This window comes from Streptomyces sp. SAI-135, assembly GCF_029893805.1.
Taxonomy (GTDB): Bacteria; Actinomycetota; Actinomycetes; order Streptomycetales; family Streptomycetaceae; genus Streptomyces.
Genome location: NZ_JARXYP010000002.1, coordinates 1,659,576 through 1,889,314, shown reverse-complemented (window position 1 = coordinate 1,889,314; position 229,739 = coordinate 1,659,576). Strand labels below are relative to the sequence as shown.

202 protein-coding genes, 3 rRNA genes, 5 pseudogenes and 2 riboswitches (1 of these 212 only partly in view) are annotated in these 229,739 nt (G+C 71.0%); of the genes and pseudogenes, 145 read left to right on the top strand and 65 right to left on the bottom strand.

What is annotated here, in order from left to right; all coding sequences use genetic code 11:
- Nucleotides 1–218: 218 nt before the first annotated feature.
- Nucleotides 219–779 (top strand): HIT domain-containing protein, encoded by a 561-nt coding sequence (locus tag M2163_RS12950; RefSeq protein ID WP_280894027.1) that lies wholly within the window; start codon nt 219–221, stop codon nt 777–779.
- A 156-nt stretch (nt 780–935) separates the two neighbouring features.
- Here the strand turns inward: M2163_RS12950 and M2163_RS12945 are convergent, their stop codons facing one another.
- Together M2163_RS12945 and M2163_RS12940 are read right to left on the bottom strand one after the other, a co-directional pair.
- A complete protein-coding gene (locus tag M2163_RS12945; RefSeq protein ID WP_280852631.1) occupies nt 936–2,600 on the bottom strand; it encodes a hypothetical protein in 1,665 nt (554 codons plus the stop codon).
- 206 nt (nt 2,601–2,806) lie between these two features.
- Complete coding sequence (locus M2163_RS12940; protein WP_280854252.1) at nt 2,807–5,005, bottom strand: elongation factor G-like protein EF-G2; 2,199 nt, start codon at nt 5,003–5,005, stop codon at nt 2,807–2,809.
- 215 nt (nt 5,006–5,220) lie between these two features.
- On the opposite strand from M2163_RS12940, the pseudogene pgsA reads away from it, so the two are divergent.
- The 15 genes and pseudogenes from pgsA (at nt 5,221) to M2163_RS12865 (ending at nt 21,118) form a co-directional block, all read left to right on the top strand.
- Nucleotides 5,221–5,992 (top strand): annotated as a pseudogene (gene pgsA, locus M2163_RS12935) (phosphatidylinositol phosphate synthase).
- The gene (locus M2163_RS12930) at nt 5,989–6,906 is read left to right on the top strand and encodes a phosphatidylinositol mannoside acyltransferase (RefSeq protein WP_280852633.1); all 918 of its coding nucleotides are present in this window, start codon (nt 5,989–5,991) and stop codon (nt 6,904–6,906) included. The pseudogene pgsA and the gene M2163_RS12930 overlap by 4 nt, the downstream one beginning before the upstream one ends.
- Nucleotides 6,903–8,072: a glycosyltransferase family 4 protein gene (locus M2163_RS12925; protein WP_280852634.1), complete on the top strand. Its 1,170-nt coding sequence runs from the start codon at nt 6,903–6,905 to the stop codon at nt 8,070–8,072. The genes M2163_RS12930 and M2163_RS12925 overlap by 4 nt, the downstream gene beginning before the upstream one ends.
- Nucleotides 8,073–8,696: 624 nt before the next feature.
- Nucleotides 8,697–9,236, top strand: coding sequence for a hypothetical protein (locus M2163_RS12920; protein ID WP_280852635.1), 540 nt, complete (start codon nt 8,697–8,699; stop codon nt 9,234–9,236).
- Nucleotides 9,237–9,392: 156 nt separating this feature from the next.
- Nucleotides 9,393–10,298 carry a pyridoxal 5'-phosphate synthase lyase subunit PdxS gene (gene pdxS, locus M2163_RS12915; RefSeq protein WP_020138065.1) on the top strand — a complete coding sequence of 302 codons (906 nt, stop codon included), beginning with the start codon at nt 9,393–9,395 and terminating at the stop codon, nt 10,296–10,298.
- A gap of 5 nt (nt 10,299–10,303) precedes the next feature.
- Complete coding sequence (gene pdxT, locus M2163_RS12910) at nt 10,304–10,909, top strand: pyridoxal 5'-phosphate synthase glutaminase subunit PdxT (protein ID WP_280894026.1); 606 nt, start codon at nt 10,304–10,306, stop codon at nt 10,907–10,909.
- A 49-nt stretch (nt 10,910–10,958) separates the two neighbouring features.
- Nucleotides 10,959–11,711, top strand: a complete 753-nt coding sequence (locus M2163_RS12905; protein ID WP_280852637.1) for a YebC/PmpR family DNA-binding transcriptional regulator — start codon at nt 10,959–10,961, stop codon at nt 11,709–11,711.
- Nucleotides 11,712–11,829: 118 nt separating this feature from the next.
- Nucleotides 11,830–12,372 (top strand): crossover junction endodeoxyribonuclease RuvC, encoded by a 543-nt coding sequence (gene ruvC, locus M2163_RS12900; RefSeq protein ID WP_280894025.1) that lies wholly within the window; start codon nt 11,830–11,832, stop codon nt 12,370–12,372.
- The gene (ruvA, locus tag M2163_RS12895; RefSeq protein WP_280894024.1) at nt 12,369–12,974 is read left to right on the top strand and encodes a Holliday junction branch migration protein RuvA; all 606 of its coding nucleotides are present in this window, start codon (nt 12,369–12,371) and stop codon (nt 12,972–12,974) included. The genes ruvC and ruvA overlap by 4 nt, the downstream gene beginning before the upstream one ends.
- A gap of 9 nt (nt 12,975–12,983) precedes the next feature.
- The gene (gene ruvB, locus M2163_RS12890) at nt 12,984–14,054 is read left to right on the top strand and encodes a Holliday junction branch migration DNA helicase RuvB (protein ID WP_280852640.1); all 1,071 of its coding nucleotides are present in this window, start codon (nt 12,984–12,986) and stop codon (nt 14,052–14,054) included.
- A 174-nt stretch (nt 14,055–14,228) separates the two neighbouring features.
- Complete coding sequence (gene yajC, locus M2163_RS12885) at nt 14,229–14,756, top strand: preprotein translocase subunit YajC (RefSeq protein ID WP_280894023.1); 528 nt, start codon at nt 14,229–14,231, stop codon at nt 14,754–14,756.
- Nucleotides 14,757–14,888: 132 nt separating this feature from the next.
- The gene (secD, locus tag M2163_RS12880) at nt 14,889–16,649 is read left to right on the top strand and encodes a protein translocase subunit SecD (protein WP_280852642.1); all 1,761 of its coding nucleotides are present in this window, start codon (nt 14,889–14,891) and stop codon (nt 16,647–16,649) included.
- 2 nt (nt 16,650–16,651) lie between these two features.
- Nucleotides 16,652–17,764 carry a protein translocase subunit SecF gene (gene secF, locus M2163_RS12875; RefSeq protein WP_280852643.1) on the top strand — a complete coding sequence of 371 codons (1,113 nt, stop codon included), beginning with the start codon at nt 16,652–16,654 and terminating at the stop codon, nt 17,762–17,764.
- Nucleotides 17,761–18,300, top strand: coding sequence for an adenine phosphoribosyltransferase (locus tag M2163_RS12870; protein WP_280894022.1), 540 nt, complete (start codon nt 17,761–17,763; stop codon nt 18,298–18,300). The genes secF and M2163_RS12870 overlap by 4 nt, the downstream gene beginning before the upstream one ends.
- 280 nt (nt 18,301–18,580) lie before the next feature.
- Nucleotides 18,581–21,118 carry a bifunctional (p)ppGpp synthetase/guanosine-3',5'-bis(diphosphate) 3'-pyrophosphohydrolase gene (locus tag M2163_RS12865; protein ID WP_280852645.1) on the top strand — a complete coding sequence of 846 codons (2,538 nt, stop codon included), beginning with the start codon at nt 18,581–18,583 and terminating at the stop codon, nt 21,116–21,118.
- A 56-nt stretch (nt 21,119–21,174) separates the two neighbouring features.
- On the opposite strand, the gene M2163_RS12860 is transcribed toward M2163_RS12865, so the two are convergent.
- Together M2163_RS12860 and M2163_RS12855 are read right to left on the bottom strand one after the other, a co-directional pair.
- Nucleotides 21,175–22,404, bottom strand: a complete 1,230-nt coding sequence (locus M2163_RS12860) for a DUF349 domain-containing protein (RefSeq protein ID WP_280852646.1) — start codon at nt 22,402–22,404, stop codon at nt 21,175–21,177.
- A gap of 135 nt (nt 22,405–22,539) precedes the next feature.
- Nucleotides 22,540–23,358 carry a peptidylprolyl isomerase gene (locus M2163_RS12855; RefSeq protein WP_280852647.1) on the bottom strand — a complete coding sequence of 273 codons (819 nt, stop codon included), beginning with the start codon at nt 23,356–23,358 and terminating at the stop codon, nt 22,540–22,542.
- A 180-nt stretch (nt 23,359–23,538) separates the two neighbouring features.
- Between M2163_RS12855 and M2163_RS12850 the strand changes: the two genes are divergently transcribed.
- Nucleotides 23,539–24,252 carry an MBL fold metallo-hydrolase gene (locus tag M2163_RS12850; protein ID WP_280852648.1) on the top strand — a complete coding sequence of 238 codons (714 nt, stop codon included), beginning with the start codon at nt 23,539–23,541 and terminating at the stop codon, nt 24,250–24,252.
- 11 nt (nt 24,253–24,263) lie between these two features.
- A complete protein-coding gene (gene hisS / locus M2163_RS12845; protein WP_280894021.1) occupies nt 24,264–25,526 on the top strand; it encodes a histidine--tRNA ligase in 1,263 nt (420 codons plus the stop codon).
- Between the two features lie 2 nt (nt 25,527–25,528).
- Here hisS and M2163_RS12840 read toward each other — a convergent pair.
- A pseudogene (locus M2163_RS12840) lies at nt 25,529–26,035 on the bottom strand (response regulator transcription factor); the annotation flags it as partial.
- 6 nt (nt 26,036–26,041) lie between these two features.
- A pseudogene (locus M2163_RS12835) lies at nt 26,042–27,079 on the bottom strand (ATP-binding cassette domain-containing protein); the annotation flags it as partial.
- Between the two features lie 145 nt (nt 27,080–27,224).
- On the opposite strand from M2163_RS12835, the gene M2163_RS12830 reads away from it, so the two are divergent.
- From M2163_RS12830 to rpsD, 3 genes are all read left to right on the top strand, one after another.
- Entirely contained in the window at nt 27,225–27,887 is a 663-nt protein-coding gene (locus M2163_RS12830; RefSeq protein WP_280852651.1) for a vitamin K epoxide reductase family protein, read from the top strand.
- A 42-nt stretch (nt 27,888–27,929) separates the two neighbouring features.
- Nucleotides 27,930–29,285 (top strand): replication-associated recombination protein A, encoded by a 1,356-nt coding sequence (locus M2163_RS12825; RefSeq protein WP_280894020.1) that lies wholly within the window; start codon nt 27,930–27,932, stop codon nt 29,283–29,285.
- Between the two features lie 295 nt (nt 29,286–29,580).
- Complete coding sequence (gene rpsD, locus M2163_RS12820) at nt 29,581–30,195, top strand: 30S ribosomal protein S4 (protein WP_015661793.1); 615 nt, start codon at nt 29,581–29,583, stop codon at nt 30,193–30,195.
- A 30-nt stretch (nt 30,196–30,225) separates the two neighbouring features.
- Here the strand turns inward: rpsD and M2163_RS12815 are convergent, their stop codons facing one another.
- Nucleotides 30,226–32,388 (bottom strand): AAA family ATPase, encoded by a 2,163-nt coding sequence (locus tag M2163_RS12815; protein ID WP_280894019.1) that lies wholly within the window; start codon nt 32,386–32,388, stop codon nt 30,226–30,228.
- Nucleotides 32,389–32,539: 151 nt separating this feature from the next.
- Here M2163_RS12815 and M2163_RS12810 point away from each other — a divergent pair, with 151 nt between their 5' ends.
- From M2163_RS12810 to nusB, 15 genes are all read left to right on the top strand, one after another.
- On the top strand, nt 32,540–32,974 hold the full coding sequence (locus M2163_RS12810; RefSeq protein WP_280852654.1) for a DUF948 domain-containing protein: 435 nt from the start codon (nt 32,540–32,542) through the stop codon (nt 32,972–32,974).
- A 10-nt stretch (nt 32,975–32,984) separates the two neighbouring features.
- The gene (locus M2163_RS12805; RefSeq protein WP_280852655.1) at nt 32,985–33,326 is read left to right on the top strand and encodes a hypothetical protein; all 342 of its coding nucleotides are present in this window, start codon (nt 32,985–32,987) and stop codon (nt 33,324–33,326) included.
- Nucleotides 33,326–35,998, top strand: coding sequence for an alanine--tRNA ligase (alaS, locus tag M2163_RS12800; protein ID WP_280894018.1), 2,673 nt, complete (start codon nt 33,326–33,328; stop codon nt 35,996–35,998). Before M2163_RS12805 ends, alaS begins: the two co-directional genes overlap by 1 nt.
- Nucleotides 35,998–36,462 carry a Holliday junction resolvase RuvX gene (ruvX, locus tag M2163_RS12795; protein ID WP_280852657.1) on the top strand — a complete coding sequence of 155 codons (465 nt, stop codon included), beginning with the start codon at nt 35,998–36,000 and terminating at the stop codon, nt 36,460–36,462. Before alaS ends, ruvX begins: the two co-directional genes overlap by 1 nt.
- 122 nt (nt 36,463–36,584) lie before the next feature.
- On the top strand, nt 36,585–38,315 hold the full coding sequence (gene mltG / locus M2163_RS12790; RefSeq protein WP_280894017.1) for an endolytic transglycosylase MltG: 1,731 nt from the start codon (nt 36,585–36,587) through the stop codon (nt 38,313–38,315).
- On the top strand, nt 38,296–39,135 hold the full coding sequence (locus M2163_RS12785; protein WP_280894016.1) for a shikimate dehydrogenase: 840 nt from the start codon (nt 38,296–38,298) through the stop codon (nt 39,133–39,135). Before mltG ends, M2163_RS12785 begins: the two co-directional genes overlap by 20 nt.
- Nucleotides 39,136–39,254: 119 nt before the next feature.
- Nucleotides 39,255–41,462 carry a molybdopterin cofactor-binding domain-containing protein gene (locus tag M2163_RS12780; RefSeq protein WP_280894015.1) on the top strand — a complete coding sequence of 736 codons (2,208 nt, stop codon included), beginning with the start codon at nt 39,255–39,257 and terminating at the stop codon, nt 41,460–41,462.
- Between the two features lie 24 nt (nt 41,463–41,486).
- On the top strand, nt 41,487–41,945 hold the full coding sequence (locus M2163_RS12775) for a (2Fe-2S)-binding protein (RefSeq protein ID WP_280852661.1): 459 nt from the start codon (nt 41,487–41,489) through the stop codon (nt 41,943–41,945).
- Between the two features lie 172 nt (nt 41,946–42,117).
- Nucleotides 42,118–43,302 carry a chorismate synthase gene (gene aroC / locus M2163_RS12770; RefSeq protein ID WP_280894014.1) on the top strand — a complete coding sequence of 395 codons (1,185 nt, stop codon included), beginning with the start codon at nt 42,118–42,120 and terminating at the stop codon, nt 43,300–43,302.
- The gene (locus M2163_RS12765) at nt 43,299–43,811 is read left to right on the top strand and encodes a shikimate kinase (protein WP_280852663.1); all 513 of its coding nucleotides are present in this window, start codon (nt 43,299–43,301) and stop codon (nt 43,809–43,811) included. The genes aroC and M2163_RS12765 overlap by 4 nt, the downstream gene beginning before the upstream one ends.
- The gene (gene aroB / locus M2163_RS12760) at nt 43,808–44,899 is read left to right on the top strand and encodes a 3-dehydroquinate synthase (RefSeq protein ID WP_280852664.1); all 1,092 of its coding nucleotides are present in this window, start codon (nt 43,808–43,810) and stop codon (nt 44,897–44,899) included. Before M2163_RS12765 ends, aroB begins: the two co-directional genes overlap by 4 nt.
- Nucleotides 44,900–45,189: 290 nt before the next feature.
- Nucleotides 45,190–46,068: a Pro-rich N-terminal domain-containing protein gene (locus M2163_RS12755; RefSeq protein WP_280894013.1), complete on the top strand. Its 879-nt coding sequence runs from the start codon at nt 45,190–45,192 to the stop codon at nt 46,066–46,068.
- 127 nt (nt 46,069–46,195) lie between these two features.
- Nucleotides 46,196–47,302: an aminopeptidase P family protein gene (locus tag M2163_RS12750; RefSeq protein WP_280894012.1), complete on the top strand. Its 1,107-nt coding sequence runs from the start codon at nt 46,196–46,198 to the stop codon at nt 47,300–47,302.
- 52 nt (nt 47,303–47,354) lie between these two features.
- Entirely contained in the window at nt 47,355–47,921 is a 567-nt protein-coding gene (gene efp / locus M2163_RS12745) for an elongation factor P (RefSeq protein WP_037714883.1), read from the top strand.
- Between the two features lie 2 nt (nt 47,922–47,923).
- Nucleotides 47,924–48,358 carry a transcription antitermination factor NusB gene (gene nusB, locus M2163_RS12740; RefSeq protein WP_123759504.1) on the top strand — a complete coding sequence of 145 codons (435 nt, stop codon included), beginning with the start codon at nt 47,924–47,926 and terminating at the stop codon, nt 48,356–48,358.
- Between the two features lie 183 nt (nt 48,359–48,541).
- Here the strand turns inward: nusB and bldD are convergent, their stop codons facing one another.
- The gene (bldD, locus tag M2163_RS12735) at nt 48,542–49,042 is read right to left on the bottom strand and encodes a transcriptional regulator BldD (RefSeq protein WP_003956405.1); all 501 of its coding nucleotides are present in this window, start codon (nt 49,040–49,042) and stop codon (nt 48,542–48,544) included.
- 253 nt (nt 49,043–49,295) lie between these two features.
- On the opposite strand from bldD, the gene pyrR reads away from it, so the two are divergent.
- The 14 genes from pyrR to M2163_RS12665 all read left to right on the top strand — a co-directional run bounded on the left by pyrR (nt 49,296) and on the right by M2163_RS12665 (nt 65,863).
- Nucleotides 49,296–49,874 carry a bifunctional pyr operon transcriptional regulator/uracil phosphoribosyltransferase PyrR gene (gene pyrR, locus M2163_RS12730; RefSeq protein WP_280852667.1) on the top strand — a complete coding sequence of 193 codons (579 nt, stop codon included), beginning with the start codon at nt 49,296–49,298 and terminating at the stop codon, nt 49,872–49,874.
- Nucleotides 49,875–49,957: 83 nt separating this feature from the next.
- Nucleotides 49,958–50,935, top strand: a complete 978-nt coding sequence (locus M2163_RS12725) for an aspartate carbamoyltransferase catalytic subunit (protein WP_280852668.1) — start codon at nt 49,958–49,960, stop codon at nt 50,933–50,935.
- A 5-nt stretch (nt 50,936–50,940) separates the two neighbouring features.
- Entirely contained in the window at nt 50,941–52,227 is a 1,287-nt protein-coding gene (locus tag M2163_RS12720; RefSeq protein WP_280894011.1) for a dihydroorotase, read from the top strand.
- A complete protein-coding gene (locus M2163_RS12715) occupies nt 52,224–52,790 on the top strand; it encodes a hypothetical protein (RefSeq protein ID WP_280852670.1) in 567 nt (188 codons plus the stop codon). The genes M2163_RS12720 and M2163_RS12715 overlap by 4 nt, the downstream gene beginning before the upstream one ends.
- Nucleotides 52,787–53,929 (top strand): glutamine-hydrolyzing carbamoyl-phosphate synthase small subunit, encoded by a 1,143-nt coding sequence (gene carA, locus M2163_RS12710; RefSeq protein ID WP_280852671.1) that lies wholly within the window; start codon nt 52,787–52,789, stop codon nt 53,927–53,929. Before M2163_RS12715 ends, carA begins: the two co-directional genes overlap by 4 nt.
- On the top strand, nt 53,922–57,230 hold the full coding sequence (gene carB, locus M2163_RS12705) for a carbamoyl-phosphate synthase large subunit (protein WP_280894010.1): 3,309 nt from the start codon (nt 53,922–53,924) through the stop codon (nt 57,228–57,230). Before carA ends, carB begins: the two co-directional genes overlap by 8 nt.
- 51 nt (nt 57,231–57,281) lie before the next feature.
- Nucleotides 57,282–58,391 carry a quinone-dependent dihydroorotate dehydrogenase gene (locus M2163_RS12700; protein ID WP_280894009.1) on the top strand — a complete coding sequence of 370 codons (1,110 nt, stop codon included), beginning with the start codon at nt 57,282–57,284 and terminating at the stop codon, nt 58,389–58,391.
- Nucleotides 58,388–59,227: an orotidine-5'-phosphate decarboxylase gene (gene pyrF, locus M2163_RS12695; protein WP_280852674.1), complete on the top strand. Its 840-nt coding sequence runs from the start codon at nt 58,388–58,390 to the stop codon at nt 59,225–59,227. The genes M2163_RS12700 and pyrF overlap by 4 nt, the downstream gene beginning before the upstream one ends.
- Nucleotides 59,228–59,506: 279 nt before the next feature.
- Nucleotides 59,507–59,830, top strand: a complete 324-nt coding sequence (locus M2163_RS12690; protein WP_003977346.1) for an integration host factor — start codon at nt 59,507–59,509, stop codon at nt 59,828–59,830.
- Nucleotides 59,831–59,890: 60 nt separating this feature from the next.
- Complete coding sequence (gene gmk, locus M2163_RS12685) at nt 59,891–60,484, top strand: guanylate kinase (protein WP_280852675.1); 594 nt, start codon at nt 59,891–59,893, stop codon at nt 60,482–60,484.
- 64 nt (nt 60,485–60,548) lie between these two features.
- Nucleotides 60,549–60,821 carry a DNA-directed RNA polymerase subunit omega gene (gene rpoZ / locus M2163_RS12680; RefSeq protein WP_003988945.1) on the top strand — a complete coding sequence of 91 codons (273 nt, stop codon included), beginning with the start codon at nt 60,549–60,551 and terminating at the stop codon, nt 60,819–60,821.
- A gap of 99 nt (nt 60,822–60,920) precedes the next feature.
- Nucleotides 60,921–62,123, top strand: coding sequence for a bifunctional phosphopantothenoylcysteine decarboxylase/phosphopantothenate--cysteine ligase CoaBC (coaBC, locus tag M2163_RS12675; protein WP_280852676.1), 1,203 nt, complete (start codon nt 60,921–60,923; stop codon nt 62,121–62,123).
- A gap of 239 nt (nt 62,124–62,362) precedes the next feature.
- Nucleotides 62,363–63,571 carry a methionine adenosyltransferase gene (gene metK, locus M2163_RS12670; protein ID WP_086724675.1) on the top strand — a complete coding sequence of 403 codons (1,209 nt, stop codon included), beginning with the start codon at nt 62,363–62,365 and terminating at the stop codon, nt 63,569–63,571.
- A 129-nt stretch (nt 63,572–63,700) separates the two neighbouring features.
- Nucleotides 63,701–65,863 (top strand): primosomal protein N', encoded by a 2,163-nt coding sequence (locus tag M2163_RS12665; protein ID WP_280852677.1) that lies wholly within the window; start codon nt 63,701–63,703, stop codon nt 65,861–65,863.
- Between the two features lie 132 nt (nt 65,864–65,995).
- On the opposite strand, the gene M2163_RS12660 is transcribed toward M2163_RS12665, so the two are convergent.
- Nucleotides 65,996–66,547 (bottom strand): hypothetical protein, encoded by a 552-nt coding sequence (locus tag M2163_RS12660; RefSeq protein WP_280852678.1) that lies wholly within the window; start codon nt 66,545–66,547, stop codon nt 65,996–65,998.
- 268 nt (nt 66,548–66,815) lie between these two features.
- Between M2163_RS12660 and fmt the strand changes: the two genes are divergently transcribed.
- Together fmt and M2163_RS12650 are read left to right on the top strand one after the other, a co-directional pair.
- Complete coding sequence (fmt, locus tag M2163_RS12655) at nt 66,816–67,748, top strand: methionyl-tRNA formyltransferase (protein ID WP_280852679.1); 933 nt, start codon at nt 66,816–66,818, stop codon at nt 67,746–67,748.
- Nucleotides 67,749–67,853: 105 nt separating this feature from the next.
- Nucleotides 67,854–69,284 (top strand): transcription antitermination factor NusB, encoded by a 1,431-nt coding sequence (locus tag M2163_RS12650; RefSeq protein ID WP_280894007.1) that lies wholly within the window; start codon nt 67,854–67,856, stop codon nt 69,282–69,284.
- A gap of 1 nt (nt 69,285) precedes the next feature.
- On the opposite strand, the gene M2163_RS12645 is transcribed toward M2163_RS12650, so the two are convergent.
- Entirely contained in the window at nt 69,286–71,442 is a 2,157-nt protein-coding gene (locus M2163_RS12645) for an MMPL family transporter (protein WP_280894006.1), read from the bottom strand.
- A 134-nt stretch (nt 71,443–71,576) separates the two neighbouring features.
- On the opposite strand from M2163_RS12645, the gene rpe reads away from it, so the two are divergent.
- The 8 genes from rpe (at nt 71,577) to M2163_RS12605 (ending at nt 78,069) form a co-directional block, all read left to right on the top strand.
- Entirely contained in the window at nt 71,577–72,263 is a 687-nt protein-coding gene (gene rpe / locus M2163_RS12640) for a ribulose-phosphate 3-epimerase (protein WP_031056490.1), read from the top strand.
- A 78-nt stretch (nt 72,264–72,341) separates the two neighbouring features.
- Nucleotides 72,342–73,385, top strand: coding sequence for a sugar-binding domain-containing protein (locus M2163_RS12635; protein ID WP_280852682.1), 1,044 nt, complete (start codon nt 72,342–72,344; stop codon nt 73,383–73,385).
- A gap of 40 nt (nt 73,386–73,425) precedes the next feature.
- Entirely contained in the window at nt 73,426–73,791 is a 366-nt protein-coding gene (locus M2163_RS12630) for a ribonuclease domain-containing protein (protein WP_280894005.1), read from the top strand.
- Complete coding sequence (locus tag M2163_RS12625) at nt 73,788–74,120, top strand: barstar family protein (protein ID WP_280894004.1); 333 nt, start codon at nt 73,788–73,790, stop codon at nt 74,118–74,120. Before M2163_RS12630 ends, M2163_RS12625 begins: the two co-directional genes overlap by 4 nt.
- 132 nt (nt 74,121–74,252) lie before the next feature.
- The gene (locus M2163_RS12620; protein WP_280854253.1) at nt 74,253–75,695 is read left to right on the top strand and encodes a GuaB1 family IMP dehydrogenase-related protein; all 1,443 of its coding nucleotides are present in this window, start codon (nt 74,253–74,255) and stop codon (nt 75,693–75,695) included.
- A gap of 67 nt (nt 75,696–75,762) precedes the next feature.
- Nucleotides 75,763–75,981, top strand: coding sequence for a hypothetical protein (locus M2163_RS12615; RefSeq protein WP_280894003.1), 219 nt, complete (start codon nt 75,763–75,765; stop codon nt 75,979–75,981).
- A gap of 167 nt (nt 75,982–76,148) precedes the next feature.
- Nucleotides 76,149–77,606 carry an amino acid permease gene (locus M2163_RS12610; protein WP_280894002.1) on the top strand — a complete coding sequence of 486 codons (1,458 nt, stop codon included), beginning with the start codon at nt 76,149–76,151 and terminating at the stop codon, nt 77,604–77,606.
- A gap of 10 nt (nt 77,607–77,616) precedes the next feature.
- Complete coding sequence (locus M2163_RS12605) at nt 77,617–78,069, top strand: Lrp/AsnC family transcriptional regulator (protein ID WP_007380661.1); 453 nt, start codon at nt 77,617–77,619, stop codon at nt 78,067–78,069.
- On the opposite strand, the gene M2163_RS12600 is transcribed toward M2163_RS12605, so the two are convergent.
- Nucleotides 78,038–78,535, bottom strand: coding sequence for a hypothetical protein (locus M2163_RS12600; RefSeq protein WP_280894001.1), 498 nt, complete (start codon nt 78,533–78,535; stop codon nt 78,038–78,040). The genes M2163_RS12605 and M2163_RS12600 overlap by 32 nt on opposite strands.
- A gap of 87 nt (nt 78,536–78,622) precedes the next feature.
- On the bottom strand, nt 78,623–79,363 hold the full coding sequence (locus M2163_RS12595; RefSeq protein ID WP_280894000.1) for a GntR family transcriptional regulator: 741 nt from the start codon (nt 79,361–79,363) through the stop codon (nt 78,623–78,625).
- Nucleotides 79,364–79,588: 225 nt separating this feature from the next.
- Here M2163_RS12595 and M2163_RS12590 point away from each other — a divergent pair, with 225 nt between their 5' ends.
- From M2163_RS12590 to M2163_RS12555, 8 genes are all read left to right on the top strand, one after another.
- Nucleotides 79,589–80,743, top strand: coding sequence for an extracellular solute-binding protein (locus tag M2163_RS12590; RefSeq protein WP_280893999.1), 1,155 nt, complete (start codon nt 79,589–79,591; stop codon nt 80,741–80,743).
- Complete coding sequence (locus M2163_RS12585; RefSeq protein ID WP_280893998.1) at nt 80,740–81,636, top strand: ABC transporter permease subunit; 897 nt, start codon at nt 80,740–80,742, stop codon at nt 81,634–81,636. The genes M2163_RS12590 and M2163_RS12585 overlap by 4 nt, the downstream gene beginning before the upstream one ends.
- Complete coding sequence (locus tag M2163_RS12580; protein ID WP_280893997.1) at nt 81,624–82,436, top strand: ABC transporter permease subunit; 813 nt, start codon at nt 81,624–81,626, stop codon at nt 82,434–82,436. The genes M2163_RS12585 and M2163_RS12580 overlap by 13 nt, the downstream gene beginning before the upstream one ends.
- Before the next feature lie 3 nt (nt 82,437–82,439).
- Complete coding sequence (locus tag M2163_RS12575; RefSeq protein WP_280893996.1) at nt 82,440–83,489, top strand: ABC transporter ATP-binding protein; 1,050 nt, start codon at nt 82,440–82,442, stop codon at nt 83,487–83,489.
- 43 nt (nt 83,490–83,532) lie between these two features.
- Entirely contained in the window at nt 83,533–84,939 is a 1,407-nt protein-coding gene (locus tag M2163_RS12570) for an HAD-IA family hydrolase (protein ID WP_280893995.1), read from the top strand.
- A gap of 105 nt (nt 84,940–85,044) precedes the next feature.
- Nucleotides 85,045–86,349 (top strand): MFS transporter, encoded by a 1,305-nt coding sequence (locus M2163_RS12565; RefSeq protein WP_280893994.1) that lies wholly within the window; start codon nt 85,045–85,047, stop codon nt 86,347–86,349.
- Nucleotides 86,350–86,465: 116 nt separating this feature from the next.
- The gene (locus tag M2163_RS12560; protein WP_280852695.1) at nt 86,466–87,254 is read left to right on the top strand and encodes a carbon-nitrogen hydrolase family protein; all 789 of its coding nucleotides are present in this window, start codon (nt 86,466–86,468) and stop codon (nt 87,252–87,254) included.
- A 31-nt stretch (nt 87,255–87,285) separates the two neighbouring features.
- Complete coding sequence (locus M2163_RS12555) at nt 87,286–88,983, top strand: NAD(P)/FAD-dependent oxidoreductase (RefSeq protein WP_280852696.1); 1,698 nt, start codon at nt 87,286–87,288, stop codon at nt 88,981–88,983.
- On the opposite strand, the gene M2163_RS12550 is transcribed toward M2163_RS12555, so the two are convergent.
- Together M2163_RS12550 and M2163_RS12545 are read right to left on the bottom strand one after the other, a co-directional pair.
- Complete coding sequence (locus M2163_RS12550) at nt 88,980–89,912, bottom strand: LLM class F420-dependent oxidoreductase (RefSeq protein WP_280852697.1); 933 nt, start codon at nt 89,910–89,912, stop codon at nt 88,980–88,982. The genes M2163_RS12555 and M2163_RS12550 overlap by 4 nt on opposite strands.
- Before the next feature lie 34 nt (nt 89,913–89,946).
- Nucleotides 89,947–90,633 (bottom strand): DUF5995 family protein, encoded by a 687-nt coding sequence (locus M2163_RS12545; protein ID WP_280852698.1) that lies wholly within the window; start codon nt 90,631–90,633, stop codon nt 89,947–89,949.
- Between the two features lie 172 nt (nt 90,634–90,805).
- Between M2163_RS12545 and M2163_RS12540 the strand changes: the two genes are divergently transcribed.
- Nucleotides 90,806–91,936 carry a glycoside hydrolase family 6 protein gene (locus tag M2163_RS12540; RefSeq protein WP_280897250.1) on the top strand — a complete coding sequence of 377 codons (1,131 nt, stop codon included), beginning with the start codon at nt 90,806–90,808 and terminating at the stop codon, nt 91,934–91,936.
- 100 nt (nt 91,937–92,036) lie between these two features.
- Nucleotides 92,037–92,495, top strand: a complete 459-nt coding sequence (locus M2163_RS12535) for a thioesterase family protein (RefSeq protein WP_280852699.1) — start codon at nt 92,037–92,039, stop codon at nt 92,493–92,495.
- On the opposite strand, the gene M2163_RS12530 is transcribed toward M2163_RS12535, so the two are convergent.
- Complete coding sequence (locus tag M2163_RS12530) at nt 92,455–93,666, bottom strand: MFS transporter (protein WP_280852700.1); 1,212 nt, start codon at nt 93,664–93,666, stop codon at nt 92,455–92,457. The two genes, M2163_RS12535 and M2163_RS12530, sit on opposite strands and share 41 nt — an antisense overlap.
- A gap of 113 nt (nt 93,667–93,779) precedes the next feature.
- Between M2163_RS12530 and M2163_RS12525 the strand changes: the two genes are divergently transcribed.
- The 10 genes from M2163_RS12525 to M2163_RS12480 all read left to right on the top strand — a co-directional run bounded on the left by M2163_RS12525 (nt 93,780) and on the right by M2163_RS12480 (nt 102,811).
- Entirely contained in the window at nt 93,780–94,952 is a 1,173-nt protein-coding gene (locus tag M2163_RS12525) for an ROK family transcriptional regulator (protein WP_280893993.1), read from the top strand.
- A 255-nt stretch (nt 94,953–95,207) separates the two neighbouring features.
- A riboswitch (FMN riboswitch) is annotated at nt 95,208–95,338 on the top strand.
- 146 nt (nt 95,339–95,484) lie between these two features.
- Entirely contained in the window at nt 95,485–96,090 is a 606-nt protein-coding gene (locus M2163_RS12520) for a riboflavin synthase (RefSeq protein ID WP_280852702.1), read from the top strand.
- The gene (locus M2163_RS12515; protein ID WP_280852703.1) at nt 96,087–96,728 is read left to right on the top strand and encodes a nicotinamide mononucleotide transporter family protein; all 642 of its coding nucleotides are present in this window, start codon (nt 96,087–96,089) and stop codon (nt 96,726–96,728) included. Before M2163_RS12520 ends, M2163_RS12515 begins: the two co-directional genes overlap by 4 nt.
- Nucleotides 96,725–98,014, top strand: coding sequence for a bifunctional 3,4-dihydroxy-2-butanone-4-phosphate synthase/GTP cyclohydrolase II (locus M2163_RS12510; RefSeq protein WP_280893992.1), 1,290 nt, complete (start codon nt 96,725–96,727; stop codon nt 98,012–98,014). The genes M2163_RS12515 and M2163_RS12510 overlap by 4 nt, the downstream gene beginning before the upstream one ends.
- Before the next feature lie 24 nt (nt 98,015–98,038).
- Nucleotides 98,039–98,524 carry a 6,7-dimethyl-8-ribityllumazine synthase gene (gene ribH, locus M2163_RS12505; RefSeq protein ID WP_007380641.1) on the top strand — a complete coding sequence of 162 codons (486 nt, stop codon included), beginning with the start codon at nt 98,039–98,041 and terminating at the stop codon, nt 98,522–98,524.
- A gap of 34 nt (nt 98,525–98,558) precedes the next feature.
- On the top strand, nt 98,559–98,831 hold the full coding sequence (locus tag M2163_RS12500; protein ID WP_020117406.1) for a phosphoribosyl-ATP diphosphatase: 273 nt from the start codon (nt 98,559–98,561) through the stop codon (nt 98,829–98,831).
- Between the two features lie 44 nt (nt 98,832–98,875).
- Nucleotides 98,876–99,733, top strand: a complete 858-nt coding sequence (gene hisG / locus M2163_RS12495; RefSeq protein WP_280852705.1) for an ATP phosphoribosyltransferase — start codon at nt 98,876–98,878, stop codon at nt 99,731–99,733.
- Nucleotides 99,734–99,747: 14 nt separating this feature from the next.
- Nucleotides 99,748–100,206 (top strand): PH domain-containing protein, encoded by a 459-nt coding sequence (locus tag M2163_RS12490; protein WP_280852706.1) that lies wholly within the window; start codon nt 99,748–99,750, stop codon nt 100,204–100,206.
- A 191-nt stretch (nt 100,207–100,397) separates the two neighbouring features.
- Nucleotides 100,398–101,738, top strand: a complete 1,341-nt coding sequence (locus M2163_RS12485; RefSeq protein WP_280852707.1) for a hemolysin family protein — start codon at nt 100,398–100,400, stop codon at nt 101,736–101,738.
- A complete protein-coding gene (locus M2163_RS12480) occupies nt 101,735–102,811 on the top strand; it encodes a hemolysin family protein (RefSeq protein ID WP_280852708.1) in 1,077 nt (358 codons plus the stop codon). The genes M2163_RS12485 and M2163_RS12480 overlap by 4 nt, the downstream gene beginning before the upstream one ends.
- A 105-nt stretch (nt 102,812–102,916) precedes the next feature.
- On the opposite strand, the gene M2163_RS12475 is transcribed toward M2163_RS12480, so the two are convergent.
- Both M2163_RS12475 and M2163_RS12470 read right to left on the bottom strand, forming a co-directional pair.
- Nucleotides 102,917–104,782: an AAA family ATPase gene (locus M2163_RS12475; protein WP_280852709.1), complete on the bottom strand. Its 1,866-nt coding sequence runs from the start codon at nt 104,780–104,782 to the stop codon at nt 102,917–102,919.
- 432 nt (nt 104,783–105,214) lie between these two features.
- Nucleotides 105,215–105,835 carry a hypothetical protein gene (locus tag M2163_RS12470; protein ID WP_280852710.1) on the bottom strand — a complete coding sequence of 207 codons (621 nt, stop codon included), beginning with the start codon at nt 105,833–105,835 and terminating at the stop codon, nt 105,215–105,217.
- Nucleotides 105,836–106,056: 221 nt separating this feature from the next.
- Here M2163_RS12470 and M2163_RS12465 point away from each other — a divergent pair, with 221 nt between their 5' ends.
- From M2163_RS12465 to M2163_RS12455, 3 genes are all read left to right on the top strand, one after another.
- Entirely contained in the window at nt 106,057–107,418 is a 1,362-nt protein-coding gene (locus M2163_RS12465) for a peptidase C39 family protein (RefSeq protein ID WP_280893991.1), read from the top strand.
- Between the two features lie 139 nt (nt 107,419–107,557).
- Complete coding sequence (locus M2163_RS12460; RefSeq protein ID WP_107092806.1) at nt 107,558–107,698, top strand: SCO1431 family membrane protein; 141 nt, start codon at nt 107,558–107,560, stop codon at nt 107,696–107,698.
- A 67-nt stretch (nt 107,699–107,765) separates the two neighbouring features.
- Nucleotides 107,766–108,428, top strand: a complete 663-nt coding sequence (locus tag M2163_RS12455) for a TetR/AcrR family transcriptional regulator (RefSeq protein ID WP_280852712.1) — start codon at nt 107,766–107,768, stop codon at nt 108,426–108,428.
- A gap of 102 nt (nt 108,429–108,530) precedes the next feature.
- Here the strand turns inward: M2163_RS12455 and M2163_RS12450 are convergent, their stop codons facing one another.
- Entirely contained in the window at nt 108,531–109,763 is a 1,233-nt protein-coding gene (locus M2163_RS12450; protein ID WP_280893990.1) for a glycoside hydrolase family 18 protein, read from the bottom strand.
- Nucleotides 109,764–110,106: 343 nt separating this feature from the next.
- On the opposite strand from M2163_RS12450, the gene M2163_RS12445 reads away from it, so the two are divergent.
- Complete coding sequence (locus M2163_RS12445; protein ID WP_280893988.1) at nt 110,107–111,279, top strand: acyl-CoA dehydrogenase; 1,173 nt, start codon at nt 110,107–110,109, stop codon at nt 111,277–111,279.
- Here the strand turns inward: M2163_RS12445 and M2163_RS12440 are convergent.
- Nucleotides 111,242–111,478, bottom strand: coding sequence for a hypothetical protein (locus M2163_RS12440; protein ID WP_280893987.1), 237 nt, complete (start codon nt 111,476–111,478; stop codon nt 111,242–111,244). The genes M2163_RS12445 and M2163_RS12440 overlap by 38 nt on opposite strands.
- Nucleotides 111,479–111,655: 177 nt before the next feature.
- On the opposite strand from M2163_RS12440, the pseudogene M2163_RS12435 reads away from it, so the two are divergent.
- Nucleotides 111,656–111,781 (top strand): annotated as a pseudogene (locus tag M2163_RS12435) (phosphotransferase family protein); the annotation flags it as partial.
- A gap of 10 nt (nt 111,782–111,791) precedes the next feature.
- On the opposite strand, the gene M2163_RS12430 reads toward M2163_RS12435, so the two are convergent.
- Nucleotides 111,792–112,226: a hypothetical protein gene (locus M2163_RS12430; protein ID WP_280852716.1), complete on the bottom strand. Its 435-nt coding sequence runs from the start codon at nt 112,224–112,226 to the stop codon at nt 111,792–111,794.
- 268 nt (nt 112,227–112,494) lie between these two features.
- On the opposite strand from M2163_RS12430, the gene M2163_RS12425 reads away from it, so the two are divergent.
- The 4 genes from M2163_RS12425 (at nt 112,495) to fxsA (ending at nt 116,635) form a co-directional block, all read left to right on the top strand.
- On the top strand, nt 112,495–112,935 hold the full coding sequence (locus tag M2163_RS12425; RefSeq protein WP_037714765.1) for an Lrp/AsnC family transcriptional regulator: 441 nt from the start codon (nt 112,495–112,497) through the stop codon (nt 112,933–112,935).
- A gap of 118 nt (nt 112,936–113,053) precedes the next feature.
- Nucleotides 113,054–114,649 carry an amidohydrolase gene (locus M2163_RS12420; RefSeq protein WP_280893986.1) on the top strand — a complete coding sequence of 532 codons (1,596 nt, stop codon included), beginning with the start codon at nt 113,054–113,056 and terminating at the stop codon, nt 114,647–114,649.
- Nucleotides 114,650–115,198: 549 nt separating this feature from the next.
- The gene (locus M2163_RS12415; RefSeq protein ID WP_280893985.1) at nt 115,199–115,993 is read left to right on the top strand and encodes a polyprenol monophosphomannose synthase; all 795 of its coding nucleotides are present in this window, start codon (nt 115,199–115,201) and stop codon (nt 115,991–115,993) included.
- 72 nt (nt 115,994–116,065) lie between these two features.
- Nucleotides 116,066–116,635, top strand: coding sequence for an FxsA family membrane protein (gene fxsA / locus M2163_RS12410; RefSeq protein ID WP_280893984.1), 570 nt, complete (start codon nt 116,066–116,068; stop codon nt 116,633–116,635).
- Between the two features lie 85 nt (nt 116,636–116,720).
- Here fxsA and M2163_RS12405 read toward each other — a convergent pair whose 3' ends face one another.
- The 4 genes from M2163_RS12405 to M2163_RS12390 all read right to left on the bottom strand — a co-directional run bounded on the left by M2163_RS12405 (nt 116,721) and on the right by M2163_RS12390 (nt 120,237).
- Entirely contained in the window at nt 116,721–117,095 is a 375-nt protein-coding gene (locus M2163_RS12405) for an RNA polymerase-binding protein RbpA (RefSeq protein WP_003977404.1), read from the bottom strand.
- A gap of 268 nt (nt 117,096–117,363) precedes the next feature.
- Nucleotides 117,364–118,719: an MFS transporter gene (locus M2163_RS12400; RefSeq protein WP_280893983.1), complete on the bottom strand. Its 1,356-nt coding sequence runs from the start codon at nt 118,717–118,719 to the stop codon at nt 117,364–117,366.
- A gap of 64 nt (nt 118,720–118,783) precedes the next feature.
- The gene (locus M2163_RS12395) at nt 118,784–119,551 is read right to left on the bottom strand and encodes a glycerophosphodiester phosphodiesterase (RefSeq protein ID WP_280852721.1); all 768 of its coding nucleotides are present in this window, start codon (nt 119,549–119,551) and stop codon (nt 118,784–118,786) included.
- Nucleotides 119,548–120,237, bottom strand: coding sequence for a hypothetical protein (locus M2163_RS12390; RefSeq protein ID WP_280893982.1), 690 nt, complete (start codon nt 120,235–120,237; stop codon nt 119,548–119,550). The genes M2163_RS12395 and M2163_RS12390 overlap by 4 nt, the downstream gene beginning before the upstream one ends.
- 64 nt (nt 120,238–120,301) lie before the next feature.
- Between M2163_RS12390 and M2163_RS12385 the strand changes: the two genes are divergently transcribed.
- A complete protein-coding gene (locus M2163_RS12385; protein WP_280852723.1) occupies nt 120,302–121,801 on the top strand; it encodes a PLP-dependent aminotransferase family protein in 1,500 nt (499 codons plus the stop codon).
- A 32-nt stretch (nt 121,802–121,833) separates the two neighbouring features.
- On the opposite strand, the gene M2163_RS12380 is transcribed toward M2163_RS12385, so the two are convergent.
- Together M2163_RS12380 and M2163_RS12375 are read right to left on the bottom strand one after the other, a co-directional pair.
- On the bottom strand, nt 121,834–123,450 hold the full coding sequence (locus M2163_RS12380) for a hypothetical protein (RefSeq protein ID WP_280852724.1): 1,617 nt from the start codon (nt 123,448–123,450) through the stop codon (nt 121,834–121,836).
- A 40-nt stretch (nt 123,451–123,490) separates the two neighbouring features.
- Complete coding sequence (locus M2163_RS12375; protein ID WP_007380617.1) at nt 123,491–123,685, bottom strand: hypothetical protein; 195 nt, start codon at nt 123,683–123,685, stop codon at nt 123,491–123,493.
- Between the two features lie 218 nt (nt 123,686–123,903).
- On the opposite strand from M2163_RS12375, the gene M2163_RS12370 reads away from it, so the two are divergent.
- From M2163_RS12370 to M2163_RS12350, 5 genes are all read left to right on the top strand, one after another.
- On the top strand, nt 123,904–124,296 hold the full coding sequence (locus M2163_RS12370; protein WP_280852725.1) for an ankyrin repeat domain-containing protein: 393 nt from the start codon (nt 123,904–123,906) through the stop codon (nt 124,294–124,296).
- Between the two features lie 301 nt (nt 124,297–124,597).
- Entirely contained in the window at nt 124,598–126,016 is a 1,419-nt protein-coding gene (locus M2163_RS12365; protein ID WP_280893981.1) for a HEAT repeat domain-containing protein, read from the top strand.
- A 187-nt stretch (nt 126,017–126,203) separates the two neighbouring features.
- Nucleotides 126,204–127,337, top strand: coding sequence for a glycosyltransferase family 1 protein (locus M2163_RS12360; protein WP_280893980.1), 1,134 nt, complete (start codon nt 126,204–126,206; stop codon nt 127,335–127,337).
- Nucleotides 127,334–128,497 carry a glycosyltransferase gene (locus tag M2163_RS12355; protein WP_280852728.1) on the top strand — a complete coding sequence of 388 codons (1,164 nt, stop codon included), beginning with the start codon at nt 127,334–127,336 and terminating at the stop codon, nt 128,495–128,497. The genes M2163_RS12360 and M2163_RS12355 overlap by 4 nt, the downstream gene beginning before the upstream one ends.
- A 13-nt stretch (nt 128,498–128,510) precedes the next feature.
- Nucleotides 128,511–129,359, top strand: a complete 849-nt coding sequence (locus M2163_RS12350) for an SGNH/GDSL hydrolase family protein (protein WP_280893979.1) — start codon at nt 128,511–128,513, stop codon at nt 129,357–129,359.
- A 108-nt stretch (nt 129,360–129,467) separates the two neighbouring features.
- On the opposite strand, the gene M2163_RS12345 is transcribed toward M2163_RS12350, so the two are convergent.
- Genes M2163_RS12345 through M2163_RS12325 form a run of 5 tightly spaced genes read right to left on the bottom strand, consistent with a single transcriptional unit; the run spans nt 129,468 to nt 133,848 of the window.
- Nucleotides 129,468–130,337 carry a biotin-dependent carboxyltransferase family protein gene (locus M2163_RS12345; RefSeq protein WP_280893978.1) on the bottom strand — a complete coding sequence of 290 codons (870 nt, stop codon included), beginning with the start codon at nt 130,335–130,337 and terminating at the stop codon, nt 129,468–129,470.
- Nucleotides 130,334–130,945 (bottom strand): 5-oxoprolinase subunit PxpB, encoded by a 612-nt coding sequence (gene pxpB / locus M2163_RS12340; protein WP_280852731.1) that lies wholly within the window; start codon nt 130,943–130,945, stop codon nt 130,334–130,336. Before pxpB ends, M2163_RS12345 begins: the two co-directional genes overlap by 4 nt.
- Nucleotides 130,942–131,700: a 5-oxoprolinase subunit PxpA gene (locus M2163_RS12335; RefSeq protein ID WP_280852732.1), complete on the bottom strand. Its 759-nt coding sequence runs from the start codon at nt 131,698–131,700 to the stop codon at nt 130,942–130,944. Before M2163_RS12335 ends, pxpB begins: the two co-directional genes overlap by 4 nt.
- A 46-nt stretch (nt 131,701–131,746) precedes the next feature.
- On the bottom strand, nt 131,747–132,568 hold the full coding sequence (locus M2163_RS12330) for a putative hydro-lyase (RefSeq protein ID WP_280893977.1): 822 nt from the start codon (nt 132,566–132,568) through the stop codon (nt 131,747–131,749).
- Nucleotides 132,565–133,848 carry an MFS transporter gene (locus tag M2163_RS12325; protein ID WP_280893976.1) on the bottom strand — a complete coding sequence of 428 codons (1,284 nt, stop codon included), beginning with the start codon at nt 133,846–133,848 and terminating at the stop codon, nt 132,565–132,567. Before M2163_RS12325 ends, M2163_RS12330 begins: the two co-directional genes overlap by 4 nt.
- A 131-nt stretch (nt 133,849–133,979) precedes the next feature.
- Here M2163_RS12325 and M2163_RS12320 point away from each other — a divergent pair, with 131 nt between their 5' ends.
- The 4 genes from M2163_RS12320 (at nt 133,980) to M2163_RS12305 (ending at nt 142,003) form a co-directional block, all read left to right on the top strand.
- The gene (locus M2163_RS12320; protein ID WP_280852735.1) at nt 133,980–134,675 is read left to right on the top strand and encodes a GntR family transcriptional regulator; all 696 of its coding nucleotides are present in this window, start codon (nt 133,980–133,982) and stop codon (nt 134,673–134,675) included.
- 136 nt (nt 134,676–134,811) lie between these two features.
- Complete coding sequence (locus tag M2163_RS12315) at nt 134,812–136,341, top strand: hypothetical protein (protein WP_280852736.1); 1,530 nt, start codon at nt 134,812–134,814, stop codon at nt 136,339–136,341.
- An 87-nt stretch (nt 136,342–136,428) separates the two neighbouring features.
- Nucleotides 136,429–137,307, top strand: coding sequence for a hypothetical protein (locus M2163_RS12310; protein WP_280852737.1), 879 nt, complete (start codon nt 136,429–136,431; stop codon nt 137,305–137,307).
- A gap of 37 nt (nt 137,308–137,344) precedes the next feature.
- Nucleotides 137,345–142,003, top strand: coding sequence for a hypothetical protein (locus tag M2163_RS12305; protein WP_280893975.1), 4,659 nt, complete (start codon nt 137,345–137,347; stop codon nt 142,001–142,003).
- Nucleotides 142,004–142,042: 39 nt separating this feature from the next.
- Here the strand turns inward: M2163_RS12305 and M2163_RS12300 are convergent, their stop codons facing one another.
- Nucleotides 142,043–142,579, bottom strand: coding sequence for a hypothetical protein (locus M2163_RS12300; protein ID WP_280854255.1), 537 nt, complete (start codon nt 142,577–142,579; stop codon nt 142,043–142,045).
- Between the two features lie 431 nt (nt 142,580–143,010).
- On the opposite strand from M2163_RS12300, the gene M2163_RS12295 reads away from it, so the two are divergent.
- The 4 genes from M2163_RS12295 to M2163_RS12280 all read left to right on the top strand — a co-directional run bounded on the left by M2163_RS12295 (nt 143,011) and on the right by M2163_RS12280 (nt 147,840).
- On the top strand, nt 143,011–146,007 hold the full coding sequence (locus M2163_RS12295) for a nitrate- and nitrite sensing domain-containing protein (RefSeq protein ID WP_280893974.1): 2,997 nt from the start codon (nt 143,011–143,013) through the stop codon (nt 146,005–146,007).
- Entirely contained in the window at nt 146,004–146,426 is a 423-nt protein-coding gene (locus M2163_RS12290) for a roadblock/LC7 domain-containing protein (protein WP_123759431.1), read from the top strand. The genes M2163_RS12295 and M2163_RS12290 overlap by 4 nt, the downstream gene beginning before the upstream one ends.
- 9 nt (nt 146,427–146,435) lie before the next feature.
- Entirely contained in the window at nt 146,436–146,831 is a 396-nt protein-coding gene (locus M2163_RS12285) for a DUF742 domain-containing protein (RefSeq protein WP_280893973.1), read from the top strand.
- A 403-nt stretch (nt 146,832–147,234) separates the two neighbouring features.
- Complete coding sequence (locus M2163_RS12280) at nt 147,235–147,840, top strand: ATP/GTP-binding protein (RefSeq protein WP_280852740.1); 606 nt, start codon at nt 147,235–147,237, stop codon at nt 147,838–147,840.
- 72 nt (nt 147,841–147,912) lie between these two features.
- Here the strand turns inward: M2163_RS12280 and glpK are convergent, their stop codons facing one another.
- From glpK to M2163_RS12255, 5 genes are all read right to left on the bottom strand, one after another.
- Nucleotides 147,913–149,424 carry a glycerol kinase GlpK gene (gene glpK, locus M2163_RS12275; protein ID WP_280852741.1) on the bottom strand — a complete coding sequence of 504 codons (1,512 nt, stop codon included), beginning with the start codon at nt 149,422–149,424 and terminating at the stop codon, nt 147,913–147,915.
- A gap of 147 nt (nt 149,425–149,571) precedes the next feature.
- Complete coding sequence (locus tag M2163_RS12270; RefSeq protein WP_280893972.1) at nt 149,572–150,297, bottom strand: MIP/aquaporin family protein; 726 nt, start codon at nt 150,295–150,297, stop codon at nt 149,572–149,574.
- Nucleotides 150,298–150,669: 372 nt separating this feature from the next.
- A complete protein-coding gene (locus tag M2163_RS12265; RefSeq protein ID WP_280893971.1) occupies nt 150,670–152,322 on the bottom strand; it encodes a GGDEF domain-containing protein in 1,653 nt (550 codons plus the stop codon).
- A 106-nt stretch (nt 152,323–152,428) separates the two neighbouring features.
- Nucleotides 152,429–153,619 carry a lipid-transfer protein gene (locus M2163_RS12260; RefSeq protein ID WP_280893970.1) on the bottom strand — a complete coding sequence of 397 codons (1,191 nt, stop codon included), beginning with the start codon at nt 153,617–153,619 and terminating at the stop codon, nt 152,429–152,431.
- Nucleotides 153,616–154,041, bottom strand: coding sequence for a zinc ribbon domain-containing protein (locus tag M2163_RS12255; protein ID WP_280897249.1), 426 nt, complete (start codon nt 154,039–154,041; stop codon nt 153,616–153,618). The genes M2163_RS12260 and M2163_RS12255 overlap by 4 nt, the downstream gene beginning before the upstream one ends.
- Nucleotides 154,042–154,176: 135 nt before the next feature.
- On the opposite strand from M2163_RS12255, the gene M2163_RS12250 reads away from it, so the two are divergent.
- Nucleotides 154,177–154,713, top strand: a complete 537-nt coding sequence (locus M2163_RS12250; protein ID WP_280852745.1) for an NUDIX domain-containing protein — start codon at nt 154,177–154,179, stop codon at nt 154,711–154,713.
- Between the two features lies 1 nt (nt 154,714).
- Here M2163_RS12250 and M2163_RS12245 read toward each other — a convergent pair whose 3' ends face one another.
- Entirely contained in the window at nt 154,715–157,081 is a 2,367-nt protein-coding gene (locus tag M2163_RS12245; protein ID WP_280893969.1) for a glycoside hydrolase family 31 protein, read from the bottom strand.
- Between the two features lie 212 nt (nt 157,082–157,293).
- Here M2163_RS12245 and M2163_RS12240 point away from each other — a divergent pair, with 212 nt between their 5' ends.
- A complete protein-coding gene (locus M2163_RS12240) occupies nt 157,294–159,261 on the top strand; it encodes an acetoacetate--CoA ligase (RefSeq protein ID WP_280852747.1) in 1,968 nt (655 codons plus the stop codon).
- Nucleotides 159,262–159,270: 9 nt separating this feature from the next.
- Here M2163_RS12240 and M2163_RS12235 read toward each other — a convergent pair whose 3' ends face one another.
- Nucleotides 159,271–160,590, bottom strand: coding sequence for an aminotransferase class I/II-fold pyridoxal phosphate-dependent enzyme (locus tag M2163_RS12235; protein WP_280893968.1), 1,320 nt, complete (start codon nt 160,588–160,590; stop codon nt 159,271–159,273).
- Between the two features lie 120 nt (nt 160,591–160,710).
- On the opposite strand from M2163_RS12235, the gene M2163_RS12230 reads away from it, so the two are divergent.
- Both M2163_RS12230 and M2163_RS12225 read left to right on the top strand, forming a co-directional pair.
- Entirely contained in the window at nt 160,711–161,919 is a 1,209-nt protein-coding gene (locus M2163_RS12230; protein WP_280893967.1) for an MFS transporter, read from the top strand.
- A gap of 22 nt (nt 161,920–161,941) precedes the next feature.
- Nucleotides 161,942–162,835 carry a hypothetical protein gene (locus M2163_RS12225; RefSeq protein WP_280893966.1) on the top strand — a complete coding sequence of 298 codons (894 nt, stop codon included), beginning with the start codon at nt 161,942–161,944 and terminating at the stop codon, nt 162,833–162,835.
- Nucleotides 162,836–162,920: 85 nt separating this feature from the next.
- On the opposite strand, the gene ptsP is transcribed toward M2163_RS12225, so the two are convergent.
- Nucleotides 162,921–164,591 (bottom strand): phosphoenolpyruvate--protein phosphotransferase, encoded by a 1,671-nt coding sequence (gene ptsP, locus M2163_RS12220; RefSeq protein ID WP_280893965.1) that lies wholly within the window; start codon nt 164,589–164,591, stop codon nt 162,921–162,923.
- A gap of 82 nt (nt 164,592–164,673) precedes the next feature.
- Complete coding sequence (locus M2163_RS12215; RefSeq protein ID WP_280893964.1) at nt 164,674–165,123, bottom strand: PTS glucose transporter subunit IIA; 450 nt, start codon at nt 165,121–165,123, stop codon at nt 164,674–164,676.
- Between the two features lie 521 nt (nt 165,124–165,644).
- On the opposite strand from M2163_RS12215, the gene M2163_RS12210 reads away from it, so the two are divergent.
- The 13 genes from M2163_RS12210 (at nt 165,645) to M2163_RS12150 (ending at nt 180,888) form a co-directional block, all read left to right on the top strand.
- Nucleotides 165,645–167,170, top strand: a 16S ribosomal RNA gene (locus M2163_RS12210).
- Between the two features lie 269 nt (nt 167,171–167,439).
- Nucleotides 167,440–170,560 (top strand): 23S ribosomal RNA (locus tag M2163_RS12205).
- A gap of 69 nt (nt 170,561–170,629) precedes the next feature.
- Nucleotides 170,630–170,746, top strand: a 5S ribosomal RNA gene (gene rrf, locus M2163_RS12200).
- Together the 16S, 23S and 5S rRNA genes form the textbook arrangement of a ribosomal RNA operon.
- A gap of 109 nt (nt 170,747–170,855) precedes the next feature.
- Complete coding sequence (locus tag M2163_RS12195) at nt 170,856–171,464, top strand: CDP-alcohol phosphatidyltransferase family protein (protein WP_037711749.1); 609 nt, start codon at nt 170,856–170,858, stop codon at nt 171,462–171,464.
- 114 nt (nt 171,465–171,578) lie between these two features.
- On the top strand, nt 171,579–174,074 hold the full coding sequence (locus tag M2163_RS12190) for a mannose-1-phosphate guanyltransferase (RefSeq protein ID WP_280852753.1): 2,496 nt from the start codon (nt 171,579–171,581) through the stop codon (nt 174,072–174,074).
- 104 nt (nt 174,075–174,178) lie between these two features.
- Entirely contained in the window at nt 174,179–175,078 is a 900-nt protein-coding gene (locus tag M2163_RS12185; protein WP_280893963.1) for a DUF881 domain-containing protein, read from the top strand.
- Nucleotides 175,075–175,407, top strand: a complete 333-nt coding sequence (locus M2163_RS12180) for a small basic family protein (protein ID WP_003988855.1) — start codon at nt 175,075–175,077, stop codon at nt 175,405–175,407. Before M2163_RS12185 ends, M2163_RS12180 begins: the two co-directional genes overlap by 4 nt.
- 5 nt (nt 175,408–175,412) lie before the next feature.
- Nucleotides 175,413–176,288, top strand: coding sequence for a DUF881 domain-containing protein (locus M2163_RS12175; RefSeq protein ID WP_280893962.1), 876 nt, complete (start codon nt 175,413–175,415; stop codon nt 176,286–176,288).
- 61 nt (nt 176,289–176,349) lie between these two features.
- Entirely contained in the window at nt 176,350–177,255 is a 906-nt protein-coding gene (locus tag M2163_RS12170) for an FHA domain-containing protein (protein ID WP_280852756.1), read from the top strand.
- Nucleotides 177,256–177,273: 18 nt separating this feature from the next.
- Nucleotides 177,274–178,011, top strand: a complete 738-nt coding sequence (locus M2163_RS12165) for a MerR family transcriptional regulator (protein WP_280852757.1) — start codon at nt 177,274–177,276, stop codon at nt 178,009–178,011.
- 78 nt (nt 178,012–178,089) lie between these two features.
- The gene (locus M2163_RS12160) at nt 178,090–178,563 is read left to right on the top strand and encodes a bifunctional nuclease family protein (protein WP_004002801.1); all 474 of its coding nucleotides are present in this window, start codon (nt 178,090–178,092) and stop codon (nt 178,561–178,563) included.
- 262 nt (nt 178,564–178,825) lie between these two features.
- Nucleotides 178,826–179,473 (top strand): MerR family transcriptional regulator, encoded by a 648-nt coding sequence (locus M2163_RS12155; RefSeq protein ID WP_280852758.1) that lies wholly within the window; start codon nt 178,826–178,828, stop codon nt 179,471–179,473.
- Nucleotides 179,474–179,529: 56 nt separating this feature from the next.
- Nucleotides 179,530–180,888 carry a DNA polymerase IV gene (locus M2163_RS12150; RefSeq protein ID WP_280893961.1) on the top strand — a complete coding sequence of 453 codons (1,359 nt, stop codon included), beginning with the start codon at nt 179,530–179,532 and terminating at the stop codon, nt 180,886–180,888.
- A gap of 633 nt (nt 180,889–181,521) precedes the next feature.
- On the opposite strand, the gene M2163_RS12145 is transcribed toward M2163_RS12150, so the two are convergent.
- Nucleotides 181,522–181,899, bottom strand: coding sequence for a PRC-barrel domain-containing protein (locus tag M2163_RS12145; protein WP_280852760.1), 378 nt, complete (start codon nt 181,897–181,899; stop codon nt 181,522–181,524).
- A 123-nt stretch (nt 181,900–182,022) separates the two neighbouring features.
- Nucleotides 182,023–182,118, top strand: a riboswitch (glycine riboswitch).
- 175 nt (nt 182,119–182,293) lie between these two features.
- Between M2163_RS12145 and gcvP the strand changes: the two genes are divergently transcribed.
- On the top strand, nt 182,294–185,179 hold the full coding sequence (gene gcvP, locus M2163_RS12140) for an aminomethyl-transferring glycine dehydrogenase (RefSeq protein WP_280893960.1): 2,886 nt from the start codon (nt 182,294–182,296) through the stop codon (nt 185,177–185,179).
- A 74-nt stretch (nt 185,180–185,253) separates the two neighbouring features.
- On the opposite strand, the gene M2163_RS12135 is transcribed toward gcvP, so the two are convergent.
- Both M2163_RS12135 and M2163_RS12130 read right to left on the bottom strand, forming a co-directional pair.
- Nucleotides 185,254–185,673 (bottom strand): TOBE domain-containing protein, encoded by a 420-nt coding sequence (locus tag M2163_RS12135; protein WP_280893959.1) that lies wholly within the window; start codon nt 185,671–185,673, stop codon nt 185,254–185,256.
- A gap of 47 nt (nt 185,674–185,720) precedes the next feature.
- Entirely contained in the window at nt 185,721–187,673 is a 1,953-nt protein-coding gene (locus M2163_RS12130; protein WP_280893958.1) for an amino acid transporter, read from the bottom strand.
- 781 nt (nt 187,674–188,454) lie between these two features.
- Between M2163_RS12130 and M2163_RS12125 the strand changes: the two genes are divergently transcribed.
- Genes M2163_RS12125 through M2163_RS12110 form a run of 4 tightly spaced genes read left to right on the top strand, consistent with a single transcriptional unit; the run spans nt 188,455 to nt 192,681 of the window.
- The gene (locus tag M2163_RS12125) at nt 188,455–189,750 is read left to right on the top strand and encodes an extracellular solute-binding protein (RefSeq protein WP_280852764.1); all 1,296 of its coding nucleotides are present in this window, start codon (nt 188,455–188,457) and stop codon (nt 189,748–189,750) included.
- A gap of 6 nt (nt 189,751–189,756) precedes the next feature.
- Complete coding sequence (locus M2163_RS12120; RefSeq protein WP_280852765.1) at nt 189,757–190,755, top strand: sugar ABC transporter permease; 999 nt, start codon at nt 189,757–189,759, stop codon at nt 190,753–190,755.
- Complete coding sequence (locus M2163_RS12115) at nt 190,752–191,585, top strand: carbohydrate ABC transporter permease (RefSeq protein WP_280852766.1); 834 nt, start codon at nt 190,752–190,754, stop codon at nt 191,583–191,585. The genes M2163_RS12120 and M2163_RS12115 overlap by 4 nt, the downstream gene beginning before the upstream one ends.
- Nucleotides 191,586–191,643: 58 nt before the next feature.
- On the top strand, nt 191,644–192,681 hold the full coding sequence (locus tag M2163_RS12110; RefSeq protein ID WP_280852767.1) for an endo-1,4-beta-xylanase: 1,038 nt from the start codon (nt 191,644–191,646) through the stop codon (nt 192,679–192,681).
- A gap of 445 nt (nt 192,682–193,126) precedes the next feature.
- Here M2163_RS12110 and M2163_RS12105 read toward each other — a convergent pair whose 3' ends face one another.
- The 3 genes from M2163_RS12105 to M2163_RS12095 form a co-directional block, all read right to left on the bottom strand.
- A complete protein-coding gene (locus tag M2163_RS12105; protein ID WP_280852768.1) occupies nt 193,127–194,164 on the bottom strand; it encodes a LacI family DNA-binding transcriptional regulator in 1,038 nt (345 codons plus the stop codon).
- Between the two features lie 195 nt (nt 194,165–194,359).
- Nucleotides 194,360–194,557, bottom strand: coding sequence for a DUF5999 family protein (locus M2163_RS12100; protein WP_020123464.1), 198 nt, complete (start codon nt 194,555–194,557; stop codon nt 194,360–194,362).
- A gap of 378 nt (nt 194,558–194,935) precedes the next feature.
- Complete coding sequence (locus tag M2163_RS12095) at nt 194,936–195,502, bottom strand: hypothetical protein (RefSeq protein WP_280852769.1); 567 nt, start codon at nt 195,500–195,502, stop codon at nt 194,936–194,938.
- 524 nt (nt 195,503–196,026) lie between these two features.
- Here M2163_RS12095 and M2163_RS12090 point away from each other — a divergent pair.
- On the top strand, nt 196,027–197,544 hold the full coding sequence (locus M2163_RS12090) for a glutamate-cysteine ligase family protein (RefSeq protein WP_280852770.1): 1,518 nt from the start codon (nt 196,027–196,029) through the stop codon (nt 197,542–197,544).
- Nucleotides 197,545–197,564: 20 nt separating this feature from the next.
- On the opposite strand, the gene M2163_RS12085 is transcribed toward M2163_RS12090, so the two are convergent.
- Nucleotides 197,565–199,340, bottom strand: coding sequence for a substrate-binding and VWA domain-containing protein (locus M2163_RS12085; RefSeq protein WP_280852771.1), 1,776 nt, complete (start codon nt 199,338–199,340; stop codon nt 197,565–197,567).
- A gap of 183 nt (nt 199,341–199,523) precedes the next feature.
- Here M2163_RS12085 and M2163_RS12080 point away from each other — a divergent pair, with 183 nt between their 5' ends.
- Nucleotides 199,524–200,324 carry a type II CAAX endopeptidase family protein gene (locus M2163_RS12080; protein ID WP_280852772.1) on the top strand — a complete coding sequence of 267 codons (801 nt, stop codon included), beginning with the start codon at nt 199,524–199,526 and terminating at the stop codon, nt 200,322–200,324.
- On the opposite strand, the gene M2163_RS12075 is transcribed toward M2163_RS12080, so the two are convergent.
- Complete coding sequence (locus tag M2163_RS12075) at nt 200,325–201,137, bottom strand: PhzF family phenazine biosynthesis protein (protein WP_280852773.1); 813 nt, start codon at nt 201,135–201,137, stop codon at nt 200,325–200,327.
- A gap of 172 nt (nt 201,138–201,309) precedes the next feature.
- Between M2163_RS12075 and M2163_RS12070 the strand changes: the two genes are divergently transcribed.
- On the top strand, nt 201,310–202,200 hold the full coding sequence (locus M2163_RS12070; protein WP_280893957.1) for an alpha/beta hydrolase: 891 nt from the start codon (nt 201,310–201,312) through the stop codon (nt 202,198–202,200).
- A gap of 95 nt (nt 202,201–202,295) precedes the next feature.
- A complete protein-coding gene (locus M2163_RS12065) occupies nt 202,296–203,195 on the top strand; it encodes an aminoglycoside phosphotransferase family protein (RefSeq protein ID WP_280893956.1) in 900 nt (299 codons plus the stop codon).
- A gap of 66 nt (nt 203,196–203,261) precedes the next feature.
- Here the strand turns inward: M2163_RS12065 and M2163_RS12060 are convergent.
- Nucleotides 203,262–203,773, bottom strand: a pseudogene (locus M2163_RS12060) (class I SAM-dependent methyltransferase); the annotation flags it as partial.
- 181 nt (nt 203,774–203,954) lie between these two features.
- Here M2163_RS12060 and M2163_RS12055 point away from each other — a divergent pair.
- The gene (locus M2163_RS12055; protein WP_280852776.1) at nt 203,955–204,578 is read left to right on the top strand and encodes a PadR family transcriptional regulator; all 624 of its coding nucleotides are present in this window, start codon (nt 203,955–203,957) and stop codon (nt 204,576–204,578) included.
- A 69-nt stretch (nt 204,579–204,647) separates the two neighbouring features.
- Here M2163_RS12055 and M2163_RS12050 read toward each other — a convergent pair whose 3' ends face one another.
- Both M2163_RS12050 and M2163_RS12045 read right to left on the bottom strand, forming a co-directional pair.
- A complete protein-coding gene (locus tag M2163_RS12050) occupies nt 204,648–205,076 on the bottom strand; it encodes an SRPBCC family protein (RefSeq protein WP_280852777.1) in 429 nt (142 codons plus the stop codon).
- Between the two features lie 104 nt (nt 205,077–205,180).
- Nucleotides 205,181–205,369, bottom strand: coding sequence for a hypothetical protein (locus tag M2163_RS12045; protein ID WP_280854330.1), 189 nt, complete (start codon nt 205,367–205,369; stop codon nt 205,181–205,183).
- Between the two features lie 197 nt (nt 205,370–205,566).
- On the opposite strand from M2163_RS12045, the gene M2163_RS12040 reads away from it, so the two are divergent.
- The 3 genes from M2163_RS12040 (at nt 205,567) to M2163_RS12030 (ending at nt 208,287) form a co-directional block, all read left to right on the top strand.
- Entirely contained in the window at nt 205,567–206,133 is a 567-nt protein-coding gene (locus M2163_RS12040; protein ID WP_280893955.1) for a Clp protease N-terminal domain-containing protein, read from the top strand.
- 52 nt (nt 206,134–206,185) lie between these two features.
- A complete protein-coding gene (locus tag M2163_RS12035; protein WP_280893954.1) occupies nt 206,186–207,181 on the top strand; it encodes an EamA family transporter in 996 nt (331 codons plus the stop codon).
- 194 nt (nt 207,182–207,375) lie between these two features.
- The gene (locus M2163_RS12030; protein WP_280893953.1) at nt 207,376–208,287 is read left to right on the top strand and encodes a DMT family transporter; all 912 of its coding nucleotides are present in this window, start codon (nt 207,376–207,378) and stop codon (nt 208,285–208,287) included.
- Nucleotides 208,288–208,411: 124 nt separating this feature from the next.
- Here M2163_RS12030 and M2163_RS12025 read toward each other — a convergent pair whose 3' ends face one another.
- On the bottom strand, nt 208,412–209,044 hold the full coding sequence (locus M2163_RS12025) for an FMN-binding negative transcriptional regulator (protein ID WP_280852781.1): 633 nt from the start codon (nt 209,042–209,044) through the stop codon (nt 208,412–208,414).
- On the bottom strand, nt 209,044–209,727 hold the full coding sequence (locus M2163_RS12020) for a pyridoxamine 5'-phosphate oxidase family protein (protein ID WP_280893952.1): 684 nt from the start codon (nt 209,725–209,727) through the stop codon (nt 209,044–209,046). Before M2163_RS12020 ends, M2163_RS12025 begins: the two co-directional genes overlap by 1 nt.
- Before the next feature lie 35 nt (nt 209,728–209,762).
- On the opposite strand from M2163_RS12020, the gene M2163_RS12015 reads away from it, so the two are divergent.
- Nucleotides 209,763–211,097 carry an aminotransferase class I/II-fold pyridoxal phosphate-dependent enzyme gene (locus M2163_RS12015; RefSeq protein WP_280893951.1) on the top strand — a complete coding sequence of 445 codons (1,335 nt, stop codon included), beginning with the start codon at nt 209,763–209,765 and terminating at the stop codon, nt 211,095–211,097.
- Nucleotides 211,098–211,257: 160 nt separating this feature from the next.
- On the opposite strand, the gene M2163_RS12010 is transcribed toward M2163_RS12015, so the two are convergent.
- Nucleotides 211,258–212,178, bottom strand: a complete 921-nt coding sequence (locus M2163_RS12010; protein WP_280893950.1) for a DMT family transporter — start codon at nt 212,176–212,178, stop codon at nt 211,258–211,260.
- A gap of 74 nt (nt 212,179–212,252) precedes the next feature.
- Between M2163_RS12010 and M2163_RS12005 the strand changes: the two genes are divergently transcribed.
- The gene (locus tag M2163_RS12005) at nt 212,253–213,155 is read left to right on the top strand and encodes a LysR family transcriptional regulator (RefSeq protein WP_280893949.1); all 903 of its coding nucleotides are present in this window, start codon (nt 212,253–212,255) and stop codon (nt 213,153–213,155) included.
- Between the two features lies 1 nt (nt 213,156).
- Here M2163_RS12005 and M2163_RS12000 read toward each other — a convergent pair whose 3' ends face one another.
- Nucleotides 213,157–213,624 (bottom strand): pyridoxamine 5'-phosphate oxidase family protein, encoded by a 468-nt coding sequence (locus tag M2163_RS12000; protein ID WP_280852786.1) that lies wholly within the window; start codon nt 213,622–213,624, stop codon nt 213,157–213,159.
- A gap of 138 nt (nt 213,625–213,762) precedes the next feature.
- Here M2163_RS12000 and M2163_RS11995 point away from each other — a divergent pair, with 138 nt between their 5' ends.
- Nucleotides 213,763–214,404 carry a cysteine hydrolase gene (locus M2163_RS11995; RefSeq protein WP_280852787.1) on the top strand — a complete coding sequence of 214 codons (642 nt, stop codon included), beginning with the start codon at nt 213,763–213,765 and terminating at the stop codon, nt 214,402–214,404.
- Between the two features lie 4 nt (nt 214,405–214,408).
- On the opposite strand, the gene M2163_RS11990 is transcribed toward M2163_RS11995, so the two are convergent.
- Nucleotides 214,409–214,861: a Rieske (2Fe-2S) protein gene (locus tag M2163_RS11990; RefSeq protein ID WP_280852788.1), complete on the bottom strand. Its 453-nt coding sequence runs from the start codon at nt 214,859–214,861 to the stop codon at nt 214,409–214,411.
- Between the two features lie 91 nt (nt 214,862–214,952).
- Between M2163_RS11990 and M2163_RS11985 the strand changes: the two genes are divergently transcribed.
- The 7 genes from M2163_RS11985 to M2163_RS11955 all read left to right on the top strand — a co-directional run bounded on the left by M2163_RS11985 (nt 214,953) and on the right by M2163_RS11955 (nt 221,448).
- Nucleotides 214,953–215,717, top strand: a complete 765-nt coding sequence (locus tag M2163_RS11985) for a HipA family kinase (RefSeq protein ID WP_280852789.1) — start codon at nt 214,953–214,955, stop codon at nt 215,715–215,717.
- Nucleotides 215,714–216,163, top strand: coding sequence for a DUF3037 domain-containing protein (locus tag M2163_RS11980; protein ID WP_280852790.1), 450 nt, complete (start codon nt 215,714–215,716; stop codon nt 216,161–216,163). Before M2163_RS11985 ends, M2163_RS11980 begins: the two co-directional genes overlap by 4 nt.
- Before the next feature lie 129 nt (nt 216,164–216,292).
- Nucleotides 216,293–217,054: a 3-oxoacyl-ACP reductase FabG gene (fabG, locus tag M2163_RS11975; protein WP_125190518.1), complete on the top strand. Its 762-nt coding sequence runs from the start codon at nt 216,293–216,295 to the stop codon at nt 217,052–217,054.
- Between the two features lie 12 nt (nt 217,055–217,066).
- Complete coding sequence (locus tag M2163_RS11970) at nt 217,067–217,831, top strand: SDR family oxidoreductase (protein ID WP_280852791.1); 765 nt, start codon at nt 217,067–217,069, stop codon at nt 217,829–217,831.
- Nucleotides 217,832–218,023: 192 nt separating this feature from the next.
- Complete coding sequence (locus tag M2163_RS11965) at nt 218,024–219,604, top strand: ABC transporter substrate-binding protein (RefSeq protein ID WP_280852792.1); 1,581 nt, start codon at nt 218,024–218,026, stop codon at nt 219,602–219,604.
- An 81-nt stretch (nt 219,605–219,685) separates the two neighbouring features.
- On the top strand, nt 219,686–220,369 hold the full coding sequence (locus M2163_RS11960; protein ID WP_280852793.1) for a uracil-DNA glycosylase: 684 nt from the start codon (nt 219,686–219,688) through the stop codon (nt 220,367–220,369).
- 557 nt (nt 220,370–220,926) lie between these two features.
- Nucleotides 220,927–221,448 (top strand): hypothetical protein, encoded by a 522-nt coding sequence (locus M2163_RS11955; protein WP_280893948.1) that lies wholly within the window; start codon nt 220,927–220,929, stop codon nt 221,446–221,448.
- Nucleotides 221,449–221,459: 11 nt separating this feature from the next.
- Here M2163_RS11955 and M2163_RS11950 read toward each other — a convergent pair whose 3' ends face one another.
- Both M2163_RS11950 and M2163_RS11945 read right to left on the bottom strand, forming a co-directional pair.
- Nucleotides 221,460–221,915, bottom strand: a complete 456-nt coding sequence (locus M2163_RS11950; RefSeq protein WP_280893947.1) for a hypothetical protein — start codon at nt 221,913–221,915, stop codon at nt 221,460–221,462.
- 199 nt (nt 221,916–222,114) lie between these two features.
- Complete coding sequence (locus M2163_RS11945) at nt 222,115–222,627, bottom strand: DinB family protein (protein ID WP_280852796.1); 513 nt, start codon at nt 222,625–222,627, stop codon at nt 222,115–222,117.
- A 120-nt stretch (nt 222,628–222,747) separates the two neighbouring features.
- Between M2163_RS11945 and M2163_RS11940 the strand changes: the two genes are divergently transcribed.
- Nucleotides 222,748–223,653 carry a Gfo/Idh/MocA family oxidoreductase gene (locus tag M2163_RS11940; RefSeq protein WP_280893946.1) on the top strand — a complete coding sequence of 302 codons (906 nt, stop codon included), beginning with the start codon at nt 222,748–222,750 and terminating at the stop codon, nt 223,651–223,653.
- Here the strand turns inward: M2163_RS11940 and lnt are convergent.
- The 6 genes from lnt to M2163_RS11910 all read right to left on the bottom strand — a co-directional run bounded on the left by lnt (nt 223,577) and on the right by M2163_RS11910 (nt 229,192).
- On the bottom strand, nt 223,577–225,136 hold the full coding sequence (gene lnt, locus M2163_RS11935) for an apolipoprotein N-acyltransferase (protein ID WP_280852798.1): 1,560 nt from the start codon (nt 225,134–225,136) through the stop codon (nt 223,577–223,579). The genes M2163_RS11940 and lnt overlap by 77 nt on opposite strands.
- Before the next feature lie 64 nt (nt 225,137–225,200).
- The gene (locus M2163_RS11930) at nt 225,201–225,683 is read right to left on the bottom strand and encodes a nuclear transport factor 2 family protein (RefSeq protein WP_280893945.1); all 483 of its coding nucleotides are present in this window, start codon (nt 225,681–225,683) and stop codon (nt 225,201–225,203) included.
- 93 nt (nt 225,684–225,776) lie between these two features.
- Entirely contained in the window at nt 225,777–226,949 is a 1,173-nt protein-coding gene (locus M2163_RS11925) for an FAD-dependent monooxygenase (protein WP_280893944.1), read from the bottom strand.
- 46 nt (nt 226,950–226,995) lie between these two features.
- Entirely contained in the window at nt 226,996–227,175 is a 180-nt protein-coding gene (locus tag M2163_RS11920; RefSeq protein WP_078936148.1) for a hypothetical protein, read from the bottom strand.
- Between the two features lie 519 nt (nt 227,176–227,694).
- Nucleotides 227,695–228,570 (bottom strand): undecaprenyl-diphosphate phosphatase, encoded by an 876-nt coding sequence (locus tag M2163_RS11915; RefSeq protein ID WP_280852802.1) that lies wholly within the window; start codon nt 228,568–228,570, stop codon nt 227,695–227,697.
- A 151-nt stretch (nt 228,571–228,721) separates the two neighbouring features.
- Nucleotides 228,722–229,192 (bottom strand): helix-turn-helix domain-containing protein, encoded by a 471-nt coding sequence (locus M2163_RS11910; protein WP_280893943.1) that lies wholly within the window; start codon nt 229,190–229,192, stop codon nt 228,722–228,724.
- A 124-nt stretch (nt 229,193–229,316) separates the two neighbouring features.
- On the opposite strand from M2163_RS11910, the gene M2163_RS11905 reads away from it, so the two are divergent.
- On the top strand, nt 229,317–229,739 hold the beginning of the coding sequence (locus M2163_RS11905) for a thiolase family protein (RefSeq protein ID WP_280893942.1). Its footprint extends 747 nt past the window's final position; 423 of the gene's 1,170 nt are visible here — the first part of the coding sequence; its start codon is at nt 229,317–229,319; its stop codon lies beyond the right edge, outside the window.

The window sequence follows — 229,739 nt, the reverse complement described above, 5'->3', positions numbered from 1 at the left end:
GGGTCCCGTCACCGGCCGTGCTCTGTCCCTCGTACCCGCGGGCGGCGTCGTCATGGGGCCCGCGGGCAGCGTCGCCCCGCGGTCGGCGTGCGTCCGTGCCGTCGGTCTCGGGGCCCTCGCCGCCGGGGCGCGCGCCGCTGTCGTCGTCCACCCGCCCAGCTTGGCCCGGACTGCTTTTCCCACAACCCCGCCGACACGGCGCGAACGGGCGAAGCCATATGCTGCTTTGCATGACGAGTGAGCCGGAGCAGCAGTTGGGAGTGGGGACGCAGGACGCGTTCCAGCGTCTGTGGACACCCCACCGGATGGCCTACATCCAGGGCGAGAACAAGCCGACCGGCCCGGGCGCCGACGACGGCTGCCCCTTCTGCTCGATTCCGGCCAAGTCCGACGAGGACGGCCTGATCGTCCGGCGCGGCGGGCTGGTGTACGCGGTGCTCAACCTCTACCCCTACACCGGCGGCCACCTGATGGTCGTGCCCTACCGTCACGTGGCCGACTACACCGACCTCACGGACCCGGAGACCGCCGAGCTGGCGGCGCTGACCAAGCAGGCGATGACGGCGCTCCGGACGGCCTCCGGGGCGCACGGCTTCAACATCGGCATGAACCAGGGCACGGTCGCCGGCGCCGGTATCGCCGCCCACCTGCACCAGCACATCGTCCCGCGCTGGGGCGGCGACACGAACTTCATGCCGGTCGTCGGCCACACGAAGGTGCTGCCGCAGCTCCTCGGCGACACCCGCAAGATGCTGTCGGAGGCCTGGCCGGCGTCGTGATCCTGGCCGGGCATTCATCCTTCAGCGGGCCGGCATCTTTCAGCCCGTCCGGCGTTTGAGGACGAGGCCGCAGGCCGAAGGGGGGTCTGGGGGCGCAGCCCCCAGGGACCGCACCCCAGACCCACCCGCACCCATTTCGGCTGAACCGCCGGAGGCCTACGCGTCGTAGACGTCCGCCTTGCGCGGCGACACGTCCTGCACCTGCGTGCTCAGGAAGCCCGCGCGCGTGCCGAACTTCTCGGTGTCCACGCCGTTCTCCTGAAGCACCCGGATCGCCGCGGAGTGCACCACCCGCAGCACCGGCGTCGCGGCGCGCAGCGCGTCGTCGGCCATGAAGCGGTGCCGCCACGGCTTGTCCGCCCAGGCGTGCCGCAGACCGAACGGCTCGGGCAGGGCGAGCGAGCCGCCCAGCCAGTTGAGCAACGGGGGGTACCGGGTCAGGGGCGCCCGGGCGGCGAGGCGGACCACCTCGTCCGCGTCGACCAGCGGCAGCTTGATCTTCTTGGTCTCCCAGAACCTGATCTGCTTGGCGACTTCCTTCTCCTTGGCCGCCGGCTTCGAGGTGAACAGCCCGTGCACCGGCCCGAGCGCGTGCCCGGTGACCTCGATGCGCAGCGTCTCGTGCAGCACGGTCACCGTGATCAGCATCGTGAGGACCAGCTGCCCCTCCCACAGCGTCCACTGGACGCCCAGGTAGTGCCGGTCTCCGCCACCGAACTGCTGCTTGTTGCAGATGTCCTGTATCGCGTGGGACTTGACCTGGTAGGCGTCCACGTCGGTGCCCCCGGGCCGGGACACCTCCTTCGCGCCCTCGGCGATCGGGGTGACGATCCAGTGCCGTACGGACGGCTTCGGGAAGCCGCCGGTGTTGATCGTGTTGCGTTCCAGCATGCGCAGCTGGTCGTGGATGGAGCGGATGACGTCCCAGCTGCGGAAGGGGTGGATCTCCCGGGTGGGGTCGGCAGACACCAGGTCCTCGGCCAGCTGCCAGCTGCCCCACCGGGTGCCCATGCCGAGTATCCCCTTGGGGCCGGCGTAGAAGACCGCGTTGGACTGCTGCTCGGCGCTGAGCGTGGCCAGGGACTGGCGCAGCTGCTCGGCCGCGGTCTCGCCGGGGTTGCTCGGCACCGCCTCGGGCACCTTGGCGCCGACGCTGCTGCCCGCCAGCAGACTGGCCCAGCGTTCCCGCAGATCCCGCGCGGTGCGCTCGCAGATCTGCTTGGCCCAGAACCAGCCGACCACCGGAAGGGCCACGCACGCGCGTGCGTACAGGCCCCAGAAGCCCGTGAACGGCATCTTGATCAGGAAGAGCACGGCCAGCGCGCCCATCGCGACGAGCAGCGCGGTGGCGAGCGCGCCCGCCTGCTTGTTGTCCTCGCGCTTGGCGATGGTGGTGCGCAGTGTGAAGACCAGCAGCCAGACGAGGAGCCCCGGCAGGAAGAGCACACCGCACAGCACCATCACCGCGGTCAGCCAGTTGTCCCTGTCCCGGCGGATGTTGTTCGCCGCGAGACAGTGCTCGACCACGACCTGCGGCTCGGCGCCGAAGGACTGGATGAGCGGCTTGCGGCCCGCGCCGAGCATGCGGGTGATCACCGCAGTGGAGAACGCCTCGCCCAGGTTGGGGCGGAAGATCTTCGCCCACCTGCGGCCACCCTTGACGGCCGACTCGTGCCATTCGTTGTTGGCCTTGAGGATCTCCTCCACCGGATTGTCCCGATAGGCCGCCGAGGCCAGCGCGAACGTCGCCGTCTGCGCCTCGTCGCCCGTGCGCGGCACTTGCGGACCGAAGATGTCCGCGTAGCCGCTGTCAACGGTCATTCCCGCCCCCGATCGCCGCCGGACTCACCCACTGCGGCCTTCCCGACTTCCTTGCTTCGCACACCTGTTGATCAGGTCATCAGCGTATCCGCACGCACGGACATTAACCGGCGGACGGCCGAAGCCGCCCGCCGATTCGGAGGGATGTGTTCCACAAACGTCACCCGCGGGGCCCCGGACGCCACTTGTGCGGCGCCCCAACCCAACTACGAGGCGGCCCGCGCCTCTTCACGGATCCTTTCGGCGATCTGCGGCGGCATGGGCTCGTGCCGCGCGTAGGAACGGCTGAAACGCGCGGTGCCGTGCGACAGGGACCTGAGGTCGACGGCGTACCGCCCGATCTCGATCTCGGGCACCTCGGCCTTGACGAGCGTGCGCCCGCCGTTGGTCTGCTCGGTGCCGAGCACCCGGCCGCGACGCCCGGACAGGTCGCTCATCACGGCCCCCACGTAGTCGTCGCCGACCAGCACGGACACCTCGGCCACCGGCTCCAGCAGATGGATCTTGGCGTCGGCCGCGGCCTCCCTGAGGGCCAGCGCCCCGGCCGTCTGGAACGCGGCGTCCGAGGAGTCCACGGAGTGCGCCTTGCCGTCCAGGAGCGTCACCCGGACGTCGATGAGCTGGTGGCCGGTGGCGACCCCCTTGGCGGCCTGCGCCCGTACGCCCTTCTCGACGGAGGGGATGAACTGCCGCGGTACCGCGCCGCCGACGACCTTGTCCACGAACTCGATGCCCGAACCGCCGGGCAGCGGCTCCACCTCGATCTCGCAGATGGCGTACTGCCCGTGCCCGCCGGACTGCTTCACGTGCCGCCCGCGCCCGGCCGACTTGCCGGCGAAGGTCTCCCGCAGGGACACCCGGTGCGGTACGACGTCCACCTGCACGCCGTAGCGGCTGCGCAGCCGTTCCAGGGCCACGTCGGCGTGCGCCTCGCCCAGGCACCACAGGACGACCTGGTGGGTGTCCTGGTTCTGTTCGAGCCGCATAGTGGGGTCCTCGGCGACCAGCCGGGCCAGGCCCTGCGAGAGCTTGTCCTCGTCCGCCTTGCTGTGCGCCTGGATGGCGAGCGGCAGCAGCGGGTCGGGCATCTCCCACGGCTCCATGAGCAGCGGGTCGTCCTTGGCCGAGAGGGTGTCGCCCGTCTCCGCGCGGCTCAGCTTCGCCACGCACGCGAGGTCGCCCGCGATGCAGTGCGAGAGCTGGCGCTGCTGCTTGCCGAAGGGGGCGGACAGGGCGCCGATGCGCTCGTCGACGTCGTGGTCCTCGTGCCCTCGGTCGGCGAGCCCGTGCCCGGAGACATGGACCGTCTCGTCGGGGCGCAGGGTGCCCGAGAAGACCCGTACCAGCGAGATCCGGCCGACATACGGGTCGGACGCCGTCTTCACGACCTCCGCGACCAGCGGCCCCTCGGTGTCGCACGCCTTGATCTCACGAGGCTTGCCGTCGATGGTCGTCACACCCGGCGTGGGGTGCTCGAACGGTGTCGGGAACCCGCCGGTGATCAGCTCCAGCAGCTCGACCGTGCCGAGGCCCTGCCTGGCGCCCTCGGCCGCGGGGGCGGCCGCCAGGACCGGATGGAACACCCCGCGCGCCACGGCCCGCTCCAGGTCCTCCACGAGCGTCTTGAAGTCGATCTCCTCACCGCCCAGATAGCGGTCCATGAGGGTCTCGTCCTCGCTCTCCGAGATGATCCCCTCGATCAGCCGGTTGCGGGCCTCCTCGATCCCCGGCAGCAGGTCCTCGCCGGGCTCGGCCTCCTTGCGCTCCCCGGAGGAGTAGTCGAACAGCTTCTGCGACAGCAGTCCGGTCAGCCCGGTCACGGGCGCGTGCCCGTCGGGCCCCTGCGGGCCTCTGAGCGGGAGGTAGAGCGGCAGCACGGCGTCGGGGTCGTCGCCGCCGAAGGCCTCCGCGCAGATCCGCGTCATCTCCTCGAAGTCCGCCCGCGCGGCCTCCAGATGCGTGATGACGATCGCCCGGGGCATCCCGACGGCCGCGCACTCCTCCCACACCATGCGCGTGGAGCCGTCCACGCCGTCCGAGGCCGAGACGACGAAAAGGGCCGCGTCCGCCGCGCGCAGACCGGCCCTGAGTTCTCCGACGAAGTCGGCGTATCCGGGGGTGTCCAGAAGGTTGATCTTGTACCCGTCCCATTCGACGGGCACCAGGGAGAGCTGTACCGAGCGCTGCTGCCGGTGCTCGATCTCGTCGTAGTCCGAGACGGTGCCGCCGTCCTCCACGCGGCCCGCCCGGTTCACTGCTCCCGCGGTGAGCGCGAGAGCTTCCACCAATGTCGTCTTGCCCGATCCGGAGTGGCCGACCAGCACCACATTCCGTACGGACGCGGGGTGGTCGGCCGCTGTTGCCCTGCCGGCGGCTCCGGGGTGTGCGTTCGCCTTGTCGCCCATGGCCTTGCCTCCCGTGCACGGTGAGGTCTCTGTGGGCGCGGACATGCGGACCCGCGTGCGGTGCGGCTCCGGTGACGCCCGCGGTCCTTCGAGCTTTCCACTCCCGTCACGGTGCGTCCATACGAAGGACGCGATCGCGCCGTGACCGGGATGCCGCGGGCCCGTGACACGGGCTCCGGGTGCCCGGCCGTCGCCCGCACGCGCGCGTGGCTACGATGGGCCAGCCGGTGGCCAGCAGGGGCCGAGCCGGCCACACCGACCGTCGGGAAGGCCATGCTGAACAAGTACGCGCGTGCATTCTTCACGCGTGTTCTCACTCCGTTCGCCTCATTTCTGATCAGAAGGGGCGTCAGTCCCGACACGGTCACGCTCCTCGGGACCGCCGGAGTGGTCGCGGGCGCGCTGGTCTTCTACCCCATCGGGGAGTTCTTCTGGGGCACGGTCGTGATCACGCTGTTCGTGTTCTCCGACCTCGTCGACGGCAACATGGCCCGCCAGCTCGGCCGCTCCAGCCGCTGGGGTGCCTTCCTGGACTCCACCCTCGACCGGGTCGCCGACGGAGCCATCTTCGGCGGCTTCGCCCTCTGGTACGCGGGCGGCGGCGACGACATCGCCCTGTGCGCGGTCTCCATCTTCTGCCTCGCCAGCGGCCAGGTGGTGTCGTACACCAAGGCCCGTGGCGAGTCGATCGGCCTGCCGGTCGCCGTCAACGGCCTGGTGGAGCGCGCCGAACGCCTGGTGATCGCGCTCACCCTGGCGGGCCTCGCGGGCCTGCACAAGTTCGGCGTGCCCGGCATCCAGTACCTGCTGCCGATCGCGCTGTGGATCGTCGCCGTCGGCAGCCTGATCACGCTGATCCAGCGGGTCGTCACGGTCCGCCGGGAGTCGGCGGAGGCCGAGGCGGCCGAGGGGGCCGCGGAGCAGTCCTCCGCCCCCGGCCCGTCTGCCGGAGAGGCCCGGGAGCAGGGGAGCGAGGCCGCGAAGTGAGTGCCCAGGAGCGGCTGACGGACTCGCTGTACGGTCTCGGCTGGGGCGTGGTCAAGAAGCTCCCCGAGCCGGTCGCCGTGCGCCTCGGCCGGAGCATCGCCGACCTGGCCTGGAGACAGCGCGGCAAGGGCGTGCTGCGCCTGGAGAGCAACTACGCGCGCGTGGTGCCCGACGCGAGCCCCGAGCGCCTCGCCGAGCTCTCGCGCGCGGGCATGCGGTCGTACCTGCGCTACTGGATGGAGTCCTTCCGGTTGCCCGCGTGGAGCAAGGAGCGCATCAGGAACGGTTTCGACCCCAAGGGCCTGCACCACCTCACCGAGGGGCTCGCCGCCGGCAAGGGCGTCGTCCTCGCGCTCCCGCACATGGCCAACTGGGACCTCGCCGGCGCCTGGGTCACCACCAAACTGGAGACCCCGTTCACCACGGTCGCCGAACGGCTCAAGCCCGAGACGCTGTACGACCGTTTCGTCGCCTACCGCGAGGGCCTCGGCATGGAGGTCCTCCCGCACAGCGGAGGCACCGCCTTCGGCACGCTGGCCAGACGGCTGCGCGACGGCGGCCTGGTCTGCCTGGTGGCCGAGCGCGACCTGTCGTCCTCCGGCGTGGAGGTCCGGTTCTTCGGCGAGGCGACCCGCATCCCCGCGGGCCCGGCCCTGCTGGCCCAGCAGACGGGCGCGCTGCTGCTGCCGGTGACACTCTGGTACGACGACTCGCCCGTCATGCAGGGGAGGGTGCACCCCCCGGTCGAGGTACCCGAGACAGGTACACGGGCCGAAAAGACGTCTGTCATGGCACAGGCGCTGGCCGATGCCTTCGCCACCGGGATCGCCGACCATCCGGAGGACTGGCACATGCTGCAGCGTTTGTGGTTGAAGGACCTCGAACCCCGGCCGTCGGACGGAGCCCGCCCGTGAGGATCGGCATCGTCTGCCCGTACTCATGGGATGTGCCCGGTGGCGTCCAGTTCCACATCCGTGATCTCGCCGAGTACTTCATCCGCCTCGGCCACGAGGTGTCCGTCCTCGCCCCGGCCGACGACGACACCCCGCTGCCGCCGTACGTCGTCTCGGCCGGCCGCGCGGTGCCGGTGCCGTACAACGGCTCGGTGGCCAGGCTGAGCTTCGGTTTCCTGTCGGCGGCACGGGTGCGCCGCTGGCTGCACGACGGCGAGTTCGACGTGGTCCACATCCATGAGCCGTCCTCGCCGTCGCTCGGTCTGCTGACCTGCTGGGCCGCGCAGGGGCCGATCGTCGCCACCTTCCACACCTCGAACCCGCGCTCCCGGGTCATGGTCGCCGCGTACTCGATCCTCCAGGCCGCCCTGGAGAAGATCAGCGCGCGGATCGCCGTCAGCGAGTACGCCCGCCGTACGCTCGTCGAACACCTCGGCGGCGACGCGGTGGTGATCCCCAACGGCGTGGACGTCGACTTCTTCGCCAAGGCCGAGCCGAAGCCGGAATGGCAGGGCGACACGATCGGATTCATGGGCCGCATCGACGAACCCCGCAAGGGCCTGCCGGTGCTGATGAGGGCCCTGCCGAAAATCCTTGCCGCACGCCCGCAGACACGGCTCCTGGTCGCCGGGCGCGGTGACGAGGAGGAGGCGGTGGAGTCGCTCCCCGAAGAGCTGCGCGCGCGTGTGGAGTTCCTCGGCATGGTCAGCGACGAGGACAAGGCCCGCTTCCTGCGCAGCGTCGACCTGTACGTCGCCCCCAACACCGGCGGTGAGAGCTTCGGGATCATCCTGGTCGAGGCCATGTCGGCGGGGGCTCCGGTGCTGGCGTCGGACCTGGACGCCTTCGCCCAGGTCCTGGACCACGGCACGGCGGGCGAGCTCTTCGCCAACGAGGACGCGGACGCGCTGGCGGAGGCGGCGGTACGACTGCTCGGCGACCCGGTGAGACTGGCCGAGCTGCGCGAACGCGGCAGCGCGCATGTCCGCCGGTTCGACTGGTCCACCGTCGGGGCGGACATCCTGTCGGTCTACGAGACGGTCACGTCGGGCGCGGCGGCGGTGGCGGCGGCGGACGACGACCGGGTGACGGGCCTGAGGGCACGGCTGGGGCTGGCGCGGGACTGATCGCGGCGAGAGGGTGCGTGAGCGTGGCGCGGGCGGTGGGCACGGCTGCCACCGGACCGGCTGACTCGCCGGGCGGGGCTGATCGCGGTGGGGTGGAGGCTGGGCGGGCGAGTGAGCGTGGCGCGGGCGGTGTGCCCGGCTGCCACCGGATCGCTGACCCGTCGGGTGGGACTGATCGCGGTGGGGTGGAGGCTGGGCGGGCGAGTGAGCGTGGCGCGGGCGGTGTGCCCGGCTGCCACCGGATCGCTGACCCGTCGGGTGGGACTGATCGCGGTGGGGTGGAGGCTGGGCGGGCGAGTGAGCGTGGCGCGGGCGGTGTGCCCGGCTGCCACCGGACCGGCTGACTCGCTGGGTGGGACTGATCGCGGTGGGGTGGAGGCTGGGCGGGCGCGTGAGCGTGGCGCGGGCGGTGTGCCCGGCTGCCACCGGACCGGCTGACCCGTCGGGGGGACTGATCGCGGCGGGGTGGAGGCTGGGCGGGCGCTTGGGTGAAGTGCGGGCGGTGTGCACGGCTGTCAATTGGCTCGCTGACCCGCCCTCCCGCCCGGGTGCCGGGCGGTGGCGCCGACTGGCTCTCCTGCCTGCCGCATACCGCACCGGCCCGCCCCGATAGCCTTGCTGCCCGTGACTCCCACCCTCATCTGGATCCTCGTCGCGCTCGTCGCGATCGGCCTTTATCTGAGCTGGACCGCGGGCCGTCTCGACCGGCTGCACGCCCGGATCGACGCCACGCGGGCGGGCCTGGACGCGCAGTTGCTCCGCCGGGCCTCCGTGGCCCAGGAACTGGCCACCTCGGGCGTGCTCGACCCGGCCGCGTCGATCGTCCTGTACGAGGCCGCGCACGCCGCCCGGCAGGCCGAGGAGGAGCAGCGGGAGGTCGCCGAGAGCGAGCTGAGCCATGCACTGAGGGCCGTGTTCGCGGAGCCCGCCCAGGTGGAGGCGGTGCGCGAGGCGCCCGGGGGAGAGGCGGCCGCCCACGAGCTCACCGAGGCGGTGCGGCGGGTACCGATGGCCCGCCGCTTCCACAACGACGCCGTCGGCGCCGCCCGCCGCCTGCGCCAGCACCGCAAGGTCCGCTGGTTCCGCCTGGCCGGCCACGCCCCCTTCCCGATGGCCTTCGAGATGGACGACGAACCCCCCGCGGCCTTGGTGGACCGGGCGTAGCGACCGGCGCCCCGCAGGGACTCTGTGCCGCCCATCTGCGCCGCTCGTAGCAGCAAAAACGATCCACCGGCTCTCCATTGGCCCTTGCTGTGGCCTGCTCCGGTGACGTTTCCTCGGTGCTGCAGTAATCCCCTTTCACTTCAGCGAGGTCAACCCGTGTCCAGCACCGAGAACCAGGCTCCCGAGACCGGCACCGCGCGCGTGAAGCGCGGTATGGCGGAGCAGCTCAAGGGCGGCGTGATCATGGACGTCGTCACGCCGGAGCAGGCGAAGATCGCGGAGGACGCGGGCGCCGTCGCCGTCATGGCCCTGGAGCGGGTGCCCGCCGACATCCGCAAGGACGGCGGCGTGGCCCGCATGTCCGACCCGGACATGATCGAGGGCATCATCGAGGCCGTGTCCATCCCGGTCATGGCGAAGTCCCGCATCGGCCACTTCGTCGAGGCCCAGGTCCTGCAGTCGCTCGGCGTCGACTACATCGACGAGTCCGAGGTCCTCACCCCGGCCGACGAGGTCAACCACTCCGACAAGTGGTCCTTCACGACCCCCTTCGTCTGCGGTGCCACCAACCTGGGCGAGGCCCTGCGCCGCATCGCCGAGGGCGCGGCCATGATCCGCTCCAAGGGCGAGGCCGGCACGGGCAACGTCGTCGAGGCCGTCCGCCACCTGCGCCAGATCAAGAACGAGATCGCCAGGCTGCGCGGCTTCGACAACCACGAGCTGTACGCCGCCGCCAAGGAGCTGCGCGCCCCGTACGAGCTGGTCAAGGAGGTCGCCGAGCTCGGCAAGCTCCCCGTGGTGCTGTTCTCCGCCGGCGGTGTCGCCACCCCGGCCGACGCCGCGCTGATGCGCCAGCTCGGCGCCGAGGGCGTCTTCGTCGGCTCCGGCATCTTCAAGTCCGGCGACCCGGCCAAGCGCGCCGCCGCCATCGTGAAGGCCACCACCTTCTACGACGACCCGAAGATCATCGCGGACGCGTCCCGCAACCTCGGCGAGGCCATGGTCGGCATCAACTGCGACACCCTCCCCGAGACCGAGCGCTACGCCAACCGCGGCTGGTAACACTCATGAGCACTCCTGTCATCGGCGTCCTGGCCCTCCAGGGCGACGTCCGGGAGCACCTCGTCGCCCTGGCCGCGGCCGACGCCGTGGCCAGGCCGGTGCGGCGCCCGGACGAACTCTCCGAGGTGGACGGCCTCGTCATCCCCGGCGGCGAGTCCACCACCATCTCCAAGCTGGCCGTTCTGTTCGGCGTGATGGAGCCCCTCCGCGCGCGCGTGCGCGACGGCATGCCCGTCTACGGCACCTGCGCGGGCCTGATCATGCTGGCCGACAAGATCCTCGACCCGCGCTCGGGCCAGGAGACGATCGGCGGCATCGACATGATCGTGCGCCGCAACGCCTTCGGACGGCAGAACGAGTCCTTCGAGGCCGCCGTCGACGTCAAGGGCGTTCCGGGCGATCCTGTGGAGGGCGTCTTCATCCGCGCCCCCTGGGTGGAGTCGGTAGGCGCCGAGGCCGAGGTGCTCGCCGAGCACGACGGCCACATCGTCGCGGTCCGCCAGGGCAACGCGCTCGCCACGTCGTTCCACCCGGAACTGACGGGCGACCACCGCGTGCACTCTCTCTTTGTCGACATGGTGCGCGCGTACCGGACGCGGGAGTCCTTGTAGGATCTCAGGCGTTGGTTGCAGAGATGGGTTACGCGAAGGAGACAGGCAGATGTCCGGCCACTCTAAATGGGCCACGACGAAGCACAAGAAGGCCGTGATCGATGCCAAGCGCGGCAAGCTCTTCGCGAAGCTGATCAAGAACATCGAGGTCGCGGCGCGCATGGGCGGCGTCGACCTCGACGGCAATCCGACGCTGTACGACGCCGTGCAGAAGGCGAAGAAGTCGTCCGTTCCGAACAAGAACATCGACTCCGCGATCAAGCGCGGTGGCGGTCTCGAGGCCGGCGGCGCCGACTACGAGACGATCATGTACGAGGGCTACGGTCCGAACGGCGTCGCGGTGCTCATCGAGTGCCTCACCGACAACCGCAACCGTGCCGCCTCCGACGTCCGTGTCGCCATGACCCGCAACGGCGGCTCCATGGCCGACCCCGGCTCGGTGTCGTACCTCTTCAACCGCAAGGGCGTCGTCATCGTCCCCAAGGGCGAGCTGACCGAGGACGACGTCCTCGCCGCCGTCCTGGACGCGGGCGCCGAGGAAGTCAACGACCTGGGCGAGTCCTTCGAGGTGCTCAGCGAGGCCACCGACCTGGTCGCCGTCCGCACCGCCCTCCAGGACGCCGGGATCGACTACGACTCCGCCGACGCCAACTTCGTCCCGACCATGCAGGTCGAGCTGGACGAGGAGGGCGCCAGGAAGATCTTCAAGCTGATCGACGCCCTGGAGGACAGCGACGACGTGCAGAACGTCTTCGCCAACTTCGACGTGAGCGACGAGGTCATGGAGAAGGTCGACGCGTAGCGCTGTCGCGAACTGAGCGGCTCCGGCGGGCCGGTGGGACACACCCCACCGGCCCGCCGCCGTTGTCGGTGCCAGCAGATAGCCTGCACAAACAGGCGAGCGAGAGGGAGGGGGCACGGTGCGCGTACTCGGGGTGGACCCCGGTCTCACGCGATGCGGAGTCGGCGTGGTCGAGGGGGTCGCCGGCCGTCCGCTCACGATGATCGGCGTCGGGGTCGTCCGCACGCCCGTGGACGCCGAGTTGGGACAGCGGCTGGTCGCCGTCGAGCAGGGCATCGAGCAGTGGCTGGACGAGCACCGGCCCGAATGCGTGGCCGTGGAGCGGGTGTTCAGCCAGCACAACGTCCGTACCGTGATGGGCACCGCCCAGGCCAGCGCCGTCGCCATGCTGTGCGCGGCCCGCCGCGGCATCCCGGTCGCCCTGCACACCCCGAGCGAGGTCAAGGCCGCCGTCACCGGCAGCGGCCGCGCCGACAAGGCCCAGGTCGGCGCCATGGTGACCCGCCTGCTGCGACTCGACGCCCCGCCCAGGCCCGCCGACGCCGCCGACGCCCTCGCCCTCGCCATCTGCCACATCTGGCGCGCGCCCGCCCAGAACCGACTCCAGCAGGCCGTCGCCCTGCACACCGCCAAAGCAGCATCGAAAGGCCGTCTCGCATGATCGCGTTCGTCAGCGGCATAGTCGCCGCACTCGCTCCCGACACCGCGGTGGTCGAGGTCGGCGGTGTCGGCATGGCCGTGCAATGCACGCCGAACACGCTCTCGACCCTCCGCCTCGGCCAGCCGGCCAAGCTCGCCACCTCCCTTGTCGTACGGGAGGACTCGCTGACCCTCTACGGCTTCGTCGACGACGACGAGCGCCAGGTGTTCGAGCTGCTCCAGACCGCCAGCGGAGTCGGTCCCCGGCTGGCCCAGGCCATGCTGGCCGTGCACGCGCCGGACGCGCTGCGCCGAGCGGTGGCCACCGGCGACGAGAAGGCGCTCATCGCGGTGCCGGGCATCGGCAAGAAGGGCGCCCAGAAGCTGCTCCTGGAGCTCAAGGACCGGCTCGGCGAGCCGATCGGCGCCCCCGCGATCGGCGCCCCGGTCACCCAGGGCTGGCGCGACCAGCTGCACGCCGCCCTGATCGGCCTCGGATACGCCACGCGCGAGGCCGACGAGGCCGTCACCGCCGTGACCCCGCAGGCGGAGGCGGCCGAGGGCACGCCCCAGGTCGGCCAACTGCTCAAGGCCGCCCTGCAAACCCTGAACCGCGCCCGCTAGGAGACGTCAGTGAACTGGGACGACACCACCGACGACACCGCCGCCGAGCGGCTCGTCGGTGCGTCCGCCGACCGTGAGGACCAGGCCGTCGAGGCCGCCCTGCGCCCCAAGGACCTGGACGAGTTCATCGGCCAGGAGAAGGTCCGCGAACAGCTCGACCTGGTCCTGAGGGCCGCACGCGCGCGCGGCGCCACCGCCGACCACGTGCTGCTCTCCGGTGCCCCCGGCCTCGGCAAGACCACCCTCTCGATGATCATCGCGGCCGAGATGGGCGCCCCCATCCGCATCACCTCCGGCCCCGCCATCCAGCACGCGGGCGACCTCGCCGCGATCCTCTCCTCCCTCCAGGAGGGAGAGGTCCTCTTCCTCGACGAGATCCACCGCATGTCGCGGCCCGCCGAGGAGATGCTCTACATGGCGATGGAGGACTTCCGCGTCGACGTCATCGTCGGCAAGGGCCCCGGCGCCACCGCCATCCCGCTGGAGCTGCCCCCGTTCACCCTGGTCGGCGCCACCACGCGCGCGGGCCTGCTGCCGCCCCCCTTGCGCGACCGCTTCGGCTTCACCGCGCACATGGAGTTCTACGAGCCCGCCGAGCTGGAGCGGGTCATCCACCGTTCGGCCCATCTGCTCGACGTCGAGATCGGCTCCGACGGCGCCGCCGAGATCGCCGGACGCTCCCGCGGCACGCCCCGTATCGCCAACCGCCTGCTGCGCCGGGTGCGTGACTACGCCCAGGTCAAGGCCGACGGCATCATCACCCGCGACATCGCCGCGGCCGCCCTGAAGGTCTACGAGGTCGACGCCCGCGGCCTGGACCGCCTCGACCGCGGAGTCCTGGAGGCCCTGCTCAAGCTGTTCGGCGGCGGCCCGGTCGGCCTGTCCACGCTCGCGGTCGCGGTGGGGGAGGAGCGCGAGACCGTCGAGGAAGTGGCCGAGCCCTTCCTCGTCCGGGAGGGGCTGCTCGCCCGCACCCCGCGCGGCCGGGTCGCCACGCCCGCCGCATGGGCGCATCTCGGCCTCACCCCGCCCCGCTCGGCGTCCACCGGAAACGGACAACAGGACCTGTTCGGGACGTGATGTCTTTGTGACGGCCAAGCATTGGCCCGGTCCGGAACCCAGGTGCGATGCTGAGCGTTGTTCCCTGCGCGCGGACTCGCTTAGACTCCGCCGATGCCGCCCTTGTCGGCGGTGCACACACCCCCAACCAATAGGCCGCTCACCATCGCGGTCGCGTGAAGGAAGTTCCGACCCGTGAGTCTCGTGACCCTCCTCCCGTTCATCGTGCTCATCGGGGCCATGTTCCTGATGACCCGGTCGGCCAAGAAGAAGCAGCAGCAGGCCGCCACCATGCGGAACGAAATGCAGCCCGGCAGCGGCGTCCGCACGATCGGGGGCATGTACGCGACCGTCAAGGAGGTCAACGACGACACCGTCCTCCTCGACGCGGGCCCGGGCGTGGAACTGCTCTTCGCGAAGAACGCCATCGGTGCCGTACTGACCGACGACGAGTACAACCGCATCGTCCACGGCATCGAGCACGACCTGAAGTCCGACGCCGACGTCGTTCCCGACGACGCCTCCTCCCTCACCGAGACCGCCGAGTCCGCCGACGAAGCTGCCGCCGCCTCCGACGAGAAGTCCGTCGACCTCGGTAAGAAGGACGCGGTCGAGGAGCCCGCCGCCGACGCGCCCGCCGAGGCCGACGCCGAGACCGAGGCCGCCGAGGCGAAGCCGGACGACGAGCCGAAGAAGACCGACGGCGACTCCGGCGCGAAGTAGTCGCACTCCGGGGCGCGCGGACCAGCTCCGCGCGCCCCGGAGCTGCGCGTCTCGCACGGGGATCCCGACACCAGTCATGGCCGCCCGCACGCCGACCCGGCGCGAGAGCGGCCCGAGAGGGAGTACGAGAAGGTGGCAGCACCTAAAAGGGGCCGGAGCGCGAGTGCCCAGAGCAAGCCAGGGCGCGCGCTGGCCCTGATCCTGATCGCCATCGTGGCGCTCACCGGTGGAATGTTCCTGTCCGGACACACCACCCCGCGCCTCGGCATCGACCTCGCCGGAGGCACCAGCATCACGCTGGAGGCCAAGGCCGACCAGGGGTCCGCGATCAACAAGGCCAACATGGACACCGCGGTCGACATCATGAACCGCCGTGTCAACGGCCTGGGCGTCTCCGAGGCGGAGGTGCAGACCCAGGGTGATCGCAACATCATCGTGAACATCCCCAAGGGCACCAACTCCAAGGAGGCCCGCGACCAGGTCGGCACCACCGCCAAGCTGTACTTCCGTCCGGTCCTGGCCCAGGAGGCCACCGGCAGCGCCGCGGCGTCGCCGAGCCCGTCCGCCAGCGGCTCCTCGACCGCCTCGCCGAGCCCCTCCGCGAGCAAGTCCGGCTCCACGGGCGAGAAGGCGACCTCGTCGTCCTCCCCGTCGGCCTCCGCCACCTCGCAGGGCCGCGCCGTCACGGACGCGCTGAAGGCCGACTCCACGCCGTCCGCGTCCGCGAGCGCGTCGAGCTCCGCGTCCCCGTCCGCCTCCGCCACCGGCGGCGCCGACACTTCCTCGGCCGACGCCAAGATCCAGGCCCAGTACGCCGCCCTGGACTGCTCCAAGAAGGCCCAGCGCACCACCGCGGGCGAGGGCGCCAAGCCGGGCGCGACCACTGTCGGCTGCGGCGAGATCTCCGGCGTCTGGTACAAGTACCTGCTCGGCCCGGCCGCCGTCGACGGCACCGAGGTCAAGAAGGCCCAGGCGGTCTTCGACACGCAGACCGCGGCCGGCTGGCAGGTCACCATGACCTTCAACAGCAAGGGCGCCAAGAAGTTCGCGGACATCACGGGCCAGCTCGCGAAGAACGCCCAGCCGCAGAACGAGTTCGGCATCGTCCTCGACGGCGAGGTCGTCTCCAGCCCCTACGTCAGCTCCTCGATCACCGGCGGCAACGCCCAGATCTCCGGCAGCTTCACGCAGGACGAGGCCCAGAACCTCGCCAACATGCTGTCGTACGGCGCCCTCCCGCTCTCCTTCCAGGAGCAGAGCGTGACCACGGTGACCGCGGCGCTCGGCGGTGACCAGCTGCACGCCGGTCTCCTCGCCGGTGCCATCGGCCTCCTGCTGGTCGTGGTCTACCTGGTCGCGTACTACCGGGGCCTCTCGCTCGTCGCCATGGCCTCGCTGCTCGTCTCCGGCATCCTCACCTACGTGATCATGTCGCTGCTCGGCCCGACGATCGGCTTCGCGCTGAACCTGCCGGCCGTGTGCGGTGCCATCGTCGCGATCGGTATCACCGCGGACTCGTTCATCGTGTACTTCGAACGCATCCGGGACGAGATCCGCGAGGGCCGCTCGCTGCGCCCCGCCGTCGAGCGGGCCTGGCCGCGTGCCCGGCGCACCATCCTGGTCTCCGACTTCGTGTCGTTCCTCGCCGCCGCGGTGCTGTTCATCGTGACGGTCGGCAAGGTCCAGGGCTTCGCGTTCACGCTCGGTCTGACCACCGTGCTCGACGTCGTCGTGGTCTTCTTCTTCACCAAGCCGCTCATGACACTGCTGGCCCGCCGCAAGTTCTTCGCGAGCGGCAGCAAGTGGTCCGGTCTCGACCCGAAGAGCCTGGGTGCCAAGCCGCCGCTGCGCCGCACCCGCCGCCCCGCCCCCGCCCAGACGAAGGAGGCGTGAGCATGTCGAAACTCGGCAACATCGGCGCCCGACTGCACCGTGGCGAGATCAGCTACGACTTCATCGGTCACCGCAAGCTCTGGTACGGCATCTCGATCCTGATCACCATCACGGCGATCGTGGGCCTCGCGGTACGCGGCCTGAACATGGGCATCGACTTCCAGGGCGGCGCGGTCTTCACCACCGAGAAGACCAGCGTCTCGGTCTCCCAGGCCGAGGAGTACGCCAAGGAGGCCTCCGGCCACGACGCCGTGGTGCAGAAGCTCGGCAACGGCACGCTGCGCATCCAGATCGCCGGCATGGACACCCAGCAGTCCGACCAGATCAAGACCGAGCTGGCCAAGGACTTCAAGGTCGACCCGGAGACCATCGCCGCCGACCTGGTCGGACCCAGCTGGGGCGACCAGATCGCCAACAAGGCCTGGCAGGGCCTGGCGATCTTCATGGTCCTGGTCGTGATCTATCTGGCGATCGCCTTCGAGTGGCGCATGGCCATCGCGGCGCTCGTCGCGCTGATCCACGACATCACCATCACCGTCGGCATCTACGCCCTCGTCGGTTTCGAGGTCACGCCGGGCACGGTGATCGGTCTGCTGACCATCCTCGGTTACTCGCTCTACGACACGGTGGTCGTCTTCGACTCCCTCAAGGAGCAGACGAAGGACATCACCAAGCAGAACCGCTGGACCTACAGCGACATCGCCAACCGCTCGATCAACAGCACCCTGGTCCGCTCGATCAACACCACGGTGGTCGCGCTGCTGCCGGTGGCGGGCCTGCTGTTCATCGGCGGCGGCTTCCTCGGCGCGGGCACGCTCAACGACATCTCGCTGTCGCTGTTCGTCGGTCTCGCCGCCGGTGCGTACTCCTCGATCTTCATCGCCACGCCGCTCGTCGCCGACCTCAAGGAGCGCGAGCCGGCGATGAAGGCCCTCAAGAAGCGGGTCCTGGCCAAGCGCTCGCAGGCCACCGCCGAGGAGGAACTCGCGGAGGTCCGGGGCGACTTCGCGGACGACGGTGAGCCGGAGGACTCCGCGCACGCGGTCGTCGGTCCGCGCACCCAGCCCGCCTCCCGGGGCCGTGGCCGCGGCCGTCCCTCGGGGAAGCGCCGATGACGGACATCGAAGAGCTGCTGCTCAGCCGTATCCGCGATGTGGCCGACTACCCGGAGCCGGGGGTGATGTTCAAGGACATCACCCCGCTCCTGGCGGACCCGTCGGCGTTCACCGCGCTCACCGACGCGCTCGCGGCGGTCGCCGCGACCACCGGCGCCACCAAGGTCGTCGGTCTGGAGGCCCGGGGCTTCATCCTGGGCGCCCCGGTCGCCGTCCGCGCGGGACTGGGCTTCATCCCCGTGCGCAAGGCGGGCAAGCTCCCCGGGGCGACCCTCAGCCAGGCGTACGACCTGGAGTACGGCTCGGCCGAGATCGAGGTGCACGCGGAGGACCTGTCCGCGGGGGACCGCGTCCTGATCGTCGACGACGTCCTGGCGACGGGCGGCACGGCCGAGGCCTCGATCGAGCTGATCCGCAGGGCGGGCGCCGAGGTCGCGGGCCTCGCGGTCCTGATGGAGCTGGGCTTCCTGGGCGGGCGAGCCCGTCTGGAGCCGGCACTGGCCGGTGCTCCGCTGGAGGCCCTGCTCGTGGTCTGACCCGGCAGTGCGTACGAGAACGGCCGTCCCGGAACACCGGGACGGCCGTTTCTCACGAACGGGCCGGGGCCGTGACAGCTGCCGCGCCGTCGTGGCTGGTCGCGCAGTTCCCCGCGCCCCTTCAGAGCGCTCCACCGGCCGGAATGCCGAAAGCAGCCCCTGGTGTTCCAGAGGTAGACGTCCCTCACATCGGCCTGCAGGCGATCCCGGGGCGCAGGATCGCTACCATGGGTTCTCCGGAGCCTGACCGGGGGATTCGGATCGCGCACGAGGAGTCCTCTTGCCAGACGAGGCCCAGCCACTGACCGCCGCCAAGCCCGAGCCCGCCTCGGCGCCCGCGGCGAAGCCCGCGCCGGACGCGAAGACCGTGACGAACGACGCCCGCGGGCCGGTCGAGCACGCCCAGTCCGCCCCCGTCGACAAGCCGGCCGAGCCGCCCCGGCCCAAGCCCGCCTCGCCCGATCCCACCACGTCGGCGACCCAGGCCGCCCGCACGAACACGGGCCAGCCCGCCCGCACCGGCTCCTCCAATCGCGTCCGCGCCCGTCTCGCCCGCCTCGGCGTCCAACGCTCCAATCCGTACAACCCGGTCCTGGAGCCCCTGCTGCGGATAGTGCGCAGCAACGACCCGAAGATCGAGACCGCGACGCTCCGCCAGATCGAGAAGGCCTACCAGGTCGCCGAGCGCTGGCACCGCGGCCAGAAGCGCAAGAGCGGCGACCCGTACATCACCCACCCCCTCGCGGTGACCACGATCCTCGCCGAGCTCGGCATGGACCCGGCCACCCTGATGGCCGGGCTGCTGCACGACACCGTCGAGGACACCGAGTACGGCCTCGACCAGCTCCGCCGCGACTTCGGCGACTCGGTCGCCCTGCTCGTCGACGGCGTCACCAAGCTGGACAAGGTCAAGTTCGGCGAGGCCGCCCAGGCCGAGACCGTCCGCAAGATGGTCGTCGCCATGGCCAAGGACCCGCGCGTCCTGGTCATCAAGCTCGCCGACCGCCTGCACAACATGCGCACCATGCGCTATCTCAAGCGCGAGAAGCAGGAGAAGAAGGCGCGCGAGACGCTGGAGATCTACGCTCCGCTCGCCCACCGCCTCGGCATGAACACCATCAAGTGGGAGCTGGAGGACCTCGCCTTCGCGATCCTCTACCCCAAGATGTACGACGAGATCGTACGGCTGGTGGCCGAGCGGGCGCCGAAGCGTGACGAGTACCTGGCCATAGTGACCGACGAGGTGCAGTCCGACCTGCGCGCGGCCCGGATCAAGGCCACCGTCACCGGCCGTCCGAAGCACTACTACAGCGTCTACCAGAAGATGATCGTCCGCGGCCGTGACTTCGCGGAGATCTACGACCTGGTCGGCATCCGCGTCCTGGTGGACACCGTCCGCGACTGCTACGCGGCACTGGGCACGGTCCACGCCCGCTGGAACCCGGTTCCGGGGCGGTTCAAGGACTACATCGCGATGCCCAAGTTCAACATGTACCAGTCGCTGCACACGACGGTCATCGGGCCCAACGGCAAGCCGGTCGAACTGCAGATCCGCACCTTCGACATGCACCGCCGCGCCGAGTACGGCATCGCCGCGCACTGGAAGTACAAGCAGGAGGCCGTCGCCGGCACCTCCAAGGTCCGCTCGGACCAGCCGAGGACCACCGGCAAGGACGACCACCTCAACGACATGGCGTGGCTGCGCCAGCTCCTCGACTGGCAGAAGGAGACCGAGGACCCCGGCGAGTTCCTGGAGTCGTTGCGCTTCGACCTCTCCCGCAACGAGGTCTTCGTCTTCACGCCCAAGGGCGACGTCATAGCGCTGCCGGCCGGGGCCACCCCGGTGGACTTCTCGTACGCGGTGCACACCGAGGTGGGCCACCGCACCATAGGAGCCCGCGTCAACGGCCGTCTCGTACCGCTGGAGTCGACCCTGGACAACGGCGACCTCGTCGAGGTCTTCACGTCCAAGGCACCCGGGGCCGGGCCGTCCCGGGACTGGCTGAACTTCGTGAAGTCGCCGCGGGCGCGCAACAAGATCCGCGCCTGGTTCTCCAAGGAGCGCCGCGACGAGGCGATCGAGCAGGGCAAGGACGCCATCGTCCGCGCGATGCGCAAGCAGAACCTGCCGATCCAGCGCATCCTCACCGGCGACTCCCTCGTGACCCTCGCGCACGAGATGCGCTACTCCGACATCTCCGCGCTGTACGCGGCGATCGGCGAGGGCCATGTCTCCGCGCAGAACATCGTGCAGAAGCTGGTCCAGGCGCTCGGCGGCGAGGAGGCGGCCACCGAGGAGATCGACGAGTCGGTCCCGCCGACCCGCGGCCGCGGCCGCAAGCGGCGCACCAACGCCGACCCGGGTGTCATCGTCAAGGGCGTCGAGGACGTGTGGGTCAAGCTGGCCCGCTGCTGCACCCCCGTCCCCGGCGATCCGATCATCGGCTTCGTCACCCGGGGCAGTGGCGTATCGGTTCACCGCAGCGACTGCGTCAACGTGGAGTCACTCTCCCGTGAGCCCGAGCGCATCCTCGAGGTCGAGTGGGCCCCCACCCAGTCCTCGGTCTTCCTGGTCGCCATCCAGGTCGAGGCGCTGGACCGCTCCCGGCTCCTGTCCGACGTCACCCGCGTGCTGTCCGACCAGCACGTCAACATCCTCTCCGCGGCCGTCCAGACCTCCCGGGACCGTGTCGCCACCTCGCGCTTCACCTTCGAGATGGGCGACCCCAAGCACCTCGGTCACGTCCTGAAGGCGGTCAGGGGCGTGGAGGGCGTGTACGACGTGTACCGCGTGACGTCGGCGCGGAACCGGTCGTAGCGCGGACATGCGAAAGGGCCCCGGCGAACCGGGGCCCTTTCGCATGTACGGCCTTGTCAGCCGCCGAACTCCTGGAGCCCCTTGAGCGCCTGGTCCAGGAGCGCCTGGCGGCCCTCCAGCTCACGCTCCAGCTTGTCGGCCTTGGCGTTGTTGCCCTGGGCGCGCGCCTGCTCGATCTGGCCCTTGAGCTTGTCCACGGCGGCCTGGAGCTGGCCGGTCAGACCCGCGGCACGCGCGCGTGCCTCCGGGTTGGTCCGGCGCCACTCGGTCTCCTCGGCCTCCTGGAGAGCGCGCTCGACGGCGTGCATCCGGCCCTCGACCTTCGGCCGGGCGTCCCGCGGGACGTGGCCGATGGCCTCCCAGCGCTCGTTGATCGCGCGGAAGGCGGCGCGGGCGCTCTTCAGGTCGCCGATCGGCAGGAGCTTCTCGGCCTCCTCGGCCAGCTCCTCCTTCAGCTTGAGGTTCTCGGTCTGCTCGGCGTCCCGCTCGGCGAAGACCGAGCTGCGGGCGGCGAAGAACACGTCCTGGGCGCCGCGGAAGCGGTTCCACAGGTCGTCCTCGTGCTCGCGCTGGGCGCGGCCCGCGGCCTTCCACTCGGCCATCAGCTCGCGGTAGCGCGCGGCCGTCGGACCCCAGTCCGTGGACCCGGAGAGCGCCTCGGCCTCACCGACCAGACGCTCCTTCGTGCGGCGGGCCTCCTCGCGCTGCGCGTCCAGCGATGCGAAGTGGGCCTTGCGGCGCTTGGAGAACGCCGAGCGGGCGTGCGAGAAGCGGTGCCACAGTTCGTCGTCCGACTTGCGGTCCAGACGCGGCAGACCCTTCCAGGTGTCCACCAGCGCGCGCAGCCGCTCACCGGCGGCCCGCCACTGGTCGGACTGGGCCAGCTCCTCCGCCTCGACGACCAGCGCCTCCTTGGCGTGCCGGGCCTCGTCGGACTGCTTGGCGCGCTGCTGCTTGCGCTCCTCGCGGCGCTTGTCGACGGTCTCCACGAGCTTGTCCAACCGCACCTTGAGCGCGTCCAGGTCGCCGACCGCGTGATGCGCGTCGACCTGCTCGCGGATGTGGTCGATGGCCGCCTGGGCGTCCTTCGCCGACAGGTCGGTCGTCTTCACTCGCTTCTCGAGGAGGCCGATCTCGACAACCAGGCCCTCGTACTTGCGCTCGAAGTAGGCCAGGGCTTCCTCGGGGGAGCCGGCCTGCCAGGAACCGACGACCTGCTCGCCGTCGGCCGTACGCACGTACACGGTCCCCGTCTCGTCGACGCGGCCCCACGGGTCGCTGCTCACAGCGCCTCCTCCACATGATGCCTGCGGAAGGCTTCAGCGCCCCCGGGCATCGTCCACAGTTTCGTCACGGCCAACATAGGCGACCGGCGGGTGGCCTGTCCGCATCCCGCGCGACCGAAATTTCGCACTTGACGGTCAGGATTTGGTGACGGTCGCCTTGTTGATCACGACGGTCGCGTTCGGCGCGCCGTCGCCCGCGCCGGTGCTCTCACCGGCCGCGGCGATCTTCTTCAGCACCTTCATACCGGATTCCGAGATGGTCCCGAACGGGGTGTAGCTCGGGGGCAGCTGGCTGTCCTGGTAGACCAGGAAGAACTGGCTTCCTCCAGTGTGCGCCTGACCGGTGTTCGCCATCGCGACGGTGCCCGCCGGGTAGACGTTGTCCTTGAGGCTCTTGTCCTTCAGGTTCTCGTCCGGGATGGTGTAGCCCGGTCCGCCGCTGCCTGAGCCCGTCGGGTCGCCGCACTGCAGGACGTAGATGCCGTTGGTGGTGAGCCGGTGGCACTTGGTGTGGTCGAAGTAGCCCTTGTTCGCCAGGAAGTCGAACGAGTTCACGGTGTGCGGGGCCGCCGACGCCTTCAGCGCGATGTCGATCTTGCCGCAGGTGGTGGCGAGGTCCAGGGTGTACTTCGCCGACTTGTCGATGGCGACCGCCGGCTCCTTCTTCCAGGTCTGCGTCTTGACCTTGCCAGCGGCGGGCTTCTCGCACGGGTCCGGCGCCTTGCTGGTCGCCTCCGCGCTCGGGGTGGCCTCCGCGCTCGCGTTGGCCTTGTCGTCGTCCTTCATGACCCCGGACGTGTAGAGCGCCAGGCTGCCCACCAGGATCACGCCGAGCACCGACGCGATCACAGAATTGCGTACACGGGCCTTGCGGCGCGCGGCCGTGCGCCGCTGCTGCTGCCGCAAGAACTTCTCCCGCGCGAGCTGCCGCTTCCGCTGTTCCTGGGTGACCACGGGGTTGTCTCCTCATGCGTCTCGTCCGCCGACCGTTACGCATGCGTCCTATGAAACGACCGCCTGCGTGTGCCCCGTACCGTATATGGGTTCGCTGAGGAATCGGCAGCGCCGGTAGGCTCTGACCACTGGGGCAGCCGCCCGGAAGACCGCCCGTACCGACACAAACCGAGGACGATCGTGCTCATTGCCGGGTTCCCCGCCGGGGCCTGGGGGACGAACTGTTATCTCGTCGCCCCCGCCGCCGGCGAGGAGTGCGTGATCATCGACCCCGGCCACCAGGCCGCCGAAGGCGTCGAGGAAGCGCTGAGGAAGCATCGGCTCAAGCCCGTCGCCGTCGTCCTCACGCACGGCCACATCGACCATGTGGCCTCGGTCGTCCCGGTGTGCGGAGCGCACGGGGTGCCGGCGTGGATCCACCCCGAGGACCGCTACATGATGAAGGACCCCTCGATGGGTCTCGGGCGTTCCGTCGGGATGCCGCTCATGGGCGAGATCACCGTGGGGGAGCCGGACGACGTCAAGGAGCTGACCGACGGCGCGAAGCTGGAGCTCGCGGGCCTGGAGCTGTCCGTCGCGCACGCGCCGGGCCATACCAAGGGGTCGGTGACCTTCCGGATGCCCGAGACCGCGGAGATCCCTTCCGTGTTCTTCTCCGGGGATCTGCTGTTCGCCGGCTCCATCGGACGCACCGACCTGCCCGGCGGCGACATGGCCGAGATGCTCGACTCGCTGGCCCGTGTGTGCCTGCCGCTCGACGACTCGACCGTGGTGCTGTCCGGCCACGGCCCCCAGACGACCATCGGCCAGGAGCGCGCCACCAACCCGTACCTGCGGGAAGTGGCCGCCGGCCAGGGAGAGGGTTCGCAGACCCCTCCCCGACGAGGAATGTGACGAGAGACTTCGTGAGCACCTTTCAGGCCCCCAAGGGCACGTACGACCTGATCCCGCCGGACAGCGCCAAGTACCTGGCCGTCCGCGAGGCGATCGCCGCGCCGCTGCGCACCTCCGGCTACGGCTACATCGAGACGCCCGGCTTCGAGAACGTCGAGCTGTTCGCGCGCGGGGTCGGTGAGTCCACCGACATCGTCACCAAGGAGATGTACGCCTTCGAGACCAAGGGCGGCGACAGGCTCGCCCTGCGCCCCGAGGGCACCGCCTCCGTGCTGCGCGCGGCGCTGGAGGCCAACCTCCACAAGACCGGCAACCTGCCCGTCAAGCTCTGGTACTCCGGCTCGTACTACCGCTACGAGCGCCCCCAGAAGGGCCGTTACCGCCACTTCTCGCAGGTCGGTGCCGAGGCGATCGGTGCGGAGGACCCGGCCCTCGACGCCGAGCTGATCATCCTGGCAGACCAGGCGTACCGCTCGCTGGGCCTCAGGAACTTCCGCATCCTGCTCAACAGCCTGGGCGACAAGGAGTGCCGGCCGGTGTACCGGGCCGCGCTCCAGGACTTCCTGCGCGGCCTCGACCTCGACGAGGACACCCTGCGAAGGGCGGAGATCAACCCGCTGCGCGTCCTCGACGACAAGCGCGAGTCGGTCCAGAAGCAGCTCGGGGACGCGCCCCTGCTGCGGGACTACCTCTGCGACGCCTGCAAGGCGTACCACGAGGAGGTCCGTGAGCTGATCGACGCGGCGGGCGTGGCCTTCGAGGACGACCCGAAGCTGGTGCGCGGCCTCGACTACTACACCCGCACGACCTTCGAGTTCGTCCACGACGGTCTGGGCTCCCAGTCCGCGGTGGGCGGCGGCGGCCGCTACGACGGTCTGTCGGAGATGATCGGCGGCCCCGAACTCCCGTCCGTCGGCTGGGCCCTCGGTGTCGACCGCACGGTCCTCGCCCTGGAGGCGGAGGGCGTCGAGCTCGAACTCCCCTCCACCACCAGCGTGTTCGCGGTGCCACTGGGGGAGGAGGCCCGCCGGATCCTCTTCGCGAAGGTCACCGAGCTGCGCAAGGTGGGCATCGCGGCGGACTTCTCCTACGGCGGCAAGGGCCTCAAGGGCGCCATGAAGAACGCCAACCGCAGCGGGGCCCGCTACACCATCGTGGCCGGCGAACGCGACCTCGCCGAGGGCGTCGTCCAGCTCAAGGACATGGAGTCCGGGGAGCAGTCGGCGATCGGGGTCAACGAGATCGTGGCGGAGCTGGAGTCGAGGCTGGGCTGAGGTCAGTCCAGGAGGCCGTACCGCATGGCGCTGGTGACAGCCGCCGTGCGGTCGGCAACGCCCAACTCGGCGAAGACACGCAGGAGATGGGTCTTCACCGTCGACTCCCCGATGAACAGGCCCCTGCCGATCCCCGCGTTGGTGCAGCCCTCGGCCACCAGCCGGAGCACCGCCGTCTCACGGGACGACAGGCGGGGCCGCTCCGGCCTGGTGCGCAGCTGGTCGACGAGCCGCGCCGCGACCGACGGGGCCGGCACCGTCTCCCCGCGCGCCGCCCGCCGTACCGCCTCCGCCAGTCGGCCGCGGGGCAGGTCCTTGAGGAGATGGCCCGCCGCCCCCGCCTCCACGGCCCGCAGGATGTCCCGGTCCGTCTCGCAGGTGGTCAGGACGACCACCCGGCAGGGCAGCCCGGCCTCCGACATCCGCACGATCGACTCCACACCCCCGCCGCCCGGCATCCGCAGGTCCATCAGCACGATGTCCGGCCGGAGTTCCGCCGCCGGCGCCTCGGGGCGGCAGCTCCTCGGGAAGGTGACGGGCAGCCGCAGGGTGATCGTGGTGCCCTCGCCGGGCGCGCTGCCCACCTCGGTCGTCCCGCCGCCCTCGGTGACGCGGGCCCCCAGCCCCGACAGACCGTAGCCGCCGTGCACGGCCTCCGGGTCGAAGCCGCGACCGCGGAACAGGGCGTCCGGCAGCGTCGCGCCGGCCAGGTCGGCCGGGGTGCCGCCGTCGACCAGGGCCCGGGCCTTGGCGAGGTTCAGCCTGGCCGTCTCGTCCATCAGGGCCAGATGGCGCCGGGCCTGGAGGACGTCGTGGTCGAGCTCGGCCTCGACGGCCTGGATCAGCATCGGCAGGCTGGTGAAGCCCTGCGCGAGGGTGTCGTGGATCTCCTGGGCCATCCGCTCCCGCTCGGCCAGCGCCCCGTGTGCCGCCGACAGCCGCGCGACCTCGTGCCGGCTGGTGTCCCACTCGGCGATCAGGGCCGCCTGTTCCTGGCTCTGCTCGATGATCCGGACGACATAGCTGCCGACGGCCACCGAGAAGACCAGGGTGACGACGGCGACCAGGACGTTGAAGAAGACGTCCTGGTCGCTCGGCCACCACACCAGGGCCCACCGCATCCGCAGGGTCATGAAGCACTGGGGCACGAGTGCGAAGGTCATCAGTCGGGTCTCGCCGACCAGGATCGCCGAGAGCAGGAACAGCGCCATCATCGCGCCGAGGTAGTAGCGGGCGAAATGACGGACGCTCTTCGCGACCGTCAACTCGGCGGGCGCGGATTCGTCCTGCCGGACGATTCCCACACGGGATCGCCACGCGCGCGTGCCGTGCGCCGGGTCCGCGTCGAGCACCAGCACCTCACCCGCGTCCCGGGCCCGGTTGCTTTGGAAGATCTCCACCGTGGTGCTCTTGCCCGCCCCATTGGGTCCGAGCAGGCCGAAGGCCTCGCCCCGGCGGATGCCGAGGTCGATCCCGTCGACCGCGGTCACGTCGCCGTACCGCTTGGGCAGTCCTCGAACGTCCACAGCGAGTTCGTCCGCGTGTGTGGTCATGACCACGAGCCTCGGCCGGAACCGAACGGTCGGGGACGACCGTGCGTACTTCCTTATGTCCACCGAACGGTGGACAAGCCTCCCCGTGCGGCACAATGGCCCCTGCCCGAAGAAGGTCCAACTCTCAAGCAGACGGATCGGCGTGATGAGCAAGACCACAGTGAAAGACGTCTCCACGGAGCCCGAGCCCTCGCCGGCGCGTGCCGACGCCGCGCCCCGGACGGTGGGCGCCGGCCGTGCCTTCGCGTTGCTGATGGTGATCACCGGTGCCGCCGGACTGCTCGCCGCGTGGGTCATCACGATCGACAAGTTCAAGATCCTCGAGGGGAAGGTCAGCGGCAAGACGTTCACGCCGAGCTGCTCCCTCAACCCGATCGTCTCCTGCGGCAGCGTCATGGAGAGCAAGCAGGCCGCCGCCTTCGGGTTCCCCAACCCGATGCTCGGTCTGGTCGCCTACGGCATCGTCATCTGCGTCGGCATGAGCCTGCTGGCCCGCGCCACCTTCCCGCGCTGGTATTGGCTCACCTTCAACTTCGGCACGCTCTTCGGCGTGTGCTTCGTCACCTGGCTGCAGTTCCAGTCGCTGTACCGGATCAACGCGCTGTGCCTGTGGTGCTCGCTGGCCTGGGTCGCCACGATCACCATGTTCTGGTACGTGACCTCCTTCAACGTCCGCAACGCCTTCCTGCCGTCCCCGGGCTGGCTCAAGCGCTTCCTCGCCGAGTTCACCTGGGTCCTGCCGGTCACGCACTGCGGCATCATCGCGATGCTGATCCTGACCCGCTGGGGTTCCAGCCTCTGGGCCTGAGGCCCCGGTGCGTTGTCAGTGCGGTGACATAGGGTTTTGAACGTGGAGCCCGATCTGTTCACCGCCGCGGCGGAAGAGCGCCAGGAGAAGGACCCGGCCGGCAGCCCCCTGGCGGTCCGGATGCGCCCGCGCACCCTCGACGAGGTGGTGGGCCAGCAGCACCTGCTCAAGCCGGGATCACCCCTGCGCCGGCTGGTCGGCGAGGGCAGCGGCGGTCCCGCCGGGCCCTCCTCGGTGATTCTCTGGGGCCCGCCCGGCACCGGCAAGACGACCCTGGCGTACGTCGTCTCCAAGGCGACGAACAAGCGTTTCGTGGAGCTCTCCGCGATCACCGCCGGCGTCAAGGAGGTCCGCGCGGTCATCGAGGGCGCCCGCCGCGCCACCGGAGGCTTCGGCAAGGAGACCGTCCTCTTCCTCGACGAGATCCACCGCTTCAGCAAGGCCCAGCAGGACTCCCTGCTCCCCGCGGTCGAGAACCGCTGGGTGACCCTGATCGCGGCGACCACCGAGAACCCCTACTTCTCGGTCATCTCCCCGCTGCTGTCCCGTTCCCTGCTGCTGACCCTCGAACCCCTCACGGACGACGACCTGCGAGGGCTCCTGAAGCGGGCGCTGAGCGACGAGCGGGGCCTGAAGGACGCCGTCGCCCTCCCCGAGGACACCGAGGACCACCTCCTGCGGATCGCCGGCGGTGACGCCCGCCGCGCCCTGACCGCCCTGGAGGCCGCCGCCGGGGCCGCCCTCGACAAGGGCGAGCCGGAGATCTCCCTCACCACGCTGGAGGAGACGGTCGACCGCGCGGCCGTGAAGTACGACCGCGACGGCGACCAGCACTACGACGTGGCCAGCGCCCTCATCAAGTCCATCAGGGGCTCCGACGTGGACGCGGCCCTGCACTACCTGGCCCGCATGATCGAGGCCGGCGAGGACCCCCGCTTCATCGCCCGCCGCCTGATGATCTCCGCCAGCGAGGACATCGGCCTCGCCGACCCGAACGCCCTGCCCACAGCCGTGGCCGCCGCCCAGGCCGTCGCCATGATCGGCTTCCCGGAGGCCGCGCTGACCCTGAGCCACGCCACCATCGCCCTCGCCCTCGCCCCGAAGTCCAACGCCGCGACCACGGCGATCGGCGCGGCCATGGAGGACGTACGCAAGGGGCTGGCCGGACCGGTGCCGCCGCACCTGCGCGACGGGCACTACAAGGGCGCCGCCAAACTCGGCCACGCGCAGGGGTACGTCTACCCCCACGACCTGCCCGAGGGCATCGCCGAGCAGCAGTACGCCCCGGACGCCATCAAGGACCGCGAGTACTACGAACCCACCCGCCACGGCGCCGAGGCCCGGTACGCGGACGCCGTGGAGTGGACCCGCAAGCACCTCGGTCGCAAGCGGTCCTGAGCACCCTGTAGAATCCCTCGAAGTGCTGTGTCCCGTGCAGTCAGAACGGGACGGTCAGCCGGAACCCCTGTGGGTTCCAGGAGCGTCGCGCACCGTTCGAAAGGTGTCGCGGGCAGCCCACCACCACTCACCCCAGGGTGAGACCGGTCGGTGGGCCACTCGCGTGCTGCACGTATGTGCCCAGACCAGGGGAGCGGCTGCCCAACGGGTCCGATCCAGGACCTCGCGGGTTTCCCCGGCTGCGGATGCGACCTCCCATAACTCTGACGAGCCGAACACCAAGAGATGAGAGATCGTGGCGAACCAGTCCCGCCCCAAGGTCAAGAAGTCGCGTGCCCTCGGCATCGCGCTGACCCCGAAGGCCGTCAAGTACTTCGAGGCCCGTCCCTACCCCCCGGGTGAGCACGGCCGTGGCCGCAAGCAGAACTCGGACTACAAGGTCCGTCTGCTCGAGAAGCAGCGTCTGCGTGCGCAGTACGACGTGTCCGAGCGCCAGCTCGTCCGCGCCTACGAGCGTGCCTCCAAGGTTCAGGGCAAGACCGGTGAGGCCCTGATCATCGAGCTCGAGCGTCGTCTCGACGCGCTGGTCCTGCGTTCGGGCATCGCCCGCACGATCTACCAGGCCCGCCAGATGGTCGTCCACGGCCACATCGAGGTCAACGGTCAGAAGGTCGACAAGCCGTCCTTCCGCGTCCGTCCCGACGACGTCGTGATGGTCCGCGAGCGCAGCCGCGAGAAGACCCTCTTCTCGATCGCCCGTGAGGGCGGCTTCGCCCCCGAGGGCGAGACCCCGCGCTACCTCCAGGTGAACCTCAAGGCCCTGGCGTTCCGCCTGGACCGTGAGCCGAACCGCAAGGAGATCCCGGTGATCTGCGACGAGCAGCTCGTCGTCGAGTACTACGCCCGCTGATCAACGGCAGGCCGTAGCACCCGCACCACCTCAGCCCGCCGTCTCCCCGCCCTTCCGGGTGGGCGAGGCGGCGGGCTGCTGCATGCCCGGGGTCACTTCCGTGTGCCGCGCGGAACCCCGCGGCGCCGGCAGCCCGTCGAGCGGACGGGCGCGGCCCAGCGCCCGGGCCACCGCCGCCTCCCGCCCCAGCGCCCGGCCCTGCCGTACGCACTCCTCGTACCGCTCGTCGCCCAGCCGGTCCCGGACCGTCGCCTCGCACAGCTCGTGCGGGGCGTTGTAGTAGGCCGAACCGAACAGCGGCAGACCCACCGACGGCCACAGCGAGGCCGCTGCGCCCTGGAGCACGGCCGCCTCGGCCGCGTCGCCCCGGGTCACCGTGACCAGGGCGAGGAGCTCGATCGACAGCACCGAGCCCAGCAGGTCGTGGAAGGCGTGCGCGCAGGTCAGACAGTCGGTGAGCAGCTCACGCGCGCGTGCCGTGTCCCCCTCGCCCCAGGCCGCGTACGCCAGGACGTACAGCGCGTACGACCGCGCCCACCGCTCACCGTGGTCCTCGCACACCTGGCGCACGTCCTCGCACAGCCGTACCGCGTCCGGCAGATCGCCCAGGAAGGCACGGGCCATCGCCAGCTCGACCTGGGCCATCAGCACGTTGCTGTTGAGCTCGCCGATCTCCTGGTAGCGCTCCAGCGACGAGCGCAGCAGCCGCTCCGCCCGGGGCATGTCGTCCGAGACGAGCGCCAGACAGCCGGTGCGGTGCTCGGCGTACGCCCAGGCCGTCGCGTTCCCCGACCGTTCCGCCTCCTCTCGGCACTCGTGCAGCGCGGCCACCGCCGCCACGGTGTCCCCCTGGAGGATCGCCACATAGCCGAGGACCCACAGTGCCTTCAGCCGGGTGTGCTCATGGCCCGGCTCCAGTTCGACACTGCGCTCCAGCCAGTGCCGCCCCTCGGAGAGCCGGCCGCAGCCGACCCAGCAGAACCAGAGGCAGCCCGCCAGATGCCGGGCCAGCTCCGCCCCGTCCGGCTCGGTCAGGCAGTACTCCAGGGCGCAGCGCAGGTTCGGCAGCTCGGCCTCGATCCGCGCGGCCACCTCGTTCTGGCGCGGCGAGAACCAGTCCAGCTCGCACCAGGTCGCCAGGCCCACGTACCAGTCCCGGTGCCGTCTGCGCAGCCGGACCGCGTCCCCCGTCGCCTCCAGCCACTCGGCGCCGTAGGCCCGGACCGTGTCGAGCATCCGGTAGCGCACACCGGTCGCCGTCTCCTCGCGGGCCACCACCGACTGGGCGAGCAGCGCGGACAGGACGTCCAGGACGTCGTCGCAGTGCAGTCCGCCGCCGCTGCACACGTACTCCGCTGCCTCCAGGTCGAACTGCCCCGCGAACACCGAGAGCCGGGACCACAGCAACCGCTCCTCGGGCGTGCACAGTTCATGGCTCCAGCCGATCGCCGTGCGCAGCGTCCGATGGCGGGGCGGGGTGTCCCGGCCGCCGCCCGTCAGCAGCCGGAACCGGTCGTCGAGCCGCTCCAGCAACTGCCCGGGGGACAGGGCCCCCAGTCGGCCCGCGGCCAGTTCGATCGCCAGCGGAATGCCGTCCAGGCGCCGGCACAGCTCCCGTACGTGCGGATCGTCGCCGACCCTCACCCCCTGACGTCCGGCCCGCTCCGCGAACAGTTCCACGGCCTCGTCCTCGTCCAGCGGGCCCAGCGCGAAGAGCTGCTCGCCGGCGACCGCCAGCGGCCGGCGTCCCACGGCCAGGACGGCCAGGTCCGGCAGCCGGCCCAGCAGGTCGACGACCAGGGCCGCGCACGTGTCCACCAGGTGCTCGAAACCGTCCAGGACCAGCAGGAGTTGACGCCCTGCCAGATGGGCCAGGAGCGTCTCGCGCGGTGACCGGGTGGTGTGGTCCGTCAGCCCCAGCGCCTCCATGACGGCGTAGTCGACGAACTCCGGATCGCGTACGGCGGCCAACTCGACGTGCCACACCCCGTCGGGCCGTCCGCACCGGCCGCCCGCCACCCGGGCCGCGAGCCGTGACTTGCCGATGCCGCCCGGACCCGTCAGCGTCACCAGCCGCGAGGTGTCGAGTGCCCGCGCCAGCGCCGGGAGTTCCGCGTGCCGGCCCACGAAGCCGTCGAGCGTCAGCGGGAGATTGCCGTTCACCTCGGTGCCGTCGGGCTGATGACTGCGCATGGAACACGGAGCGTACTGAAGCGTATGCACTCCGTACAATCGTCATGGACAACCCGGGTGCGGGCGAGGGTGATCCGGTGCGGACCGCCGTCCCCGGCGCGATAGGCTCGGCGGAGACTTTTTCCATAGACAGCACGTATTCAGGGAGCGGGTGCACACAGTGTCCGGTGGAGAGGTTGCCGGGATCCTGGTGGCCGTTTTCTGGGCGATCCTGGTCTCCTTCCTCGCCGTCGCGCTGGCGAGGCTGGCCCAGACGCTCAAGGCGACCACCAAGCTCGTGGCGGACGTGACCGAGCAGGCCGTCCCGCTGCTGGCGGACGCCTCCACCGCGGTGCGCTCCGCGCAGACCCAGATCGAGCGCGTCGACGCGATCGCCTCGGACGTCCAGGAGGTCACGTCGAACGCCTCCGCGCTGTCTACCACCGTCGCCTCCACCTTCGGCGGCCCCCTGGTCAAGGTTGCGGCCTTCGGCTACGGCGTACGCCGCGCGATCAGCGGCCGCAAGGACGAGGTGCCCGCGAAATCCTCCCGGCGTACCGTGATCGTGGGCCGGACGGTTTCCCGGGGCCGAGGCAAGAAGGACTGAGGCTCAAGAGATGTTCCGCCGTACTTTCTGGTTCTCCACGGGCGTGGCCGCGGGTGTCTGGGCCACCACCAAGGTGAACCGCAAGCTGAAGCAGCTCACCCCCGAGAACCTCGCCGTCACCGCGGCCAACAAGGCGATCGAGACGGGTGGCCGCCTCAAGGACCGCGCGGTCGGCTTCGCGCTCGAAGTCCGCGACAACATGGCCCAGCGGGAGGCCGAGCTGACGGACGCCCTGGGCATCCGCGAGGATCCCGAGCTGCCCGCCCCCCGGCGCATCGCCGCCATCGAGAACACCACGTACACGACGAAGCCGTACAAGACGCATTCGTACAACCGGAATGAGGACCACTGATGGAGTCGGCCGAGATTCGCCGCCGCTGGCTGAGCTTCTTCGAGGAGCGCGGGCACACCGTCGTCCCTTCGGCGTCGCTCATCGCGGACGACCCGACTCTGCTCCTCGTCCCCGCCGGCATGGTGCCCTTCAAGCCCTACTTCCTGGGTGAGGTCAAGCCGCCCTTCGACCGCGCCACCAGCGTCCAGAAGTGCGTGCGCACGCCGGACATCGAAGAGGTCGGCAAGACCACCCGGCACGGCACGTTCTTCCAGATGTGCGGCAACTTCTCCTTCGGCGACTACTTCAAGGAAGGCGCCATCAAGTACGCCTGGGAGCTGCTCACCAGCCCCCAGGACAAGGGCGGTTACGGCCTTGAGGCCGACCGGCTGTGGATCACCGTCTACAAGGACGACGACGAGGCCGAGCGCATCTGGCACGAGGTCGTCGGCGTGCCGAAGGAGCGCATCCAGCGCCTCGGCATGAAGGACAACTACTGGTCCATGGGCGTCCCCGGACCCTGCGGCCCCTGTTCCGAGATCAACTACGACCGCGGCCCCGAGTTCGGCGTCGAGGGCGGTCCCGCCGTCAACGACGAGCGGTACGTGGAGATCTGGAACCTCGTCTTCATGCAGTACGAGCGCGGCGAGGGCATCGGCAAGGACAACTTCGAGATCCTCGGCGAACTCCCCAGCAAGAACATCGACACCGGCCTCGGACTCGAGCGCCTGGCGATGATCCTGCAGGGCGTGCAGAACATGTACGAGATCGACACCTCGATGGCCGTCATCAAGAAGGCCACCGAGCTGACCGGTGTCGCGTACGGCGACGCCCACGACTCGGACGTCTCCCTGCGCGTGGTCACCGACCACATGCGCACCTCCGTCATGCTCATCGGCGACGGCGTCACCCCGGGCAACGAGGGCCGCGGTTACGTCCTGCGCCGCATCATGCGCCGGGCCATCCGCAACATGCGGCTGCTCGGTGCCACCGGTCCGGTCGTGCTGGACCTGATCGACACCGTGATCGCCATGATGGGCCAGCAGTACCCCGAGCTGGTCACCGACCGCGAGCGCATCGAGAAGGTCGCCGTCGCCGAGGAGAACGCCTTCCTCAAGACGCTCAAGGCCGGCACCAACATCCTCGACACCGCCGTCACCGAGACCAAGGCCGCCGGCGGCAAGGTCCTCGCCGGGGACAAGGCGTTCCTGCTCCACGACACCTGGGGCTTCCCGATCGACCTCACCCTGGAGATGGCCGCCGAGCAGGGCCTGTCCGTGGACGAGGACGGCTTCCGGCGGCTGATGAAGGAGCAGCGGGAGCGCGCCAAGGCCGACGCCCAGGCCAAGAAGACCGGGCACGCCGGTGCCGGCGCGTACCGCGAGATCGCCGACAAGGTCGGCGAGACCGACTTCATCGGCTACAGCGACACCGAGGGCGAGTCCACGATCGTCGGCATCCTCGTCGACGGCGCCTCCTCCCCGGCCGCCACCGAGGGCGACGAGGTCGAGATCGTCCTGGACCGCACCCCGTTCTACGCCGAGGGCGGCGGCCAGATCGGCGACACCGGCCGGATCAAGGTCGACTCCGGTGCCGTCATCGAGATCCGCGACTGCCAGAAGCCGGTCCCGGGCGTCTACGTCCACAAGGGCGTCGTCCAGTTCGGCGAGGTGACCGTCGGTGCCAAGGCCCACGCGTCCATCGACAGCCGCCGTCGTACGGCGATCGCCCGCGCCCACTCGGCCACCCACCTCACCCACCAGGCGCTGCGGGACGCCCTCGGCCCGACGGCCGCCCAGGCCGGTTCCGAGAACCAGCCCGGCCGCTTCCGCTTCGACTTCGGCTCCCCGTCCGCCGTGCCCACGGCCGTGATGACCGACGTCGAGCAGAAGATCAACGAGGTGCTCGCCCGCGACCTCGACGTCCGCGCCGACGTCATGGGCATCGACGAGGCCAAGAAGCAGGGCGCCATCGCCGAGTTCGGCGAGAAGTACGGCGAGCGGGTCCGCGTGGTGACCATCGGCGACTTCTCCAAGGAGCTGTGCGGCGGCACCCACGTGCACAACACCTCGCAGCTCGGCCTGGTCAAGCTGCTCGGCGAGTCGTCCATCGGCTCCGGCGTCCGCCGCATCGAGGCGCTCGTCGGTGTCGACGCGTACAACTTCCTCGCCCGCGAGCACACGGTCGTCGCCCAGCTCCAGGAGCTGATCAAGGGCCGTCCGGAGGAGCTTCCGGAGAAGGTCTCCGCCATGCTCGGCAAGCTGAAGGACGCCGAGAAGGAGATCGAGAAGTTCCGTGCGGAGAAGGTCCTCCAGGCCGCCGCCGGTCTCGCCGAGTCCGCCAAGGACGTCCGCGGGATCGCCGTCGTCACCGGGCAGGTCCCGGACGGCACCACCCCCGACGACCTGCGCAAGCTCGTCCTCGACGTGCGCGGCCGCATCCAGGGCGGCCGGGCCGCCGTGGTCGCCCTCTTCACGGTCAACAACGGCAAGCCGCTCACGGTCATCGCCACCAACGAGCCCGCACGTGAGCGCGGTCTCAAGGCCGGTGACCTGGTCCGTACGGCCGCCAAGACCCTCGGCGGCGGCGGTGGCGGCAAGCCGGACGTCGCCCAGGGCGGCGGCCAGAACCCGGCCGCGATCGGTGAGGCCGTGGACGCCGTGGAGCGCACGGTCGGGGAGACGGCGAAGTAATGCGCAAAGGCCGCAGGCTCGCGATCGACGTCGGGGACGCCCGTATCGGGGTCGCCTCGTGCGACCCCGACGGGATCCTCGCCACCCCGGTGGAGACGGTCCCGGGCCGGGACGTCCCGGCGGCCCGGCGCCGGCTGAAGCAGCTGGTCGAGGAGTACGAACCGATCGAGGTCGTCGTCGGTCTCCCTCGCTCCCTCAAGGGGGGCGAGGGGCCGGCCGCGGTCAAGGTCCGCGGCTTCGCCCAGGAGCTCGCCCGGGGGATCGCGCCCGTTCCGGTCCGGCTGGTCGACGAGCGGATGACGACCGTGACGGCCAGTCAGGGACTGCGCGCGTCCGGGGTGAAATCCAAAAAGGGCAGATCGGTCATCGACCAGGCAGCGGCCGTGATCATCCTCCAGCAGGCCCTGGAATCCGAACGGGTGTCAGGTAAAGCACCCGGCGAGGGCGTCGAAGTGGTCATCTGATCGCGATACGGTAACGTTCCGCGCGATGCGGCGACATTCGAACAGTCACCGCACAGAAAGAGGCGGAGCGGGAGCCGGATCGTGGAAGCAGGTGACCGCCGCCTCGCGGCTCTAGGGGATCGATGACTGAGTATGGCCGGGGCGAAGGCTCCGAACCGTGGAATCCCGAGGACCCGTTGTACGGGGACGGTGGATGGGAAGGACAGCAGGCCCACGCGGGTCAGCAGTCCTCCTACGGCGGCCAGCCGCAGCACTACCCGCAGCAGCCGCAGCAGCAGTACGACAACGGTGGCTGGGGCGACGGCTCGCAAGCCGCCTATGGTCAGCCGCAGCAGCAGTACCCGCAGCACAACGGCCAGTACGACCAGCACCAGCAGTACAACCACCAGTACGACCAGCAGCAGTACGGTCAGCAGCACTACGACCAGCAGGCCTATCAGGGCGGGCAGCAGCAGTCGTACGACCACAACGGCTGGGCGACCGGTGCACAGGGGCAGGTCCCCTACCCCGCCGACCCGTCGGACCCCTACGGCCAGCAGGCCGCCGCGTACGGCGGCGAGCAGCAGGACCACTACGGGAGTCCGGACGCCTACCCGCCGCCGGAGCCGCCGAGCCGTCGGCGTGCCGAGCCGGAGCCGCAGACCGACTGGGACCCGGGCCCGGACCAGGGCGAACACGCCTTCTTCGCGGGCGGTGACGACGACCAGGACGACGCGGACGACCCTCGGGGCGGCCGCGGCGACAAGCGGGGCCGCGGCGGCAAAGGCGCCAAGAAGCGCAAGAGCGGCTGCGCCTGCCTCGTGGTGCTGCTGGTGTTCGGCGGCGGCATCGCGGGCGTCGGCTACTTCGGGTACCAGTTCTACCAAAATCGTTTCGGCGCGGCCCCGGACTACGCGGGGGACGGTACGAGCGAGGCGGTGAACGTCCAGATCCCCAAGGGGGCGGGCGGCTACGAGATCGGCCGGCTGCTCAAGAACGCGGGAGTCGTCAAGAGCGTCGACGCCTTCGTGTCCGCGCAGGAGCAGAACCCCAAGGGGAAGTCGATCCAGGCCGGCGCCTATCTCCTGAAGAAGGAGATGTCGGCCGAGAGCGCCGTCGCGATGATGCTCGACCCGGACAGCCAGAACAACGTGCTGGTGGTTCCGGGGGTGCGGAACGTCAACGTCTACAAGTTGATCGACGAGAAACTCGACCTCAGTTCCGGTACCACGAAGAAGATCGCCGCGGCGAAGTACAAGAGCCTCGGACTGCCGAGCTGGGCCGACGACAACGAGAACATCAAGGACCCGCTGGAAGGATTCCTCGCCCCCGGCACCTATGCGGCGGCGAAGGGCATGAAGCCCGAAGCGGTGCTGAAGGACATGGTCACCCAGGCCGCCGAGGCCTACGGCAAGTACGACCTGGAGGCGAAGGCCAAGGCGCTCAAGCTGGACAGCCCGTTGCAGGTCATCACGGTCGCCAGCCTCGTCGAGGCCGAGGGCAAGACGGAGGACGACTACCGCAGGATGGCGGAGGTCGTCTACAACCGGCTCAACCTCGCGAACCCCGAGACCTACGGTCTGCTGCAATTCGACTCGACCTTCAATTACCTGAAGGGCCAGAGCAACATCAACATCTCCGAATCGGAGATCAAGAGCAACAAGAACCCGTACAACACGTACACCAACAAGGGTCTGCCGCCCGGTCCGATCGACAATCCGGGTCCGGTCGCGCTGAAGGCGGCGCTGAATCCGACGAAGGACGGCTGGTACTACTTCGTCGCGACCGACGGTGTGAACAAGACCGAATTCGCCAAGACCCACGCCGAATTCCTGCGGCTCAAGGACAAGTTCAATGAGAGCACGGGCAACTGACGCCCGCCGGGCGGCCGTTCTCGGCAAGCCCATCGCCCACTCCCTCTCGCCGGTCCTGCACCGGACCGCCTACGAGGAGCTGGGGCTCACGGGCTGGTCGTACGACCGGTTCGAGCTCGACGAGGCCGCGCTGCCCGGGTTCGTCGAGCGGCTCGGGCCGGAGTGGGCCGGGCTGTCGGTGACCATGCCGCTCAAGCGGGCGGTCATCCCGCTGCTCGACGGCATCAGCGACACGGCCGCCTCGGTGGAGGCGGTCAACACGGTCGTGTTCACCGAGGACGGCCGCCGCCTCGGCGACAACACCGACATCCCGGGCATGGTCGCCGCCCTCCGGGAGCGGGGCATCGAGCAGGTCGACTCGGCGGCGATCCTCGGCGCCGGCGCCACCGCCTCCTCGGCGCTCGCCGCGCTCGCCAGGATCTGCACCGGTGAGGTCGTCGCCTACGTGCGCAGCGAGGCCCGGGCCGCCGAGATGCGGCAGTGGGGCGAGCGCCTCGACGTCGAGGTCCGCACCGCGGACTGGGCGGACGCGGCCGAGGCCCTGCGCGCCCCGCTGGTGATCGCCACCACCCCCGCCGGGGCGACGGACGCCCTCGCCCACGCCGTACCGGAGCGCCCCGCGGCCCTCTTCGACGTGCTCTACGACCCCTGGCCGACCGAACTGGCGGCCCGCTGGTCGATGATCGGCGGAGCCGTCGTCAGCGGTCTCGACCTGCTCGTGCACCAGGCGGTGCTCCAGGTCGAGCAGATGACGGGCCTGAGTCCCGCGCCCGTGGACGCCATGCGCAAGGCGGGCGAGCACGCGCTGGCCACCCGCTGAGGTGTGGTGACGCGGCGGGACATGGTGATCCTGTGAAAGTGCCGTACTGAGAAGTAACCCCAGGTCATGCTCGGGCGCACGGCCCGGCAGAGTCGGCGGGCCGCCGAACGGAGCCCGCCATGACACGTCATGCCCGGCGCAGGTTTCTCACCTACCTGGTGGCCGCGCCCGCCCTCGCCGTAGCCACCAAGATCGGCGTCGACGTCTACGCGCCCGGCAGCGCCGACGCGGCGATCCCCACCCCGCCCGCACCGGCCGATCTCGTGGACCTGGGCGATCTGCTGATCCTGGCCGGGAAGCCCACCGCGGACATGCTCGTGCTGAGCGTCGACGAGGACGGCGGTGTCCTGTTCCGGCTGCCCCGCGAGGAGGTCGGCCAGGGCCTCACCACCGCCGTGGCCATGCTGGTGGCTGAGGAGCTCGACACCCCCCTCGACCGGGTCCGCGTCCAGCTCGAGGACGCCCGGCCCGAACTGCTCTTCAACCAGCTCACGGGCAGCTCCAACTCCGTGCGTTCGCTGTACGACCCGGTGCGCAGGACGGCGGCGGCCGCGCGGGCCAGGATGGTCGCGGCGGCGGCCCGGCGGTGGGGGCTGGAGACGGGTGACCTGACGGTCCGCGCCGGAGTGGTGATCGCACCGGACGGCCGCACGGCCTCCTACGGCTCCCTGACGGCCGCGGCGGCCGCCCTCGACCCGGGCTCGCTCACCGTCACGCCGAAGAAGGCCTCCGAGCACACCCTCGTCGGCACCCCCACCTCCCGCATCGACGCCCGCGCCCTGGTCACCGGAGCCCACCCGTACACCCTCGACCTCGACGTGCCCGGCGCCAAGCCCTGCATGGTGCGCCGCCCGCCGACCATCAACGGCACGGTCGAGTCCGTCGACAACGAGGCCGCCGTACGGGCCATGCCCGGGATCCTCGACGTGGTCGTCGTCGACACCGGTGTCGCGGTGGTCGCCGAGACCTTCGGGCAGGCCCTCGACGGCAAGAACGCCCTGGAGGTCACCTGGGGCGGCGGGACCGTCGACGCGCTGTCCGACACCGACATCAGGGCGCGGCTCAAGGCGGCCACCCCCTCGCTCGACCTGCTCGGGGCGCTGGTGAAGAAGGTGGACGCCGAGTTCGACTTCGCGTTCGCCAGCCACGCCCCGCTGGAGACCAACTCGGCGGTAGCGGACGTACGGTCCGACTCGGCCGAGATCTGGTCCGGCCTCAAGTCACCGATCGTCGCCCAGGCGGCGATCGCCGAAGCCGTCGGGCTGCCGGTCTCCCGGGTCAAGGTGCACGTCATGCAGTCGGGCGGCTCCTTCGGGCGACGGCTGTTCTTCGACGCGGCCCTGGAGGCCGCCGTGGTGTCCAGGAAGAGCGGCCGCCCCGTACGGCTGTTGTGGTCCCGTGTCGACGACATGCGGCACGGACGGATGCGGCCCGCGACCCATCACCGGGTCCGCGCCACCTACGCGGCCGGGCAGGTGCTCACCTTCGAGCACCGGGTGGCGGCCGTGGAGACCGACTTCCGGCACGGACTCGGCGACGCGGTCACCGCCGCCGCCGCGAGCCTGCCCACCGGTCTCGGCAACGCGACCTTCGCCCAGACCCTGTTCCTGACCACGGTGAAGTCGCCGTACAACTTCGGCGTGACCACGCAGACCCTCACCGAGGTGCCGCTCAAGATGCACACCGGGTCGTGGCGGTCGGTGTACTCGGCCAACACACGCGGAGCCGAGGAGATCGTCGTCGACGAGCTCGCCGCCCGGCTCGGCAAGGACCCGGTGCAGTTCCGCCGCGCCTTCCTCAAGACCGACCGGCAGCGGGCCGTCCTCGACCGGGCCGCGGAGGCGGGCGACTGGGGCCGTGACCTGCCCGCCGGGTGGGCCCAGGGCATCGGCTTCCACGAGGAGTACAAGTCGTGCACGGCCTGCCTCGTCGAGATCGACGCCACCGACCCGAAGAAGCCCAGGGTGACCAGGGCGGTCATCGCGGCGGACGTGGGCCGGGTGATCAATCCGCGCGGCCTGGAGGCACAGCTCCTCGGCGGGCTCACCGACGCCATCTCCACCACGCTCAGGGCCGGCCTGCACATCGACAGGGGCCTGCCGCTGGAGGGCAGCTACTCGCAGTTCCACTACGCGCGTCAGAAGGACGCCCCCAAGGACGTGCGGATCCACATCCTGGAGGGCGCCGACGAGCCGGGCGGCGCGGGCGAGCTCGGCGTGCCCGCCGCTGTCGGAGCCGTGGCCAACGCCTACGCCCGGGCCACCGGCACCAGGCCGCGCAGCTTCCCGGTCAACTTCGACGTCGACTTCACCCCGTTCCCGCGCTGACCCCGCCCGGTTCCAGGAGCCCCCATGCCCTCCCACACCTTCACCGTCAACGGGAAGTCCGTCACCGTCGACGCCCCCGACGACCTGCCCCTGCTCTGGGTCCTGCGCGACCTGCTCGGCATCCGCGGCCCCAAGTACGGCTGCGGCATCGACGTCTGCAAGGCCTGCACCAGCCACCTCGACGGCGAGGCCTTCAACCCCTGCGTGCTCCCCGTCTCCGAGGCGGCGGGCCGCGAGGTCACCACCATCGAGGGACTCGCCGACGGCGACCGGCTGCACCCCGTCCAGGAGGCCTGGCTGGAACAGGACGTGGCCCAGTGCGGCTACTGCCAGCCCGGCCAGATCATGGCCGCCGTGGCCCTGCTCAAGCGCACGAGGAACCCCACCGACGCCGACATCGACGCGATCGCCAACGTCTGCCGCTGCGGCACGTACTTCCGCATCCGGGAGGCGATCAAGAGCGCGGCGCAGCGGATGGCGTGACCGCCCGCCGGGGCCCCGACGTCCGTCTGCTGGACCTGTGACCGGTGGTCGCCGCCGGACGTGGGAGGATCGGAGGCGGCGGGCCGGGGCCGCGCACCTGGTCGCGCCGTTGCCGTACGCGAGGACGCGCGTAAGCAGGGCAGTACCAGGGCGCGAGCACTGAGGAGCACCGTTGAGCAGGTTGCGCTGGCTGACCGCGGGGGAGTCCCACGGTCCCGCACTTGTCGCGACGCTGGAGGGCCTTCCCGCCGGCGTGCCGATCACCACGGAGTTGGTGGCGGACCACCTGGCGAGGCGTCGGCTGGGCTATGGCCGTGGTGCCCGGATGAAGTTCGAGCAGGACCAGGTCACCTTCCTCGGCGGGGTCCGGCACGGGCTGTCCCTCGGTTCCCCGGTCGCGATCATGGTGGGCAACACCGAGTGGCCGAAGTGGGAGCAGGTCATGTCGGCCGATCCCGTCGACCCGGAGATCCTCGCGGGCCTCGCGCGCAACGCCCCGCTGACCCGCCCGCGCCCCGGTCACGCCGACCTCGCGGGCATGCAGAAGTACGGCTTCGACGAGGCCCGGCCGATCCTGGAGCGCGCCTCCGCGCGGGAGACGGCGGCCCGGGTGGCGCTGGGCGCGGTGGCCCGGTCGTACCTCAAGGAGACGACCGGCATCGAGATCGTCAGCCATGTCGTCGAGCTGTGCTCGGTGAAGGCCCCGGCCGGGGTGTACCCGACGCCGGCCGACGTGGAGAGGCTGGACGCGGACCCGCTGCGCTGCCTGGACGCGGACACGTCGAAGGCGATGGTGGCCGAGGTCGACCAGGCCCACAAGGACGGCGACACCCTCGGCGGTGTGGTGGAGATCCTGGCCTACGGCGTCCCCGTGGGCCTCGGCTCCCACGTGCACTGGGACCGCAAGCTGGACGCCCGCCTCGCCGGGGCGCTGATGGGCATTCAGGCGATCAAGGGCGTCGAGCTCGGGGACGGCTTCGAGCTGGCGCGGGTGCCGGGCTCCAAGGCGCACGACGAGATCGTGAACTCGCCCGAGGGCATCCGGCGCGTCTCCGGCCGCTCCGGCGGCACCGAGGGCGGGCTGAGCACGGGTGAGCTGCTGCGGGTGCGGGCCGCGATGAAGCCCATCGCCACCGTCCCGCGGGCCCTGCAGACCGTGGACGTGACCACCGGTGAGGCGGCGCAGGCCCACCACCAGCGCTCCGACGTGTCCGCGGTCCCGGCCGCCGGCATCGTCGCCGAGGCGATGGTCGCGCTGGTCCTGGCGGACGCGGTGGCGGAGAAGTTCGGCGGCGACAGCGTGCCCGAGACCCGCCGCAACGTGCAGTCCTACCTCGACAACCTGGTCATCCGATGAGCCCTCTGGTGGTCCTCGTCGGTCCGATGGGTGTGGGCAAGTCCACCGTCGGGCGGCTGCTGGCCGAGCGGCTGGCGGTGGGGTACCGGGACACCGACGACGACATCGTCGCCGAGCAGGGCCGCGCGATCGCGGAGATCTTCGTCGACGAGGGCGAGGCGGCCTTCCGGGCGATCGAGAAGCAGGCCGTGACCCGCGCGCTGGCCTCCCACGCGGGCGTCCTCGCGCTCGGCGGCGGAGCCGTCCTGGACGCCGGCACGCGCGCGTCGCTGGCCGGGCTGCGGGTCGTCTACCTCTCCATGGACGTGGAGGAGGCGGTCAAGCGCACCGGCCTGAACACCGCGCGTCCGCTGCTCGCGGTCAACCCGCGCAAGCAGTGGCGCGAGCTGATGGAGGCCCGCCGCCACCTGTACGAGGAGGTGGCCACGGCGGTCGTGGCCACGGACGGCCGCACCCCCGAAGAAGTCACCGAAATCGCGCTGGACGCACTGGAGTTGAAGCAAGCATGAGCGAGGCAGTGACGCGCATCCAGGTCGGCGGCACCGCGGGCAGCGAGCCGTACGAGGTGCTGGTGGGACGTCAGCTCCTGGGCGAACTGGGCGCGTTGGTCGGGGAGAAGGCGCAACGGGTGGCGGTCATCCACCCCGAGGCGCTCGCCGACACCGGTGACGTGCTGCGCGCCGACCTCGCCGAGCAGGGCTTCGAGGCGGTCGCCATCCAGGTCCCGAACGCCGAGGAGGCCAAGACCGCCGAGGTCGCCGCCTACTGCTGGAAGGCGCTCGGCCAGTCCGGCTTCACCCGCTCCGACGTCGTGGTCGGCGTCGGCGGCGGCGCCACCACCGACCTGGCCGGGTTCGTCGCGGCGACCTGGCTGCGCGGGGTGCGCTGGATCGCCGTCCCGACCACCGTGCTGGCCATGGTCGACGCGGCGGTCGGCGGCAAGACCGGCATCAACACCGCCGAGGGCAAGAACCTGGTCGGCGCCTTCCATCCGCCCGCCGGCGTCCTGTGCGACCTGGCCGCGCTGGACTCCCTGCCGGTCAACGACTACGTCTCCGGGCTCGCCGAGATCATCAAGGCCGGCTTCATCGCCGACCCGCAGATCCTGGAGCTCATCGAGTCCGACCCCCAGGCCGCGCGCACCCCGGCGGGCCCGCACACCGCGGAGCTCATCGAGCGCTCGATCCGGGTCAAGGCCGAGGTGGTCTCCTCGGACCTCAAGGAGTCGGGCCTCAGGGAGATCCTCAACTACGGCCACACGCTGGCCCACGCCATCGAGAAGAACGAGCGGTACAAGTGGCGGCACGGCGCCGCCGTCGCCGTAGGGATGCACTTCGCCGCCGAACTGGGCCGTCTGGCGGGCCGGTTGGACGACGCGACCGCCGACCGCCACCGCACGGTCCTGGAGTCGGTGGGTCTGCCGCTGCACTACCGCTACGACCAGTGGCCCAAGCTGCTGGAGACCATGAAGGTCGACAAGAAGTCCCGCGGCAACCTGCTGCGGTTCATCGTCCTCGACGGACTGGGCAAGCCCACCGTCCTGGAGGGCCCCGACCCGGCCGTGCTGCTCGCCGCGTACGGCGAGGTCGGTCAGTAAGTCCCGCGACGGGCGTTCCGCCGGATTCGCCTTGCCCCAGGGGCACTTCGGGGCGCCCCCGGTCGTTTCACCAAACGTGGGCCGGGGGCGGTACCGTTCGAGGGCGAACGGGGTATGCACCACCCCGTAACCAGCGCCGATCAGCCTGACGCGAGTGAGCCGGAGGGGCGCGTCGGAGACGAACGGACGAGCGGGCAGAGCCTTCGGGCCGCGCCGGGTCGGACGTTCGCCACCGATGCCAGCGCCCCGGAGGCGAGCGAGCCGAAAAAGACGAGACGGAGTGGCACCGGATGCAGCACGCAGTGGGTTCTCCGCTGCCGCCGCCCCATCAGCCGGGGCACGGACCGGCCGCCGGCTGGTCGCCGGCCGCACATCACCCGGGAGGGCATCACCCGGGTGCGCACCAGGGCTCGGCCCCGGTGCCCCCACCGCCGCCGGCACCGGGCTTCGCCCCGGCTCCCGTACCGCCGACGCCGCCGCACTCACAGGTCCCGCCCGCGCCCCAGCACTCACCGGGGCCGGTACCGGACACCACCGGCCACGTGCCCCTGCCGCCCGGCGCTCCCGTGGGCGCCCCCAGCACTCCGCCCGTAGCCGCGCCCGATCCCGCGGGCACGACCCTCGCGGTGCTGCTCATCGGACCTGCGGGCGCCGGCAAGACGAGCGTGGCCAAGTACTGGGCCGACCATCGCCGGGTGCCCACCGCCCACATCAGCCTCGACGACGTCCGTGAGTGGGTGCGCTCGGGCTTCGCCGACCCGCAGTCCGGCTGGAACGACCACTCCGAGGCCCAGTACCGCCTCGCCCGCCGTACCTGTGGCTTCGCCGCCCGCAACTTCCTCGCCAACGGCATCTCCTGCATCCTCGACGACGCGGTCTTCCCGGACCGGCCGGTGGTCGGCCTCGGCGGCTGGAAGCGGCACGTGGGGCCGGGGCTGCTCCCGGTGGTCCTGCTGCCCGGCCTGGAGATCGTCCTGGAGCGCAACGCGGAGCGGTCCGGCAACCGCCGCCTGACGGACGAGGAGGTGGCACGGATCCACGGCCGGATGGCCGGCTGGTACGGCTCGGGTCTGCCGATCATCGACAACTCCCAGATGGACGTACCGCAGACGGCGCGGGTCCTGGACGACGTCCTGGCGCGCTCCATCGCGAGCCCACCGAACTGGTAGCGCCGCCGGAGGGAGCGCGGCTGAAGGGGGCGCGGCCGCCCCTCGTGGACCCGCGGACGACCAGGGGCTCTCCCCACTCGGACTCTCTCAAACAGCGGCAAACCGGGAGAACTCCTACGCTCAAGTCATGTCAGAGGTGTACGCCACCCGCAGAACCCGCCTACGCGACCGCTGCCAGGCCGGCGGCAGCCAGTCCGCGCTGATCTCCCGCCCGGCCAACGTCCGCTATCTCGCGGGCACCGCTCCACGGGGCAGCGTCCTGCTGCTCGGCAGGACCGAGGACCTGCTGGTGTGCGCAGGCCCGCCGGACGACCGTCCCGGTGCCGGCCGCCCCGACGAGAACCTGCGGCTGCACCACCTTTCCGGCGCCGGGGGCGACCCGGCCGTCGCCGCCGCCGACCTCGCCACCGCTCAGGGCGCGGACTCGCTGGCCGTGGAGGAACAGCACCTCACGGTCGCCCGCTACCGGGCGATCCGCTCGGTGGTGCCGCGGCTGCGCCTCGCCGACGTCGGCGGCGCGGTCGAACAGCACCGCGTCATCAAGGACGAGGAGGAGATCTCCTGCCTGCGCATCGGCGCCGAGATCGCCGACCAGGCCCTGGGCGAGCTCCTGGAGTCCATCCTCGTCGGCCGCACCGAGCGGCACCTCGCCCTCGAACTGGAGCGCCGCCTCGTCGACCACGGCGCGGACGGCCCGGCCTTCGCCACCTCCGTCGGCACCGGCCCGAACTCCGGCCGCCCCGGGCACCGCCCCACCGACCGCCGCGTCGAGGAGGGCGACTTCCTCTCCGTCTGCCTGGGCGCCAGCTACCGCGGCTACCGCTGCGAGATCGGGCGCACCTTCGTCATCGGTACGTCCCCCGCCGACTGGCAGATCGAGCTCTACGACCTCGTCTTCGCCGCTCAGCGGGCCGGACGGGAGTCCCTGGCACCCGGCGCCGCCTACCGTGACGTGGACCGGGCGGCACGCCAGGTGCTGGAGTCCGCGGGGCACCACGAAGGGCTCCCGAGCGTCACCGGACACGGTGTGGGACTCGAAATCGCGGAGGACCCGCAGTTGGCCCCCGCGGCCATGGGTAAACTGGACGCTTGCGTGCCGGTCACCGTCGAACCGGGGGTCCACCTCCCGGGACGGGGCGGCGTCCGGATCGATGACACGCTCGTCGTACGCCCCGAGGCGGACGGCGGACCCGAGCTACTCACCATCACGACCAAGGAGCTGCTCGCACTATAGGCAACGTGCGTGCGCCGGGGTCGTCCACGTCAGTCCAGGAGATTCCGCAACCGTGGCTTCCACGAACGACCTCAAGAACGGCCTGGTGCTCAAGCTCGAAGGCGGCCAGCTCTGGTCCGTCGTCGAGTTCCAGCACGTCAAGCCCGGCAAGGGCCCCGCATTCGTGCGCACCAAGCTCAAGAACGTGCTGTCCGGCAAGGTCGTCGACAAGACGTTCAACGCCGGCGTCAAGGTCGAGACGGCCACTGTCGACAAGCGCGACATGCAGTTCTCGTACATGGACGGCGAGTACTTCGTCTTCATGGACCTGGACACCTACGACCAGCTGATGATCGACCGCAAGACGGTCGGCGACGCCGCCAACTTCCTCATCGAGGGCTTCACGGCCACCGTGGCGCAGCACGAGGGCGAGGTGCTCTTCGTCGAGCTGCCGGCCGCCGTCGAGCTGACCATCCAGGAGACCGAGCCGGGCGTCCAGGGCGACCGCTCCACGGGCGGCACCAAGCCCGCCACCCTGGAGACCGGCCACCAGATCCAGGTCCCGCTCTTCATCACCACCGGCGAGAAGATCAAGGTCGACACCCGCACGAGCGACTACCTCGGCCGGGTGAACAGCTAACCGTGGCTGCTCGCAACACGGCCCGCAAGCGCGCCTTCCAGATCCTCTTCGAGGGCGACCAGCGCGGCGTCGACGTCCTGACGGTCCTGGCGGACTGGATCCGGCTCTCCCGGGAAGACACCCGGCAGCCGCCGGTGAGCGAGTACACGATGCAGCTGGTCGAGGGCTACGCGGAGCACGCGAAGCGCATCGACGAGCTGATCGCGCAGTACTCGGTGGGCTGGACGCTGGACCGGATGCCGGTCGTGGACCGCAACATCCTGCGGCTGGGCGCCTACGAGCTGATCTGGGCCGACGAGACCCCGGACGCCGTGGTGCTCGACGAGATGGTGCAGCTGGCCAAGGAGTTCTCCACGGACGAGTCGCCCTCGTTCGTGAACGGGCTGCTGGGCCGGCTCAAGGACCTGAAGCCGTCGCTGCGCCGAGACGAGGCGTGAGCCGGGACGCCGAGGCCGCTCGAGACACCGCATTGCCTGAGGGCCCGCAGCGTGACCGCTGCGGGCCCTCAGGCGTCCGGGTGCGCGAAAGCTCCACGAGGCCCGCAGAAAGCCGCCGGGGTGGCCGGAACGGTGAAGTTCCGGCCACCCCGGCGGCACGTTTCTGCTGAGGCTGGGAGCGGCTCAGCTCTCCTCGTGGGACACCGCGCGACGCGCGTCCGCGTCCAGCACGCCCCAGCTGATCAGCTGCTCGGTGAGGACCGAGGGCGACTGGTCGTAGATGACGGCGAGTGTGCGCAGGTCGTCCTGGCGGATCGAGAGCACCTTGCCGTTGTAGTCGCCGCGCTGGGACTGGATCGTCGCGGCGTAGCGCTGGAGGGGGCCGGCCTTCTCGGCCGGGACGTGGGCCAGCCGCTCCAGGTCGAGGACCAGCTTCGGCGGGGGCTCGGCGGCCCCGCCCGGAGTGGTGCCGGGCAGCAGCTCCTGCACCGGTACGCCGTAGAAATCCGCCAACTCGGCAAGACGCTGCACGGTCACCGCGCGGTCGCCACGCTCGTACGAACCGACCACGACCGCCTTCCAGCGTCCCTGGGACTTCTCCTCGACACCGTGGAGGGAAAGGCCCTGCTGGGTGCGGATGGCCCGGAGCTTGGCCCCGAGCTGTTTGGCGTATTCGCTGGACATATAGCTCCCCGGACACTGGATCGACGCGGCCGCAGTGGTTTCGTGCCGCGCGTCTGGTAACTCACTGTGAGGTTACGCAGCGTGACTCTTGCGCGTCAAGCCGAATGGTCCACACCGACTCTTCCGTGAGAGTGGTGGCCGATTGGGCCAAGGGGGTGATCGGGGGCCTCGTTCCGGCCTGCTACCGTGGATGGCGCAAATCCGACGTCCTTTAAGGTCCGTCCCGTGAGGCGGAGAAGGAGGTCCGTTTCGTATGGACAAGCAGGACACTTCCGACATCCAAACAGCGTCCGATGCCCGGCCCGTTCTCGAAGGCCCCGACATCGCACGCGTGTTGACCCGTATCGCCCACGAGATCGTCGAACGCGCCAAGGGCGCCGACGACGTGGTGCTCCTCGGCATCCCCACCCGGGGCGTCTTCCTCGCCCGGCGGCTCGCCGCGAAGCTGGAGGAGATCACCGGCCGCGCGATGCCGGTCGGTTCGCTCGACATCACCATGTACCGCGACGACCTGCGCATGCACCCGCCGCGCGCCCTGGCCCGCACCGAGATCCCCGGTGACGGCATCGACGGCCGCCTGGTCGTCCTCGTCGACGACGTGCTCTTCTCCGGCCGCACCATTCGTGCCGCCCTGGACGCCCTGAACGACATCGGGCGACCCCGCGCGGTGCAGCTCGCGGTCCTCGTCGACAGAGGCCACCGCGAACTGCCCATCCGCGCCGACTACGTCGGCAAGAACCTCCCCACCTCGTTGCGGGAGACGGTCAAGGTCCAGCTCGTCGAGGAGGACGGTCGCGACACCGTGCTGCTCGGCGTGAAGCCGGCCCACTAGCAAGCCCCGCGGGCACACCTGTCCTCGGCGTGCCCTCGCTTGCCCCGATACCTCCCCTTGAACTGCCTTACGGAGCCTGACAGATGCACCGTCATCTCATCTCGGCCGCCGACCTCTCCCGCGACGACGCCGTCCTGATCCTCGACACCGCCGAGGAGATGGCCCGGGTGGCCGACCGTCCGATCAAGAAGCTGCCGACCCTGCGCGGCCGCACGATCGTCAACCTCTTCTTCGAGGACTCCACGCGCACGCGTATCTCCTTCGAAGCCGCCGAGAAGCGTCTGTCGGCGGACGTCATCAACTTCACCGCCAAGGGCTCCAGCGTGTCCAAGGGCGAGTCCCTCAAGGACACCGCCCAGACCCTGGAGGCCATGGGTGTCGACGCCGTCGTCATCCGCCACGGCGCCTCCGGAGCGCCGTACCGCCTCGCCAACTCCGGCTGGATCGACGCGGCCGTCATCAACGCCGGTGACGGCACCCACCAGCACCCGACCCAGGCCCTGCTGGACGCGTTCACCATGCGCCGCCGGCTCGTCGGACGGGACGCCGGGATCGGCCAGGACCTCTCCGGCAAGCGCATCACGATCGTCGGGGACGTCCTGCACAGCAGGGTCGCCCGCTCCAACGTCGACCTGCTGCACACCCTGGGCGCCGAGGTCACCCTCGTCGCCCCGCCCACCCTGGTGCCGGTCGGCGTCGAGACCTGGCCCTGCGAGGTGTCGTACGACCTCGACAGCACGCTCTCGAAGGCGGACGCGGTGATGATGCTGCGCGTCCAGCGCGAGCGCATGAACGCCGCGTTCTTCCCGACCGAGCGCGAGTACTCGCGCCGCTACGGCCTGGACGGCGACCGCATGGCGCGGATGCCGGAGCACGCCATCGTGATGCACCCCGGCCCGATGGTCCGCGGCATGGAGATCACCGCCGAGGTCGCCGACTCCGACCGCTGCACCGTCGTGGAGCAGGTCGCAAACGGAGTCTCCATCCGGATGGCCGTCCTGTACCTGCTTCTGGGTGGCAACGAACCCGCCGTCAGCCACACCCGTATCGAGGAGAAGTAAGACACATGAGCAAGATCCTGATCCGTGGTGCGAAGGTCCTCGGCGGCGAGCCGCAGGACGTGCTGATCGACGGTTCCGTCATCGAGGCGGTCGGCACCGGCCTCACGGCCGAGGGTGCCGAGGTCGTCGAGGCGGCGGGCAAGGTGCTCCTGCCGGGCCTGGTCGACCTGCACACCCATCTGCGCGAGCCGGGCCGCGAGGACTCCGAGACCGTGCTGACCGGCACGCGCGCGGCCGCCTCCGGCGGCTACACGGCCGTCTTCGCCATGGCCAACACCTTCCCGGTCGCCGACACCGCCGGCGTGGTCGAGCAGGTGTACCGGCTCGGCCAGGAACACGGCTACTGCGACGTGCAGCCCATCGGGGCGGTCACCGTCGGCCTGGAGGGCAGGAAGCTCGCCGAGCTCGGCGCCATGCACGAGTCGGCCGCCGGTGTCACCGTCTTCTCCGACGACGGCAAGTGCGTCGACGACGCCGTGATCATGCGGCGCGCGCTGGAGTACGTGAAGGCCTTCGGCGGGGTCGTCGCCCAGCACGCCCAGGAGCCGCGGCTGACCGAGGGCGCCCAGATGAACGAGGGCGTCGTCTCCGCCGAGCTGGGGCTCGGGGGCTGGCCCGCGGTCGCCGAGGAATCGATCATCGCCCGGGACGTCCTGCTCGCCGAGCACGTCGGCTCCCGCGTGCACATCTGCCACCTGTCGACCGCGGGGTCCGTCGAGATCGTCCGCTGGGCCAAGTCCCGCGGCATCGACGTCACCGCCGAGGTCACCCCGCACCACCTGCTGCTGACGGACGAGCTCGTCCGGACCTACAACCCGGTGTACAAGGTCAACCCGCCGCTGCGCACCGAGCGCGATGTCCTCGCGCTGCGCGAGGCCCTCGCCGACGGCACCATCGACATCGTCGCCACCGACCACGCCCCGCACTCGCACGAGGACAAGGACTGCGAGTGGGCCGCCGCCGCCATGGGCATGGTCGGCCTGGAGACCGCGTTGTCAGTGGTGCAGGAGACCATGGTGGACACCGGACTCCTCGACTGGGCCGGGGTCGCCGAGCGCATGTCCGTCACGCCCGCCCGCATCGGGCAGGCCACCGGGCACGGCCGCCCCGTCTCGGCTGGTGAGCCCGCCAACCTCACGCTGGTCGACACGGAATACCGTGGGTCGGTGGACCCCGCGGGCTTCGCCTCGCGCAGCCGCAACACCCCGTACGAGGGGCGTGAGCTGCCGGGCCGTGTCACGCACACGTGGCTCCGGGGCAAGGCCACGCTCGTCGACGGGAAGCTCACGTGACATCTGCACTACTGATCGCGGCCGGCAAGGAGTCGGCGCCGGTGACCGACTGGGCCGCCCGGATCGGCTGGCTCGTCGGCCTCGCCCTGTTCGTCGCGCTCGTCTACTGGCTGATGCGCGAGGGCTGGAAGTGGCGCGGCACGCTCCAAGGGGACCTGCCCGAGCTGCCCACCGCGCCGGACGACCCGGGTCCGGCGAGACTGACCATGAGCGGCCGCTACCACGGCTCCACCACAGCGGGGCAGTGGCTCGACCGGATCGTGGCGCACGGCCTCGGCACCCGCAGCCGGGTCGAGCTCACCCTGACGGACGCGGGCCTGGACGTCGTACGCCCCGGAGCGAGGGACTTCTTCATCCCGCGCGGGGCCCTTCGGGAGGCCGTGCTCGGCAAGGGCATCGCCGGCAAGGTCCTGACCGAGGGCGGGCTGCTCCTCGTGACCTGGGCCCACGGCGATCGACTGATCGACTCGGGGTTCCGCTCGGACCACGCGGCCGAGCACACCGAGTGGGTCGACGCCATTAACTCCATGATCAACAAGACGGAAACGGAAGGCGCACGATGACGACCTCCACAAGGGGAGCCTCGAAAACTCCCGCGGTACTCGTCCTGGAGGACGGCCGGATCTTCCGCGGCCGTGCCTACGGGGCCGTGGGGGAGACCTTCGGCGAGGCCGTGTTCTCCACCGGCATGACCGGCTACCAGGAGACCCTGACCGACCCCTCGTACGACCGCCAGATCGTCGTCGCGACCGCCCCGCAGATCGGCAACACCGGCTGGAACGACGAGGACGACGAGTCCCGGCGCATCTGGGTCTCCGGCTACGTCGTGCGCGACCCCGCGCGCGTGCCGTCCAACTGGCGCGCCAAGCGCTCCCTGGACGACGAGCTGGTCGCGCAGGACATCGTCGGGATCTCCGGCATCGACACCCGCGCCCTCACCCGCCACCTGCGCGAGCGCGGCTCCATGCGGGCAGGCATCTTCTCCGGCGAGGCCGTCGCCGCCGAGTCCGAGCTGGTCGCGCGCGTGCAGGCCCAGCCGCACATGAAGGGCGCCTCGCTGTACGAGGAGGTCGCCACCAAGGAGACGTACGTCGTCCCCGCGGTCGGCGAGAAGAGGTTCACGGTCGCCGCGATCGACCTCGGCATCAAGGGCATGACCCCGCACCGCATGGCCCAGCGGGGCATCGAGGTGCACGTGCTGCCGGCGACGGCGAGCGTCGACGAGGTCTACGCCGTCGAGCCGGACGGTGTGTTCTTCTCCAACGGACCCGGTGACCCGGCGACCGCCGACGGCCCGGTCGCGCTCATGACCGCCGTGCTGGAGCGGAAGACGCCGCTGTTCGGCATCTGCTTCGGCAACCAGATCCTCGGACGGGCCCTCGGCTTCGGCACCTACAAGCTGAAGTACGGGCACCGGGGCATCAACCAGCCCGTGCAGGACCGGACCACCGGCAAGGTCGAGGTCACCGCGCACAACCACGGATTCGCCGTGGACGCGCCGCTCGACAAGGTCAGCGAGACCAAGTTCGGCCGCGCCGAGGTCTCCCACGTGTGCCTGAACGACGACGTCGTGGAAGGTCTCCAGCTGCTCGACCAGCCGGCCTTCTCCGTCCAGTACCACCCCGAAGCGGCAGCCGGCCCGCACGACGCCGCCTACCTGTTCGACCGCTTCGTATCCCTGATGGAGGGCCAGCGTGCCTAAGCGCACCGATATCCAGTCCGTCCTGGTCATCGGCTCCGGCCCGATCGTCATCGGCCAGGCCGCGGAGTTCGACTACTCCGGCACCCAGGCATGCCGCGTCCTCAAGGCCGAGGGCCTGCGCGTCATCCTCGTCAACTCCAACCCGGCGACGATCATGACCGACCCGGAGATCGCCGACGCCACCTACGTCGAGCCGATCACCCCGGAGTTCGTCGAGAAGATCATCGCCAAGGAGCGCCCCGACGCCCTGCTGCCCACCCTGGGCGGCCAGACGGCCCTCAACACCGCGATCTCGCTGCACGGGGCCGGCACCCTCGACAAGTACGGCGTCGAGCTGATCGGCGCCAACGTCGAGGCCATCAACAAGGGCGAGGACCGCGACCTGTTCAAGGACGTCGTGGAGGAGGTCCGCAAGAAGATCGGGCACGGCGAGTCCGCCCGCTCGGTCATCTGCCACTCCATGGACGACGTCCTGAAGGGCGTCGAGACGCTCGGCGGCTACCCGGTCGTCGTCCGCCCCTCCTTCACCATGGGCGGCGCCGGCTCCGGCTTCGCGCACGACGAGGAGGAGCTGCGCCGCATCGCCGGCCAGGGCCTGACGCTCTCGCCGACCACCGAGGTGCTCCTGGAGGAGTCCATCCTCGGCTGGAAGGAGTACGAGCTGGAGCTGATGCGCGACAAGCACGACAACGTCGTGGTCGTCTGCTCCATCGAGAACTTCGACCCGATGGGCGTGCACACCGGCGACTCGATCACCGTCGCGCCCGCCATGACGCTCACCGACCGCGAGTACCAGGTCCTGCGTGACGTCGGCATCGCGATCATCCGCGAGGTCGGCGTCGACACCGGCGGCTGCAACATCCAGTTCGCGGTGAACCCCGAGGACGGCCGTGTCATCGTCATCGAGATGAACCCGCGCGTGTCGCGGTCCTCGGCGCTCGCCTCCAAGGCGACCGGCTTCCCGATCGCCAAGATCGCCGCGAAGCTCGCCGTCGGCTACACGCTGGACGAGATCCCGAACGACATCACCGAGCAGACCCCGGCCTCCTTCGAGCCGACGCTCGACTACGTCGTGGTCAAGGCCCCGCGGTTCGCCTTCGAGAAGTTCCCGTCCGCCGACTCCACCCTCACGACCACCATGAAGTCGGTCGGCGAGGCCATGGCGATCGGCCGCAACTTCACCGAGGCCTTCCAGAAGGCGCTGCGCTCGCTGGAGAAGAAGGGCAGCCAGTTCACCTTCGTGGGCGAGCCCGGCGACAAGGCGGCCCTCCTGGAGGCGTCCGTACGGCCCACCGACGGCCGTATCAACACCGTCATGCAGGCCATCCGCGCGGGCGCCACTCCGGAGGAGGTCTTCGAATACACGAAGATCGACCCCTGGTTCGTCGACCAGCTCTTCCTGATCAAGGAGGTCGCGGACGAGCTCGCCACCGCCGAGCGTCTGGACGCCGACCTGCTCGCCGAGGCCAAGCGGCACGGCTTCTCCGACCAGCAGATCGCCGAGATCCGGGGCCTGCGCGAGGACGTGGTGCGCGAGGTGCGGCACGCGCTCGGCGTGCGCCCGGTCTACAAGACGGTCGACACCTGTGCGGCCGAGTTCGCCGCGAAGACGCCGTACTTCTACTCCTCCTACGACGAGGAGAGCGAGGTCGCGCCCCGCGAGAAGCCCGCGGTGATCATCCTGGGCTCCGGTCCGAACCGCATCGGCCAGGGCATCGAGTTCGACTACTCCTGCGTGCACGCCTCCTTCGCGCTGTCGGACGCCGGGTACGAGACGGTGATGGTCAACTGCAACCCGGAGACCGTCTCCACCGACTACGACACCTCCGACCGGCTCTACTTCGAGCCGCTCACGCTGGAGGACGTCCTGGAGATCGTCCACGCCGAGCAGCAGGCCGGACCCGTCGCGGGCGTCATCGTGCAGCTCGGCGGGCAGACCCCGCTGGGCCTGGCACAGGCGCTCAAGGACAACGGCGTGCCGGTCGTGGGCACCTCGCCCGAGGCGATCCACGCCGCGGAGGACCGCGGCGCCTTCGGCCGGGTCCTCGCCGAGGCGGGCCTGCCCGCACCCAAGCACGGCACCGCCACCACCTTCGCGGGCGCCAAGGCCATCGCGGACGAGATCGGCTACCCGGTCCTCGTCCGGCCCTCCTACGTCCTCGGCGGCCGCGGCATGGAGATCGTCTACGACGAGACCCGCCTGGAGTCCTACATCGCCGAGTCCACCGAGATCAGCCCCTCGCGGCCGGTCCTGGTCGACCGGTTCCTGGACGACGCCATCGAGATCGACGTCGACGCCCTCTACGACGGCCAGGAGCTCTACCTGGGCGGCGTCATGGAGCACATCGAGGAGGCCGGCATCCACTCCGGCGACTCGGCGTGCGCGCTGCCGCCGATCACCCTGGGCGGCTTCGACATCAAGCGCCTGCGGGCCTCCACCGAGGCCATCGCGCGCGGGGTGGGCGTCCGGGGCCTGATCAACATCCAGTTCGCGATGGCCGGGGACATCCTCTACGTCCTGGAGGCCAACCCGCGCGCGTCCCGCACCGTCCCCTTCACCTCGAAGGCGACCGCGGTGCCGCTGGCCAAGGCCGCCGCTCGCATCTCGCTGGGCGCGACCGTCGCCGAACTGCGCGCCGAGGGGCTGCTCCCGGCCAACGGCGACGGCGGCGAGCTCCCGCTGGACGCGCCGATCTCCGTCAAGGAGGCCGTCATGCCGTGGTCGCGCTTCCGTGACGTCCACGGGCGCGGTGTCGACACGGTCCTCGGCCCGGAGATGCGCTCCACCGGCGAGGTCATGGGCATCGACGCCGTCTTCGGCACGGCGTACGCCAAGTCGCAGGCGGGCGCCTACGGCCCGCTGCCCACCAAGGGCCGCGCGTTCATCTCGGTCGCCAACCGGGACAAGCGCTCGATGATCTTCCCGGCGCGCGAGCTCGTCGCCCACGGCTTCGAGCTGCTCGCCACCTCCGGCACGGCCGAGGTCCTCAAGCGCAACGGCATCAACGCCACCGTCGTGCGCAAGCAGTCCGAGGGCACCGGCCCGAACGGCGAGAAGACCATCGTCCAGCTCATCCACGACGGCGAGGTCGACCTGATCGTCAACACGCCGTACGGCACCGGCGGCCGCCTCGACGGCTACGAGATCCGCACGGCGGCCGTGGCGCGGTCCGTCCCGTGCCTGACGACGGTCCAGGCGCTCGCCGCCGCCGTCCAGGGCATCGACGCCCTCAACCACGGTGACGTGGGCGTGCGCTCACTCCAGGAACACGCCGAACACCTGACCGCGGCCCGCGACTAGCAGCCCTGAGGGGGACACCGGAAACGGTGTCCCCCTCTTCATGAGGACACCATGTACAAGATCTTCTTCAATCTCGTCTTCCGCCGCATGGACGCCGAGAAGGCCCACTACCTGGCCTTCCGCTGGATCCGCCTCGCCGTCCGCATCCCCGTGCTGCGCACCTTCGTCGCGGCCGCCCTCGCGCCCCGCCACAGGGAACTGCGCACCGAGGCCCTCGGGCTGCGCATGCACGGCCCCTTCGGCCTCGCCGCGGGCTTCGACAAGAACGCGGTCGCGATCGACGGCATGGCGATGCTGGGCTTCGACCACATCGAGATCGGCACGGTCACGGGGGAGCCCCAGCCGGGCAACCCCAAGAAGCGGCTGTTCCGGCTCGTGCAGGACCGGGCGCTCATCAACCGCATGGGCTTCAACAACGAGGGCTCACTCGCCGTCGCGGCCCGCCTGGCGTCCCGTGAGCCGGTCTTCAAGACGGTCGTGGGCGTCAACATCGGCAAGACCAAGGTCGTCCCGGAGGCCGAGGCGATCGGCGACTACGTGAAGTCGGCCGAGCGCCTCGCGCCCTTCGCCGACTACCTCGTGGTGAACGTGTCCTCGCCCAACACCCCCGGCCTGCGCAACCTCCAGGCCACCGAGGCACTGCGCCCGCTCCTGACCGCCGTCCGCGAGGCCGCCGACCGGATCGTCGCGCACCGCCGGGTGCCGCTCCTGGTGAAGATCGCGCCCGACCTCGCCGACGAGGACGTCGACGCGGTCGCCGACCTGGCCGTCGAACTCGGCCTGGACGGCATCATCGCCACCAACACCACCATCGCGCGCGAGGGACTCGGCCTGAAGTCCCGACCCGCCCTGGTGAAGGAGACGGGCGGGCTGTCCGGAGCACCCCTCAAGGAGCGCTCCCTGGAGGTCCTCAGGCGCCTGTACGCGCGTGTGGGCGACCGGATCACCCTGGTGGGCGTCGGGGGCGTCGAGAACGCCGAGGACGCCTGGCAGCGCATCCTGGCGGGTGCCACGCTGGTCCAGGGCTACAGCGCCTTCGTCTACGAGGGCCCCTTCTGGGCCCGCGCCATCCACAAGGGCCTCGCCGCGCGCCTGCGCACGAGCCCGTACGCCACCCTCGCCGACGCGGTCGGCGCCGACGTGAGGAAGACCACGGTATGACCGAGCCCTTCGGAGCCCGTCTGCGCCGGGCCATGGACGAGCGCGGCCCGCTGTGCGTGGGGATCGACCCGCACGCCTCCCTGCTCACCGAGTGGGGTCTGAACGACGACGTGGCCGGTCTGGAGCGCTTCAGCCGCACGGTCGTCGAGGCACTGTCCGAGCGGGTCGCCGTGTTCAAGCCCCAGACGGCGTTCTTCGAGCGCTTCGGCTCGCGCGGCGTCGCCGTACTGGAGAGGACCGTCGAGGAGGCCCGCGCGGCCGGTGCGCTGGTCCTCATGGACGCCAAGCGCGGCGACATCGGCTCGACGATGGCCGCGTACGCCGAGGCCTTCCTGCGCAAGGACTCCCCGCTGTTCTCGGACGCGCTGACCGTGTCGCCGTACCTCGGCTACGGCTCGCTCTCGCCGGCGATCGCGCTGGCGCGCGAGAGCGGCGCAGGTCTCTTCGTGCTCGCGCTGACCTCCAACCCGGAGGGCCGCGAGGTCCAGCACGCGGTCCGCGCGGACGGCCGGAACGTCGGGGCGACCATGCTGGCCCATCTGGCGGCCGAGAACACGGGGGAGGAGCCCCTGGGGTCCTTCGGCGCCGTCGTGGGGGCCACGCTGGGCGATCTGTCGACGTACGACCTCGACATCAACGGTCCGCTCCTCGCGCCCGGAGTCGGCGCCCAGGGGGCCACCCCGGCCGATCTCCCCCGGGTCTTCGGGGCGGCGATCCGCAATGTCGTCCCCAACGTCAGCCGGGGAGTGCTGCGGCACGGTCCCGAGGTCGGCGCGCTGCGCGCGTCGGCTGACCGGTTCGCGGACGAGATCCGGTCGGCGCTGCCGACGGCATGACGAGGTTCGAACCCCTCGTTCGAGTGCTTCGACGAGGGGTTCAGGCTCTGCTTGAGTCTGAATACATCCTCAAATCCGGGGCAGTATGTCAGAAATGTCCGGCCTGACGGAGGCTGACCAGGACTTTTCCGCTGTTCTCGCTGACTCTGGCGGACTTGGCCGCTAGTCTCCGACGCAGAGTCAACGGGCGAGCGTGTTGCTCGTGGCTCCCCAGGTGTGGGGCGACTAGGTTCCTCACCGGTCCGTATCCGACAGTTCGACATCCGAGGTGACGTAGGCGTGGCTCTTCCGCCCCTTACCCCTGAACAGCGCGCAGCCGCGCTCGAAAAGGCCGCCGCGGCTCGCCGGGAGCGGGCCGAGGTCAAGAATCGACTCAAGCACTCCGGCGCCTCTCTCCACGAGGTCATCAAGCAGGGCCAGGAGAACGACGTCATCGGCAAGATGAAGGTCTCCGCCCTGCTCGAGTCCCTGCCGGGCGTGGGCAAGGTCCGCGCCAAGCAGATCATGGAGCGGCTCGGCATCTCCGAGAGCCGCCGTGTACGCGGCCTCGGCTCCAACCAGATCGCTTCGCTGGAGCGTGAGTTCGGCAGCACCGGTTCCTGAACCGGGTCTCTCCGGGAAGGGGAGTCCCGGGCACTCCGGGATTGCTGGAATAATCGCTGCATGGCTGCAACATTCCGGGGGACGACCCCCGAGCCCCCGGACGTACGTCCGCGGCTGACCGTGCTCTCCGGCCCCTCAGGGGTCGGCAAGAGCACGGTCGTCGCCCATATGCGCAAGGAACACCCCGAGGTCTGGCTCTCGGTGTCGGCGACGACCCGCAAGCCGCGCCCCGGCGAGAAGCACGGCGTCCAGTACTTCTTCGTCACCGACGACGAGATGGACAAGCTGATCGCCAACGGCGAGCTGCTGGAGTGGGCCGAGTTCGCCGGCAACCGCTACGGCACGCCGCGTGCGGCCGTGCTGGAGCGGCTGGAGGCGGGCGAGCCCGTGCTCCTGGAGATCGATCTCCAGGGGGCCCGGCAGGTCCGTGAGTCCATGACGGACGCCCAGCTGGTGTTCCTGGCTCCGCCCTCCTGGGAGGAGCTGGTGCGCAGACTCACCGGGCGGGGCACCGAGCCGCCCGCGGTGATCGCACGCCGCCTGGAGGCCGCGAAGGTCGAACTGGCGGCGGAACCCGAGTTCGATGTGACCTTGGTCAACACCTCCGTCGAGGACGTGGCGCGCGAGCTGCTAGCCTTGATGGATGTCGTGTGATCGTGCTGCTCATCAAGGCGTGATCGCGCACACCGATTCTTTCCCATCCATCGGAAGGTAGAGCGTGTCCTCTTCCATCTCCGCGCCCGAGGGCATCATCAACCCGCCGATCGACGAGCTCCTCGAGGCCACCGACTCGAAGTACAGCCTCGTGATCTACGCGGCCAAGCGGGCCCGCCAGATCAACGCGTACTACTCGCAGCTCGGCGAGGGCCTGCTCGAGTACGTCGGTCCGCTGGTGGACACCCACGTCCACGAGAAGCCGCTCTCGATCGCCCTCCGCGAGATCAACGCGGGTCTGCTGACGTCCGAGGCCGTCGAGGGTCCGGCGCAGTAGTACTTTCAGATTGCAGTTGGCTTTTCCACAGGCCCGGCAGCGCGACTGTCGGGCCTGTGGTGTGTCATGGAGTCGTAGCTTCGAGGAAGGGGAGACCTGGTGGACAAGCCGAAGGTCGTGCTGGGGGTCAGCGGCGGCATCGCCGCGTACAAGGCCTGCGAGCTGCTGAGAAGGCTCACCGAGTCCGGCCACGACGTCCGCGTCGTCCCCACCGCCTCCGCCCTGCACTTCGTGGGCGCCGCCACCTGGTCCGCCCTGTCCGGCCATCCGGTCTCCACCGAGGTCTGGGACGACGTCCACGAGGTCCCGCACGTCCGCATCGGGCAGCACGCCGACCTTGTGGTCGTGGCCCCGGCCACCGCCGACATGCTCGCCAAGGCGGCGCACGGGCTGGCGGACGACCTGCTCACCAACACGCTCCTGACGGCCCGCTGCCCGGTCGTCTTCGCCCCCGCCATGCACACCGAGATGTGGGAGCACCCGGCCACCCAGGAGAACGTGGCGACCCTGCGCCGCCGCGGCGCCGTCGTCATCGAACCGGCCGTGGGCCGTCTGACCGGCGTCGACACCGGCAAGGGCAGGCTGCCGGAACCCGCCGAGATCTTCGAGGTCTGCCGCCGGGTGCTGGCCCGCGGTGTCACCGAGCCCGACCTCAGGGGCCGACACGTCGTGGTCAGCGCCGGTGGCACCCGCGAGCCCCTCGACCCGGTGCGTTTCCTCGGCAACCGCTCCTCCGGCAAGCAGGGGTACGCCCTCGCCCGCACCGCGGCCGCGCGCGGCGCCCGGGTCACGCTGATCGCGGCGAACACCGGCATGCCCGACCCGGCCGGCGTGGACGTCGTCCCCGTGGGCACGGCCGTACAGCTGCGCGAAGCGGTCCTGAAGGCGGCGGCCGACGCCGACGCGGTCGTCATGGCGGCGGCGGTCGCGGACTTCCGGCCGCAGACGTACGCGGCCGGAAAGATCAAGAAGAAGGACGGCCAGGAGCCCGAGCCCATCGTCCTGGTGCGGAATCCGGACATCCTCGCCGAGATCTCGGCCGAGCGCGCCCGCCCCGGCCAGGTGATCGTCGGATTCGCCGCCGAGACCGACGACGTGCTGGCCAACGGCCGTACGAAGCTGGCGCGCAAGGGCTGCGACCTCCTCGTCGTCAACGAGGTGGGCGAGCGCAAGACCTTCGGGTCCGAGGAGAACGAGGCGGTGGTTCTGGGCGCCGACGGCAGCGAGACCCCCGTCCCGCACGGCCCGAAGGAATTCCTGGCCGAAACCGTCTGGGACCTGGTGGTGAGCCGCCTGCACTGAGTGCTTCAGCCGCTTCTCGGGCCCCACGAACCTCTGCCGCCCGGGCGTGGCGCCCCTGGCCAAGTCTGCTCGGCATTGGGCACAATGCCCGTGCCGCAGGTCACAGCACTCCCGAGAGGCGAGACAGGGGCCCGGCGGCAGAGCACGACCGATAAACTGTTCTCGGACGATGCCGGGCGCAGCCCCCGAGCCCGTCCGCCCATGATCAGCCAGCAGCCGCTGCAACCCCAGGGAGCGTTGTGTCCCGTCGTCTGTTCACCTCGGAGTCCGTCACCGAGGGCCACCCCGACAAGATCGCTGACCAGATCAGTGACACCATCCTCGACGCGCTCCTCAAGGAGGACCCGACTTCCCGGGTCGCCGTCGAGACGCTGATCACCACCGGTCTGGTGCACGTCGCCGGTGAGGTCACCACCAAGACCTACGCGCCGATCGCCCAGCTGGTCCGCGACAAGATCCTCGAGATCGGCTACGACTCCTCCAAGAAGGGCTTCGACGGCGCTTCCTGCGGTGTCTCGGTGTCGATCGGCGCGCAGTCCCCGGACATCGCGCAGGGCGTCGACACGGCGTACGAGAACCGGGTCGAGGGCGACGAGGACGAGCTGGACCGCCAGGGCGCGGGCGACCAGGGTCTGATGTTCGGTTACGCGACGGACGAGACCCCCACCCTGATGCCGCTGCCGATCTTCCTGGCGCACCGCCTCGCCAAGCGCCTGTCCGAGGTCCGCAAGAACGGCACCATCCCCTACCTGCGTCCGGACGGCAAGACGCAGGTCACCATCGAGTACGACGGCGACAAGGCCGTCCGTCTCGACACGGTCGTCGTCTCCTCGCAGCACGCCTCGGACATCGACCTGGACTCCCTGCTGGCCCCCGACATCCGCGAGTTCGTCGTGGAGCCGGAGCTGAAGGCGCTCCTGGACGAGGGCATCAAGCTGGACACGGAGAACTACCGCCTCCTGGTCAACCCCACCGGCCGCTTCGAAATCGGCGGCCCGATGGGCGACGCCGGCCTGACCGGCCGCAAGATCATCATCGACACGTACGGCGGCATGGCCCGTCACGGCGGCGGCGCCTTCTCCGGCAAGGACCCGTCCAAGGTGGACCGCTCGGCGGCGTACGCGATGCGCTGGGTCGCCAAGAACGTCGTGGCCGCGGGTCTCGCCTCGCGCTGCGAGGTCCAGGTCGCCTACGCGATCGGCAAGGCCGAGCCGGTGGGCCTGTTCGTGGAGACCTTCGGCACCGCGACGATCGACACCGACAAGATCGAGAAGGCGATCGACGAGGTCTTCGACCTCCGCCCGGCCGCCATCATCCGCGACCTCGACCTGCTGCGCCCGATCTACTCCCTGACGGCGGCGTACGGCCACTTCGGCCGTGAGCTCCCGGAGTTCACCTGGGAGAAGACGGACCGCGTGGAGGCGCTGAAGAAGGCCGCGGGCCTGTAGGTCCGCCCGGTCGCGTACGAGGCCCGGCCCCCCTCCCGGGGGCCGGGCCTCGGGCTTGTCCGGCAACCGGCCCACCGCCATCGAGGACGGCACGGCCGTCTGTCAGTGGGGTCTGGTACCAATGATGCTGTGAGCAGCGAGAACGGGTCGGTGGGCGGGGGCGCGGACGGAGCGCAGCCCGAGCAGCTTGCGCTCATCCGGGAGAGTGTGCGAAACGCCAAGGTGCCGCGCGCCAAGCCGCGGACCTGGCGGGGTGCCGCGCTGGCCAAGGAGTTGCCGGTCGCGCGGGTCCTCGTCGACAAGGGCGTGCTCCACCTCGACCGGTACTTCGACTACGCCGTGCCCGAGGAGCTCGACGCCGAGGCGCAGCCCGGGGTGCGCGTGCGGGTGCGGTTCGGGGCCGGACGCGGGCGGGTCCGGGAAGGGCGGCGTGAGGGCGGCGGGCTGATCGACGGGTTTCTCGTCGAGCGGCGCGCCGAGTCGGACTACTCCGGGCCGCTGGCGGCCCTCGCCCAGGTCGTCTCGCCCGAGCCGGTGCTCGGCGAGGAGCTCCTGGGGCTCGCGCGGGCCGTCGCCGACCGGTACGCGGGCAGCCTCGCCGACGTGCTCCAGCTCGCCGTGCCGCCGCGCAGCGCCCGGGCCGAGCAGCGGCCCTCACCCGAGCCGCTGCCGCCGCCCCCGGCGCCGGAGACCGGGTCCTGGGCGCGCTACGAGCGTGGGGGCGCGTTTCTGGAGTCGCTGGCCTCGGGGGGCGCGCCACGCGCGGTGTGGAACGCCCTGCCCGGACCGGAGTGGAGCGGGGAACTGGCGCGGGCCGTCGCCGCGACCCTGGCCTCGGGGCGGGGGGCGCTCGTCGTCGTGCCGGACGGGCGGGCCGTGGCACGCGTGGACGCCGCGCTGACCTCGGTACTGGGGCAGGGACGGCACGCGGTCCTGACCGCCGACGCCGGGCCCGAGAAGCGGTACCGGGAGTGGCTTGCCGTGCGCCGGGGCGCCGTACGGGCCGTGGTCGGGACGCGGGCCGCCATGTTCGCCCCGGTGCGGGACCTGGGGCTCGTCGCTCTGTGGGACGACGGCGACGACAGCCACAGCGAGCCGCACGCCCCGCAACCGCATGCGCGCGAGGTGTTGCTGCTGCGGGCCGCACAGGACAAGTGCGGCTTCCTCCTGGGGAGTTGGAGCTGCACCGTGGAGGCGGCGCAGCTCGTGGAGAGCGGGTGGGCCCGGCCTCTGGTGGCCTCGCGGGAGCAGGTGCGGGCCGTCGCGCCGCTGGTGCGGACCGTCGGGGACCAGGATCTCGCCCGGGACGAGGCCGCGCGGGCGGCCCGGTTGCCCACGCTCGCCTGGCAGGCCGCCAGGGAGGGGCTGCGGCACGGCCCGGTGCTCGTGCAGGTGCCGCGGCGGGGCTATGTGCCGCGGATGGCCTGCGCCAACTGCCGGGCCCCGGCGCGGTGCCGGCACTGCGCGGGGCCGCTGGAGGGACAGGAGTCCGGGGCGGCGTTGCGCTGCGGGTGGTGCGGGCGCGAGGAGGGGGCCTGGCACTGTCAGGAGTGCGGGGGGTTCCGGCTGCGGGCGCAGGTGGTGGGGGCCCGGCGGACCGCGGAGGAGCTGGGGCGGGCGTTTCCGGCCGTGCCGGTGCGGACCTCGGGGCGTGAGCATGTGCTGGACACCGTGCCGGGTGCGCCGGCACTGGTGGTGAGCACCCCGGGCGCGGAGCCGGTCGCCGAGGGCGGGTACGCGGCGGCGCTGCTGCTGGACGGCTGGGCCATGCTCGGGCGCCCGGACCTGCGGGCCGGGGAGGACGCGCTGCGGCGCTGGATCGCGGCGTCGGCGCTGGTGCGGCCGCAGGAGTCCGGCGGCACCGTGGTGGTCGTCGCCGAGCCCACCTTGCGGCCGGTGCAGGCGTTGGTGCGGTGGGACCCGGTGGGGCACGCGGTGCGGGAGCTCGGGGAGCGGGCCGAGTTGGGCTTCCCGCCGGTGTCGCGGATGGCCGCGGTGTCGGGGACGGGCGAGGCCCTCGCCGCCTTTCTCGCGAGCGTGGAACTGCCGGATGAGGCAGAGGTGTTGGGGCCGGTTCCGTTGCCCGTGACGGCGGTTGGGGGACCCCGGAGGGTGGGCGCACCGCCGGTCGGGGAGCGGTGGGAACGGGTCCTGGTGCGGGTGCCACCGGGGCGGGGGGCCGCGTTGGCGGCCTCGCTCAAGGCCGCGCAGGCCTCTCGGATGGCCCGCGGTGGGGGAAGCGGGGGCGAGGGGGCGGTCTGGGTGCGGATCGATCCGCCCGACATCGGGTGAGGGCGGGGACGCCGGGCCGCGGGGACAGGGGCCCATGAGTGCGGGCCGGCCGTGCAGCACGCGCGGTGCCCGGACATGCGTCTGCCCTCCCGGTCGTGGGGCGGGAGGGCAGAGAGGGAAGAAGGAGGCGGATCAGCCGTTGCGGGGGCCGGGGAAAGCCGTGGGTCTTGCGTCCTCGCGGAGGGTGGGGCTGCCCGCGGTGGGCTGGGTCGGCATGGAGCGGGCCGCGGGAACGGTGGGGACCGACGGCACCGTGGGGATACCGGTGTTGACGCTGACCGTGCGCGTTCCCGACGGTTCCGTGGCGCGCTCGGCGTCGGCGGTCGCCTGGGCCGCGGCGCGGCGGGCGCCGTAACGACGGTGGACCGCCTGCTTGGTGACGCCGAGGGCGGAGCCCACCGCGTCCCACGAGAAGCCGAGCGAGCGGTCGAAGTCGACCGCGGCCGTCACCAGGGTCTCGACGCTGTCCCGCAGTTCCTGTGCGAGACGGACCGTGGGGGCGGGGGCGCGTCCGTAGACGACGAAGCCCGTGGAGGGACCGGAGCGGCGCGGGCGGTAGACGTTGCCCAGCTGGGCGGTCAGTGTGCGCAGTGCGTCCACCTGCCGGCGGACCCGCTCGATGTCCCGCACCAGCAAGTGCAGGCTGGCCCGAGCCTGGGCGTCGTGGGTTGCGTGGTCGGCCATGAACAAGCCTCTCGAACCGGCGTTGAAAAGGATGGGGCCGCGCTCGCGGCCCGTTGTGGTCAACTCTTTCTTGACCAACGCGTCTGCGCTCCGCTGGTCACGCAGTGGGGGCGTACCGGCATATGCGCGCGCCGGGGGTGACGGGCTCACGCCGCGGCCGGGAGCGCTGGCCTCGTCCCGGGCGCCCGCTCCCGCCGTGCGGCGGTTGTGCCGCGCCATAGACTTGTGCGTTGCCCGTCGTCACCCGTCCGAGAGGCCCTGCCCACCCATGAAGCTCGTCTTCGCCGGTACCCCCGAGGTCGCTGTTCCCGCTCTGGACGCTCTCCTCGCCTCCGGGCGGCACGAGGTCGCCGCCGTCGTCACGCGGCCGGACGCGCCGGCCGGACGGGGGCGCAGGTTGGTCGCGAGCCCGGTCGCGGAGCGCGCCGAGGAGGCGGGCATCGAGGTGCTGAAGCCCGGCAGGCCGCGGGACCCGGAGTTCCTGGAGCGGCTGCGCGAGATCGCACCGGACTGCTGCCCCGTCGTCGCCTACGGCGCCCTCCTGCCCCGCGTCGCCCTCGACATCCCCGCGCACGGCTGGGTCAACCTGCACTTCTCGCTGCTGCCGGCCTGGCGTGGGGCCGCACCCGTGCAGCACTCCATCATGGCGGGCGACGAGATCACGGGTGCGTCGACCTTCCTCATCGAGGAGGGGCTGGACTCGGGGCCCGTCTACGGCACCGTCACCGAGGAGATCCGGCACACCGACACCAGCGGCGACCTGCTGACCCGGCTCGCCTTCGCCGGCGCGGGGCTGCTGGCCGCGACCATGGACGGTATCGAGGACGGCACGCTGAAGGCCGTACCGCAGCCGTCCGAGGGCATCACCGTCGCCCCGAAGATCACCGTCGAGGACGCCCGGGTCGACTGGAGCGCGCCCGCGCTGCGGGTGGACCGGGTCGTGCGGGGATGCCACCCGTCGCCCGGCGCCTGGACGACGTTCCGCGGCGAGCGGCTCAAGCTCATCCAGGTCCAGCCGGTTCCCGAGCGTACGGATCTCGCTCCCGGCGCGCTCTCCGTCGGCAAGAACAGCGTCCACGTCGGGACCGGGTCGTACGGCGTGGAGCTGCTGTGGGTGCAGGCGCAGGGCAAGAAGCCGATGAAGGCCGCCGACTGGGCGCGGGGCGTCAGGATCTCGGAGGGCGAGAGCGTCGGCGGCTGACCGGGCCGGCGGAGCGGCCGCGCCCCGGCCCTCGGAGGGTGGCGTGACCCCCGGCGGACGTACTCTTGGGGCGTCAGCAGACCTTGGACCCGGAGCACCTTTTTCGTGAGTGAGCAGCCCCGTCGGGCCGGAAACAAGCCCGGCAAGCCCGGCAAGCCGTACCGCCGGCCCCAGAAGGACCCCGTCCGCATCCTCGCCTTCGAGGCGCTGCGGGCCGTGGACGAGCGGGACGCGTACGCCAACCTCGTCCTGCCGCCGCTGTTGCGGAAGGCGCGGGAGAAGGGCGGGTTCGAGGCGCGGGACGCCGCGCTGGCCACCGAGCTGGTGTACGGGACGCTGCGGCGGCAGGGCACGTACGACGCGATCATCGCCGCGTGTGTCGACCGGCCGCTGCGCGAGGTCGATCCGCCGGTCCTCGACGTGCTGAGCCTCGGCGCGCACCAGCTGCTCGGCACGCGGATCCCGACGCACGCCGCGGTGTCCGCCTCCGTGGAGCTCGCCCGGGTCGTCCTCGGGGACGGACGGGCCAAGTTCGTCAACGCCGTGCTGCGCAAGGTCGCGCAGGACGACCTCGACGGGTGGATCGCGAAGGTCGCTCCGCCCTACGACGACGACCCCGAGGACCATCTCGCCGTCGTGCACTCCCACCCCCGCTGGGTCGTCTCGGCGCTGTGGGACTCCCTCGGCGGCGGGCGGCCCGGCATCGAGCGCCTGCTGGAGGCCGACAACGAGCGGCCCGAGGTGACCCTCGTCGCCCGGCCGGGGCGGGCCACCACCGAGGAACTGCTGCGCGAGGAGTCCGCCGTGGCGGGGCGCTGGTCGCCGTACGCCGTCCGGCTGGCCGAGGGCGGGGAGCCCGGGGCCGTCGACGCCGTACGGGAGGGCCGGGCCGGGGTGCAGGACGAGGGCAGTCAGCTCGTCGCGCTCGCGCTGGCGAACGCGCCCCTCGAAGGCCGGGACGAGAAGTGGCTCGACGGGTGTGCGGGGCCCGGCGGCAAGGCAGCGCTGCTCGCCGCGCTCGCCGCCGAGCGCGGGGCCGTGCTGCTCGCCTCCGAGAAGCAGCCGCACCGGGCCGGGCTCGTCGCCAAGGCGCTCGCCGGGAATCCCGGGCCGTACCAGGTCATCGCCGCTGACGGGACCCGGCCGCCGTGGCAGCCGGGGAGTTTCGACCGGGTGCTGATGGACGTGCCGTGCACGGGGCTCGGGGCGTTGCGGCGGCGGCCGGAGGCGCGGTGGCGGCGCCGGCCGGAGGACCTGGAGGGGTTCGGGCCGTTGCAGCGGGGCCTGTTGAGCACCGCGCTGGACTCCGTCCGGGTGGGCGGGGTGGTGGGCTACGCGACCTGTTCGCCTCATCTCGCGGAGACCCGGGCCGTCGTCGAGGACGTGCTCAAGCAGTGGCCGACCGCTGAACTCGTCGACGCGCGGCCGTTGTTCCCCGGTGTGCCGGAGCTCGGTGAGGGGCCGGACGTCCAGTTGTGGCCGCATGTGCACGGGACCGATGCGATGTACATGGCGGTCCTGCGCAGGACGGGCTGAGCTAGTCGTTCGTCTGCCGCACCGTTTCGGCTGGTCGCGCGGTTCCCCGCACCCCCGGGCCGGCACCGTCCGTCTTGGACAGGCTGTGCGGCCACCAGACCTTCTTGCCCACGTCCAGGAACAGGGCCGTGACCAGGACCGAGCGGACGATGAACGTGTCCAGCAGGACTCCCAGCGCCACCGCGAAGCCGATCTCCGCGAAGGCGACCATCGGGAGGGTGCCGAGGGCGGCGAAGGTGCCGGCCAGGACCAGGCCGGCGGAGGTGATGACCGCGCCGGTCGCGGCCAGGCCGGTGATCACGCCCGGCCGGGTGCCCTGGCGGACCGCCTCCTCGCGGATGCGGGTGGTCAGGAAGATGTTGTAGTCGATGCCGAGGGCGACCAGGAAGACGAAGACGAACAGCGGGAAGTCCGTCGTCTCGCCCGCGTAGTCGAAGACGTGGCGGAAGGCCAGGGCGCTGAGACCCAGGGCTCCCGCGAAGGACAGGATCACCGTCCCGATCAGCAGCAGTGGGGCGACCAGGGCACGCAGCAGGGCGCACAGGATCAGCAGCACCACGACCAGCACCAGCGGGATGATCAGGATGTTGTCGTGCGTGGTCGCTCTGTCCATGTCCAGCAGGGCGGCCGTACCGCCGCCCACCCGGGCGTCGGCGTCGGGCACGGCGTGGACGGCGTCCCGGACCCGTTCCACCGTCTGTTTCGCGGCCTCGCTGTCGGTGGGGGCGGTCATGGTGGCCTCGAACAGCACCTTGCCCTCGTACGAGGGTTTCGTGCCCTGTGGCAGGCCCAGCGACTCGGGCACCACTCCGCGGGTGCCCGCGACCGCTTCGCCCACCTGCCGTGCCTGTGCCTGGTTGCTGACGATGACGAGCGGGTCTCCGCTGCCGGCCGGGAAGTACCTCGCGGACACCTCCTGGCCGACGATCGAGTCCGGTTTCCCGGTGAACGCGTCCGCGTTGCTGATGCCCTCGGCACGCAGCTGGATCAGGCCCAGCGAGCAGACTCCGAGGGCGAGGGCCGTGGCCACCCAGATCATGCGGGGGCGGTGGGCGATACGGCGGCCGGTGCGGGCCCAGATGCCGCTCTCGATGCGGTCGGGGTCGCCGAAGTGCGGGATCGCAGGCCAGAAGATCCAGCGGCCGAAGATCGCCAGCAGGGCAGGGAACAGCGTCATCATCGCCAGCAGGGCGACCGCGACGCCTATCGCGGCGACGGGGCCGAGGCCGCGCGTCGAGTTCATCTCGGCGGCCAGCAGGACCAGCATGCTGAGGATCACGGTCGCGCCGGAGGCGACCACCGCCGGCCCCGCGCGGTGCAGGGCGAGGGCCATCGCCTCGTGGCGGTCCTCGTGGCGGTGCAGTTCCTCCCGGTAGCGGGCGACGAGCAGCAGGGCGTAGTCCGTCCCCGCGCCGAAGACGAGCACCGTGAGGATGCCCGCGCTCTGGCCGTTGACCGTCAGTCCCGCGTGCCGGGCGAGCAGGTAGATGAGGGCCTGCGCGGTGAACAGCGCGGTGATCACCGAGAGCAGCGGGACCAGGAGCAGGGTCGGGCTGCGGAAGGTGATGAGCAGCATGACCACGACGACCGCCATGGCGGACAGCAGCAGCGTCGAGTCGATGCCCTCGAAAGCCTCGGAGAAGTCCGCGGAGGTGCCGCCCGGGCCGGTGATGTGCACGGCGAGCCCGTCGCCGCCCTTGCCGACGACGTCACGGAGGGAGTCGACCGCGGGCGCGATCTCCTGCCAGCCCTTCTCGTCCATGGTGATCGGAACGAGGACCTGGGCCGCGCGCGGGTCGTTCTGCCGGTCGTAGACCGGGCCCCGGGTCTCGGCACCGCGGATGCCGTGCGCCGTGAGTTTCTTGATCTCGGCGACGTCCTCGGCGATCGTGGCCCGTTCCTGCGGCGTGAGGCCGCTCTCGCGCGCGTAGACGACGACCGCGGGGATCTGCTCGGGCCTGAAGTCCTCGGAGATCTGGAGGACCTGGGTCGACTCGGCGGAGCCGGGCAGCCAGGAGGCCGCGTCGTTGTCCTGGGCGTCGGTGAGCTTGGAGGCGAGCGGCGCCGTCAGGAACAGCACCACCAGCCACAGCGCCAGTACCACCCACTTGGCACGTCGTCCGCAGACGAAGTGCGCGATGCCCCGATTCCCGGTCATGGCCACCCCCGGCGCCACCAGTCGAGTCGATCAGCCGCCCAGCATGGCACGCACAGCTCGTTCACAACATCCGATGAACGGCTTAGGTCCGGACCGGCGCGCCCCTTCGGGCCCCGGCATGGGAGGCTTGGGGCATGGCCGCGCAGATCAACCCCAGCATCCTGTCCGCCGACTTCGCCCGCCTCGCGGACGAGGCGAGGGCGGTCGAGGGAGCCGACTGGCTCCACGTCGACGTCATGGACAACCATTTCGTCCCGAACCTCACGCTCGGTGTGCCGGTCGTAGAGTCTCTGGCCCGTGCGACGGACACCCCGCTGGACTGCCATCTGATGATCGAGGCCCCCGATCGCTGGGCGCCCCAGTACGTAGAGGCGGGGGCCTCCTCCGTCACCTTCCACGTGGAGGCGGCCGCCGCTCCGGTCCGGCTCGCCCGGGAGATCCGGGCCAAGGGCGCCCGTGCCTCCATGGCGCTGAAGCCCGCGACGCCCATCGAGCCGTACGAGGACCTGCTCCCCGAGCTCGACATGCTGCTGATCATGACCGTCGAGCCCGGCTTCGGGGGACAGGCGTTCCTCGACATCATGCTCCCGAAGATTCGCCGGACCCGCGAGTTGATCAGCAAGCACGGCCTCGAGCTGTGGCTCCAGGTCGACGGCGGGGTCTCGGCGTCCACCATCGAGCGCTGCGCGGACGCGGGCGCCGATGTCTTCGTCGCCGGGTCCGCGGTCTACGGGGCGTCCGACCCGGCGGAAGCGGTACGTGCATTGCGCAACCAAGCGGAGGGGGCGACCGCGAAGGCCTCGTGGGCGTGCGACCACTGAGCGTCAGGAACGTGAACGGCTCCGATCAGGGCTGATCAAGTGCGCCGGATCTGCAAGGATGAACGGCGAATCCAGAGTGTGAACAGCAGTGAGGAGAACGCCGTGTCGGGTATGTCGGCGGGCCGGTCAGCCATGCGGATGGGACCCGCTGAGCTGGTGCAGGCGGCGGCCATGGCCCGCCGCTTCTACCTGGAGGGCAAGTCCAAGATCCAGATCGCGGAGGAGTTCGGCGTCAGCCGCTTCAAGGTGGCCCGGGTCCTGGAGACCGCCCTGGAACGGGATCTCGTACGCATCGAGATCCGTGTGCCGGCCGAGCTGGACGCCGAGCGCTCCGACGCGCTGCGCGCCCGCTACGGCCTCAGGCACGCCGTGGTCGTCGAGTCGCCGGCCGAGGCCCAGGACTCGCCCGACCCCGAGAACCTCGGAGAAGTGGCCGCCGACCTGCTCGGCGAACTGGTCGAGGAGGGCGACATCCTGGGCCTGGCCTGGGGCCGCTCCACCATCCACATGGCGGCCGCGCTCGACCGGCTCCCGCCGTGCACGGTGGTGCAGTTGACGGGCGTGTACGACGCCGGGACCGCCGAGCGCGGCTCGGTGGAGGCGGTACGGCGGGCCGCCCAGGTGTCCGGCGGGGACGCCCACCCCATCTACGCGCCGATGCTGCTGCCGGACGCGGCCACCGCGGCCGCGCTGCGCAACCAGACCGGGATCGCCCGGGCCTTCGAGTACTTCGACAAGGTCACGGTCGCCTGTGTCTCCATCGGCTCCTGGGAGCCGGGCATCTCGACGGTGCACGACATGCTCAGCGACGAGGAGCGGGCCCACTACGCCTCGCTCGGCGTCGCCGCCGAGATGTCCGCGCACCTCTTCGACGCCGAGGGCCGCAGGGTCGGCCGGGACCTGGGCGAGCGGTGCATCACCGTCAAGACCGAGCAGCTCCGCCGGATCCCCGAGGTCGTCGCGATCGCGGGCGGTCAGCGGAAGGGGGCCGCGATCGACGCGGTGCTGCGGTCCGGGCTCGTCACCAGCCTGGTGACGGACACCTCCGCCGCGGACTACCTGATGACGGCGGGGACACCGCCGAAGCCCGCGCTGAACAGGGCGGACCCGGACGGGGCCTGACGGGACGTCGTACGGGACGTGCCGTGGCAGCATCGAGCGCATGCTGCTGCGGTTCGTCTCCCGGGTCCTGCTCTGCGTCCTCGTGCTGGCCGGCTGCTCGTCCGGACACGACCCGGCGCCCGGCGGCGACATGGCCACCGTCCAGGAGGCCCGGCTCCCGGCCGAGGCCCGGCGGACCCTCGAACTCATCGACCGGGGCGGCCCGTTCCCGTACGCGAGGGACGGCGCCGTCTTCGGGAACGTCGAGCGGCTGCTGCCCGCGCACCGGCGCGGCTACTACCACGAGTACACCGTCCCCACCCCGGGCTCACGCGACCGCGGCGCCCGGCGGATCGTCACCGGGCAGGACGGCGAGGTCTACTACACCGATGATCACTACGACTCGTTCAGGGCGGTACTGAGATGACGGCACGCGTGATCACGCTGGACCTCGACGGGGTCACGGACAAGGCCGGCCTGATGGACCGGTGCGTCCGGGACCTGCGGCTGCCGGACTGGTTCGGCCGCAACTGGGACGCGCTGGCCGACGTCCTCTCCGACCCGGGCCTGTGGTCCGCGGACGGAGCCGGTGCCGGTGCCGGTTCCGGTTCCGGCTTCGGCGAGGAGACCGTCGTGGTCGTACGGCACTGGGAGGGGTACGCAGAGGCACGGCCGGACGAGTGGGCGACCGCGCGCGAGGTGTTCGCTCAGGCGTCCGCGCTCACCGTGGCCCTCGCCCTTGGAGCTTCGTCCTAGGAGCCCCTCCGCCGGTCTGGACGTTCCGCCCGTGGGTGGCGTCCGGTACGGCGTGGGAGAATGAAGTACGTGCTCTTTCCCCCTGGCTGACCTGTCCGGGGGCCACCTCTGATCGACTGGGATGTGCAGCACGTGCGTTTCCTCAACGACATCCAGCCCCCCTACGACCTGACGTACGACGACGTCTTCATGGTCCCGAGCCGCAGCGCCGTCGGCTCGCGGCAGGGGGTGGACCTCAGCTCCCCGGACGGCACGGGCACCACGATCCCGCTGGTCGTCGCCAACATGACCGCCATCGCCGGGCGCCGCATGGCTGAGACCGTGGCCCGGCGCGGGGGCCTCGTGGTCATCCCGCAGGACATCCCGATCGAGGTCGTCACCGAGGTCGTCTCCTGGGTGAAGAGCCGCCACCACGTCCTGGACACCCCGATCGTGCTGGCCCCCCACCAGACCGTCGCGGACGCGCTCGCCCTGCTGCCCAAGCGCGCGCACAACGCCGGGGTGGTCGTCGACGAGGGCGGGCGGCCCGTGGGTGTCGTCACCGACCAGGACCTGTCCGGGGTGGACCGCTTCACGCAGCTCGCCGAAGTCATGTCGCGCGACCTGCTGCTGCTCGACGCCGACATCGACCCGCGGGAGGCCTTCAACCGCCTCGACGCGGCCAACCGGCGCTACGCCCCCGCCGTGGACCGGGACGGCCGCCTCGCCGGCATCCTGACCCGCAAGGGCGCCCTGCGCGCCACGCTGTACACGCCCGCCGTCGACGCGCAGGGCAGGCTGCGCATCGCCGCCGCCGTGGGCATCAACGGCGACTTCGCGGAGAAGGCCAAGCAACTGCTCGACGCGGGCGTCGACACGCTCGTCATCGACACCGCGCACGGCCACCAGGAGTCGATGATCACCGCGATCAGGACGGTCCGGGCGCTCGACCCGCAGGTCCCGATCGTCGCGGGCAACATCGTGGCCGCCGAGGGTGTACGGGATCTGGTCGAGGCCGGCGCGGACATCATCAAGGTCGGGGTGGGCCCCGGCGCGATGTGCACGACCCGCATGATGACCGGAGTCGGCCGGCCGCAGTTCTCGGCGGTGCTGGAGTGCGCGGCCGAGGCGAGGAAGTACGGCAAGCACGTCTGGGCGGACGGGGGTGTCCGGCACCCGCGTGACGTCGCCATGGCGCTGGCCGCCGGCGCGTCCAACGTGATGATCGGGTCCTGGTTCGCGGGCACCTACGAGTCGCCGGGCGACCTCCAGCAGGACGCGAGCGGACGGCTCTACAAGGAGTCCTTCGGCATGGCGTCCGCACGGGCGGTGCGCAACCGCACGTCGGACGAGTCGGCGTACGACCGGGCCCGCAAGGCGCTGTTCGAGGAGGGCATCTCGACCTCCCGGATGTTCCTCGACCCGGCCCGCCCGGGCGTCGAGGACCTGATCGACTCGATCATCGCGGGCGTCCGCTCCTCCTGCACCTACGCCGGCGCGGGCTCCCTGGAGGAGTTCGCCGAGAAGGCGGTCGTGGGCATCCAGAGCGCGGCCGGTTACGCCGAGGGCAAGCCGCTGCACGCCAGCTGGAGCTAGTTCTGCGGTGTGCGGCCCCCGTCGGGAGGCGGGGGCCGTACACGTTTTCCCGACCGTTGCCGACCCGGTGCGGGCGGGTACGGGGCCACGGGCGCTCCCGGCCGCCGGGGCCTCCTGGTCGCAGATCGGGGCCGCGCTCGGCACCAGCGCGCAGGCCGCGGGGGAGGCGCACACGCCCGGGATCGACGGCCTGGCCGCGGCCCACGGCAAGCCCGGTCGGACGGGGTTCGACGAGGCCGACGCGGCTGAGGCGCGAGCCGTCGCGGGGGAGCCGGAGGACCGCTGAGGCGGGTGAAAGGGCACCGGAGGCGGGTGCGCGCAACGAACCCCCGCCCAGCCGCGCGGAACGCAACGATCTTGCGAGTGCGTGCAAGGTTGCTGCATTACGACTGTGACGTCCGGGCTCGTAGGGTGCTTCGCTGTACTCACCTGCAGCGACGAAGGAGTCAGCGCGTGCTCGACCAAGGCGCACCCCCACGACAGCGCACACCACAGGCGGCGGGGGTCGGCGCGCGCCTCCTGCGGCGCAAGCCGGTGGAACGGCTGGTGGCGGAGGGCGGCCAGGGCGAGGGAGGGGCCCTGAGGCGCTCCCTCGGGCTGTGGCAGCTGACGATGATCAGCATCGGCGCCACCCTCGGCACCGGCATCTTCGTGGTGCTCGGTGAGGCGGTGCCGAAGGCGGGTCCCGCCGTGACCCTCTCCTTCGTGATCGCCGGCCTCACCGCTCTCTTCTCGGCCCTGTCCTACGCCGAGCTGGCCGGCACCATCCCGGTCTCCGGGTCCTCGTACTCGTACGCGTACGCAACCATGGGCGAACTGATCGCCTGGATCTGCGGCTGGTGCCTGGTCCTGGAGTACGGCGTCTCGGTCGCCGCCGTGGCCGTCGGCTGGGGCGAGTACCTGAACGAACTGCTCGACGGCACCATCGGCGTCACCATCCCGGACGCGCTGTCCGCCCCGCCCGGCGACGGCGGCGTCTTCAACCTCCCTGCGCTGATCGTCGTCCTGCTCGCCATGGCCTTCCTGCTGGGCGGTGCCCGCGAGTCGGCCCGCGCCAACACCGTCATGGTGGTCGTGAAGATCGCCGCGCTGGTGCTGTTCTGCGCGATCGGCGTCCAGGGCTTCCGCTCCGGGAACTACGAGCACTTCATGCCGCTCGGCATGGCGGGCGTGAGTGCGGCCGGTGCCACGCTGTTCTTCTCCTACATCGGCTTCGACGCCGCCTCCACGGCCGGTGAGGAGGCGAAGAACGCCCAGCGCGACCTGCCGCGCGCCATCATGCTCTCGCTGGTCATCGTGACCGCGTTGTACGTCCTGGTCGCGGCCGTGGCGGTCGGCGCCAGGCCCTGGCAGCACTTCAACGACTCGGAGGCCGCGCTGGCCCAGATCATGCGCGAGGTGACCGGGCAGAGCTTCTGGGGCACCCTGCTGGCGTTCTGCGCGGTCATCGCCATCGCGAGCGTCGTCCTGACCGTGCTCTACGGCCAGACCCGCATCCTCTTCGCGATGGCCCGGGACGGACTGGTGCCGAAGGTGTTCGGCCGCGTCCACCCGAGGACCGGCACGCCCCGGGCCAACACGGTGATCGTCTCCCTCTTCTGCGGTGTCCTGGCGGCGGCCATCCCGCTCGGTCAGCTCGCCGACGCCACCAGCATCGGCACGCTCTTCGCCTTCGCGCTGGTCAACATCGCCGTCGTGGTGCTGCGCCGGACCCGCCCGGACATGCCCCGCACCTTCCGGGTCCCGCTCTCGCCGGTCTTCCCGGCGCTGGGTTTCGCCTTCTGCGTGTGGATGATGGGCAGCCTGTCCACCGTCACCTGGGTGGTCTTCGGGGTCTGGATGGCCGTCGGGCTCGTGTTCTACTTCGTGTACGGCCATCGCCGTTCCCGACTCGCAACACCCGAAAGCTGATCCACCCACCGTGCTGAACGATCTCGACGAACGCATCGTGCACGCCCTCGCCGAGGACGCCCGCCGCTCCTACGCGGACATCGGGCAGATCGTCGGCCTGTCCGCGCCCGCCGTGAAACGGCGCGTGGACCGGCTGCGTGCCACCGGGGCCATCACCGGATTCACCGTACGCGTGGACCCGGCGGCCCTCGGCTGGGAGACCGAGGGGTTCGTCGAGATCTACTGCCGGCGCAACACCTCCCCGGAGACCATCCAGCGGGGTCTGGAGCGCTACCAGGAGGTCGTGGCCGCCTCCACCGTCACCGGCGAGGCGGACGCGGTCGTCCAGGTCTTCGCCTCCGACATGCGGCACTTCGAGCGGGTACTGGAGCGGATCGCCGGGGAGCCGTTCGTGGAACGCACCAAGTCGGTGCTGGTCCTGTCCCCGCTGCTCAGGCGCTTCTCGTCGGGTTCGCCCACCTGAGCCGCTCGGCGCGGCATCGGACCGAGGCCACCAGCCGCCCGGTGAGCAGGGCGTGCGCGCCGGAGGAGATGACCAGCAGCCGGTAGAGGGCACCGCCGGGTCCGGGGAACCGGGCCCGGCTCTCGGCCCGCAGCCGCGCGCGGCCGCCGTCGGCCTGCTCGATCCGGAAGACCAGGGCGTACGTCGAGAAGTGGTGGCGGCCGACGAGGACCAGCTGGCGTCCCGGGACCGCGTCGGCCACCCGGAACCCGGGAAGGACCGAACCCTCGGCGAGGGGCCGCGGCCCGGACGCCGTACGGTCGGCCACGCCCACCAGACGGGCGTAGCGGGCGGAGCGCGGGCGGCCGAAGGACTGCTCCAGGGTCTCGCCGAGCGCCTGCCAGACATCGTCGGCCCGGGCCGCGGCCAGCGTCACGTGCTCGTCGATCCGGGGGAGTGCGGCGATGTTCACGGAGACCTCCGTCATGGGCGGTGGTGCGACTGTACGCGTGCGGGGGAACGCCTGTGCCGTCGTCCCCGGCGCGGGACAGCCCTGCGGCCCGGCCGGGCGGGCCTACTCCGCGGTCTTGCGCGCCAGCGCGTTGTTGCCGATCGAGTTGTGCACGCTGAAGCTCACCGCGTCAGAACGGTAGCGGTCGTCCGACCACTCCACCGGCCGCCCCTCACGGGTCGTGGTCACCCGCCGGACCCGCAGGAGCGGACTGGTCCGGCGCACGCCCAGCAGCTCCGCGTCGCGCGCACCGGCCGCCACCGCGTCGATGACGTGCTCCCCGTAGGCGAACACCAACCCCGTGTCGTCGTACAGGCGTTGTGTGACCGAGGGGCAGTCGGGCTCGACGGCCTCGACGGTCGGGGAGATCCAGTCGGCGTACACCGTCCGCTCCAGCAACACCGGTTCGCCGTCCAGACCGCGCACCCGCAGGACGTGCAACACCGGTGTTCCTGCGGTCAGTTGGAGGCGTACCGAGTCCTCCTGGGAGGCGGGCCGGTACTCCTGTGCCACCACTCGGCCGGTCGCCTCCCGGCCCATCGCCCGCGCCCACTGCGCGAAACTCCTCAGCTCCGCGAAGCTCTGGCTGCGGCGGCTGGCCAGCACCACCCGCCGGGCGCCCTGCCGGGAGCCGATGAGCCCCTCGGAGGTGAGCGCCGCCACCGCCTGGCGGACCGTCCCGCGGGAGACGCCGTAGTGCGCCGCGAGCTCCGTCTCGGCGGGCAGCAGACTGCCGACGGTGTACTCCTCGCGGTCGATCGCCCGGCGCAGTGCGTCGGCGATCTGCTCGTGTCGCGCCCCCATGCTTCCCCTCTGAGTCGAATGCTGTGCACAGCGTGACCAGCGTAGTCGACCTCCTGTGTCGACGGGAGAAGCCCTGATTGTGCGGGAATTCAGCGGCCGACGTTTCGCCAGAGTTTACGGACAGGACACCAGCGGCAGCCTTACTGAGGCCAACTTGTTCAGACAAGTTCTCTCCCTTTTGACTCCCGTATGGCTCCGCACCCTCGCGCGTCCCCTGGAGAAGCCGTGACCGTGTCCCTGCCGAGAACCGCCGCCCTCGGTGTTCTCGCCACCCTCGCCGCCCTCGCCCTGAGCGCCTGTGGTGCCGCCCCCGACACCGCGTCGACCACCGCCGACGGCAAGAGTGCCGCCACCGCCACCTTCGCCGCGGACTTCGGCGGCATGGACAAGCTGGTCGCCGCGGCGAAGAAGGAGGGCACGCTCAACGCCATCGCACTGCCCCGCGACTGGGCCAACTACGGAGCCCTGATCGACGGCTTCCAGAAGAAGTACGGCATCAAGATCTCCGTCGAGAACCCCGACGGCTCCAGCCAGGACGAGATCAACGCCGTGACGTCCAGGAAGGGCCAGGACCGCGCCCCGGACGTCCTCGACCTCGGCAGCTCCTTCGCGCTGAGCGCCGCCCAGCAGGGCCTGCTCGCGCCGTACAAGGTCCAGTCGTACGACGACATCCCCACCGGCCAGAAGGACCCGCAGGCCCGCTGGTACAACGACTACGGCGGCTACATCTCCATCGGCTGCGACGCCAAGCGGGTCAAGACCTGCCCCACCACCTTCGCCGACCTGCTCAAGCCCCAGTACAAGGGCCAGGTCGCCCTCAACGGCAATCCCACCAAGTCCGGCTCGGCCTTCGGCGGGGTCTACGCGGCCGCGCTCGCGAGCGGCGGCTCCTTCGACGACATCCAGCCCGGCCTGGACTTCTTCGCCAAGCTGAAGAAGAACGGCAACTACACGCCCGTCGAGTCGACCCCGGCCACCGTCGAGAAGGGCGAGACGCCGATCAGCATCGACTGGGACTACCTCAACGCCGGGTACGCCGACGAGTTCAAGTCCAAGGGCGTCGACTGGAAGGTTACGGTCCCGAGCGACGGCCAGTTCTCGCAGTACTACTCCCAGGCCGTCAACAAGGCCGCCCCGCACCCGGCGGCCGCCCGCCTGTGGCAGGAGTACCTCTACAGCGCCGAGGGCCAGAACCTCTGGCTCAAGGGATACGCCCGCCCGGCCCTGATGACCGCCATGGAGAAGGCCGGCACCCTCGACAAGGCCGCCGCGGCCAAGCTGCCCGAGGTCACCGGAACCCCGGAGTTCCCGACCGAGGCCCAGCAGGACAAGGCCAAGACGGTCCTCGGTGAGGGCTGGGCGAAGGCCGTCTCCGGATGACGGCCACCGCCGTACGGGTGGACACGGCGCCCGCCGCTCAGGTGAGGCGGCGGCGCCGGTCCCTCGGCTGGGTCGCGGTGGTCCCGCTGCTCGCGTTCGTCGCGGTCGCCTTCGGGCTGCCCGCGGCCGCCATGCTCGACGGCGCGTTCACCGCCAAGGACCCCGCCACCGGGGCGACTTCGTACACCCTCGGCAATCTGACGACCTCCCTCAAGGGCGCCTACCTCACCGCACTGCTCGGCAGCGTGAAGCTGTCGGCCGTGTCCGCCGCCCTCGGCACCCTGGTCGGACTGCCCCTCGCCCAGGCCGTGGTGACCTCCCGATTCCGCGCCCTGCGTGAGGCCGTGCTCACCGCGTCCGGGGTCCTCGCCAACTTCGGCGGTGTCCCGCTGGCCTTCGCCTTCGTCGCCACGCTCGGCAACGCCGGTGTGCTGACCCGGCGCTTCGGCCTCACCGACCAGGGCTGGGACCTCTACAGCTTCTGGGGCCTGGTCATCGTCTACCTGTACTTCCTCATCCCGCTCATGGTCCTCACCGTCACCCCCGCCCTGGAGGGGCTGCGCGTCCAGTGGCGCGAGGCCGCGCAGAACAACGGGGCCACGGGCGCGCAGTACTGGCGGTTCGTCGCCCTGCCCGTCCTGCTGCCCACACTCCTCGGCGGATTCGTGCTGCTCTTCGGCAGCGCCTTCGCCGCCTATGCCACCGCCGCCGCGATGGTGGGCAGTTCGATCCCGCTGGTCACCCTCCAGATCGCCGACGCGATCTCCGGCAACGTGCTCGTCGGCCAGGAGAACGTGGCGCTCGCCCTCAGCCTCGACATGGTCCTGGTCGCCGGTCTGGTCATGGCCGTGTACCTGCCCCTTCAGCGAAGGAGCGCCCGATGGCTCGCCTGAACCTGTGGCGGTGGGGCGTCCTCGGCCTCGCCGGACTGTACTTCCTGGTGCCGCTGGCCGCGTCCGTCGTCTTCACCGTCGACGTGCCCGGCCAGGGTGTCACCTTCGACGCCTACACGCAGATCTTCTCCACCGACGGCTTCGTCGCCAGCCTGCTGCTCTCGCTGGAACTGGCCCTCGCCACCATCGCCGTCGTGCTGCTGCTGATGGTGCCCGCCATGGTCGCGTTGCGGCTCGGGGCACCGCGGCTCAGGCCGGTCGTCGAAGTGGTGTGCTCGCTGCCGCTCGTCGTCCCGCCGATCGCGTTCGTCGCCGGCATCGGCACGGTCCTCAAATGGGGCCCCGACCACCTCTCCCGGACCCCGCTGTTCCAGACCTTCGTGGCGATCCAGAACCCCGACTTCCCGTTCGTCCTGGTGCTGGCCTACGTCGTGATGGCGCTGCCCTTCGTGTACCGGGCCCTGGACGCCGGCCTCCGGGCCGTCGACGTCCGCACCCTCGTCGAGGCCGCCCGCAGCTGCGGTGCCGGCTGGCCGCAGGCTCTGGTCCGGGCCGTCCTGCCCAACCTGCGCGGCGCCCTGCTCAACGCCTCCTTCCTCACCCTGGCCCTGGTGCTCGGCGAGTTCACCGTGGCCCAGCTGCTGGGCTTCCAGCCCTTCGCGGTGTGGATCGTCAACGTCAGCGGTTCGCAGGCCCAGTTGTCCGTCGCCGTGTCCGTGCTCAGTCTGCTCGTGACGTGGGTGCTGCTCCTCGCCCTGGCCGGCTTCGGCGGCCGTACCCGTCCTACCTCCCGGGGATGACTCATGTCTGAATCAGCTGCAACCGTCGAATTCCGGGGCCTGAGGCGGGAGTTCGGGCCGACCGTGGCCCTCGACGGACTGGACCTGGCCGCCCGGCCGGGTGAACTGCTCGCCCTGCTCGGCCCGTCCGGCTGCGGCAAGACCACCGCCCTCAGGATGCTCGCCGGTTTCGAGCACCCCGACTCCGGCGAGGTGCTGGTGGACGGCGAGGACGTGACCAGGGTGCCGGCCCACCGCCGGGACGCCGGGATGGTCTTCCAGTCGTACAGCCTCTTCCCGCACCTCGACGCACTCGACAACGTGGCCTTCGGACTGCGCATGCGCAAGGTCCGCACGGCCGAACGGCGGTCCCGGGCAGCCGAGTTGCTGGACCTCGTCGGACTCGCCGACAAGGGCGGCCGGTTCCCGCACCAGCTCTCCGGCGGCCAGCAGCAGCGGGTCGCGCTGGCCCGCGCGCTCGCCCTGCGCCCGCGTGTCCTGCTCCTCGACGAGCCGCTGTCGGCGCTGGACGCCAAGGTGCGGCTCAGCCTGCGCGAGGAGATCCGGCGGCTCCAGCAGGAACTGGGCATCACCACCCTGTTCGTCACCCACGACCAGGAGGAGGCCCTGTCCATGGCGGACCGGGTCGCCGTGATGCACGCCGGCAAGCTCGAACAGTGCGCGCCGCCCGGCGAGTTGTACGCCCGCCCCGCCACCGCCTTCGTCGCCGAGTTCGTGGGCACGATGAGCAGGATCCCCGGCCGGCTCGTCCAGGACACCGTCGACGTGCTCGGACAGCGGCTGCCGGTCGACGGCCCGGTGCCGTCCGCCGGCGAGGTCGACGTGCTGGTGCGGCCCGAGGCCGTGCGGGTACGGGCCGCCTCCGACGGGAAGTCCCGCGTGGTCGCCACGTCCTTCCTGGGCGCGGCCGTCCGCGTCACCGTCCGGCTCGCCGACGGCACCGAGGCCAAGGCCGACCTGCCCGCGCACGAGGCCGCCGAGCTCACCGCCGGCGCCGCCGTGAGCGTGTCGCTGCCCGAGCGGCCGGTGCTGGTGGCGGAACGCATCCGCTGACCGTCGTACGACCGCTGATTCCCCCCACACGAAAGAGATCACCGTGACTCGACTCCCGCTCCAGGCCGTCCTGTTCGACATGGACGGCACGCTCGTCGACACCGAGCGGCTCTGGTGGGAGGCGGTGGAGGAGGTCGCCGGACGGCCCTTGACCGACGCGGACCGGCCGGACGTGCTGGGCCGCCCGGTCGAGCACACGGCCGCCTGGCTGTCCGCGGCCACGGGCGCCCCGGCCGCCGCACTCGCCGAGACCCTGCACCACGAGTTCGCGGACCGTGTCCGCACCGGGGTCGTGCCCCGCCCCGGAGCGCTCGACCTGCTCGACGCGCTGGCGAGGGAACGGATCCCCACCGCCCTGGTCACCGCGTCCCCCCGCTCGGTCGCCGACACCGTCCTCGACGTCCTCGGCGCCAGCCGGTTCGCTGTCTCCGTCACCGCCGACGACACCGAGCACACCAAGCCGGCCCCCGACCCCTACCTCGCCGCCTGCCGCGCCCTCGGCGTGCCGCCCTCGGGCTGTGTGGCCGTGGAGGACACGGAGACCGGCGTCCGCTCCGCCGAGGCGGCCGGCTGCGCGGTCCTCGCCGTGCCCTCCCTGGCCCCCATCGGGGCGGCCCCGGGGCGCACGGTCCTCACCGGCCTGGAGGGCGTCACCACGACCCGGCTGCGCGCCCTGCTGCCGTACCGGCTCCGGGTGATGACCTGGAACCTCTGGTACGGCGGCACCAAGGTCCACGACCACCGGGCCAAGCAGCTCAAGGTCATCGCCGAGACCGACGTGGACGTGGTCGGGCTCCAGGAGACGTACGGCACCGCCGCCGGGGAGCTCGCCGAGGCGCTCGGCTGGCACCACCACAGCTGCGGACCGAACCTGGGCGTCATCAGCCGCTTCCCGATCACCGCCGCGCTGGGCGACCCGGACGCCGGGTTCTACGGGGCCGCCGGCGCGCGGATCGCCGTGGGGGACCGGGAGGTCGATGTCTGGACGGCACATCTGGACTCGGCGCACTACGGGCCCTACGCGACGGAGCCGCTCGCCCACGAGGAGGTGCGGCTCGCACAGCTGCGGGACACCCTGCACCGGATCGGGGACGCGGCACCCGTCGTCCTCGTCGGGGACTTCAACTGCCCCTCGCACCTGGACCGGCCGGACACCGAGTGGCCGGTGACGAAGGCGGCCGAGGAGGCGGGCTTCGCCGACTCCTACCGGGAGGCCCACCCGGACCCCGTGCGGGACCCCGGGCACACCTGGTCGCCGGTGCACGGCCACCCGGAGCCCCAGGACCGGATCGACTTCGTGCTCCACTGCGGCCTGCGGGTTCTCGACTCGCGGACCTGCGTCACCGGCACGCACCGGACCTGGCCGGATGTCGAGGACAACGACTGGCCGTCCGACCACGCCGCGGTGATCACCACATTCTCGCTGGGCACCGGGCCCGGGACTGTCTAACATCGGTGCCATGACCTGGCGACATTGATCCACCAGCCGTGCCTCCCGAGGGCCGCCTCGGACGCCGTGCCCACGACGTCCGAACCGCCCTTCCGGGAAGGCCTCATGTCACTCTCACCCGCACGTGTGCCCACCACCGGCGTCCGCCGACTGACGTCCACGCTGTACGGCTACGCGTTCCTCGACGACCTCGTCCTGCTCTACCCGGTGTACGCGCTGCTGTTCGCCGACACCGGCCTGCCGCTGTGGCAGATCTCCTCGCTGTTCGCCCTGTGGTCCCTCACCGCCGTGGTGCTGGAGGTGCCCTCCGGCGCCTGGGCCGACACCGTCTCGCGGCGCCGCCTGCTGTGGCTCGGCCCACTGCTCACCGCGGCCGGCTTCGCGCTGTGGGTGACCGTGCCGTCGTACAGCGCCTTCGCGCTGGGCTTCGTCCTGTGGGGAGCCGGCGGCGCGCTCGGCTCCGGCTCGCTGGAGGCCCTCGTCTACGACGAACTGGAGCGGCTCGGCGCGGCCGAGCGGTACGCGCGCGTGATGGGGCGGACCCGGGCGGTCCGGCTGCTGGCCACGGTCGCCGCGATGGGCCTGGCCGGACCGGTCCTCGCGCTCGGCGGCTACGGGGCCGTGGGCGCCGCGAGCGTCCTGGCCTGTCTGCTGGCCGCGGTGACGGCGACCCGGCTCCCGGAGCACCGGGTGCCGGCGGAGAAGGGGAGCACCAGCTGGCCGGCGACCCTGCGGGCCGGGGTCGCCGAGGCCCGCGGGGACCGCGGGGTCCAGGGTGCCCTGCTGCTCGTGCCCGCCGCCGCCGCGGTGTGGGGCGCCCTCGACGAGTACGTCTCGCTGCTGATCCGCGACCTCGGCGTGGCCGACGCGACCGTGCCCTACCTGGTCCTGCTGGTCTGGGCGACCGTGACCGTCGGCAGCCTGCTCACGGGGCCCGCCGAGCGCCTCGGCACCCGGGGCCTGGCCGCACTGATCGCGGGCGCGGCCCTAGCGATGGCCGTCGGCGCCGGGGTCCGCACCCCGGCCGGCATCGCCCTGGTGGGCCTCGCCTTCGCCGGCTTCCAGCTGGCCGAGGTGCTCGCCGACGTCCGCCTCCAGCACCGCATCGACGACGCCCGCCGGGCCACCCTGACCTCGGTGGCGAGTCTGGGCACCGAACTGGTCACGGTCGCCGTGTTCGGGCTGTACAGCCTGCTCGGCGCGTCCCTGCCGCACAGCACGGTGTTCGTGATCCTCTCCGGGCCGTACCTGGTGACGGCACTGGTGCTGTCCCGGGGCGGCCGGCGCCGACGCGACACATCACCGGAGGGCCGTCCTTGCGACGCGTCACCGGAGATCCGCCCCCGCGACGCGTCGCCGAAGGACCGTCCGCGCAACGAATCGCCGCAGGAGCGCCCTCGCACGCAATGAACCGCTCACGAGCGCGCAACGGCTCCTCCTTGTCCGCCCTGGTGAGACGCCCGTACCGTCTACGTGGCCCTTCCCTGTGGCCCCCACATCCACCTTCCGCCCGGTGAGGATCACGCATGCGCACCGCCCTGCTCCAGAGCTCCGGCCGCCCCGGCTCCGTCGAGGGGAACCTCAAGGTCCTCGACGAGGCCGCGGGCCGGGCCGCCGCCACGGGCGCCGCACTGCTGGCCGCACCCGAGATGTTCCTGACCGGGTACGCGATCGGCGACGACATCGCCCGCCTGGCAGAAGCGGCCGACGGCGAGTCGGCGGACGCGGTCGCGGAGATCGCCGGGCGGCACGGGATCGCGATCGCGTACGGGTATCCCGAGCGCCGGGCCGGCACGGTCTTCAACTCCGCCCAGCTGATCTCCGCCGACGGCACCCGGCTCGCCAACTACCGCAAGACCCACCTGTTCGGCTGCTTCGAGCGCGACCACTTCGAGCCGGGCGAACAGCCGGTGGTCCAGGCCGAGTTGGGCGGCCTCACGGTCGGCCTCATGATCTGCTACGACGTCGAGTTCCCGGAGAACGTCCGCGCCCACGCCCTCGCCGGCACCGACCTCCTGATCGTGCCGACGGCCCAGATGCACCCGTTCCAGTTCGTCGCCGAGTCCCTGGTGCCGGTGCGGGCCTGGGAGAACCAGATGTACGTCGCCTACGTCAACCGGGTCGGCCGGGAAGGGGAGTTCGAGTTCGTCGGGCTCTCCACGCTGGCCGGCCCCGACGGGGTGGCCCGGGCCCGTGCCGGGCGCGCTGAGGAGCTGGTGTTCGCCGACGCGGACCCCGCCCTCCTCACCGCCTCCCGCGCGGCGAACCCGTACCTCGCCGACCGCCGGCCCGGCCTCTACGCGTCCCTCGTCTGAACCCCCCTTTGTGCCAAGGAGTCCGTACCCCATGACGTCCACCGTGCCCAACGCCGTCGAGCACGCAGACGAGCAGCAGCCGCCGATCACCATGTTCGGACCGGACTTCCCCTACGCCTACGACGACTTCCTCGCCCACCCGGCGGGCCTCGGCCAGATACCGGCGACCGAGCACGGCAGCGAGGTCGCCGTGATCGGCGGCGGTCTCTCCGGGATCGTGGCCGCGTACGAGCTGATGAAGATGGGCCTCAAGCCGGTCGTGTACGAGGCCGACCGGATCGGCGGACGGCTCAGGACCGTGGGGTTCGAGGGCTGCGACCCCACGCTGACCGCGGAGATGGGTGCGATGCGCTTCCCGCCCTCCTCCACCGCCCTCCAGCACTACATCGACCTCGTCGGTCTGGAGACGCGCCCCTTCCCCAACCCCCTCGCGGAGGCCACCCCTTCGACGGTCGTCGACCTCAAGGGCGAGTCCCACTACGCCGAGACCGTCGACGACCTCCCGCAGGTCTACCGCGATGTCGCCGCCGCCTGGAACAAGTGCCTCGAAGAGGGCGCCGACTTCTCCGACATGAACCGCGCGATGCGTGAGCGGGACGTGCCGCGCATCCGCGAGATCTGGGCGCGGCTGGTCGAGAAGCTCGACAACCAGACCTTCTACGGCTTCCTCTGCGACTCCGAGGCCTTCAAGTCCTTCCGGCACCGGGAGATCTTCGGCCAGGTCGGCTTCGGCACCGGCGGCTGGGACACCGACTTCCCCAACTCCATCCTGGAGATCCTGCGGGTCGTCTACACCGAGGCGGACGACCACCACCGCGGGATCGTCGGCGGCTCGCAGCAGCTGCCGCTCAGGCTGTGGGAGCGCACGCCGGAGAAGATCGTGCACTGGGCGTACGGGACCTCGCTGGCGAGCCTGCACGAGGGCGGCGAGCCCCGCCCGGCCGTGACCCGGCTGCACCGCACGGCGGGCAACCGGATCACCGTCACGGACGCGCGGGGTGACATCCGCACCTACCGGGCGGCGATCTTCACCGCCCAGTCCTGGATGCTGCTCTCCAAGATCGCCTGCGACGACTCGCTCTTCCCGATCGACCACTGGACGGCGATCGAGCGCACCCACTACATGGAGTCGTCGAAGCTGTTCGTGCCGGTCGACCGGCCCTTCTGGCTCGACAAGGACGAGGACACCGGCCGGGACGTCATGTCGATGACCCTCACCGACCGCATGACGCGCGGGACCTACCTGCTCGACGACGGCCCGGACAAGCCCGCCGTCATCTGCCTCTCCTACACCTGGTGCGACGACAGCCTGAAGTGGCTGCCGCTGTCCGCGAACGAGCGGATGGAGGTCATGCTGAAGTCGCTCGGCGAGATCTATCCGAAGGTCGACATCAGGAAGCACATCATCGGCAGCCCGGTGACGGTGTCGTGGGAGAACGAGCCCTACTTCATGGGTGCGTTCAAGGCCAACCTGCCCGGCCACTACCGCTACCAGCGGCGGCTGTTCACGCACTTCATGCAGGACGCGCTGCCCGAGGACAAGCGGGGCATCTTCCTCGCCGGCGACGACATCTCCTGGACGGCGGGCTGGGCCGAGGGCGCGATCCAGACCGCGCTGAACGCGGTCTGGGGCGTCATGCACCACTTCGGCGGCGAGACCGACGCGACCAACCCGGGCCCGGGGGACCTGTTCGAGGAGATCGCGCCGGTCCAACTGCCCGAGGACTAGACCCCGGCCGCGCGGACCGCTTCGTAGATCTCGGCGGCCACGTCCTTGAGCTCCTCGGCGTCCCGTGCGCTGCCCTGGAGTTCGAGGAAGAACCCGTCGAGGCCGGTCGCGTCGACGTGGGCCGTGAGGTCCTCGACGATCTGCGCGGTGCTGCCCTGGAAGGGGGAGCGGTCCGTGCCGTCGTAGGCCTTGGGGGAGTGCCGGGCGTTGATCCGCACCATCGTGCCGATCGGGTCCGTGCGGCCCCGCTCGGCCGCCATGTCCTGCACCTGCCGCCACTGCTCGGCCAGTCGGTCCACGCCCATGGCGATGGGCATCCAGCCGTCGGCGCGGTCGACGAGCCGGGTCATCGCCTTCCTGCTGTTGGCGGGCAGCAGGATCGGGATCGGACGGGCGGGCTTGGGTGCCACCACGGCCGAGGCGATCTTCGTGATGCCGCCGTCGTACGTCACCGGGTCCGGGCCCCACACCGCCCGGCAGACGCCGATGATCTCGTCCAGCACCCGGCCCCGCTCCGCGAACGGCGCCACACCGCTCGCGGCGTACTCGTCGAGCGACCAGCCCGTGCCGAGGCCCGCCACCACCCGCCCGCCGCTCGCCGCGTCGAGCGTCGCGAGGGACTTGGCCAGCTGGAAGGGGTTGTGCAGCGGCGCCACCAGGACGCTCGTGCCGAGCCGGGCCCGCTCGGTCGACGCGGCCGCCAGGGTCAGCGTCACCAGGGGATCGGGAACCCCGCGGTACATGTCGGGCCACGCCAGGCCCTCGATGCCGTACAGGCCCTGGGTCGCGGGCTCGGGGAACAGGGCCCGCTCGTAGACCCACAGGCTCTCGTAACCGATCCGTTCGGCTGCGCGGGCCACGTCGGGCACGTCACGTCCGATGTCGTACTGCTGTGCCTGGGGGAGGCTCAGTCCCAACCTGATGGCCATGCGTCTGCTCCTTTGCGTCGGTTCTGCGGACAACTCAATCGGGGAGCGGGGTCAGCAGCATGCGTCCCGCGAACCCCACCGCCGTGTCCAGCCGCTCGGTGAACTCCCCGGCCACGTCCGGCAGTCCGCGCAGCGCCCACAGGGCCCGGGCCGCGGTCCAGGTGGCGTCGCGGGCGCGCTCCAGGCTCCAGGAGCCCAGCAGATGGGTGAGCGGGTCGGCGATCTGGAGGACGTCGGGACCCGGCATCAGATCCTCGCGGATGCGTTCCTCCAGCGAGACGAGGAGATCGCCCACGCGGTCGAACTCGTCCTCCACGTCCGCCGGTTCGCAGCCGAGGCTACGACAGGTGTCCACCACGGCGAGCGCCAGGTCGTGGCCGATGTGCGCGTTGATGCCCGCGAGCGCGAACTGCAGGGGGCGTACGCCGGGATGGCGGCGGAACTGGAACAGCGGGCGCCAGCAGGCCGGCGGGCGGTGCTCGCGGGCGGCGGCGTCCACCGCCGCGAGGTAGCGCTCGGCGAACCGCACGTCCAGCGTGATCGCGGCCCGCGCGTCCGCGAACCGGCCCGCGGCCACGCACCGGTCGACCGCCTCGGTGACGGCGAGGTAGACGCGGTTGAAGACCGCTACGCCGTCCCGCTCCGGCAACTCGTCCGCCAGGGCGCGCATACGGGAGACGACCGCGTCGAGGGGAGTGGTGAACTGTTCCAATTGCGCCATGACGGCAGGGTCCCAGTCCTAGTCTGGCCGGGGTACCGGCGGGCCGGACGCTTCCCCAGAACGGGGGAACGGGCCCGTCTGCCGAGGGGGGAGCGACAGGGTGTCAGGCTTACGTGCCCAGCGGCTGGCCGCGCGTCGAGCCGCACGCAGGCGTGCCGTGGGCCGCGGTGCGATGGTCGCGGTGGCCTCCGTGGTCGTCGCCCTCGGCACGGCGACGGGGCTGCTCTCCGCGCTCGGCGACCGCGACGGCTCGGACGAGGCACAGCCGGGGCTGGTCAGTTCCTCCCCGGCCCCGAGTTCTCCCTCCGCCGTGCCGTCCGCGTCCGGGCCCGCCTCTCCCACCGCCTCCGCTGCCCCTTCCCCTTCCGCTTCCGTTTCCGTGGAAGCGAGCGCGTCCCCGTCCACCAGGAAGGCGGGCACCGTTTCCCCGAAGGCCCCCGCCCGCCTCTACCGCCACCCCTCCTCCCAGGTGCTCGACTGGGTGCAGGACCACCCGCGCGACTGGCGCGCCGAGGTCATAGCGGCCCGCATCGCCGACCGGCCGGCCGCGGTCTGGTTCGCCGACCACACGCCGGCGACCATCACCTCCCGGGTGCGCGCGGTCACGTCCGGCGGTGCCGCGCGGGGACGGGTCCCGGTGGTCGTGGCGTACGCGATCCCGGACCGCGACTGCGGCGGCGCCTCGCAGGGCGGGGCACCGGACCTCGGCGCGTACGACGCCTGGATCGACCGGTTCGCGGCGGGGCTCGGCTCCGGCGAGGTCGTCGTCGTCCTCGAACCCGACTCGATCGCCCAGTCCGAGTGCCTCTCGGCCGCGGCGCGCGCCGACCGCTTCGCCTCGCTGGCCCGTGCGGGCCGCGTCCTGAAGGCCGCGAACCCCAGGGCCCGCGTCTACTACGACGCCGGACACTCGGGCTGGCGTCCGGCGGCCGAGCAGGCGGCTCTGCTGAGACAGGCGGGCGCCGCCTCGGCCGCCTCCTCCGACGGGATCTTCAGCAACGTCTCCAACTTCCACACCACGTCGGCCGAGATCGCCTACGACCGTCAGGTCCTCGCCGCTCTGGACGGCCCGCCGGGCCTGGGCGCCGTCATCGACACCAGCCGCAACGGCAACGGCGCCCCGCCCGACGGCGAGTGGTGCGACCCGGCCGGCCGGAAGATCGGCCGGCCCCCGACCCTGGACACCGGCGAGCCGGAGATCGACGCCTACCTCTGGGTGAAGCTGCCCGGGGAGTCGGACGGCTGCAAGGGCACCCCGGGCACCTTCAGCCCGTCGTACGCCTATGAGCTGGCCGCGCCCTAGGCGGGGCTTCCGGTGGGTGCGACCCGGGCCCTCGCCGCGAAGGGTGAGCGACCGCTTAGGATAGGGGTCGTTGTCCTATACACTCAGGAGCTCCGCACCCGTGACCGCCGAAGCCGCTCTCGCCCCCGCCCTGTCCTACGGCCGACTGATCCCGGTCACCGTCCACTTCGACGACCTGGACGCCCTGGGCATGCTGCACAACGCCCGCTATCCCCTGCTCGTCGAGCGGGCCTGGACGGAGTTCTGGCAGGAGCGCGGCGTCCGCTTCGACGGCGACTGGGCGAGCGCCGGGGACGCCTGCAACGTCGTCAAGGAGCTGCTCATCGGCTACGAGGCCCCCGTCACCCGGACCGGCACCTACGCCGTCCACCTGTGGCTGGAGCGCCTCGGCACCACCGGCCTGACCTACGGCTTCCGGTTCTGCTCCGAGGACGGGACCACCACGTACGCGCGCGGCACCCGGGTCCTGGTCCGGCTGGACGCCAGGACCCTGCGCCCCGCGCCCTGGAGCGAGGGCTTCAGGGCCGCCGGTCGGGAACTGCTGCGGCCGCAGGGCTGATCTTCGGGCGGTCCCGGTCGCCGGCCCGCAGCACACCCGCGAAGGCCATGATCCCGCAGGCCAGCACGGTCACCAGCGCGAACGACACCATCAGGCTGGTCGCCTGGGCCAGCGTGCCGATCGCGCTCGGGGCGATCAGCCCCGAGGTGTAGGTGATCGTGGCGACTCCGGCGATCGCCAGACTGGGGTTGGAACCGCTGCGGCCCGCCGCTGCGAAGCACAGCGGCACGACCACCGCGATCCCGAGACCCATCAGCGCGAACCCGCCCATCGCCACGGCCGGATGGTCCGCGACGACGATGAGCAGCCCGCCGAGCACGGCCAGGGCCCCGCTCGCCCGCACCGTGCGCACCGAACCGAACCGGTCCACGACCCGGTCGCCGACCAGCCGCGCGACCGCCATGGTGAACGTGAAGCCGGTGGTGCACGCGGCCGCGAGCCCGGCCGAGGTCTCCAGCTGGTCCCGCAGGTACACCGCCGACCAGTCCAGGCTCGCGCCCTCCGCGAACACCGCGCAGAAGCCGACCGCGCCGATGAGCAGCGCCGACTTCGGGGGCAGCGCGAACCGGGGCGGCGGTTCCTCGTCCTCGGCGGGCTGGAGGTCCAGCACCCACCGGCAGCACAGCAGGCCGAGCAGGGTGAGCGCGGCCGACGCCAGAGCGTGGTGCAGGCGGGCGTCCGAACCCAGGTGCGCGGCGAGCGTGCCGGCGGCCGAGCCGATCAGGGCACCCGCGCTCCACATGCCGTGCAGCCCGGACATGATCGAGCGGCCCAGGCGGTTCTCGATCTCCACGCCGAGCGCGTTCATGGCCACGTCCGCCATGCCGGCCGTGGCGCCGTAGACGAAGAGGGCGAGGCAGAGCGTGAGGAGGTTCGGGGCGAGGGAGGGCAGCACCAGGGCCAGCGTCCACAGGGTGATCAGACCGCGCAGGGCGTTGCGGGCGCCGAAGCGGTGGCTGACACGGCCCGCCAGCGGCATGGCCAGGGACGCGCCGAGTGCGGGGAAGGCGAGAGCGAGGCCCAACTGCCCGGCGCTCACCGAGGAGTGGTCCTGGATCCACGGCACCCGTGTCGCGAACGAGCCGGTCACGGCCCCGTGCACGGCGAACACGGCGGCCACGGCGTACCGGGCCCGCCGCACCTCTGCCGGCGCGTGCACCACATCGCTCATCCTCGGGCCCCTCCCGGTTCCGCGTCAGCACCTTGTCGCCGCCGTAAACTATCAGGAACCCTGCCTGATAGATAGCGCGTATCCGGCACTGCCGATCTGAGAGGATTCCCGGCATGCCCGCATCCCCGAGCACCGCCCGGGCCATCAACGACCGGCTCGCCCTGCGCCTGCTCCAGCAGGAAGGCCCGCTGACGGCAGGGCAGTTGAAGCAGCTCACCGGTCTGTCCCGGCCGTCCGTCGCCGACCTCGTCGAGCGCCTCGCCGCCGCCGGACTGATCGACGTGGTCGGGGAGTCGGGGGAGCAGCGCCGCGGCCCGAACGCGAAGCTGTACGGCATCGTCGCCCACCGGGCCCACCTCGCGGCCCTCGACGTCCGTACCGAGGGCGTCTCCGTCCTCGTCTCCGACCTGCTGGGACGGGTACTGGCCGAGGCGTCGGTGCCCATCGGCGGGGACACCGGGACCGGGCCCGCGGTCGAGCAGGCCGTCGCGCTGGTCGAGCGGACGGCGAAGGAGGCCGGGGTGTCCGAACTGCACACCGTCGGCATCGGCGCCCCCGGCCTGATCGACCCGGCCAGCGGCGAACTCCGCGACTCCGGCGGCCTGCCCGCCTGGCACCGGCGGCTGGTGCTGGCCCTGCAGGAGCGGCTGCCCGAGACACGCGTCCATGTCGAGAACGAGACCAACCTCGCGGCCCTGGCGGAACAGCGGGAGGGGGTCGCCCGGGACCGGGACACCTTCGTCCTGCTGTGGCTCGGCCACGGCACGGGCGCGGCGGTCGTCCTGGACGGCAGCCTGCGCAGGGGTGCGTCGGGCGGCACGGGAGAGATCGGATTCCTGCCGGTTCCCGGCACGGCCGTCCTGCCGTCGGCGACCGACTGCGAAGGAGGCTTCCACTCCCTCGCGGGCTCCGCGGCGATCGCGGCGCTGGCGGCGGAGCACGGCACGGCGGTCGGGGACGAGGGGGACGGGCCGGTGGCCGCCGGGCTGGTCAGGCAGGCGGTGGCCCGCGCCTCGACGGCGTTTCTGGACGCCCTCGCGGACCGCCTCGCCGTGGGAGTAGCCTCCGTCGCCGCGATCCTGGATCCAGGTTGCGTGGTGCTCGGCGGTGAGGTGGGCGAGGCGGGCGGCGCCGACCTCGCGGCCCGGGTCGAACACCGGGTCCGCCGGATGTCGCCGCTGCCGACCGAGGTACGGGCCGGTGTCCTGGGGGGCGCGGCGGTGCTGCGCGGAGCCCTGCTGACCGCGAGGGACAGGGCTCAGGACGAGTTGTTCGCGCCGCACTGAGGGCGGGCCGCGCCGGAGGGGGGAGACCCGGCGGCGGGCAAGGGCCGTCGTCACCGCCGCCGGGCCCGTCTGTGCGGGTGTCCACGCACGGCGACCCTAAAAAGGACTAGACCATTTCGTCAATGGATATGCGCCACCGGCCGGTTGGGATTCCGGACCGCCGCACAAGTCCATCGACACCGCCTGTGAGCCACCCCACACTCTTCGCCTGTATGGACGTCGATCAGGCGTGGCAGACTGGCTCTGTACCAGAAGCAGCGCACTCCGGGGTCGGTGAAATTCCGAACCGGCGGTTACAGTCCGCGACCCGACCGCTTCCAGCGGCCGGTTGACCAGGTGAAATTCCTGGACCGACGGTTAAAGTCCGGATGGGAGGCAGTGCGCGGCGGGCGGGCATTCGTGCGCGCCGCCGTATCCGTTCGTCCTGCGGGACGAGTGCGTCCGGCGTCGCCCCCGGTGTGTCGCTCGTCCTTTCTGTCGTCATCGACAGCCCCGGAGTCCGTGCCCGAATGAGGCAGGGAGGACCCGGGAAGTGTTCACCGGAATCGTCGAAGAGCTGGGCGAGATCACCGCCGTCGAGAACCTCGGCGACGCCTGTCGCTTCCGACTGCGCGGCCCCGTCGTCACCGAAGGTGCGAAGCACGGGGACTCCATCGCCGTCAACGGCGTCTGCCTCACCGTCGTCGACCACGAGGGCGACGAGTTCACCGCCGACGTCATGGCCGAGACCCTCGACCGCTCCAGCCTCGGCGCCCTGGGCGTCGGCTCCCGCGTCAACCTGGAGCGCCCCACCGCCGTAGGCGCGCGTCTCGGCGGGCACATCGTGCAGGGGCACGTGGACGGCACCGGCGAGGTCCTGGAGCGCAAGCCCTCCGAGCACTGGGAGATCATCAAGATCTCGCTGCCCGCGGACCTCTCCCGCTATGTCGTGGAGAAGGGCTCCATCACGGTCGACGGCATCAGCCTCACCGTCGTGGACGCGGGTCCCGACTACTTCACGGTCAGCCTGATCCCCACCACCCTCGCCCTGACCACGCTCGGCCTCAAGCAGCCCGGCGCCCCGGTCAACCTCGAGGTGGACGTCGTCGCCAAGTACGTCGAGCGCCTGCTCGCGAGCAGTCAGGGGGCGGGAAAGTGAACTCCCTCAACACCGAGGCCTTCACCCTGTTCGGCCAGCACATCCTCTGGTCCGACATGATCGGCAACATCCTGGGCCTCATAGCCCTCGCCCTCGGCTGGCGGCGCAACCTGTGGAGCTGGCCGGTGCAGTTCGCCTCCGGCCTCATCCTCTTCGGCGCCTTCTACGGCCACCTCACCGGCAGCGCCGGAAAGCAGGCCGTCGTGATGGTCGTCGCGCTGTACGGCTGGTGGCAGTGGAACCGCAACAAGGGGCAGTCGGGCGACGGGCACATCGCGCCCCGCTTCGCCACCTGGCGCGAGCGCGGTGCCCTGGTCGGCGCCGCCGCGGTCGGCACCGTCGCCGTCGCCCTGCTCTTCAAGGCCTACCCCAGCCTGTCCTGGGACCCCTGGCCGGACGCCTACATCTTCGTCGGCACCGTCGTCGCCATGTACGCCCAGGCCCGCGGCATGGTCGAGTTCTGGTTCGCCTGGCTCCTCGTCGACCTCGTCGGCGTCCCGCTGAACTTCGCCAACGGCTACGCCTTCTCCGGCTTCGTCTACGTCATCTACGGCGCGCTCGTCCTGTGGGGCATGCGCGACTGGTGGCTGCGCTCGCGGAAGTCCGCGCGGCCCGTCATGGAAGGAGCGCCGGCATGACTGCCGCACCCATCTTGTACAGCACCGACGGGTTCGAGGACTTCGCGCTGGACCCCGTCGAGCAGGCCATCGCCGACATCGCGGCCGGCCGCCCCATCGTGGTCGTCGACGACGAGGACCGCGAGAACGAGGGCGACCTGGTCGTCGCCGCCGAGAAGATCACCCCCGAGATCGTCGCCTTCATGATGAGCGAGTGCCGTGGCCTGATCTGCGCCCCCATGGAGGGCGACGAACTCGAACGGCTCAAGCTCCCGCAGATGGTCGACGACAACACCGAGTCGATGAAGACCGCGTTCACCGTCTCCGTGGACGCCTCGGGCGCTCACGGGGTGACCACCGGGATCTCGGCGTCCGACCGCGCGACCACGCTTCAGCTCCTCGCGAGCGGTGACGCCGAGCCCACCGACTTCGTCCGCCCCGGCCACATCTTCCCGCTGCGCGCCAAGGACGGAGGCGTCCTCACCCGCAACGGCCACACCGAGGCCGCCGTCGACCTCGCCCGCCTCGCGGGACTGCGCCCGGCGGGCGCGATCGTGGAGATCGCGGGCGAGGACGGCCGGATGCTCCGCCTCCCCGAGCTGATCCCCTTCGCCCGCAAGCACGGCCTGACGATCATCTCCATCGAGGACCTGATCGCCTACCGCCGCAGCAGCGAGCCCACGGTCCGCCGCGAGGCCCAGACCCGGCTGCCCACCGCCCACGGCACCTTCACCGCGTACGGCTACCGCTCCACCGTCGACGGCGTCGAGCACGTCGCCCTCGTCCACGGCGAGATCGGCGACGGCGAGGACGTCCTGGTCCGCGTCCACTCCGAGTGCCTCACCGGCGACGTCTTCGGCTCCCTGCGCTGCGACTGCGGCCCCCAGCTCGACGCCTCCCTGGAACGCATCCAGGCCGAGGGCAGGGGAGTGGTGGTCTACCTGCGCGGCCACGAGGGGCGCGGCATCGGCCTGCTGTCCAAGCTCCGGGCCTACGAACTCCAGGAGCAGGGCCACGACACCCTCGACGCCAACCTGGAGCTCGGCCTGCCCGCCGACGCCCGGGACTACGGGGCGGGCGCGCAGATCCTGGAGGACCTCGGCGTGCGCAGCCTGCGTCTGATGACCAACAACCCGGACAAGTCCGACGCCCTCCTGCGGCACGGCCTCAAGGTCACAGGCCGGGAGCCGATGCCCGTCCAGGCGGGCGAGCACAACCTCCGGTACCTGCGCACCAAGCGGGACCGGATGGGCCACGACCTTCCCTGGCTGGACACCACCCCGGTGTCCACCTGCAGCAACCAGTAAGCACTTCGAGGAGAGTTCGAGAACGTGAGCGGCAAGGGTGCACCGGAGCTGTCCGTACGCAACGTGGGCGACCTCAGGGTCGCCGTCATCGCGGCGCAGTGGCACGAGAAGGTGATGGACGGACTGGTCGACGGCGCCCTGCGGGCCCTGCACGACCTGGGCATCGACGAGCCGACCCTCCTCAGGGTCCCCGGCAGCTGGGAACTCCCGGTCGTCGCCAAGGTCCTCGCGGGCCGCGGCTACGACGCGATCGTCGCCCTCGGTGTCGTCATCCGCGGCGGCACCCCGCACTTCGAGTACGTGTGCCAGGGCGTCACCCAGGGCCTCACCCAGGTCTCCGTCGAGACCGGCGTCCCCGTCGGCATGGGCGTGCTGACCTGCGACACCGAGGAACAGGCCCTGGACCGGGCCGGCCTGGAGGGCTCGAACGAGGACAAGGGACACGAGGCGGTGACCGCCGCGGTGGCCACGGCGGCCACCCTCCGCTCAGTATCCGAACCATGGCACTAGGTGGTGCGGGCTTACGCGTAAAGTGGGCGCCACCATGTCCAATAAGACGTTCGAGGAGCTCTTCACCGAGCTCCAGCACAAGGCCGCCAACGGCGATCCCGCCACTTCCCGCACCGCAGAGCTGGTCGGCAAGGGCGTCCATGCCATCGGCAAGAAGGTCGTCGAAGAGGCCGCCGAGGTCTGGATGGCCGCCGAGTACGAGGGCAAGGAGGCGGCCGCCGAGGAGATCTCGCAGCTGCTCTACCACGTCCAGGTGATGATGGTCGCGCGCGGGATCTCCCTCGACGACGTCTACGCCCACCTGTAAGCCACCCGCCGCAACAACCCCTCAGAGCAAAGGAAGCCGACCTCATGCTGCGCATCGCCGTCCCCAACAAGGGTTCCCTGTCAGGACCTGCGGCGGACATGCTGCATGAGGCCGGCTACCAGCAGCGCCGCGAGTCCAAGGAACTGCGCATCGTCGACCCGGTCAACGACGTGGAGTTCTTCTACCTCCGCCCCCGGGACATCGCGATCTACGTCTCCTCCGGCCAGCTCGACATCGGCATCACCGGCCGTGACCTGCTGATCGACTCCGGCGCCGACGCCGAGGAGATCCTGCCGCTCGGCTTCGCCCGCTCCACGTTCCGCTTCGCGTCCAAGCCGGGCACCGCGAACGGCGTCGAGGACCTGAAGGGCAAGACGGTCGCCACCTCCTACGAGGGGATCGTCGCCGGGCACCTCGCCGACAACGGCATCGACGCCGCCGTCGTCCACCTCGACGGCGCGGTCGAGACCGCCATCGAGCTCGGGGTCGCCGAGGTCATCGCGGACGTCGTCGAGACCGGCACCAGCCTGCGCAACGCGGGCCTGGAGGTCTTCGGCGAGCCCATCATGAAGTCCGAGGCCGTCGTCATCCGCCGCACCGGCGCCGACGAGGACGAGGCCGCGGAGTCGAAGGTCCAGCAGTTCCTGCGGCGCCTCCAGGGCGTCCTGGTGGCACGGACGTACGTGATGATGGACTACGACTGCCGCGTCGAGCAGCTCGAGAAGGCCGTCGCGCTCACCCCCGGCCTGGAGTCCCCGACCGTCTCCCCGCTGCACAACGAGGGCTGGGTCGCCGTCCGCGCGATGGTCCCCGCCAAGGAGGCGCAGCGGATCATGGACGACCTGTACGACATCGGCGCGCGGGCCATCCTGACGACGGCCATCCACGCCTGCCGTCTGTGAGGGAAGTACCGCAGATGTCCTCCGAACCCCCCACCCTCCCCGTCACCTTCCGGCCGGGCCGCACCCGTGCCGTGCTGATCGGCGCGGGCGTCGCGATCTTCGTGACGATCACGGTGATCGCGCTCCTGCTGGAGCAGCTCGGCCCCGGTGAGCGCCTGAGCTTCATCCTCACCGCCGCCCTGCTCGCCGGTGTGCTGTTCCTGCTGGCGAGGGTGAAGGTCGTCGCCGACGAGTCCGGCGTCACCGTCCAGAACATCGCCGGCCGGCGGCACCTCGAATGGGCCGAGATCATCCAGGTGAACCTCCGCCCGGGCGACCCGTGGGTCTTCCTCAACCTCAGCGACGGCACCAGCCTGCCCGCCCTCGGTATCCAGCCGGGCATCGCGAAGCAGCAGGCCATCGCCGACGCGAAGGCCCTGCGGGCACTCGCCGAGGCCCGCTCCACAGCCCGCTCCGACGAAGATCAGGGCTGACTCAGGGGTTTCCACCCTGCCGCAGTCGGCCTTGTCTTGATTAATCTGTTGGCGGAGGCGTTTTCCTTGCGCCTCCGCCTCTCGTTGTTCCTGCTACCCGAGGAGTGACTCCCTCCAGCGATGGACGGATCGTCCTGTAGTACCTGCGCCGCCCCCTCCCGAGATGTCCAGCGAGACATCGAGGCGGCGGCATGACCATCCCCCTGCTGCTCCTGGGAGCGGCGTTCCTGCTGATTCTCGCCAACGGCTTCTTCGTGGCGGCCGAGTTCGGCCTCGTCACCGTCGAGGCCACGGACGCCGAGAAGGCCGCCGCGGAAGGCGACCGTCGGGCCCGCAGGGTCGCCGAGTCGCTGAAGGAGCTGTCGTTCCAGCTCTCCGGCACCCAGCTCGGCATCACCATCACCTCCCTCGTCGTCGGCATGCTCGCCGAACCGGCGCTCGCGGAGCTGCTGCACGGCCCGTTCACGGCCGTCGGCGTCCCCGAGGGCGCGGTCTCCGGTGTGGCCGTCGTCGTCGGCATGCTGCTGGCCTCGGCCGTGCAGATGGTGATCGGCGAGCTCGTGCCCAAGAACTGGGCGGTCTCCAAGCCGATGCAGGTCGCCCGCTTCGTCGCGGGCCCCCAGCACGCCTTCGCCCGCCTGTTCCGGCCGGTGATCGCCGCCCTGAACGCCGTCGCCAACCGCCTGGTGCGCGCCCTCGGCATCGAGCCCGCCGAGGAGCTGGCCTCCGCCCGGACCCCCGGCGAGCTGGTCTCCCTGGCCCGCCACTCGGCCCAGGCCGGCACCCTGGAACAGGACACCGCGGACCTCTTCGTCCGCACCCTGTCCCTCGCCGAGCTCACCGCGCAGCACGTCATGACCCCGCGCGTGAAGGTCAGCTCGCTCCAGGCCTCGGCCACCGCCGAGGACGTCGTCAACCTCACCCGCGCCACCGGTCTGTCCCGCTTCCCCGTGTACCGGGAGAAGATCGACGAGATCGTCGGCATGGTCCACCTCAAGGACGCCCTGGCCGTCCCGGTCCAGGACCGGCTGCGCACCCCCGTCGGCCGCATCGCCCGCCCGGCGCTGCTGGTGCCCGAGACGCTCCCGGTCCAGCCCCTGCTGGCCCGGCTGCGCAGCGAGCAGCCCATCGCCGTCGTCGTCGACGAGTACGGCGGCACGGCCGGCGTGGTCACCCTGGAGGACATCGTCGAGGAGATCGTCGGCGAGGTCCGCGACGAGCACGACGACGTGACCAAGGAGACCCCCGAACTGGCCGCGGCCCCGCCCGAGGACGGCCGCCTCGCCTGGGACGCCGACGGCAGCTGCCGGGTCGACATCCTCCAGCGCATCGGCCTCGACGTGCCCGAGGGGCCGTACGAGACCGTCGCCGGACTGGTCGCCGACCTGCTCGGCCGTATCCCCGCCGTCGGCGACCGCGCCGAGCTGCCCGGCTGGCGGCTCACCGTGCGCCAGGTCGGGCACTACCGCGCAGAGCGGGTCCGCCTGGTCCGCACGGTCCCCGCGGTCAACGTCATGGAGGCCGCCCGATGAGCGTGCTCCAACTCCTCTTCGCCGCCTTGCTCGTGCTCGCCAACGGCTTCTTCGTCGGTGCCGAGTTCGCGCTGGTCTCCGTGCGCCGCAGCCAGATCGAACCGCTCGGCACGGCGCGCGCCCGCCAGGTCCTGTACGGCCTGGAGCGGCTGCCCCAGATGATGGCGGCGGCCCAGTTCGGCATCACGGTGTGCTCGCTGACGCTCGGCGCGGTCGCCGAACCGACGGTCGCGCACCTGCTGGAGCCGGTGTTCGAGTGGATCCACCTGCCGCACGGCATGATCCATCCGCTCGGCTATGTCATCGCCCTGGCCGCGGTCGTCTTCTTCCACCTCGTCATCGGCGAGATGGTCCCGAAGAACCTCGCGATGGCCGCGCCGGAGAAGGTCGCGCTGTGGCTCAGCCCCGGGCTGGTGGCCTTCGCGCGGGTGTGCAGGCCGATCACCCTCGCCCTCGGCGCCTGCGCCCGGGCCATCCTGCGGCTCTTCCGCGTCGAGCCCAAGGACGAGGTCGAGGCGGTCTTCACCAGCGAGCAGCTGAACCGGCTGGTGGAGGACTCCGGCCAGGCCGGCCTGCTGGACCCCGAGGAACAGGAACGCCTGGAGGACGCGCTGGAACTGGGCTCGCGCCCGGTCACCGACGTCCTGCTGAAGCGCGAGTCCCTGGTGACGGTGCGCCCCTCGGTGACCCCGGGCCAGATCATCGAGCTCACCGGCCGTACCGGGTACTCCCGCTTCCCGATCGCCGCGGAGAACGGCGCGTTCATGGGCTACCTGCACGTGAAGGACGTACTCGATCTGGAGGACTCCCAGCGGGCGGTGCCGCAGCAGGTCTGGCGGCCGATGACCAAGCTCCGCTCCGACCTGCCGCTGGACGACGCGCTCACGGTGATGCGGCGCGCGGCGACCCATCTGGCCCAGGTGGCGGACGGGTCGGGCAAGGTGCTGGGTCTGGTCGCCCTGGAGGACGTACTGGAGCTGCTGGTCGGTGAGGTGCGGGATCCTGCGCACCGGGAGCTGCCGGAGGTCAGGGTCACCGAGCCCCGGAGCAGCGAGGAGGCGTTGGCGTCGTAGGGGTCGTACGGCTGCGGGCCGGTGGGTGTCCGCCCAGTTGCACCCACTGCCTTCAGGGGCGCGGGGAACTGCGCGACAAGCCCCTACCGGCCCGCGGCCGACGAACTACATCGCCGAAGGATCCTGCGGCCCCCGCCCCGACAGGACCTCCCCGTACGCCTGCATCAGATCCGCCAGCCGCAGTGTCGACAAGTCGTCACGACTCGGCATCCCCGGATACGTCGACAACCGCAGATCCCGGTACGCGCAGCTCTTCTCGTACAGCGTCCGCAGGAACCGCCCGTTGCCCAGCTCGTCGATCCACCCCTGGTCCACCACGTGCCCGGCGATGGAGCGCAGCTCGTCCAGCGCCTCCTCGTCCCAGACGTCGCCGTTCTCCGCCGCCAGCACCTCGCCGATGGAGGTGAGTTCGAGGGGGCGGTACGACGGGAAGTCCACCCGGGTCGTGAAACGGGACGACAGCCCCGGGTTCGCGGAGAGCAGGCGGTCCATGCCCTCCGGATAACCGGCGAGGATCACGACGAGGTGGTCCCGGTTGTCCTCGGCCCGCTTCAGCAGCACCTGGAGCGCTTCGTCGCCGTACGCGTCCCCCTTGCCGTAGCCGGAGTTGGAGAGCGAGTACGCCTCGTCGACGAAGAGCACCCCGCCGAGCGCCGAGTCGATCAGTTCGTTGGCCTTGACCGCCGTCTGGCCGAGGTACTCCCCGACCAGATCCGCCCGCTGCGCCTCCACGAGGTGGTCGCCGCCGAGCAGGCCGAGGGCGTAGAAGACGCGGCCCAGGATGCGGGCCACCGTGGTCTTGCCGGTGCCGGAGGGCCCGGAGAAGACGAAATGCCGTTTGGGCGGCTGGACCGGCAGGCCCTGCCCGGCGCGCAGCCGGGCCATGTTCAACTGGGCGGACAGTGCCTTGACTTGGCGCTTCACCGGCTCCAGGCCCACCATGCGCTCCAGTTCGGTGAGAGCCTCCTCCAGTAAGACGGGGTCGGTGGGTCCCGCGGGCAGTGGCCCCGCCGGGGTGCCGGACCGCTCGCGTCCCGCCGGGTCGGTCATGGACGGCAGCGGGCCGGTGGGCGGCGGCTCCGGATCGGAGAGCTTCAGCTCGCGCCCCTCGACCCCGAAGAGCGGATCGATGCCGTCGGGTCCCTCCAGCGCGTCCTGGCCGAACCCGGAGAGCGTGATCGCCGCGAGGTCGGCCGGGTCGTCGTACCCGTCGCCCTCGGCGATCGCGGCCAGCCGGGCCGAGGTGTCCATGAAGGCGGGGTCGACGCGGTGCACGGCCCGGTAGAGGGGGAGCGCGGCGGCGGAGCGGCCCGTCCCCTCGTGCGCCCGGGCCAGCCAGTACCGCAGCTCCTTGCGCTGCGGCTGTTCGCTGCGACAGCGCATCAGGGCCGCCGAGAGCAGCGGTTCGGCCTGGCCGTACATCTCCAGGCGGACCCGGGCCATGCCGCCGAACAGGCCGGCCTCGATGCCGAGCATGGGGTCGTCGATCAGCGGGTCGGTGTGCCGGACCAGCTGCTCCCAGTCCTTGACCAGGTAGGCACGGCAGGCGTGCAGGAAGCGGACCTGCTGATCGGTGTCCACCGGGGGCAGACCCGCGAGGGCCCGGTCCAGCTCGGGGACATGGCGGCCGTCCAGCCAGTGCGAGGCGTGCGCGAGCAGCAGGTCCCGCGGGCTCTCCAGCACCGGTTGCACCCACCAGCCCAGCCAGTACCAGGAGTTGAGGGTGCGCCGGTGCCGGGCGCGCTGTTCACCGAAGCGCTCGCGGTGCCGGAACATCCTGAGCAGCGCGGTCGTCGTGTCGACCCGCAGCGCGTGCAGCCCGAGCCAGCCGTCGGCCATTCCGGGATCGATCCGCACCGCGGTACGGAACTCGTCCTCCGCCTGCGGATAGGCGCCCATCGTGTAGGCGTCCACACCTCGCAGCCAGGCGAGGTCGGCCGGGGCCTCGGGGCCCTGCGTGCCGAAATCCATCACGTCCCCCACAAACCGTGCCCCCGTGGTTTCACCACCGGGCCGACGCCCGGTGGCCGCCTTCGTCCAACCGCTGTGCCGCGGACCGGAGTTGCAACGGTGCGCAGAGCAGTCGTCCGTAGGTCGCACCGAGGGCATCGTACCTGCGGTGGTGTCGCCCGCCGTAGGGTGCCGCACAGGCCGTTTGGCGAGGTGGGAGCAGATGAGGCGCACCGGGGGTGGTGACCGAGGGTGAGCGGATCGCGGCTCACAGCGCCCGGAACTCCGTGTGAGGGCAGAACGAAGCCCCCGATCACGGGGGAACAACCGGGGGCTTCGCGACTGCGGGCGGCTTCGAACGGCCGCACATTGAGAACGTAAGACCTGTACGGCCCCTCGGTCAAGCGGAGTTGGGCGACTCAGGCAAGTTCCTACCGGCGGGTCTTCACAGGTTCAACACATCGCCGCTGGGCCGTCACCGTGGGTGACACCGTGGTCCGGTCCAAGGGTCCCCGCAGGCCCTTGGGTGATCGCATATCCCTCCTGGCGCTGCCGTACCAGGAGATCGGCGAACGGCCGGGAGGGGTCTTCGGCGAAATGCCGCTCTTCCGCCACGACCCATCCGTCCCAGAACTCCCGCAGTTCCCTCCCGTCCCGGGAACGGCCGCGCGCCCAGGACTCCTCACGGGGCAGCTCCATCCACAGCAGTCGCGCCAGGTGGGGCCGCAGCGCACGGCGGCCCGCGCCCACCCCCTCCAGCAGGACCACGGGCGCGGGCGGCAGGGCACGGGGCGGGCCGAAGCGGCGGGCGTGCCAGTCGTAGACGGCGTAGTGCGCGGTCTCGCCGCGGCCGAGCGGGGTGATCACCTCGCTCAGCAGCCGGCCGGTCCAGTCGAACAGCTCGTCATGGCTGGCGATGTCGTCGAGGTGCAGCACCGGCGCGCCCCCGAGGGCGTCGGCCAACCGCCCGCAGAACGTGGACTTCCCGGAACCCGCGTGCCCGTCGACACCGATCAGACGGACCGGCCCGCAGGACGGGGGGAGCCGGCGGATCCGGGAGGCGAGGTCGTGCACGGTGTTCCTGAGGGCCGGGCGGACAGGGCGCGGCCAGTCTAGTGACGTGCCGCCGCCGGTCGGCGGAACCGCGGCTTCCCAGGTCATGCCAGTGGACCAGACCAATATTCGTGGGCGTGGCATGGGCCGAAGTGCTGGCAGGAGCATGCCGCCTCGTTCATAGTTGGCGCACAACCGGGCATCGGCCCGCCCGCATCGGACACCTGGGGGTCTTCCCACCCATGAGCAGAGCCGAACAGCCGTCCCGCAGAACCGTTCTGGCCGTCGCGGTCGCCGCCGCGGTGGCAGGCGGCACGGGCACCGCGACCGCGGCAGGCGCCGCGGCCGGCGCGGAACCCGACGAGACCGCCGGCCGCCCCGTCGACAACCACGCCTGGATCACCTACAGCGACTGGCGCGCCGGCACCGCCGACGGCGTCCGGGCCGTCGCCGGCCGTCGCCCCGGCGTCGTGATCGGCGCCCCCACGGGCACCACCGACTACACCGACCCGCACACCGGGACCACCGCCACCTGGGAGTACGCGACCTGGACCTCCCCGGTCCACGCGCTCACCGTGCCCTCGACCGAGGTGATCGCCTCCTGGAACGCGCACACCCCGGCCGGCACCTGGATCCAGATCGAGCTCAAGGGGACGTACTCCGACGGCACGGTCACCCCCTGGTACGTGATGGGCCGCTGGGCGGCCGGCGACGGGGACATCAAGCGGACCTCGGTCGACGACCAGACAGACGACAAGAGCTCGATCTGGACGGACACCTTCGCGATCGACGACCCCTCGACCGGGTTGCGCCTGGCCTCGTACCGGCTGCGGCTGACCCTGTACCGCAGGCCCGGCGCGAAGAACACGCCGGCCGTCTGGCGGCTGGGCGCGATGGGCTCGGACGTCCCGGACCGCTTCACCGTCCCGGCCTCCACCCCCGGCCTCGCCCGCGAACTGATCGTCCCGCGCTACTCGCAGGAGATCCACAAGGGCCAGTACCCGGAGTACGACAACGGCGGCGAGGCCTGGTGCAGCCCCACCTCCTCGCAGATGATCATCGAGTACTGGGGCGGCCGGCTCACCGAGGAGCAACTGGCCTGGGTCGACCCGTCGTACGCCGACCCCCAGGTCTGCCACGCGGCCCGGTACACCTACGACTACCAGTACGCGGGCTGCGGCAACTGGCCGTTCAACGCGGCCTACGCGGCCACCTTCGAGGACCTCCAGGGAGTGGTGACCCGGCTCGGCTCGCTCACCGACCTGGAGACCCTGATCGCGGCCGGCATCCCGGCCATAACGTCCCAGTCGTTCCTCAAGGAGGAGCTCACCGGGGCCGGTTACGGCACCTCGGGCCACCTCATGACGGTGATCGGCTTCACCGCCGAGGGCGATGTGATCGCCAACGACCCGGCCTCGCCGAGCGACGAGGCGGTGCGGCGCGTCTACAAGCGGCGCGAGTGGGAGAACATCTGGCTGCGCACCAAGCGGTACAACGCCAGTGGCAAGGTCGTCTCCGGCACCGGAGGCGTCTGCTATCTGTACTTCCCCGCCTGCCCGACCCCGCGCCAGCGCAAGGCGCTCGCGGCGGTGGGCGTGCGCTGAGCCACCCCCGCACGGCCCCCGGCGTCCGTCGGGGGCCGTGCGCTGTGACCAAGGTCTCGGCCGCACAAGCCGCCAGCAGTGGCAAGGTGGACGGATCGGCGGGGGAGTCCACCAGTACGTCCGAGATCAGCGAGACACCATGACCGCACACTCTGCCACCGCCGCCCGCGCCCGTACCGGCGGCCCCGAGGACCACGGCCCGAAGATCCTCGAACATGTCGCGGGCTGGACCCTCGTCGCGGTGATCGCGATGCTCGTCACGCAGCTCGGTCTCCTGTGACCTGATCCACAAGTGACCTGACATACTGCGGATGTCCCGCCGCCAGCCCGAGACCAGGGGCGAAAACTTGAATATCAGTGATCAGCGTGAAGCCGCCCGGCCACGGGCCCGCGGCACCGAGCGCTCGGTTGCGCGCCGCGCCGAACTCATCGCCATCGGGCGGAAGTTGTTCGCGGACACCTCCTACGACGCGCTCTCCATGGACGACATCGCCAAGCAGGCGCATGTCGCCAAGGGGCTGATCTACTACTACTTCCAGTCCAAGAGGGGCTACTACCTGGCGATCATCCAGGACTCCGTCGCGGACCTGGTCACCTACGCGGCGAGCGGCCTGGAGATGGAGCAGGTGGACCGCGTCCACCGCACCCTGGACAGCTATCTGCGCTACGCCGAGCACAACCAGGCGGCCTACCGCACCGTGGTCAGCGGCGGGGTCGGCTTCGACGCCGAGGTGCACGCCATCCGGGACGGGGTGCGGGAGGCGATCGTCGCGACCATCGCCGACGGGGCGTACGGCACCACCGACATCTCCCCGCTGGCCCGCATGGGCCTGCTCGCCTGGGTGTGCAGTGTCGAGGGCGCCACTCTGGACTGGATCGACGGCCCGCCCCAGCTCTCCCGCGGCACCATGCGCGACCTCCTGGTGAAGACGCTCGGCGCGTCGATGCGGGCCATCGAGGAACTGGACCCCGCCTACCCGGCCCCGGATCCGGCCCGGCGCGACGGCTGACGTCCCCGACGGGCGCTGCCCGGGACCCGGCGAGGGGCGGAGGCTCGTGGTCCCCCGCCCCAAGTCCCCCGTGGAACCGGTCAGTTCATGACCTGACCCCGGCTAGTTGATCGCCTTGATCAGTTCGCCGCCCGAGGTGTCCCCGCTCAGCTCCCAGAAGAAGGTGCCGCCCAGGCCCTGCTGGTTCTTGTACGTCATCTTCGTCGCGATGGTCGCGGGGGTGTCGTAACTCCACCAGTTGTTTCCGCACTTGGCGTACGCCGTGCCGCCGACCGTCCCCGTCGCCGGGCACTTGGTCTTGAGCACCTTGTAGTCGTCGATGCCCTGCTCGTAGGTGCCCGCCGCCGGACCCGTCGCGGTGCCGCCGGGCGCCGACTGGGTGACGCCGGTCCAGCCGCGGCCGTAGAAGCCGATGCCGAGCAGCAGCTTCGAGGCCGGGATGCCGAGGCCCCTGAGCTTGGCGATGGTCGCCGAGGTGTGGTAACCGGCCTTGGGAATGCCGGAGTAGGAGTTCAGCGGCGAGTGCGGGGCCGTCGGCCCTGCCGCGTCCCAGGCGCCGAAGTAGTCGTACGTCATCGGGTTGTACCAGTCGACGTACTGGGCCGCGCCCGCGTAGTTCGCCGCGTCGATCTTGCCGCCGGCCGTGGCGTCCGCGGTGATCGCGGCCGTCACCAGCGAACCGCTGCCGAACTTCGAACGCAGCGCCGCCATGAGGTTCTTGAAGGCTTCCGGGCCGCTGGTGTCACAGGTGTTGCCGCAGGCGTTCGGGTACTCCCAGTCGATGTCGATGCCGTCGAAGACGTCGGCCCACTTGGAGTTCTCGACGAGGTCGTAGCAGGACTGCGCGAACGCGGCGGGGTTGCGGGCCGCCTCGCCGAAGCCGCTCGACCAGGTCCAGCCGCCGAACGACCAGAGGACCTTCAGGCCCGGGTGCTTCTTCTTCAGCTCGCGCAGCTGGTTGAAGTTGCCCCGCAGCGGCTGGTCCCAGGTGTCGGCGACACCGTCCACGGACTCGGCCGCGGTGTAGGTCCGGTCGGTCGCCGCGTAGGCGTCGCCCATCGCGCACTTGCCGCCGGTGACGTTGCCGAAGGCGTAGTTGATGTGGGTCAGCTTCGCCGCCGAGCCGGAGGTCTCGATGTTCTTGACGTAGTACTTGCGGTCGTAGGTGCCCCATTCCGTGAAGTAGCCGACGACCTTGGAGCCGGCCGCCTTCGCCTGCGGAGCCCCGGGGGTCGCGGTGGCGCTGCTCGCGCCGGCCAGCAGGCCCGCGCCGAGGACCGCACAACACGCGGCGGAGATGAGCGCCCGGAAGCGGGCGCGGTGGGGAACGTGCATCGGTGTCTCCTCGTGGGGGAGAGGGGAACGCCAGCCGATTGGCATGAACGCGGTAACGCGTTGCCGGAACACTAGGAGGACTAGACCACCGCGTCAATGGTTCGGACCAATCCCGGTGCGATGCGAGGCCGGTTGTCGGTGCCCTGAGATATCTTGAAGTAAGCGGTCGTTAACCAGTGACCGGGTGTCTCCTTTCGGGCATACTCACAGGGCGCAGCCGCTGGTCAGCAGCTTCCGTGACCCGGGAGACGCGAGCAGCGACAGGCGCCCAGTGAGACCGGCGGAGCCGCCCCACCCCACGGCGCGCGTCCGCCAGCGCCCCAACAGGGAGGAGAGCGTCGCCATGCCCGACCGCGCCCCGCAGCCGGTGGACCGGCAACTGCCCACGGACGAGGCCCGGGATCTGATCTCGCTCGTCCGCGACATCGCGCAGCACGAGATCGCCCCGAAGGCGGCCGAGGAGGAGGACGCCGGGCACTTTCCGCGCGAGGTCTTCACCCTGCTCTCCCGGACCGGACTGCTCGGTCTGCCCTACGACTCCGAGCACGGCGGCGCCGACCAGCCGTACGAGGTCTACCTCCAGGTCCTGGAGGAGCTCGCCGCGGCCCGCCTCACCGTCGGCCTCGGCGTCAGCGTGCACACCCTCGCCTCCTACGCGCTCGCCACCTACGGCTCCAAGGAACAGCAGGTCGAGCACCTGCCAGCGATGCTCGGCGGCGGACTGCTCGGCGCCTACTGCCTCTCCGAACCCTCGTCCGGATCGGACGCGGCCTCGCTGCGCACCAGAGCCGTCCGGGACGGCGACGAATGGGTGATCACCGGCACCAAGGCGTGGATCACCCACGGCGGGGTCGCCGACTTCTACACCGTCATGGCGCGCACCGGCGAGGAGGGCCCGCGCGGGATCACCGCGTTCCTGGTGCCCGCCGACGCGGACGGCGTGAGCGCGGCGGCACCGGAGAAGAAGATGGGCATGAAGGGCTCGCCCACCGCCCAGGTCCACTTCGACGGGGTGCGCGTCCCGGACGCGCGGCGCATCGGCGACGAGGGGCAGGGTTTCGCGATCGCCTTGTCCGCGCTCGACTCCGGACGGCTCGGCATCGCGGCCTGCGCGATCGGAGTGGCCCAGGCGGCCCTCGACGAGGCCGTCGGCTACGCGACCGGGCGACTGCAGTTCGGGCGGCCGATCGCCGACTTCCAGGGGCTGCGCTTCATGCTCGCCGACATGGCGACCCAGATCGAGGCGGGCCGGGCGCTGTACCTCGCGGCGGCGCGGCTGCGCGACGCCGGACGGCCCTTCGCCAAACAGGCGGCCATGGCCAAGCTGCACTGCACCGACACCGCGATGAAGGTGACCACCGACGCCGTCCAGGTCCTCGGCGGATACGGCTACACCGCGGACTTCCCGGCCGAGCGGTACATGCGCGAGGCCAAGGTCCTGCAGATCGTCGAGGGCACCAACCAGATTCAGCGGATGGTCATCGCCCGTCACCTGGCAGGTCCGGAGACGCGCTGAACTGACCGGGCCTGACCTGCGGCGCCGCGAGCCGTACCCACTCCGGGTCGTGGCGCCCCGGCAGCGTGCGCCCGCCGCTCGCCCAGGTGCGCATCAGGTCCCGGTAGATGGGCGGGTCCTGCGGTGGCGGCGGAGCCGGACGGAAGGGTGACGGGTTCGGCGGAACCGATTCGGCGACCGGTGCATACGTACGGGTCATACCGGGGCAACGCGGGAGCCGGTGGCCGGGTCACGGTGTCCGCAATCGAGCGTGAGTTCGCGGACGTCCGGCCGAACATCTGGTCACCCGCAGCGGTCTGACGTACCGTCAGCCAACCGCCGGCAGGGAGGTTGGCCATGACCGACGACCGCCCCGTACCGCTCGACGAGTACCCCGGTCATGCTGCGCATCGCCTACCGGCAGGCGCACTTCGGCGAAGTCGCCGTGCCGGCGGACCCGGACACACTGATCCTGCACCACGGCAGCCTGCGGGCCATGGTGCAGGGCAGCTACGGGGATTGAGCGAACCGGCTCAGGCGGCCTGGCGGCGCATCACCGGCACGCGCATGGGGCGCGAACCCGGTCCGCCGACGTGCGAGAACGGCTGGGTCCGCCAGTCGAGTCCCTGCGGGAGCGTCAACAGCAGGGCGGTGTCCTGCTCCTGGGGCTCGGCGGACTCGTCCGCCGACCGCGCCTCGGACGCCTTGCGACCCGTACCGGCGCAGACGGTGAGGCCGAACGGATTCCACGGCGAGGCGCACAGCGCGTGCTCCGGCAGCACCTCCTCGTCCGCCAGCAGGGCGATGGGCTGCGCGCAGTCCGGGCAGATCACCCGGTACATCTCGAAGGTGTCGTAGGCGTCGAAGTCGTCGTCGAGGGCGTCGGGTTCGACGCCCTCCGGCTCGGACTCGACAACCGCCTGGAGGCGCTTGGGCGCGGTACGACCAGGGCGCTGAAGACTCTGCATTGGGTTCTCCCCCTCGGGCTGGGCCGTGAAGGCACTGCGGCCTCGACCACAGCAAGCACTTCCCGTCCCGCCATGGCGGTAATCACGAGAACATCACGGAGGCTCTCGCAGGGGTGTGGCCTTCGTCACATGCCCCTCGCAGATGCCCCTGGCGGTCGTTTTGTCCCTCAGGCGGCTCACAGGCACTTCTCGGTCGCATCACGAACCGGGCATGACCTGGGGCGCTCAGGTATCGGAGGAGATCAGGCGCACTGTAGGTTCTTGCGCCATGGAGGAGCTGGACCGACAAATCGTGCAGCTGCTCGTCAAGGACGGGCGGATGAGTTACACGGACCTGGGCAAGGCCACGGGCCTGTCCACCTCGGCCGTGCACCAGAGGGTGCGCCGGCTGGAGCAGCGGGGTGTCATCCGCGGGTACGCCGCGGTGGTCGACCCCGAGGCGGTGGGCCTGCCCATGACCGCCTTCATCTCGGTCAAACCGTTCGACCCCAGCGCCCCCGACGACATCGCGGACCGCCTGAAGGGCGTCCCCGAGATCGAGGCGTGCCACAGCGTCGCGGGCGACGAGAACTACATCCTGAAGGTGCGGGTGGCGACCCCCCACGAGCTGGAGGAGCTGCTGGCCCGCCTGAGGTCGCTGGCGGGCGTCTCGACCCGCACCACGGTCGTGCTGTCCACCCCGTACGAGGCCAGACCGCCGCGCATCTGACCCCACGGGCGCCACGGCTCCTCAGGGGTGCCGGGAACTGTTCGACCAGCCACGACGTCCCGGTACCGGCCATCGACCCGCAGCCCTGCCGCGCGCAGCCCCCTGCGAAACTGTCCCCATGAGTGAACCGAAGACCGTCCTCCTGCGCCGAGGCGAGGTACACAGCCCCGCCGACCCGTTCGCCACGGCGATGGTCGTGGAGCGAGGCCAAGTCGCCTGGGTCGGCTCGGAGGGCGCCGCCGACGCCTTCGCCGACGGCGTCGAGGAGGTCGTGGATCTGGACGGCGCTCTGGTCACCCCCGCGTTCACCGACGCACATGTGCACACCACCGCGACGGGCCTCGCGCTGACCGGCCTCGACCTGTCCGACGCGCCCTCCCTGGACGCCGCCCTGGCCCTCGTACGGGAGTTCGCCGCCGCCCGCCCCGACGACTCCGTCCTCCTGGGCCACGGCTGGGACGCCGCCCGCTGGCCCGGCAACCGACCGCCCACGCGCGCGGAGCTCGACGAGGCCGCCGGCGGCCGTCCCCTCTATCTGAGCCGCATCGACGTCCACTCGGCCGTGGTGACGACGGCACTGCTCGACATGACGACCCTCCAAGCGGTGGACGGCCCCCTCACGGCCGACGACCACCACACGGTCCGCTCGAAGGCCCTCGCCTCCGTCTCCCCGGCCCAGCGCGCGCAGGCGCAACGCGCCGCCCTCGCCCGTGCCGCATCCCTCGGCATCGGGACCGTTCACGAATGCGCAGGGCCCGAGATCTCCTCGGAGGACGACTTCACGGGTCTCCTGCGACTCGCCGAGCGGGAGGCCGGCCCGCGGGTCGTCGGCTACTGGGCCGAGCAGGGCGACGAAGGGGTGGCCAGGGCGCGTGAGCTCGGCGCGCTCGGCGCCGCCGGGGACCTCTTCGTGGACGGCGCCCTCGGCTCGCACACCGCGTGCCTGCACGAGCCGTACACCGACGCCGGCCACACCGGACTCGCCTACCTGGACGCCGCGGCCGTGGCCGCCCATGTCGTCGCCTGCACCGAGGCGGGCCTCCAGGCCGGCTTCCACGCCATCGGCGACGCGGCCGTGACCGCCGTGGTCGAGGGCGTCCGTGCCGCCGCGGAGAAGCTCGGCCTCGCCCGCGTCCGCGCCGCCCGGCACCGCGTCGAGCACGTCGAGATGCTCACCCCCGAGACCATCGCCGCCTTCGCCGAGCTGGGGCTGACCGCCTCCGTCCAGCCCGCCTTCGACGCCCTGTGGGGCGGCGAGGACGGCATGTACGCCCGGCGCCTCGGCCGGGAGCGGGCGAGGCGTCTGAACCCCTTCGCGGCCCTCCTGCGGGCCGGCGTCCCGCTGGCCTTCGGCTCCGACAGCCCCGTCACCCCGCTCGACCCGTGGGGCACGGTCCGGGCGGCCGCCTTCCACCGCACTCCCGAGCACCGCGTCTCCGTGCGCGCCGCCTTCACCGCGCACACCCGCGGCGGCTGGCGGGCGATCGGCCGGGACGACGCGGGCGTCCTGGTGCCCGGTGCCCCCGCCGACTACGCCGTGTGGCGCACCGAGGAGCTGGTCGTGCAGGCCCCCGACGACCGGGTGGCCCGCTGGTCCACCGACCCCCGCTCCGGCACCCCCGGCCTGCCCGACCTGACCCCCGGCCGTGACCTGCCCGTCTGCCTGCGCACCGTGGTCGGCGGACGGACGGTCTTCGTACGGCCGGGCGAGTGATCTGTGCGGGTGGCGCGGTGCCGATCACCCGCCGCCCCGCTGTCGCGCGACCTGCGCATCCTCTGCCCTGACCAGGGCATTGACGGAAGATGCGCAGGTGGAACGACTGTTGACAGCCGACGGCAGGGGGCCGGTAGGTTCGGCCGGGTCCACCACCGGACGCCCGACCGCGGAAACCTCCGCCCAGTCGTCGCAGCGCCGCTGGGTCAGGGACGGTGTGCCGCACCGGAACACCGCCACTGGGAGCCAGGCTCAGCGCTCGCGCCACGGCGCGGGAACGTTCCGTCCGGCCGGGGAGGTGTGACCCGGGTGGGGCCCGGGCGCTCAGTAGACAACGGCTTTCGGTCGACCCGCAGCCAGCGGGCCCCAGGTCGGCCCGAAGGGCGCCGGGCCCCCATCCGCAGGAGGCGGAGATTCCGCCACGGCGGCAAAAATGGGATTCTTACCCCGCTTTTGTGGAAACGACACCAGCATACGAACGCCTTGTCACGTCATCGCAGGCCGCGCGCACTATGGTGGACGCCTGCGCAATGAGTCGAAGGGGCAGCGGTGAACGACGGCGACGGGACCCACACGGGCCAGGAGAGGCGATTCGGCCCGCTCGGCACGGCGTTGGTGATCATTCCGACCTACAACGAGGCGGAGAACATCAAGGCCGTCGTCGGCCGGGTGCGCAAGGCCGTCCCCGAGGCGCACGTCCTCGTGGCCGACGACAACAGCCCCGACGGCACCGGCAAGCTCGCCGACGAACTCGCCGCCACCGACGACCACGTCCAGGTCCTGCACCGCAAGGGCAAGGAGGGCCTCGGCGCCGCCTACCTCGCGGGCTTCCGCTGGGGCCTTGAGCACGGGTACGGCGTCCTGGTCGAGATGGACGCCGACGGCTCCCACCAGCCCGAGGAACTGCCCCGGCTGCTGACCGCCCTCAAGAGCGCCGACCTGGTCCTCGGCTCCCGCTGGGTACCCGGCGGCCGGGTCGTGAACTGGCCGAAGTCCCGCGAGTTCATCTCCCGCGGCGGCAGCCTCTACTCGCGCGTCGCCCTCGACCTGCCCCTGAAGGACATCACGGGCGGCTACCGCGCCTTCCGCCGCGAGGCCCTCGAAGGCCTCGGCCTCGACGACGTCGCCTCCCAGGGCTACTGCTTCCAGGTCGACCTCGCCCGCCGCGCGGTCAAGGCCGGCTACCACGTCGTCGAGGTGCCGATCACCTTCGTCGAGCGCGAACTCGGCGACTCCAAGATGAGCCGCGACATCCTCGTGGAGGCCCTGTGGCGGGTCACCACCTGGGGCGTGGGGGAGCGGGTCGGCAGGATCACCGCGCGGGGAAAGCGCGCACAGCCCTAGCCCGACGGCCGCACCGGCGCGGTCGATCGGTCCCTTATGCCGTGCTGAGCCGCGGCCAGGCACACTGGACGCATGACGACAGGCGCTCCGACCTCCCCGTACCCCGCCCGGCCCCGCCGTTCCCGTACGCGCACCTTCCTGCCGCTGGGCGTCGCCGCCTGGCTGGTGCTGGAGATCTGGCTGCTGACCGTGGTCGCCGGCGCGGCGAGCGGATTCGCGGTGTTCCTGCTGCTGGTCGCCGGCTTCGTGCTCGGCTCGGTGGTCATCAAGCGGGCCGGCCGCCGCGCCTTCCAGAACCTGAACGAGGCGCTCCAGCGCGGCGGCGCCCCCTCGGGCTCCGGCAGCTCGGGCAACGGCCTGATGATGCTGGGCGGCCTGCTCCTGATGATCCCCGGCCTGCTCTCCGACGCGGTGGGCCTGCTCCTGCTGATCCCGCCGGTCCAGAAGGCGGTCGGCCGCTACGCCGAGCGCACCTTCGACCGCAGGCTCCGCGCGGCCGCTCCGGGCACCCTGGGGGACGCCTTCCAGCAGGCCAGGATCCACCACCCCGACGGCAAGGTGGTCCGGGGCGAGGTCATCCGCGACGCGCACGACGGGCCGCGGGACACCCCGCAGGACCGGAAGCCTCCGCTCACCCGCTGAGGCGGGCGCGGGCAGCACGAAACCGCGGGCGCGGTACGTGAGTCACGTACCGCGCCCGCGGTTACTTGTATGCGCTGTTTCCCGCTCAGGCCGACTTGCGGCTGTCCCGGGGATGAACAGCGATGTTCATCGCGCCGGAACGCAGAACCGCCAGACGCTCCTCGAGAACCTCTTCGAGTTCCTCTCGGGTGCGTCGCTCCATCAGCATGTCCCAATGCGTACGCGCGGGCTTGGCCTTCTTCTCTTCAGGGCCGTCGCCGTCCACGAGGAGTGCCTGCGCCCCGCAGACCTTGCACTCCCACTCCGGCGGGATCTCCGCCTCGACCGAGAAGGGCATCTCGAAGCGGTGCCCCTTCTCGCATGCGTACTCCACGGCCTGGCGCGGGGCCAGGTCGATGCCGCGGTCCGTCTCGTAGCTGGTCACCACGAGGCGCGTGCCGCGAAGAGCTCGCTCACTCATGAATCGTGCCTCCCGGGCTTGTCGCCCACAGGACAGGTGTCGCTGTCGTCGTCATACCGGTCAACGTCCGGTCGGCGGTAAAGATTCCCGTTCCGGGTCCCGTCCCGGGCAATGCGTCGCCGTCGTAGCCGCCCCTTGTTGTACCCACCAGCGCCCGGTTTGTCACATCTGCTAGCAGATGTCACCCAGCGTTTCGACATCTTTGACGCGCAGTAACGGTACGCCTGGCAGGCCAAACGCGTACACTACAGCGCTTTGGTGTTGAACGCTAAATCCTTTCGGGTACGGGATTGCCCGCGTCGCCGATCGCCCGCCGCACCGGAACCCGCGCGAGCAGGGCGAACCCGATGACGAAGAAGGCCACCAGCGAGATGATCGCGTCCCGGTAGCTTCCGGTCAGCTGGTAGGTGATCCCGAACAGCAGCGGCCCCAGCCAGCTCATGCCCCGGTCGCTCATCTCGTACGCCGAGAAGTACTCGGCCTCCTTGCCGGGCGGGACCAGATGCGAGAACAGGGAGCGGGACAGGGCCTGGCTGCCGCCCAGGACGAGCCCGATGCCGGACGCGAGGACGAAGAACCACACGGGTGCGCCGGCGGGCAGGAAGTACCCGGCGCCCAGGATCACCGCCCAGGCGACCAGTGACCCGAGGATCGTCCGCTTGGCCCCGTGGGTCCGGGCCAGCCGGCCCAGGGCCAGCGCTCCCGCCACCGCGAGCACCTGCACCAGGAGCACGGCCGCGATGAGCGTCGACTGCCCGAGGTCCAGTTCCTCGGAGCCGTAGACCGACGCCTGGGAGATCACGGTCTGGATGCCGTCGTTGTAGATCAGGTACGCCAGCAGGAAGGCCAGGGTGAGCGGGTGGCGGCGCATGTCGCGGACAGTGGCCGCGAGCTGCCGGAAGCCGGGGACCGTGGGCTCCTCGGCCTTGCGCGCGGACGAGCGGCGGTCGCGCAGCCGGCGGAGCGGAATCAGCGCGAAGGCGCCCCACCACAGTCCCGCCGAGGCCAGGCAGATACGGACCGCGGCGCTTTCGGAGAGGCCGAAGGAGTCGTGGCCCATGTAGAGCACGAGGTTCCCGACCAGCACCAGGGCGCCCGCCGCGTAGCCGAAGGCCCAGCCCTTGGAGGAGACGGCGTCGCGCTCCTCGGGCGGGGCGATCTGCGGGAGGTAGGAGTTGTAGAGCATCGTCCCCACGGACTGCGCCGCGTTCGCGACGACCAGCAGGACGCCTCCGAGGAGATAGCGGTCGCCGCCCAGGAAGAACATGGCGGTCGTCGCGGCTGCCCCGGTGTAGGCGGCGGCAGCCAGGAGGGGCTTCTTGCGGCCGCCGCGGTCGGCGGCGGCACCCACCAGGGGCATCACCAGCACGGCGACGACCACCGACAGGGACACCGAGTACGCGAAGAAGGAACCGGCCCGCACCGGGATGCCCAGCGGATGGACATAGCCGTCGCCGTCCGCCGCGTTCTTGGCGACCGAGGTCAGATAGGGACCGAGGAACACGGTGAGCACGCTCGTCGAGTAGACGGAGCACGCCCAGTCGTAGAAGTACCAGCCGCGCTGTTCACGCCGCCGCTCGGCGGCCTCGTCCGCCGCGCCCGCCCGCACGGTGTCGGTACCCACCCGTGCCCTCGCTTCCCCGTGAAGGTGCCGTGCGCGGACCGGGGAACGGGCGGGTCGGACAGGGTCAGACCCAGACGCCCCGGTCCTCCATGACCTTGCGCAGTGTGTCGATGTGATCGGTCATGATGCCATCGACTCCCAGGTCCAGGAGCCGGTGCATGCGATCGGGCTCGTTCACCGTCCACACGTGCACCTGGAGCCCGCGCGCGTGGGCGGCGCGCACGAAGCGGTGGTCGACCACCTGGATGCCGGACTGCGCCTCGGGCACCTGGGCGGCGACGGCCGAGCGGCGCAGTGCCGCCGGCACTCCCCAGGACCGCAGTCGCAGGTTGAGCACCCCCCGGGTGCCGTACGACGTCGCCAGGCGCGGCCCGGCCAGCCGCTGGGCGCGCATCACCCGTGCCTCGGAGAAGGAGCCCACGCAGATCCGGTCCCAGGCGCCGGTGCGCTCGAGGAGGTCCAGGAGCGGCCGCAGGGCGGGCTCGTCCTTGACGTCGACATTCCAGCGCGCCTCGGGAAAGGTCTCCAGGAGCTCCTCGAACAGCGGCACCGGTTCCCTGCCCGCCACGCGCGCGTGCCGTACCTCCGCCCAGGGCAGGTCCGCTATCCGGCCCGCCCCGTCGGTCACCCGGTCCAGAGTCGTGTCGTGGAAGGCGACCAGCTTGCCGTCCGCGGTGGCGTGGACGTCGGTCTCCAGATACCGGTAGCCCGCCTCGACCGCCCGCCGGAACTGCGACGCGGTGTTCTCCAGGCCGTCCGCCGCCCCGCCCCGGTGGGCGAAGGGGATGGGGCCGGGATGGTCGAGGTAGGGGTGGCGTATCCGCGAGGTCACGGTCGCAGTATCGCTCCCCGGGGTTGCCCGCCGGCAACGACCGTGCTGCCGTCGGATGCCCGGGGAACGGCGAACACGCGCAGGAAGACCTGGGCGAGCGGGCCGATGGACAGCGCGTAGAGGAGGGTGCCCGCGCCCACGGTGCCGCCGAGCGCGAATCCGGTGACCACGACGGCCACCTCGACAGTGGTCCGCATCAGCCGGATCGAGCGTCCCGTGCGCCGGTGCAGCCCGGTCATCAGACCGTCCCGCGGGCCCGGACCGAATCCGGCCGCGATGTAGAGGCCGGTGGCCGCACCGTTCAGCACGATCGCGGCCGGCAGCAGCGCCATCCGTGCGGCGAGCCCGTGCACGTCGGGGACCGCGGCGAGGGTGGCGTCCATGGCGACGCCGATCACGAAGACGTTGGAGACCGTGCCCAGTCCCGGCCGCTGGCGCATCGGGATCCACAGGAGCAGTACCGCCGCGCCCACGGCGATCGACACCACACCGATCGACAGACCCGTCAGCTCGGCGAGCCCCTGGTGCAGTACGCCCCAGGGCTCCAGGCCCAGGCCCGCCTCGACGAGCAGCGCGGAGCTGATCCCGTACAGAGCGAGTCCGGCGTACAGCTGGATCAACCGTCGTCCCAGACGGCTCTGCGTGAACAAGGCGGATCTCCCAGTGGTGGTAGTGGCCTGACACATGACACCCTGTGGCTTGGAATGACCGGCCAACCATGGCCAATCCGGGGAAGGTGGACTGATTTCAGTGGCGCAGTGGACCTCTGCGGTGGGCGCGGCGCAGCTCGCCCGGCTGCTCAACTCCCAGCAGGACCGCCCGGCCGGCCCCGGCACGCGCCGCCCGCCGGCCTACCGCGCGCTCGCCGACGGCATCCGCCTGCTGGTCCTGGAGGGCCGCGTCCCGGTGGCCGCCCGCCTGCCCGCGGAGCGTGAGCTGGCCCTGTCCCTGTCCGTGAGCCGTACGACCGTGGCGGCGGCCTACGAGGCGCTGCGGGCCGAGGGATTCCTGGAGTCCCGCCGCGGCGCGGGCAGCTGGACGGCCGTGCCCGCGGGGAACCCGCTCCCCGCGCGCGGTCTCGAACCGCTCCCGCCCGAGGCTCTCGGTTCCATGATCGACCTGGGCTGCGCGGCCCTGCCCGCGCCCGAACCGTGGCTGACGCGTGCGGTGCAGGGCGCCCTGGAGGAGCTGCCGCCGTACGCGCACACGCACGGCGACTATCCCGCGGGTCTTCCGGCCCTGCGGGCGATGATCGCCGAGCGGTACACCGCGCGCGGGATCCCGACCATGCCCGAGCAGATCATGGTCACGACCGGTGCGATGGGCGCGATCGACGCGATCTGCCATCTGTTCGGCGGCCGGGGCGAGCGCATCGCGGTGGAGTCCCCGTCCTACGCGAACATCCTCCAGCTGATGCGGGAGGCGGGCGCCCGCCTTGTGCCCGTCGCGATGGCGCAGGGGCTGACCGGCTGGGACATCGACCGCTGGCGTCAGGTGCTGCGGGACGCGGCGCCGCGCATCGCCTATGTCGTCGCCGACTTCCACAACCCGACCGGTGCGCTGGCCGACGAGGACCAGCGGCGGCAGCTGGTGGAGGCGGCGCGGTCCGCGGGGACCGTGCTGGTGGCGGACGAGACGATGTCCGAACTGTGGCTGGACGACGACGTCTCGATGCCGCGGCCGGTGTGCGCCTTCGACCCGGCCGGGTCCACGGTGGTCACCGTCGGCTCCGCCAGCAAGGCGTTCTGGGCGGGCATGCGGATCGGCTGGGTCCGGGGGGCGCCGGACGTGATCCGCAGCCTGGTCGCCGCACGCGCCTACGCCGACCTCGGGACGCCCGTCCTGGAGCAGCTGGCCGTGAACTGGCTGTTCAGCACCGGCGGCTGGGAGCAGGCGGTCGAGCTGCGGCGGAGCCAGGCGCGGGAGAACCGGGACGCCCTGGTGACCGCGATGCGCAAGGAGCTGCCCTCATGGGAGTTCGAGGTGCCGCAGGGCGGTCTGACGCTCTGGGTGCGGGCCGGGGGACTGTCCGGGTCGCGGCTGGCGGAAGTCGGTGAGCGGGTGGGGGTGCGGGTCCCGTCGGGGCCGCGCTTCGGGGTCGACGGTGCTTTCGAGGGCTATGTGCGTCTGCCGTTCACCGTGGCGGGTGCGGTGGCGGAGGAGGCCGCGGCCCGGCTGGCCGCGGCGGCGCGCGTCGTGGAGAGCGGAGGGTCCGGGGGCGGGGAGACGCCGCGCACGTTCGTGGCCTGACCGGTGTGCGGCGGCTGCCTGCGATCGGGCGGCTACGGCGCTTCCGCGACCACCGCTTCCGAGGGAACCGTCTCGGTGTCGGCCTTGGACAGGACCGTCTTCTCGTCGGCCTCCGAGGGGACCGTCTCCCCGTCGGCCGGGGTCGTGCGCTCCGGCAGCAGCGCCAGGACCGCCTGCCGGTCCGCCTCGCTCGTCGCGTCGTCGTACGGGTCCGGGGTCGCCGGCACCTGGAGGCGATGCACCGGGCCCGCCCCGAGACGGGCGTACCCGCGGCCCGGCGGGACCTCGGTCACCGGGGTGGTGTGCGGAGGCGCTCCCAGGAAGGTCTCCAACTGCTCCGCCGTCGCGGGTCCCAGCACGACACGCGCGCGCGTGTGCTGACGTACCGGATCGCTGAGCGCCTCCGCGCTGTCGAACTGGTCGGCCACCACCACCGTGACGTTCGCCGCGCGTCCGTGCCGCAGGGGGACCTGGAGCAGGGACTGCGGATCCTTGCGGCCGTCCGCGGCCGCCAGGTGGGTGAAGGCGCTCGGACGGTCGAGGAGGATCCACAGCGGACGCTTGGTGTCCTCGGGCGGCGGATGACCCGCCTGCCGGGCGCGGTTGGCCGCGATCAGCCGGCGCTCCGTCTCGGTCGCCGCCCACTCCAGGCTCGCCAGGGTCCCGGCCAGCCCGCACTCGACCGCGAGGACGCCGTCCCGCCCGGTCAGGCACGCGTACTCGCCGGTGCCGCCGCCCTCGACGATGACCACATCGCCGTACTGAAGGGCCTGGAGCGCGATCGACCGCAGCAGGGTCGAGGTGCCGCTGCCCGGCTGGCCCATGACCAGCAGGTGCGGCTCGGTGGAGCGGATGCCGGTGCGCCAGACGACCGGCGGGACGTCGCGCTGTGCGTCGCCGTAGCCGAGCGGCAGGGTGCGCTGGACCCGGGTGGGGTCCGTGAAGCCGAGGACGGTCTCGCCCGGGGCGGTGACGAAACGCTGGGCGGCGATGTCGGTGGGCAGCGGGGCGAGGACGGTGACGGTGAGTTCGTTGCCCTCCTCGTCCCAGCTGAAGTGGTACTCGCGGCCGCGGCCCGACTTGGCGTGCAGCAACTGCTCGATGCGGGCCCGGGACTCGGCCTCGCCGTCGGTGAAGTACGCGGGGTAGCGGACCAGCAGGTGGGTGATGCGGCCGGTGGCGTCGAAGTCGTACGCCGGGAAGGCCTTCTCCCACTCGCCGCCGTGGGTGTAGAGCGGGGCCGGGTCCTCGGCCGCCGAGAAGTACGGGACGAGCGCTTCGTACAGCGACTGGAGGCGCTGGGTCTGCGACTCGTCGGGTCCGTCCGGCTCCGGCGGCTTGCGGTCCCGGCCCTGCCAGGCTGCCGCCGCCATCAGGCTGATGACGGCGAGCAGCGGGCCGTACGGCACGAGTGCCACGACCAGGACCACCGAGGCCACCAGGAAAAGCAGCGGTCCGCGCTTGTCCTTGGGGGTCTCGGCCCACCTGCGCCGCCCGGCCGAGGCCAGCCGGCGCAGACCACGGGTGATCGTGATCAGCGGGTGGAGGACGTCGGTGGCACTGTCGGCCGCCGTCCGGGCCAGCTCCCGGCTCCGGGCGATCTGGGCGCTGCCTGTGCTCAGGATGCGGGGGAGGGGGCGGCGGGCCACTGCTGTCTCCTGGAGGTGCGTACGGACGGGAGGGGCGGCGTCAGAACTTGATGCCGCCGAGGAGGCTCGCCAGGCTCTCGCCGCCGGCCTTGATGCTCGGGGCGATGGCCGTGCTGGCCAGGTAGAAGCCGAACAGCGCCGAGATCAGGGCATGTGAGGCCTTGAGCCCGTCCTTGCGGAAGAAGATGAAGACGACGATGCCGAGCAGTACGACACCCGAGATGGAGAGGATCATTTTCGGTGCTCCTGGTTCGTGGGGACAGTCACCATGAGTACTTCCAGCATCACAGCATGTATCCATACGACAAAAGGTGCAAATGAATGAATTTTTCGCGTTTTCACTTGGTTGGCGGAGCCCTGGTGATCCTTACGTCCGGCACTTCGGGTCATCTGCACCGCGAGCCAGTACCCTTGCGATTCACCTGAACGGTTGTATGAGAGGCGGTCCGGCCGATGAGTGAAGCCCCCGACCCGGAGGTCGTGGAGCTGGCGACCAAGATCTTCGATCTGGCCCGGCAGGGGCAGACCGAGGCGCTCGTGGCGTACGTCGACGCGGGTGTTCCGGCGGGCCTCACCAACGACCGCGGGGACTCGCTCGTGATGCTCGCCGCCTATCACGGTCACGCGGACGCGGTGCGCGCGCTCGTGGCCCGCGGGGCGGCGGCCGGCGGGGTCAACGACCGGGGGCAGACGCCCCTGGCCGGGGCCGTCTTCAAGGGCTCCACGGACGTCATCGAGGCCCTGCTGGCAAGCGGCGCCGATCCGGCCGAGGGCACCCCCTCGGCTCTCGACACCGCCCGCATGTTCGGCAGGACGGAACTGCTCGAGTTGTTCGCAGCGCACTGACACATATGTTCTGACCAGCGAAAACACAGACAACGGGGGAGGCGGTACAGGGCCGCCGAAATTTCGGTCGCGGCAGATGGAAGTGCCGAGTCATCATGACGTCGTGGTTCACGGACGTGATGGTTGGGCAGGTGATGCCGCACCGCGCGGACCGTGATGCGGGTCCGCATGGGCCACCGACGAGAGGCAGAGGAAGATGGCTTGCAGCAAGCAGGAAACGGCGGGCGCCCCGACGTGTTGTCACGCGGCCAGGTAATGCACGTCCCCGGTTGCGTCGACGCTTGATGTGAGGCTGTTTCCCATGTTCGATCCGGTCATAGCGCCCAGCGGTACGCTGCTCGGCCTGCTCCAGCGGGGCCGCGGCGACGGCACGCTGCACGCGCTCACCGCCCCGCGCGCCGAGGCGCTCGCGGCCCTGAACCACTGCGTGCTGCGCGATCCCCGCCACGACTGGCAGGTGGAGAACCGCTCGCTGTACTACGCCCGTCTCTTCCTCGACCTGGGTGGCGAGCTGGACGAGATCGAGGCGCACCTCTTCGAGGTGGACGACGTCTTCGACACCGAGGAGTCACGCACGGGCCTGGCCCTCGCCGTCCTCGGCCACCTCGCCTCCTACGGCAGGCGCGACGCGCTCGAACTGCTGCGCAGGTACGCCGCCTCGGGCTCCAACTGGGCCTGGGCGCTGGACGAACTGGCACTGCGGGACGACGACGCCGGCCTGCGCGCCCTCGCCGCGCCCGTGCTCGCACGCTTCGGGACCGATTCCGAGGGCGAGGCCGAACTGGCCGCTGCCGTGCGTGACGCCTTCGAACCGAGGCCCTGGCGGCTGTGGGCCGACGATCCGCGCGAATCCGTCTCCACGCGTGTGCGTGCCGCTCAGGAAGCCGGCTGTTTCGACCGCTGGCAACGCCAGATGCGACCCGCCGGACCCCGCCCCGGGTGGAGCGTGCAGGCCGTCTTCGACTGGGCCCAGCAGGGCGTCGAGCGGGGGGCCGTGCTGTATGTTCCCGCCGCCCGCTGTCTGGCCGCCGTGGCCGGCCCAGAGGACCGCTCCGACATCCTCGCGGCGGCCAAGGACGGCACCGAAGGGGCCCGGTCCACCGCGCTGCGCTACCTCGCCGACAGCAATGATCCCGACGCCTTCGACCTGATCGAGCTGGCCGTCGCCACCGGCTCACCGGCCGTCGTCGAGGCCGCCCTCGACTCGTTCGAACGCATGCGCAGTATCGCCGCCGTCGACCGCGCACGCGGCTGGGCCCGACGGCCCGATCCGCTGGGCGCCGCCGCCGGACGCATGCTGGCCTGCCTGGGCGGAGCCCAGGACCGGGACCTCGTGCTCGCAGCCCTCCGGGAGGCCGTACGGGGCGAGGGACCCGACGCACCCACCCTGTGGACCCTCGTCGACGGCACCGGACGGCTCGGCATCGCCTGCGCCGCCCCCGTCCTGCGCCACATCTACCGGGAGACCGCCTCCTCCCACCTCCGCGGCCGCGCCGCCCGCGCCCTCGCCGCCACCGACCCCTCCTTCGCCACCGGCTTCGCCGTCGAGTGCCTCTGGGACTGCGAGGAGACCACCCGCGAGATCGCCGCCCGGCACGCCGAGACCGGTGACGCCCGCGTAGTGGAGCGACTGCGCCGGCTGGCCGCCGACCCGGCCGAGGAGGCCGAGGTCCAGACAGCCGTCCGCAGCCGTATCGGACCGGACACCGCGGCCATGTGAGACCACCTCCGGATGCCCACCCGCGGGCCCCGTCGCACCCGCGGGTGAACTCGGGACGACCCGCGGGTCAGGCGCGCATGGACGCCGCCTGACCTGCTCGGGTGCGCAGCGCAACGCTCATGGGACGTTCATCGTTCGCAAAGATCCACGTTGACGTGGCCACGTCCGGTGCGGCGAGAACACCCCTATGCGTGTCGTCATAGTGACCGAATCCTTTCCCCCCGATGTGAACGGCGTGGCCCACTGCGCGCTCCAGACCGCCCGGCACCTCGTAGATCGCGGTCACCTTCCGCTCGTCGTCGCGCCGGCCACCGCGGCCGGCCCCGCGTCCGGCGCGGACACCCTCGCGCCGTGCCCCGTCGTCCGTGTCCCCTCCCTCCCCCTCCCGGGCTACCCCCAGGTCCGCGTCGCCCTCCCCAGCAGGCGCGTGGCCGCGGCGATCGCCGAGCACCGCGCCGACGTCGTCCACCTGGCCAGCCCCTTCGTCCTCGGCGTCCGCGGCATGGCCGCCGCCGCCCGGCTCGGCCTCCCCGCCGTGGCCGTCTACCAGACCGACCTCGCCGGATACGCCCGCACCTACGTGCACGCGGGAGAAGCCGCCGCCTGGCGCCGTATCCGTTCCGTCCACGCCGCCGCCGACCTCACCCTCGCCCCGTCCAGTGCCTCCCTGCGCGACCTGGAGGCGCACGGCGTGCCCCGGGTCAAGCTGTGGCCGCGGGGCGTGGACACCGTCCGCTTCCGCCCCGACCTGCGCGACGAGGCGCTGCGCCGGCGGCTCGCGCCGAACGGGGAGACGATCGTCGGCTACGTCGGCCGTCTCGCCCCCGAGAAGCACATCGAGCTGCTGGCCGACGCGTGCCGCCTGGAGGGCGTCAAGGTCGTGGTGGTCGGCGACGGGCCGAGCCTGCCCCACCTCGAACAGGCACTGCCCCGAGCGGTCTTCCTGGGCCGCCGCACGGGCGACGAACTGGCCCGGATCTTCGCCTCCTTCGACGTCTTCGCGCACACCGGCCCCTTCGAGACCTTCTGCCAGACCGTGCAGGAGGCCATGGCGAGCGGAGTGCCGGTCGTCGCGCCCGCCGCCGGCGGCCCGCTCGACCTGGTCGCCCACGGGCGCACCGGGTTCCTCGTCCCGGCCCGCGACCCGGCCGCGGTACGGGACGCCGTGCGGTCCCTGGCCGCCGACCCCGCCCTGCGGGCCTCGTTCGGCGCGGCCGCGCGGGCCATGGTCGAGGGCCGCACCTGGGCGGCCGTCGGCGACCAGCTGATCGGCCACTACGCCGCCGTGCTCAGCGGCCGCAGGACGGCGGTGGCGGCATGAGCGCACAGTCGCTGCGGATCGTCCGTCTCGCCAACTTCGTCGCGCCCGCCTCGGGCGGTCTGCGCACCGCCCTGCGCGAGCTCGGCAAGGGCTACCGGGCCGCCGGGCACGAGTGCGTGCTCGTCGTGCCCGGCGACCGGGCGAGCGACCGCCACACCGAGCAGGGCCGGATCGTCACCCTGCCCGGCCCGCTGCTGCCCGGCACCGGCGGCTACCGCGTCCTCGCCGACAAGCGGCGGGTGGCCCGGCTCCTGGAGGAGCTCGCCCCCGACCGGCTGGAAGTCTGTGACCGCACGACCCTCAGGTGGACCGGCAAATGGGCCCGGCGTGCCCGCGTCCCCGCCGTGATGGTCTCCCACGAGACCGCCGACGGCGTGCTGCGCACCTGGGGCCTGCCGGAGGGCGCGGCCCGGCGTGCCGCGGACGCCCTCAACGTCCGTACGGCACACACCTACGCGCGCGTGGTGTGCACCACCGAGTTCGCCGAGCGGGAGTTCGTGCGGATCGGCGCGCGCAATGTCGTACGGGCCCCGCTGGGCGTCGACCTGGTCGAGCGGCGCCCGGCGCTGCGCGACGCGGGACTGCGGGCCCGGTACGCGCGCGAGACCGAGACCCTGCTCGTGACGTGCACCCGGCTGTCCGTCGAGAAGCGGCCCAGCACGGCTCTGGACGCCGTGGAGTCCCTGGTGCGCCGAGGCCGGCGCGCGGTGCTCGTGGTGGCCGGGGACGGGCCGCTGCGGCCGCGCCTGGAGCAGCGGGCCCGGGAACGGCGGCTGCCGGTGACCTTCCTCGGTCACGTCGGCGACCGCGGGCTGCTCGGCGCGCTCCAGGCCACCGCCGACGTGTGCCTGGCCCCCGGACCCGCCGAGACCTTCGGGCTCGCCGCGCTGGAGGCCATGGCGTGCGGCACACCGGTCGTGGTGAGCGCCTCCTCCGCCCTGCCGGAGGTCATCGGGTCGGCCGGAGCGGTCGCCGCGGACCGGGCAGAGGCCTTCGCGGACGCCGTGGAGATGCTGCTCGAACGGCCCGAGACCGAGCGCCGCGAGGTCGCACGCGCGCGTGCGGAGTGCTTCGGGTGGGACACCGCGGTCCGGGCGTTCCTCGCCGCGCACGACGCGGAGGTCCTCGTACGGCGCTCCGTGCCGGGGGGCGTGGCATGAGCAGGGGCGCGTCATGAGAACCGTCCGTTTCGTCGCCCTCGGTGACTCCCTGTCCGAGGGCGTGGGCGACCCCGTCGGCGGGGCGTGGCGCGGCTGGGCCGAGCTGCTCGCCGACGGGCTCGCCGAGTCCGTGGAGTTCACCAAGCTCGCGGTCAGCGGGGCGCAGACGCGCGATGTGCTGGAGCGGCAGACGCCGTTGGGGCTGGAGGTGCGGCCGGACGTCGTCTCGGTCGTCGTCGGTGTCAACGACACCCTGCGCTGTACCTTCGACATCCATGCCGTGGCCGCGCGGCTCGACGAGGTCTACGCGGCGTTCACCGGGCAGGGCGCCGTCCTGCTGACGGCGTGTCTGCCCGACCCGGGCACGATGCTCGGGCTGCCCGGCGCGCTGGCGCGTCCGCTGGCCCGGCGGCAGCGGGCGGTGAACGCGGTGGTGCACGCGCTGTCCGAACGGTACGGGGCGGTGCATCTGCACGCGGCCGAGGGGAGTTGGACCACCGACCGTGCGATGTGGAGTGCGGACCGGCTGCATCCCGCGGAGCGGGGACATCGGCAGCTCGCTGTGCGGTTCCACGCGGCGCTCGCGGAGCGCGGTGTCGCGACCGGGGCCGCGCCCTCGGCCGAGCCGGAGTCTCCCGTGCCCACGAAGTCGGCGAGCCTGCGGTGGCTGGCCACGGCGGGTACGGGGTGGGTGGCGCGGCGGTGCACCGATCTGCTGCCCCAGTTGGTGACGCTGGCGCTGGACGAGATGCGGCATCGCGCGCGGGGGACCGGCGCGCGGCTCGATCTGCGGGCCGCGCATGCGGTGTCCCTGGCGTTGGCCGCGTTGTCCGGGCAGGAGCAGGGGGCCGAGGCGGCTTGAGTCCCGGGTGCGGGTGCGGGTGCGGGTGCGGGTGCCGGTGCCGGTGCCGGTGCGGGCGCGGATGCGTGGGGACTGGTCGCGCGGTTCCCCGCGCCCGCCCTGAGCAAGTCAGCGGCGCCGTACCTCCACGAAGCGCACCGGGATTCCGGGCACCGCCTGAGCCGCTCGGGGGAGGTCCGTCCCGCGGACCACGCCGATCACCGGGTAGCCGCCGGTGGTCGGGTGGTCTGCCAGGAAGACCACCGGCCGGCCGTCGGGGGGAACCTGGACGGCGCCCAGAACCATGCCTTCGCTGGGGAGTTCACCGTCGAACGCCCGCTCCAGGGCGGGCCCCTCCGTGCGCAGGCCGATGCGGTTGCTCGCCGGGGACACCTGGAAGGTGCGGGAGGTGAAGGCCCGGATCGCTTCCGGGGTACACCAGTCGACCCGTGGGCCCAGTGTGACGCGGAGGACGAGTTCCGAGGGCGGCGCAGGCTGCGGCGCGGTGTCCACGCGCGTGTGCAGCGGTCGCGGCGTGCCGAGGGGGAGTACCGCCCCGTCCGTGAGGGGCGGCGGGCCCAGCCCCGACAGGAGGTCCGTGGAACGGCTGCCCAGGACCGGCTCCACGGCGATCCCGCCGGAGACGGCCACGTAACTGCGCAGTCCCGACACGGCCGTTCCCACGGTCAGCAGTGCTCCCGCCGGTACGTCCACAGGTGCGCCCCAGGCCGCCGGACGGCCGTCCACCGTGATCAGGCAGTGGGCGCCCGTGACGGCCACGGTGACCGCCGAACGGGGGCGCAGCGTACAGCCGTTGACCGTGGTCTCCAGGACGGCCGCCTCGGGGCTGTTGCCGACCAGACGGTTGGCGAGCTCGGCCGCCGGGCGGTCCAGGGCGCCCGAGCGAGGCACGCCGAGGTGGGCGTGGCCCGGGCGGCCCCGGTCCTGGACGGTGGTCAGAGCTCCGGCCCGGACGACGAAGAGGGCGCGGTCCGTCATGTCGCCCTCACGAAGCGCACCCGCGTCCCCGGCGACAACAGGGCGGCCGGCACGCGCGCGTGGTCCCACAGAACGGCGTCCGTGGTTCCGATGAGCTGCCAGCCGCCCGGCGAGGAGCGGGGGTAGACGCCGGTGTACGGGCCCGCGAGCGCCACCGAGCCGGCCGGGACGGCCGTACGAGGGGTGGCCCGGCGCGGCACGTCGTAGCGGGCGGGCAGACCGGTGAGGTAGCCGAAACCGGGCGCGAAGCCGCAGAAGGCGACCGTGAACTCGGTTCCGGCGTGGACGCGGGCCACCTCCTCGGGGGAGACACCCCAGTGCGCGGCGACGTCGGCAAGGTCCGGGCCGTCGTAACGCACCGGGAGGTCGATCACCTCCCGCGCGCGCGGGAGCGCGGCCGGTACCTCGGAGGCGGTGAGTTCTGCGGCCAGGCCGACGGGGTCGGCGAGGCCGTCCAGGAGGACCGTGCGGGCCGCGGGGACGATCTCGCCGACCGACAGCGAACCCTCGGCGCGACGGCGCACCAGCTCGGCGTGCAGGGCCTGTGCCTCCTCGCCCGAGGACACCTCGACGAGCAGGGCGCCGTCCCCGACGGGCAGTGCTCTCATACGAAGGCCTCCACTCGGACGCCCGAGGACACGAGACGCATTCTCACCCGTCGGGCCAGTTCGACCGCGCCCGGTGTGTCGCCGTGCAGGCACAGGGAGCGGGCCTCGACCTCGACGAGGACACCGGAGTGGGTGGTGACCGTGCCGTCGCGGGCCAGGCTCAGCGAGCGTTCCACCACCGCCACGGCATCGGTGACCACCGCACCCTCCTGGCCGCGCGGCACAAGGGTGCCCTCCTCGGTGTAGGCGCGGTCCGCGAAGGCCTCCGTCACGGCCTCCAGACCCGCCTTCACGGTGGCCTCCAGAAGACGCGAGCCGGGCAGACCCAGCACGGGCAGCGTGGCGTCGGCGAGGAGCACGCCGTCGACGACCGCCGCGGCCTGCTCCTCGTCGTGGACGACCCGGTTGTAGAGGGCGCCGTGCGGTTTGACGTAGGACACGCGCGTGCCCGCCGCCCGGGCGAAGACCTCCAGGGCGCCGATCTGGTAGGCGACCTCGGCCGTCAGCTCGGCGGGGGGCACGTCCATCGCGCGCCGCCCGAACCCCGCCAGGTCCCGGTAGGAGACCTGGGCGCCGATGCGGACCCCGCGCTCGGCCGCCAGTTCGCAGACGCGCCGCATGGTGGCCGCGTCCCCGGCGTGGAACCCGCAGGCCACGTTGGCGCTGGTGACGACGGACAGCAGCTGTTCGTCGTCGGTGAGCTGCCAGCGGCCGAAGCCCTCGCCCAGGTCGGCGTTGAGATCGATCGAGGTCATGGCGGTCTCGTGTCTCCTTTCGAGTCCTCAGAGATGCCCAAGGCGTTCAGGCCACTCTGTACTGCTCGTCCCGGGCATCCGTCAGGAACATCTGCCCCGGCGCGTGCGTGATGGCGAACGGCGGGCGCGAGGCCATCACCGCGGCCTGCGGGGTCACTCCGCAGGCCCAGAACACCGGGATGTCGTCCGGTTCGGCGGCCACCGCATCACCGAAGTCGGGGCGGGCCAGGTCGTCGATGCCGAGCCCGGAGGGATCGCCGCAGTGCACGGGGCTGCCGTGCACGGCCGGGAGCAGAGCGCTCTCCCTCAGGGCCGCGGCCAGGTGCTGCGGCGGCACCGGGCGCATGGACACCACCATGGGTCCGTGCAGCCGCCCCGCGGGACGGCACTGTCGACTGGTCACGTACATCGGAACGTTCCGGCCCTGCTCGATGTGCCGGATCGGGACGCCCGCCTCCGAAAGTGCCCACTCGAAGGTGAAACTGCACCCGATCAGGAACGAAACGAGGTCTTCACGCCAGTGTGCGCGCACGTCCGTCGGCTCGTCCATCAGCCGGCCGTCCTCCCACACCCGGTAGCGCGGGAGATCGGTGCGCAGATCAGCGCCCTCCGCGAGGACGGTGGTCGGGTCGCCGGCGTCGGTGACGTCGAGGACCGGGCAGGGCTTGGGGTTGCGCTGGCAGAACAGCAGCATGTCGTACGCCCAGTCGGCGGGCACCGAGATCAGGTTGACCTGGGTGTGGCCGGCGGCGACCCCGGCGGTGGGGCCGGTCAGCCCCGCCCGGAAGCGGGCGCGTGCGCTTGCCGGGCTCCACGCGTGCGCGTGCTCGTCGACGAGGGTCAGGGGGCGGTCCTGCGTGCGGTTCATGCGAGCTCCTTCCCGCGGGTCTCCGGCAGCCCCAGCAGGGCGAGTGCGGCGATGCCGTAGCCGAGGGCGCCGAAGACGAGTGCCCCGCCCACGCCCCAGCTGTCGGCCAGGAAGCCGACCGTGGTCGGGAAGACCGCGCCGATCGCCCGGCCGGCGTTGTAGGTGAAGCCCTGCCCCGAACCGCGCACGGCCGTCGGGTACAGCTCGCTCAGATAGGACCCGAAGCCGCTGAAGATCGCCGACATGCAGAACCCGAGGGGGAACCCGAGGACCAGGAGCCAGGTGTCGGCTCCGCTCGGGATGTTGCCGTAGGCCACGATGCAGACGGCCGACAGGAGGGCGAAGAGCCAGATGTTGCGCCGCCTGCCCAGGCGGTCGGTGAGATAGCCGCCGGTCAGATAGCCGAGGAAGGCGCCGGAGATCAGGAAGGTCAGATAGCCGCCGGTGCCGACGACCGACAGTCCGCGGTCACTCTTGAGGTACGTCGGCACCCAGGTGGCGAGCGTGTAGTAGCCGCCCTGGACACCGGTGGACAGCAGTCCCGCGAAGATCGTCGTACGCAGCAGACCCGGCTTGAAGATCGCTGCGAACGAGCCCTTTCCGGCACTCTTCTCGCGGACCGCGATCGCCTCGGGGGCGTCCTTCACCTGCCGCCGCATCCAGACGACCAGCAGTGCGGGCAGCGCGCCCGTCCAGAACATCACGCGCCAGGCGGTGTCGGGGTCGAAGACCGAGAAGACCAGCGTGTACACGATCGCGGCCAGGGCCCAGCCCACGGCCCAGGAGCTCTGGATCGCGCCCAGGGTGCGGCCCCGGTGCTTCGCGCTCGCGTACTCGGCGACCAGGATCGCGCCGACCGCCCACTCACCGCCGAAACCGAGTCCCTGGAGGGCACGGAAGACCAGCAGCGACTCGAAGTTCGGGGCGAAGCCGCAGGCCACGGTGAAGACCGCGTAGGTGATCACCGTGATCATCAGCGCCCGGACCCGGCCGGCCCGGTCGGCCAGCACCCCTGCCAGGGCACCGCCGATGCCGGAGGCGAGCAGGGTGACGGTGGTGAAGAGGCCGGTCTGGCCGCTGTCCAGGCCGAAGTAGGCGGCCAGCGCGACCATGCTCAACGGGAGCGTGAAGTAGTCGTAGGAGTCGAGGGCGTAACCGCCGAAGGCGCCGGCGAAGGCGCGGCGACCGCGCGGACCGAGGGCGCGGAACCAGCCCAGCGCCCCGTCTTCGGACGTCGTGGGGCTCGGGTTCAGGGACTGAGGGGGACGGGTCGTGCTCATGGGCACCTCGAAGGGGGAGGACGGAGGGTGCGGAGCTGAGCCATGCGGTGTTCCAGCAACGTAGAGGATCGTTCAACGATCCTTCAATACCCCTGTTGTTTCGTTCTCCTCTCTGCGGTTGAATTCCGGGCATGGCAGAGCAGCTGAGCGGACTGGCCGACGACCGTGCCCTTCTGGGCCGCACCAGCACGGCCGAGCGGGTCTCGGACATCCTCAGGAGCCGCATCGCCGAGGGTTACTTCCCGCCGGGGACACGGCTGTCGGAGGACAGCATCGGCGGCGCCCTGGGGGTCTCCCGCAACACCCTGCGGGAGGCGTTCCGGCTGCTCACCCATGAGCGGCTGCTCGTCCACGAGCTCAACCGCGGTGTGTTCGTGCGGGTCCTGGCGGTCGAGGACGTGGAGGACATCTACCGCACCCGCGCGCTCGTGGAGTGCGCGGTCGTCCGCGGGCTGGGCGAACCGCCCTACGTCCTCGACGCGCTCGCCGAGGCGGTCGAGGAGGGGCAGCGGGCGGTGCGCGAAGGCGACTGGAAAGCGCTGGGCACGGCCAACATCCACTTCCACCGCGAACTCGTCGCCCTGGCGGGCAGCGACCGCACCGACGAACTGATGCGCAGCGTCTTCGCCGAACTCCGCCTCGCCTTCCACGTGGTGGACGACCCCAAGGCCCTGCACGAGCCCTACCTGGCCCGCAACCAGCAGATCCTCGGCGCGCTCCAGGCCGGCGACAGGGAAGAGGCGGAACGGCTGCTCGCCGTGTACCTCTCGGACTCTCTGGAGCGAGTGGTCGAGGTGTACAGGCGAAGGGTGGGCGAGGACTCCTAGTCAGGGGGGCGGGGAACTGCGCGACCAGCCCCCACCGGCCCGCAGGCGACCGGCAACAGGTGGTCGCCCGTCCGACCGCCGGAGGCGATCCGCGCCGTTTGGGGAGTTGTCAGACCTAGCACCTAGTCTGTGCACCGTGACTTCGCCTGCGACGACGGACAGCGCTCCGCCCCAGTTCAGCGCGGGGCCGCGCCCCGCACCGGGCCCGGCTGCCGACGAGGGACTGGCGCGTCGGCTGCGCGCGCTCGCCTGCACCGCCCCGCTGCACGACCTCGACGCCCGCAAGGCCAACCTCGCGGGCGAGTACTCGGTGTACGGCATGGCGGAGGTGGCCCTGGCCGCCATCGACCTGGTCACCCTGAACATGGACTTCGACACCGGCGCCGACCACGACCAGATCGTCGCCCGCCTCATCCCGCGCATCGCCGCCCAGGCCCCGCAGCGGCCCGTCGCCGAGCACGAGCGCGTGGCCCGCTGGGTCCTGGAGAACCTGATCAACGTCGGCAGCGTCGACCGGGGATTCCGCGCGGTCTACGGCACGTTCGCACCGGACGGGACCTATGTCCGGCGCGACTACGACTTCAAGCTGATCGAGGAGGTGCCGGGTCCCGGCGGCTCGGTGTACCTCCGGACCACGGACGAGGCGGTCAACGTCCTCGTCGGCGCCCTCGACACCGACGTCACCAGCGCCCAGATCGCCGCCGAGGTCAAGCTGGAGGTGCTGATCAGCCGCGGCCGCCTCGCCGACGCCCAGCTCGCCGCGGAGCAGGCCCGGTACCGGACCGTGCAGTACTCGGAGACCCTGCGCAGGGCGCTGGACGCCACCCGGCGCAACGTCCGGGCCGTCGACTGGCTCAACTCGGTGCCGGACATGATCGCCGAGGCCCTCGACCACGTCGCCGACCGGTACCGCCACGAGAACGCGATCCTGACCAACATCCGCAAGGCGCGGGACGAGTCCGAGGACCCCGAGCAGAAGCGCCGCGCCGCCGAGCTCGTCGACATCGTCAAGGACTGCATCCGGCGCCACACCCAGCTCCAGTCCCGGCTCCTGGAGGCGGGCCCGCTGTTCCGCGCCGAGCAGGACCGGCAGGCCTTCGCCACCCCCATGACGACGTCGGGGACGGATCTGTACGGCCACCTGTTCGCGCCGCTGCTGCCGCTGCCGCTGGAGCAGGCCACGCGGGTCACCGACGCGTTCTTCGCGCGCGGGACCGGGCTGCGGACGCCGGTGTCCGTGCGGGTGGGTGATCTCGTCGACATACTGCTGACGCCGCCCATGGAGCGGGAGCACCTGGGCGCGGAGATGCCGGAGCCCGACCTGATCGCCACGCCCGACGACAGCCGCTTCAGCGAGGAACAGCTGGCGGCCGCGAAGGAGTTGCTGGATCTGCCCGCGGACGCGCCGCGGCGGCTGTCCGGACTGCTCGCGGAGGCCCGCAGGACCGGCGGGTTCGATCTCGCCTACCTGGTCGCCCTGTTGGCGATCCACGCGGCCAGCCCCGCCGTCGGCACGGCCTACCGCCAGGGCGAGGAGAAGCTGCTCTTCGCGGTGGACGACGGGACGGAGCTGGACGACCCGGACTTCGGTGGCGCCGACCTCATCGTCGGCACGGCCCTGCTGGACGCCGCGGGGATGGCGGCGGACCGGACGGAGGCGGCATGAGATCAGCCCGTCGGGAGGCGGCATGAGTGAGGTCAGTCCCTCCGCAAGCAGCATGAGTGAGCACAAGCGTGACAAGGAGCTCCAGCCGTGAGTGAGCATGTCGAGTGGAGCGACCCGGAGGTCCCGACCCCGTCGGCGCCCGCCGCCGTCACCCCCGCCGACGCCGCCGACGCCGCTCGGCTCGTCGCCTTCGGGCTCCAGCCCAAACTGCAGCCCGCGCGGGACCAGGAGTACGCCGAGCTGCTGCGGCGCTACCGGGAGGACCCGCCGTTCGCGCGGCTCGCCGACGCCGTCGCCGCCGGACTCGGGCTGGTCGTACTGGAGGTGTCCCCGCGCGCGGGAATGGCCGTGACCGCCGCCGAGGACTCCGTGTTCGCGGTGCGGATGGGGGACTACGCGCGTCGTACGTCCGCCGACGGCGGTGACCGGTTCCTGCACGGCCTCGCCCATCTCGCCGTGGCCGCCATGGCGTTCCCGCGGCCCGAGGACCTCGCCGACGACGGATACATCGGGCGCGTCTCGGTCAACGGCGTCGACGCCTTCGTACGACAGGCCTGCCGCCGCCTGGAGGAGCGGGCCGAGGAGGTCGGGGAGAACACCGACCCGGCCACGGACGCGCCGGGGCTCGAGGCGGCCTGGCGGATCTGGGCCAGACGCAGCGCGGCCGGCGCGACCAAGGACGCGCGCCGGCTCGCCGGGTCCACGACCGGCATCGTCGGCAAGGCCGCCGCCTTCCTCACCGACTCCGGCTTCCTCCAGCGCACCGGGGACGACAACGGCGGCACCTACCGGACCACGGCTCGTTACCAGCTCCAGGTGCGGGACATGGCCGGAAGCGCCGCCATGGCCGAACTCCTGGAGCTGGGGATCGTCCCGGTCACCGACGGCACACCGACCCTGCTGCCCCCCGAGGACGGCGACGACCTGGAGCTGGCGGCCGACGCCGGGCTGCCGTTCCACTCCTGAACTCCCCCCACCTGCCGAAGACTTACGAGAGTCCGCCATGTACGAGCTGTCCCGGGTCCGCCTCTACTCCATCGGCCCCGCCGGTGCGCGCTACGCCGACACCGTGCTTGACCTGCGCGGCGTCGGCGCGGAAGTGCCCGACCCCGCGCCCACCCAGGCGGAGTTCTTCGAGGAGGAGCCCGTCGGCCCGCCGCGCCGCCCCGCGCCCGCCGGCGTGCTCTTCCTGGAGAACGGCGGCGGCAAGTCGGTGCTGCTCAAGCTGATCTTCTCGGTGATGCTGCCCGGCCACCGCAACACCCTGGGCGGCGCCAGTTCCGGTGTGCTGCGCAAGTTCCTGCTGGCGGACGACTGCGGGCACGTGGCCCTGGAGTGGCAGCACACCCTGACCGGGGAGTGCGTCGTCGTCGGCAAGGTCAGCGAGTGGCGGGGGCGCCAGGTCTCCAACGACCCGCGGAAGTTCGCCGAGGCCTGGTACTCCTTCCGGCCCGGTCCGGGACTCAGCCTCGACAACCTGCCCGTCGCCGAGTCCACCGCCGTACGGCCGCCCGCCGAGGGCCAGTCGGCCGCGCAGGGCCGCCGCCGCACCATGAAGGGCTTCCGGGACGCCCTCACCGAGGCCGGCAAGGCGTACCCGCACCTGGAGGTGCACTGGGAGGAGATCCACGACCGCTGGATCGAGCACCTCGGCGACCTCGGTCTGGACCCCGAACTCTTCCGCTACCAGCGCGAGATGAACGCCGACGAGGGCGAAGCCGCCGGGCTGTTCGCCGTGAAGAAGGACTCCGACTTCACCGACCTTCTGCTGCGTGCCGTGACCGACACCCGTGACACCGACGGGCTCGCCGACCTGGTCAGCGGGTTTGGCAACAAGCTCGGCCGACGCGCCGAACTCATCGCCGAACGGGACTTCACCGCCGGGTCCGTGGACCTGCTGGGCCGGATCGTCGAGGCCGCCGAGTCGCGCTCACGCGCGCGTGACATCCACGCGGGCGCCGAGCGACGTACCCGGACGCTGGCCCGCCGGCTGTCCGCCCGCGGTGTCCAGGAGCGGGTGCGGGCGGCGGACCTGGCCCAGCGGGTCACCGCCGCCGCGTACGCCGTCACCCACGCCGAGGCGGGCCGGGAGCGCAGTGCGCTGATCGCCGCCGAACTCGCCTACCGGCACGCCTCCCTGGCGCTCGCCGCCGCCGAGAAGGCGGCCGCGGCCCAGAAGCGTGAGCTGGCCGAGGCACGCACGCTGCACTCCGCCTGGCAGGCCGCCGAGGCCGTACTGCGGCACCGGGCCGCCGCGGACCGGGTCGCGCGCGTGGCCGCCGCCATCCAGGAGGCCGAGCGGGACGCGGCCCCCGCGCTCGCCGCCCGCGCCAAGGCCGCCGTCGATCTCGTCCGCGCCCTGCACGCGGCCGCCGAAAGCGCCGAGACGCTCGCCAACGAAGAGGAGGAGCGGTCCGCGGCCCTCCAGGAGGTCGGCGAGTCCGCGTACCGGGACTCCACCGCGGCCGCCACCGAGGCACAGCGCGCCCGCAGTGAGATCGGGCATCTGCGCCAGCGGCTGAGCGAGGTCGAGCAGGAGACCGCCGAGGCGGTCCGCGCGGGCTGGCTCGACGACAGCGCGCCCGACGCCGACCCGGCCCGCGCGGCCCTCGCCGCGAGCGACGCCGAGAAGACCGCGGTCGCCGCCTGGGACGCCGCCCGCGAGGCGTCGAACCGGGCCGCCGAGCACGCGCGCGAGGCGGCCGCCGCCGAATCCCGCGCCGAGCTCACCGCCGCCCGCGCGGAGGACGCGGCCACGGCGGCAGCGCGCTCCTACGAGGCCGAGCGGCGCCTGGCGGAGGGGCTGGCGGGGGAGGAGCGGCTCGCGGAGCTGCTCAGCCTGACCGGGAACTCCGGGGTCCCCGCCGGAGTACCGGGGCAGCGCGCGGGCGCCGAGGACACCGGAAAGGGCGGCGCGGCCGGGCACGAGGATGCCGTCACCGACGCAGGTCTCACCCCCGAGGACCTCGACCGCTTCGCCGACGAACTGCGGGAGCTGCTCGACGACTCCGTCTCCTCGGCCGAACGCCAGCTCTTCGAACTGCGCACGGCCGCCGCCGACGACTCCCGGATCCTCGGCGCGCTCGGTGACGGCGGACTCCTGCCCCCGGGGCCGGACGTACTGGCCACGGTCGAGTTCCTCGGGGAGAACGGCATCCCCGCCCTGCCCGGCTGGCGCTATCTCGCCCAGGCGGTCGATCCCACCGACCACGCGCGCGTGCTGGCGGCCCGGCCCGAACTGGTCGACGGTGTCATCATCACCGACCCCGACACCCACGCGCGTGCCCGCGAGGCCCTGAACGACGCGGCCCTGCTCCCGCGGTCCGCCGTCGCCGTGGGCACGGCGTCCGCCCTCCTCGCACCCACCCCGGCCCCCGAGTCGGACAGCGGTGACGTCTTCCTCGTACCGCCGAACCCGGCCATGCACGACGAACACGCCGCCGACGAGGAGCGCCAGGCACTGCGCGCGCGGGCCGGTGAGCGGGACGAGGAGATCAGGTCGCTCGCGGCCCGCCTCGGCAAGGACCGTGAACTGGCCGCCCGGCTCGCCTCCTGGCGCACCGGCTGTCCGGCCGGCCGGCTCGTCGAACTGGCGCAGGCCGCCCGGGACACGCGCGCCTTCGCCGAGGAGGCGGAGGCCGAGCTGGCCGAGGCGCGCACGGTGCGGGCGGAGGCCGACGAGGCCGCCGCGGAGGCCGCCCAGACGCGCGACGAGCGACAGGAGGCCGCCCAGAAGGCCCGGCGCGCCGCCGACGCCCTGGCCGGACTGGCCTACCGGCTGCGCGAGCGGGCCGGCTGGCAGGCCAAGCTGCGCGAACTGGCCGACGAGGCCACCGAGTCGGAAGCCCGTGCCCAGACCTGCCTGGACCGCGCCCGGGCCGCCGACGAGGACCGGCGCGGGGCCCAGCGGGCCGCCGACGACGCCCGCCGCACCGCGCGTGCGCTGCGCGCCGAGCGCGCCGAGATCGCCGGCGCCCCCGACGACGTACCGGACAGTGCCCCGGAAGCCTCCAAGGCGTCCCTGCCCGCCCTGCGCGAGGCCTACCGTGCCGCCTCGCAGCTGTACGAGAAGGTGGGCGTCGGCGCCGACCTGCGGGCCGAGCAGGCGAGGGCGGAGAGCGACGAGAGCGCGGCCCTAGCCGAACTGGACCGGCTGAGCAACAAGGTCCGCACCCGCGCGGAGCAGCTGCTCCAGTCGCCGGACGGCTCCGACGGGCCCTCCCGGCAGGCCGCGGCAGCCCGTGCCGAGGAGTTGGTGCAGCTCCTGGAGACCCGTATGTCCACCGCGAGCGAGCAGCTCGGCCGGCTGCGAGGCGAGGCGGAGCGGCACGCACCCGAGGACGGCGAGGCGCACACCGAGCTGTCGCCGGAGCTGGAGCCGCGCGACGCCGAGCACGCACAGGCGCTGCTGCGCACGGCCACCGCCGAACTCGCCTCCCGCACCGAGGCGTTGGTGCAGGCCAGGGAGGCGCACGCGGAGCTGCTCGGTTCCCACCGGGCCGCCGAGGACGCGGCGGGCGGCTTCGACGAGATCGCCGCGATGCTCCGCGACCTGCTGCGCGAGCACGCCATGGAGGACGAGCAGGACGAGCAGGAGCCGTACCCGGGCAGCCCCGAGGAGGCCCGGCGGGCCGCCGCCGAGGCCCGCCGGTCGCTGCGTGGCTGCGCCGCCGACCTCTCCGCCGCCGAGGCCGCCGTGCGCGAGGCCAGTGACGTCCTGGTCCGGCACGCCAACTCCACGCGCTACGAGCAGGTCCGCACCCCCGCACGGCAGCAGATCCGGGAGCTGCCCGCGTCCGCGCTGCCCGAGCACGCGCAGAAGTGGGCGGACGCCTTCGCGCCCCGACTGCGGGTGCTGACCGACGAGTTGGCGCAGCTGGAGCGGAACCGGGACTCGATCGTGGACCGGCTGCGGGGGCTCGTGGAGTCCGCGCTGGCCACCCTCAGGTCCGCCCAGCGGCTGTCCCGGCTGCCCGAGGGGCTCGGCGAGTGGTCCGGGCAGGAGTTCCTGCGGATCCGCTTCGAGGAACCCGACCAGGCGACGCTCACCGAGCGGCTCGGCGAGGTCATCGACGAGGCGACCAGGGCCGCGGTGAAGAAGAACTCCGACCTGCGGCGCGACGGGATGTCCCTGCTGCTGCGCGGAGTCGCGGCGGCGCTCCAGCCGAAGGGCGTGGCCGTCGAGATCCTCAAGCCGGACGCCGTACTGCGCGCCGAGCGGGTGCCCGTGGGGCAGATGGGCGACGTGTTCTCCGGTGGTCAGCTGCTGACGGCGGCCATCGCGCTGTACTGCACGATGGCGGCCCTGCGGTCCAACGACCGGGGGCGGAACAAGCACCGGCACGCCGGCACGCTGTTCCTGGACAACCCGATCGGGCGGGCCAACGCGACGTATCTGCTGGAGCTCCAGCGGGCCGTGTCCGACGCGCTGGGTGTGCAGCTCCTGTACACCACCGGCTTGTTCGACACGACGGCCCTCGCCGAGTTCCCCCTGGTCATCCGGCTGCGCAATGACGCGGACCTGAGGGCCGGCCTGAAGTACATCAGCGTGGAGGAACACCTCCGCCCGGGCCTTCCGCAGCAGCCGCAGGCGGACGAGGCGGGACACAGCGAGATCACGGCGACGCGGATGTTCAAGCGTCCGGCGCCCGTGACTCCCTGAGCGCCGCGGGGCCGCGACCGCGGTGCGGCCCCGCCGGGCTCACGAGTGCGACAGACGCCCCGTGCCGCCCTGACGCCGTATCCGCTCCTGGGTCCGTTCCGTGGCCCGCGCCTGCCGCCGGGCCTTGCGGCGCTCACGCCGCAGCGCACGCGCCGTGCTGCTCGGGGTCGACACCACGCCGTGCCGCTGGTTCCACACCTGGCGGGTCACCCAGACGTCCAGGGCGGCCCAGGTGGCCACCACGGTGCTCGCCACGCTGCTGAGGACCATCGGGAACGCCAGCCAGGAACCCGCCATGGTGCACAGGAAGGCCACCATCGCCTGGAGCAGGGTCACCGCGATGACGAGCACCGCGCGTACCGCGGAGTTCCGCACCGGATCCGGCAGCCGGCGCCTGCGCGCGGGTTCCTCGACCCACAATGGCCGGTACGGCTCCTCCCGGGCCGCGGCACGCCCGCCCGGCACGTCCGGCCCAGCCGGTATGCCGCGCATCCGCGCCTCTGGACGCCGCGGCGCCGCCGGACCCGCTGTCTCCACGCCGATTCCCGGCGCCTCCTGCCGTTCCGCCGTGCCCATCACCGTGTCACTCCCCACCGCCGGCAGATCCCTGGTCCCGGTGTCAGTGGACCGGGCTTCAAAGGTGGCTGCCCGGCTTGCGCTGCTTTACGCCGCCCAGTTGCAGATGCGGCTCCTGTGGCCGAATCCACCGCCATTTCCCGAAGAGAAGGACGAACAAGACCTCTTCAAGATTCCCCCGCGACGTCAAAGAAACGAAAAAATCCAGCCAACCCCCCGCCCTGGTAGGTCGGTTCCGGTCCGACCCGACCCACCTGGTGACAGGAGGCAATCTCCCGTAATGGGAGGAGAACTCCCCATGTCGCGTCAGCTGTGCGGAGGTTCGGATTCCGGACGCAGCTTCGAGTTACGTGTGCGTCGGTAGTAGGCTCGCGCCGTTTGTTGACGTACATGTGTACCCCCGGCCGGCGGGGGTCGAGCTGGGGGAGGCCATGCGCTTTCGCGGGAAGTCGATCCGCCGGAAGATCGTGGCGCTGCTTCTCGTGCCGCTGGTGTCCCTGATCGCGGTGTGGGGCTTCGCCACGGTACTGACGGGACGTGAGGTCGCCCAGCTCTTCCAGGTCTCGACCGTCACGGAGAAGCTCGGGTATCCCATTGAGGACACCGTGCGCGTGCTCCAGCAGGAACGCCGCCAGACCCTGGTCTACCTGGCCGATCCACGTGCCTCGGACGCCCTGTCCGCGCTGCGCAGCACGAGGAGCGCCTCGGACGACGCCATCGCCGAGTTCCGCCGGGGCGCACGCGATCCCGATGTCCGCGACGGCATCGACCAGGACGACGACGAGCGCCTCACCGCCGTCCTGGACGCCTTCGACGGCATCGACTCGCTGCGCCGCAGCGTCGAGGACGGCACCCTCTCCAGGATCCAGGCCCTCGACCAGTACAACCGCCTGGTCGACCCCGCCTACGCCCTCCTCGCCACCCTCGACGGCATCGACAGCGTGGAACTGGACAAGCAGGCACGGGCGTTGGTCAACATCACCCGGGCCCGCGAACTGCTCTCCCGCGAGGACGCCCTGCTCGGATCCGCCCTCGTGGTGGGCAAGCTCACCCGCGACGAGATCCGCGACGTCTCCGACCTGGTCGCCCAGCGGACCCTGATGTACGACGTCAGCCTGGGCGTGCTGCCGGCCTCGGAGCGCGAGCGCTACGAGCGCTTCTGGAAGAACGCCGGCACCGCCCCGCTGCGCTCCGCCGAGCAGTCCGTCTCCACCGCGGAGCCCGGCACGGACGCCGGCGTCAGCGCCAAGAGCTGGGACACCGCCGCGGGCACGGTGCTCGACGAACTCGCCAAGCTGGACGACCAGGCGGGCGACCGCCTCCAGGACCGCGTCCGGCCCGACGCGATGGGCGTCATCGTCAAGGCGGCCGCCGTCGGCGTCCTCGGTCTGATCGCCCTGCTCTTCTCGCTCGTGCTCTCCGTGCGCGTCGGCCGCGGCCTGATCCGCGACCTGAGGCAACTGCGTCTGGAGGCCCACGAGGCCTCCGGCGTCCGGCTGCCCAGTGTGATGCGCCGCCTGTCGGTGGGCGAACAGGTCGACGTCGAGACCGAGGTCCCGCGCCTGGAGTACGACAAGAACGAGATGGGCGAGGTCGGCCAGGCCCTCAACACCCTCCAGCGCGCCGCCGTCGAAGCCGCCGTCAAACAGGCCGAGTTGCGCGCCGGGGTCTCCGAGGTCTTCGTCAACCTCGCCCGTCGCAGCCAGGTTCTGCTGCACAAGCAGCTCACCCTGCTCGACACCATGGAGCGGCGCACCGAGGACACCGACGAACTCGCCGACCTGTTCCGCCTCGACCACCTCACGACCCGTATGCGCCGGCACGCCGAGGGCCTGGTGATCCTCTCCGGCGCGGCCCCCTCCCGGCAGTGGCGCAAACCCGTCCAGCTCATGGACGTCGTCCGCGCCGCCGTCGCCGAGGTCGAGGACTACGAGCGCATCGAGGTCCGCAGGCTGCCCAGGGTGGCCGTGACCGGCCCGGCCGTCGCCGACCTCACCCATCTGGTGGCCGAACTCCTGGAGAACGCCACGGTGTTCTCCCCGCCGCACACCGCCGTCCAGGTCCTGGGCGAACGCGTGGCCAACGGCTTCACCCTGGAGATCCACGACCGCGGGCTCGGCATGGCCGCCGACGCGCTGCTGGACGCCAACCTCCGGCTCGCCGAGACACCGGAGTTCGAGCTGTCCGACACCGACCGGCTGGGCCTGTTCGTGGTCAGCCGGCTCGCCCAGCGGCAGAACGTCAGGGTCTCGCTGCAACCCTCGCCGTACGGCGGCACGACGGCGGTCGTCTTCATCCCCGACGCGCTGCTGACGGACGACGTCCCCGACACCAACGGCATCGGCTTCCGCCTCGACCGCCCCCGGCCGTCGAAGGAGGCCGAACTGGAGGCGGCGCAGCGCGTCTCGCTCACCCGGGGCACGGGCCAGCTGCCGCCCGCGATCCTGGACGGCCCGGTCGAACTGGAGGCTCCGGTCGACCTGGACACCCTGAACGACCTCCCGGGCGTGCTCGATTCCGAGGACAGCGAGCGCGGCGGACTGTTCCGGCCGCGCCGCTCCCTGGCCCAGGTCGACGACGAAGACCCCGCAGCCGACGGTGCGGACATCGGCGACGACGGTCCGGGCGCCCCGGTCTCCCTGTCCCGCCGCCGTACGCCCAAGCTGGTCAGCTCCCACGGCCGCCCGGTCACCGACGAGCGGACGGGTCGCGAGGAGCCGGACCGTCCGGTGGCGATCGGCCCGGTCGCGTCCCGGTCGCAGACCACCCCAGCCGCGGGACCGGATTCCGCGCGCTCCGAGCCTCCGACGCTGCCGAGCCGCCGCCGTGCCGCGGCCCTGCGCAGGAGCACGGACGTGGCCGACCGGCTCGACGAGTCGACCGGGACACCGGCGTCCGCGGCACACCCGAGCCGGCAATTCGGCGGGGCCCCCGAAGCTCCTGCCCTGCCCCGGCGCACCCGGCGTGCCGAGATCGCGTCGAGCGGCCCGACCTCGGACGACTCGGCCACCGGTCCCGTCGGCGGGCCGGGCCCGGGTACGTCCGCTCCCGCCGGCGACGGTGTGACCGACTCGGCCCCGAGCGGCCTCCTGCGGCCCGGTCGGGACGAGCCCACCCGCGGGACCTCCGGGGCATCCGGCTCGGGCAGGCCACCCCTCGGGGCCGGCCGCGGGACCCAGGAGGCCGCATCCGGCTCCGCCCCGCTGCCCCGCCGGGTACGCCAGGCCAACCTGGCCCCCCAGCTCAAGCAGGCCCCGGAGCGGCCCAAGAACCGGGCGGAGCCCGCCGAGCGGGACGCCGACGAGGTACGCAGCCGCATGGCCTCGCTCCAGCGGGGCTGGCAGCGCGGCCGTGAGGAGAACGCCGGGGGCGACGACCCGTCCGGCGGCACAGCACCACAACGAACGACTAAGGGGGACGGTCGATGACCGCACCGAAGGCGACCGACAAGTCCGGCGAGCTCAACTGGCTCCTCGACGACCTGGTGGAGCGCGTCGCGAGCATCCGCAAGGCCCTGGTGCTCTCCAGCGACGGCCTCCCCACCGGCGTGTCCCAGGACCTGACCCGTGAGGACAGCGAGCACCTCGCCGCCGTGGCGTCCGGGTTCCACAGCCTGGCCAAGGGCGTGGGCCGGCACTTCGAGGCGGGCAACGTCCGGCAGACCGTGGTGGAACTGGACGACGCCTTCCTGTTCGTGACGGCCGCGGGCGACGGCAGCTGCCTCGCGGTCCTCTCCGACGCCGACTCGGACGTGGGTCTCGTCGCCTACGAGATGACGCTCCTGGTCAAGCGGGTCGGTGTGCATCTCGGTGCCGCGCCGCGCACCGATCTGCCTCAGGGCGGGTAGTGAGATGGCATGAGCACAGACGGTCAGGGAAGAAGCCACTGGTTCGACGACGAGGCCGGACCGGTGGTCCGTCCGTACGCCATGACGCGAGGCCGCACCACAAGTGCCGGTCAGCACCGTCTCGACCTGATCGCGGTCGTCGTGGCCGAACCCCACACGGACGACCCCGAGGGGGACCACTCGCTGTCCCCCGAGCACGTGGACATCGTCGACCTGTGCCGGGAAACGCCGCAGTCGGTGGCCGAGCTGTCCTCCGAACTCGACCTGCCCATCGGGGTCGTACGGGTTCTCGTGGGCGATCTCGTCGCCTCGGAGTGGGTCCGTGTGAACCGGCCGGTGCCGCCCGCCGAGCTGCCGGACGAGAGCATCCTGCGTGACGTGATCAACGGTCTCCGGGCCCTGTGACCGGTCGGCGCCGGGGCGCGGATGCCCCGTCCGGTCCGCGGCGGGGCCGGCAGATCCTGCCGATATGATCTGACTGATCGTCGACGACCACCCCTGGACGGCCGGCCACCGGCCCGTGGCCACGGTTGCGAGCAGTGCGATCGGAGAGACGGACGTGACGACAGGCCGGCATGCACGGGTCGGCCGAGGCGGGCGCCTGCACCGGCCTCGGCCCGCTGCGCCGTGCGCACCAGCCGCCGCCCTCGCCTCCCGCCCGCATCCGCGGCGACGTCCCCGGAGTCCTGGAGCGTCGACTGCCCCTACGGCTCGACCCGTTCGCCGCGACCCGGCAGCGTCGGCCCCGGCGGCGCAGGCCATGGCCCGCGGCCGATCCCACACCCCCAGCAAGCAGGAGAAGAGACCAATGATCTTCGGGCGTTCTGAGCGCGGCAAGCCTCCGGTCGAGCCCGTCACGCTCAAGATCCTGGTGGCCGGCGGCTTCGGCGTGGGCAAGACCACGTTCGTGGGCGCGGTCAGCGAGATCAGGCCGTTGCGCACCGAGGAACTGCTCACCGAGGCAGGGCGCCCGGTGGACGACACGAGCGGCGTCGAGGGCAAGCGCACCACCACCGTCGCCATGGACTTCGGGCGCATCACCCTGCGCGAGGACCTGGTGCTGTACCTGTTCGGCACACCCGGACAGGAACGGTTCTGGTTCATGTGGGACGAGCTCTCCGAGGGTGCCCTGGGAGCCGTCGTGCTCGTCGACACGCGTCGCCTGGAGGACTGCTTCGCCGCCGTCGACTACTTCGAGCGGCGCTCCATACCCTTCCTCGTCGGCGTCAACTGCTTCGACGGGGCCGTCCGTTACCCGGAGGAGGACGTACGGCAGGCCCTCGACCTCGACGACGACGTACCGGTCGTGCTGTGCGACGCCCGCGACAAGCAGTCGGTCAAGGACGTCCTCGTGGGCGTGGTCCAGCACGCGATGGCGTACTCCGCGCGCCGCCGGCAGAGCATCACCACCTGAGACCGGGGGAGCGCCCCGTACCCCCGCCGACAGGGGTACGGGCCGCAGCTCGACGGCACCACGCGTGCGTGCCTAGTTCTCGCCGTCCTCCTCCCAGCCGAAGCTCTTCTCCACGGCCTTGCGCCAGTTGTGGTACTGGCGGTCCCGGACGGACGCCTCCATGTCCGGCGTCCACTCGACGTCCTTCTGCCAGTGGGACTTCAGCTCGTCGAGACCGTTCCACACACCCGTGGCCAGTCCGGCCGCGTACGCGGCGCCCAGACACGTGGTCTCGGAGACCTTCGGCCGGACCACCGGCACGTCGAGGACGTCCGCCTGGTGCTGCATCAGCAGGTTGTTCCTGGTCATGCCGCCGTCCACCTTGAGGGTGGTGATCCGCACCCCGGAGTCCTGGTACATGGCGTCCACGACCTCCCGCGTCTGCCAGCTCGTCGCCTCCAGTACGGCCCGCGCGAGGTGCGCCTTGGTGACGTAGCGCGTCAGGCCCGTGACGACCCCCCGCGCGTCGGAGCGCCAATAGGGCGCGAACAGGCCGGAGAACGCGGGCACGATGTACGCACCGCCGTTGTCCTCGACACTGGCCGCGAGAGGCTCGATCTCGTCGGCGGTACGGATGATGCCGAGCTGGTCGCGGAACCACTGGACCAGGGCGCCCGTGATGGCGATGGACCCCTCCAGGCAGTAGACCGGCGCCTCGTCGCCGATCTTGTAGCCCATCGTCGTCAGCAGGCCGTTCTTCGAGGGCACCGGTCGGTTGCCCGTGTTCAGCAGCAGGAAGGACCCCGTGCCGTAGGTGTTCTTGGCGGTGCCCACGTCGTAGCAGGCCTGCCCGAACACCGCGGCCTGCTGGTCGCCCAGCGCTGACGCCACGGGCACGCCCGCGAGTTGGCCGACCGCGGTGCCGTAGACCTCGGCGGACGACCTGATCTCGGGCAGCACGGCGTCGGGCACGTTCATCGCGGACAGGATGGACTGGTCCCACTGGAGCGTCTCCAGGTTCATCAGCATGGTCCGTCCGGCGTTGGTCACGTCCGTGACGTGCCGCCCGCCGTCGGTGCCGCCGGTGAGGTTCCAGATCAGCCAGGAGTCGATGGTGCCGAAGGCGATCTCGCCGTTCTCGGCACGCGCGCGCAGTCCGGGCACGTTGTCGAGCAGCCAGGCCGCCTTGGGCCCCGAGAAGTAGGTGGCCAGCGGCAGCCCGGTCTGCTCGCGGAAACGGTCCTGCCCGTCGGAGCCGCCGAGCCGGCTGGTCAGGGCCGCGGTGCGGGTGTCCTGCCAGACGATCGCGTTGTGCACGGGCTTGCCCGTGGCGCGGTCCCACAGGACCGTCGTCTCGCGCTGGTTGGTGATCCCCAGGGCGCTGAGCTGGTCGGCCCGCAGCCCCGCCTTGGCGATCGCCCCGGCGACCACGGCCTGCACCTTGGACCAGATCTCGGTGGCGTCGTGCTCCACCCAGCCGGGCTTGGGGAAGATCTGGCGGTGCTCACGCTGGTCGACGGCCACGATCGCGCCGTCCTGGTTGAAGATGATGCAGCGGCTGGAGGTGGTGCCCTGGTCGATGGCGGCGACGAACTTGTCCGTCATGACGTCCCCTTCGTCGGTTCCTGCACAAGGCTGTGTTTCACGAGGGCTGTGCTTCACGAGGGCTGTGCTGCGGAGGGCCCGTGTCCGAGAAGGCCGTGTCTCAGGTGGCCGATGTCTCAGAGGCCCGTGTCTGAGAAGTCCCGTCTGTCAGAAGGCCGCGTTGAAGATCACCCCGGACAGCGCCCCGCCGATCAGCGGTCCCACCACCGGGATCCATGCGTAACCCCAGTCCGAGGTGCCCTTGTTGGGGATCGGCAGCAGGGCGTGGACGATGCGCGGACCCAGGTCGCGGGCCGGGTTGATGGCGTATCCGGTGGGCCCGCCGAGCGACAGACCGATGCCGACCACCAGGAAGGCGACGACGAGCACCGCGGTACCGGACTCGCCGAGCCCCTTGGTGAGTCCGAAGGCGAGGATCGGCAGGACCAGGCCGACGGTCGCGATGATCTCCGTGACCAGGTTCGCCACGGGATGGCGGATCGCGGGCGCGGTGGAGAAGATCCCGAGCGTGGGCTGGGCGAGCTCCTCCTCGGCGTTGGCCCGGAACTGCGCGTAGTAGGTCAGCCAGCACAGGACCGCCCCGAGCACGGCGCCGACCATCTGCCCGGCGATGTAGACCGGCACCTGGTCCCAGTCCCCGGTGTCGACGGCGATCCCGACGGTCACGGCGGGATTGAGATGCCCGCCGGACAGCGGCGCCGCGGTGTACGCCCCGGCCAGCACGCCGAAGCCCCAGCCGAACGCGATGACGACCCAGCCGGCGTCCTTCGCCTTGGAGTAGTTGAGTACGACGGCGGCGACCACGCCGGCGCCGAAGAGAATCAGAATCGCCGTACCGATGACCTCACCGAGGAATACGTCTCCGTTGCTCATGGCGGCTCCTAGGCCCTGGCCCGGGACGATCCGCCCCGGTCCACCTCCGTGCAGGGTTGCGGTTCCCTTGGCGAACTGCCGAGGGCAGGGAGGATCCCGCGCCCCGCCCGGCGTCCGCGACGAGCGTGCCGTCGCAGCCGAATCGCCCGTGGGGGTATGGGCCTTGACTCGTGGGGGCCCGCGCGGCGTGGTGCCTGGAACGCCGAGAATGTACGGCGATGTCGACCGACACCGGAAGTGTTCACCGGGCCCCGGGGAGCGTCAAGGTCGCCGACGGCAACGGTTGGGACGGGCGCCCGGACCGCGTCGATCGGCAGGCGCAGGGCGGGCAGCACGCTGTCCGATCCGGACGGCGCCCCGGCGGACGGCGCGTCAGCCCCTCCCCGGCTCCGCCACCGCGTACCCCGCCGGAGCCGCCTGTGCCCCCGTCCCGCGCCGGATCTCGTGCCCGGGCAGTCCCGCCCGCCCCACGACCCAGCTCGCTCCGCCGAGGGCCTTGGCGGCCTTCTTCAGCGGCGCCAGAAACGCGGCCGCCTCCCGGTGGTCCGCCGCACTGCCGGGCGGGCACACCACGGTGGCCAGGGACAGCGTCACGGGCCGCCCGCCCGCGGCCCAGGGCGCGTCCAGCACCGCGGCGGCCATCGGAGCCAGTTCCTCCGGTTCGCTCAGGACCAGGAAGTCGTCGCCTCCGATGTGCCCCACGCGCGCGGTGCCGGGCGCCGCGTTCTGGAGCGCCCGCCCCACCCCGCGGATGAGCTCGTCGCCCGCCGCGAACCCCGCCCCGTCGTTGACCTGCTTGAAGTGGTCGATGTCGAGCCAGCTCAGCGCCCATGTCCGCCCGGTCGCGATACGCCGGTCCACCTCGGCCGTGATCGCGTCCGAACCGGGCAGCCTCGTCAGCGGGTTGAGCCCGGCGGCCTCCTCCACCCGGGTCTCGCTCAGCGCCCGCACGAGATCCGCCAGCCGAACGACTCCCACGCAGCGGCCGTACCGGTCGACCACGGCGACATCGTCCGAGGTACGGTCCCGGCCGCCGACGGCGACCACGTCCAGGACCTCCCACGCGGTGGCGTCGATCCCCACCGTCCGCGGCGGGTCGCCGAGTTTGGCCGCGGGACGGTCGGCGTACAGGGCGTGTCCGTAGCGTCCCGACATCGACAGCAGGAAGCGCGAGCGGTGCACCGAGCGGAACGGCACCCCTTCGCGGTCCACGAGCAGCACCCCCGACACGTCGGGAGACCCGGTCAGCAGCGCCCGCACCTGCCCGGCGGAGGCGGTGGCCGGCAACAGCGCGGCGGGGCGCACGAACTCCCGTACCGAAGGACCTGACCGCGGGGGAGGCGCATAGGCGGGGGAGCGGGGCGGTACGTACACCTCCGCCGCGGGAAGCCGGGACGGCGGCGCGAACAGCGCGCCCTGGGCCAGCTGCGCACCGGCCGACAGGGCGGCCTCGTACTGCAGTTCCGTCTCCACGCCCTCCACGCAGACCAGAGCCCCCGACTCGTCGCACAGGGTCCGCATCGCCCGTACCGCCGAGGGCCGGGCCAGCAGCGACGCGTCGAGCTTCATGAGGTCGGGCGACATGTCGACAAGGAGTCTCAGCGGTACGTCCCCGTCCCCCACCCCGTCCGCGCTGATCCGGAAGCCCTGTTCCCGCAGCTCGCCGAGCGCCTCCAGCAGTGCCTGGTGCGGCACATGCGTGTACGGCGGCCCCACGTCGACCGTGACCTCCCACGGCAGCCGTCCCGCCTCACGCACCGCGTGGTGCAGCGGGGTGAGCCCGCCGAGGTCGGCGAGCGTGCCCGCGAACACGTTGACGTGCAGCGGCAGCAGGGTCTCCCTGCGTGCCGCGGCCCGCACGGCCAGCACGGCGAGCCGCCCGTCGAGTTCGGGGTCGCGGCGGGCCTCCGCGAGGATGTCGCCGGTCTCCGGGCGGGCGAGTATCTCCAGCGCCGCGACTCCGCCGGTGGCCAGATTGACCACAGGTTGGAAGGCGAAGCGGAGAGTGTCCGTCCAGGAGCGCACGGGAGCATGATGGCGCTCCTGACACACACTCAAGCGCAGTTCATGAGACGTTCACGCAGGATTCCCGGTCGCTCACGCAGCGTACGGGAAACCCCTTTCGCCTCTCTCATCGCACGGCGACCACCGCCGAGCCGTGCCCGAACAGCCCCTGGTTCGCGGTGATCCCCACGCGCGCGTGCTCGATCTGCCGGTCACCCGCCTCACCTCGCAGCTGCCAGGTGAGCTCACACACCTGGGCGATGGCCTGGGCGGGCACCGCCTCGCCGAAGGAGGCCAGCCCACCGCTCGTGTTGACGGGTATGCGCCCGCCCGGCGCCGTCGCCCCCTCGCGCAGCAGCTTCGCGCCCTCGCCCTCCCCGCACAGGCCGAGATCCTCGTACCACTGCAACTCCAGGGCGGTGGACAGGTCGTAGACCTCGGCGAGGGAGAGATCCTCCGGCCCGAGCCCCGCCTCCTCGTAGGCCGCGCGGGCGATGGACGCCCGGAACGTCTCGGCGGCGGGCTCGACGGCCGCCGCGGAGTCCGTCGCGATGTCCGGCAGATCCAGCACGGTGTTCGGATACGTCGGCGTCACCGTCGACACCGCTCTGATCCGTACGGGCTCGGCCGCACCCCGCCCACGCGCGAACTCCACGCTGGAGAGCACCAACGCCGCCCCGCCGTCCGAGGTGGCGCAGATGTCGAGCAGCCGCAGCGGATCGGCCACCACGGCGGAGGCCGCGACCTCCTCGGCACCGACCCTCTTCCGGTAGCGCGCGTACGGATTCAGCGCGCCCATGGCCGAGTTCTTCACCTTGACCTGCGCGAAGTCCTCCAGGGTGTCCCCGTGCACGGCCATCCGCCGGCGCGCGTACAGCCCGAAGTAGGTCGGGTTGGTCGCGCCCAGGACCCGGAACCGCAGCCAGTCCGGGTCGTCGGGCCGGTCTCCGCCCGCGGGCCGGAAGAACCCCTTGGGAGCGGCGTCGGCCCCCACCACGAGCACCACCTCGGCCAGCCCCGCGAGGATCTGTGCCCGCGCCGCGGCCACCGCCTGCGCGCCGGACGCGCACGCCGCGTACACGCTCGTGACACGGGCCCCCTGCCAGCCCAGCGCCTTGGCGAAGGTCGCCCCCGCCACATGGCCCGGATAGCCGCCCCGCACGGTGTCCGCCCCGACGATCGAACCGACTTCCCGCCACCCGAGGCCCGCGTCGGCCAGCGCCGCACGAGCCGCGGCCACGCCGTACTCGACGAAGCCGCGCCCCCACTTGCCCCAGGGGTGCATGCCCGCGCCCAGCACCGCCACGTCCCCCGTCACGCCGTCACCCCCGTCGGCCGCCACCGCCACGTCGTCCAGACCGTCTCCCCGTCCTCATGGAGCACACCGGGGACCAGCTCCACCTCCGCGCCCACGCTCAGATCGGCGACGGTGACCCCGGGAACCGCCTGACCCAGCACCACGATCCGCTCGGCGGCCAGCTCCACAGCGATCAACGTGTACGGCTCCCACGGAAGTTCCGGATCGGTCACATAGGGTGACGGGGGCCGGTACCGGCTGTCCGTGTACGACCAGACCCGGCCGCGCCGCGAAAGGGGAATCTCCGCCAGATCGCCTCCGGCGCATCCGGGGTTGCGGCAGCAGCCGTCCTCGCGCGGGAAGAACACCGCGGCGCAGGCCGAGCAACGGGTCCCGAGGAGCGTGAAGTCGTCTCCGTCACCGGCGAACCACCCGGTGACCACAGGTGTGCGCGTGCGCGGCATGGCCCCTCCCCGAACGAGATCTGACGGAACGTCAGAAGTGTCGCACGGGCGGCCGCAAAGAGGCAGGGGGCCCAACGGAACCGGAGCACCTGATGATCGGATACAGTCCGCGGCGTGTCCGAAACTCAGCACTCCATCCCCAACTCCGCACCCGGCTCCCACTGTTCGAGCTGCGGAGCCCCCTACGGAGAGGGTGTCGCGGGCTGGCCCCGCACCTGTCCCGTCTGCAACACCGTCGCGTACCGCAACCCCCTGCCGGTCGCCGTCGCACTCCAGCCCGTGTACGACACCCAGGGCACGGCCCTGGTCGTCATCACCCGAACCGTGGCCCCCGCGCGCGGAGGCATCGCCCTGCCCGGCGGCTACATCGACGACCGCGAGGACTGGCGGCACGCCCTGGTCCGCGAACTCAGGGAAGAGACCGGCATCGAGGCGGCCGCCCGCGACGTACGGCTCGTCGACGCGCTGAGCTCGCCCGACGGCCACCTGCTGCTGTTCGGAGTGCTGCCGGAGCGCCCCGCCGACGGCCTCCCGCAGTCCGCGGCCACCGACGAGACGGAGGGCTGGCACCTCCTGCGCAGGCCCGAGGAGCTCGCCTTCCCGCTGCACACACTGGCCGTACGGGCCTGGTTCGAGGGCCGCTACGTCTGACTCAGCGCGCTCCGAGCCCGCGCAGCCGCACCGGGTGGGACGGCTCGCTCAAGCCGTCCTCGCCCTCCCGCTGAACGACCACCTTCCGGCCCTCCCAGCGGGCGACGTAGCGTTCGATCTCCGGTTCGTCCCAGCCGTCGCCCGCGTCCACGACGACCAGGCCGCCCCCGCTCCGTCCCCGGGCGGGCGCCCACACCTCCAGCACGATCCCGCCGTCGTCCCCCCGCACCGGGATCACGGCCCCCGCGCGCGCGAGCACCGGGATCCGCGACAGCGGAGCGTCGACCAGGACCTGCCCCGGCCCCTCGTACACCTGCTCCGTGGCCGTGTCGTACCAGCGCCCCCGGGGCAGCTGCACCGCGCGCCGGTCGCCACCCGGATCCAGCACCGGCGCCACGAGCAGGCAGTCGCCGAGCAGGAAGGCGTCCTCGCAGTCCCGCAGGGCGCGGTCCTCGGGCGCCGACCACCACAGGGGCCGTACGTAGGGAGCTCCGGTGCGCCGGGCGAGCTGCGCGAGCGTCATGAAGTACGGCAGCAGCCGCCGGCGTTCCACGAGCGCCACGCGTGCGTGCTCCAGCACCTCGGCCCCGAACTCCCACGGCTCCCTGCGCCCGGCCCGCAGCCCCGCACGGGTCCGGAACAGCGGCAGATGGGCGCCGAGCTGGAACCAGCGCAGGTACAGCTCGGGCGAGGGGTGCCCGTCGTGGCCGCCCACGTCGGGCCCCGAGTACGGCACTCCGCACAGCCCGAGGCCCATCACGAGCGACAGTGAGGCCCGCAGGCCCGGCCAGCCGGTGGCCACGTCACCGGACCAGGTGCCCCCGTAGCGCTGCATGCCGGCCCATCCGGAGCGCGACAACAGGAAGGGCCGCTCGTCCGGCACCAGTTCGCGCAGACCCTCGTATCCCGCCCGGGCCATGCACAGCGCGTAGACGTTGTGCGCCTCCCGGTGGTCGCCGCCGCGGCCCTCCAGGGCGTGTCTGGCCGAGCGGGGCAGGGTGGACTCCCCGAACGCGTTGAAGGACGTGGGCTCGTTCATGTCGTGCCAGAAACCGGTGAAGCCCGCCGTGAGCCTCTCCTGGTAGAGGCGGCCCCACCAGGCACGCACACGCGCGTGCGTGAAGTCGGGGAAGACCGACTCACCGGGCCACACGACCCCCTCCACCAGCCGTCCCGACGCGTCCCGCACGAAGGCGTCCTCGGCCGTCCCGCTGTCATGGACCGCGTTGCCGGGCGCGGCCCTGATCGCCGGGTCGACGACCGACACCAGCCTGATGCCGTCCCGCAGCAGGTCCGCGGCCAGTTGGGGCAGCTTGGGGAAGCGCTCCTGGTCGACCGTGAACCCCTGGTGCGCGTCGTGGTGGTCGATGTCCAGGTGGACCGCGTCGAGCGGCAGACCCCGCTCCTGGTACCCGGCGACGATCCGCCGCACCTCCTGATCACCGCCGAAGCCCCAGCAGGCGTGGTGATGTCCGAGGGCCCAGGACGGCGGCAGCGCCGGAGCGCCCGTCAGCGAGGCCCAGGCGAGCAGCACGCGCGCGGGCGTGCCCACCATCACCCAGCAGCGCAGCGGACCGCCCGCCATCCGCAGTTCGGACATCCCCGCCCGGTCGTGCCCGGAGCCGGCCCCCTCCTCGCCCTCCCGCAGGGTCACGGTGCCGTCCCAGGAGGTGTCGTGGAACACCAGATGGACAGCGGCGTCGGCCACCACCAGCTGCACCGGCATCGTGACGTACAGCGGATCGTCTCCCGGCCCGAACGCCCGGCCGGGATCGGTGTTCCACAGCCGGTACGTCCCGTCCCGCAACCGGGGTCCGGAGGCCCGTCCGCCCAGTCCGAAGAACCGGGCGTCGGCGGCCACCTCCGACCGTTGCACCCAGCGCGCCTCACCGCCACCCACCGGCTCCCACCAGCGGGGCGGAAGGTCCCGGCGCAGGGTCACCCCGCCGGGCGTACTCACCTCGATCGCTCCGTGCCGCGAGACCGCGACCGTCGCCCGCTCGGCCACGACCCGCCAGCCGCCGTCCTTGTCCGGCTCCAGAACGGCCCGGGGATCCGGCTCCGGGCAGCGGCCCGCCAGCGCGTACGACGGCTCCGGTTCCGCCCCGTCCCACCCCCAGAAGACGGCGCCGTTCACCGCGACGAGGATCCGCAGCTCGGAGCGGCCGAACCGGACGACGCCCCCGCCGGGAGCCGGCTCCACGTCCTGCACCGGCCCCGGCACCCGCGCCCGCTCGGCCCCCCGTGCCGGCAGGCCGACGGCATCGGTACGCCTCCTGCGCCACGCCGAGCGCACGGTACGCAACCCCTGGGGCGCCCCCGCCGAACCCACAGCCTTGATGGAACGCACCAGGTCACGACCGTTCATGCTGCTCACCCTGCCACTCCCCGCCCCACCCGCGCGTGCCGTTCAACTGCCGTTCACCCGTGCCGGGGCCACATCTTCACGACACGGACTATGTGGGGCGCACCCTGGCGTAGAAGTTGATCACATGGCATCGTCCCTGTCAGCCGCGTCACGCGCACACCCCTGGCCCGTGCGCGGGAGACGCACACGACGCGCACAGTCCGGGAGCCCCCATGACGACCGAGATTCCCCAGCCGCTCTGGCAGCCAGATCCGCAGCGCATCGCCCGGTCCCAGGTCACCAGGTTCCAGGCATGGGCGGCCGAACACCACGGCGCCCCGGCCGACGGCGGCTACGCTGCGCTCCACCGCTGGTCGGTGGAGGCCCTGGAGCCGTTCTGGGAGGCCGTCACCCAATGGTTCGACGTACGGTTCTCGACGCCCTACGCGCGCGTGCTCGGCGACCGCTCGATGCCCGGCGCGGACTGGTTCCCCGGCGCCACCCTCAACTACGCCGAGCACGCCCTGCGGGCCGCCGACACCCGCGCCGACGAACCGGCCCTCCTGTACGTCGACGAGACCCATGAGCCGGCCCCGGTGACCTGGTCCGAGCTGCGCCGCCAGGTCGGCTCCCTGGCCGCCGAGCTGCGCGCCCTCGGTGTCCGCCCCGGCGACCGCGTCAGCGGCTACCTCCCGAACGTCCCGCAGGCCGTCGTCGCCCTCCTCGCCACGGCGGCCGTGGGCGCCGTGTGGACCTCCTGCGCCCCCGACTTCGGCGCCCGCAGCGTCCTGGACCGCTTCCAGCAGGTCGAACCCGTCGTCCTCTTCACCGTCGACGGCTACCGCTACGGCGGCAAGGAGCACGACCGCCGCGAGACGGTCGCCGAACTCCGCCGCGAACTGCCCTCCCTGCGCGCCGTCGTCCACATCCCGCTCCTCGGCACGAAGGCCCCGGAAGGCGCCCTGGAGTGGGACGCGCTCACGCGCGCGGACACGGAACCGGTCTTCGAACAGGTGCCCTTCTCGCATCCCCTGTGGGTGCTCTACTCCTCGGGCACGACGGGCCTGCCCAAGGCGATCGTCCAGTCCCAGGGCGGCATCCTCGTCGAGCACCTCAAACAGCTCGGCCTGCACTGCGACCTGGGCCCCGAGGACCGCTTCTTCTGGTACACCTCCACGGGCTGGATGATGTGGAACTTCCTCGTCTCCGGCCTCCTCACGGGCACGACCGTCGTCCTGTACGACGGCAGCCCCGGCTACCCCGACACGGGCGCCCAGTGGCGGGTCGCCGAACGCACGGGCGCCACGCTCTACGGCACCTCCGCCGCGTACGTCATGGCCTGCCGCAAGGCCGACGTGCACCCGGGACGCGACTTCGACCTCTCCAAGGTGCAGTGCGTGGCCACCACCGGCTCCCCGCTTCCGCCCGACGGCTTCCGGTGGCTGCACGACGAGGTCCGCGAGGACCTGTGGATCGCCTCCGTCAGCGGCGGCACGGACGTGTGCTCGTGCTTCGCGGGCGCCGTACCGACCCTGCCCGTGCACATCGGCGAACTCCAGGCGCCGAGCCTGGGCACCGACCTGCAGTCCTGGGACCCGAGCGGCAAACCCCTCGTCGACGAGGTCGGCGAGCTCGTCGTCACCAACCCCATGCCGTCGATGCCGATCCACTTCTGGAACGACCCCGACGGCAGCCGTTACCACGACAGCTACTTCGACACCTATCCCGGAGTGTGGCGGCACGGCGACTGGATCACCCTCACCGCGCGCGGCTCGGTCGTCATCCACGGCCGCTCCGACTCCACGCTCAACCGCCAGGGCGTCCGCATGGGCTCGGCCGACATCTACGAGGCCGTGGAACGACTCCCCGAGATCAAGGAATCCCTGGTCATCGGCATCGAACAGCCCGACGGCGGCTACTGGATGCCGCTGTTCGTGCAACTGGCGCCCGGCGCCGTCCTCGACCAGGCACTCCTCGACCGCATCAAATCGGCCATCCGCGAGAACCTCTCTCCCCGCCACATCCCGGACGAGGTCATCGAGGTCCCCGGCATCCCGCACACCCTCACCGGCAAGCGCATCGAGGTCCCCGTCAAGCGCCTCCTCCAGGGCACCCCGCTGGAGAAGGCGGTCAACCCGGGCTCCATCGACGACCTCGGCCTGCTGCACTTCTACGAGGACCTGGCCCGCAAACGCGCCTGACGGAGCCGGTCAGCCCCCGTAGGTGGCCTCGGACTCGCCCAGCACAGCGGCGAAGTCCGAGGCCAGCCGCGCCGCGTCGGCCGGCTCCAGCTCGGCGGCCGTGATCCGCACGCCCGGCCCCGCGGCCAGCCGGAACCGCGCTCCCGCCGCGACCCACCAGCCGTACGACCGCAGCCCGTTCACCACCGCCGACTCGTCCCGGACGGGCACCCACACGTTCAGCCCACTCGCCCCGTGCGCCGGGACGCCACGCTCGCCGAGCTCCCGCACAAGAGCGTTCCTGCGCACCGCGTACGTCTCCCCGGCGCGAGCGACCGACGCGCGCGTGCACGCGTCGGAGAGCAGCCCGTGCACGGTCTCCTGGAGCAGATGACTGACCCAGCCGGACGTCAGCAGCAACCGCCCGTCGTGCCGGGCCAGCGTGACCGGATCGCACGCGGCGGCCGCCCACCGCAGATCCGTCCCCAGGAACTTGCTCACTGTCCGCACATGCACCCACCGCGACAGCCCACCGCCGGTCAGTGTCCGCAGTGGAGCTCCGGCGACGGCGGAAGCGTGGTCGTTCTCCACGACCAGCACCTCGGGGTGCTCCCGGAGCACGTCCAGCAGCGCGTCCCGACGCGCGGGGGAGAAACGACCGCCGTACGGATTCTGCGCCCGCGGACTGCACACGACCGCCCGCGCGCCCGCCCGCAGCGCTTCACGCACGGCCTCGGGCGACACCCCCTCGTCGTCCACGGCGACGGGCACCATGCGCAGCCCCAGGGCCGTGACCAGGTCGAGCAGATGGTGATAGCCGGGATCCTCCATCGCCACCGCGTCACCGGGCCGTAGCTCGACGGAGAGCAGCCGCCCGACCAGATCCAGCGCCCCGTGCGCGAAGGTCACATGCTCCACCGGCACGCCGTCGGGCCCCAGCCACGCGCGTACAGCGTCCTCGAGCCGCGCCAGTCGGGGCGCCGAACGGTGCGAACGAGCGCCGGGGGACAGCCGCGAGGGCGGCACCAGACCGGGAAGCAGCCGCGGATCGGGGTGACCACCCGCCAGGTCCCGCAGCCCCTCCGGCACTTTCGGCGGCCGACGCGAGGCCACCGCCGGGCCCGGCGCCACGACGGTCCCGCCCCGCCCCCGGGTGACCACGATCCCGCGCTGCCGCAGTTCCTTGTAGGCCGTGGCGACAGTCCCCGGGCTCACGCCCAGCTCCTCCGCGAGACGCCGCACCGGAGGCAGCGCGGCCCCCGGCACCAAGGAACCCTCGGCCACGGCCCTCTCGACGGACCCGGCAATCCCCTTGGCCGTCGTACCACTGATCCCATATTGTGTTGCCACGTTAGCAAGTATGTATCAGTACATAAATGAAAAGCAAGCAGGCAAGGGGGAGCAGTGCATCCGACACGGCGCGCGGCAGCATGGTCGAAAAGCGTTCCCGGAGGCCGCGACGGGCGAAGAATGCTGGCCATCGCGCTCGTCGACCGCATCGGCAGCGGACTGTGGGCGTCCGTCTCCGTCCTCTACTTCACCTACGTCACCGAACTCTCCCTGGCCCAGGTCGGCACCCTCGCCGCCGCCGCGGGCGCCATCGGCATCGCCGGAGCACCGGTCGGAGGCAGACTCGCCGACCGGTTCCCCATCACCCGGGTCCTGCTGACCGTCCAGCTCGTCCGTGCCGCGGCCTCCTTCGCACTGCTCACCACGCACGACTACGCCCTGCTCATGGCCTTCTCAGCCGTGGGAGGGCTGGGCGACCGCGCCGCGAGCATCCTCACCAAGCTCTACGCCACCCGGGTCGCCGGCCCGGACCGCGTCCGCTACCAGGCCTTCCAACGAACCCTCGCGAACGCGGGCTGGGCGCTGGGAGGCCTCGCCGCCGCAGCGGCCCTCGCACTCGGCACCACCAGCGCCTATCAGTGGCTCCTCGCCGGCGACGCCCTGTCCTTCGTCGCCTCGGCACTGCTCACCCTGCGCTGCGGCGAACCCCCGTCCCCCTCCCGCACCGTCCTCACCTCCGAACACCCGGCCCCCACCGTCCGCCCGGCCAACCCCTGGCGCGACCGCACCTACCTCGCCTACGTCGCGACCGAGGCCGTCCTCTTCCTCGACGACGCCGTGTTCAAAGTCGGCCTGCCCCTGTGGATCGCCCACGAGAGCAACGCACCGGACGGACTGGCACCCCTCCTGATGGTCCTCAACAACGTCATGGTCGTGGCCCTCCAGGTTCCCCTCGCCCGATTCGGCACCACCACGGCCGCCGCCCGGAACCTGCTCCTGCCGCTCTCCGTCACCTTCGCCCTGGGCGGCATCGCCATGGCGGCCGCGGCCACGGGCGGAGCCGTGACCGCCACGGCACTCCTCACCGCGGCGGCAGCCGCCTTCACCACGGCCGAGATGCTCCACGCCACCGTCTCCTGGGAACTCTCCGTCGCCCTCGCCCCCGATACCGCCCAGGGTGCCTACCTCGGCGTCCACGGCCTGGCCCAGTCCGTGCAGCGCACGTTCGGGCCACTCGCCGTCACCGCGGCCATCGCCACCGGCCCCGCAGGATGGGCCGTCTTCGGCACAGTCATCGCCCTGACCGGCACAGTCCAGCACCGACTGGTGCGAGGACGCCTCACCCGACCCGCATTGTCAGTGCTGCCGATTACTGTGAGTGAGCATTGATCGACTGCGCACAGGGGGAAACATGGCGCACACCGACCGCCAGACGATGCGACGCGTCCTGCGCCGCGAAATCGCCGGCACCATCGGCCTGCTCACCGACGAACACGACTTCCGCGCCATGCGGCGCTACCGAAGCTTCACCTTCGACGACCACGCGACCTACCTGAAACAGGTCGAAGACCTCCTGAGGACCCGCGCCGCACAGGGCAGCCACACCACCGTCGCCCTCTTCGACCCCCAGGAGTACGCCGAGTTCTGCGAGGAGTCGGGCCTCAACCCGGACATCCCGTCCAGCCGCACCCGCTTCACCGCCGAACTCGCCAACACCGGACCCACCCTTCCGTACGAAGGCCAGGCCCTCACCGACCTCGTGCCTGCCCTCGTGGACGAGGCCGTCCGCCAGGCCACCTGGGAGTACGCCACCACGCTCCTCGCCCGCCTGGGAGCCTGCGGCACCTGCGGAGAGGACATCGGCCGCGCGGCCTTCACCCGCGCCTCCGGCCTCCTCGTCCGGATCCTCGACACCGCACAGCCGGGCGAACACCACCTGGTCTGCAGCGTCACCGGCACCCCGGAAACGCTCGTCTCCGTCCTCCACTCCGACGAGGACACCGAGGGAGCGGTGCAACTCGACGAGGCCGAGGCCCTCGAATTCACCACGGTCCTCGCCCTCGGCATCGCCACCCGGAGCCCCGGCGGACTTGTGATGCGCACCAGCGCACCCGGCACCACCGACCGCATCTACGGCTGGCGCCTGCGCGGCGACGGCCTGGAGCCCCTCACCGCGGGAGAGGTCTTCGACGCCTACTGCACCGACGCCGACTCCGGCGATCTGATCTCCCCGGAATCGGACGTCGACTACTGCGTACCCCCCGACCTCGGACCGGAAGGACCGACACCGCGCCACAGCCACTGAGACAGGAGCGACTGAAAAGAGGAGGGCGCCCCACCCACAGGTGGAGCGCCCTCCGGGAAGCCGTCAGCCGGCGGATCCGGTCCGACTACTCGCCCGACAGCACCGCCTGAGCCGCGTCCCGCGCCTCTTCGGCGCTGTCGGCAGCACGCGCCGCGGCGGCCGCGCGTTCGCACTGCGCCAGCGTGTACTTCGCCAGCGTCGAGCGCACGTAGGGAATGGACGCCGCGCCCATGGAAAGGGAGGTGACACCGAGACCGGTCAGCACACAGGCGAGCAGCGGGTCGGACGCGGCCTCACCACAGACACCACAGCTCTTGCCCTCGGCCTTCGCCGCCTCGGCGGACAGCGCGACCAGGTCGAGAAGCGCGGGCTGCCACGGATCCTGCAGCCGGGACACCGCACCCACCTGGCGGTCGGCGGCGAAGGTGTACTGCGCGAGGTCGTTGGTCCCCAGCGACAGGAACTCGACCTCCTGCAGAATCGACCGCGCCCGCAGCGCGGCCGACGGGATCTCCACCATCGCGCCGAACTTCGCCCGCAGCCCGGCCGCACGGCACGCGTCGGCGAACGCCTTGGCGTCGGCACGGTCCGCCACCATCGGGGCCATGACCTCGAGGTAGACCGGCAGCCCCTCGGCGGCCTTCGCGAGCGCCGTCAGCTGGGTACGCAGCACTTCCGGATGGTCGAGCAGTGTCCGGAGACCGCGCACACCCAGCGCCGGGTTCGGCTCGTCGGCCGGGGTCAGGAAGTCCAGCGGTTTGTCCGCGCCGGCGTCCAGCACACGGACGACCACACGGCCTTCGGGGAACGCCTCGAGGACCTGGCGATACGCCTCGACCTGCTTCTCCTCGGACGGAGCGTTCTTGCTGTCGTCCAGGAAGAGGAACTCGGTACGGAAGAGACCGACACCCTCGGCCCCCGCCTCGACCGCGGCGGGCACGTCCGCCGGACCACCGACGTTGGCCAGCAGCGGCACCTTGTGTCCGTCGGCGGTGGCGCCGGGACCCGTGGACGCGGCGAGCGCGGCCTTCCGCTCGGCGGCCGCGGCCTCCAGCTCGGCCTTCTTCTCGTCACTCGGGTTCACGAAGATGTCACCGGTGCTGCCGTCCACAGCGATGACCGTGCCCTCGGCGAGCTCACCGGCACCCGGCAGCGCCACCACGGCCGGCACACCGAGCGCCCGTGCCAGAATCGCGCTGTGGCTGGTCGGCCCGCCTTCCTCGGTGACAAAGCCGAGGACGAGCGTCGGGTCCAGCAGAGCGGTGTCAGCGGGCGCAAGATCGCGTGCCACAAGGACATAGGGCTCGTCGCTGTCCGGGATACCCGGCATGGGCACCCCGAGCAGACGGGCGACGATACGATTCCGCACGTCGTCGAGGTCGGCGACCCGTCCGGCGAGGTACTCACCGGCACCCGCGAGCAGCTCCCGGTACGCGGCGAACGCGTCGTACACGGCACGCTCGGCCGTGCTGCCGACGGCGATACGCCGGTCCACGTCCGCCATCAGCTCGGGATCCTGGGCCATCATCGCCTGCGCCTCGAGCACCGCCTGGGCCTCGCCCCCGGCCAGATTGCCGCGCGCCATCAGGTCGGCCGCCACAGCCTCCACGGCCTTGCGGGCGTGCCCCTGTTCACGCTCCGCGTCCTCCGCCGGAATCTGCTTGGCAGGCGGCTCCAGGACCGCCGTTCCCATGTGCCGAACCTCGCCGATCGCCACACCGTGGCTCACGCCGACGCCTCGCAGCGTTGTCTCCATCTCACCCGTCTCCGATAGTGCGGCGCGTCCCGCCGCCGCGGTGGTTGTCGTCCCTACTCGCCGTCGTACGACGGCACTGACGTCACTTCCAGACGAAGAGACTGTCGCCAGCCTTCACATCGCCGTCGTCACGGAGTTCGGAGAGGGCCTCGGCCGTGGCCTCCAGCGCCACGACCGGGCAGACCGCCGACTTGCCTGCGGCCTCGACGGCGGCCGGGTTCCAGCGCACGATCGCCTGACCGCGTGTGACGGTGTCGCCCTTGTTCACGAGCAGCTCGAAACCCTCACCGTTGAGCTGCACGGTGTCGATGCCGAGGTGCACGAGCACGCCGTGTCCCCCTTCGTCCACGACGACGAACGCGTGCGGGTGCAGAGAGACGATCACACCGTCGACGGGCGCGACTGCCTCCGACGGTTCACGCACGGGATCGATGGCCGTGCCCGGGCCGACCATGGCCCCGGAGAAGACCGGATCCGGCACGGCGGCCATTCCGATGGCGCGTCCTGCAAGAGGGGACGTCACGGTGGTCATGGGAAGCCTCCCAGGGGTGGAGCTGCGTCTGTCCAGCAGCGTATGTCAGATGAAGTGAGGGGTCCGCACGGAACATACCCGCTAGTGGTCTAGACCACCAGTCCAAGCGATTTGCAACGCCTTCGAGGCCCCGTGTACAGTCGTACTCCTGCTCGGGGCTGAGCGGCGCGATCAAGTGCCCTTGCCCGGCAGCATCCAACTTGTCAGATCCTATCTCGGGGTCATCTTCTGCATGTCTGCAGATCGGTGGTCAGGGGGCCGGAAAAACACTGATAGAGTTTGGAACAGCGAAGGGAAGCGCCCGAAGGAAAGCCCGAGAGGGTGAGTACAAAGGAAGCGTCCGTTCCTTGAGAACTCAACAGCGTGCCAAAAATCAACGCCAGATATGTTGATACCCCGTCTCTCTCATTCGAGAGGGCGAGGTTCCTTTGAAGAAAACACAGCGAGGACGCTGAGAACTGCCGCCTTATTCCGGTGGTGGTTCCGCTCTCGTGATGTGCGAACCGGATATCCGGTAAACATTCACGGAGAGTTTGATCCTGGCTCAGGACGAACGCTGGCGGCGTGCTTAACACATGCAAGTCGAACGATGAACCACTTCGGTGGGGATTAGTGGCGAACGGGTGAGTAACACGTGGGCAATCTGCCCTTCACTCTGGGACAAGCCCTGGAAACGGGGTCTAATACCGGATAGCACTGCCACGGGCATCCGTGGTGGTTGAAAGCTCCGGCGGTGAAGGATGAGCCCGCGGCCTATCAGCTTGTTGGTGAGGTAACGGCTCACCAAGGCGACGACGGGTAGCCGGCCTGAGAGGGCGACCGGCCACACTGGGACTGAGACACGGCCCAGACTCCTACGGGAGGCAGCAGTGGGGAATATTGCACAATGGGCGAAAGCCTGATGCAGCGACGCCGCGTGAGGGATGACGGCCTTCGGGTTGTAAACCTCTTTCAGCAGGGAAGAAGCGAAAGTGACGGTACCTGCAGAAGAAGCGCCGGCTAACTACGTGCCAGCAGCCGCGGTAATACGTAGGGCGCAAGCGTTGTCCGGAATTATTGGGCGTAAAGAGCTCGTAGGCGGCTTGTCACGTCGGGTGTGAAAGCCCGGGGCTTAACCCCGGGTCTGCATTCGATACGGGCTAGCTAGAGTGTGGTAGGGGAGATCGGAATTCCTGGTGTAGCGGTGAAATGCGCAGATATCAGGAGGAACACCGGTGGCGAAGGCGGATCTCTGGGCCATTACTGACGCTGAGGAGCGAAAGCGTGGGGAGCGAACAGGATTAGATACCCTGGTAGTCCACGCCGTAAACGGTGGGAACTAGGTGTTGGCGACATTCCACGTCGTCGGTGCCGCAGCTAACGCATTAAGTTCCCCGCCTGGGGAGTACGGCCGCAAGGCTAAAACTCAAAGGAATTGACGGGGGCCCGCACAAGCAGCGGAGCATGTGGCTTAATTCGACGCAACGCGAAGAACCTTACCAAGGCTTGACATACACCGGAAAGCATTAGAGATAGTGCCCCCCTTGTGGTCGGTGTACAGGTGGTGCATGGCTGTCGTCAGCTCGTGTCGTGAGATGTTGGGTTAAGTCCCGCAACGAGCGCAACCCTTGTCCTGTGTTGCCAGCATGCCCTTCGGGGTGATGGGGACTCACAGGAGACCGCCGGGGTCAACTCGGAGGAAGGTGGGGACGACGTCAAGTCATCATGCCCCTTATGTCTTGGGCTGCACACGTGCTACAATGGCAGGTACAATGAGCTGCGATACCGTGAGGTGGAGCGAATCTCAAAAAGCCTGTCTCAGTTCGGATTGGGGTCTGCAACTCGACCCCATGAAGTCGGAGTTGCTAGTAATCGCAGATCAGCATTGCTGCGGTGAATACGTTCCCGGGCCTTGTACACACCGCCCGTCACGTCACGAAAGTCGGTAACACCCGAAGCCGGTGGCCCAACCCCTTGTGGGAGGGAGCTGTCGAAGGTGGGACTGGCGATTGGGACGAAGTCGTAACAAGGTAGCCGTACCGGAAGGTGCGGCTGGATCACCTCCTTTCTAAGGAGCACAGTACCGATTGCAGGCAAATGTTCTGCACGGTCAGCTCATGGGTGGAACGTTGATTATTCGGCACGGTCACTTTGAAAACTCACCAGTACTGCTTCGGCGTGGAACGTGAGGACGGATGAGGATCGTGCCGGGCACGCTGTTGGGTGTCTGAGGGAATGAATCCCCTCGATGCCGGCCCCAGTGAACTCCAGCTCAGGTTGGGGGTGATGGGTGGCTGGTCGTTGTTTGAGAACTGCACAGTGGACGCGAGCATCTGTGGCCAAGTTTTTAAGGGCGCACGGTGGATGCCTTGGCACCAGGAACCGATGAAGGACGTGGGAGGCCACGATAGTCCCCGGGGAGTCGTCAACCAGGCTTTGATCCGGGGGTTTCCGAATGGGGAAACCCGGCAGTCGTCATGGGCTGTCACCCATACCTGAACACATAGGGTATGTGGAGGGAACGCGGGGAAGTGAAACATCTCAGTACCCGCAGGAAGAGAAAACAACCGTGATTCCGGGAGTAGTGGCGAGCGAAACCGGATGAGGCCAAACCGTATGCGTGTGAGACCCGGCAGGGGTTGCGCATGCGGGGTTGTGGGATCTCTCTTCTGTCGTCTGCCGGCGGCAGGACGAGTCAGAAACCGTTGATGTAGGCGAAGGACATGCGAAAGGTCCGGCGTAGAGGGTAAGACCCCCGTAGTCGAAACGTCAGCGGCTCGTTTGAGAGACACCCAAGTAGCACGGGGCCCGAGAAATCCCGTGTGAATCTGGCGGGACCACCCGCTAAGCCTAAATATTCCCTGGTGACCGATAGCGGATAGTACCGTGAGGGAATGGTGAAAAGTACCGCGGGAGCGGAGTGAAATAGTACCTGAAACCGTGTGCCTACAAGCCGTGGGAGCGTCGGGCAAGCACTTGTGCTTGCCTCGTGACTGCGTGCCTTTTGAAGAATGAGCCTGCGAGTTTGCGGTGTGTTGCGAGGTTAACCCGGGTGGGGTAGCCGTAGCGAAAGCGAGTCCGAATAGGGCGATTCAGTAGCACGCTCAAGACCCGAAGCGGAGTGATCTAGCCATGGGCAGGTTGAAGCGGAGGTAAGACTTCGTGGAGGACCGAACCCACCAGGGTTGAAAACCTGGGGGATGACCTGTGGTTAGGGGTGAAAGGCCAATCAAACTCCGTGATAGCTGGTTCTCCCCGAAATGCATTTAGGTGCAGCGTCGTGTGTTTCTTGCCGGAGGTAGAGCACTGGATAGGCGATGGGCCCTACCGGGTTACTGACCTTAGCCAAACTCCGAATGCCGGTAAGTGAGAGCGCGGCAGTGAGACTGTGGGGGATAAGCTCCATGGTCGAGAGGGAAACAGCCCAGAGCATCGACTAAGGCCCCTAAGCGTACGCTAAGTGGGAAAGGATGTGGAGTCGCAGAGACAACCAGGAGGTTGGCTTAGAAGCAGCCACCCTTGAAAGAGTGCGTAATAGCTCACTGGTCTAGTGATTCCGCGCCGACAATGTAGCGGGGCTCAAGCGTACCGCCGAAGTCGTGTCATTCGTACAACAGGGCCAACGCCTGTACGGATGGGTAGGGGAGCGTCGTGTGCCGGGTGAAGCTGCGCCGGAAGGCAGTGGTGGACGGTTCACGAGTGAGAATGCAGGCATGAGTAGCGATACACACGTGGGAAACGTGTGCGCCGATTGACTAAGGGTTCCTGGGTCAAGCTGATCTGCCCAGGGTAAGTCGGGACCTAAGGCGAGGCCGACAGGCGTAGTCGATGGATAACCGGTTGATATTCCGGTACCCGCTGTGAAGCGTCAAACATCGAACCAGGCGATGCTAAGTCCGTGAAGCCGCCCCGGAGCCTTCGGGCAAAGGGGAGTGGTGGAGCCGACGGACCAGACTTGCAGTAGGTGAGTGATGGGGTGACGCAGGAAGGTAGTCCATCCCGGGCGGTGGTTGTCCCGGGGTAAGGGTGTAGGACGTCAGGTAGGCAAATCCGCCTGACATGTGTCTGAGACCTGATGCCGAGCCGATTGTGGTGAAGTGGATGATCCTATGCTGTCGAGAAAAGCCTCTAGCGAGTTTCATGGCGGCCCGTACCCTAAACCGACTCAGGTGGTCAGGTAGAGAATACCGAGGCGTTCGGGTGAACTATGGTTAAGGAACTCGGCAAAATGCCCCCGTAACTTCGGGAGAAGGGGGGCCATCACTGGTGATCCGATTTACTCGGTGAGCTGGGGGTGGCCGCAGAGACCAGCGAGAAGCGACTGTTTACTAAAAACACAGGTCCGTGCGAAGCCGTAAGGCGATGTATACGGACTGACGCCTGCCCGGTGCTGGAACGTTAAGGGGACCGGTTAGTCACATTTCGGTGTGGCGAAGCTGAGAACTTAAGCGCCAGTAAACGGCGGTGGTAACTATAACCATCCTAAGGTAGCGAAATTCCTTGTCGGGTAAGTTCCGACCTGCACGAATGGCGTAACGACTTCTCGACTGTCTCAACCATAGGCCCGGTGAAATTGCACTACGAGTAAAGATGCTCGTTTCGCGCAGCAGGACGGAAAGACCCCGGGACCTTTACTACAGTTTGATATTGGTGTTCGGTTCGGCTTGTGTAGGATAGCTGGGAGACTTTGAAACTCGGACGCCAGTTCGGGTGGAGTCGTCGTTGAAATACCAGTCTGGTCGTGCTGGATGTCTAACCTGGGTCCGTGATCCGGATCAGGGACAGTGTCTGATGGGTAGTTTAACTGGGGCGGTTGCCTCCTAAAGAGTAACGGAGGCGCCCAAAGGTTCCCTCAGCCTGGTTGGTAATCAGGTGTTGAGTGTAAGTGCACAAGGGAGCTTGACTGTGAGACCGACGGGTCGAGCAGGGACGAAAGTCGGGACTAGTGATCCGGCGGTGGCTTGTGGAAGCGCCGTCGCTCAACGGATAAAAGGTACCCCGGGGATAACAGGCTGATCTTCCCCAAGAGTCCATATCGACGGGATGGTTTGGCACCTCGATGTCGGCTCGTCGCATCCTGGGGCTGGAGTCGGTCCCAAGGGTTGGGCTGTTCGCCCATTAAAGCGGTACGCGAGCTGGGTTTAGAACGTCGTGAGACAGTTCGGTCCCTATCCGCTGCGCGCGTAGGAATATTGAGAAGGGCTGTCCCTAGTACGAGAGGACCGGGACGGACGAACCTCTGGTGTGCCAGTTGTTCTGCCAAGGGCATGGCTGGTTGGCTACGTTCGGGAGGGATAACCGCTGAAAGCATCTAAGCGGGAAGCCTGCTTCGAGATGAGTATTCCCACCCCCTTTGAGGGGTTAAGGCTCCCAGTAGACGACTGGGTTGATAGGCCGGATCTGGAAGCCCTGTAAGGGGTGGAGGTGACCGGTACTAATAGGCCGAGGGCTTGTCCATATTTGCTCGCGTCCACTGTGTTAGTTCTGAGGCAATGACCGTGTCTTTTCCGGTCTAATCTCATAGTGTTTCGGTGGTCATAGCGTGAGGGAAACGCCCGGTTACATTCCGAACCCGGAAGCTAAGCCTTACAGCGCCGATGGTACTGCAGGGGGGACCCTGTGGGAGAGTAGGACACCGCCGAACTCCTTTTAGAGCTCTGGCTCTTGGGCACGCAGCCCAAGAGCCAGAGCTTTTTTGCGTTAAGGTAGGGTCAGGGAGCATCGTTGGCACGTTTCCCACAGGAGGCCCCCGGGTGGAGGTCCAGGAGACCCGGGTCCAGACGGACCGGGTCCTCACCATCCCCAACATCCTCAGCATGGCGCGGCTCGTTGGGGTGCCGCTGTTCCTGTGGCTGATCCTCAGGCCTGAGTTCGGGGGGCCCAAGAGTGACGGCTGGGCATTGCTGGTGCTCGCCCTGAGCGGTATCAGCGACTACCTGGACGGCAAGCTGGCCCGGCGGTGGAACCAGATCAGCAGCCTCGGCCGGCTGCTCGACCCCGCGGCCGACCGCCTCTACATTCTCTCGACCCTGGTCGGTCTCACCTGGCGCGAGATTCTGCCAATCTGGTTGACGGCTGCACTGCTCTTGCGGGAACTGATGCTCCTGGTGATGGTGGGCATCCTCAGGCGTCACGGTTATCCGCCGCCGCAGGTGAACTTCCTCGGCAAGGCCGCCACGTTCAACCTGATGTACGCCTTCCCGCTGCTTCTGCTCAGTGACGGAACTGGATGGATCTCGTCACTCGCTGCTATTTTCGGATGGGCGTTCGCCGGATGGGGTACAACGCTGTACTGGTGGGCAGGAGTGCTCTATGTGGTCCAAGTCCGCCGCCTCGTTCGTGCGGACGCTGAGGCCGACTGAACTCGCCCATTGGCACGGCCGTAGCGGCTCGATGGCCCCCGCCGGAAAAGTGCGGGACAATCTGGACGGGTGAAGTCGGCTAGACCGTCATCTCTTAAGGAGGACGCTTCCGACATGAAGGCCGTCGTGATGGCCGGAGGCGAAGGCACACGCCTTCGTCCCATGACCTCAAGCATGCCCAAGCCGCTCCTGCCGGTGGCAAACCGGCCGATCATGGAGCACGTTCTGCGGCTGCTCAAAAGGCATGGGCTCAACGAGACCGTCGTCACCGTCCAGTTCCTGGCCTCACTGGTCAAGAACTACTTCGGTGACGGTGAGGAGCTCGGAATGGAGCTCTCCTATGCCAATGAGGAGAAGCCACTCGGTACCGCCGGAAGCGTCAAGAACGCCGAAGAGGCGTTGAAGGACGATGCTTTCCTCGTCATCTCCGGTGATGCCCTGACCGACTTCGACCTCACCGAGCTCATCAACTTCCACAAGGAAAAGGGCGCGCTGGTCACCGTCTGTCTGACGCGTGTTCCCAATCCACTTGAATTCGGTATCACCATTGTCGACGAGGAAGGCAAGGTCGAGCGCTTCCTCGAGAAGCCGACCTGGGGCCAGGTCTTCTCGGACACGGTGAACACGGGCATCTATGTCATGGAGCCCGAGGTCTTCGACTACGTCGACCCCGATGTGCCGGTGGACTGGTCCGGCGATGTCTTCCCGCAGCTGATGAAGGAAGGCAAGCCGATCTACGGCTATGTCGCCGAGGGCTACTGGGAGGACGTCGGCACGCACGAGAGCTATGTGAAGGCGCAGGCCGACGTCCTGGAAGGCAAGGTCGACGTCGAGATCGACGGCTTCGAGCTCTCCCCGGGCGTATGGGTGGCCGAGGGTGCCGAGGTGCACCCCGATGCCGTCCTCCGCGGTCCGCTGTACATCGGCGACTACGCCAAGGTCGAGGCCGGCGCCGAGATCCGCGAGCACACGGTCGTGGGCTCGAACGTGGTCGTGAAGAGCGGGGCCTTTCTGCACAAGGCCGTCGTGCACGACAACGTGTACGTCGGTCAGCAGAGCAATCTCCGCGGCTGTGTCGTCGGCAAGAACACCGACATCATGCGCGCGGCTCGTATCGAGGACGGCGCGGTCATCGGCGACGAGTGCCTCGTCGGCGAGGAATCGATTATTCAGGGGAATGTCCGGGTCTACCCGTTCAAGACCATCGAAGCCGGTGCCTTCGTCAACACCTCGGTCATCTGGGAGTCCAGGGGCCAGGCGCATCTCTTCGGCGCGCGGGGCGTCTCCGGCATCCTCAACGTCGAGATCACCCCGGAACTCGCTGTCCGGCTGGCGGGCGCCTATGCGACGACCCTCAAGAAGGGTTCGACCGTCACCACCGCCCGCGACCACTCCCGTGGCGCGCGGGCACTGAAGCGGGCGGTCATCTCCGCGCTGCAGGCCAGCGCCATCGACGTACGCGACCTGGAGAACGTACCGCTGCCCGTGGCGCGGCAGCAGACCGCGCGCGGAAGTGCCGGCGGGATCATGATCCGGACCACGCCCGGCGTGCCGGATTCCGTGGACATCATGTTCTTCGACGGGCGGGGTGCGGACCTTTCCCAGGGCAGCCAGCGGAAGCTGGACCGGGTGTTCGCGCGGCAGGAGTACCGGCGCGCGTTCCCCGGTGAGATCGGGGACCTGCACTTCCCCTCCAGCGTCTTCGACTCGTACACCGGTTCGCTGCTGCGGAATGTCGACATCACCGGGATCTCCGAGTCCGGGCTGAAGGTCGTCGTGGACGCGTCCAACGGAAGTGCCGGACTGGTGCTGCCGAGTCTGCTCGGGAAGCTCGGGGTGGATTCGCTGACCATCAACCCGGGGCTCGACGAGTCCAGGCCGACGGAGACGGCGGACGCCAGGCGGTCGGGGCTGGTGCGGCTGGGCGAGATCGTGGCGTCCGCGCGGGCCGCGTTCGGTGTGCGGTTCGACCCCGTGGGCGAGCGGTTGTCCCTGGTGGACGAGAAGGGCCGGATCATCGAGGACGACCGGGCGCTGCTCGTCATGCTCGACCTGGTCGCCGCTGAGCGGCGCAGTGGCCGGGTGGCGCTGCCGGTGACCACCACGCGGATCGCCGAGCAGGTGGCGGCGTACCACGGGACGCAGGTCGAGTGGACGACCACCTCGCCCGACGACCTCACCCGGGTCGGTCGCGACGACTCGACGATCTTCGGCGGTGACGGCAAGGGGGCCTTCATCATCCCGGAGTTCAGCAGTGTCTTCGACGGTACGGCGGCCTTCGTACGGTTGATCGGGCTGGTGGCGCGGACGCAGCTCACGCTCAGCCAGATCGACGCGCGGATTCCGCGGGCGCACGTCCTCAAGCGGGATTTGGCGACTCCGTGGGCCGTCAAGGGCCTGGTGATGCGCCGGGTGGTGGAGGCGGCGGGCGATCGCTTCGTCGACACCACCGACGGTGTCCGGGTCGTGGAGACCGATGGACGGTGGGTGATGGTGCTGCCGGACCCGGCGGAGGCGGTCACGCATCTGTGGGCCGAGGGGCCCGACGACGCGTCCGCGCAGGCCCTGCTGGACGAGTGGTCGGCGGTGGTGGACAGCGCCGGGCGCTGAGCCACGTACGCGTGCGTGCCGGACAGGTGTCCCCAAGGGGGCCTGTCCGGCACGCCGATGGGGCCATTCGGAGGTAGGGGTCGCGACGTGCGACGATGTGCGGCATGCCGCAGCAGCCCCCCATTCGGAGCACCCCCACGCGCCCGTCGCGACCGGACGCCTCCATGTCGCTGCTCACCAACGTCATGGACCACAGCCTCGACGACGGGTACGCCGAGGCGGCGGCCCGCAAGAAGGCCGCCGGCGAAGGCGGGTTGCCCAAGACGTTGCGGGCGAGACTGGGTCTCGCCCTGGGCCTGGTGCTCGCCGCGCTCGTGGTCACCGTGGGGGCGGCGCAGGCGCGGGTGGCCGCTCCGGTCGTCGCCAAGGAGCGCGAGGAGCTGATCGACCGGATCGACCGCGAGACCGAGACGGCTGACAAGCTCGAGGAGAGCGTCGACCGGCTCCGCGACGGCGTGAGCGCGCGGCAGCGCGAGGCGCTCAAGCAGAGCGGCGACAGCGGCCAGGCCGATCTCGTGGGCATCCTGTCGGGTGCCGTCGAGGTGCACGGCCCGGGCGTCAAGCTGGTCGTGAACGACGCCAAGGAAGCCAGCACGGGTGGTGGCGACGGCAACCCGCGGGAGACCTCGGGGTTCTCGGACACCGGGCGGGTGCGCGACCGCGACATGCAGCGGGTCGTGAACGGGCTCTGGGAGTCGGGCGCCGAGGCCATCTCCATCAACGGGCAGCGGCTGACCGCCCTGTCGGCGATCAGGGCCGCGGGTGACGCGATACTGGTCGACAACAAGCCGATGGTTCCGCCGTATACGGTGCTTGCCGTGGGGGACGGGCAGCGACTGAGCACCAGGTTCCAGGACAGCGCCGACGGGCTGTATCTGCACGCCCTGGCTGAGAACTACGGCATCCGGACCGCCATCTCCGCGGAGGACAACCTCCGGCTGCCCGCCGCACCGAGTGTGATCGTACGCACAGCAGAGCCGAGAACTGAGAAGGGCACATCGTGATCGCCGTACTGGGCCTCGTCGTGGGAGTCGTGGCCGGACTGTTGGTCCGGCCTGAGGTTCCGGCGGTTGTCGAGCCTTATCTGCCGATCGCCGTGGTGGCGGCGCTCGACGCCGTCTTCGGAGGGCTGCGGGCCATGCTCGACGGCATCTTCGACGACAAGGTCTTCGTGGTGTCGTTCCTGTCGAACGTGGTCGTGGCCGCGCTGATCGTGTTCTTGGGCGACAAGTTGGGCGTGGGCGCCCAGCTGTCGACCGGTGTCGTCGTCGTGCTCGGCATCCGGATCTTCTCGAACGCCGCGGCCATCCGCCGGCACGTCTTCCGGGCGTGAGGCCGATGAGCGAGCAGGACGAGACGCCCGGCAACGGGCTGCGCAAGGAGCTGCCGGAGGAACTCCCGGCCAAGCCTGCCGAGAAGGCCGAGAAGGCCGAGAAGACCGGTAAGGCCGAGAACGCAGCGGAGCCCGGCACGCCGGCCGCGGAGGCCGGGCTGACCGGCCGTCAGAGGCTGGTGCAGGGGCTGTGGCCGCCGCGTGTGACCCGGGCCCAACTCATCGTCGCGGTGCTGCTGTTCGGCCTCGGGTTCGGCCTCGCCATCCAGGTGGCGTCCAACAGCGACAGCGACAGTGCGCTGCGGGGCGCGAGGCAGGAAGATCTCGTACGCATCCTCGATGAACTGGACGACCGTACGCAGCGTCTTGAAGACGAGAAGCAGGGCCTCGAGAAGCAGCGGGACGAGCTGGAGAACAGCTCCGACCAGGCAGAGGAGGCCCGCAAGCAGACGGTCGAGAAGGAGCGGCAACTCGGCATCCTCGCGGGCACGGTGGCCGCGCAGGGGCCGGGCATCACGATGACGATCGAGGACACCAAGGGGACGGTCGAGGCGGACATGCTGCTCGACGCGATCCAGGAACTGCGGGCGGCGGGGGCGGAGGCGATCCAGGTGAACGGCGTGCGGGTCGTCGCCAACACGTATCTGTCGGATGCGGACAAGAGCGTGAGCGTCGACGGGAACAAGATCACCGCGCCGTTTCGTTTCAAGGTCATCGGCAATCCGCAGGACCTCGAACCGGCCCTGAACATCCCTGGAGGCGTGGTGCAGACTCTCGAGAAGGAGCAGGCCACCGTTACCGTCGAGCGGTCGGACAAGATCGTCGTGGACGCCTTGCGAGCGGCGAAGCGGCCTGACTACGCTCGGTCGTCCTCCCAGTGAACCGCGGGTGCATGGGGGGCATCCGGCCAGGGCATGAGGTTGCGGGGGGTCGGCGCACCGAATGGGTGGTGCGTGGTGGAAACTGTCTGGTGGAAACGGACGTTGTGAGGATGTCCGGGTCGACCGGTGTGTTCAATCAGGGTTCGTCCTGCCCCACGGGCGGGTCTGTTTCGGTCAAGGGGAATCGCCCGTGAAGTTGTTTGCGAAGTTGTTCGGCAAGAGCGCGCGAGAAGGTAGCGACAACGCGACCGCTCGTCATCGCGCACAGCCCGACGCCGAGGGTCAGCGCCCGCTGTTCCGGGACCAGGTCGCCGGTCAGGGTGGTGACATTTCCGGTGGTCAGGGCGTGCCGTCTGTTGACCCTGCCCAGTCCGGCGGCATAGGTTTCGGGCAGCCGTCAACCTCAAGTACGGGTGGAGGGTTTTCCCCTATGTCGGCCCTGGTGTGTACGAGGTGCGGTAACCGCAACGCGGAGAACAGCCGCTTCTGCTCCAACTGCGGCGCCCCGCTGCGGGCCGGGGCCGTGCCCGAGCGCCCCTCGGAGACGACCTCCACCATCTCCATCTCGGGACTCGAGGCCTACGACTCCGAGGTCACCGGCCAGACGCAGATGCCGGCGCTCTCCCCGGAGGCGCAGGCGGCGGTCGACGCGCTCCCGCTGGGCTCCGCGCTCCTGGTGGTGCGCCGCGGCCCGAACTCGGGCAGCCGCTTCCTGCTGGACGGCGAGCTGACCACGGCCGGCCGCCACCCGCAGAGCGACATCTTCCTGGACGACGTCACGGTCTCGCGCCGGCACGTGGAGTTCCGCCGCGGTCAGGACGGCTCGTTCACGGTGTCCGACGTGGGCAGTCTCAACGGCACGTACGTCAACCGCGAGCGGATCGACTCGGTCGCTCTGAACAACGGCGACGAGGTGCAGATCGGCAAGTACCGGCTGGTGTTCTACGCGAGCCAGCAGGGCTACTGACCCTCCCAGGGAAGGTCCATGCTTCAAACACCGAGCGGCGGTGCCGGACCCGGCGCCGCCGCCACGGACAGTGGACTGATGAGCATCGGCACGGTGCTGAACGTGCTGCGCGACGAGTTCCCCGAAGTCACGATCTCCAAGATCCGTTTCCTGGAGTCCGAGGGCCTCATCGAGCCGCAGCGGACTCCCTCCGGGTACCGCAAGTTCAGCAACCGGGACGTCGAGCGCCTCGGCCACGTCCTGAGGATGCAGCGGGACCACTATCTGCCGCTCAAGGTGATCCGGGAGCACCTGGACGCCATGGAGCGCGGTGAGGCCGTCGCGCTGCCCACGGTGGGCCGCCAGCGGGACGGAGAAACGGTCCTGGAGGTCTCGGAGGGCCCCACCGCGGCCCGGATCGGCCGGGCGGAGCTGCTGGCCGCCGCCGAGATCGGCGAGCCGGAGCTGGCGGAATGGGAGTCGTACGGGCTCATCACGCCCCTGCCGGACGGGGCCTACGACGCCGAGGCGGTGACCGTGGCCGCGCTCGTCGCGGAGCTCGGGCGGTTCGGGATCGAGCCGAGGCACCTGCGCGCGATGAAGGCGGCCGCCGACCGTGAGGCCGGGCTCGTGGACCAGGTGGTGGCCCCGCTGAAGCGTCACCGCAACCCGCAGACCCGCGCACACGCGGAAGCCCGGGCCAAGGAACTCGCGGGGCTCACGGTGAAGCTGCATGCGGCACTTGTGCAGACCGCGCTCGGCGTACGGCTGCCCTGAGGGCACGCCGGGCACCGGATCGTCACCCGTTTCCTGCCCGACTACCCAAACGTCCCGGGCACGGCCTAGGGTTGCTGTGTGAACGAGCTCGATGTCGTAGGTGTCCGGGTCGAAATGCCCTCCAACCAACCGATCGTGCTCCTGCGTGAAGTGGGAGGCGACCGCTACCTCCCCATCTGGATCGGGCCGGGGGAGGCGACGGCGATCGCCTTCGCGCAGCAGGGCATGGCCCCCGCACGACCGCTGACCCACGACCTGTTCAAGGACGTGCTGGAGGCGGTCGGCCAGGAGCTCACCGAAGTGCGCATCACGGATCTCCGTGAGGGCGTCTTCTACGCGGAGCTGGTCTTCGCCAGCGGGGTCGAGGTGAGCGCGCGGCCGTCCGACGCCATAGCGCTGGCCCTGCGCACCGGGACGCCGATCTACGGCAGCGACGGAGTGCTCGACGACGCCGGTATCGCCATTCCGGACGAGCAGGAGGACGAAGTGGAGAAGTTCCGCGAGTTCCTCGACCAGATCTCCCCCGAGGACTTCGGCACCAGCAGTCAGTGAGGCAGATGCGGCCGGCCCGCGGATCAGTGGTCCGTGACGGGTCGGCCGTGTCCGGTCGCCACGGAAATGCCGGCATTTGCCACCGGCGCGTGAGAGCGTCCTGCGGCCCGTTCGGAGCGCATTCGGCTAGCCTTTCCCCGCGGTGGGGCGCGGGAAACCACTCCTTGGGTGATTATCACTCGGCGTGCCGAGTGTGGCGATCGTTGACGCACCCCTGGTGACTGCCTACCGTCGAGAAGGCAGGTCAAGGACGGAGGTCGGCGTGAGAAGCAGCGGCGACGGTACGGCTGGGGGTGCCCCCGGACGGAGTCTCGGGGCGAGCGGTCCGTACCCGCTTCACACCAGCGCGGCCGATCATCATGCTCCGCAGCGACCGGCGGCCGTGCCGAGCAGCGGAGGGGCGACGTCCATGGCGTCCGAGCAGATCGGCTATCGCGGTCCCACGGCGTGCGCGGCCGCCGGCATCACCTACCGGCAACTGGACTACTGGGCGCGCACCGGGCTCGTGGAGCCGAGCGTGCGGCCCGCCTACGGGTCGGGGACACAGCGGCTCTACAGCTTCCGGGACGTCGTCGTCCTGAAGATCGTCAAGCGGTTCCTCGACACCGGAGTGTCGCTGCAGAACATCCGCACCACGGTCCAGCACCTGCGGGAGCGCGGATTCCAGGACCTGGAGCGCATGACGCTCATGAGCGACGGGGCCACGGTCTACGAGTGCACCTCGCCCGACGAGGTCCACGCACTGCTCCAGGGCGGCCAGGGGGTCTTCGGGATCGCCGTGGGGGTGGTGTGGCGGGACGTCGAGAGCGCCCTGTCGCAGCTGCACGGGGAGCGCATCGACACCGGGGAGACGCTCGTCGGGCACAACCCCGCGGACGAGCTGGCCAGGCGCCGCAACAGGGCGGTCTGAAGCTGCCCGCCGGCGTCGGCGGGGCATTGTCAGTGGCGTAGGGCAGCATCGGACATGTGAGAAAAGCGCCCACGATCCTGCATCTCGACATGGATGCCTTCTACGCCTCGGCGGAGCAGGCGTCCAAGCCGAGTCTGCGCGGGAAGGCCGTCGTCGTGGGCGGGCTGGGGCCGCGGGGTGTGGTGGCCACCGCGTCCTACGAGGCCCGGGTGTTCGGGGTGCACTCGGCGATGCCCATGGCCCAGGCGAGGCGGCTCGCGCCGAACGCCGCGTATCTGGTGCCGCGCTTCGGGTTCTACAAGGCGATCAGCGAGCAGGTGATGGGGCTGCTGCGGGAGTTGTCGCCGCTGGTGGAGCCACTGAGCCTGGACGAGGCGTTCGTGGATCTGGAGGCCGGGGGAGCCGCCTGGGACGAGGCGTCGGCGCGGCTGGTCGGGGCGAGACTGCGGGCCGACATACGGGCCGTCACGGGACTCACGGGGTCGGTGGGGCTGGCCGCGTCGAAGATGCTCGCGAAGATCGCCTCCGAGCAGGCCAAGCCGGACGGCTTGGTGGTGATCGAGCCGGGCACCGAGCGGGCCATGCTCGGGCCGATGTCGGTGCGGACCCTGCCCGGGGTGGGGCCGGCGACGGGGGACCATCTGCGGCGGGCGGGGATCCACACGGTCGACGAGATCGTCGAGGCGGGGGAGGACGAGCTCGTACGGCTGCTCGGGAAGGCGCACGGGCACGGGCTCTACGCGATGGCGCTGGCGCGGGACGAGCGGGCCGTGGTGGCGGAGCGGGAGGCCAAGTCGGTGTCGGTGGAGGACACCTACGACGTCGACATCCATGACCGGGTGCGGGTGGGGTTCGAGGTGCAGCGGTTGGCGGACCGGTGTGTGCGGAGGTTGCGGGAGGCCGGCCTGTCGGGGCGGACCATCGTGCTGAAGGTGCGGCGGTACGACTTCTCGACGTTGACGCGGTCCGAGACCCTGCGGGGACCCACGGATGATCCCGCGGTGGTGCGGGAGGCTGCCCTGCGGCTGCTGGAGGGCGTCGACTCGACGGGGGGTGTGCGGTTGCTGGGGGTCGGGGTCTCCGGGCTCGCCGACTTCACCCAGGAGGATCTGTTCGCCCAGGCCGCGGGCCAGGGAGCGGAGCACCCCGTCGAGGAGGTGGCGGACGAGGTTCCGGTCGAGGAGCGGGACGTGGTGGTCGAGCGCCGGTGGGTCGCCGGACATGACGTGCGGCACGCCGAGTACGGGCACGGGTGGGTGCAGGGGAGCGGGCTGGGGCGGGTGACCGTGCGGTTCGAGACGCCGGATTCGGAGCCGGGGCGGGTGCGGACGTTTCTTGTCGACGATCCCGCGCTGGAGACGGCTGAGCCGTTGCCGTTGGTTGCGGTGGTGGGGGGTCGTCGGGGGGGTTCTTGAGGGGTTGGTCGTGGGGCGCTGGGTGCTCTGTGGGGCTGGGGTGGTTGGTCGTGGGCGCTGCGTGTGGATGCCTGGGCTGGGGAGCCAGCCGGCGTGGGGGCTGGGCCGCGGGGTGTGAGCGCGTGTGGTGTCGGCTGCGGTTCGGTTGCCGACCTCGGCCGGTCGCGGGACCCGGTGGGGGTGTGAGCCCCGTTGGGGTTCGGTCGACGGTCTTAGGGGAGCGTGGGGTTCTGGTGAGGCTGCAGGGCGCTTGGCCGGGGCGGCTCGGTGTCGCGAGAGGAGCCTGGGACAGGGCGGGCTGTGCGGCCCTGCGGCGGGGCTGCGCTGTGTCTGGAGCGAGCGCTGCCGGTCTGGAGCGGGGTGGAGCGTACGGGGGTGGCTTCGGTGGGGCTGGTTTGGTCGACCGGTGGTCAGGGCGCGGTCGGGGCCGGGCTGCTTAGGGCAGGAGGGCGGGTGGACCGTCGGGTGGGGCCGGAGCCGGGGGGCATCGCGGCCTTTCTCGGCAGCACAGTCAGAGGCTGCTACGGGTGCCTGCGGCGGGCGTGCGGGCCGTCTGGCTGAGCTCTTGAAGCTCTTGAGCCCGGCCGTGGGCGATGAGGGCGCGCGGTGGTGGCTCGGTTGCCGGCGTGGGGGTCAGGTCTCCACGTCCCCCATGCCTGCCAGCTTGCCGAAGTCGTGGTCCGGGAAGGCGGGGGGTGCGGCCACGTCCAGGCCGTAGTGGTGGTAGAGCTGGAGTTCCTGGTCGGGGGAGAGGTGGCGGCCCACGCCGAAGTCGGGGGCCTCCTTGATGAGCGTGCGGTCGAAGGGGACGTGCAGGGTGCCGTCGACCAGTTCGCTGGGCTCCAGGGGGACGAAGGCGTCCCGGGAGAAGAGGCCGGTGCGTATGGCGGCCCACTCCGGCACGCCTGTCGCGTCGTCGAGGTAGACCTCGTCGACGGTGCCGATCTTGGTGCCGTTGCGGTCGAACGCCTTGCGGCCGATCAGGTTGCGCGGATCGATGTCGGTCTGCACGTGCCCTCCACTTGGTCGCAACTCATCCGAAGCGGTCGTAAGCACTACGAAAGAGCACATCGGGGCGTGCGGCCACTCGAAGACTCGTGCGGGGACCTCGCTGGTAGGCTTGCAAACGGCTGCTGACCCCGTGCGGGAGAGTCCTCCAGACACCATCGGAGGCGCCGAAGGAGCAAATCCTCCCCGGAATCTCTCAGGCTCACGTACCGCACGGACGAGGTCACTCTGGAAAGCAGGGCGGGTGTCGACGGCTTCCGCTCTCACCGACGGTGAAAGCCGGCGGCCTTCGGGCGGCCGGTGAAGCTCTCAGGTTGAGATGACAGAGGGGGAGGCCGTCGGGGTACCCGCGCCGGGGTACCCCTCGAAGGTCGCGTCAGACCAGGAGGCCTCCGCAATGACCGCCCACCGCATTCCGCTCGCAGAGCTCGAGCAGGGGATCCCGTTCGAGCAGCGTCACATCGGTCCGGATCATGAAGCCCGCGCCAAGATGCTCGCCCAGGTCGGGTACGGCTCGCTCGACGAGCTGACCGCCGCCGCGGTGCCTGATGTGATCAAGAACGCCGATGCGCTGGACCTGCCCGGTGCGCGCACCGAGGCCGAGGTGCTGGCCGAGCTGCGGTCGCTGGCCGACTGCAACCAGGTGCTCGACTCCATGATCGGGCTCGGGTACTACGGCACCTTCACCCCGCCCGTCATCCTGCGCAACGTCATGGAGAACCCGGCCTGGTACACGGCCTACACGCCGTACCAGCCGGAGATCTCGCAGGGACGGCTGGAGGCCCTGCTCAACTTCCAGACCATGGTCGCGGACCTCACCGGGCTGCCGACCTCGGGTGCCTCGCTGCTCGACGAGGGGACCGCGGCGGCCGAGGCCATGGCGCTGTCCCGCCGGATGGGGAAGAACAAGAAGGGGCTCTTCCTCGTCGACGCCGACGTGCTGCCGCAGACGATCGCCGTGATCGAGACCCGTGCCGAGCCGACCGGCCTGGAGGTCGTGGTCGCCGACCTCAGCGACGGGATCCCGGCCGAGGTCGTCGGGCGTGAGATCAACGGCGTGCTCGTCCAGTACCCCGGCGCCTCCGGTGTCGTACGGGACATCAAGCCGCTGATCGACCAGGCTCACGAGCTCGGCGCGCTCGTGACCGTCGCCGCCGATCTGCTCGCGCTGACCCTGCTGAGGTCGCCGGGTGAGCTCGGGGCGGACATCGCGGTCGGGACCACGCAGCGGTTCGGTGTGCCGATGGGATTCGGCGGGCCGCACGCCGGATACATGGCCGTCCAGGAGAAGTTCGCCAGGAGCCTGCCCGGGCGGCTCGTGGGTGTGTCCGTGGACGCCGACGGCAACAAGGCCTACCGGCTCGCGCTGCAGACGCGTGAGCAGCACATCCGCCGGGAGAAGGCGACCAGCAACATCTGCACCGCGCAGGTGCTGCTCGCGGTCATGGCCGGGATGTACGCCGTCTACCACGGCCCCGACGGGCTGAAGGGCATCGCGCGGCGGACGCACCGGTACGCGAACATCCTCGCGGCGGGGCTGACGGCCGGCGGGGTCGAGGTCGTGCACGGGAACTACTTCGACACGCTGACCGTGCGGGTGCCGGGGAAGGCCGCCGAGGTCGTCGCCGCGGCGCGGCGGAACGGTGTCAACCTGCACCTGGTCGACGCCGACCGGGTGTCCTTCGCCTGCGACGAGACCACCGCGCGGGCCCAGGTGGCCGCCGTGTGGGAGGCCTTCGGGGTCGAGGCCGACATCGAGGCGCTGGACGCGGCCACCGAGGAGGCGCTGCCCGACGCGCTGCTGCGCGGCGACGACTTCCTCACCCACCCCGTCTTCCACCAGCACCGCTCCGAGACCGCGATGCTGCGCTACCTGCGCCGGCTCGCCGACCGCGACTACGCGCTCGACCGCGGCATGATCCCGCTGGGCTCCTGCACCATGAAGCTCAACGCGACCACCGAGATGGAGCCGGTCACCTGGCCCGAGTTCGGGCAGCTGCACCCCTTCGCTCCCGCCGAGCAGGCGCAGGGCTATCTGACGCTGATCCGGGAGCTGGAGGAGCGGCTCGCCGAGGTCACCGGGTACGACAAGGTGTCCCTGCAGCCCAACGCCGGTTCGCAGGGTGAGCTGGCCGGCCTGCTCGCCGTCCGTGGGTACCACCGGGCGAACGGGGACGAGCAGCGGACCGTGTGCCTGATCCCGTCGTCCGCGCACGGGACCAACGCGGCCAGTGCCGTGATGGCGGGCATGAAGGTCGTCGTGGTGAAGACCGCCGGAGACGGTGAGATCGACGTCGAGGACCTGCGGGCCAAGATCGAGCAGCACCGCGACGAGCTGGCCGTGCTGATGATCACGTACCCCTCGACGCACGGGGTGTTCGAGGAGCACGTCGCCGACATCTGCGCCCAGGTGCACGAGGCCGGCGGGCAGGTGTACGTCGACGGGGCCAACCTCAACGCGCTGGTGGGCCTGGCCAAGCCGGGGCACTTCGGCGGTGACGTCTCGCACCTGAACCTGCACAAGACCTTCTGCATCCCGCACGGCGGCGGTGGTCCGGGCGTGGGTCCGGTGGGCGTACGGGCGCACCTGGCGCCGTATCTGCCCAACCACCCGATGCAGCCCGCGGCCGGCCCCGAGACGGGCGTCGGGCCCATCTCGGCGGCGCCCTGGGGGTCCGCGGGGATCCTGCCCATCTCGTGGGCGTACGTCCGGCTCATGGGCGGCGAGGGGCTCAAGCGGGCCACGCAGGTGGCGGTGCTCTCCGCCAACTACATCGCCAAGCGTCTCGAGCCGCACTACCCCGTGCTCTACACCGGCCCCGGCGGGCTGGTCGCGCACGAGTGCATCATCGACCTGCGGCCGCTGACCAAGGCGACCGGGGTGAGCGTCGACGACGTGGCCAAGCGGCTCATCGACTACGGCTTCCACGCGCCGACCATGTCGTTCCCGGTGGCCGGGACGCTGATGATCGAGCCGACCGAGTCCGAGGACCTGGGCGAGCTCGACCGGTTCTGCGAGGCGATGATCGCCATTCGCGCGGAGATCGAGAAGGTCGGGGCCGGGGAGTGGGACGCGGAGGACAACCCGCTGCGCAACGCCCCGCACACCGCCGGGGCGCTCGGTGGGGAGTGGGAGCACGCGTACACGCGCGAGGAGGCGGTCTTCCCGGGCGGTGTCCCGGTCGCGGACAAGTACTGGCCGCCGGTGCGGCGGATCGACCAGGCGTTCGGTGACCGGAACCTGGTGTGTTCGTGCCCGCCCCTGGACGCGTACGAGGACTGACCTGCCGTGTGAGAAGGGCCCCGCTGCGGCGGGGCCCTTTCTCGTTGTCCTGGTCGTCATTGCCGTCATTGCCGTCAGGCGGTCGCCAGGGACACCTCGGTCGACTTGATGAGGGCGACGACCGGGGTGCCGGCGGCCAGGGCGAGGTCGGTCGCGGAGTCCGCGGTGATCGCGGAGGTGAGTTCGCCTCCCTCGACGGCGATCTTCACGGTGGCCATGGGGGTGCCGCTGGTCACGGCGGTGACCGTGCCCGGGAGCTGGTTGCGGATGGACACGCCCCGGACCGGGGCGGTGGCGAGGGAGACCTCCGTCGACTTCACGAGCGCGCGGACGGAGGAGCCCTCGGCGAGACCGAGGTCCTCCGCGGCGTCGAGGGTGATCGCGGCCGTGAGGTCCTGGCCGCCGACGAGGCGGACCTCGACCGTCGCCATGGCCTCGCCCGGGGTGACGGCGGTGACGGTTCCGGGGAGCTGGTTGCGGATGCTCAGGGTCATGGGCATCAACCTAGGGCCGTGTGCGGCTCTCGTCGGTCATGCGTGGATCAGCCGGTGTGTACGCGGGGGCGGCGGGCGCGGTTCGGCTCCGCCTCGCGCAGGACTTCCCGGGTGACGGGGGCGACCTCGCCCTGGCCGAAGAGGAAGAACCGCAGGAAGTTGTGGAACGGGTTGCCCTCGGTCCACTCGAAGTAGATGTGGGGGGTGCAGCCGGTGGCGTCGCGGACGTGCAGGAGGAGGGCGGCCAGGGCGTTCGGGATGGAGGAGGACTCCAGGGTCAGGACACGGTAGCGATGGTGAAGGATCTCGCCGCGGACGGTGAGACTCGCCTCGAACTCGGAGGGGTCCAGGACAGTGACCTCGACGAAGACGAAGTCCTCGCCGGGGATCTCGTTGTCGGCGCGGATCTGTTCGATCTTGTCGCGGTACTCGGCCTTGTCGCGTTGGTCGGGTTCGTTGGCGATGAAGCGGATCTTGCGGCTGGCGATGTCCCGGATGAAACGTTCCGCCATGGCGTCCAGCGTCACGCTGGTCACGCGGAGCTCGAAGGCGCGGGCGAGCCGGGAGAGCAGGGAGACCAGGATGATGCCGGCGATGAAGCAGGCGCCGATCTTGACGCCGTCGGGGCGCTCGATGACGTTCGCGACGGTGACGTAGAGGAACACCGCCGAGATGACCGCGAAGCCGATCGTCCAGCCCCGCTGGCCTGCCTTGCGGGCCGCGATGGTCACCGCGATCGCCGCCGAGCTGATGAGGACCAGGACGCCGGTGGCGTAGGCGCCGCCCTGGGCGTCCACGTCGGCGTCGAAGATCCAGGTGACCAGGAAGCCGATGAGGGTGAAGACGATGACCATGGGGCGGACGGCTCGGGCCCAGTGCGGGGCCATGCCGTAGCGGGGCAGATAGCGCGGCATCAGGTTGAGCAGGCCGGCCATGGCCGAGGCCCCGGCGAACCACAGGATGGCGATCGTGGAGACGTCGTAGACCGTGCCGAAGGCGCCGCCCAGGTACTCGTGGGCGAGGTAGGCGAGCGCGCGGCCGTTGGCCGGGCCGCCGGACTCGAAGTCCTTCTCCGGGATCAGGAGGGTGGTGATGAAGCTGGTGGCGATCAGGAAGACGCTCATGATCACGGCGGCGGCCGTCAGCAGCTTCTTGGTGTCGCGGACACGGCCCCTGGGGTGCTCCTCGGTGTCGCCGTCGTCGCCCTTGACGTGCGGCATGACCGCCACGCCGGTCTCGAAGCCGGACAGGCCGAGCGCGAGCTTGGGGAAGACCAGCAGGGCCACGCCGACCATGGCGAGGACGTTGCCGTGCTCGGCGGTCAGGGCGCTGGACCAGTCGGTGATGACATGGCCCGCGGTGACGACGTGCCACAGGCCGACGATCACCACGACCACGTTGAGGGCGAGGTAGACGCCGACCAGGGCGACCGCCACGCCGACGGCCTCCAGGAAGCCCTTGAGGAAGACCGCGCCGAGCAGGGCGACCAGGATGAGGGTGATCAGCATCTGCTGGTTGTGCAGGGTGCTGTTGAGGTGCGGGTTCTCGACCAGGTGGGTGGAGGCGTCGGCCGCGGAGAGCGTGATGGTGATCAGGAAGTCGGTGGCGGCGAACCCGAGCAGGGTCAGCACGAAGAGCTTGCCCTGCCAGAAGGACAGGAGCCGTTCCAGCATGGCGATGGAGCCCTCGCCGTGCGGGCTCTCCTCGGCCACGCGGCGGTAGACGGGCAGGGCGCCGACGAGGGTGACGAGGACGAGGACGATCGTGGCGACGGGGGAGAGCAGGCCGGCCGCCAGGGCCGCGATGCCGGGCTGGTAGCCGAGGGTGGAGAAGTAGTCGACACCGGTCAGGCACATCACCCGGTACCAGGGCTGGCCCTTGTGCGGAGGCTCGGGCTCCGCGTGCGGGCCCGTGTGGCCGCCGCCCTTGCCCATGTCCGACAGACCCTCCAGCATCCAGGAGCGCAGACGACTCGGGGGAGGGTGTTCGGTGGTGGCCATCGGGGGTGCTCCTCGGTGCGGGTCGGCTGGGATCCGGCCGCCCGTCCGACGGCGGGACCAGCGTAAGCGGAGAGTGACGCTCGGGCCCGAGCGTGGAGGGGGTGGGGGCGTCAAACTTCCGTTAAGACTCTGCTCGTCGACGGCAAGGGCGGGTGACGGGGCTGCTGAGAAGGCCGCACGCCTCGGTCGGCAGGGTGGATGGTGGCGGTCGGGACGTATACACAGCGTCATGTCCGGGGTGCGAGCAGGGTGGGGCGGCTCGTGAGGCCGCGACTTCTCAGCAGTGCACGAGAAGAGTGCTGCCAGGTGCCGTCGATCGGGCTTCGTAATGTTCGCCGGTGTTGCCGAATGTTTCGGCAGTTCGGGGAGGGGCGGGCGGGGGTGGACGCGCCGTGACCTGGGCATCGGAGGTCGTCCCCGGGCTTGGTGCGCTGATGGTGGCCCCGGCTCGTGGGTGCCCCCCTGCCGGGGCGGGACGCGAGGGCCCGGCCCCTCCGGATCTCCGCCCGGTGCCGCACGGCCGCCCTGAGGCTTCGACGCCCCGACGTCCCGTCGCCGACGGGAGCGGCGTCCGTCCGCGTTGCCCGAGGCGGGCCTCTCCGGGGCGTGTTGGCGACCCGGCCCCCGAACAATTCCCGAACATTCCCCGTGCACAGGGGGTTGCCACCGTTTAGTAGCTGTCTCTAGGGTGCGGCAGCAGCGAAGCTTTCTGGATCTATTCCGAAACTTTCGGACCCAGGACGGACAAGGACGGCTCCGTCCCGTACTCAAGGAGCGCATCATGGGCGACCCGGCACTGTCCCGCCGTGGTTTTCTGGCGGCGTCCGCCGCGGCCGGTCTTGGTATGACGGCACTGACCGGTTGTGGCGGCGACTCGGACGGAGGGTCGTCCGACGGGACGACCACGGTGGAGTGGTGGAACATCTCCACCACCGAGCCGGCGAAGAGTGTCTGGGCGGCCCTCGCCAAGAAGTTCGAGGCCGCGAACCCCAAGATCAAGATAAAGATCGTCCAGTTGGAGAACGACGCCTACAAGTCGAAGATGACGGCCCTGACCGCCTCCGGGAAGCTGCCCGACATCTTCCACACCTGGGGCGGTGGCGTTCTCAAGCAGCAGGTCGACGCGGGCCTCGTCGAGGATCTGACCGACCGGACCAAGCCATGGGCCGACGGTCTGCTGAAGGTGACCAAGGAGCCGTACATCTACGACGACAAGGTCTACGGCATTCCGTTCGACATGGGCATGATCGGCTTCTGGTACAACAAGAAGCTGTTCCAGCAGGCCGGCGTCAGCGAACCGCCCACCACCTGGGGCGGCTTCCTGGAGGCCGTGAGCAAGCTGAAGTCGAAGAACATCACGCCCATCGCGCTCGCCGGCAAGGAGAAGTGGCCCGGCATGTACTACTGGGCCTACCTCGCGATGCGCACCGCGGGCATCGACGCCCTCCAGAAGGCCAGTGAGGACAAGGACTTCACCGGCGCCGGGTTCGTCGATGCCGGCCGCCACCTCAAGGAACTCGTGGACCTGCAGCCCTTCCAGAAGGGCTTCCTCAACGCCGCCTACTCCACCCCCACCGGCCAGGCGGCCGCCGTCGGCAACGGCAAGGCGGCCATGGAACTCATGGGCCAGTGGGCCCCGTCCGTGCAGGCCGACTCCGGCAAGGGGCTCGGCGACGACCTCGGGTTCTTCCCGTTCCCCGCGGTCGAGGGCGGCAAGGGCGCCATCACCGAGGTGTTCGGCGGCGGTGGCGGACACGCCCTGCGCCGGGGCGCCCCGCAGGCCGCCGTCGACTTCCTGAAGTTCTTCGCCTCCGAGGCCACCGAACTCGAACTGGTCAAGAAGACCAGCGTCCTTCCCGTGCTCCCGAACGCGGAGAAGGCCATGACCGACCCCAACCTCAAGCTGGTCCAGGCGCAGTTGAAGGCCGCCACCGGCTTCCAGCTCTACCTCGACCAGGCGTACGCCCCCGCTGTCGGCCAGGAGGTCAACGACAGCGTGGCCGCCCTGATCGCCGGCTCCAAGTCCCCCGAACAGGTCGCACAGTCGATCACGCAGACCGCGAAGGAAGAGCAGTAGCCCGCGATGACCTCCACGTTCCTCGCAGACAAGCGGAGCGGTCCGGGCACCGATCTCCCGCCCCCGGAATCAGTCAGGGCCCGGGGGCGGGGCCGCCGGCGTGCAGTGCACTGGCTCACCGCGGTCGGCTTCCAGCTGCCCGCCCTGGTGCTGTTCATCGGCATGGTCCTGCTGCCGATGCTGTTCGCGCTGTACGCGGCCTTCTTCCGCTGGGGCGGCTTCGGCATGCCCTCGGACTACGTCGGCACCGACAACTTCACGGACCTCTTCGACAACCCGGTCTTCCTGGGCGACCTGTGGCGCTGTCTGGTCCTGGTGGTGCTCTCCCTGCTGCTCCAACTGCCGTTCGCGCTCGCCATGGCGGTCCTGCTCAACCAGAAGCTGCGCGGCCGGGCCGTCTACCGGATGCTGTTCTTCGCGCCCTACGTGCTGTCCGAGGCGATCACCGGCGTGCTGTTCAGCATGGTCTTCGCCCCCGACGACGGGCTCGCCGACCACGTCCTGGGCGCGGTCGGGCTCGACGGCGTGGGCGGGCTGTGGTTCGCCGACCCCTCCTACGTGATGGCGACGCTCTTCCTCGTCATGACCTGGAAGTACTTCGGCTTCCACATGATGCTCTACCTGGCCGGACTCCAGTCCATCCCACGGGAGTTGACGGAGGCCGCGCTCATCGACGGAGCCAGTCCCTGGCAGCGGTTCCGCAACGTCACCCTGCCGCTGCTCGCGCCCACCCTCCGGATCAGCGTCTTCCTGTCCGTCATCGGGGCGATCCAGCTCTTCGACCTGGTCTGGGTCATCACCCAGGGCGGGCCCGACCACCACTCCGAGACGATGGCCGTGACCATGTTCCAGTACGGCTTCAAGCGCTACCAGGTCGGCTACGCCAGCGCGATCAGCGTGGTCATGTTCGGCATCTGCCTCGTCTTCGCCCTCGCCTACCAGCGGTTCGTGCTCCGCCGCGACCTCGAAGGGGCCACCACCACGATGAGGGGGGACGGCAAGTGACCAGCCGTACAAGCGGTGTTCGGACCCTGCCGCTGCACGTGATCCTCGTGGCCGTCGGCGCGGTGATGGTCGTACCCCTGGTGTACGCCGTCCTCTCCGGGTTCAAGTCCACCGACGAGCTCTCCAGCAATCCCTTCGGGCTGCCGAAGAAGTGGCTCACCAGCAACTACACCGACATCCTCGGCGGGGGCGACTTCTGGCGGCTGCTCGGCAGCAGCACGCTGATCGCGGTGGGCACGACGGTGCTGGTGGTCGCCCTGTCCGCGCTCGCCGCGTTCTCCTTCGCGCGGTTCGCCTTCCGGGGGCGGGAGGCGCTGTTCACGCTCTTCACGATGGGGCTGATGTTCCCCTTCGCGGTGGCGGTGCTCCCGCTGTTCCTGCTGCTGCGCTCGCTCGGCCTGCTGGACAACCCGCTGGGCGTGATCCTGCCGCAGGCCGCATTCGGGCTGCCGATGACGATCATCATCCTGCGGGCCTTCTTCCGGGAGATCCCGGGCGAGCTGGAGGAGGCGGCCACCCTCGACGGGTGCAGCTCCTTCGGGTTCTTCTGGCGGGTGCTGCTGCCCATGGCGCGGCCCGCGCTCGGCACGGTCTCGGTGCTGGCCGTGGTCACGAGCTGGAACAACTTCATGCTGCCGCTGCTGGTGTTCACCGACAACACGTGGTGGACGCTGCCCATCGGTGTGCAGCAGTTCCAGGGGCAGTACTCCGCCGAGTACGCCCGGGTGTTCGCCTATCTCGTCCTGGCGATGGTGCCCGCGCTCGCCTTCTACTCGGTCGCCGAGCGTCAGCTCGTCGGCGGCCTCACCGCCGGTGCCACGAAGGGCTGACACCCGGCGTTCGCAGAAAAGTACGGCTCACCCACCCCCGCACGTGAGGAGTCGCCCCATGCGCAAGAACCGTCTCAGACTCGTCGGAGTCCTGGCCGCGGCCCTGGTGGTCACCGGGCTCGGCGCACCCGCCCAGGCCCACGGCAGGACGCCCACCCTCGCCGACCTCGCCCAGCGTCACGGGCGGTACTTCGGCAGTGCGACGGACAACCCCGAGCTCGTCGACGAGCCGTACAAGAAGATCCTCGGCAGCGAGTTCGACCAGATCACGCCGGGCAACGGCATGAAGTGGTACGCCACCGAACCCGAGCAGGGGGTCTTCGACTTCTCCCAGGGCGACGAGATCGTGCAGCTGGCCCGTGCGCACCACCAGAAGGTGCGTGGCCACACTCTCGTCTGGCACAGCCAGTTGCCGGACTGGATCACCTCGCGCGAGTGGACGGCGGCCGAGCTGAGGCCCGTACTGAAGAAGCACATCCAGACCGAGGTACGGCACTACCGGGGCAAGGTGTTCGCCTGGGACGTCGTCAACGAGGCCTTCAACGAGGACGGTACGTACCGCGAGACCGTCTTCTACAAGACGCTCGGTCCCGGGTACATCGCCGACGCGCTGCGCTGGGCCCGGCAGGCCGACCCCAAGGTCAAGCTGTACCTCAACGACTACAACATCGAGGGCATCGGGGCGAAGAGCGACGCCTACTACAACCTGGCCAAGGAGCTGAAGGCCCAGGGTGTTCCACTCGACGGGATCGGCCTCCAGGCCCACCTGGCGCTCCAGTACGGCTATCCGACCACCCTGGAGGACAACCTCCGCCGCTTCGGCAAGCTGGGCCTCGACACCGCGCTCACCGAGGTCGACATCCGGATGATCCTGCCGGCGACTGAGGAGAAGCTGGCCCAACAGGCCGACTGGTACGCGGACTTGACCGACGCGTGCCTCGCGGTGCGCCGGTGCGTCGGTATCACCGTCTGGGACTACACCGACAAGTACTCGTGGATCCCGGCGTTCTTCGAGGGCGAGGGCGCGGCGCTGCCCTGGGACGAGCAGTTCCAGCCGAAGCCGGCGTACTACGCGATTCGGGAGGCGCTGGGGTAGGGGCAGCGGGGGAGCCGGTGTGCGCGGCCGGGGGCCGTTGGGGGTGCAGAAGGGCGGACTCGTGCCTTGCTGCACCCCATCGGCCTGCTGGGGCGGGGCGCTCGGGGGTGTGGGCGGGTCTGGTCGGGCCGGGCGAAGGCTGTTGGCCGGGGCCGCTTCGAGGGTGTTGCTGGCGGCTGGTTCGGTGTGCGTGATGAGTTCGTCCGCGCCCCTCGGCGGACGGCGGGTGGTGGGTGGCGGATGACGCGGGGCCGGCCCGGCCGCGTCGCTCGGAGCCGGTCGGGCGGAGGTGAAGCCGGTGCATGAGTGCCTCCCTCGCCGCTCTGCGGCCGGTCCGGGGATGTCAGGGCCGTGCGGCCGCCGAGGTGGCCGCGCCGCACCGCTACACGGCCGCCGTCGCGGCCGAGACGGGGGGAGGGGCCCGTTCGGCGGGGCGTCGGGTGCGTCAAGTGGTGTGGGGCGGAGCGGTGCTCGAGCGGATCACCAGTTCTGTTCCCAGTTCCACGCGGGGCGAGTCGGGGCGTTCGTCGCGGGCCAGTTCGAGGACCGTGCGGGCGGCCAGCTTGCCCATGTCGGCGAGGGGCTGGCGGACGGTCGTGAGCGGGGGAGCCGACCAGCGGACCTCGGGGAGGTCGTCGAAACCCACCACGCTCATGTCCTGCGGCACCCGCAGCCCACGCCTTCGGAGCGCCTCGATCGCGCCGAGGGCCATCTGGTCGCTGGCCGCGAACAGGGCCGTCGGCGGCTCGGGCAGGTCGAGGAGCTTCTCGCAGCCCGCGAAGCCGGACTCCGCGTGGAAGTCGCCCGGCACGACCAGTGCCTCGTCCAGGGTGAGCCCGGCGCCTTCGAGAGCGGCGCGGTAGCCGTCGAGACGGGCGCGGGAGCAGAGCAGCCGGGGCGGCCCGGCGATCAGGCCGATCCTGCGGTGACCGAGGGACAGCAGGTGTTCGGTGGCCGCGAGCCCTCCCGACCAGTTGGCCGCGCCGATGGTGGGGGCGTCAAGGGCGGGGGAGCCGGCCGGGTCGACGACCACCAACGGCACGCCGAGCACGCGCAGTTCGTCGTGGAGGACCATGTCCAGCGCGGAGGTGACCAGGACGACCCCTGCGGAGGCGCGGGCCCGCAGATTGCGCATCCATTCGCGGGCGTCTCCCGAGCGGCCGTGGATCGCGGAGACCACGGTGCCGACGCCCTCCGCGTGGGCGACCTCCTCGACACCGCGGATGATCTCCACCGCCCAGGGACTGTCGAGATCGTTGAAGACCAGGTCGATCAGGGCCGCGCGGGTCCCGGGGGCGGCGGGGCGCTTGCGGTAGCCGTACCGCTGGAGCAGTTCCTCGACCCGGGCGCGGGTGTGCGGGGACACGTCCGACCGGCCGTTGACCACGCGGGACACCGTCGGCACCGAGACCCCGGCCTGCCGGGCGATCTCCGTGATGGTGACTCTGCCCCGGGGTCCGGCGTCGGCCTCGCCTGCTGTCACTTGCCCACCTCCGCGTCGGAGCGCCGAAAGCCTCGGGCTCGAAACTTCCAGGAGTCTTCCGGAAAGACGGGCTCATACACAAGGCATCACAGGGAGTGATCGCCGACGGACATGCGTCGGGGCCGGTGCGCAGACAGGTCGCTGCGAGCCGGCCCCTCAAGGTCTCCGGACGGCACAGGGGCCGTCCGGTCGTGCTCAGGCGGCTGTCGCCGCTGCGAGCGGGCGGTGCGGGGCGATGACCCGACCGTCGGGCAGGAGCTCACCGGTGTCCTCGAAGAGCAGAACGCCGTTGCACAGCAGGCTCCAGCCCTGTTCCGGGTGGTGCGCCACGAGGCGGGCGGATTCCCGGTCTGCGGAGTCGGCGGTGGGACACGGTGGCTGGTGCTGGCACATTGGTGGGATCTTTCGCTGTGTTGTGGTCATGACGGCCCCCGTTGCGATAACTCAGTCCGAACCCAGTGTTGCCCTACGGGCGTCAATCCGCAGGGATTTCGCATCACCACTTCTTCACAGGTTGGAGACGCGTCACCCGGCCGGACGGTTCAGCCCAACTGCACTGTCCCTTCGGGTGGTTCGAGGGGGCCGGAAAGGGCTAGTCCACCTGGAGTCGATCCCGCAATCGGCTCGTCCGAGCAATTGTGTGCTCGTACGAGCAAAAGGGTTCCGTGATCCCTGAGGATTTCGTACGACCTTAATGGCACCCACCGCATGGTCGTACCCCGCTGACCGGAATTCGGGGCGGGGTACGAGGGTGCGGGCGACGGGTGGGTCTCAGGCGGGTGAGCCCAGCAGTGGGGCCGGAGTCACCCGATGGGTCAGTACCGGGAGCAGTTCGGCGGCCCGGTGCGGGCGGTGCGCCGCGATGCCGGGCGGGGCCGGTGCGAGCGGGACCAGGAGGTCGGTGGCGGCGAGGCGGCCCGCGGCGGCGTCCGCCGCGCAGTCGCCGTGCAGCCACAGCGCCAGCATGTACAGGCCCGGGATCGACAGCAGGCGCGGTTGGTAGGGCTGCTGCATCACCTCCGCCTGACGCAGCGCGCGCTCGGTGGACGGCAGGTAGGGGCCCTCGAAGAAGTGCGAGAACGCCCAGCCGTCCGGGGTGAGCATGGTCTCGGCGGCGGCCACCGAGCGCTCGCCGCAGCGGATCAGGAAGCGCCACCCGGTCAGCCTGGTGGTGGTGCCGTCCAGGACGTGCACGGGCAGCGGGAGCTCGGGTGTGACGGGTTCCTGGGCGCGCAGCAGGGAGGGGGTCCGGGCCTCGCGGACCGCGGTGGGCGAGGCGAGTGCGGTGAGGACGGAGCGAAGTGCTGGGGCGGGAGCCGGGGGGACATGCAGCGGCATGGTGGGTCGCCTCTCATTCGACAGGCACGGTGGCGCGAGGGCGGGGGCGGACGACGCTGTCAGCTCACGGGGTCAGAGAGACGGGGGCCGGGGTCCGGTGACGCAGGTAAGGGTGAGGACTGTCTGCGTCACCTGACGGCAGGATCCAGGACCGCGGGTGCCAACCCTCTGCCTTGTTCGCGGAGTTTATACGACATGTGTTCAGACGATGTTTCGTCTAGCCGCTTCCGGCGTATCGGGCAAGGGGCCATTCGGTCGGCGATACGCGGGAATCATCCCGATACCGCGACTACTTCGCGGCGGTGACCTCGGTGAATGCGCGAGAAGCGGTCGGCCAATTCTCGTCGGCGTTTTTCACGAGTTCTTCTGGGCACCCGAAACTGCTGACAGCTCCATGCCGAGTGAATGTGCCACCGGTCACATCCGACAGAGTAGCGGGCTCGGGGCCGCGGCGGGACGTTATCGATCGTTCCGGCTGGGCATCATCCCACCTGACTCATGACGCAACGAGGAGGGACCCTTCGATGGGGGAGAAGGTCGTGGCAGGCCAGTTCGACCTGTCCGATCGCCAGCGCTACCGCGACAAGCTCCGCTCGTGCCTGACGGGGCTGGAGCGGCTTCTGGCGGAGCAGCGGTTCGACCGCCCCAAGAACCTGATGGGGCTGGAGATCGAATTGAATCTGGTCGGCACCGACGGTATGCCGAGAATGCTGAACGGAGAGGTCCTCGAACGCATCGCGAGCCGCGACTTCCAAACAGAACTCGCCATGTTCAACCTGGAAGTCAACATAGCCCCACACCGGTTGGGCGGCCGGGTATTCGACCGGCTCGCCGAGGAAATCCGTACCTCGCTGGCATATGCAGACCGCAAGGCGGGCGAACTCGACGCGGGAATCGTGATGATCGGCATTCTGCCGACGCTCGACCGGGACGACCTGGTCTCCTCCAATCTGTCCGACGTCGACCGCTACACCCTGCTGAACGACCAGATCGTGGCCGCGCGCGGAGAGGACTTCGTCCTCGACATCGACGGCGTGGAACGCCTCACCTGCACCTCGAAGTCCATCGCCCCGGAGGCCGCGTGCACCTCCGTGCAACTGCACCTCCAGGTCACTCCCGGACGCTTCGCCGACGTGTGGAACGCCGCTCAGGCGGTGGCCGGCGTGCAGATCGCCGTGGGGGCCAACTCGCCCTTCCTGTTCGGCCGTGAGCTGTGGCGCGAGTCCCGGCCCCCGCTCTTCCAGCAGTCCACGGACACCCGCCCGCCGGAACTCCAGAGCCAGGGCGTGCGACCACGCACCTGGTTCGGGGAGCGGTGGATCTCCTCGGCGTACGACCTGTTCGAGGAGAACCTGCGCTACTTCCCGGCCCTGCTGCCGATCTGCGACGACGAGGACCCCCTGAAGGTGCTCGACGAGGGCGGGGTGCCCTCCCTCGCCGAACTCGTCCTGCACAACGGCACGGTGTACCGCTGGAACCGGCCCGTCTACGACATCGCTGACGGTGTCCCGCACCTGCGGGTCGAGAACCGCGTGCTGCCCGCAGGACCCACCATCACCGACGTCATCGCGAACGCGGCCTTCTACTACGGCCTGGTCCGCGCCCTCGCCGAGGAGTCGCGCCCGGTGTGGACCCGGATGCCCTTCGAGGCGGCCGCGGCCAACTTCGACGCGGCCTGCCGGCACGGCATCGACGCGCGCATGGTCTGGCCCCGGCGCGGCCGGTACGGCGGCACCGTCGAGGTGGACGCGGCGACCCTGGTACGGGACGAACTGCTGCCGCTGGCCGAGACGGGACTCGCGGCCTGGGGCGTCGAGGCCGCCGACCGGGACCTGTATCTCGGGGTGATCGAGGAGCGGTGCCGGCGCCGGGCCAACGGGGCGTCCTGGCAGTCGGCGACCTTCCACCGGGCCCTGGAGGCGGGGCTGTCGCGGGAGGAGGCGCTGGCCGCCACCACGCGGCGGTACGGCGAGCTGATGCGCCAGGGAGAGCCGGTGCACACCTGGCCGGTGGGACTGCCGGAGCCGGCGCCACTCGGGTGAGGACCGCGGCGGGACGCGGGTCAGCCGGCGCCGCCCTGGGCGCCCGCGGCCACGATCGCCTTCAGGATCACCGTGTGGATCTGGGCCGGGTCGTTGACCTGCTGGCCGGAGCCGCCGGTGGCCTCGGCGAGCTGCTGGGCCTCCGCGCGATCGGCGTCGGGACCCACCGCGATCACGATCAGGGGGACCGGGCGTGCGGGGCTGGAGAGCTTCTCCAGCTCGGAGATCAACGCTCCGCGCGAGATGCTGCCCGGGTCCTGGTTGACGCCGTCGGTCAGCACCACCAGCGCGTTGAACTTCCCCTCGGCGTAGGAGGAGGTCGCGGCCTTGTACGCGGCGAGCGTGGTGTCGTACAACCCCGTCGCGCCGCCCGGCACCGGCTCCAGACCGCCGAAGGCGGCCGACAGCCGCTCGCGCTGGGTGCCGCCGGTGGCCGTGCTGTCGCCCAGGCGGTCCGTCGGCACCAGGATCTTGTAGTCCTTGTCGCCGTCCAGCTTGGTGGAGAACTTCCACAGGCCGATCTCGTCCTCCTGGGTGAAGGTGGCGAGGGCCTGCAGGAGCGACGCCCTGGTGACGTCCATCCGGGAGCGGCCGGTGCCCGGGACGGTCTCCGACATGGAGGAGGACGCGTCCACGACGGTGGTGATCCGGGCGCTCTGCACGGTGATCGTCCAGGTGCCGAGGGCCTCCTGGAGCGCCGTCGCGGAAGCCGGCTCACCGGCCGCCGCCGAGAACGGCTGCGGCACCTTGCCCCCGGCCTTCGCGACCAGTGAGGCGGAGACCTGGTCGTCGGAAGTCCTGAACCCCCGGTCCGTCAGCAGCTGTTCCTGCTCGGGCTTGCGCAGATACGTCATGAAGCGGATCGCCGCCCGGCTCTCGTCCGTGCTCAGCCGTGTCTCGTCGACGAGCGCGTACGGGTAGTCCAGTCGCGGTGACCCGTCCTTCGGGTAGAAGAAGTCCAGCCCCTCCGCGGACTCCGCGGCGGAGTTGTACGCGAAGGCCGCCTGCTCGGACAGGACCAGCGCCTGGTTGCGCTTCGGATTGCCCTGCTCGGTGCCCGAGGCATCCCGCGGCAGCGTCTCGACGAGCTGGCCGTCGCTGTCGGAGATGCGCTGCGAGAGTGTCTTCATCATCGCCGCGGCCTGGGTCGCCCCGTCCTCGGCCTGGCCCGCCGCACTGCTGAGCTGGGTCAGGGCGAGCAGCCCGGACGCACTGCGCGCGGGGTCGGCGGCGCCCAGCCTGAGGGAGTCGTCCCGCAGGCCGGCGCCCGCCAGCTCGAGCCAGCCGTACGTCTTCTTCGGCCAGCCCAGCGACTTCGCCGCGGCCGGCACCATCGCCATGCCGACCGGGCTGGAGGCCACGTTGCCGACCCGGGCCACCTCGGTCGCGCCCGTGTTCGCGGCGATCTGCCCGAGCCACACGTCCGAGTCCGGCACCCACACCTGCGCGCCGGGGTTCTTGCCCGCCGCGAGCGTGTCCCTGACCTTGTACGACTCGCGCGCGGTCACCGAGATGTCGACGCAGCGCCCGTCGGAGGTGAGGTTCTCGTCGTGGGCCCGCGCGGCCGCGGCACGCAGTGCGGGGGCCACGTCGGGGGAGGCGGCGACCTCGATGCGTACCGCCTCGTCCTGGCAGGAGGAGCCGAAGGAGAGCAGGCCGCCCTGGACGGCGGCTGCAGTACCACCGGCGACGGTCAGGACCAGGACCGTCGCGATGGCCACGGTGCGGCGGCGCGCGCGTGGGCGGGGGTCGCTGCCGCCCGCCCCATACTGATCGGGCAAGCTGTGACGTCCCATGACGGTGGTGCCCTCCCCTGGTGCCCGTGCCGGCAGAGCCGTGTACGGCGGGAAAAAGGGAGTCCGCCCCCGTACGGCGTCCGTCCCCCCGACGGCCTTGCGCACGATCTTCGTAACTTCTTTCGAAGGACCCTAGCGGGGCGGAGATGGGGATGAGGCTGGATTACTCAACTGGAGGCAGGTGTGCAGGCGGAGGAAGGGGCAGTGGCCGATTCTTTTCCGCAGAGGGCGCTCTCACGGAAGTTCTTCCGTGACGAGACGCTGCTCGTTCTGGGGCTTTCGCTCGGTGCGAGCGGTGTGTCCGCACTGATCAGTTTTGTCGGATCGGTCACCAAACCAGGGGGTCTCAAGGACCAGGCGGCGACCCTCAACGCCTCGGCCGCGCCCGGCCGTCCCTGGCTGGATCTCGCGTGGCAGCTCTTCGGGATCGCCTCGGCGCTGGTGCCCGTCGCCCTGGTCGCGCACTTCCTGCTGCGCGAGGGGCAGAGTCTGCGGACCCTCGGTTTCGACCGCACCCGCCCCGGTCCCGATCTCGCCCGCGGGGCCGGCGTCGCGGCCGTGATCGGCAGTACCGGCATCGCCTTCTACCTGGCCGCGCGCGGCCTCGGCTTCAACCTCACCGTGGTGCCCGAGGCGCTGCCCGACGTGTGGTGGAAGTACCCCGTGCTGATCCTCTCGGCGATGCAGAACGCGATCCTCGAAGAGGTCGTCGTCGTCGGCTATCTGCTGCGCCGGCTGAACCAGCTGGGCTGGACCCCGGGCACCGCCCTGGTGGCCAGTTCCGTACTGCGCGGCAGCTACCACCTCTACCAGGGCATCGGCGGCTTCATCGGCAACATGGTCATGGGCGTGGTGTTCGTCTACCTCTACCGGCGGTGGGGCCGGGTGGGCCCCCTGGTGGTGGCGCATTCCCTGCTCGACATCGGCGCGTTCGTGGGATACGCGCTGCTCGCGGGCAAGGTGGGCTGGCTGCCGACCGCGTGATCAGGCGAGCAGCTCGCCCTCGATGACCGTGACCGCGCGGCCCGTCAGCAGCGTGCGCTCGCCGCGCAGTCCGGTGCGGACCAGGCCGGAGCGGGGTGAGGCCTGCAGTCCGGTGAGATCCGTACGGCCGAGCCGCTGCGACCAGTAGGGCGCGAGAGCGGTGTGGGCGCTGCCGGTGACCGGGTCCTCGTCGATGCCCACGTTCGGGAAGAAGCAGCGCGAGACGAAGTCATGGCCCAGCTCCGGGTTCTCGGCGCGGGCGGTGGCGATGATCCCGCGCTCGGAGAAGGCGGCCAGGGCCTTGAGGTCGGGGCGCAGGGCGTGCACGGTCTTCTCGTCGGCCAGTTCGAGCAGCAGGTCACCGATGTTCGGCCCGGTGTCGAAGGCGGCCAGCGGTTCGGCGCCCAGCGCTTCGGCGACCCCCTCGGGCAGCGCGACCGGGGTCAGCGGCGCCGTGGGGAAGTCCAGGGTGATCGAGCCGTCGTCGCCGGGTGTGGCGACCAGGACCCCGCTGCGGGTCGCGAACCGCACCGGACCGTGATGGGCGCCCGTGCCGAACAGGACGTGGGCCGTGGCGAGCGTGGCGTGCCCGCACATGTTCACCTCGGTGGCGGGGGTGAACCAGCGCAGCGCCCAGTCGGCGTCGCCGCCGGCGGGCAGCCGGTGCGCGAAGGCCGTCTCGGCGTGGTTGACCTCCAGAGCGATGTCCTGGAGCCGGGTGTCGTCCGGGAAGGCGTCGTCCAGGAGCAGGACCCCCGCCGGGTTGCCGGCGAACGGACGGTCGGTGAAGGCGTCGACGATTCGGATACGCATGGCCTGACCGTACGGCGTGATCTTGTGCCGGGGACAAGGCCAATCCGGGGTCCCTGGACCGATTTCCCGGAACGCCGGCACGTTCCGGCCCGTCGCCCATTGCGCTCCTGACGCCGAGCGCTCATTATCAGGAATCCTGTTACTTTAACCTTGTAGCGATGGGTGCTCAGTCATGCCGTTCAGCCCCGCACTCCAGGCCAGGGGAGTCCAGCTCCTGCTCGGCCGCGTGATGTCCCGCGTACACAAGGACCTGCGCTTCACCGACATCCCGGCGCACACCGAGACCCTCCGAGTGGAGACCGGTGCCGGGACGGTGACATGCACCGTCTACCGCCCGCCGGCCACCGCCGACGGACCCCCGCCCGTGTACGTCAACTTCCACGGCGGCGGGTTCGTGGTCGCCCGTGCCGTACAGGACGACCACATCTGCCGCCGCATCGCCGCCACGGCCGGCTGCGTCGTGGTCAACGTCGACTACGCGGTCGCGCCGCAGCGGCCGTACCCCGCACCCGTCACCCAGGCCTACGACGTCACCGCGTGGGTCGCCGGGAACGGTGCCGTGGGCGGCTGGGACGGTTCGCGGCTCGCCGTCGGCGGACACAGCGCCGGGGCCAACCTGGCCGCCGCGGTGTGCCGTCTGGCCACGGAGCGCGGCGCCTTCTCGCCCCGGCTCCAGATCCTCGATTCGGCACCGCTGGACCAGCTCGCCGACCCGGCCTCCAAGCGGTCCCTCGTCGCCAAGCCGCTGCTCACCCCGCAGCTCATGCGGATCTTCACCGCCGCGTACGTCCCGGACCCCGCCGACCGCGGCCATCCCCTGGTCTCGCCGGCCCTCGCCGACGACCTCGCCGGACTTCCTCCCGCCCTGGTGATCACCGCGGAGAACGACCGCCTGCGTGACGAGGGGGACGGCTATGCCAAGGCACTGGAGGCGGCAGGAGTGCCGGTCACCCACCGTGTCTTCGAGGGGGTCGATCACTACTTCACCCACACGGGTCCGGTGGCGGCCGGCAAGGAGGCCATCCACCTGATGGCCACGTCGTTGCGCAACGCCCTGAGCTGACCGGCCCGTCGAAATTCCGGTCGATCCCGGCCCTGGCGGATGAATACTGGCTCTCGTCCCGGGCTTCGTATCGGACTGGGGGAGGGCCCGCGCGCATGACCATGCACGATGACCAGGTGGACGTGACCACCGAGATCGTCGCGGCCTTGATCGGGGAACAGTTCCCGCGGTGGAGCGGCAGAGCGATCCGGCCCCTGTCGTCGTCGACCGGGACCGTCAACGCCGTCTTCCGCATCGGGGACGACCTCTCCGCGCGTTTCCCCCTGCGTCCGGCCGACCCCGGCGAGGTGCTGGCGGTGCTGGAACGGGAGGCCGAGGCGAGCGCGGAGCTGGCGGGAGTGTCCCGGTTCCCCGTCCCGGAACCCGTCGCCCTGGGGAAGCCCGGCGCGGGTTACCCCATGCCGTGGTCGGTGCAGACATGGCTGCCGGGGACGGTCGCCTCCGATGCCGACCCCAGTGGGTCGGACGCGTTCGCCGAGGACCTCGCGGCCTTCGTCGCGGCCCTGCGGGGCGCCGGGACGCGGGGGCGGGTGTTCAGCGGTGACAACCGGGGCGGTGTGCTCGCCGATCACGACGACTGGATGGCGCAGTGCTTCGAGGAGAGCGAGGGGCTGCTCGACGTGCCCCGGCTGCGTGAGATGTGGAGCCGCTTTCGGGAGCTGCCGCGCACGAGTGCCGACGTGATGAGCCACGGTGACCTGATCCCCGGCAACGTCCTGGTCGCGGGCGACCGGCTCAGCGGGGTGCTCGACACCGGTGGCTTCGGCCCGGCCGATCCCGCGCTGGATCTGGTCGGCGCGTGGCACCTGCTGGAGGCGGGGCCGCGCGAGGTGCTCCGACGGGCTCTGGGCTGTGACGACCTGGAGTGGGAGCGCGGCAAGGCATGGGCGTTCGAACAGGCGACGGGGCTCGTCTGGTACTACGTCGCCAGCAATCCGGCGATGAGCGCGATGGGACGCCGGACCCTCGACCGCATTCTGGCGTCGACGGAGTGACGGAGTTCCGTCCGTAGGCGGATCGTGGGCCGAGGGCGGCTGCGTCGGGCGGGGCGGCGCGTGGGGTCAGGATCGCTCGGGCTTATGGGCGAGGAAGGTGGCGATCGTCCTCGTCGCGCCCTCGGCGGGCTCCTGCAGCAGCCGCGCGTCGAGGACCAGTCCGGCCTGCTTCAGCAGAGCGGCGAGCTGGTCCGGTGGCGGCAGGTGTGATGCGTAGGACACCTGGTGGCCGCCGTAGGCCTGTGCCGGGCGCAGACAAGCCCCGTCCCCCACGTGGCCTGCCAGCATCAGACGGCCACCTGGTGCCAGTGTGCGCAGGAACTCCGCAGGGCGGTCATGGACCCGACCTTGAAGCTCAGGTCCGGGTGGGCCTGTCGGGCCAGCCCGATCATCTTCGGGGACAGGTCGATGCCGAGTACGGAGACCCCCAGGTCGGCCAGATACGCCGTGACTTTCCCGGGCCCGCATCCCAGGTCCGCGACCGGCCCTGGGTCTGCCTTCCGTACGACTTCGGCGAACGAGGCCACCATGGCGCGCGACAACGGATCCAGTTCCACAGGGGACTTGACGAGTTTCGCGCGAGGTAGGAGGGCTCGGTCACGCGGGTGACTCTAGGGCTAGCCGCTGACAAGGGGGCTGGGGTCTCGCCGCGCCGGCATACGACCCGCCTCGTCGGGAGACAAGGGCCTTGTTATGCGATCGGTTCCGATATATCGTTGAGGCATCGCGACAGATCAACGATGGAATGGAGTGATTGCGATGCGTTCCCACGGATTCGAGCGTGGACATGGTGGAGCCGGTCGTCGGGGTCGTGGTGGTCCCGAGAGCCTGCGGGGTGCCTTCGGGCCCTTCGGTCCGGGCGGTCCCGGTGGCCCCGGCTTCGGAGGGCCGGGCTTCGGCCCCGGGCCCTGGGGGCCGAGGGGGCGGGGCGGACCCAGGGGGCGGGCGCGGCGCGGTGACGTGCGTGCCTCGATCCTGGCCCTGCTCAAGGACCGGCCCATGCACGGTTACGAGATGATCCAGGAGATCGCCGAGCGCAGCGGCGGGGCGTGGAAGCCCAGCCCGGGTTCGGTGTACCCCACCCTCCAGCTGCTGGAGGACGAGGGGCTGATCGCCAGTGAGACCGAGGGCGGCAAGAAGCTGTTCTCGCTCACCGAGGCCGGCCGTACCGCGGCCGACGAGGGCCCGGACGCGCCCTGGGAGGAAGCCTCCCGCGGCATCGACTTCGAGGCGCTCGGCGAGATCCGGCAGGCCGGCTTCGGCCTGATGGAGGCCTTCGGCCAGGTCTGGAAGACCGGCAGCAAGGAACAGCGAGAGAAGGCGGTGGCCGTCATCAACGAGGCCCGCAAGAAGCTGTATCTCATCCTCGCCGACGAGGACTGATCACAGGACTGTGGCAGCGACGGGCGCCCCGGGAAAGAAATTCCCGGGGCGCCTTCGTGTGCGCCGGGGTCAGGACACCAGCCCGGCCAGCTTCCGCAGCGACTCGTTGAGTGCGGCGGTGCCGGAGTCCTTCAGCTTGCCCGCCATCAGGGAGACCGCGGCACCCGTGAACTCGCCGTCGATGCGGACCGTCGTGGCGTCCCCGTCGGGGGTCAGGGTGTAGCGGGTGGCGACGCTCACCGCCATCGGGCCCTTGCCCCGGATGGCGAACAGCCGGGCCGGCTCCACCTGGTCGATGGTCCACTCGACCTCGGCCGGGAAGCCCATCAGCTTCATGTTCTCCTGGAAGGTCCCGCCCGGTTCGAGGACGGTCGGGCCGCCCTTGGGGAAGCTGGTGTGGGTCGCGTTCCACTCCCCGTACGCGGACCAGTCGGTGAGCTGGGCCCAGACCTTCTCCGCGGGTGCCGGGATGCGTGCCTCCGCGCTGATTTCCGCCATGCGGCCACCTCTTCGTGTCGGGCTGTGGTGTCGCGGAAAGTAGCCGCAGGGGGCACAACATTCAATACTGATGAACCGTCAGGAAATGTGGGGGAGAGGGGTGTTCAGTCCACCCTCCGTATCGCCGCCGCGTCGAACAGGTCCCACGCGCGCGGGAACGCGCTCTCCTCATGGCAGTGCCACGCCTCCCAGAAGAGGTCGGCGAGCAGTGCGTCCTCCGGGGCGTACACCCGGTACACGTACTGCTTCCCGTCCACGGCCGGCAGCGCCACCAGCCAGCTCCTGCTGTCCACGCCTGTGTGGGACGAACGCCGTCGTGCGGCGGTTGCGCGAGGAGCGCACGGCAAGGCGGCGCGCGCCCATCGGGCCGGAAAGGCGTGATGTCATCCGTAAGGAGGAGATTCCGGCACCGGGGTCCGCTCTCCGTGGGACGGGAAGATGCTTCCCTTCGAGGATGTGCCGATTCGGTGGGACTGATGGGGTGGGGGATGTGCACCCCCGTATCCCCCGTCAGTCGGCCCGCGAACTGGGCGGCCCGCCGCCGGTCCCTCCGGACGGCGATGTCAGGCTGAGCGCGGAACTGACAGCGGTGGTCTCCGGTGCCCGCCGGCGCGCGCTGAGGGACGGGGACCGGCAGATCGACACGGCCCATCTGCTGCACTCGCTGCTGGACGCCGACGCCGAGGCGTACGCCGTCCTCGACGCGGAGCCCCAGCTGCCGAGGCTCCTCGGTTATCTCGTGCAGCGCAGCATCGGCTACGGACTGCGCTGGCAGGGCACCGTCGAGGACTCCGGCGCGGTCCCCGTGGTGCCGGCGGCGGACGGCTTGTCCCCGCTCGCCGCGGGCGCGATGGAATACGCCTGCGCCCGGGCCGAGCGCCGCGCCGACGGACCCGCCCGCGGGATCGACCTGCTCGCGGCCGTCCTGGTGGACCCCGAGTCCCGGGCCGTCGAGGTGCTGACCCGTGCGGGGATCGACGCCCGGGCCGTGTTCGCGCGGATCGAGGAGCGCCTGTCCGAAGGCATCTGGGAGGGTCCGCCGCGGTCCAGCCGATGAGACAGGAGTCAACGGGGGTGACGCTCATGTCGTGCCCTGTCATCATGGGCCGGTGCATACGTCTGAGAGCAGCAGGTCCTGTGGCGGCAAGGGTGTCGGGCTCGGTCTCGCGCTGGTGTCCGCGCTCGCCTTCGGCGGATCCGGGGTCGCGGCCAAGCCGTTGATCGAGGCGGGCCTGGACCCGCTCCACGTGGTGTGGCTGCGGGTGGCGGGCGCCGCCCTGGTGATGCTGCCGCTCGCCGTGCGCCATCGCGCGCTGCTGCGCAACCGCCCCGCCCTGCTCGCGGGCTTCGGGCTGCTCGGCGTGGCGGGCGTCCAGGCCTTCTACTTCGCCTCGATCTCCCGCATCCCGGTCGGCGTCGCCCTGCTCGTCGAGTACCTCGCCCCCGCCCTGGTGCTCGGCTGGGTGCGGTTCGTGCAGCGGCGGCCCGTCACCCGCGCCGCCGCCCTCGGCGTGGTCCTCGCGGTCGGCGGACTCGCCTGTGTCGTCGAGGTCTGGTCGGGTCTGAGCTTCGACGCCCTCGGACTGCTCCTCGCGCTCGGCGCCGCCTGCTGCCAGGTCGGCTACTTCGTCCTGTCCGACCAGGGCAGCGACTCCGGCGAGGCCCCCGACCCACTCGGCGTGATCGCGTACGGCCTGCTCGTCGGCACCGCCGTCCTGACCGTCGTGGCCCGCCCCTGGACCATGGACCTCACCGTCCTCGCGCACAGCGCCGACATGAACGGCACTCCGGTCGCCGCCGGACTGCTCCTCGGCTGGATCGTGCTGATCGCCACCGTCCTCGCCTATGTCACCGGGGTCGTCTCGGTGCGCAGGCTCTCGCCGGCGATAGCCGGAGTGGTGGCCTGCCTCGAAGCGGTCGTGGCGACCGTCCTCGCCTGGGTGCTGCTCGGGGAGCACCTCTCGGCCCCGCAGATCGTGGGCGGCGGGGTCGTCCTGCTGGGCGCCTTCATCGCGCAGTCCTCCACCCCTGCCAAGGGTTCCGCGGAGCCGGTCGCGGCCGGTGGCGCCGAAAGTCGGTTGTCCGCCCGGGAGAACGCCGCCTAGGCTCCCGGACCATGCATACGCGCACCTGCATCGTCTCTCCGCCGGCCGCCTGAGGCGGGCCCCCCGGAGACCGTGCCCGGCCTGTCGCCGGGCCGAACGGTGCTGCCCGCAGACGAAGTCCGCGGACCCCGCCACCACCGAGCGGGCGTCCTCTTCCGAACTTCCGCGCCTCGGCGCGACTGCGGAGAGAACACGTGTCGCATGCTTCCTCAGGCCTGCCCGTCGGGCGAGGCCTCCTCTATCTGATCGTCGCCGGCACCACCTGGGGCACCGCGGGAGCGGTCGCCTCCCTGGTCTACCGGACCAGTGACCTGGGCCCGGTGGCCCTGTCCTTCTGGCGCTGCGCCACCGGGCTGGCGGTGCTGCTCGCGGTCCGTCCCGCACGGCCACGCGCGCGTACGGCCCTCTCGGAGCCGCTCGGCCGCCGGGCCCTGCGGGTCGGCGCGTCGGGCGTCGGGCTCGCGGTGTTCCAGACCGCCTACTTCGCCGCCGTACGGTCCACCGGGCTGGCCGTGGCCACCGTCGTCACCCTCGGCGCCGGCCCCGTGCTCACCGCGCTCGGGGCGCGCATCGCCCTCGGGGAGCGGCTCGGGCGGGGCGGGACCGTCGCCGTCACCGGGGCCCTGGCCGGACTCGGTGTGCTGATGCTGGGCGGCGCGGACGCGTCGGTACGCCCCGTCGGAGTGCTGCTGGGGCTGCTCTCGGCCGCGGGCTGCTGTGTGATGACCCTGATCACCCGAGCCGCCCGGGCGGAGTCCTCCGGTACGTCCGTGGCGGTGTTCGCGGTCACCACCCTCTGCCTGCTGCCCCTGGCGCTGACCGAGGGACTTCTCCCGCACACGGCCAGGCCCGCCCTGTTCGTGTGTCTGCTGGCCTACCTGGCGACCGTCCCCACGGCTCTCGCCTACGGCCTCTACTTCGCGGCCGCCGCGGTCGTCCGCTCCACCACCGTCTCCGTGATCATGCTGCTCGAACCGGTGAGCGCGGCGGTGCTGGCCGTCGCCCTGTTCGGTGAGCGGCTCACCCCGGCGGTCCTTCTCGGCACCCTGCTGATGCTGGGCGCGGTCGCGGGGCTCGCGGTGACGGAGGCGCGCGTGCCCGCCTGACGGGCAAGGGGACAAGGGGGCCCTTCCTGGTGAAGGGCCCCCTCGGGCGGACGTGTCGGCGCTCGCTGCCGCGGGGCTCCCTCGGACGGTCGTGTCGGCGCTCGTTGCCGAGGCGCTCCCTCCGTCAGGCGTGCTGCCGTCGCAACAGGTGCTCACGCGCTGCCGCGTCCCCGGGCCCGTCCCGGTCCGCCAGCCCCTGCGCGATCCGCTCCCGGACCTCCTCGGTCCGCTTGCCGGCGTACTTGAACTTCGCCCGCACATCCGTCACTTCGAGCCGCAGCCCCCGAATCCCCGACAGCATCCGCCCGTACGGCACCTCTCCCACCGCCACCGGCGCGGAACCGCCCTCCGGCTGGAAGTGCCCGACCTGCCGGTTCAGCAGCACGGCCTTCTCGGCCGGGTCGTCCACCACGTGGGCCCGGCAGCGCAGTTGGACCGCCGCGTAGAAACTCGTGGGCGTCCCGTGCTCGGACGGGCCGTCCGGGTCGGCCTGCCACGGACCCGGGACGTACGCGTAGTCGTCGACCACGCTCAGCAGGCACTCCGGACTCGCCTCCAGCGCACCCCACAGCGGGTTGGGCCGCGCCAGGTGGGTGAGCGCCTCGCCCCGCGCGGGGTCGTAGACGAAGTGCAACGGCTGGACCAACGGGGGCTCGCCCACGGGGCCGTTGACGGCGAGCTGCCCGAAGTCGTGGACGGCGAGCCACTGCTGCCACTCGGCGTCGTCACGGGCCGCGTCCCAGGGGTGGATCAGCATCACAGCACCGCGAGGTAGTCGGGGACCTCGGTGCCGGGGTTCAGGTGGCCGTCGGCGACCGGGGTGCCGTAGCCCTTGCGCAGCGGGACCACGCCGGCCCAGTGGGGGAGGGTGAGGTCCTCGGGCTCGTCGTTGACCCCGCCGGTGCGGAGCTTGGCGGAGACCTCGTCGAGGTCGAGGCGGATGACGGCGGTGGCGGCCAGCTCCTTCTTGTTGGCGGGGCGGGAGTCCGCGGCACGGCCCGGGACCACGTGGTCGACCAGCGCGTCGAGGGCGAGGCGCTTCTCCTCGGGGTCAGTCACGTCGTACGCGAGTCCGTGCACCACCACCGACCGGTAGTTGATCGAGTGGTGGAACGCCGAGCGGGCCAGGATCAGCGCGTCGACATGCGTGACCGTCAGGCACACCGGCAGCCCGGGGTCGGCCTGGCCGGTCATGCGCAGGGGGCGCGAGCCGGTCGAGCCGTGGACGTAGAGCCGCTCGCCGACCCGGCCGTACAGCGTGGGCAGCACCACCGGGGCGCCGTCCCGGACGAAGCCGAGGTGGCAGACATAGCCCTCGTCGAGTATCGAGTGCACCAGTTCCCTGTCGTACGAGGCCCGGTCGGGGGAGCGCGTCGGGACCGTGCGGTCGGTCGGCGCGTAGGCGGTCGGCTCCGGCGTGGTCGCGGTGGTCCCCTGCATTGCGGTCTCCATTGCACTAGTGCATAATCTGCTTTGTGCTAGGAGAATATCGGATCGAGGGGCGACGCGCAGCAGAGATTGCGGCGAGCGTCGAGCGCGCGGTGGGTGCCGGGGAGCTGTCGCCCGGTCAACTTCTGCCTCCCATGCGGGAGTTGGCGGCCGATTTGGGCGTCAATCCCAATACGGTCGCGGCCGCGTACCGCACGCTGAGGGAGCGCGGGGTCATCGAGACCTCCGGGCGCAGAGGCAGCCGGGTGCGGTCGAAGCCGGCGACCACGGGCCGTGAGTACATCGGGGTGGAAGTCCCGGAGGGCGTGCGGAACGTGGCGAACGGCAACCCGGATCCCGCGCTGCTGCCCCCGCTGGCGCCGGCCTTCGCGGCGGCCGCCGCGCAGGGCGACCGGGAGCCGGTCCTGTACGGAGAAGCGACCGTGGACCCGGACCTGGCGCGTCTGGCGCGCGAGGCGCTCGACGCGGACGGCGTCCCGGGCGGTCCCCTCGCCGTCGCCTCCGGATCCCTCGACGTGATCGAGCGTGTGCTGGCCGCCCACCTCAAGCCGGGCGACACGGTCGCGGTGGAGGACCCCGGCTGGGGCAGCCTCCTCGACCTGGTGCCCGCGCTGGGCCTGCGTGTCGCCCCGGTGGGCGTGGACGACGAGGGGCCGCGCGCCGACGACGTACGCCTGGCGCTGGAGTCCGGCGCCCGCGCCCTGATCGTCACCGACCGGGCCCAGAACCCGACCGGTGCCTCGGTGACCGCCACGCGCGCGCATGCCCTGCGCGCGGTCCTCGCGGACCACCCCGACGTCCTCCTCGTCGAGGACGACCACGGCCACGGCATCGTCGACCTCCCCCTGCGCCCCCTGGCCGGCGTCACCCGCCACTGGGCCTTCGTCCGCTCGGTGGCCAAGGCCTACGGGCCCGATCTGCGCCTGGCGGTCCTCACCGGCGACGAGGTCACCGTCGACCGTGTCCACGGCCGCCACCGCCTCGGCCCCGGCTGGGTCAGCAGGATCACCCAGCGGGCGGTGGTGCACCTGTGGGCGGACGGCGTGCTCGACACCGCGGAAGTGGCGGCCGCCTACCGCGAGCGCCGCGACCGGCTGATCGGCGCACTGGCGGAACGCGGGGTCGAGGCCCACGGCCGCAGCGGGCTCAACGTGTGGATCCCGGTCCCGGACGAGACGGGCGCGGTGTCCCGCCTGCTGCACGCGGGCTGGGCGGTGGCCCCGGGCGCCCGCTTCAGAATGGGCGCCCCGCAGGGGATCCGGGTGACCGTGGCCACCCTGAAGGAGGCCGAGGTCGCTCCCTTGGCGGACGCGGTCGCGAGGGCGGTGGGGTCGGTGCGGTCTGCGAGTACGTACAGGTGAACTCCGGGCGATGAGCCGGGCGCAGTCCCTAGGACCCCTGTGACCACGCCTTCCGGGGAGCGCGGGGACGGGGGAGCGACCCGGCCATGGCAGACCCGCTGCCCGTCCGAGACCCGCCCGGCGCCCCGCCCGCCACCCCTCGGCCCTCGGGCCGCGCCTCTCAGGCCCGCCGCATCTGACTGAGCGCCGCCCCCGCCAGTACGACCGCCGCGCCCGCCGGGGTGGACCAGCTCAGTGGTTCCCCGAGCAGGGCGACGCCTGCCGCTGTGGCGATGACCGGGATGAAGTACGTGACCATCTGCGCGGTGGTCGGCCCCACCTCCGCCACCAAGCCGTACTGCAGGAGCACGGCCAGCCCCGTGCCGAGAGCTCCCAGCGCCACGACGGCGAGCAGGGGCAGCAGGTCGAAGTGGGCCGGCAGGCCGGTGAACAGCGGGGTGACGACCGCGAGTTGCAGGGTGGCCAGCAGCAGCTGCGCGCCGGTCAGGGATATGTGGGAGTGCCCCGCCCCGGCGAGGGTCCGGCGCACGTAGATCCAGCCGATCGGATAGCTGAGCGAGGCCAGCAGGGCCATCGCCGTCCCCCTGCCGTCCAGTCCGCTGAATCCCTGCCACGCGCCGAGGACGGTCAGCACCCCCAGGAAACCGACTCCGAGCCCCGCGACCCGCACGCGCGTGGGCCGGTCCTCGGACAGGGCGACGAGGGACAGGGCCATCCCCCACAGCGGTGAGGTCGCGTTGCAGATCCCCGCCAGTGTGGACGGGATCGTCAGCTCCGCGTAGGCGAAGAGCGAGAACGGCAGCGCGTTGAGCAGGAGCCCGGCGACCGCCAGATGCCCCCACGTGCGTGCCCCGCGAGGGAGCCGCTCCCGCTTCACCGCCATCGCCGCGGCCAGCACCAGCGTCCCGAACACCAGGCGCCCGAGCGTCACCTGGAAGGGTGCGTACCCCTCGGTGCCCACCTTGATGAGCAGAAAACTGAACCCCCAGATCAGCGAGAGCACGCCGAAGCGCAGACGCCAGTCGAGGGTGCGGCGGCGGGCAGCGAGAACCGGGGATTCGGCGACGGTCGCGGTGGTCATGGCGACCACGATCCGGCAGACGATCTCGTAGCACAAGCGAGTATTTCAGCGAGATATCTCGTAGGATCGCTTACATGTTGAACCTGGAGCGGCTGCGCACCCTCGACGCCCTCGCCCGGCACGGCTCGGTCAGCGGCGCCGCCGAGGGCCTGCACATCACGACCTCGGCCGTATCGCAGCAGATGTCCAAGCTGGAGCGCGAGGTCGGCCAGCAGCTCCTCGCCAAGAACGGCCGGGGAGTGCGCCTCACCGACGCCGGACGCCTCCTCGCCGACCACGCGGCCCGCATCCTCTCCCAGGTGGAACTCGCCCAGTCCGACCTGGAGGCCCAACGCGGCCAGGTGGTCGGGGAGTTGAGGCTCGCCGCGTTCCCGACCGCGGCACGCGGACTGTTCCCGGCCGCGATCGCCGAGCTCCGCGCGGCGCATCCGGGTCTGCGGATCGGCTCCCGCGAGATCGAGCCGGAGCCCGCGGTCCTCGCCGTGATCCGCGGAGACCACGACCTCGCCGTCGTCCTGGACTGGTACAACAAGCCGCTGCCCATGCCCGAGGGGCTGGTGAAGGCGTCGATCGTCGACGACACGGCCGACGTGGCGATGTCCGCGACCCACCGCCACGCGCACCGCCACGAGGTGGACCTGGAGGACTTCGCCGACGACGACTGGATCACCTGGGGCGAGGGCGCGTTCTGCGACGAGTGGCTGATGCACACCCTGCGCTCCAAGGGCATCGAACCGCGCGTCGCCCACCGCGTGCAGGAGCATCCGACCCAACTCGCCCTGGTCGGCGCCGGACTCGGCGTGTGCGTGGCGCCCCGGCTCGGCCGCGGTCCCGTCCCGGAGGGCGTGCGGACCGTGCCCGTACGGCAGTCGGTCAGCCGGCACATCTACGCCGTCTGGCGCGCGGACGCCGACCGCCGCCCGTCGATCCGGGCGGCGGTGGAGGCGCTGAAGTCGGCGGCGCGGAAGGCCGTCTGAGTCAGGCGGAGCCCAGTTTGCGGAAGTCCCAGGAGACGATCTTCTCCGGGGTCAGCCGTATCCACGCGTGCCGGCCGTCGTGCGGCATCTCCTCCAGACCGAAGTTCTTGCGGGCGAACAACGTCTCGGGGACGTCGAGTTCGGCCCTCAGCTCGCCGGTGCGCGGGGCCTCGCCCACGAAGTCCACGGTCCCGGACAGCTCGACGCCCCGCAGTTCGTCGTACTCCTCGCCCGTGTCGACCACGATCGCGACCCGCTGATCGCGCCGCAGATCCGTCCAGCGCTTGCTGCGCACCACGGAGTACAGCCACATCGAGGTGCCGTCCCAGGCGAACCACAGCGTGCTCACATGCGGAGCGCCGTCCGCCGAGACCGTGGCGACCCGGCAGGTGCGCTGGCCGGTGAGGAACTCGTCCAGCTCGCCCGGCGTCATCATGATCTTCCGGCCCCGGCGCTGAGTGACGGTCATACATCCCCCTCTGTCTCTCACGTCGTGCCAGAGGAGAGATCCTCTGACATCACGTCAGAAAAGGATGGGTCGTCTTCCGTCCCCACGCAATGGTGGCTACCCTCACCGGCTCCGGACCACCGGTCACGAGGGGGAACCGTGCCGTCGTACGAACGACTCAGCGAACTGCTCGATCCCGGGGCCACCGTCCTGCTCACCGTCGAGTGCCAGCAGGGCGTGGTCGGACCGGACAGCGCCCTGCCCGAACTCGCCCGTGCCGCACGGACCTCGGGCGCACTCGCCAACGTCGCCCGACTGGTCGCCGCCGCGCACGCGAGCGGGGTCCAGGTGATCCACGCGATCGCCGAACGCCGTCCGGACGGGCGCGGCGCGAACCGCAACGCCCGCCTGTTCGGCGCCGCGGAGCGGCTGCCCGTCCAGCAGCTCGCCGGGACCACCGCGGTGCGGGTGGCCGCCCCGATCGAGGTGAGCGAGGAGGACTTCGTCGTACGACGCCTGCACGGCCTGTCGCCGATCCAGGGCACCGAGGTCGACGCGCTGCTGCGCAACCTCGGCTGCCGCACCCTGGTCGTGACCGGCGTCTCCGCCAACGTGGCGGTGCCCAACGCCGTGTTCGACGCGGTGAACCGCGGCTACCACGTCGTGGTGGTCACGGACGCCGTCGCCGGGGTGCCCTCCGACTACACCCGGGCGATGATCCGGCACACGCTCGCCCTCGTCGCCACCCCGGCGACCACGGACGAGATGCTGGCCTGTCTCAAGCGGCCCCGCGGCGCCTGACAACTCATGCGAGCGTGATCGAGTCACCGCTGACGGTGATCTTCTCCTCGGGCAGCGGCTGGGTCGCGGGCCCCTTCTTCACGCTGCCGTCGGCCACCGAGAACTCGCTCTTGTGGCACGGACAGGTGATGACCCCGTCGGTGATCCCCGTGACCGCACACCCCTGGTGCGTGCACTTCGACGAGAACGCCTTGAACTGGCCCGCCGTCGGCTGGGTGACCACCACGCCCGAGTCCTTGAAGATCTTGCCGCCGCCCTCGGGGATGTCCGAGGTCTTGGCGAGGACACTGCCGCCGGCGCCGGCGGCAGTGTCCTCGCCCGCGTCCGACGCGGCCGGAGAGGGATCGTCCTCCGACCCGCACGCGTTCAGGGTGAGGGCTAGTCCCGCCGCGCCGACCGCCGCGACGACGACCCGGCGACTGGGGGCCGATGCGGGATGAATCGATTCGCTGGCCATGCTGACGTCCCCTTCCACGGATTCTTTGAACTGCCCACAGGTACGGGCCCGGAGTGCCCGTTGTTCAGACACCCCCCAGTAACCTGGGGCGATGCTCAAGGAAGCCATCGCGACCCGCTACATCACGCCGCTGCGTGAGGGCGGCTCGCTGCCGGGACTCGTCGAGGCCGACGACCGCGGGACGTACGTCATCAAGTTCACCGGCGCCGGACAGGGCCGCAAGACGCTGGTCGCCGAGGTGGTGGCCGGGGAGCTCGCCCGCCGGCTCGGCTTCCGGGTACCGCGGCTCCTGACGCTCGACCTCGACCCGGACCTGGGGCTCGGCGAGCCCGACGAGCGGGTGCAGGAGCTCCTCAGGTCCAGCGGCGGCACCAACCTCGGCATGGACTTCCTCTCCGGGGCGCTCGGCTTCGACCCGCTCGCCTTCCCGGTGGACCCCGTGGAGGCCGGCCGGATCGTCTGGTTCGACGCGCTGGTCAACAACGTCGACCGCTCCTGGCGCAACCCCAACCTGCTGTGGTGGCACCGCGAGGTGTGGCTCATCGACCACGGCGCGACCATGATCTGGCACCACAACTGGCCCGGCGCCGAGAAGTCCGCCGCGCGTCCCTACGACGCCTCGGACCACGTTCTCAGACCCTTCGCGCCCGATGTCGCCGCTGCCGCCGCCGACCTGGCCCCGCGGGTCACCGAGGACCTGCTCGCGGAGGTCACCGCCGAGATCCCGGACGCCTGGCTGGCGGACGAGCCCGGCTTCGGCACCCCGGACGAGCTCCGGCAGGCGTACGCCCGGCCCCTGCTCCTGCGGGCCGCCGCCGTCCATGAACGCATCACCGGCATCGAGGGGGACAAGTGAGCGAGCGCCACATTCACATGGCGGGCAGTGTGGTGGAGCGCCACGTCATCAAGGGCGGGCGGGCCAGCGAACGGGACGTCTTCGAGTACGCCCTGCTGCGGGTCGTCCCCCGGGTCGAGCGCGGCGAGTCCATCAATGCCGGCGTGATCGTCTACTGCCGGGCGAAGGCGTACGTCGGTGTGCGCACCCACCTCGACGAGGACCGGCTGCGCGCGCTCGACCCCGCCGCGGACGTGGCCGGCGTCCGGGCCGCCCTCGGCGGCGTCGAAGCGGTCTGTGCGGGGGGCGAGACGGCCGGACCGGCCGCGCGCGACGACGCCGGGCGCCGCTTCCGGTGGCTCGTCGCACCCCGCTCCACGGTCGTCCAGCCGGGCCCCGTGCACACCGGACTCACCCTGGATCCGGCGGCCGAACCGGAGCGTCTGCTCGACCTGCTGGTGAGGTAATGGATCACACCGGTCCCGTGGGACGTTGACACCGCGTGCCAGGGCTTCTAGCGTCACGTCTGCCGAAGGTACTAAGCGGTCGCTCACCGACCCGGGCCGGAACGTTCTCAAGGGCGAGGAGAATCAGCAATGTCCACCACTGAGCAGCGGGTAGCCGTCGTCACCGGTGCCGCGCGCGGCATCGGCGCCGCCACCGCCGTACGACTGGCGGCCGAGGGCCGCGCGGTCGCCGTGATCGATCTCGACGAGGCCGCCTGCAAGGACACCGTGGAGAAGATCACCGCGGCCGGCGGCCGGGCGATCGCGGTCGGCGCGGACGTCTCCGACGAGGCCCAGGTGCAGGCCGCGATCGCGCGCGTGGCCGAGGAGCTCGGCGCCCCGACGATCCTCGTGAACAACGCGGGCGTGCTCCGCGACAACCTGCTGTTCAAGATGAGCGTCTCCGACTGGGACACCGTCCTGAACGTGCACCTCAAGGGCTCGTTCCTGGTGACCAAGGCCGTCCAGAAGCACATGGTGGACGCGGGCTTCGGCCGGATCGTCAACCTGTCCTCGTCCTCGGCGCTCGGCAACCGCGGCCAGGCCAACTACTCCGCCGCCAAGGCCGGACTCCAGGGCTTCACCAAGACCCTCGCCATCGAGCTCGGCAAGTTCGGCATCACCGCCAACGCCGTCGCCCCGGGCTTCATCGCCACCGACATGACCGCCGCCACCGCCGAGCGCGTCGGCATGGGCTTCGAGGAGTTCAAGGCCGCGGCCGCCACCCAGATCCCGGTCGCGCGCGTGGGCGAGCCCGAGGACATCGCCAACGCCATCGCCTTCTTCACCGGCGAGGCGGCCGGATTCGTCTCCGGCCAGGTGCTGTACGTCGCCGGCGGACCGCTCGACTAGGGAAACGGGACCATGACTTCGCAACTCCCCGAGCCTTCGGGCAAGGTCGCGCTCATCACGGGCGCCAGTCGCGGCATCGGCTACGGCGTCGCCGAGGCGCTCGTCGCGCGCGGCGACCGGGTGGTCATCACCGGCCGCACCGAGGACGCGCTCAAGGAGGCCGTCGAGCAGCTCGGCGCCGAGCGCGCCATCTACGTCGCCGGCAAGGCGCACGACGAGGAGCACCAGCGGCTCGCCGTCGAGCGTGCCATGGACGCCTTCGGCCGCGTCGACTACCTGATCAACAACGCCGGTACCAACCCGGTGTTCGGGCCCATCGCCGACCTCGACCTGAACGTGGCGCGCAAGGTCTTCGAGACCAACGTGATCTCCGCGCTCGGCTTCGCGCAGAAGACCTGGCACGCCTGGCAGAAGGACAACGGCGGCGCGATCGTCAACATCGCCTCCGTCGCGGGCATCGCGCCCTCGCCCTTCATCGCCGCGTACGGCGTCAGCAAGGCCGCGATGATCAACCTCACCCAGCAGCTCGCGCACGAGTTCGCTCCCAAGGTGCGGGTCAACGCGATCGCCCCGGCCGTCGTGAAGACCAAGTTCGCGCAGGCCCTGTACGAGGGCCGGGAGGCGGAGGCCGCCGCGTCCTACCCGCTGGCCCGGCTCGGGGTGCCCTCCGACATCGGCGGCGCCGCGGCCTTCCTCACCTCCGCGCAGTCCGACTGGGTCACCGGCCAGACGCTCGTCGTCGACGGAGGCATCTTCCTCAACGCCGGAGTGGGCTGACCCCGGTTCGTCTCGGCACGGGCGTCCGTTGACACCGACGGCGCCCGTGTCGACGCACAAAAGCCTCACAGGGGTATTACAGGGTCATCACCGGTGCGGTGATCAAGCCGCCTGTGAACGAACCGGTTGAGTGTGCGTGGCGCTGCGGTATGTTTTGCCGACTCTCGGCACGGCATTTCGAGGAGCAAGCGCGTGTTCAAGCGGAACCGATACCTGCCGTCTCTCGCGGCGCTCGTGTCCATATCCACCGTGGCCGGCTGCGGTGTGTTCTCCTCGGACTCGTCCGACAACGGCAAAGCGATCGTCGTGGGGACCACCAGCGCGCCGGCCACGCTTGACCCCGCGGCCTCCTGGGACAACTCCTGGGAGCTGTTCCGCAACGTCTACCAGACGCTCCTGAACTACTCGCCCGGCGTGCCCGACCCCGAGCCCGACGCCGCCGAGCGCTGCGAGTTCACGGACCCGACCAGCACCGTGTACAGCTGCACGCTGCGCGAGGGACTGAAGTTCTCCAACGGGCACACCCTGGACGCCAAGGCCGTCAAGTACTCCATCGACCGCATCAAGAAGATCAACGTCAACGGCGGTCCCGCGGGTCTGCTGGGCACGCTCTCCCGGGTGCAGGTCAAGGGCGACCGTGAGGTCGTCTTCCACCTCAGCCAGCCCGACGCCACCTTCCCCCTGGTGCTCACCACGCCGGCCATGTCGATCGTGGACCCGGAGGAGTACTCCGCGACCGCGATCCGCAAGGACGGGAAGATCAGCGGCTCGGGCCCCTACAGCCTCGACTCCTACCAGGAGGGCGAGAAGGCCGAGCTGGTCCGCAACGACAACTACAAGGGCATCGCGGACCTCCAGAACAAGGCCGTCACCATCCGCTACTTCAAGCAGTCGGACCAGATGGTCAAGGCCCTCAAGGACAAGGAGATCGCGGTCGTGTACCGGGGTCTCGGCGCCTCCGACACCGTGGACATCGAGGTCAACCAGCAGAAGGAGGGGCTCCAGCTCATCGAGAACCCCACCACCGAGATCAGCTACCTGGTGTTCAACCCCCGCGACCCGTGGTCCGCCAAGCCCGCGGTCCGCAAGGCCGTCGCCCAGATCGTCGACCGCCCGGCGCTCGTGCACTACGTCTACAAGGACACCGTCGAGCCGCTGTACTCCATGGTCCCCGCCGGACTCACCGGCCACACCACGAGCTTCTTCGACGACTTCGGCGACCCCAGCGTGGCCAAGGCCAAGAAGTTCCTCACCGAAGCGGGGATCACCGAGCGCGTCCCGCTGACGCTCTGGTACACCAGCGACCGCTACGGTTCCACGACCAAGCCCGCCTTCCAGGAGCTGAAGAAGCAGCTGGAGGCGTCCGGCCTGTTCACGATCACCCTCAAGAGCCGCCCGTGGAAGACCTACGTCGAGGGCTACCAGAAGGGTGAGTACCCGGTGTTCGGGCGCGGCTGGTTCCCCGACTTCCACGACGCCGACAACTTCATCGCGCCCTTCGTGGGCCGCCAGAACGCCCTCGGCACCCCGTACGACGCCCCCGAGATCACCGGCAAACTGCTGCCTCAGTCGCGTGCGGAGAGCGACCGCGGGGCCGTGGGGCCCCAGATCGAGGAAGCCCAGCGGGTGTTCGTGAACGACGCACGGCTGGTTCCGCTGTGGCAGGGCAAGCAGTACGTCGCCGCGAGCGAGGAGATCGCCGGTCTCGAGAAGGTCATCGACCCCGCGACCATGATGACGATGTGGGAGCTGTACTGGAAGACCAGCTGGTAGGTCCCCCGTACGGCAGCGATTGTCAGTGGGCGGCTGTAGGTTCTGAAGCCTGCAAGTGACCGCACATCGTGAGGAATTGACGTGACCGACATCGCCATGCTGCCCGAGTCCTGGCGCGGGGTTCTGGGCGACGAGCTCCAGCAGCCGTACTTCAAGGAGCTGACGGAGTTCGTCGAGGACGAGCGGGCGAAGGGTCCCGTCTACCCGCCCCGCGAGGAGGTCTTCGCGGCCCTCGACGCGACGCCCTACGACCAGGTCAAGGTCCTGATCCTCGGGCAGGACCCGTACCACGGAGAGGGCCAGGGCCACGGCCTGTGCTTCTCGGTCCGCCCCGGCGTCAGGACCCCGCCCTCCCTGCGGAACATCTACAAGGAGATGAAGGAGGAGCTGGGTCTGGAGATCCCGGACAACGGCTACCTCATGCCCTGGGCCCAGCAGGGCGTCCTGCTGCTCAACGCGGTGCTCACGGTCCGCTCCGGCGAGGCCAACTCGCACAAGGGCAAGGGCTGGGAGAAGTTCACCGACGCGGTGATCCGCGCGGTGGCCGAGCGTCCCGACCCGGCGGTCTTCGTTCTGTGGGGCAACTACGCGCAGAAGAAGCTCCCGCTGATCGACGAGAGCCGGCACGTGGTGGTCAAGGGGGCCCACCCCTCCCCGCTGTCGGCGAAGAAGTTCTTCGGCTCCCGCCCGTTCACGCAGATCAACGAGGCGGTCGCCCGGCAGGGCCACGAGCCCATCGACTGGACGATCCCGAACCTCGGCTGACCCCTTCGGCCTCCCGGTGCCGCGGCGACCGTCTCGGTCCCGCCCCAGCGGGCCGGTGAGGCGCGGGGCCGCGGCCCGTCCCCAGTCCTAGCCGGGTCCGCGGTGCGGGGCGCCGTCGCTCCGGCCGGGACGGCACCTGCGCGCTCGGGGCGGCCGTCGGCCCGTGCCGCGCGGGAGACGGCCGTGCGGCGGAGTCCGGCGCCGCGGCCGGGGTTCCACCGCGAACGGGGCGGGTGTGGGGAGCAGGCGCCCGACGGGCCGTTGTCTGTCCGCGGTGCGGGGAGGGGGAGCGTGGGCGGGGAGTCGTCGCTCCGACCGGGAGGGCACCTGGGGGTTCGGGGCGGCCGTCGGCCCGTGCCGCGCGGGAGAGGGCCGTGCGGCGGAGCCCGGCGGCGCGGCCCGGGTCCCGCTGTGGGCGCGGCGGGTGTGGGAGCAGGCACCCGACGGCGGTGCCGCAGATGGGGGTACCCGGGCACGCGCCGCCGACGTGATCCGTCGGAGAGGCCCTAGCGTCGGGGGCACAGTGACGACCAGCCGACGAAGGCCCGGAGGACGCTTTGACGGAGCGACAGGAGCAGACGGCGCCGGATGCCGTGATGACACGGATCGGGCAGGTCGTCATGCTGTGCCACGCGGGGGACCGCGAGGAGGCCCGGCACCGCTTCCTGGCTCTGTGGGCGGAGATCGGCGAGGACGGCGACCCGCTGCACCGCTGCACCCTGGCCCACTACATGGCCGACGCCCAGGACGACCCCTGCGACGAACTCGCCTGGGACCTCAGGGCATTGACGGCAGCCGAGGAGCTCACCGACGACCGGCTCTCCCGGCACGAGAGCGCGCTCGCCGTACGCGCCCTGTATCCCTCGCTGCACCTCAACCTGGCCGCCGACTATGTGCGCCTGGCCCGCGCCGACGCCGCCCGCACCCATCTGCGCCGGGCCCGCAGGGCGGCGGACGCCCTGGGGGAGGACAGCTACAGCGACGGGGTGCGGGCGGCGATCAGCAGACTGGAGCTGCGGCTGGGCGACGGCGGATCCGCCGGTGACGGATCCTGGGGGCCGCCGCGGCAGCGGCCCTGAGACCGGGCCCGTCACCGCCCGTAGGTCTGGTCGCAGATGACCGACTCCGGGCTGCCCTCCTGCCAGCGCCCGTACTTCCTGCCCAGAGCGCAGACGTCCTTCGAGCCCTTGGGGACCGACTTGGGGACCGACCGGGCCACGTCCGGGATCTCGACGCGCGGCTGCCCGTGGTGCGGGGCGTCCGGGTGCCGCGGCTGTGGATCCGCCCGGCGCACGGTGGGCTCGGGGTGCGCCGGATGCGCGGATGCCGGCTGCCGGTGCCGGGGCTGCGCGGAGGCCGCCGCGCCTCCCGGGGCCCGGTCACGCGGTGCGGCTCCCCGCGGCTTCGAGGGCCGGGACGGGTCGATCATGGACAGCGCCTCCTGGGCCGGGGCCTGCACGATCTGCGGCTCCGCCTGACCGTCCGGACGGGCGTCCCCCGGCCCCGGCGGCTGCGACGGCGCAGTCGTCGGCGGTGGCCCGGACACGGGTGGACGCTGGACCGTCACACAGCCCGTGAGAGCCGAGACAGCCACGGTGACCAGGAGCGTTGCGGTAGTCGTGGTTCGATGCACCCGCGTCACTCTGCTGGTTCGGGCGACCTCCGCGACAGCGGACAAGCGGAGGTTGCCCCGCACGGGTGATCTCCGCCCCCGTACGGCGTCCCCGGGCCTCCCCGTGCTGACGTCAGTCGCCGGTCGCGCCGTCGAGGCGCTCACGGATCAGGTCGGCATGGCCGTTGTGACGGGCGTACTCCTCGATCATGTGGGTGTACAGCCAGCGCAGGTTGAACCGCTCCCCGGTCCGGCGGTGCTTGCCCACGGTGATGTCGTCCAGGCCGAAGCGGGCGGCGTTCTCCCGGGCCTCGGCGATCTCGGCCTGCCAGGTGCCGTACGCCTCCTGCCAGGTGTCCGCCTCGCTGAGACGGAACTCGCCGTCCGGGTCGGCCTCGCTGTAGTAGATCGGCCCCACCTCCTCGTCGGCCAGGACCCGGCGGAACCAGCCGCGCTCCACCTCCGCCATGTGCCGTACCAGGCCCATCAGGGAGAGCGTGGACGGCTCCACCGCGGCGGTCCTGAGCTGGGCGTCGGTCAGGCCCTCGCACTTCCAGGCCAGCGTCTGCCGGTGGTAGTCCAGCCAGCCCTCCAGCATGGTGCGTTCGTCGGCGGTGGTCGCGGGTTCGGCGCGCTGCGTCGTCATGCTCGCATCCTGACCCACCCGACCCCTCACCACCAGCGAATTCCCGGCCGCAGACCGTGGCCCGCCGCAGCCGCCGTATGCTTCCGGCAAAGCCCTGGCCGGACAACTGGAGGAGCCCACGTGAAGGTCGGCTGCATCGGACTCGGAGACATCGCGCAGAAGGCGTACCTTCCGGTGCTCAGCGGCCTGCCCGGCATCGAACTGCACGTGCAGACGCGGACGCCGGCGACGCTGGCCCGGGTCGCCGACGGACTCCACCTGCCCGAGGGACAGCGCCACCGCGACCTCGACTCACTGCTCGCCCAGGACCTCGACGCAGCCTTCGTGCACGCGCCGACGATCGCACACCCCGAGATCGTCGCGCGGCTGCTGGAGGCGGGCGTACCGACGTACGTCGACAAGCCGCTCGCCTACGAACTCGCCGACTCCGAACGGCTGGTGGCGCTCGCCGAGCAGCGGCAGGTCAGTCTCGCCGTCGGGTTCAACCGGCGGTACGCCCCCGGATACGCGCAGTGCGCCGAGCATCCGCGCGAGCTGATCCTCATGCAGAAGAACCGGATCGGGCTCCCGGAGGAACCGCGGGCGATGATCCTCGACGACTTCATCCACGTCGTCGACACCCTGCGGTTCCTGGCGCCGGGGCCGGTCGACGACGTGACGGTACGCGCGCGCGTGGAGGACGGTCTGCTGCACCACGTGGTGCTCCAGCTGGCCGGGGACGGCTTCACCGCGCTCGGGGTGATGAACCGGCTCAGCGGTTCGGCCGAGGAGATCCTGGAGGTGTCCGGACAGGACACCAAGCGGCAGGTGCTCAACCTCGCCGAGGTGATCGACCACAAGGGCCAGCCGACCGTACGGCGGCGCGGCGACTGGGTGCCGGTGGCCCGGCAGCGCGGCATCGAGCAGGCGGTGCTCGCCTTCCTCGACGCCGTGCGCGCGGGGAAGGTGCTCAGCGCCCGGGACGCGCTGGCGACCCATGAGCTGTGCGAGCGGGTGGTACGCGCGGTCCAGGATCGGACTGCCTGAACCGCCGGCCCAGTTGGACGGCGCCCCACACGGCGAGGACCAGCAGGGACGCGTGCACCGGCCAGTCGCCGAGGCGGACGTAGGCCGTGGTCCCGGTCGCCAGCGGGACGTCGTACACGCGCGCGGTGCTCGCGTCGGTGCCGACCCACCGACCGACGCGCCCGCCGCTCGGATCGTAGACGGCGGAGACACCGGTCAGGGTCGAGTGCACCATCGGACGGCCCGTCTCGGCGGCGCGCAGGGCGGCCAGCGAGGCGTGCTGCTCGGGGGCCCAGCTCTGCTGGAAGGACGAGGTCGCCGACTGGGCGATCAGCACCTGGGCCCCGGCCTCGGCGAGATGGCGGCTCATGTCGGGGAACGCCGACTCGAAGCACACCATCGGACCGACCTTCAGCCCGTGGCCGACGTCCATCACGACCTGCTCGGAGCCGTGCCTGCGGTTCTCGGCCGCCGCCTTGCCGACCGAGGTGACCCAGCCGAGCAGTGAGCGGGCCGGGATGTACTCGCCGAAGGGGACCAGGCGCATCTTGTCGTAGCGGTCGCCGGTGGGGCCGTCGGGGCCGACCAGGACCGAGCTCTTGTAGATGCCGGGCTTGTCGGAGCGGCGGGCGTCCACGTTGACGAGGATGTCGGCGCCGGTCTCCTCGGAGAGCGCCGCGATCCGCTTGGCCAGATCGGGCCGGTCGAAGAGGTCGAAGCCGACACTGCTCTCACCCCAGACGATCAGGTCGGCGTCCTGCGCGGCGAGGTCGCGGGTCAGCTGCTCCTCGCGGGCGAAGCGCCGGTCGGGACCGTCGATGACCCCGGGCTGGACGACCGCGATCCGTGTGCTGTCCCCGGTGTCGGGGCGCGGGGCCCACATCCAGGCCGCCGAGGTCACGGCCGCTGCGGCGACCAGGCCGGCCACGGCGGGCACCCGGGACTCGCGGACCGTCACCAGCACGGCTACCGCCACGTTGACGGCCACGATCAGGAAGCTGATCAGCCACACCCCGCCCACCGAGGCCAGCCGCAGCGCCGGAGCGACCTCCCACTGGCTGGCGCCGAGCACGCCCCAGGGGCCGCCGAGCCCCTGCCAGGAGCGGACGAGCTCGATGCCGAGCCAGCCTGACGGCAGCAGGGCCAGGGCCGCGGCGATCCGGCCGCGCGCGGGTGTCCCGGCCAGGAAGTGCCGTACCAGCGCGCCCCACGGGGCCCACAGCGCGCCCAGCAGGGCGCCGATGACGAAGATGAACACGCTCAGGCTCGGCAGCAGCCAGTGGTGCATCCCCACCATGAACCCAAAACCGCCGGCCCAGCCGTCGTACGCCGCCCGTTTCGCCGTCGGGGCCGAGCGGATCAGCGCGATCCAGGGGACGAGGGCGACGTAGGCGAACCACCACAGCGACGGTGCCGGGAACGCGAGGACGGGGAGGGCGCCCGCCAGCACGGCGACGGTGGTGCGCCGCCACGGGGAGGCAAGCCAGTGGCCGAACGTGTTCATGTGGCGCCTCCTACCCCGTGTGGGTCTCCAGTGTGCGTGTGGTTGACCACCCGAGGGCGTCGGCTCAGTTGATCACAGGTGCGGGCCGGGCGTCCGGCAGCCGCCGCCACTTCTCGCGCACGACGACCTCGCTGAGCCGCCAGCCGTCGGCCGTGCGCAGCAGCGCGAAGGCGTAACGCCCTCCGCAGACGAAGTCGGGGGCGGTGGAGGGGGCGTCGCCGGTGAGGCGCATGGGGTTGATGTAGTCGGCCTGGACGCGGGCCGTGTCACCGGTGTCCTGGTCCAGGGTGCCGAACCGGACCCGGCGGTTGACGATCAGGTGCTGCCGCATGGAGAACAGCGCCAGGCTCTCCGCGAGCCAGGCGGCGACATGGTGCGCGTCCCCCTCGATCCCGCCCGCCGAGCGGTAGTCGGCCCGCCCGTCGGAGGTGAACAGTCCTCGGTACGCCTCCCAGTCGCCGTCGTCGACGGCCACGGCGTAGTCGGTGACGAGTGCGTCCACGGCCAGCCGGTCCATCACGGTCGCGAGCTCCACACGCTGCGTCATCGGCTCAGTGTTGGGCATGGGGCGGGCCGAGCCAAGGGGCGTGCGGGGACATTCGGACGGCCCGCGGCGGCGGTCGCCCGGGAGCGACGCTTCTCAGCCGTCGGCCAGGACGTCGGCCGGCCAGGCGGCCGAGTGCGGGCCGAACCTGTTCTCGGACGCGAGGGCGACCAGCCGGGCGTTGCGCTCCTCGGCCTCGGGGCCGTCCGGCAGGTGGTAGTCGTGACCCGCCCGTGCCGAACCTGCCTGCACGGCCGTGGCGGCCGGGGCCCGCCTGCGGACGTACCGGTCCAGCGCGTCGGGCACCTCCGCCGGGGTGGCGCCCGTGAGGCAGTCGCCGAGGACGGCCGCGTCCATGACGGCCTGGGCCGCGCCCTGGGCCTGGAAGGGCACCATCGCGTGGGCGCTGTCCCCGAGCAGGGTGATCCGGCCGAGATTCCAGCGGGGGAGCGGGGCGCGGGTGTGGATGCCGTAGCGCAGGACCCGGCCCGCGCGCTCCAGGACGGTCAGCAGCCGGGGGTCCCAGCCGGCGAAGGTGCGCAGCTGCTCGCCGGGTTCCGCCTGGGCGGTCCAGGACTCCTGGGCCGCCCGGTCCGTCTCGAACACGGCCACGACGTTGAGGAGTTCGCCGCGGCGCAGCCAGTAGTGGACGACGTGGCGGTTCGGTCCGAGCCAGCCGGCGTACTCCGGGAGGTCCAGGTCGGCGACCTCGGCGGCGGGGAGCAGGGCCCGGTAGGCGGCGGTGTGCGAGAACACCGCCTCGTCGGCGCCGAAGAGCCACTGGCGCGCGGCGGAGCGGATGCCGTCGGCGGCCACGACGAGGTCGGCGTCCAGCCGTTCGCCGCTCGCCGTCGTCACGTGGGCCGTCCTGTCGTCCTGGTCGACACCGACGACGGCGGTGGCCAGGCGCAGCGATCCCGGCGGTACGGCGGTGACGAGGGCCCGTTGCAGATCGGCCCGGTGGACTTGCAGATACGGCGCCCCGAACTCCTCCTCGGCTTCCGGGCCGATGACATAGCGACAGATCTCCGCCCCGTCGGACCAGGTGCGGAAGCTGATGTGGGCCGGGCGGGTGGAGTGTTCCGCGACCGCGTCGAGCAGGTCCAGCCGGCGCAGTACGCGGGTGGCGTTGGGGGCGAGCTGGATGCCGGCGCCGATCTCGGTGAGCCGCCAAGACTGCTCGACAAGGGTCACGTCATGGCCGGCCCGGTGCAGGCTCAGCGTCGCGGTGAGACCACCGATGCCCGCGCCCACGACGATCGCTCTCATGGCAGGACCTCACTTCGAGGAACGCGCCTACGTGCTCAGGCGGGGCTCAGGCCGCCTTGATGACGTCACCGCGGATCGCGGCCGCCCATTCGACCACCAACAGCTCGTACTCCGCGCGCTCCTGTGCCGACAGGGTGCCGCCGGCGCGCATCCACAGCGCCCGGATCTGCTCGTTCACCTCGGCAGCGGACCGCACGGAACCAGGGGTCACGGAATCGGGGGACATGCGCACAAGCCTAGGCGCAAGCACTGACAGTGCGCTACCGGACGGCTACGCACAACGTATGCGATGGGTCACGGGTTTCGGGGCGCGCGCCCTGTGACGGTGCCGCGGGTCAGTCGGTCCAGACGACCACGCACTGCCCGCGCCGCGCGGCCTCGCGGTAGAACTCCCGCATCGCGTCGAAGTGTTCCACCAGGTGGGCGCGCACGTCACCGCTAGCCCAGGGGCCGAAACCGCAGACGGCGGCCGCCTCGTCGGGGGAGTCCGGCAGGCCGGCGAGCAGGGCGCCGGTGTCGATGGCGTCGAGACCGCGCGGTCGAGCAGCGCGACCGTGCCGGGGTCGGCGCCGGATCCACGGGAGTGGCGGATGAGCCCCCCACCGCCCAGCCGGTGTCCAGGAGGTCCTCGGCCGGCGGCTCCCAGTCCGGTGCCGCGCCCGGTGCGTCCAGGGCCGTGACGCGGCAGCGTTCCAGGTACTCGGGCGTGACCCGCGCGAACTGCCGTGTCAGGGCCACGTGCGGCTCAGCCCGCCGACTCCGCCGCGTGCGGGCTCAGGACGCCCATCGTGACCAGGGCGATGATGACGATGCCGAGGGCGATGCGGTACCAGACGAAGGGCATGAAGCTCTTGGTCGAGATGAACTTCATGAACCAGGCGATGACCGCGTAGCCGACGACGAAGGCGATCACCGTGGCGAAGATCGTGGGCCCCCAGGAGACGTGGTCGCTCTCCAGCGCGTCCTTCAACTCGAAGAGCCCGGAGGCCAGTACGGCCGGAATGGCGAGGAGGAAGGAGTAGCGGGCCGCGGACTCGCGCCTGTAGCCCATGAAGAGGCCGCCGCTGATGGTGGCGCCGGAACGGGAGACACCCGGGACGAGGGCCATGGACTGGCACAGGCCGAAGATCAGGCCGTCCTTGACGCCGAGGTCCTCAAGTCCCTTGCGCTGCTTGGGCGCGCGATGCCGCCCGCCGGTCTCGTCCCGTGCCGCCAGCCGGTCGGCGACGCCGATGACGATGCCGACGACGATCAACATCGTGGCGGTGATGCGCAGATCGCGGAACGGCCCCTCGATCTGGTCCTTGAACAGCAGTCCCAGCACGCCGATCGGGATGGACCCGACGATCACCAGCCAGCCCATCTGGGCGTCGTGGTCGCTGCGCAGCTCCTTCTTGACGAGGGACCGGCTCCAGGTCGAGACGATCCGCCCGATGTCCTTGCGGAAGTAGATCAGCACGGCGGCCTCGGTGCCGATCTGGGTGATCGCGGTGAAGGCCGCCCCGGGGTCCTTCCAGCCGGAGAAGGCCGCGGTCAGCCGCAGATGCGCACTGGAGGAGACGGGAAGGAACTCGGTCAGCCCCTGGACGAGTCCGAGGATGAGTGATTCGAACCAAGACATGAAGTTACGGCGTCCAAGTGCTGGTCGTGTGACGGGAGTCGGGCGCGCCACATCACCGGGCGCGGTGATCAGGGTGCGAGGGCAGCGTAGCGTCCCGCGGTGACGGCCCGGCCACAGGGGCGGGCCTGCCCGGACAGGGCCAGGAGAGCGCCTACGCGGCCGTCGGGCCCGTCACCGTCCAGCCGGGGGTCTGCGGGTGGGACGTCAGGTCCTCGTGCACGACCGTGCCGCGGCAGGCGGAGCAGACGACCACGGGCTCCAGCTCGTGGCCGCAGACGTGCTCCAGGACCATGGGACGGTCGTCCTCCCTGCGCAGGTGCCGGTCGCCCCACGCCATGAGCGTGAGCAGCACCGGCTCCAGTTCCAGCCCCGCCTGTGTGGGCCGGTACTCGAAGCGCTGCGGCCGCTCGCTGTAGACCCGCTTGGTCAGGATCCCGGCGTCGACGAGCCGGCGCAGCCGGGTGGCCAGGATGTCGCGCGGGGCTCCGATGTTGCGCACGAGCTGGTCGAAGCGGCCGTTGCCCAGGCAGACCTCCCGCAGGACGAGCAGGGAGTACTTCTCGCCGACGAGCGCCAGGGCGTCGGCGATGGAGCAGGGGCGAGGGTCTCGGGTGGCGGCCATGGAGCCCAGTCTAGAGGAGGGTTTGGTTCTCCAACTCAAGGGTTTGATTTTCCAACTCGTCAGGCTATGGTGAGTTTGGATTTCCTACTCGTCAGTAATCGCCCCTCTGATGGAGGCCCGCACCATGCGTGACGCAGTGATCGTCGAAGCCGTACGCACCCCCGTGGGCAAGGGCAAGCCGAACGGCGCCCTCGCGCACGTGCACCCCGTCGAACTCCTCGCCCACACCCTGCGCGCCCTCGTGGAGCGCTCCGGTGTCGACCCGGCCCTCATCGACGACGTCATCGGCGGCACCGTCGACCAGGTCGGCGAGCAGGCCATGAACACCACCCGCTACGCCGCCCTGTCCGCGGGCTTCCCGGAGACGGTCCCGGCGACCACCGTGGACCGCCAGTGCGGCTCCTCCCAGCAGGCCGTGCACTTCGCCGCGCAGGGCGTGATCGCGGGCGCGTACGACATCGTCGTCGCCTGCGGAGTGGAGTCGATGAGCAGGGTGCCGATGTGGTCGAACGTCCCCGCGGGCAAGGACCCCTTCGGCCCCGGGATC

Coding starts and splice junctions, on each gene's coding strand:
- mltG (WP_280894017.1), top strand. CDS start 36,585: ATGACTGAGTATGGCCGGGGCGAAGGCTCCGAACCGTGGAATCCCGAG.
- M2163_RS12070 (WP_280893957.1), top strand. CDS start 201,310: ATGCCGTTCAGCCCCGCACTCCAGGCCAGGGGAGTCCAGCTCCTGCTC.
- M2163_RS11985 (WP_280852789.1), top strand. CDS start 214,953: ATGCTCAAGGAAGCCATCGCGACCCGCTACATCACGCCGCTGCGTGAG.
- M2163_RS12370 (WP_280852725.1), top strand. CDS start 123,904: ATGAGTGAAGCCCCCGACCCGGAGGTCGTGGAGCTGGCGACCAAGATC.
- M2163_RS12465 (WP_280893991.1), top strand. CDS start 106,057: ATGAGCAGAGCCGAACAGCCGTCCCGCAGAACCGTTCTGGCCGTCGCG.
- M2163_RS12295 (WP_280893974.1), top strand. CDS start 143,011: ATGCGCTTTCGCGGGAAGTCGATCCGCCGGAAGATCGTGGCGCTGCTT.
- M2163_RS12475 (WP_280852709.1), bottom strand. CDS start 104,782: ATGGATTTCGGCACGCAGGGCCCCGAGGCCCCGGCCGACCTCGCCTGG.
- M2163_RS12550 (WP_280852697.1), bottom strand. CDS start 89,912: ATGGCCATCAGGTTGGGACTGAGCCTCCCCCAGGCACAGCAGTACGAC.
- lnt (WP_280852798.1), bottom strand. CDS start 225,136: ATGAACACGTTCGGCCACTGGCTTGCCTCCCCGTGGCGGCGCACCACC.
- M2163_RS12360 (WP_280893980.1), top strand. CDS start 126,204: ATGCGTGTCGTCATAGTGACCGAATCCTTTCCCCCCGATGTGAACGGC.
- M2163_RS12815 (WP_280894019.1), bottom strand. CDS start 32,388: ATGCGCAGTCATCAGCCCGACGGCACCGAGGTGAACGGCAATCTCCCG.
- M2163_RS12125 (WP_280852764.1), top strand. CDS start 188,455: ATGGGCGACCCGGCACTGTCCCGCCGTGGTTTTCTGGCGGCGTCCGCC.
- M2163_RS11990 (WP_280852788.1), bottom strand. CDS start 214,861: ATGGCCAGCGAATCGATTCATCCCGCATCGGCCCCCAGTCGCCGGGTC.
- hisG (WP_280852705.1), top strand. CDS start 98,876: ATGCTGCGCATCGCCGTCCCCAACAAGGGTTCCCTGTCAGGACCTGCG.
- M2163_RS11920 (WP_078936148.1), bottom strand. CDS start 227,175: ATGTCCCCCGATTCCGTGACCCCTGGTTCCGTGCGGTCCGCTGCCGAG.
- M2163_RS12350 (WP_280893979.1), top strand. CDS start 128,511: ATGAGAACCGTCCGTTTCGTCGCCCTCGGTGACTCCCTGTCCGAGGGC.
- M2163_RS12330 (WP_280893977.1), bottom strand. CDS start 132,568: ATGAACCGCACGCAGGACCGCCCCCTGACCCTCGTCGACGAGCACGCG.
- M2163_RS12950 (WP_280894027.1), top strand. CDS start 219: ATGCTGCTTTGCATGACGAGTGAGCCGGAGCAGCAGTTGGGAGTGGGG.
- rpe (WP_031056490.1), top strand. CDS start 71,577: ATGGCCGCGCAGATCAACCCCAGCATCCTGTCCGCCGACTTCGCCCGC.
- M2163_RS12375 (WP_007380617.1), bottom strand. CDS start 123,685: ATGATCCTCTCCATCTCGGGTGTCGTACTGCTCGGCATCGTCGTCTTC.
- M2163_RS12025 (WP_280852781.1), bottom strand. CDS start 209,044: ATGCTGATCCACCCCTGGGACGCGGCCCGTGACGACGCCGAGTGGCAG.
- M2163_RS12240 (WP_280852747.1), top strand. CDS start 157,294: ATGACGACCGAGATTCCCCAGCCGCTCTGGCAGCCAGATCCGCAGCGC.
- M2163_RS12345 (WP_280893978.1), bottom strand. CDS start 130,337: ATGACGGACCGCGCCCTCTTCGTCGTCCGGGCCGGAGCTCTGACCACC.
- M2163_RS12545 (WP_280852698.1), bottom strand. CDS start 90,633: ATGGCGCAATTGGAACAGTTCACCACTCCCCTCGACGCGGTCGTCTCC.
- M2163_RS12440 (WP_280893987.1), bottom strand. CDS start 111,478: ATGACCCGTACGTATGCACCGGTCGCCGAATCGGTTCCGCCGAACCCG.
- M2163_RS12270 (WP_280893972.1), bottom strand. CDS start 150,297: ATGAGCAACGGAGACGTATTCCTCGGTGAGGTCATCGGTACGGCGATT.
- M2163_RS12320 (WP_280852735.1), top strand. CDS start 133,980: ATGGCAGAGCAGCTGAGCGGACTGGCCGACGACCGTGCCCTTCTGGGC.
- M2163_RS12100 (WP_020123464.1), bottom strand. CDS start 194,557: ATGTGCCAGCACCAGCCACCGTGTCCCACCGCCGACTCCGCAGACCGG.
- M2163_RS12630 (WP_280894005.1), top strand. CDS start 73,426: ATGCTGCTGCGGTTCGTCTCCCGGGTCCTGCTCTGCGTCCTCGTGCTG.
- M2163_RS12290 (WP_123759431.1), top strand. CDS start 146,004: ATGACCGCACCGAAGGCGACCGACAAGTCCGGCGAGCTCAACTGGCTC.
- M2163_RS12625 (WP_280894004.1), top strand. CDS start 73,788: ATGACGGCACGCGTGATCACGCTGGACCTCGACGGGGTCACGGACAAG.
- M2163_RS12775 (WP_280852661.1), top strand. CDS start 41,487: ATGCCCTCCCACACCTTCACCGTCAACGGGAAGTCCGTCACCGTCGAC.
- bldD (WP_003956405.1), bottom strand. CDS start 49,042: ATGTCCAGCGAATACGCCAAACAGCTCGGGGCCAAGCTCCGGGCCATC.
- M2163_RS12120 (WP_280852765.1), top strand. CDS start 189,757: ATGACCTCCACGTTCCTCGCAGACAAGCGGAGCGGTCCGGGCACCGAT.
- M2163_RS12165 (WP_280852757.1), top strand. CDS start 177,274: ATGCTTCAAACACCGAGCGGCGGTGCCGGACCCGGCGCCGCCGCCACG.
- M2163_RS12555 (WP_280852696.1), top strand. CDS start 87,286: ATGACGTCCACCGTGCCCAACGCCGTCGAGCACGCAGACGAGCAGCAG.
- M2163_RS12085 (WP_280852771.1), bottom strand. CDS start 199,340: ATGGGACGTCACAGCTTGCCCGATCAGTATGGGGCGGGCGGCAGCGAC.
- M2163_RS12135 (WP_280893959.1), bottom strand. CDS start 185,673: ATGACCCTGAGCATCCGCAACCAGCTCCCCGGAACCGTCACCGCCGTC.
- M2163_RS12055 (WP_280852776.1), top strand. CDS start 203,955: ATGCGTTCCCACGGATTCGAGCGTGGACATGGTGGAGCCGGTCGTCGG.
- M2163_RS12325 (WP_280893976.1), bottom strand. CDS start 133,848: ATGAGCACGACCCGTCCCCCTCAGTCCCTGAACCCGAGCCCCACGACG.
- M2163_RS12560 (WP_280852695.1), top strand. CDS start 86,466: ATGCGCACCGCCCTGCTCCAGAGCTCCGGCCGCCCCGGCTCCGTCGAG.
- M2163_RS12585 (WP_280893998.1), top strand. CDS start 80,740: ATGACGGCCACCGCCGTACGGGTGGACACGGCGCCCGCCGCTCAGGTG.
- M2163_RS12130 (WP_280893958.1), bottom strand. CDS start 187,673: ATGGCCACCACCGAACACCCTCCCCCGAGTCGTCTGCGCTCCTGGATG.
- M2163_RS12185 (WP_280893963.1), top strand. CDS start 174,179: ATGCCGCAGCAGCCCCCCATTCGGAGCACCCCCACGCGCCCGTCGCGA.
- M2163_RS12510 (WP_280893992.1), top strand. CDS start 96,725: ATGACTGCCGCACCCATCTTGTACAGCACCGACGGGTTCGAGGACTTC.
- M2163_RS11910 (WP_280893943.1), bottom strand. CDS start 229,192: ATGGCCGCCACCCGAGACCCTCGCCCCTGCTCCATCGCCGACGCCCTG.
- M2163_RS12300 (WP_280854255.1), bottom strand. CDS start 142,579: ATGGGCACGGCGGAACGGCAGGAGGCGCCGGGAATCGGCGTGGAGACA.
- M2163_RS12005 (WP_280893949.1), top strand. CDS start 212,253: ATGTTGAACCTGGAGCGGCTGCGCACCCTCGACGCCCTCGCCCGGCAC.
- M2163_RS12095 (WP_280852769.1), bottom strand. CDS start 195,502: ATGCCGCTGCATGTCCCCCCGGCTCCCGCCCCAGCACTTCGCTCCGTC.
- carA (WP_280852671.1), top strand. CDS start 52,787: ATGACGACCTCCACAAGGGGAGCCTCGAAAACTCCCGCGGTACTCGTC.
- M2163_RS12065 (WP_280893956.1), top strand. CDS start 202,296: ATGACCATGCACGATGACCAGGTGGACGTGACCACCGAGATCGTCGCG.
- M2163_RS11945 (WP_280852796.1), bottom strand. CDS start 222,627: ATGACGACGCAGCGCGCCGAACCCGCGACCACCGCCGACGAACGCACC.
- M2163_RS12225 (WP_280893966.1), top strand. CDS start 161,942: ATGGCGCACACCGACCGCCAGACGATGCGACGCGTCCTGCGCCGCGAA.
- M2163_RS12365 (WP_280893981.1), top strand. CDS start 124,598: ATGTTCGATCCGGTCATAGCGCCCAGCGGTACGCTGCTCGGCCTGCTC.
- M2163_RS12940 (WP_280854252.1), bottom strand. CDS start 5,005: ATGGGCGACAAGGCGAACGCACACCCCGGAGCCGCCGGCAGGGCAACA.
- M2163_RS12905 (WP_280852637.1), top strand. CDS start 10,959: ATGTCCGGCCACTCTAAATGGGCCACGACGAAGCACAAGAAGGCCGTG.
- M2163_RS12530 (WP_280852700.1), bottom strand. CDS start 93,666: ATGAGCGATGTGGTGCACGCGCCGGCAGAGGTGCGGCGGGCCCGGTAC.
- M2163_RS12805 (WP_280852655.1), top strand. CDS start 32,985: ATGTTCCGCCGTACTTTCTGGTTCTCCACGGGCGTGGCCGCGGGTGTC.
- M2163_RS12190 (WP_280852753.1), top strand. CDS start 171,579: ATGAAGGCCGTCGTGATGGCCGGAGGCGAAGGCACACGCCTTCGTCCC.
- M2163_RS12020 (WP_280893952.1), bottom strand. CDS start 209,727: ATGCAGGGGACCACCGCGACCACGCCGGAGCCGACCGCCTACGCGCCG.
- fmt (WP_280852679.1), top strand. CDS start 66,816: ATGAAGCTCGTCTTCGCCGGTACCCCCGAGGTCGCTGTTCCCGCTCTG.
- M2163_RS12230 (WP_280893967.1), top strand. CDS start 160,711: ATGCTGGCCATCGCGCTCGTCGACCGCATCGGCAGCGGACTGTGGGCG.
- M2163_RS12430 (WP_280852716.1), bottom strand. CDS start 112,226: ATGCAGAGTCTTCAGCGCCCTGGTCGTACCGCGCCCAAGCGCCTCCAG.
- alaS (WP_280894018.1), top strand. CDS start 33,326: ATGGAGTCGGCCGAGATTCGCCGCCGCTGGCTGAGCTTCTTCGAGGAG.
- M2163_RS12725 (WP_280852668.1), top strand. CDS start 49,958: ATGCACCGTCATCTCATCTCGGCCGCCGACCTCTCCCGCGACGACGCC.
- M2163_RS12755 (WP_280894013.1), top strand. CDS start 45,190: ATGCAGCACGCAGTGGGTTCTCCGCTGCCGCCGCCCCATCAGCCGGGG.
- M2163_RS12010 (WP_280893950.1), bottom strand. CDS start 212,178: ATGACCACCGCGACCGTCGCCGAATCCCCGGTTCTCGCTGCCCGCCGC.
- pxpB (WP_280852731.1), bottom strand. CDS start 130,945: ATGAGAGCACTGCCCGTCGGGGACGGCGCCCTGCTCGTCGAGGTGTCC.
- M2163_RS12075 (WP_280852773.1), bottom strand. CDS start 201,137: ATGCGTATCCGAATCGTCGACGCCTTCACCGACCGTCCGTTCGCCGGC.
- M2163_RS12750 (WP_280894012.1), top strand. CDS start 46,196: ATGTCAGAGGTGTACGCCACCCGCAGAACCCGCCTACGCGACCGCTGC.
- M2163_RS12245 (WP_280893969.1), bottom strand. CDS start 157,081: ATGAACGGTCGTGACCTGGTGCGTTCCATCAAGGCTGTGGGTTCGGCG.
- M2163_RS12580 (WP_280893997.1), top strand. CDS start 81,624: ATGGCTCGCCTGAACCTGTGGCGGTGGGGCGTCCTCGGCCTCGCCGGA.
- M2163_RS12355 (WP_280852728.1), top strand. CDS start 127,334: ATGAGCGCACAGTCGCTGCGGATCGTCCGTCTCGCCAACTTCGTCGCG.
- M2163_RS12480 (WP_280852708.1), top strand. CDS start 101,735: ATGAGCGTGCTCCAACTCCTCTTCGCCGCCTTGCTCGTGCTCGCCAAC.
- fxsA (WP_280893984.1), top strand. CDS start 116,066: ATGACGACAGGCGCTCCGACCTCCCCGTACCCCGCCCGGCCCCGCCGT.
- M2163_RS12870 (WP_280894022.1), top strand. CDS start 17,761: ATGACGGACATCGAAGAGCTGCTGCTCAGCCGTATCCGCGATGTGGCC.
- M2163_RS12565 (WP_280893994.1), top strand. CDS start 85,045: ATGTCACTCTCACCCGCACGTGTGCCCACCACCGGCGTCCGCCGACTG.
- M2163_RS11970 (WP_280852791.1), top strand. CDS start 217,067: ATGACTTCGCAACTCCCCGAGCCTTCGGGCAAGGTCGCGCTCATCACG.
- gcvP (WP_280893960.1), top strand. CDS start 182,294: ATGACCGCCCACCGCATTCCGCTCGCAGAGCTCGAGCAGGGGATCCCG.
- M2163_RS12485 (WP_280852707.1), top strand. CDS start 100,398: ATGACCATCCCCCTGCTGCTCCTGGGAGCGGCGTTCCTGCTGATTCTC.
- M2163_RS12780 (WP_280894015.1), top strand. CDS start 39,255: ATGACACGTCATGCCCGGCGCAGGTTTCTCACCTACCTGGTGGCCGCG.
- M2163_RS12090 (WP_280852770.1), top strand. CDS start 196,027: ATGGGGGAGAAGGTCGTGGCAGGCCAGTTCGACCTGTCCGATCGCCAG.
- M2163_RS12525 (WP_280893993.1), top strand. CDS start 93,780: ATGCCCGCATCCCCGAGCACCGCCCGGGCCATCAACGACCGGCTCGCC.
- M2163_RS12050 (WP_280852777.1), bottom strand. CDS start 205,076: ATGGCGGAAATCAGCGCGGAGGCACGCATCCCGGCACCCGCGGAGAAG.
- M2163_RS12785 (WP_280894016.1), top strand. CDS start 38,296: ATGAGAGCACGGGCAACTGACGCCCGCCGGGCGGCCGTTCTCGGCAAG.
- M2163_RS12600 (WP_280894001.1), bottom strand. CDS start 78,535: ATGACGGAGGTCTCCGTGAACATCGCCGCACTCCCCCGGATCGACGAG.
- M2163_RS12645 (WP_280894006.1), bottom strand. CDS start 71,442: ATGACCGGGAATCGGGGCATCGCGCACTTCGTCTGCGGACGACGTGCC.
- M2163_RS12540 (WP_280897250.1), top strand. CDS start 90,806: ATGGTCGCGGTGGCCTCCGTGGTCGTCGCCCTCGGCACGGCGACGGGG.
- M2163_RS12390 (WP_280893982.1), bottom strand. CDS start 120,237: ATGTGTCAGGCCACTACCACCACTGGGAGATCCGCCTTGTTCACGCAG.
- M2163_RS12110 (WP_280852767.1), top strand. CDS start 191,644: ATGCGCAAGAACCGTCTCAGACTCGTCGGAGTCCTGGCCGCGGCCCTG.
- M2163_RS12170 (WP_280852756.1), top strand. CDS start 176,350: ATGGGTGGTGCGTGGTGGAAACTGTCTGGTGGAAACGGACGTTGTGAG.
- M2163_RS12490 (WP_280852706.1), top strand. CDS start 99,748: ATGTCCTCCGAACCCCCCACCCTCCCCGTCACCTTCCGGCCGGGCCGC.
- ptsP (WP_280893965.1), bottom strand. CDS start 164,591: ATGGAGACAACGCTGCGAGGCGTCGGCGTGAGCCACGGTGTGGCGATC.
- M2163_RS12000 (WP_280852786.1), bottom strand. CDS start 213,624: ATGACCGTCACTCAGCGCCGGGGCCGGAAGATCATGATGACGCCGGGC.
- M2163_RS12500 (WP_020117406.1), top strand. CDS start 98,559: ATGTCCAATAAGACGTTCGAGGAGCTCTTCACCGAGCTCCAGCACAAG.
- M2163_RS12595 (WP_280894000.1), bottom strand. CDS start 79,363: ATGGGGGCGCGACACGAGCAGATCGCCGACGCACTGCGCCGGGCGATC.
- M2163_RS12830 (WP_280852651.1), top strand. CDS start 27,225: ATGAGCAAGACCACAGTGAAAGACGTCTCCACGGAGCCCGAGCCCTCG.
- M2163_RS12765 (WP_280852663.1), top strand. CDS start 43,299: ATGAGCCCTCTGGTGGTCCTCGTCGGTCCGATGGGTGTGGGCAAGTCC.
- M2163_RS12425 (WP_037714765.1), top strand. CDS start 112,495: ATGGAGGAGCTGGACCGACAAATCGTGCAGCTGCTCGTCAAGGACGGG.
- M2163_RS12660 (WP_280852678.1), bottom strand. CDS start 66,547: ATGGCCGACCACGCAACCCACGACGCCCAGGCTCGGGCCAGCCTGCAC.
- ruvA (WP_280894024.1), top strand. CDS start 12,369: ATGATCGCGTTCGTCAGCGGCATAGTCGCCGCACTCGCTCCCGACACC.
- pdxT (WP_280894026.1), top strand. CDS start 10,304: ATGAGCACTCCTGTCATCGGCGTCCTGGCCCTCCAGGGCGACGTCCGG.
- M2163_RS11925 (WP_280893944.1), bottom strand. CDS start 226,949: ATGAGAGCGATCGTCGTGGGCGCGGGCATCGGTGGTCTCACCGCGACG.
- pyrF (WP_280852674.1), top strand. CDS start 58,388: ATGACCGAGCCCTTCGGAGCCCGTCTGCGCCGGGCCATGGACGAGCGC.
- ruvX (WP_280852657.1), top strand. CDS start 35,998: ATGCGCAAAGGCCGCAGGCTCGCGATCGACGTCGGGGACGCCCGTATC.
- M2163_RS12335 (WP_280852732.1), bottom strand. CDS start 131,700: ATGACCTCGATCGATCTCAACGCCGACCTGGGCGAGGGCTTCGGCCGC.
- M2163_RS12215 (WP_280893964.1), bottom strand. CDS start 165,123: ATGACCACCGTGACGTCCCCTCTTGCAGGACGCGCCATCGGAATGGCC.
- M2163_RS12285 (WP_280893973.1), top strand. CDS start 146,436: ATGAGCACAGACGGTCAGGGAAGAAGCCACTGGTTCGACGACGAGGCC.
- M2163_RS12280 (WP_280852740.1), top strand. CDS start 147,235: ATGATCTTCGGGCGTTCTGAGCGCGGCAAGCCTCCGGTCGAGCCCGTC.
- M2163_RS11915 (WP_280852802.1), bottom strand. CDS start 228,570: ATGTCTTGGTTCGAATCACTCATCCTCGGACTCGTCCAGGGGCTGACC.
- gmk (WP_280852675.1), top strand. CDS start 59,891: ATGGCTGCAACATTCCGGGGGACGACCCCCGAGCCCCCGGACGTACGT.
- M2163_RS12405 (WP_003977404.1), bottom strand. CDS start 117,095: ATGAGTGAGCGAGCTCTTCGCGGCACGCGCCTCGTGGTGACCAGCTAC.
- M2163_RS12450 (WP_280893990.1), bottom strand. CDS start 109,763: ATGCACGTTCCCCACCGCGCCCGCTTCCGGGCGCTCATCTCCGCCGCG.
- M2163_RS12175 (WP_280893962.1), top strand. CDS start 175,413: ATGAGCGAGCAGGACGAGACGCCCGGCAACGGGCTGCGCAAGGAGCTG.
- M2163_RS12720 (WP_280894011.1), top strand. CDS start 50,941: ATGAGCAAGATCCTGATCCGTGGTGCGAAGGTCCTCGGCGGCGAGCCG.
- fabG (WP_125190518.1), top strand. CDS start 216,293: ATGTCCACCACTGAGCAGCGGGTAGCCGTCGTCACCGGTGCCGCGCGC.
- M2163_RS12420 (WP_280893986.1), top strand. CDS start 113,054: ATGAGTGAACCGAAGACCGTCCTCCTGCGCCGAGGCGAGGTACACAGC.
- M2163_RS12460 (WP_107092806.1), top strand. CDS start 107,558: ATGACCGCACACTCTGCCACCGCCGCCCGCGCCCGTACCGGCGGCCCC.
- M2163_RS12445 (WP_280893988.1), top strand. CDS start 110,107: ATGCCCGACCGCGCCCCGCAGCCGGTGGACCGGCAACTGCCCACGGAC.
- aroB (WP_280852664.1), top strand. CDS start 43,808: ATGAGCGAGGCAGTGACGCGCATCCAGGTCGGCGGCACCGCGGGCAGC.
- M2163_RS12700 (WP_280894009.1), top strand. CDS start 57,282: ATGTACAAGATCTTCTTCAATCTCGTCTTCCGCCGCATGGACGCCGAG.
- M2163_RS12945 (WP_280852631.1), bottom strand. CDS start 2,600: ATGACCGTTGACAGCGGCTACGCGGACATCTTCGGTCCGCAAGTGCCG.
- M2163_RS12305 (WP_280893975.1), top strand. CDS start 137,345: ATGTACGAGCTGTCCCGGGTCCGCCTCTACTCCATCGGCCCCGCCGGT.
- pyrR (WP_280852667.1), top strand. CDS start 49,296: ATGGACAAGCAGGACACTTCCGACATCCAAACAGCGTCCGATGCCCGG.
- M2163_RS12575 (WP_280893996.1), top strand. CDS start 82,440: ATGTCTGAATCAGCTGCAACCGTCGAATTCCGGGGCCTGAGGCGGGAG.
- M2163_RS11930 (WP_280893945.1), bottom strand. CDS start 225,683: ATGACGCAGCGTGTGGAGCTCGCGACCGTGATGGACCGGCTGGCCGTG.
- secF (WP_280852643.1), top strand. CDS start 16,652: ATGTCGAAACTCGGCAACATCGGCGCCCGACTGCACCGTGGCGAGATC.
- glpK (WP_280852741.1), bottom strand. CDS start 149,424: ATGACGGACAAGTTCGTCGCCGCCATCGACCAGGGCACCACCTCCAGC.